Below are 229,236 nucleotides of genomic sequence, written 5' to 3'. Positions count from 1 at the left end.
TGCAGCGCGAGTGCGACAACAACGCGAGCATCTGGAACCGCGACCGCACCGTCGTGCCGAACGACTTCATCGTCGAGCTGAGCCCGCACGACCACGAGCGGCTCAGCCCCTACTCCGGGCAGCTGGGCGCCGAGCTGGCCGGCATGGTCCGCGAGTACGCGGAGGCCCAGCGGTACAGCTTCATGGGCCCGCTCCAGGTGAACCTGGAGAAGGCCGACGACCTGGACACCGGCCTGTACCGGGTGCGCAGCCGCACCCTGGCGGCCGAGGAGCCCCAGCAGTACGCCCCGCAGCAGTCCGGCTACGACCGCCAGCCGGCCGCGCCGGCCCCCGGCGCACCGTGGCAGCAGACCGGCGCCGGCCAGTACGGCGCGCCCCCGCCGCCGGCCGCGCCCCCGGCGATGCCCCCGGGCCCGCCCGCGACGTCCGGCGGCAACGTCCGCGCCTTCCCCGGCGCCGGCCACGGCGCCTCGGTCCGCCGCTGGATCGAGGTGAACGGCGCCCGCCACCAGATCACCGGCGCGGCCTGCGTGCTCGGCCGCTCGACCGAGGCGGACGTGCGGATCGACGACCCCGGGGTCTCCCGCAAGCACGCCGAGATCCGCCCCGGCACCCCTTCGATGGTTCTCGACCTGGGATCCACCAACGGCATCGTGGTGGACGGACAGCACACCCAGCGCGCTACGCTCCGCGACGGCTCCCGCATCGTCGTGGGCTCCACCACCATCGTCTACCGACAGGTCGAAGGGTAGTGTCCGAGTTGTTCGCGCGCCTCGCTCACCGACAGGCGGGCCGGCCATGTCAGAACTGACCCTCACGGTCATGCGGCTGGGCTTCCTGGCCGTGCTGTGGCTGTTCGTCATCGTCGCGATCCAGGTGATCCGCAGCGACCTGTTCGGGACCAAGGTGAACCCCCGCTCCTCCCGTCGCGGCGCCAACGCCGCTCCGGGCGGCGCCGCCGCCGCTCCGGCCGCGGGGCGCGCCGCACAGGCCCCGGCCGCCGGCCCCGCGGCGGGCCAGACCCAGGGCGGCGGACGCCGTCGCGGCGCCCCGACCCAGCTCGTGGTGGTGCAGGGCTCGCTGGCCGGCACCACCGTGGCGCTCCAGGGCCAGACCATCACCCTGGGCCGCGCGCACGACTCCACCATCGTGCTGGACGACGACTACGCGTCCTCCCGGCATGCCAGGATCTATCCGGATCAGACTGGGCAGTGGACGGTCGAGGATCTAGGCTCCACCAACGGCACCTATCTGGACCGGCAGCGCCTGACCGCGCCCACCCCGCTCCAGCCGGGCATGCCGATCCGTATCGGCAGGACCGTCATCGAACTGCGGAAGTAGTAGCGCATGAGGGACAGCATCCCGTCCATGACCCAGAGGGGGGCACAGGTCGCATGACCCTGGTGCTGCGCTTCGCCGCCGGCTCCCACAAGGGACTGATCCGGGAGGGGAACGAGGACTCCGGCTACGCCGGGCCGCGGCTGCTGGCCGTGGCCGACGGCATGGGCGGCGCCGCGGCCGGCGAGGTCGCGTCCTCCGAGGTGCTCGGCTCGATCGTCCGACTGGACGAGGACGTGCCGGGCGCCGACCTGCTGACCCTGCTGGGCGACGCCGTCCAGGGCGCCAACGACCGGCTCCGGCAGATGGTCGAGGAGGACCCGCAGCTGGAGGGCATGGGCTGCACGCTGACCGCCATGCTCTGGACCGGCCAGCGGATGGGCATGGTGCACGTCGGCGACTCCCGCGCCTACCTGCTGCGCGACGGCTCGCTGGTGCAGATCACCCAGGACCACACCTGGGTGCAGCGCCTGGTCGACGAGGGCCGGATCACGCCGGAGGAGGCCGAGACCCACCCGCAGCGCTCGCTGCTGATGCGGGCGCTCGACGGCCGCGGCCAGGTCGAGCCCGACCTGTCGATCCGCGAGGTCCGCGCCGGCGACCGCTACCTGATCTGCTCCGACGGCCTCTCCGGCCCGGTCAGCCACCAGACCCTCCAGGACACCCTCGGCAGCTACTACTCGCCCGAGCAGACCGTGCAGGAGCTGATCCAGCTCGCGCTGCGCGGCGGCGGTCCGGACAACATCACCTGCATCGTGGCGGACGTCATCGACGTCGGTGCCACGGACACCACGAGCGGCCAGTACAACGACGTGCCGGTGGTGGTCGGCGCGGTCGCCGACACCCCGCCGTCCTCGGCCGCCGCGGACCGCTCGATCGCCGACACCCCGGCCGGCCGCGCCGCCGGCCTCGGCCGCGCCCCGCAGGGCGCCTTCGGCCCGGCCGAGGGCTACGACGCCGCCCAGGGCGGCTTCGGCCCCGCCGAGGGCTACGAGGGCGAGTACGGCTACGGCTCCGGCGAGCCCTCGGTGTACGGCGCCGAGGAGTTCGACGAGGAGCCGCCCGCGAAGCGCAAGCGCAAGGGCCTCACCGTCTCGGTGGCCGTCCTGGTCACCCTCGGTCTGCTCGGTGGTGCCGGGTTCTTCGGCTACCAGTGGACCCAGGACCAGTACTACGTCGGCAAGCAGGGCGACCACGTCGCGGTCTACCAGGGCATCAACCAGAACCTGGCCGGCCTGAGCCTGTCCTCGGTGCACACCGCGTACAAGGACGTCGAGCTCAAGTACCTGCCGCAGGACCAGGCCGAGCACCTCAACAAGACCATCGCGGCCGACAGCCTGGGCGCCGCCACCGCGACCGTCCAGGAGCTCGACGGCTGGGTCAAGCTCTGCAAGAAGGTCGCCGACGCCCGGACCGCCCCGGCCACCCAGGCGGCGCAGGCCACCCACGCCGCGTTCCTGGCCGTCACGCCCACCCCGGGGGAGAAGACCCGCCCCCCGGCGGCTCCCACCTCCCCGACCCCGGCCACCCCGACCCCGACCGCCCCGAGCACGTCCGCCCCGGCGCCGAACGCCGCCGCGCCGAACACCGGCCCGTCGGGCGACCTGTCCGGGCTGACCGAGGAGGAGCGCAGCCGGGCCGACTCCTGCCCGAAGCAGTGACCTCCGTGATCCGACATAGGCCCGCCCCGAGCGGGGCAGCCGGCCGTCAGGGAGCGGTCACCACGTGAGCACCTACGACCTGAGCGACGACACCGGCCGGGCCGGCAGGCGCCGGACGGCCACCGACCGCGCCGCCACCCGGCGCCGGGCCAACACCACCATCTCCCTCCAGGGCGCGCCGAACCGGCGCAACACCGAGCTGGCCCTGCTGGCCTTCGCCGTCGTGCTGCCGATCCTCGCGTACGCCAACGTGGGGCTCGCGATGGACTCCACGCTGCCGAGCGGCATGGTCGGCTACGGACTCGGCATGGGCGCGCTGGCGCTGGTCGCGCACCTGCTGGTGCGCCGCTTCGCGCCGTACGCGGACCCGCTGATGCTGCCGATCGCCACCCTGCTGAACGGTCTCGGCGTGGTGATGATCTGGCGGCTCGACAAGGCCGGAAAGCTGCTGAGCGCCAACTTCCCGGCGGCCCGGAACCAGCTGATGTGGTCGGCCCTCGGGATCGGGCTGTTCATCGCCGTGATGGTGTTCCTGAAGGATCACCGGGTGCTCCAGCGCTACACCTACATCTCGATGGTGGCGGCGCTGGTCCTGCTCGCCGCGCCGGCCTTCTTCCCGGCCCGGGCGGAGGACTTCGGCGCCAAGATCTGGATCCGGATGGGCGGCTTCTCCATCCAGCCCGGCGAGTTCGCCAAGATCATCCTGACGGTGTTCTTCGCCGGCTACCTGATGGTCAAGCGCGACGCCCTCGCACTGGCCAGCCGCCGCTTCATGGGCCTGTACCTGCCACGCGGGCGCGACCTCGGCCCGATCATCGTGATCTGGCTGCTCAGCCTGCTGATCCTGGTCTTCGAGAACGACCTCGGCACGTCCTTCCTGTTCTTCGGCCTGTTCGTGGTGATGCTCTACGTCGCCACCGAGCGGACCAGCTGGATCCTGTTCGGCCTGCTGATGTCGATCGGCGGCGCGGTCGCGGTCGCCATGACCACCAGCCACGTCAAGGTCCGCATCGACGCCTGGCTCGACCCGATGGCCGCCTTCGGAGCACACCCGCCCAAGGGCGCCACCGAGCAGATCGGCCAGTCGCTGATGGCGCTCGGCTCCGGCGGGGTGACCGGCTCGGGCCTCGGCCAGGGCCGCTCCTGGCTGATCAACTTCGCCGCGAAGAGCGACTTCATCCTGGGCTCGTTCGGCGAGGAACTCGGGCTGACCGGCCTGATGGCGATCTTCCTGCTGTACGCCCTGCTGGTGCAGCGCGGCCTGCGCACCGCCCTCGCGGCCCGCGACCCGTTCGGCAAGCTGTTCGCCGTCGGGCTCTCGTCGGCGATGGCGCTGCAGGTCTTCGTCGTGGCCGGCGGGGTCACCGGGCTGATCCCGCTCACCGGTATGACCATGCCGTTCCTCGCCCAGGGCGGGTCGTCCGTGGTCGCCAACTGGGCGCTGGTCGCGATCCTGCTGAAGATCAGCGACAGCGCCCGCCGACCCGGGGTCGAAGCGACCCCGGCCACCGAGGGCCAGGGAGGACCCGCTCGATGAACAAGCCGATCCGCCGGGTCTCGATCTTCTGCCTCGTCCTGATCCTGGCCCTGATGGTGCGCACCAACTGGGTGCAGGGTGTCCAGGCCGATGCCTGGGCCACCAACAAGAACAACAAGCGCCAGCAGTACGACCGGTACGCGCACCCGCGCGGCAACATCATCGTCGGCGGCCAGCCGGTCACGAAGTCCGACTTCGTCAACGGCCTGCGCTACAAGTACAAGCGATCCTGGGTCGACGGCCCGATGTACGCCCCGGTCACCGGCTACTCCTCCCAGGTCTTCGGCTCCAGCCAGCTGGAGAACCTGGAGGACGGCATCCTCTCCGGCACCGACGACCGGCTGTTCTTCCGCAACACCCTGGACATGCTGACCGGCGAGCAGCAGCGCGGCGGCGACGTCGTCACCACGATCAACGCGAAGGCCCAGAAGGCCGCCTGGGACGGCCTGGGGGACAAGAAGGGCGCCGCCGTCGCGATCGACCCGAAGACCGGCGCGATCCTGGCGCTGGTCTCCACCCCGTCCTACGACCCGGGCACCATCGCCGGCAGCGAGAGCGGCGACTCCAAGGCCTGGACGGACCTCAACGCCGACCCCAACAAGCCGATGCTCAACCGGGCGCTGAAGGAGACCTATCCGCCCGGCTCCACGTTCAAGCTGGTGACCGCGACCGCCGCGTTCGAGAACGGCCTGTACCAGAACATCGACGACCAGACCGCGACGCCGGACCCGTACACCCTGCCGGGCACCCAGACGGTGCTGAACAACGAGTCGCCGCTCGAGAAGTGCGGGAACGCCACGGTCAAGTCGGGGATGGACCAGTCCTGCAACACGGTCTACGCCAAGATGGGCGCGGACCTCGGCAAGGACAAGATGCGGGCGCAGGCCGAGAAGTTCGGCTTCAACAGCACCATCGACACCCCGGTCCGTTCCGAGAAGAGCATCTTCCCGAACAGCGCGAGCCTGGATGGCACCGCGCAGGACTCGATCGGCCAGCACGACACCCGCGCCACCCCGCTGCAGATGGCCATGGTGTCCGCCGCGATCGCCAACAACGGCAGCCTGATGCAGCCGTACCTGGTCGACCAGGAGCGCTCGGCCTCGCTGACCACCATCTCCAAGCACACCGAGAAGCAGTTCTCCCAGGCGATGAGCCCGGCCACCGCGCAGAAGATGCAGGACCTGATGGTCTCGGTGGTGGAGAACGGCACCGGCAAGAACGCCAAGATCCCCGGCCTCCAGGTCGGCGGCAAGACCGGTACCGCGCAGCACGGCGAGGACAACGCCGGGCTGCCGTTCGCCTGGTTCACCTCCTGGGCCAAGACCACCGACGGCCAGTCCGTCGCGGTCGCGGTCGTGGTCGAGGACGGCTCCAACAATCGCGACGGCATCAGCGGCGGCCGGCTGGCCGCCCCGATCGCCAAGGCGGTGATGCAGGCCGTCCTCGGCAAGTGAGGAGGAGGCCCGGCCGTGAGTGGAAAGTCACGATCGACACCCCGTCCGGTATACCGGTCTGATATCGGCCGACGGCCGACTCCGGTCCGATGCGGTGCGACCGGTAGCGTATCCGCCAGCAGCGGGTGTGCCCGTTGCCGCCCGCGAGACGGCGCACGGCCCGGCCGGAGAACCGGTCGAGACCCGCTCGGCGTCACCCAGAGCGTGCGGGGACACCTACGTCACAACCTCGCCGGCAGGTGAGGGAGAGGGTCGGAACTATGGAAGAGCCTCGTCGCCTAGGCGGCAGGTACGAGCTCGGCGGCGTCCTCGGACGCGGCGGCATGGCCGAGGTGTACCTCGCCCATGACACCCGGCTCGGCCGTTCCGTCGCAGTGAAGACGCTCCGGGCCGACATGGCCCGGGATCCGTCGTTCCAGGCCCGCTTCCGCCGCGAGGCGCAGTCCGCGGCGTCCCTGAACCACCCCGCGATCGTCGCCGTGTACGACACCGGCGAGGACTACATCGACAACATCTCCATCCCGTACATCGTGATGGAGTACGTCGAGGGGTCCACCCTGCGCGAGCTGCTGCACTCCGGCCGACGGCTGCTGCCCGAGCGCGCGCTGGAGATGACCATCGGCATCCTGCAAGCGCTGGAGTACTCGCACCGCGCCGGCATCGTGCACCGCGACATCAAGCCGGCCAACGTGATGCTGACCCGGCAGGGCAACGTCAAGGTCATGGACTTCGGCATCGCCCGCGCGATGGGCGACGCCGGGATGACCATGACCCAGACCTCGGCCGTCATCGGCACCGCCCAGTACCTCTCCCCCGAGCAGGCCAAGGGCGAGCAGGTCGACGCCCGCTCCGACCTCTACTCCACCGGCTGCCTGCTCTACGAACTGCTGACCGTCCGCCCGCCGTTCGTCGGCGACTCCCCGGTCGCGGTGGCCTACCAGCACGTCCGGGAGGAGGCGCAGCCGCCGTCCGTCTTCGATCCCGAGGTCCGCCCCGAGATCGACGCGATCGTGCTGAAGGCGCTCGCCAAGGAGCGCGACTACCGCTACCAGAGCGCCGACGAGATGCGCGACGACATCGAGCGCTTCCTCGACGGCCTGCCGGTGGCCGCCGCCCAGCAGGCCGCCGCGTACGGCATGGGCGCCGGGTACGGCTACGACCAGAACGGCTACCCGCAGCAGCACGACCCGTACGGCCAGACCAACGTGCTGCCGCAGCAGCCCGGCGGCGGCCCGACCACCGTCCTGCCGCAGGCCGGCGCGCAGCCCGGCTACGGCCCGCAGGGCGGCTACCAGGACGACGGCTACGGCCAGGCCTACGCCGACGGCCCGGCGGGCGGCGGCCACGACGACGGCTACGGCCGGGACGGCGGCCGGCGCGGCGAGCAGCCGCCGAAGAAGAGCAACACCTCCTGGATCGTGCTGGCGGTCGCCGCCGTGCTGGTCCTGGTCGGCACCTTCTTCGTGGCCCAGGCCATGTTCAACGGCAACGGCGGCGGCACCACGGAGACCCCGAAGGTCGCCGTGCCGAACCTGGTCGGCAAGAGCCTGGCGGATGCCAAGACGGCCGCGGCCGCGGCCGGTCCCAAGCTCGTGGTGGCCGAGGGCGACAAGCTCGCCTGCCCGGACGCCAACATCAAGAAGGACCAGGTCTGCACCCAGAACCCGGCCGTCGGCGGCCAGGTCGCGGAGAACAGCACCATCACCGTGCAGCTCTCCTCCGGCCCGGCCAAGGCCCCCCTGCCGAACGTGGTCGGCAAGACCAAGGACCAGGCGACCAAGGCGCTCGGCGACGCCGGCTTCACCAACGTCACCACCGAGTACAAGGACGACGACACCGCTCCGCAGGAGAACGTCACCGCCCAGGACCCGGCGGCGGGCACCGCCGGCGACCCGACCGCGCCGGTCAAGCTGACCGTCTCGCAGGGCAAGTCGAAGGTGACCGTGCCGAACGTGGGCGGCGCGCAGAAGGAGGTGGCGCAGGCCCAGCTGGAGGGCCTGGGCTTCCAGGTCGACGCCTCGAAGACGGTGCAGACCACCGACCAGAGCAAGGCGAACACCGTCGCCGCGCAGTCGGTCCAGGCCAACACCAAGGTCCCGGCCAACACGAAGATCACGCTGACGATCTTCAAGATGCAGGACAAGCCCCAGGTCCCGCCGCTGCAGAACGTCAAGCTGTCGGACGCCATCTCGCAGCTGAGCAAGGTCGGGCTGCTCTACACGGTGGTGTCCGGTCCGTCGGACCCGAACGCCATCGTCGTGAGCACCAACCCGGCCGCCGGCACCCAGCTGGACCCGAACACCCAGGTGATGCTCATCACGAAGCCGGCCGATCCGCCCAAAGGGGGTGACCCCCTCTCCCCCTCACCCTCCAACACCAAAGGGGGGAACAACAACTAAGCCCTGGTTCCCCTGGATCTGAGGCTTGGTGGGAGTTGTCCGGCCGTACGCCCGAGGGCCCGTCGCAGCGGTTGCGACGGGCCCTCGGGCGTTCTCGGTGCCGGGCGTTCTCGATGCCGGGCGTTCTCGGTGCCGGGCTACCGCAACCGGACCGCGGGTTCCAGGCCGCAGCAGCCGGACCTCAGCAGCGGCCGGCGGGCTCAGGGCTGACGCAGCTCCGGCGGCGGGGTGCGCTTGGCGTCCACGTCGTCCACCCGCACCAGGCTCCCCCAGACCGCCATCCGGTAGCGCGAGGTGTACACCGGCGTGCAGGTGGTCAGCGTGATGTACCGGCCGGGGCCGGTGTAGCCGGAGCCGACCGGGACGGGCGCGACGATGCCGGTGTCGTACTTGGACGTCTCCGGCAGGGTGCTGTCGACCCGGTAGACGTACCACTTGTCCTTGGTCTCGACGACGACCGCGGCGCCCTTGTGCACCGCGTCCAGGTCGTGGAACTTGGCGCCGTGGCCGTCCCGGTGGGCGGCCAGCGCGAAGTTGCCGGCCTGGTCCCAGGGCATCGCGGCGCGGTAGGGCTGCTCGTACACCCCCGCCACGCCCTCGGCCAGGGTGTCGCTGTCGGTGCCCATCCGGATCAGCACCTGGTAGTCCCGGCCCATCGCCGGGACGTGCAGGAAGCCGACCGCGTCCCCGGCCGCGAACGGCGCGGCGGGGGCGGACGTCCCGCCGGGGGCCGCCGAGGGGGTACCGGTCGGGCTCGCGGCCCAGGTGTCGCGCAGCCGGTCGGAGGCCGCAGCCGCCGAGCGGTCGGCCTCGACGTTGGTCCACCACAGCGAGTAGGCCACGAACAGGCCGAGCACCAGTCCCAGGGTGATCAGCAGCTCGCCGAAGACGCCGAGCGCGGCCAGCGCCCGACTGCGACCGCGCCGGGCGGGCGCGGGGCCGGCCTCGGGCGGCGGGAAGGCCTCCTCCCGCGGCTCGGCCGACTGCGCGGTCTCGTCCGTCATCTCCGGTGCTCCCCCTTCGTGCCGGGTGCCCGGGCGGTCACCCGCCCGTGATCGCGGCCGGCTTGCCTTGGCTGCGCGGCCGTTCCTCGGTCATCTTGCCAAAGACGATGAGGCGGAACTTGGAGGTGAACTCCGGGGTGCAGGTGGTCAGCGTGATGTACCGGCCGGCGCCCGCGTAACCGGCGCCGTTGGGGACGGGCTTGATCACGCTCACGTTGTTGGGAGAGGTCTCCGGGATGCTGCTGGTGACCTCGTACGTGTAGTACGAGGTGGCGGTCTCCACCACGATCTTGTCGCCCTTGCCGAGCTGGTTGATGTACCGGAACGGCTCGCCGTGGGTGTTGCGGTGCGCGGCCAGCGCGAAGTTGCCCGCCTTGTCGGCCGGCATCCCGGTGCCGGTGTAGTGGCCGACCAGGCCCTTGTCGAGCACCGCCGGCTTGGAGGTGCCCTCGGCGATCGGGAACTTCAGCCCCAGCTTGGGCAGGTAGATGATGGCGAAGCCCTTGCCGGGCTCGAACGACTCCGGCTTGGCCGGGTCCGGAGCCGGCTGCCCGGGCTTCGGCGGCGCCAGGGCGGCGTCGAACTGCTGCTCCAGCCGGTTGCGGGCGCCGTCGGCGGCCGCGTCGGCCTGCACGTTGGTCCACCAGAGCTGGTACGAGACGAAGAGCAGCATCACCACGCCGAGCGTGATGCACAGCTCCCCGACGAGCCGCGCGGCCACCACGACCGCGGACTCCTTGGGCCGCGCCTTCGCCCCGGCGCCCCGGCCGCTCGCCCGGCGCCGACCGACGCCCGCGCGCACGGAGGTCCGGCCCTGGGCGGCCCTGCGGCGCTCGGCCCGGCCACCGGTGGGCGGGGCCGGTTCCACGGCCGGCCCGCCGATGTCGAGGGGCAGGCGCAGCTGGAGCGTCTGGTCGGGCAGCCACGGGTACTCGGGGCCGGACGCGGCGGGCTGCTCGGCCTGCTCGTACACGCCCCAGGCGTCCTCGGCGGCGCCCTGTCCGGGCTGCGCCGGGTACGGCTGCGGGTACGCCGCCGCGTCACCGTGGTGCTGCCCGTCGCCGTACCGGCCGTCCCCGTACGGACCGCCGCCGTACTGCGCGCCGCCGTACGGCTGTCCGTCGCCCGGGCCCGCCTCCGGCTGGTAACGCCCCTCCGGACGCAGCGCGGTCACGCCGCTCAGCCCCGGCCGATCACCGGGGCGAGCCCGGCCGACCGGTCCACGGCCTGCGGGTAGCCGCACTCCGCCAGCCAGTTGGCGAGCATCCGGTGCCCGCCCTCGGTGAGCACCGACTCGGGGTGGAACTGCACGCCCTCGACGGGCAGTTCGCGGTGCCGCAGGCCCATGATCACGCCGCTGTCGGTGCGCGCGGTGACCACCAGTTCGTCCGGCACGGTGGCCGGTTCGACCGCCAGCGAGTGGTACCGGGTGGCGGTCAGCGGCGAGGGCAGTCCCTCGAACACCCCGCCGTCCTCGTGCTCGACCGGCGAGGTCTTGCCGTGCAGCAGTTCCGGTGCCCGGTCGACCACCGCGCCGTACGCGACCGCGATCGACTGCAGGCCCAGGCAGACGCCGAACACCGGCAGCCCGATCCCCGCGCAGTGGTGCACCATCCCGATGCAGACCCCGGCCTCCTCCGGCGCCCCGGGCCCGGGGGAGAGCAGCACCCCGTCGAAACCCTGGTCGTCCTCGCCGCCGGACCGGCGGACGGCGTGCTCGACGGTCACCTCGTCGTTGCGCACCACCTCGCAGGTGGCACCGAGCTGGTACAGGTACTGGACCAGGTTGAAGACGAAGCTGTCGTAGTTGTCCACGACCAGGATGCGGGGCGCGGTCGGCTGGGTGGTCATTCTCGCGTGGTCTCCGTGGGATGCGGGGCGGGGTCGGCAGGGTGGAGGAGCAGGGCCGCCGGTTCAGCCGGCCGCGGCACCTTCGCCGCCGTCCACTGTGACGTCACCGAAGGGGAGCAACGGTTCCGCCCACGGGAAGACGTAGGTGAAGAGGAGATAGACGATCCCCACGATGAGGAGCAGCGAGATGACGGCGCGGACCAGGGTGTTTCCCGGGAGGTGACGCCAGATCCAGCCGTACATGGTGCTCCCTCGACGTAGCGGACTGGGGTCAAGAGTAGACCCGGGATCAACGACCGCGGGGCCGGTCCGCTACTGCTGCCCGCCCGCCGACCGCAGCTCGGTGGTGCCGGAGTATCCGGGGAGGTTCAGATCACCGCTCTCCTGGACCTTCCAGCCGAGTCCGTACGCCTGGACGTACTGGAGGTAGTTGCGGATCGTCGGGTCGCCGTCGACGGCGGCCTTCAGCGCATCGGTGCGGCCGACCGCCCGGACCACGTACGGCGGCGAGTAGACCCGGCCCTGGAGCAGCAGGGTGTTGCCGACGCAGCGGACGGCGCTGGTGGAGATCAGCCGCTGGTCCATCACCTGCACGCCCTCGGCGCCGCCCCGCCACAGCGCGTTGACCACGGCCTGGATGTCCTGCTGGTGGATGACCAGGTCGTTGACGCCGGGCTCGGGGACGCCCGGGATGCGGGCGGTGGCGTTCGGCGGGGCGTCGTTGAGGGTGACGGTCAGGCCGCCGCCCTGCAGCGGCTCCAGGGCCGCGCCGAGCCGCAGGCCGTCCAGCCGGGCGGCGTCGGCGGGGTTGCCGCCCTGCTGCCCGGTGAGCTCCTGCGCGCGGGCCTGGAGGTCGGCCAGCTGGGCCTGGGCCTGCTGGTTCTGCGAGCTGCGCTGGCGTATCACGTCGCCGAGGCTCAGCAGCGAGTTGTCCGTCCGCAGGTCGGTGCCGCGGGCGGTCTGCGCGCTGATGTAGAAGAGCAGTCCGGCGAGCGCGAAGACCGCACAGGTCAGGGCACGCCCGACAATTCGGGTGCCGGAGCGGCGGGTAGTGGTCGGCCGAGGGGGAATCGACAAATTAGGCACCGTACCCTTATCTCCTTAAGACCCACCGAGCCACTACGCTAACGGACGCCGGTGGCGCGTGCGGGAACGGTCCCGTGCGTTCCGCACCGCCCGTCACCGGCCGACCGACCCCCGCTGCACCTCTGCGCGGTCTCACAGCGCATCGACAGGAGAGCTCCTCGTGCCGAAGTCTCGACTCCGCAAGAAGTCCGACTACACCCCGCCGACCACGGCCGCGGTGAAGATCAGTTCGGGCCGCAGTTGGGTCGCACCGCTGATGCTGGCACTGTTCCTGATCGGCCTGGTCTGGATCGTCACCTATTACGTGACCAGCGGCAGCTACCCGGTCGAGAGCTGGCGGAACTGGAACATCCTGGTCGGTTTCGGCTTCATCGCCGCGGGGTTCGGCGTCTCCACCCAGTGGAAGTGACCTCCCGCTCCTCCTGAGGCTCCGGTCGAGCCACCTCCGCCGCTTCGGACCGCTGGTGCCGGGCGGCGGTCAGGCATGCCCGGACACGGGCGGGAAACCGGTCGGTTATCCCCATCATCAGACTGTCCTGCTTATCCACATGGTTATCCACACTGGGGAAAAGTCTCCCCAGCCTGTGGATAACTTTTCGGCCGCGGGCTTTCCACAGCTGTGCACAACTTCCCGAAAGTGGGAAAACCGCACAGCAGGACACGCGTAGAACAGCAGTCCACACCCCGGGCGGCACACAGCCTGTGCACAACCCCGCACCCGCTGTGGACAAACGCCCTCGGCGTCACGCGCCGTAGCGGGCCATCCCGATCATCAGCATCGCCGCCACCACGGCCAGCGACCCCGCCAACGCCAGCCCCTGGACCAGGCCGCGGCGCTCGCGCGGGGCGTACATCAGACCGGCCGCCGTCAGCGCGCCCACCACCAGGCCGCCGATGTGCGCCCGCCAGTCGATGTTCGTCCGCGAGAAGGTGACGACCAGGTTGAAGACCAGGAACGCCATCACCGGGCCGAGCGGGCCCCGGTTCCGCAGCTGCATCACCACCGTGGCGCCGATCAGCCCGAAGATCGCGCCCGAGGCCCCCACCGACCGCAGCGCGTTGCCGTCGATCAGGAAGGCCAGGGTGCTGCCTCCCAGGCCGGAGAGCAGGTAGAGGGCCAGGAAGCGCAGCCGGCCGAGTGCCGTCTCCAGTGCGGGACCGAGCCAGTACAGGACCACCATGTTCATCCCGATGTGCCACCACTGCAGGTGCAGGAACACCGAGGTCAGCAGCCGGTACCACTGGGAGGGCCCGGCGGCGACACCGTCCGGACCGCCCAGGATGGCCCGCCCGGCGCTGTACAGTTCCCAGACCTGGCCCAGCCGCGGCGTGAGCACGTAGGCGGCCAGCACGAAGACGACCACGTTGATGCCGATCAGCACCCTGGTGACCAGCCCGCCGTCCTGGGCGATCGCCCCGCCGAACCGGGTGGTCGCCCGCCGCGTCCCGGCATGCCCGCCGCCGACGCACTCCGGGCACTGGAAGCCCACCGAGGCGGTCACCATGCACTGCGGGCAGATCGCCCGCTCGCAGCGGGTGCAGGAGACGCCGGTGGCCGTCTGCGGATGCCGGTAGCAGCCGGTCAGCATGAGGTTCTTCCCCTCCCGTACGGGACGCCGAAATCGCCAGCCTACTGCGGCGGATCCGACATCGGGCCCGCTCCCCGGCTCCTTCCGCACCCCGCGTACGGCCCACTCCGACATGCCGGTGGACAAATCAGCATGCATGATCAGCATTCAGGTGGATATGTGCATAAAGGACGCCACCCAGGAGGAGAGACTCGTGACCTTTTCGGACTCGGCTCGTGAGACGGCCACCAAGACCCGGGACACCGCCGCGCACCTCGCGGACGGCGCCAAGCAGCGCCTCGGCCCGGCCCTGGACACCTTCGGGCCGAAAGCCGCCCAGGCCGCCCAGAGCCTCCGCGTCCAGTACGACCGGCACATCGCCCCGCAGTTCGGTCACGCCTTCGCCAGTCTGCCGCCCGAAGCCCAGCAGAACGCCCTGAAGGCCTTCCACCGCGCCCAGGAGGCCGCTCTGGCAGCCCGGCTCTCCGCCGCCCGCGCCGCCGACCAGGCCCGCTCCACGGTCGGCCCCAGGGTCGCCCAGGCCGTCGAGGAGGCCCGCGCCGCCGTCACCCCGGTCGCCCAGGAGGCCCAGACCCGGGGCGCCGCCGCGCTGACCGCGCTGCACGGCAACGTCACCTCGGCCGAGATCAGCCACCTCGCCGCCCGCAACGCCCGGAGGAAGCGGTGCAACGGCCTGGCCACCGGCCTCGCCGTGGCCGGTGCGCTGGCGATCGGCGGCGGGATCGTGGCCTGGCAGTGGTGGCGCCGGCACAGCAACCCGGAGTGGCTGGTCGAACCCCCGACCGACCGGGCCGAGCAACCCGCCGGGGCGCACGCCGCCGGCGCGACGACCCCCGGGTCGGTCGACGCGGCCGGCGCCCCGCAGAGCGCCCCGGCCGCTCCCGGCGGGCCCCGGGCCGGGGACGCGGCCACCGAGCCCGCTCCGCCGCCCGGCCGGCCCGACAACGACGGCGACGGCGACGGCGGCCACCCCAGGCCGCACGACCCGCGCGGGCCGCACTGACCCGTCGCCCGGCCCTCAGGGCGTGTCGGACACGCCCTGAGGACGCGGAAACGCCGATCGGCCGCTGACCGGGATTCAGGTCAGCGGCCGATCGGCGTCACGACTGCGATGAGCTGTGGAGCATAGGAGATTCGAACTCCTGACATCTGCCTTGCAAAGGCAGCGCTCTACCAACTGAGCTAATGCCCCTCGACGGCACCGCGGGTGCCGACGGGCACTAGCGTACCGGGTTCCGGCGCCGTTCCCGGCGCCCTCCCCCCGGGCCGACCGGACCTGCCGCCGAGGCGGCGTCCGGGCGGTGCCTGGGATCCGGCCGATCCGGTCGGGTGACCGGGCCGGCCGGCCCTGGAGGCGCGGTGAAGCGCCTCCGAAGATCGTTGATCGTCGGATCGTCCGGGCTCAGCGACCGGCCGGAACCGGGTCGGTGGCCTCGGTCCACAGGTCCTGCTCGGCGCGGTCCGCCTGGACCTGACGGTAGACAAAGAAGCCGCCGAGGGCGACCAGGGCGACCAGGAGAAGCTTCTTCACCGCGGGACCTCGTCCTTCTTGCGTTGGCGGACTCAAGAGCCGGTGCTCCGGCCGGACTGACCGGGCCGACGAGTCCAGATGTGTTTCGATCGCGAACGGGCTGCCGGGTGCCAGACTGCCCTTGCGGCCGATGATACACACCAGTGTCCCAATCGTGACCAGCCACCGCTGCGGCCAACCCGGCGGTCCGGGCCGAGGATTGACGCCGCACCTCCTGCCGTACGGCCGACCCTCCCCGGCCGGGCCCTACGGCGTGCCCGGCGGGGCGCAGGACGGGTGGTCCGACGAGCGGTCGGACGGGCGGTTCGACGGCGTCACCACCACGGCCTTCCCGCCCGCCAGGTCGACCTTCGTCCGGGGCGGCGCCCCCTCGCCCTCCTCGTCGCGCAGCATCAGGGTCGTGCCGCGTTCGTCCAGCTCGTGCTGCTTGCCGGCGGCGAACTGCGCGTGCAGCTGCTCGAAGCCGGTGGCCGAGATCTGCCCCTCCCGGCCGGTCCCCCGCCACGGCACCCAGCGTGACCGGCGCGCCCGCAGCGCGAGCTGGTCGACCACCGCGAGCACCACCAGGGCGCAGACCAGTCCGGGGATGCTCATCGCCCAGAAGACCGCCATGTCGTCACCATCCCTCCACACGTTCCCTCCCCGGAGAACAGCCCGGCGGGACGCGCGGTTCCCGCAACGGCGGGGGAAACGTCGAAGGGCCCGGAGTGAATCACTCCGGGCCCTTCGCGGTGGTGGGCCTAACAGGACTTGAACCTGTGGCCTCTTCCTTATCAGGGAAGCGCTCTAACCGTCTGAGCTATAGGCCCTTGCCGCACTGAAAGATTAGCGGACCGATGGCCGATCTCCCAAATCCGGGCCGACGGGGTTCCCGGCGGGCACCCCGCCGACCAGCGGCGGCGCTCCGGCGGCCGGGCGCAGCAGCCATTCCTCGCGGGTCGCCGGGAGGCCGGCCGAGCCCTCCTCGGTGCTGCGGACGGCGAGGATCTGGTTGATCCCGATCCGGTTCTCCTCGAAGGCGAGCGCGCTGGCGGCCATGTACAGCCGCCAGACCCGGGCCCGGCCGCGGCCGACCAGCCGGACCGCCTCGCTCCAGTGCGCCTCCAGGTTGGCCACCCATTCGCGCAGGGTCAGCCCGTAGTGCTCGCGCAGCGACTCGACGTCCCGGACCTCGAAGCCGGCCTCCTCCAGCCGGGCCACGGTGGAACCGACGGGGGAGAGCTCGCCGTCGGGGAAGACGTAGCGGTCGATGAAGGGGCTGGTGCGGTGCGGCTCACCGGGGCGGTCGGGGCGGCGGGCGATCTGGTGGTTGAGCAGCCGGCCGCCGGGCACCAGCAGCCGGTGCAGGCCCTCGGCGTAGACCCGGTACTGCTCGGAGCCGACGTGCTCGGCCATCCCGACGCTGGAGATCGCGTCGAACGGGCCGTCGACGATCTCCCGGTAGTCCTGGAGCCGGACCTCCACCCGCCCGGCCAGGCCGGCCTCCTCGACCCGCCGGCGGGCCAGCGCGACCTGCTCCCGCGAGATGGAGACACCGACCGCGGTGACGCCGTAGTGCTCGGCCGCGTGCAGCAGCAGCGAGCCCCAGCCGCAGCCGACGTCCAGCAGGCGCATCCCGGGCCGGAGGCCGAGCTTGCGGCAGATCAGGTCGAGCTTGGCCTCCTGGGCGGCCTCCAGGCTCTTGGCCTCCGGGGTCCAGTAGGCGCACGAGTAGACCATGGAGGAGCCCAGGACGAGCCCGTAGAAGTCGTTTCCGACGTCGTAGTGGTGGCTGATGGCCGCGCGGTCCCGGCTGCGGCTGTGCAGCCGCCCGCGGGCCCTGCGGACCTCCTCCTGGGGCGGCGTGGGCTCGGGGCCGAGCGCCCCGGCCCGCAGCGCGGCCGCGAGGACGCGGCGCCCGCCGGCGCCGAGCACGTCCCGCGGGCCGAGGTCGAGGCGGCGGATCTCCGGCCGCTCGACGAACCGGGCGACGGCCGAGAGCACCTCGTAGAGGTCGGTGCCGGGGGTGATCTCCAGGTCCCCCGCGACGTACGCCCGGGCCAGGCCCAGCTCGCCCGGCTGCCAGAGCAGGCGGCGCAGGGCCCGCCGGTTGCGCAGGACGACCGTGGGGGCTCCCGGCGGCCCGGCGACGCTGCCGTCCCAGGCCTGGACCCGCAGCGGTACCGGAACCCCCAACAGCCCGTCCAGGGCCTCGACCAGTTGACCTGCGAGCTTCGCCACCGCGCGCCTCCGTCCAGCCGTCCTGCGGAACGTTTCCTGACCCGGTCGGGCGGACCGGGGGCGGCCTGCGGCACTCCCAGGCGTGGACCGGGCGCCACCCAGCTAATCCCACCGCGGCCGGCCCGCTCCCGGGCGGCACGCCGCGGGCGGCCGGCTGTCACCCGAAATGCCGACGGGCCCCGCAGGCTGCAACAGCCTGCGGGGCCCGTCCATTCCGTCCGTGGACGGCGAACTGACCAGGGGTCAGGATCCGACCGGGGTCAGTCCTCCTCGGCCAGGGTCAGCTCGACGCCGCCGGTGAAGCCGGCCGCCGCGTTGTAGATGAACGCCGAGAGCGTGGACAGCGCCGTCAGCAGGACGACGTCGACCACGGCGATCAGCGAGGTGAAGGTCATCACCTTGCCGAAGCCCACGTAGTCCATCAGGTTGAGGCCGCCGGTGCTGTCCGAGCCGGTGACGTCCTTGAGGGTCTTGGTCAGCGAGTCGAAGACGCCGAGCGAGTCCAGCGTCATCCACAGCACCGCCGCGGCCACGATGATGATGATCCCGACGGCCAGCGACAGCAGGAAGCTGACCTTCATCACCGACCACGGGTCCACCTTGGTCACCCGCAGCCGGGCCTTGCGGGTCCGGCCGAGGCCGACACCGGCGGCCGCCGGTGGGGCGGCCGGGGCCGGCCGGCGCGCCGTGCCCGGGACGGGCGTGCCGCCGGGCGGGGTGTTGCCGCTGGTCCGGGTCCCCCGGGCCGGGGTCGGCTGCCCCTTGGCATAGGTGGTCGGCTGCGAGAATCCGCTCGCGCCCGGCGCCGGGGCCCCCGGCGGCGGGGGCGTCTGTCCGCCGTAGGTCGCGCCGCCCTGTCCCGCTCCGCCGACCGGTGGCATCAGCGAGGTGGACGCGGCCGAGTGCTCGGCCGGCGGCTGCGGCGCGCCGTACCCACCCCCGCCCTGCGCGCCCGGACGGCCGCCGGAGGGTCCTCCCGCAGCACCCGTGGCTCCACTCACCTGGTCCTCCCGCACTTCCCACCAGGACGGCGGCACCGCCCTGCTTCGTCACTCGTCATCCAGCGCCCGGCGGGATTGCCCGGAACTGGTGGGCGGCCGGTGCCGCCACGCCCCTCTATCAGGACGCGACGGCACCGGCCCGTGGTTCGGTTCAGACCTCGGCGTCGCCGCCGGCCGTCGTCTCCGCACCCTCAGCCGTTTCGGTGGAAGCGGTGTCCGCGACCTCGTCCTCCACCGTCTCCTCGTCCTCGGCTTCCGCGTTGCGGGCCATGCCCACGACCGCGTCGCGCTTACCGAGGTTGATCAGTTGGACGCCCATGGTGTCACGTCCGGTTTCACGAACTTCGGAAACCCTTGTGCGGATCACCCCACCCGACAGGGTGATCGCCATGATCTCGTCGGTGTCGTCGACCACGAGCGCGCCGACCAGCGAGCCCCGGCCCTCGACGATCTTCGCCGCCTTGGTGCCGTAGCCGCCACGCCCCTGGACACGGTACTCGTCCACGGCCGTGCGCTTGGCGTACCCGCCGTCGGTGGCGGTGAACACGTACGTTCCCGGGCGGACGACGTTCATCGAGAGCATTTCGTCGTCCTCGCGGAAGGCCATGCCCTTGACGCCGGAGGTCGCGCGGCCGGTGGGCCGCAGCGCGTCGTCGGTCGCGGTGAAGCGGATCGACTGGGCCTTCTTGGAGACCAGCAGCAGGTCGTCCTCGGCGGAGACCAGCTCGGCGCCGATCAGCTCGTCGTCCTGGCCCTCCTCGTCCTGGCGCAGGTTGATCGCGATCAGGCCGCCGGAGCGCGGGGAGTCGTAGTCCTTCAGCGCGGACTTCTTCACCAGGCCGGCCCGGGTGGCGAGGACCAGGTAGGGCTTGTCCTCGTAGGTGCGCACGGCCATCACCTGGGCGATGTGCTCCTCCGGCTGGAAGGCCAGCAGGTTGGCCACGTGCTGGCCGCGGGCGTCGCGCCCGGCGTCCGGGAGCTCGTAGCCCTTGGCGCGGTAGACCCGGCCCTTGTTGGTGAAGAACAGGATCCAGTTGTGCGTCGTCGTCACGAAGAAGTGGTCGACGATGTCGTCCTGCTTGAGCTGCGCTCCGCGCACGCCCTTGCCGCCGCGCTTCTGCGAGCGGTAGAGGTCGGAGCGGGTCCGCTTGACGTAGCCGCCACGGGTGATCGTGACGACGATGTCCTCCTCGGCGATGAGGTCCTCGATCGAGAGGTCGCCGTCGGACGGGATGAGGGTGGAGCGCCGCTCGTCGCCGTACTTCTCGACGATCGCGGTGAGCTCCTCGGAGATGATCTCCCGCTGGCGGGTCGGCGAGGCCAGGATCGCGTTGTACTCGTCGATCTTGCGCTGCAGCTCGTCGTGCTCGTCCATGATCCGCTGGCGCTCCAGGGCGGCCAGGCGGCGCAGCTGCATCTCCAGGATGGCGTTGGCCTGGAGCTCGTCGATGGAGAGCAGCCCCATCAGGCCGGTGCGGGCCGCGTCGGCGCTCGCCGAGGCCCGGATCAGCGCGATGACCTCGTCGATCATGTCCAGGGCGCGCAGCAGGGCGCGCAGGATGTGGGCGCGCTCCTCGGCCTTGCGCAGCCGGAAGGTGGTGCGCCGGACGATGACCTCGACCTGGTGGTTGACCCAGTGCCGGATGAAGGCGTCCAGCGACAGCGTGCGCGGCACGCCGTCGACCAGGGCCAGCATGTTGGCGCCGAAGTTGGTCTGCAGCTCGGTGTGCTTGTAGAGGTTGTTCAGCACGACCTTGGCGACGGCGTCGCGCTTGAGCACGACCACCAGGCGGGTACCGGTGCGGGACGAGGACTCGTCGCGGACGTCGGCGATGCCGGCGACCCTGCCGTCCTTGACCAGGTCGGCGATCTTCAGCGCGAGGTTGTCCGGGTTGACCTGGTACGGCAGCTCGGTGATCACCAGGCACTGGCGGCCCTGGATCTCCTCGACCTCGACCACGGCGCGCATGGTGATCGAGCCGCGGCCGGTGCGGTAGGCGTCGTCGATCCCGCGGTGGCCGACGATCAGCGCGCCGGTGGGGAAGTCGGGGCCCTTGATCCGCTCGATCAGGGCTTCGAGCAGCTCCTCGTTGGAGGCGTCCGGGTGCTCAAGCGCCCAGAGCGCGCCGGAGGCGACCTCGCGCAGGTTGTGCGGCGGGATGTTGGTGGCCATGCCGACCGCGATGCCGGTGGCACCGTTGACCAGCAGGTTGGGGATGCGCGCCGGCAGGACGGTCGGCTCCTGCGAGCGGCCGTCGTAGTTGGACGCGAAGTCGACGGTGCCCTCGTCGATGTCGCGCATCATCTCCATGGCGAGCGGCATCATCTTGCACTCGGTGTAGCGCATGGCCGCGGCCGGGTCGTTGCCCGGGGAGCCGAAGTTGCCGTTGCCGTCCACCAGCGGCATCCGCAGCGACCACGGCTGGGCCAGGCGGACGACGGTGTCGTAGATGGAGGTGTCACCGTGCGGGTGGTAGTTGCCCATGACGTCGCCGACGACGCGGGCGCACTTGTAGTAGCCCTTCTCGGGGCGATACCCGCCGTCGTACATCGCGTAGAGCACGCGCCGGTGCACCGGCTTGAGCCCGTCGCGGACCTCGGGGAGCGCCCGGCTGACGATCACGCTCATCGCGTAGTCGAGGTACGAGCGCTGCATCTCGGTCTCGAGCTCGACCGGCTCGATCCGCATGGTCACCTGGGCGGTGGCCTCGGCGGCTGTGGGGGTCTCGGGCTGTTCGCCTTCGGGACGGTTGTCGTCGACCACTGGTGGTCAGTTTCCTTTCACGCGGACTGGTACGTGCTTCGCTGCCGGTCGGGCGGCGTCACACGTCCAGGAAGCGGACGTCCTTGGCGTTGCGCTGGATGAAGGAGCGGCGTGCCTCGACGTCCTCGCCCATCAGCACGGAGAACAGCTCGTCGGCGCGGGCGGCGTCCTCCAGGGTGACCTGGAGGAGCAGCCGGTGCTCGGCGTCCATGGTGGTGACCCGGAGCTCCTCGGCGTTCATCTCGCCGAGACCCTTGAAGCGCTGGATCGCGTCGTCCTTGGGGAGCCGGCGCCCGGCCTCGACCCCGGCCGCGATCAGCGCGTCGCGCTCGCGGTCGGAGTAGGCGTACTCGAAGTCGTCCTTGCCCCACTTGATCTTGTACAGCGGCGGCATGGCGAGGTAGACGTACCCGGACTCGACCAGCGGCCGCATGAAGCGGAACAGCAGGGTGAGCAGCAGGGTGCGGATGTGCTGACCGTCGACGTCGGCGTCCGCCATCAGGACGATCTTGTGATAGCGGAGCTTGGACTCGTCGTAGTCCTCCTGGATGCCGCAGCCGAAGGCCGAGATGAGCGCCTGGACCTCGGTGTTCTGCAGCACCTTGTCGATCCGGGCCTTCTCGACGTTCAGGATCTTGCCGCGGATCGGCAGGATGGCCTGGGTGCGCGGGTCGCGGCCCTGCTTGGCCGAGCCGCCGGCGGAGTCACCCTCGACGATGAAGATCTCGCACTCGGCCGGGTCCTTGGACTGGCAGTCGGAGAGCTTGCCCGGCAGCGAGGCGGACTCCAGCAGGCCCTTGCGGCGGGTGAGGTCGCGGGCCTTGCGGGCGGCGACGCGCGCGGTGGCGGCCTGGATGGACTTGCGGATGATGTCCGAGGCCTCGTTGGGGTTGCGGTCCAACCAGTCGTTGAGGTGCTCGTGGACGACCTTCTGGACGAAGGTCTTCGCCTCGGTGTTGCCGAGCTTGTCCTTGGTCTGGCCCTCGAACTGCGGCTCGCCGAGCTTGACCGAGATGATCGCGGTCAGACCCTCGCGGATGTCCTCGCCGGAGAGGTTGTCGTCCTTCTCCCGGAGCAGCTTCTTGTCCCGCGCGTAGCGGTTGACCAGGCCGGTCAGCGCCGCGCGGAAGCCCTCCTCGTGGGTACCGCCGCCGTGCGTGTGGATGGTGTTGGCGAAGCTGTAGACCCCCTCGGTGTAGGAGGAGTTCCACTGCATCGCGATCTCCACCGAGATCGCCCTGTCCTTGTCCTCCGCCTCGAAGTCGATCACCGAGGGGTGGATCACCTCGCCCTTGCGGGAGTTGAGGTGGGCGACGAAGTCGGCGATGCCGCCGTCGTACTTGTACGTGACGGTGAGCGGCTTGCCCTCCTCGTCCACGTGCTCGGGGCGCTCGTCGGTGAGCGAGATGGAGAGGCCCTTGTTGAGGAAGGCCATCTCCTGGAAGCGCCGGGACAGCGTCTCGAAGGAGTAGACCGTGGTCTCGAAGATCTCCGGGTCGGCCCAGAAGGTGACGGTCGTGCCGGTCTGCTCGGAGCCCTCGTGCGTGGCCAGCGGAGCGGTCGGCGCACCGGCCTTGTAGTCCTGGGTGAAGCGCGAGCCGTCGCGGTGGATCTCCACCGACAGGCGGGTGGACAGCGCGTTCACGACCGAGACGCCGACACCGTGCAGACCGCCGGAGACGGCGTAGCCGCCGCCGCCGAACTTGCCGCCGGCGTGCAGGACGGTGAGCACGACCTCGACGGCCGGCTTCTCCTGGCCGGGGACGATGTCCACCGGGATGCCGCGGCCGTTGTCGACGCAGCGGATGGCGCCGTCGGCCATGATCGTGACGTCGATGGTGTCGGCGTACCCCGCCATCGCCTCGTCGACGGAGTTGTCCACCACTTCCTGCACCAGGTGGTGCAGGCCTCGCTCGCCGGTGGAGCCGATGTACATGCCGGGGCGCTTACGGACGGCGTCGAGGCCTTCCAGCACCTGGATGTTGCTACCGGTGTAGGAAGCCTGGTCGGTCTGGTCTGGGATCTGGCTGGGGTTGCCGGAATCGGCCACGAAGCGCCCTCTCTGGCACAGCACGGGCCGCATTCCCGCCCCGTGTGGGCGGGCGTGCGACCACGGCGTTTCGACTCGGTTGCCACTAGCAACAGTGTTTGGCTCTCAGTCTACCGGTACGACTGACAGAGATGGGCGTTTGGCAGCCCTTGAAGGCAGATATGCCGCCCTGAATCCCCTCTGGACATGTCCCGATACTCGCCCCGGGGGCCCAGAGCGCCTGGAAGGGCTGTCAGGGATTCCGGAAGATCGCGGTCCGCTCCGCGCCCCCGGCGACGGGCCGGCAACCCGGTCAGCCCCAGGTGTCGCCCGGCCCCTTGCTCCCCGGAGCGCGCAGCCGGCCGTAGCCGCGGGCGGGCGCCGCCGGGCCCAGCACCTTGATGGTGCGGACCGTGCCGTGGCCCAGCTCGTGGTTCAGACGGGCTACCAACTGTCTTGCCAGCCACCGCAGTTGGGTGGCCCATGCGGTGGAGTCGCACTGCACGGTGAGCACCGCGGCGGTGTCGTCGTAGGAGGAGGGGTGGCAGTGCGCGGCGATGTCCGGGCCGACGATCTGGGGCCAACGGCCCATCACCCCGCCGACCGCGGCCGAGGACTCCCAGCCCCGTTCGGTCAGCAGCCGGTTCAGCGCCGCCCCCAGCGGGACCGGGTCACGGCCGTCCGACCGGGCTCCGCTGCGCAGGCCGTGCCGCTTCGCCTCGCGCTTCTCCCGGACCTGCTCGCCGCGCTGCCGCGCCTGGGCCCGGGCCGCCCGCAGCGCGGAGCGGGCGAGGTCGGCGCCGGTCGGCGCCGGGTCGCCCGGCCGGGGGGAGTGCTCCGCCGGCTCGCTCACGGCGATCTCCTTTCCCCAGCCTGTGGACAACGGTCGCGGACGCGCGCCGGTGAGCCGTCCAGCCTACGGGAGTGCCCGGACGGCGATTGCGAAGGTGCGGGGGGAGTCAGGCGTCGATCCGGCGGACGGCGCCGTCGGCGACCGCGAACCGGGCGCCGGCCAGCGTCTTCGGCACGTCCTCGGCGACCGCCGCGGTGACCAGCACCTGCTCGCCGCCGGCCACCAGTTCGGCCAGCCGGTCCCGGCGGGCCGCGTCCAGCTCGGCGAACACGTCGTCCAGGATCAGCACCGGCTCGCCGCCGTCGGCGCGCAGCAGCTCGTACGAGGCCAGCCGCAGCGCCAGCGCGAACGACCAGGACTCGCCGTGGCTCGCGTAGCCCTTGGCGGGCAGCGGGCCGAGGCTGAGCACCAGCTCGTCGCGGTGCGGGCCGACCAGGGTGATGCCCCGGTCCACCTCCTGCTTGCGGACCGCCTGCAACGCGTTCAGCAGCTGCTCCTCGGCCTGCTCGCGGCTGGTCGGCAGCCCGCCCTCGAAGGAGCTGCGGTACTCCAGGACGGTGTCGCCACCGCCCGGGGCCAGCTGCCCGTACGCGGCCGCCACCAACGGCTGGAGGGAAGCCACCAGCTGGATCCGGAAGGCCGTCAACTCGGCTCCGGCCCTTGCCAGATGGCCGTCCCAGACCTCCAGGGTGGAGAGGTCGGCGCCCTTGCCGCCACCGGCCCGGCGGGCCATCGCGGCGGTCTTCAGCAGGGCGTTGCGCTGCTTGAGGACCCTCTCGTAGTCCTGTCGGACCCCGGCCAGCCGGGGGGCCCGGGCGGTCAGCAGCTCGTCCAGGAAACGGCGGCGCTCACCCGGGTCGCCCTTGACCAGGCTGAGGTCCTCGGGCGCGAACAGGACGGTCCGCAGCAGGCCCAGCACGTCGCGCGGGCGGACGTTGTCGGAGCGGTTGATCCGGGCCCGGTTGGCCTTGCCCGGGGTCAGCTCCAGCTCGACCAGGGTGGTGCGGCCGCGGTCCACCACCGAGGTGCGGACCACCGCCCGCTCGGCGCCCAGCCGGATCAGTGGGGCGTCGGTGGCGACCCGGTGGCTGCCCAGCGTGGCGACGTAGCCGACCGCCTCGACCAGGTTGGTCTTGCCCTGGCCGTTGGGCCCGACGAAGGCCGTCACGCCCGGGTCGAGGGGAACCTCGACCCGGGCGTACGACCGGAAGTCGGCGAGCGACAGATGCGCGACGTGCATGGCTGTGGACTGCGCTCGCCTTCTGGGGAGGTGCGGGTTACTTGGACTCGACCGCGTGGCCGCCGAACTGGTTGCGCAGCGCGGCGATCATCTTCATCTGCGGCGAGTCGTCCTGGCGGGAGGCGAAGCGGGCGAACAGCGAGGCGGTGATCGCCGGCAGCGGCACCGCGTGGTCGATCGCGGCCTCGACGGTCCAGCGGCCCTCACCGGAGTCGGCGGCCCAGCCGCGCAGCTTCGCCAGGTGCTCGTCGTCGTCCAGCGCGCGGACGGCCAGGTCCAGCAGCCAGGAGCGGATGACGGTGCCCTCCTGCCAGCTGCGGAAGACCTCGCGCACGTCGGTGACCTCGGGGGCGGCCTCCAGCAGCTCCCAGCCCTCGGCGAACGCCTGCATCATCGCGTACTCGATGCCGTTGTGGACCATCTTGGCGAAGTGGCCGGCGCCCACGGCACCCGCGTGCACCGAGCCGAAGTCGCCCTCGGGCTTGAGCGAGTCGAACACCGGCTGGACGCGGGCCACGTGCTCGGCGTCGCCGCCGTACATCAGGGCGTAGCCGTTCTCCAGGCCCCAGACGCCGCCGGAGACGCCGCAGTCGACGAAGCCGATGCCCTTGGCGGCCAGCGCCTCGGCGTGCTTGATGTCGTCGGTCCAGCGGGAGTTGCCGCCGTCGACCACCACGTCGCCGGGGGAGAGCAGCTCGGCGAGTTCGTCGACGGTCGCCTGGGTGGCGGCGCCGGCCGGGACCATCACCCAGATCACCCGCGGGCCCTGAAGCTTGGCGACGAGCTCCTGGAGGCTCTCGACGTCGGAGATGTCCGGGTTGCGGTCGTAGCCGATGACGGTGTGGCCGGCGCGGCGGATCCGCTCGCGCATGTTGCCGCCCATCTTGCCGAGACCGATGAGGCCGAGCTCCATGACCAAGTCCTTACCTGTGGTGACGTGCCTGCCGGCGGCGCCGTTGCCGCACGCCCCGAGCCTACGCGCTGCGGCGGTGGCGGCTCCCTGTGGTCGGGCCGACCGGGGGAGGACGCCCACAGGCTGTGCACAGCCGGTGTGCACAGCCTGTGGGTGACGGCCTGCGGGCAGCGGCCTCGAGGTCAGCCGGAGAGGCGGACCGGCATGATCAGGTACTGGTACGCCTTGTCCTCCTCGGCGTCCACCGAGGCCTTGCCGCTGAGCAGCGCGGGCTTGGTCGGCGTGGTGAAGCTCAGCTGGGCGTAGGCGGAGTCGATGGCCTTGAGGCCCTCCTCCAGGTAGCCCGGGTTGAAGGCGATCGAGATGTCGTCGCCCTCCAGGTCGGCGTCGATCCGCTCGGTGGCCTGGGCGTCGTCGCCCGAGCCCGCCTCCAGGGTCAGCACGCCCTGCTCGAAGCTGAGCCGGACCGGGGTGTTGCGCTCGGCGACCAGCGAGACGCGCTTGAGCGCCTCCAGGAAGGGCTGGGTCTGGATCGCGGCGACGGCGCTGAACTCCGTCGGGAACAGGCTGCGGAACTTGGGGAACTCGCCCTCCAGCAGCCGCGTGGTCGTCCGGCGGCCGGCGCCCTCGAAGCCGATCAGGCCCTCGCCCGCGCCGCCCGAGGAGAGCGCGATCGAGACGTTGTCGCCGCTGCCCAGGGACTTGGCGATGTCCTGCAGCGTCTTGGCGGGCACCAGGGCGACGGCCGAGATGTCCGACTGCTCGGGCTTCCACAGCAGGTCGCGGACCGCGAAGCGGTAGCGGTCGGTGGCGGCCAGGGTGATCCGGTCGCCCTCGATCTCGACCCGGACACCGGTGAGCACCGGGAGGGTGTCGTCGCGGCCGGCGGCCACCGCGGCCTGGCTGACCGCGGAGGCGAACACGTCGCCCGAGACGGTGCCCGTGGCGGTCGGCATCTGGGGCAGCGCCGGGTACTCGTCCACCGGGAGGGTGGGGAGGGTGAATCGGGAACTGCCGCAGACCACGCTGACCCGCTGGCCGTCGGTGGAGATCTCCACCGGCCGGTTCGGCAGGTTGCGCGAGATGTCGTTCAGCAGCCGACCGGAGACCAGGACGGTGCCGGCCTCCTCGATGTCGGCCTCCAGCTCGACCCGGGCCGAGACCTCGTAGTCGAAGCCGGACAGCGCCAGGCTGCCGTCCTGTGCCGTCAGCAGCAGGCCGGCCAGCACCGGCACCGGCGGCCGTGCCGGGAGGCTGCGGGCAGCCCAGGCCACCGCCTCCGCGAGGACGTCACGCTCCACCCGGAACTTCACCGGTAACCGCCTCCTGGATCGAGCGCTCCCGCTCGCACTCTGGTTCGTCTGATCATGATCGTCGGTCGGGCTGTCCACCGAGCTGTGCCACTCCGCTTCCAGTCGCCGAGGACAGTCTGACGTACTCCGCCGACAGACGGGGCAGACGGGCGGAAGCAAGCCGAACAGATGTCGGGGCGCGGTTGTCCACAGATTCGGGGCCCACCCACTTTCAAGCGAGTCGATGGGTCTAAATGTGTAGTGGTAGTAGTAGGGCCTGTGGAAACCGTGGATAACCCCGTTTCCCCAGGTCAGACCCACTTTTTTGTCCACAGCGGGTGTGGACGGCGGCTGTGGACGAACACGCGGTGCTGTGGACAGCGGAGCGTTACCCACAGGGCACGCTGGGTATCCACAGGTTATCCCCAGGGCTGTCCCCAGATCCGGGCCCGGTTATCCACGGGTGTCGGTCAACTTTACGTGACGCCTTTCACACCAGGGCATGAACGCCGCCCCACGCTTGTCGAACTGTGGATCATGCTGTGGACAACCTGGGGATAACCGCCCCTCCCCTGGGGACAACCGGTGGACAACCCGGATGGCCCATTGGCGACCCGTCAATTGTCCACACCCTGTGGATAACGGTTGTGCACAAGTCCACAGGCACCTGACCTGCGCGGAAGAGCGTAGCGGCGACACGCCTGTGGACGAATTCTGGATAACTTCGGACGCCCCGGCCTGTGGACTACGGGGAAGGTGCCCGCCCTGTGGACAACTGCCCTGCGCGGCCCCGGTTTTCGAATCACCGGTCAGATGTTCGGCGCGGGCTGTGGACTGGCGCAACGTCCGTCGACGGCATCTCTGCCCAGCCGGCGCCCGAAGCACACCTGCGGACATGAGAAAAGGGCGTCAGGATCGCTCCTGACGCCCTTTCCGGCCACCTCGGCGCCGGATCCGGCCCCGGCCCGCCACCGGCCCTGCGGCTAGCTCTTGATGCGGTTGGTCAGCTCGGTGACCTGGTTGTAGATCGACCGGCGCTCGGCCATCAGCGAGCGGATCTTGCGGTCCGCGTGCATCACCGTGGTGTGGTCGCGGCCGCCGAACTGCGCGCCGATCTTCGGCAGCGAGAGGTCGGTCAGCTCCCGGCAGAGGTACATGGCGATCTGACGGGCCGTCACCAGGACGCGGCTGCGCGAGGATCCGCAGAGGTCGTCCACACCCAGCCCGAAGTACGCGGCGGTCTGCTGCATGATGACCTGCGCGGTGATCTCCGGCCCGGCGTCCTCGTCCCCGCCCGGGATCAGGTCCTTGAGGACGATCCCGGCCAACTCCAGGTCCACCGGCGCCCGGTTGAGGTTGGCGAAGGCGGTGACCCGGATCAGGGCGCCCTCCAACTCCCGGATGTTGCGGGTGATCCGGGACGCGATGAACTCCAACACGTCGGCCGGGGCGTTGAGTTGCTCCTGGATCGCCTTCTTGCGCAGGATCGCGATCCGGGTCTCCAGCTCCGGCGGGGTGACGTCGGTGATCAGGCCCCACTCGAAGCGGTTGCGCAGCCGGTCCTCCAGCGTGGTCAGCAGCTTGGGCGGCCGGTCCGAGGAGAGCACGATCTGCTTGTTCGCGTTGTGCAGGGTGTTGAAGGTGTGGAAGAACTCCTCCTGCGTGGACTCCTTGCTCGCGAGGAACTGGATGTCGTCCACGAGCAGGATGTCCATGTCCCGGTAGCGCCGGCGGAAGGTGTCCGCCTTGCCGTCCCGGATCGAGTTGATGAACTCGTTGGTGAACTCCTCCGAGGACACGTAGCGCACCCGGGTGCCCGGGAAGAGGCTGCGCGAGTAGTGCCCGATGGCGTGCAGCAGGTGGGTCTTGCCCAGCCCGGACTCGCCGTAGATGAAGAGCGGGTTGTACGCCTTGGCCGGGGCCTCGGCGACCGCCACCGCCGCCGCGTGCGCGAAGCGGTTGCTGGCGCCGATGACGAAGGTGTCGAAGAGGTACTTGGGGTTCAGCCGGGCGGCCGGCTCGTCCTTGCGGGAGCCGCCGGCCGGCGGGGCGCCGGGCGGGGCGGGCACGCCGGGGACGGCCGGGCGTTCGGTGGCGCGCTCCGGCGCGTTCTTGTCCGCGGGACGGCCGCCGGCCGGGCGTGAGCCGGGGGCGCGGCGGCCGGCGCCGGCGCGGGGCTGCTCGTTCGGGCCGGGGCCGTAGGCGCCGCCGAACAGGTCGCCCTGGGTGGTCGCGGGCGGGCCGGGCATCGGGCGCGGCGCCGGCCGGGACGGCTCGTCGGCCTCGCGGTAGCCGGGGGGCTGCTCCTGGTAGCCGCCGCCCTGCTCGGGGTAGCCGCCCTGTTCCTGGTACCCGTTCTGGTCGGGGTAGCCGCCGCCCTGCTCCGGGTAGCCACCCTGCTCGGGGTAGCCGGGCCAGGCCGGGCCGGCCGCCGGGCCGCCGTACGGCGCGGGGCGCTGCTCGTAGCCGCCGGTGTCGTAGCGGGGCCGGTCGTAGTCCTGCTCGTACGGCTGCTGGTAGTCCTGGCCGCCGTAGCCGCCGGCATCCTCCCCGGTCGGGCCGGGGTACGGCTCGGCCGGGGCCTGGGCAGCGGGTGCGGGGGTGGTCGGGACGGCGTTGGCGTCGACCATCACGGCGATCCGCACCGGGCGGCTGAGTTCGCGGCTGAGGGCCTCGGTGAGCTGCGGCAGCAGCCGGCCCTCCAGCACCTGCTTGGCCCGCTCGTTGGGGGTCGCCAGCAGGGCGGTGTCGTGCATCATCCACATCGGCTGGGTGCGCTGCACCCACTGCTTGTCCATCTCCCCGACGTCCGGGTCGCTGACCAGCCGCTCGACGACTCTCGCCCAGACCGGGACGAGGTCGCTGTTGACATCAGCCACTGGTGCACGCTTTCTCGGTTCCCCGCGGCTCCAGCAGGGGGTGGTGGATCAGGAGACTGTGGATCGGCGGGTCCGTCTCCGGCGGACCGACCCCACGAGGAAGAACACGAAGAACAAACCAGACAAGTCCTGCAACGGTAGTCAGCGAACAGAGCCGGATCAAGTCGTTGTCCACAGGCTGTGGGCGAAGGGGACTCCGGGCACCCTCTGGGGGGGCCGCTCGAAAAAGCTGGTTTGACCCTCGTGCCCCGTCCCGCGTACCGTAACCAGGTCGAGTTGTCGATGGCCGCTGCCGCATGTCCGCGGGTCCACCCGCTCCATAAGGCGCGCAGCACGGGCGCCGTGGATTGCCCTGAACCCCAGCCGAACTGGGGCGATGGGTCGGATTTCCGAATCAGGGGAGATCACGCGGACGCACGGTGACGGCCAAGCGATCCCCCGTCATCCTACGATTCACCTCAGGAGCCCCCGAGTGAGCAAGCGCACCTTCCAGCCGAACAACCGTCGTCGCGCGAAGACCCACGGCTTCCGGCTGCGTATGCGTACCCGCGCCGGCCGCGCCATCCTGGCTGCCCGCCGTGGCAAGGGCCGCACCAGCCTGTCCGCCTGATCCACGACAGAGTCTGTTGTGCTGCCCTCCGAGAATCGGCTGCGGCGGCGCCAGGACTTCGCGACCGCGGTGAAACGCGGTCGCCGGGCCGGCCGGCCCCTTCTGGTCGTCCATCTCAGCAGAGAAGGCGACCCCAAGGGGCAGACCGACCGGACCAGCGACTCCCGCCCGCACGTCGCCGAGGGGACTCCTTCGGCGCGTGCGGGTTTCGTCGTGAGCAAGGCCGTCGGCCCGGCGGTCGTTCGCAACCTGGTCAAGCGCCGGTTGCGGCACCTCGTTCGTGATCGTCTGTCCAGGCTGCCCGCCGGTAGCCTGATAGTGGTGCGTGCGCTGCCCCAGGCCGCGACCGCCTCGTACCAGGACCTCGAACGTGACCTGGACGCGGCGCTGAAACGGTTGCTGAAGGTGGAGTCCGCCACGACGGCGCCGACGGGAGCAGGACGATGAAGTTCCTGCTGATGGGTCTGATCAGGGTCTACCAGTGGACCATCAGCCCACTGCTCGGTCCGGTCTGCCGCTACTACCCCTCCTGCTCGCACTACGGCTACGAGGCCGTGAAGGTGCACGGGGCGGTCAAGGGCGGCGGACTGACCGTGTGGCGCATCCTGCGCTGCAATCCGTGGACGCCCGGCGGGGTCGATCACGTTCCGCCGCGTAAGCATCCGGTGTGGCACCGGCGGCTGCGAGACTGGCTGAGCAGCCGGTCCGCCACCGGACAGCCGGTGACCACGACCCCCGCCGGTCCGGACCCCGAGGGCCCGGCGACCATTGGCCCCGAGGGGCCAATCCACATGTCCAAGGAGCCTGACCGGTGACCTTCTCCTTCCTGAATCCCCTGTACACAGCGGTGTCCTGGATCATCGTCCAGTTCCACTCGCTGTACAGCAACATCTTCGACCCGGACGGTGGCTGGGCCTGGGGTCTGGCCATCGCCTCGATGGTGGTCGTCATCCGGATCTGCCTGATCCCGCTCTTCGTGAAGCAGATCAAGGCGACCCGGGCCATGCAGGCGATCCAGCCGAAGATGAAGGCCATCCAGGAGCGCTACAAGAACGACAAGCAGCGCCAGTCCGAAGAGATGATGAAGCTGTACAAGGAGGCGGGTACCAACCCGTTCTCCAGCTGCCTTCCCATCATCGTGCAGGCGCCGTTCTTCACCGCCCTCTACGGCGTGCTCGCCAAGGTCGCCAAGAGCGAGCCGATCGGCGTCATCCACGGCGACCTGCTGCTGAGCGCCGGCAAGGCGCACATCTTCGGTGCCCCGCTCTCCGCGACCTTCGTCAGCAGCCACGAGACCAGCGTCAAGATCGTCACCGCGGTGATGATCATCATGATGTCGCTGTCGCAGTTCATCACCCAGCGCCAGCTGATGACCAAGAACGTCGACCTCACGGTCAAGACGCCGTTCATGCAGCAGCAGAAGATGCTGATGTACGTCTTCCCGGTGATGTTCGCCGTGATGGGCATCAACTTCCCCGTCGGTGTCCTGGTCTACTGGCTGACCACCAACGTCTGGTCGATGGGCCAGCAGCTGATCGTCATCCACAACAACCCGACCCCGGGCAGCAAGGCGTGGGACGAGCGGCAGGTCCGTCTGAAGAAGGCCGGCCGGCTGAACCCGGACGGTTCGGAGATCAAGGGCGCGCTCTGGGGCCTGCTGCCCCCGTCCAAGTCGACCCTCGACGCCGCCTCGGCGGCGGCCGCCGTGGTCGAGGAGTCGGCGCAGGCACGCCGCCAGCAGCCCCGCAAGCAGACCAAGGCGCAGCGCCAGCAGAGCGGTGCCGGTCAGCAGACCGCCGACCTGACCAAGGACACCGAGGCCCCGGCCGAGGAGCCCGCCGACACCGTCCCGGCCGACTCCGGTGCCAAGCCGGCGGCCGCCCAGCAGGGCCCGGCCAAGCCCGGCGCGGCCAAGCCGGGCACCGCTCGGCAGCAGCCCAAGCGTGGCGGCCAGCGGCCGAAGAAGAAGTCCTGACCGGCCCTGGACCCGTTGTGACAGTGCGCAGAGCTTCGTTCCCGGCCCACCAATCTGGGCCCATCTCCGAAGGAGTCCATCAGTGACGGAAGGCACCACCTCCGCCGTCGAGGCCGAGGCCGCCGCCAGCACCGACGAGATCGTCATCGCCCGACTGGAGCAGGAGGGCGACATCGCGGCGGACTACCTGGAGGGTCTGCTCGACATCGCCGACCTCGACGGTGACATCGACATGGACGTCGAGGGCGATCGCGCCCTGGTCTCCATCGTCGGTGAGGGCAACGACCGCGCGCTGCAGCGCCTGGTCGGCCAGGACGGCGAGGTGCTGGAGGCGCTGCAGGAGCTGACCCGGTTGGCTGTCCACCGGGAGACCGGGGAGCGCAGCCGCCTCATGCTGGACATTGCCGGCTTCCGGGCCCGCAAGCGCTCCGAGCTGGCCGCGCTCGGTGCCGAGGCCGCCGAGCAGGCGAAGAGCAGCGGCGAGCAGGTCAAGCTGCGGCCGATGACGCCCTTCGAGCGCAAGGTCGTCCACGACGCGGTCGCGGCCGCCGGTCTGCGCAGCGAGTCGGAGGGCGAGGAGCCCGAGCGGTGCGTGGTCGTGCTGCCGGTCTGAGGCCGGCGGTACGACGACCGGCCGCCGAGGCGGCCGGTGGGCTTCACCGGACGCGACCCCGTCCGCCTCGTGCGGGCGGGGTCGTCGTCCCTTCGCGGGGCGTGGGCCCGGCGCGAGATGTTTCACGTGAAACTGTGCGGAGAGCGGGTCGGTGGATCCGGGGATCGGAGAGGTCGAGATGGACACGGAGAACGCGGCCGCTGGCCGGCCGGGGGCGGACGACGTGAATCCGGCCGCTGCGGGGCCGGCCGCCGAGGCGGTCGAGGCGACCGAGGTGCCCGAGCTGGCCGAGGCCCCGGCCGTCGCCCGGGAGGTCTTCGGTGATCGTTTCGACGCCGCGGTCCGCTACACCGAGCTGCTGGCCACCGCGGGCGTGCGGCGCGGGCTGATCGGGCCGCGCGAGGTGCCCCGGCTCTGGGACCGGCACGTCCTCAACTGCGCGGTGCTCGCGGAGCTGCTGCCGGCCGGCTCCACCCTGTGCGACGTCGGCTCCGGTGCCGGCCTGCCGGGCATCCCGGTGGCGCTGGCCCGTCCGGACGTCTCGGTGACGCTGCTGGAGCCGCTGCTGCGGCGGACCACCTTCCTGGAGGAGGTCGTCCGGGAGCTGGGGCTGGAGAACGTCACGGTGCTGCGCGGCCGCGCCGAGGAGATGGTCGGCAAGCTCGCGGTGGACGTGGTGACCGCTCGGGCGGTGGCGCCGCTGGACCGGCTGGCCGGCTGGGGGATGCCGCTGCTCCGTCCGCACGGGCAGATGCTGGCGCTCAAGGGCGACAGCGCCGAGCAGGAGCTGGCCGACTCGCGGGCCGGGCTGACCAAGCTGGGTGCGGTCGAGTGGAGCGTGATCTCGGTCGGCGAGGGCACCCTGGAGACCTCGACCCGGGTGGTCCAGGTCAAGGCGGGGGAGAGCCCCGGCGGGGTGAAGGCCGCGACCCGGCGGGCGAAGGCGGCCCGGGCCGGACGGAACGCGGGCGCCCGGACCGGCGAGCGCAGCCGGGGCGGGCGGCGCCGCAGCCGCTGAGGCGGGTGACGCCGGACACGCTCGACGACGGGCGGGTGGTTCCTCCTGAGGGGGGAGCCGCCCGCCCGTCGGCGTTCCGGTGGCCGTCGGGGTGACGGCCGGTCGACGGGAGGACACCGGCGTGTCGCAACGTCAGATTTCCGACATAGCGGGCATGGTGTTTCACGTGAAACGTCGCTCCTTGCTCTCGGGAATCCTCGGCCGCAGCCGGGCGGCGACTGTTGCCGCTCCGGTTTCACGTGAAACACTGACCCTCATGCAGGACTCGGAGACCATCGACCAGATCGATGACACGCCCATCGCGAGGGCTGCCCAGGCTGCGGTTCAGGCGATCGGCCGAGCGGGTGAGGGTCTTCCCCGCCCCGGCGCCACCCGGGTGATCGTGGTCGCCAACCAGAAGGGCGGGGTCGGCAAGACCACCACCACCGTCAACCTGGCCGCCTCGCTCGCCATGCACGGACTGCGCGTCCTGGTCGTCGACCTCGACCCGCAGGGCAACGCCTCCACCGCCCTCGGCATCGACCACCATGCCGAGGTGCCCTCCGTCTACGACGTCCTGGTCGAGGGCAAGCCGCTCGCCGACGTGGTGCAGCCGGTGGTGGACGTCGAGGGGCTGTTCTGCGTCCCCGCGACCATCGACCTGGCCGGCGCCGAGATCGAGCTGGTGTCGCTGGTGGCCCGGGAGAGCCGGCTCCAGCGCGCCATCGCCGCCTACGAGCAGCCGCTGGACTACGTCCTGATCGACTGTCCGCCCTCGCTGGGCCTGCTGACGGTCAACGCCCTGGTGGCCGGGCGGGAGGTGCTGATCCCGATCCAGTGCGAGTACTACGCGCTGGAGGGCCTGGGCCAGCTGCTGCGCAACGTCGAACTGGTGCGCGCGCACCTCAACCCCGCGCTGCACGTCTCGACCATCCTGCTCACCATGTACGACGCCCGGACGAGGCTGGCCGCCCAGGTCGCCGAGGAGGTCCGGACGCACTTCCCGCAGGAGGTGCTGAGCACCGCGATCCCGCGCTCGGTGCGCATCTCGGAGGCGCCCAGCTACGGTCAGACGGTCCTCACCTACGACCCGGGCTCGACCGGGGCGCTCTCCTACCTGGAGGCCGCCCGCGAGCTCGGGCTGCGCGCGGCGGGGACGGGCGGCGGCCCGCTCCTGGGGCAGCAGCGGCACGGCAGCGGTACGGGGCACGGAGCCCCGGTGGCACAGCACGGTACGACGGAGGGTCATCGGTGAGCGGTCGCAGGGGTTTGGGACGAGGGCTGGAGGCGCTGATCCGCCCCGCCGTGCCGGTGGACGGCGGGGCCGCGCCCGCACCGGCCCCGGTGGGGGCGACCGGCGCGACGTCCCCGACCTCGGTACCGACGCTGCCGACCGGCCGCGGCACGGTGGCGGCCCGGGCGGCCGCGGAGAAGCGGGCCGAGCAGGCGCAGCCGGCGCTGGCGGCCGGTGCCTTCTTCGCGGAGCTGCCGCTGGACGCGATCACGTCCAACCCGCGTCAGCCGCGTGAGGTCTTCGACGACGACAAGCTGGCCGAGCTGGTCGTCTCGATCAAGGAGGTCGGTCTGCTCCAGCCGATCGTGGTGCGCCAGGTCGCGCCCGATCGCTTCGAGCTGATCATGGGCGAGCGCCGCTGGCGCGCCTCCAAGGAGGCCGGGCTGAAGCAGATCCCGGCGATCGTTCGCGCCACCGAGGACGACAAGCTGCTGCTGGACGCCCTGCTGGAGAACCTGCACCGGGCCGAGCTGAACCCGTTGGAGGAGGCGGCCGCCTACGACCAGTTGCTGCGGGACTTCTCCTGCACCCACGACGAGCTGGCCGACCGGATCGGCCGCTCGCGTTCGCACGTCTCCAACACGCTGCGGCTGCTGAAGCTCTCGCCCACCGTGCAGAGCCGGGTCGCCGCCGGAGTGCTGACCGCCGGCCACGCCCGGGCGCTGCTCGGGGTGCCGGACGACGAGCGGCGGGAGCTGTTGGCCAAGCGGATCGTCGCGGAGGGCCTCTCGGTGCGGACCACCGAGGAGATCGTCGCGCTGATGGCCGAGGAGGAGGACCGGAAGCCGAAGCGCCAGGCGCCGAAGGCGGGCAAGCTGATCTCCCCGGCCTTCAACGATCTGGCGAGCCGGCTGTCGGACCGCTTCGACACCCGGGTCAAGGTCGAGGTGTCGCAGCGCGGCGGCAAGCTGGGCAAGGGCAAGGTGGTGCTGGAGTTCGGTTCGGTGGAGGACCTGAACCGGATCCTGGACAGCCTGGCCCCGGGCGAGGACGGTCTGCGGCTGTCGCAGGGCTGAGCCGGGCCGGGGACGACACCCGATGGGTGCATGTTCCGCGTGAGCACTGTTTCACGTGAAACATGCACCCGTCGGCGTCTGTGGGGGCATGCTCGACCGTGAAGTGGAGGAGGAGGTGCGGGGCATGGGACGCCGGATCGCTCCGCTGACCCTGGACAACCTCGCCGATCTGCCGACGACCTGCCGCTCCTGCGTGTTCTGGGAGCTGGACCCGGTCAGCGGGAAGGCGGCGGTGGAGTCCGGGAAGCCGGAGCTGGAGAAGGAGGGGTGGATCTCCGCGGTGCTGCTGGAGTGGGGGTCCTGCGGTCGGATCGTCTACGTGGACGACCAGCCGGCCGGCTTCGTGCTGTACGCGCCGCCCGCCTACGTCCCCCGGTCGCAGTCCTTCCCGACCAGTCCGGTCTCGCCGGACGCCGTCCAGCTGATGGTCAGCCGGGTGGTTCCGGGCTACCAGCGGCAGGGGCTCGGCCGGGTGCTGGTGCAGACCGTGGCCAAGGACCTGCTCGGGCGCGGGGTGCGGGCGATCGAGGCCTTCGGCTCGGCCGGTCCCGAGCCGGTCAGCTGCGTGCTGCCGGCCGACCACCTGCTCGCGGTCGGCTTCAAGACCGTCCGCTCGCATCACCGTTACCCGCGACTGCGGCTGGAGGCGCGCACCACGCTGTCCTGGCGGGGCGATGTGGAGGTGGCGCTGGAGCGGCTGCTCGGCGGGGCGCGCAAGGAGCCGGCGCTGCGGCCGTTCTGAGGCGGGTGGAAACGACGGCGGCGGGGCTCCCCGGTGTGGGGAGCCCCGCCGCCGTCGTACGGTCGACGACCGGTCGACCTAGATGAAGCCGTCCAGCTCGCGCAGCAGCGCGGCCTTCGGACGGGCACCGGTGATGGACTTCACCGGCTCGCCGCCCTTGTAGAGGATCAGGGTCGGGATCGAGATGACGCCGTACTGGGCGGCGGTCGCCTGGTTGGCGTCCACGTCCAGCTTGGCGATGGTCAGCTTGTCGCCGTGCTCGGACGCGATCTCGTCCAGGATCGGGGCGACCTGGCGGCACGGGCCGCACCAGGTGGCCCAGAAGTCGACGAGCACGGGCTTGTCGCTGTCCAGGACGTCGGCCTTGAACGTCGCGTCGGTGACGGTGGTGGTGGCGCCGGCCACGGGAACTCCTCGGGTTCGGACGGAGGGGGCTGCTGCCAGGTGAACAACGGGCGGGCCCGTTCTGTTTCGCCCTGGCCGGGGCGGGGGTGTTTCACGTGAAACGGGTGTCACACCCCCGCGGGGGTCGGTCGGTGGCGAGGGGGTCAGACCGCCACGGCGGCGGTGGCCTTGGCCTCCAGGTCGTCCAGGGCGGCGAGGTGGCGCTCGGCGTCCAGCGCGGCGGAGCAGCCGGTGCCGGAGGCCGTGATGGCCTGGCGGTAGGTGTGGTCCACGACGTCGCCGGCGCCGAACACGCCCGGGATGTTGGTCCGGGTCGAGGGCGCCTCGACCTTGAGGTAGCCCTCCGCGTCGAGGTCCAGCTGGCCCTTGAACAGGTCGGTGCGCGGGTCGTGGCCGATCGCGATGAACAGGCCGGTGACGGCCAGCTCGCGGGTCTCGCCGGTGGTGGTGTCGCGCAGGGTGACGCCGCTCAGCTTCGGGTCGCCGTGGATGGCCTCGACCGCGCTGTCCCACTCGAAGCGGATCTTCTCGTCGGCGAAGGCGCGCTCCTGCATCGCCTTGGAGGCGCGCAGGCTGTCCCGGCGGTGGATGATCGTGACGCTCTTGGCGAAGCGGGAGAGGAAGGTCGCCTCCTCCAGGGCGGTGTCGCCGCCGCCGACCACCGCGATGTCCTGGTCGCGGAAGAAGAAGCCGTCGCAGGTGGCGCACCAGGAGACACCGCGACCGGAGAGCTTGTCCTCGTTCGGCAGGCCGAGCTTGCGGTGCTGGGAGCCGGTGGTGACGATCACGGCGCGCGCCCGGTGCACGTTGCCCTCGGAGTCGGTGACGGTCTTGATGTCACCGGTGAGGTCGACCGAGACGATGTCGTCCGGGATCAGCTCGGCGCCGAAGCGCTCGGCCTGCGCCCGCATGTTGTCCATCAGCTCGGGGCCCATGATGCCGTCCCGGAAGCCCGGGAAGTTCTCGACCTCGGTGGTGTTCATCAGGGCGCCGCCGGCGGTGACGGCCCCCTCGAAGACCAGCGGCTTGAGGGAGGCCCGCGCCGTGTAGAGCGCGGCCGTGTAGCCGGCCGGGCCGGAACCGATGATGATCACGTTACGGACGTCGCTCACTGCATCTCCTGGTTCGCATCGCGACCCGCGCTAGGTGCGGGGAGGGCGGTTCTGCTCCGCCGCCCGGGACAACGACTGACCAGTGTCTCGCATTCCCAGGCGGATCAGTACCAGGCGGCCGCACTGTGGGAGCGGCGCGGCGCCCCGCTCGTCGATCGCATGGGAACGGAGCCCCGATCCCCGGGACCTCCGATCCCCGGGACGTCAACGGGTGGGGACGGTGCGCTGCAGCACGACCGGGCCGCAGCCGGGGGAGCGCAGGTAGACGTCCGCGAACCCGGGCCGGCCGGGCGCAGGGTAGACCAGGGCCTCGACCGGGGCGCCCGCGTAGCTGCCGTGGTCGGTGGCGAGCGGCACACCCTCGGCGGGGGCCGGGCAGGACGGCGGGGATGACGGCGGGGAGGCCTGGGCGGTGAGCTCCTGGCGGCCGTCGGCGGGCATCGCGGCGGAGGGCTTGGCGGGCCCGGTCGGGCGCAGCCCGGGGGCGGTGCCCGACCGGGCCAGCAGCTGCTGGATCTGGGTGGCGAGCTGATCGTCCTGGTAGGTCGGGCCGGCTCCCGCGGCGTGGTCGGCGCGGGAGCTCTGCGCCGTGCCGGGGCTCGCGCCGGTGCCGAGGGAGGCGGAGGCGGGGGCGCCGGCGGACAGGGCCGGGTGCTGGTCGTCCTGGCCGGCCGGGTGCAGCAGCAGGGCTGCGCCGAGGGCGATCGCGGCCAGGGCGGCGGCTGCGCCGAGCAGCAGGCCGGCGCGCCGCCGGTGGGGGCGGGGGCGGGGCCGGCCCGGGCCGGTGGGCGCGGCGGGCCGGGAAGGGGGTGCGGCGGGCGCCGCGGCGGCCCGGGCGGCCGGGGCAGGGGCGGCGGCCCGGGAGGCTGCGAGGGGGGCGTTCTCGGCCTCCTCCGCCGCTGCGGAGGCGGCGGCCGAGGCGAGGGCGGCGTCCAGCCGGGCGGCGACGTCGGCGGGCATCGGCGGGGCTTCGACGGCGCCGAGCAGTGCCTGGACCTCACCGAGCGCGTCGGCGGTCTCGCGGCACTCGGCGCAGCCGTCCAGGTGCCGACGCAGCGTCCGGGCGGCGTCGGCGGACTCGACCAGCCCCTCGGCGAGGTCGGCGAGCTCGTCGACGGAGGGGTGGTCCTCGGCGGGGCCGGCGGGGCCGGGGGAGGAGAGGTGGGCCGTCATCGCGTGCTCGCGTCTCCTTCCAGAACCGTCCGACCGGTGTTCGGGCCTGTCCCTGTGACGGTGCCGGTGCCCGTCGGGTTCCCCGGCGCGTTCCGCCGAGGTGGCGGGGCCGCGCCGGGGGCGTTCGGTGTTTCACGTGAAACATCCGGCCCGCCGCCGCTCTCGCGCAGGTGGCGGACCAGCGGGAGCAGCCGGGCCCGGCCCCGGGCGCAGCGGCTCTTCACCGTGCCCACCGGGACGCCCAGCAGCTCGGCGGCCTCGGCGACGGGGTAGCCCTGCATGTCGACCAGGACCAGCGCGGCCCGCTGCTCGGCGGGCAGCTCGGCGAGCGCGGCGGCCAGCTCGCGCTGCACCTCGGCCCGGACCACCGGGGAGTCGGCCGGTTCCGCGGCGCCGACCAGGGTGTCCAGGCGCCGCGGGTCCTCGTCGAGCGGGGTGGTGCGGCGGGTGGCGCTGCGCCGGGCGCGGTCCAGACAGGCGTTGACCACGATCCGGTGCAGCCAGGTGGTGACCGCCGAGCGGCCCTGGAAGCCGGGGGCGGCGCGGAAGGCGGAGACCAGGGCGTCCTGGAGGGCGTCGGCGGCCTCCTCGCGGTCGCCCAGGGTGCGCAGGGCGACCGCCCAGAGCCGGTCGCGGTGGCGGTTCACCAGGAGGCCGAAGGCGTCCGGGTCGCCGGCGACGTGCCGGGCGAGCAGCGCCGCGTCGTCCTCCGCCACCGTCACCCCTCGCCCCCCTCGCCGTCGTTCCGCAGGCCGGACCTCCGGTCAGCCGGAGACCTTGACCTCGGCGACCTGCCCGCGGAACTTGCCATCCGTATCCTTCGGCAGGCTGGTCAGCCAGATCAAGAGGAAGCGGGTGTTCGTCGGGGCGTTGAGAGCGAAGTCGACGCTGCTGCCGCTCTTCTTCCCCACGGTCGTGAAGGAGGTCAGCGGCGCCTTCTGCGGGTTGTCCGCCGCCTGGCCGTTCGGGATCCGCAGCTCGGCCGTGGTGGTGCCGACGAACTGGACGCTCACCGAGCTGACGGCGTGCGGCGAGCCGAGGTCGATCAGCAGACCGGTGCCCTCCTTGTAGCCGCCCGGGACGAACTGGTCGTCGTAGCCGAAGGTCGGCCAGCTCGTGCTGGGGTCGCCGTCGATGGCCTTGGGGAGGGCCCAGGCGGATTCCGCCGAGTCGCCCTTCGGGTTGTACGAGAGGGCGGCCTTGGGCGCGATCGGCGTCGGATTGTGGGTGCTGGCCTGCGGGGTCGGCGCGTCGCTGGTGGCCGAGGCCCGCGGGGGGGTGCCCGGTCCGGTGTTGCGCAGGTTGTCCACGAACTGCCAGGAGGCGACGCCGATGGCGCCCAGGGCGACCGTCCAGGCCGTCGCCTTGACGACTCGGCGCAGCCGCCGCCGGGTGCGCCGGTTCGAGGTCGGCCGGGACGAGGCGGGCAGCGGGGCGACGGCCGGGTCGGCCACCCGGGTCGGGTTGGGCGCGGTCGGCAGCGCGTGGGTGTTGTGCCGGGGCGGGGCCGGGAAGGCGGGCAGCTCCGGTTCGGGCTGGCGGATCCGGGGCATCTGCGCGATCGCCCGGGTCAGCTCCTCCGGGGTGGTGATCGGCTCGGCGTGGTGCGGCGGGTGGTCGAACAGGGCCCGCGCGGCCAGCTCGGACAGGCCCTTGTGGACGCCCGCGCGGACCTGGTCCGGCGCGGCGTTCTGGAGGCCCTTGGGCAGGCCCTGGAGGTCGTAGCGGTCCTCCGGGTAGGGCCAGCGGTGGGTGAGCGCGGCGAACAGCAGGGCGCCGATCGCGCGGGTGTCGGTGCGCTCGGAGCCGTCGGTGCCGTCCTCGTCGGGCAGCCCGCGCAGGGCGGCGTCCACCGCGATGCCGTTGATCCGGTACTGGCCGCTGTCGGTGCGCAGCACGCAGCGCGGGGTGAGCCGCAGGTGGGCCTGGCCGCGCCGGTGGGCGGCGGCGACCGCGTCGGTCACCTGGCGGACCATCTGGTACGCCTCGTGCGGCTCCATCGGGCCGTCGGCGAGCAGCTTGGCGAGGTCGGAGGCGTGCGGCAGCCACTCCCGCACGACGTAGACCAGCTCGCCCTCCTGGACGGCGTCCAGGACCTGGACGAAGCGCGGGTCGCCGAGCAGGGCGGCGGACTTCGCGGCGGCGAGCACCTTGCGGGCGCGCTGGTGGCCGGAGGCCATCAGGTGGACGCCGACGGCCCGGCGCAGCTTCTCGTCGACCGCGCGCCAGCTGCTGAAGGTCTCGGTCTGGGAGATGCACTCCTCCAGCCGGTACCGGTGGCCGATCATGTCGCCGCTGTGCCGCAGCGGGGCGGGGAGGGTGCGGGGCAGGGTGGCGGTGTCGCGCGGGTCGACGGTGGGCTGCGGGTCGGTGGGGCGGCGCTTGGCGGCCGCGGGCTCCGGGGCGGCGGGCTTGCGCCGGGCGGTGCCCGCGGCCAGCTCGGCGGCGATCTCGTGGGCCGAGAGCGGAGCGGTGATCTCCGAGGTCTCCTCGCCGTGGGGGGTGTCCTGGCCGGCGTCGGAGGCGTCGGTGCCCGCGTCGGCGGCCACCGGGGTGTCCGGGGCGGCGCCCCGGTCCTCGGGCGCGTCCTCGGACGGGTCCTTGGAGGAGGTGTCGGCGGCGCCCGCCGGGGCGGCCTTCCCCGCCGTGAGCTCGTCGATCGCCGCGGCCAGTGCGGCCTCGTCCGCCGCCGCGTCAGCTGCTGACGTGTCGACGACCGCCTTGGTGCCATCAGCCACCGTGGTCCTGCCTCCCCTTGTGTCGCCCCGGCTTGAGAGAGTCGCTGGAGCCCGCGGGTTGGCGGCCACGTGCTCCAGGACAATTGTGCCCACTCTTCTCCACCGAGTACGACCGCTGAGGGGCGCGCTCGGTTGCGTGCTGGTGGAGAGATGTGGTGCAGATCCGACACCGGGCCGCCATCTCGCGGCCCGGGCGGAGCCGGGCGCGGGCGGCGGCCCGGCACCCGGCCGGACGGGCGGAGGAGCCGGTGGCTCCCGTTGACACCCGGTCAGGGCGCCCGCTCGTCCGGTCGGTCGGTGTGGTGGATCAGCGGCCCAGCCGGCCGCGCACCATGCCGAGCATGGCGTTGAGCTCCTCGATCCGCAGGCGCTTCGCGATCAGCACGAACACGGCCAGCTGGAGGCCGCCGCCCGCGACGAGGGACAGCACGCTGCCCATCCAGCCGTCGAGCACCTGCTGGACCGCCAGGCTGACGCCGAGGCCGACCAGCGCGGACGGCACGCCGGCGGTGGCCAGCCGGCTGTACGTCTTGCCGATCCGCTTGCTGTCCAGCCCGCCGATCTTCTTCTTCAGCTTCGGCAGTGCGACCGCCACCCCGACGGCGTAGGCCAGACCATAGCCGAAGGACATCCCGATCACGGCCCACTGGGCGGGCAGCGTGAACCAGCAGAGCACCGAGAACCCGGCCTGGCAGACCGCGACCCAGACGGTGTTGGAGAACGGCGTCCGGGTGTCCTCGTAGGCGTAGAAGCCGCGCAGCATCACGTACTGGGCCGAGTACGGGATCAGCCCGAGCGCGAAGGCCGACAGCATCAGGCCGACGTTGGTGGCGTTGTCCAGGGCCCGGTCACCGCCGCCGATCCCGTAGATCGAGCGGGCGATCACCGGGCCGAGCGACAGGAACAGGAAGGCGCCCGGGACGACCGCCACCGCGGTGGTGCGCAGCCCGTACGACAGGTCGTCGCGGACGGCGCCGGCGTCCTCGTCGGCCGCCGCCCGGGAGAGCCGGGGGAGCACCGCGCTCATGATCGAGACGGTGATCACGGCCTGCGGGAGCTGCCAGATCAGCAGGGCGTTGGAGAACGCCGCGAGGCCGACGCCCTCGTGGCCGCCCTTCTCGGCGGCGCTGCCGGCGGCGGTGGCCAGCTGGGTGATGACCAGGTAGCCGGCCTGGTTGGCGAGCACGAAGAAGAAGGTCCACTTGGCCAGCCGGGCGGCCTTGCCCAGGCCGTGGCCGCGCCAGTCGAAGCGCGGCCGGTAGCGGAAGCCGGCCGACCGCAGGTACGGGATCATCGCCAGCGACTGGACGACCAGGCCGAGCAGGGTGCCGAGGCCGAGCAGCCGGACGCCCTCGGGCGAGATGCCCTCGGGGGTCACCTGAGTGCCGCTGTAGCCGCCGAACACCCAGATGTAGGCGCCGAAGGTGAAGATCACCACGATGTTGTTGAGGACCGGGGTCCACATCATGGCGCCGAACCGGCCGCGGGCGTTGAGGATCTGCCCCATCACCACGTGGACGCCCATGAAGAAGATGGTCGGCAGGCAGTACCGGGCCAGCGCGACCGTGGTCTCGGCGCGGTCCGCGTTCTCCATCATCGAGTGCGAGATCAGCTGCACCAGCAGCGGTGCCCCGAGCACCGCGAGGAACACCACGCCACCGAGCCCGACCATCACCAGGGTGAGCAGCCGGCTGGCGTACGCGGTGCCGCCGTCCTCGTCGTTCTTCATGCTGCGCACCAGCTGCGGCACGAAGACGGCGTTCAGCGCGCCGCCGCCGATCAGGATGTACAGCAGGGTCGGCAGGGTGTACGCGGCGTTGTACGAGTCGCCCATGACGGCGACGCCGATGGCCGCGGTGATCACCATGGTCCGGACGAAGCCGGTGCCGCGGGAGACCAGCGTGCCCGCCGCCATGATCGCGCTGGAGTTCAGCAGGCTCGCGACCTTGCCGCCGCCGGCCGCCGGGGCGGGCTCGGCCGCGGGCGCCAGCTGTGCGGCGCGCTCCTCGGCGACGAGGTCCGCCAGCGGCTCCACCGCCGGCGGCACCGCCACGGCGGCCACCTGCATGGTGGCCTCGTCCTCGGAGAGCGGCGGGTCGAACTCGATCGGGGGGACGAAGGGGCGGTGCCCGTCCGGGCCGGCGTACTGCTGCTGCCCCTGGTAGCCGCCCATCGGAGGGTACGGCGCGGGGGCGACCGGCGGCACGGCGGCGGCGGGGGGCGGGGGCGCGACCGGCGGTGCCGTCGGGTGCGCCGGGGCGGGCGGGGGCACCGGCGGCTGGGCCGCGGCCTGCGCCTGGTGGCCGCCGAACAGCGCGTCCACCCCGACGTACTCGGTGGTCTCGCTGTCCCAGGTCGAGTGCGCCGGGCCCGGCTCCCACTGCGGCCGGGGCTGCTCAGGGCCGCCCCACTGGCCGCCGCCGGCCGGAGCCGGGGCCTCCTGCCAGGCGGCCTGCACCGGGGTGTCCCAGCCGGGCTGCACGGGCGGCACCGGGGCCGCGAACGGCGTCGGCGCCGAGTACTGCGCCGGCGGCACCGGCGTCGGGTAGCCGCCGCCCTGCGGCGGCAGCTGCGGCGGCACGTCGTACGCGGTGGCCGGCGGCTGAGGCGCCGCGGGCCGGTCGGCCCGCAGACCGTACGGGTCCTGGCCGGCCTGCGGGTTCCCGTACGCGTCGGCCGCGTACGGGTCCTGGGCGTAGGTGTCGGCCACGTACCAGTCGCCGGACGGCGACTCGGCGCCCGGCCGGTTCTCACCGCGGCCCGGCGGCCGCTCCTCGCTGCGCCCGGTCATGTCACCTCTTCGCTGTCGTGGGGGAGGCCGGCCCGGCGTTGCGGGGGGTCGGCGGTATCAAGGACCAACCTTCTCATCACTGGCGGTCCGATCCCGGCCATCCGCGTTGCTGCCGCGCGGTGTCTGCGCGGGGCCGGCCTCGGCGGATCCGCCGTCGGAGCCGTCTTCGGGGCCGTCGCCGGGGCCGTTCCCGGCGGGTTCGCCGGCACCGCCCCCGGCCTCGCCGTCGGGCTTCTCCCCGCTCGCGTCCCCGCCCGCGTCCTGCGCCCCGTCCGCCGCCGGGGCCGGTGCGCCGCCCGCCGCCGGGCCGTCGACCGGCTGGTCGCCGTCGGCGTGCGGCTGCCCGGCCCGCCGCTTGCGCTGGCGCACGAAGCGCAGCGCGGCCAGCAGCAGCAGGGCGGCGGCGGCCGCGAAGACGTACAGCACGCCGTTGGTCACCGAGGTGACCTCCACCGTGAACTGCTGCGGTTCGCCGTACTTCTGCGGGTTGGGGCCGGTGGTCCAGAGCTGGGCGGTCATGGTGACCGGGCCGTTGTTGCGCGCCTCGGCCTGGAACCGGAGGGTGGCGCTCTGGGCGGCGGGGATGACCAGTTCCTCCTCCTTGCCCACCCGCAGCCGGTTCGGCTGGGTCGAGGTGAGCACCAGCTTGAGGTTGGTGACGGTCTGGGTGAGGTCGTTGCGGACGCTGACCGGCACCAGGCCGGTGTCGCCGGCGAGGGTGACCACGTTCTTCTTCGTCACCCGGACGGCCCCGGTCAGTTCGTCCAGGTACTTGGCGACGTCCTCGCGGTAGGTGCTGCCGACCGCCGTGTTGGTGCGCCACTCGGTGGACAGCGAGCGGACCATCGCGGCGCTGAACGGGCCGCGCACCCGCTGCGGCAGGGTGAGCACCCGCATCAGCGTGTCCAGGTTCTGCTGGATCTCGTCGGTGCTGCTCAGCTCGGCCGCGGACAGCTCCGAGGCGCGGGCCTGGGCCGGGTAGTCGGCGGCTGCCGGGACGGTGGTGTTGGCCTTCGGGTCGGGCGCGGCCTGGGCCAGGGCGTCCAGCTTGACCGGGGCGAGCCACTTGTTGTCGGAGGCCGTCTGCAGGGCGTCCGCCAGCACCTTGGCGGTGCTCGCGGTCAGGTCGCGCGGCGGCATCACCAGCAGGCCGCGCTGGTTCTGCGGCTGCTCGTGGGTGATCGTGTAGGTCTCGGCGAGGAAGCGCTGGTTCGCCCTGGACTGCGCCTGCGGGGAGGCGAGGTCGGTCTGGAACAGCGAGGAGACGGTCTCGTCGGCGACCACCGCGTTCTGCCCGTTGCCGATCGGGCGCACCGCGGTCGGGGTGTAGTTCATCGCGTCCGGCTCCGGCATGCTCGCGCCGTTGACCAGGACCAGGCCGTTGCCGGCCTGCTGGGCGACGCCGGCGATCTGCTGGTCCAGGTAGCCCTGGTACGGCCAGGCCACGTCCGAGCGGGTGTCGACGGACAGCCGGCCCTCGACGGTGAGCCGGCCGGCGGTGGCCGCCTTGCCCAGGGCGGTGCCCATCCCGGTCAGGTCGGCGCCGTTGTGCGCGATCGAGGCGAGGTCCGGGTCGGCGTAGGGCAGCGACACCACCTGGCCGCCCGGCTTGGCGACGGCGGTCCGCAGCTTGTCCAGCCAGGCCGCGGCGGCGGCCTGGCCGGTGCCGGGGACGGTGTTGTCGTCCTTGGCCGGCTTGCCGACGACGTCCTGGCCCGGCTTCTGCACCCGGTACTGCTTGGTCATCGCGAACGCGGTGTCCAGCAGGTCCGGGTCGACCACCCAGGTCAGCCCGGTCATCTTGGCCCCGGTGTCCACCAGCTCGTACAGCCGGCCGCCCGGGGAGAACTCGGCGGTCAGGCTGTCGTCGCGCAGGACGGGGACGGGCTGGTCGTTGTCGGAGTAGGTCTGCGCGGCCAGCACCGGCGCGTGCACCAGCGGCCAGAGCGTGGTGACCTTGCTGGGCTGCGCCTCGGCGCCGCCCGGGTTGTACGGCAGGAAGGTCCGGGCGATGCCCAGCGGCCGGTCGCGCTGGTTGTCGGCGGTCGAGCCCCAGGCGTCCACCGCGAGCTCGTAGACGCCGCTGTCGGACAGTCCGAGGTCGCTCACCGAGACGCTCAGGGTGTAGGGCTGGTTCTGGCCCGGGCCCAGCTCCGGCAGGGCGTACTGCGGGCTGTCCAGCTCCACGCCGTCGGAGTTGCTCGGGCCGCTGCGGGTGGTCACCAGGGAGAGGTCGCTGCGCCGCTGCAGCGGTTTGCTGGACAGCGGCTTGCGGACGGCCGCGTGGGCGTTCTTGACCGCCGCCTTGCCGGTGTTGGTGACGTGCCCGGTGATCTTCACGATGCCGTTCGGGCTGGCCACCTGCGGTGCCACCGTCTCGATGGTCATCTCCACCGGGTACTCGGCCGAGACGCCGTTGTCGGCGGTCGGCCGGATGCCGCCCCCGGCGGGTAGCGCCGCGGCCGGGGCGACCGCCGAGAACAGGGCCAGGGCGGCCCCGCAGACGGCGGCGAGGCGGCGGGCCGCCCGCCCCGCGCGCCGCCCCGTACCGTGCCCTTCGACGGGGCGTTCGGTCCTTCCGGGCCGTCGGTCCGCCCCCAGGCCCGAGTGCCGTGCCGGCTCACTCACTCGTTCCGCCCTCGCCGTTCTCGATCGCTCGCTGCTGATGCTGTTCGCTTGACGTTCTTCGCTTGACGCTGTTCGCCGCGCTGGTGCCGCGGGAGCTCCGCCGTCCTCGGCGGCACGCGACACCGCATCCCCTGTCCGGTGCCCGAGACTCGTCCACCGGCATGGTAACGATGCAGCCCGTGGTGCAGTGTTGCGGGCCTTGGGGTGAGACGCCCAAAACGCGCGGGCGGTTGACCTGCCGGGCCACGTACTCTTGTGAGCCGTGTCCACTGCCAATGAGTCCACCGCGCACCTCGACCGTTCCAGCACCGCCGTCCAGGCCGTCCCAGGCCTGAGCGAGGCCCAGACCCTGGGGCTGCAAGAGCTGCTGCGGGTGTCGCCGGTGGCCGACGAGATCGCCCGTCGGTTCGAGGCGGCCGGCCACCGGCTGGCCCTGGTCGGCGGCTCGGTGCGGGACGCCCTGCTCGGCAGGCTCGGCAACGACCTGGACTTCACCACCGACGCCCGCCCGCAGCAGGTGCTCAGGCTGGTCAAGGGCTGGGCGGACGCGGTCTGGGACGTCGGCATCGCGTTCGGCACGGTCGGCGCCCGCAAGGACACCCCCGAGGGCTCTTTCCTGATCGAGATCACCACCTACCGCTCCGAGGCGTACGACCGGACCTCCCGCAAGCCCGAGGTCACCTACGGCGACACCATCGAGCAGGACCTGGTCCGCCGGGACTTCACCGTCAACGCGATGGCCGTCGACCTGCCCGGCCGCGGCTTCATCGACCCGCACCACGGCCTGGAGGACCTGGAGGCCCGGGTGCTGCGCACCCCCGCGACCCCCGAGGAGTCCTTCTCCGACGACCCGCTGCGGATGATGCGCGCCGCCCGCTTCGCCGCCCAGCTCGACTTCGAGCCGGCCCCCGAGGTCGTCGCCGCGATGACCGCGATGGCCGAGCGGATCACCATCGTGTCCGCCGAGCGCGTCCAGGCCGAGCTGAACAAGCTGCTGCTGGCCAAGCACCCGGTGAAGGGCCTGCGGCTGCTGGTCGACACCGGCCTGGCCGACCACGTGCTGCCCGAGCTGCCCGCACTGCGGCTGGAGCGGGACGAGCACCACCGGCACAAGGACGTCTACGAGCACTCGCTGACCGTCCTGGAACAGGCCGTCGACCTGGAGCAGGACGGCCCGGACCTCACCCTGCGGCTGGCCGCGCTGCTGCACGACATCGGCAAGCCGCGCACCCGCCGCTTCGAGTCGGACGGCCGGGTCTCCTTCCACCACCACGAGGTGGTCGGCGCCAAGATGACCCGCAAGCGGATGCGCGAGCTCAAGTACTCCAAGGAGCTCACCGAGGACGTCTCGCACCTGGTCGAACTGCACCTGCGCTTCCACGGCTACGGCGGCGGCGAGTGGACGGACTCCGCGGTGCGCCGCTACGTCACCGACGCCGGACCGCTGCTGGAGCGCCTGCACAAGCTCACCCGCTCCGACTGCACCACCCGCAACCGCAAGAAGGCGGCGGCGCTGTCGCGCACCTACGACGGCCTGGAGCAGCGGATCACCGAGCTGAAGGCCCAGGAGGAGCTGGACGCCGTCCGCCCGGCGCTGGACGGCAACCAGATCATGGAGCTGCTCGGGCTCAAGCCCGGCCCGCAGGTCGGCAAGGCGTACAAGCACATGCTCGAACTCCGGCTGGAGCACGGCCCGCTGGAGCACGACGAGGCGGTGGCCGCGCTGCGGGCCTGGTGGGCCGAGCAGCAGGGCTGAGCGACGCTGCGAGGGGTGGTCCCGGCGTCGGCCGGGACCACCCCTCGGGCGTGCCGGGTCAGCCGTGGAGGCTCTGCAGGCAGAGCACGTAGTTGAGGGCCGGCAGGTTGGAGTAGGTGCGGGTGTAGGTGCTGTCCGACTTCGGCTGCTTCTCGCAGACCTTCTCGTCGGACGTGGCCAGGTACTTGAAGACCACCTTGTACTGGGCGCGGGAGTCGCCGCAGGGCAGCATGGTGATCTTCGGGTTGGCGTCGTGGGTCGCGCCGGTGCCGTTCTCGTTGCGCAGGCAGTCGCCGGGGTTGGCCCGGTCGATGCTGTCGGCCGCGGTGCTGGGGGCGGTCGGCGGCGGCAGCGTGATGGTGGGCACCGGCGGCATGCTGAACGTCGGCGAGGGGAACGGCCGCGGCGCGTGGGTCGGCAGCGGTGGCGCCGAGAAGGTGGTCACCGGGGGCACCGCCACCGTCGGTACCGCGATCGGCGCGGCCGGGCCGTCGTCCTTCGGGCCGAGCACCCCGGTGGCGGCCAGGACGAGCGTGACGACCACCGAGAGCGGCAGCAGCAGCATCAGCGCGTGCGGACGCCGGCCCAGCGGGACGCCGGGGTCGAGCTGGGGGCCGTGGCTGCCCGGGACGGGCGGCGGCAGCCGCTTGACCTTGCCGTTGGCGGCGAGGTTCAGCAGCAGGGTGATCGGCGCCAGCAGCACCGACGCCGGGCTCCACCAGCCCTGGACCAGGGTGCGGGCGGACAGGTCGCGCACCGTCGCCGTTCCGCAGGTGCGGCAGAACGGGCCCGGCATCCGCAGCATCCGGTAGGCCAGGACCAGGCCCTGGTGGCCGCGGACGGTGGCGTCCACGGCCGGGAAGCCGCCGCAGAAGCGGCAGGCGGGACCGTCCTGCGGCGCCGGCGGCGGGTACCCGTACCCGTAGCCGGGCGCGGGCTGCGGGGGGTAGCCGTACGGCTGGTCGGGCGGTGGCGGGGCGGCCGGGTAGCCGTAGCCGGGCGGCGGGCCGGGCGGCGGTGGCGGGGTCGGCCGGCCGTAGGGGTTTCCGGTGGCGTAGGGGTTGCCGTCGTCGGGCGACGGGGCACCGTACGGCAGCTGGGGCGGCGGAACGGACAAGAGATCCCCCGGGGATGCGGTGGTGGTGGAGAGGTCAGACCTTCCCCGGCAGCGGGGCGCCGGCCGGGGTCATCGGGCCGAGGCAGAGCACGTACCGCTTCTTGTTCCAGCGGCGTCCGCTCTTGCCCGAGACGGCGCTGGTGGTCTGCGGTGTCTGCCGGCAGCGGTTCACGTCGGTGGTGTCGCCGAACGTCGAAAGGACCCGGTAATTCGCTTTGGTGTCAGTGCACTTGACGATCTCGACATCGCGCGTGCCGCTCACCCGGACGCAGTCGCCGGGCTTGGCGCTGCTGACGCTCGGCCCGCTGACGAAGTAGCCGACGGCCAGTGCGAGGCAGCCGCCGACCACGCCGACGATCCGCAGCTTCGCCTTGACGCCGCGCTTCGCGGCGGGCGCCGCGTCGGCCGGGGCGGGCGGCGGGTAGCCGTACGGGCCGACGGGCGGCTGCTGGCCGTACGGCGGTTGGGTGCCGTAGCCGGGCGGCTGCTGGCCGTAGGCCGGGGGCGGTCCGAAGCCGGGCGGTGCGGGCTGGGGCGGTCCGGGTTGCGGCGGTCCGAAGCCGGGCGGTGCGGGTTGGGGCTGCGACGGGATGTACGGCACCTGCCCGTACGGCGGGGCCGGCTGCGGGGGCGGCCCGTACGGCGGAGGTGGCCCGTACGGGCCGGGCGGTGTGCTCATCAGTTCGTCCCCCGAGGCCGAGTGCTGTCGCTCCGACAGGTCTGACGTACCTTAGCGACTCGGTCGGACGCCCCCGTCCCGAGGGGCCGAGGGCCTTCAGGAGGCCTGGTCGCCGGGGAGCGGCCCGTACCGCCGGGCGGAGCGCAGGTAGAGGAGCGCCGAGAGCCCGTACACCGCGGCGACCCCGACGACCACCACGACCGAGCGGCCGGAGAGCGGCAGCACCAGCGCCGTGACCAGGGCGGCGGTCACGAAGGCGACGTTGAACAGCACGTCGTAGATCGCGAAGACCCGGCCGCGGTACTCGTCCTCGACCGACTCCTGGACCACGGTGTCGGCGCAGATCTTGGTGCCCTGGGTGACCACCCCGAGCAGCAGCGCCGCGAGCAGGCAGGGCAGCAGGGTGAAGCTCAGGCCGAGCGCCGGGACGAAGAGCACCGGGGCCGCCAGGCAGACCGTCATCCAGCCGGCCAGGCCGAGCCGCCGGGTGCACCAGGGGCTGATCACCGCGGCGACGAAGAACCCGGCGGCGGACAGGCCGACCGCCTGGCCGAGCGTGACCAGTCCGGCCGCGCTGTCGGCCGGGTCGTTGAAGGTGTACCGGGCGAGCATCACCACGACCACGATCAGCACGCCGTAGCAGAACCGGGCCGCGGTGACGGCGGCCAGCGCGTGCACGGCGGGCCGGCAGTCCCGCACCAAGTGGCGTACGGCGGCGCCGAGTTCGACGGCGGCCCGGACCAGCGCCTGGCCGAGCGCCGGGCGGTCGCCGTGCTTCTCCGGGCCGAGCAGGTCGCGGTCCATCCGGCGGGCGGCCAGTGCGGCCGACAGGTAGAGCAGCGCGGCCACCGTGACCAGCGCGGCGTCGGCCTTCGGCCCGGGGGTCATCACCTGGTGCAGCAGGAAGCCGACCCCTCCGCCGGAGGCGGCGGCGACCGTGCCCAGCGTGGGGGAGAGCGCGTTGGCGGTGACCAGCTGGTCCTGCTCGACCACCCGGGGCAGCGCGGCGGACAGGCCGGCCAGGATGAACCGGTTGAGCGCGGTGACCAGCAGCGCCGAGGCGAAGAACAGCCAGGTCGGCGCCTCCGCCAGGAGCAGGGCGCCGGTGCCCAGGCCGAGCCCGAAGCGGGCCAGGTTGCCGTAGTAGAGCACCTGGCGGCGGCGCCAGCGGTCCAGCAGCACCCCGGCGAACGGGCCGATCACCGAGAACGGCAGCAGCATCACGGCGAGCACCGAGGCGATGTCGGCGGGGGAGGACTGCTTCTCCGGGGAGAACACGACGTAGGCGGCGAGCGAGACCTGGAAGACGCCGTCCGAGAGCTGGGAGAGCACCCGGGCGGTCAGCAGCCGCCGGAAGTCCCGGCCGCGGAGCAGACCGAAAAGCGTGGCACGGTGTGCGGACTGGTGGGTGCTGCCGTTCTCGGTGATCGCCACCCGCCCAGAGTGCCATGGAACCGGCCGCCGTTTCACGTGAAACATTCGCCGAGAAACGGTGAAGGGCCCACGATCCGATGATCGTGGGCCCTTCGGCGCGGCCGGCGGCGGTCACCCGCCGCCGGCTCCGGCGCTCGACCTCAGCGCTCGACCTCGCCGCGGATGAACTTCTCGACGTTCTCCTTGGCCTCGTCGTCGAAGTACTGCACCGGCGGGGACTTCATGAAGTACGAGGAGGCCGACAGGATCGGGCCGCCGATGCCGCGGTCCTTGGCGATCTTCGCGGCGCGCACGGCGTCGATGATGACACCGGCGGAGTTCGGGGAGTCCCAGACCTCGAGCTTGTACTCCAGGTTCAGCGGGACGTTGCCGAACGCGCGACCCTCCAGGCGGACGTACGCCCACTTGCGGTCGTCCAGCCAGGCCACGTAGTCCGACGGGCCGATGTGGACGTTGTTGGCGCCCAGCTCGCGGTCGCGGATCTGCGAGGTGACGGCCTGGGTCTTGGAGATCTTCTTGGACTCCAGGCGCTCGCGCTCGAGCATGTTCTTGAAGTCCATGTTGCCGCCGACGTTCAGCTGCATGGTGCGCTCGAGGATGACACCGCGGTCCTCGAACAGCTTGGCCATCACGCGGTGCGTGATGGTGGCGCCGACCTGGGACTTGATGTCGTCACCGACGATCGGCACGCCGGCCTCGGTGAACTTGTCCGCCCACTCCTTGGTGCCCGCGATGAACACCGGCAGGGCGTTCACGAAGGCGACCTTGGCGTCGATGGCGCACTGGGCGTAGAACTTGGCGGCGGCCTCGGAACCGACGGGCAGGTAGCAGACCAGGACGTCGACCTGCTGGTCCTTGAGGACCTGGACGACGTCGACCGGGGTCTCGTCGGACTCCTCGATGGTCTCCCGGTAGTACTTGCCCAGGCCGTCGAGGGTGTGGCCGCGCTGGACGGTGACGCCGGTCGGCGGCACGTCGCAGATCTTGATGGTGTTGTTCTCGCTGCTGCCGATGGCGTCGGCCAGGTCGAAGCCGACCTTCTTGGCGTCGACGTCGAACGCGGCGACGAACTCCACGTCGCGGACGTGGTACTCACCGAACTGGACGTGCATCAGCCCGGGGACCTTGCCGGCCGGGTCGGCGTCCTTGTAGTACTCGACACCCTGCACCAGCGACGCGGCGCAGTTGCCCACGCCCACGATGGCTACGCGAACCGAACCCATTCCGGTTGCTCCCTGTGATCTCATGAGGGCCGCCGGGGTCGACGGCACTCGTCCTGCTTCTTCGATGACTGCTTGTACGGGCGCGAGGCGCCCACTCCTGCCGCGCGGCACAGGGCTGACGCGGTGTCAGCGCTCCTGGGCGGAGCGCCCCGGGCGGTCGTACGGTGGCCCGGGCGGGTCCTGGGACCCTTCCTCCTGGCCACGGCCGTCCGAAGTCTTGTGGGGTACGGCGGTGGTGTTGCCGCCGGTGGCGGGCCCGGTCCGGCCGGTGCGGTTGGCCCGCTCGGTCTCGATCAGCTCGTTGAGCCACCGGACCTCGCGCTCCACCGACTCCAGTCCGTGCCGCTGCAGCTCGACGGTGTAGTCGTCGAACCGCTCGCGGGCCCGGGCCAGCGAGTTGCGCATCTTCTCCAGTCGCTCCTCCAGCCGGCTGCGGCGCCCTTCCAGGACGCGCATCCGCACGGCCCGGTCGGTCTGGCCGAAGAACGCGAAGTGGACGCCGAAGTGCTCGTCCTCCCAGGCGTCGGGCCCGGAGTCGGCGAGCAGTTCCTCGAAGCGCTGCTTGCCTTCGGGGGAGAGCCGGTAGACGGTCTTGGACCGCTTGCCGTTGAGCGCGGTGGCCGGGACGTACTCGACGTCCGGGTTGTCCTCGACCAGGAAACCCTGGGCGACCAGGCTCTTCAGGCACGGGTAGAGCGTTCCGTACGAGAACGCCCGCAACGTTCCGAGCAGGACGTTGAGCCGCTTGCGCAGCTCGTAGCCGTGCATCGGGGCGTCGTGGAGCAGACCGAGAACGGCGAACTCCAGCACTCCTGAGCGCCTGCCCATTGCCGTCGTCCTCCTTCCTCTCGGCCGTCGTCCGGCCGCTGCATCGGGCGGTATGCCGCGTCGATGTATCGGCTCGATATATCGAGAACAGTAAACCGGGCCCTCGGAACGGGCAAGGGGGGCACGCGTGAAGGTGATCACAAGCCGACGCGCAGGAGTGATTGGCAACGGGCGTGTAATGATCTGCTGCCGTTTTGCGGTCATTGGGGACTGATGCCCGATTAGTTGGGATTCCCGGCTGCGTACGCTGTCGCGTGTGCACGAGGACCACCTCCGGGGTTAGGGCGGTTGGCGGGCATCGGACGTGAACCCTGCCTTCAGGCTGGAACCGCCTGGCGAGGAGTGGCTGCAACATGAGTGAACGACGGCGAAGGACGCCCAGCCCGGGCGGTGACGGGCAGCAGCCCCCGGGTGGTGGTGGCCGTCAGGGCGGACCCGGCCGGGACGAGGTGAGCTCGGACGGCATCGGCCGCCGGCGCCCCCCGGGCGAACGGGAGACCGCTCAGCAGCCCCGGATGGGCCGCGCCGAGATGCGCAAGGCCGCCCAGAAGGGCGGCAAGGGCGGCCGGCGCGGTGCTGCCGCCGCCTCCGCGTCCGCGGCCGCCGCCGCAGGCCCCGGCAAGAAGCGGTTCATCGACTACCCGCGGTTCGGCAAGACCGGCGTCCGGCGCTGGCTGCCGTCCTGGCGGCAGTGGCTGAGCGGCTTCCTGATCTTCTTCGCCACCTGCGTGGGCGGGGTGTTCTACCTCTACCAGACCACTGAGATCCCGCAGCTCAAGGATCTGATGAAGGACCAGAACACGATCTACTACTGGGCCGACGGCTCGGAGATGACCCGCAAGGGTGAGACCAACCGTCAGATCGTCGAGCTCTCCGACATCAGCCCCAACCTGCAGAACGCCGTGATCGCGGCGGAGAACCAGACCTTCCGCGAGGACAGCGGCATCGACCCCAAGGGCATGCTCCGCGCCGTCTACAACATGGCCAAGGGCGGCGAGACCCAGGGCGCCTCGACGATCACCCAGCAGTACGTGAAGAACGCGTACCTCAGCCAGGAGCAGACCCTCAGCCGCAAGCTGAAGGAGTTCTTCATCACGCTGAAGATCAATCAGAAGATGCAGAAACCGGACATCCTCAAGGGGTACCTGAACACCAGCTGGTTCGGTCGAGGCTCGAACGGCGCCCAGGCCGCGGCGCAGGCCTACTACGGGGTCGACGCCAAGGACCTCGACCTCTGTCAGAGCGCCATGCTGGCCGGCCTGTTGAAGGGCGCGTCGTACTACGACCCCAGCAACCCGGCCAACAAGGAGCGGGCCCAGGGGCGGTGGGCCTGGATCCTCGAGAACATGGTGAAGACCAAGGCCATCACCCCGGAGGAGCGGGCGAAGTGCGCCACCTTCCCCGACCCGATCCCGCAGAAGCCCAGCTCCAACATGAACGGTGAGGTCAGCTACCTGGTCGACACCGCCAACAAGTACCTGATGGCCACCGACAAGACGATCACCCAGCAGATGATCGACAAGGGCGGTCTGAAGGTCTACACCACCTTCGAGAAGGACAAGGTCGACGCCCTGAAGAAGGCCGTCGACGACGTCAAGGGCGAGAACCTCAACGCCCAGAAGCGCCCCAACAACGACACCTTCATCCAGTTCGGCTCCGCCAGCATCCGCCCCGGCGACGGCGCGATCGTCGCCCTCTACGGCGGCGACGGCGTGGAGAACGGCCACTTCGACAACAACGCCGACGCCATCGGCGTCCAGGTCGGCTCGACCTTCAAGCCCTTCGTGCTGGCGACCGCCATGCAGATCGGCGTCCAGACGGCCACCGACGACAAGGGCAAGCCGAAGCGGATCAACGCCGACAGCCGCTACCTGTCCGACGACATGTCCGAGATCCGCAAGCCGGACGGCTCGCTGGTGATCGGCGACGACGGCAAGCCCTACCGGCAGAAGAACGAGGACTCCGGCAAGCGCGGTTACGTCTCGCTGCGGGCGGCCATGCAGAACTCGTTCAACGTGCCCTTCGTCCAGCTCAACCAGGACGTCGGCGGTCAGAACGTGGCCAACATCGCCGAGCAGATGGGCGTCAGGAAGGAGAGCTTCGCCGACCCGAAGACCCCGACCTTCGCCCTCGGCACCTCCACCATCAGCCCGATCCGGATGGCCACCGCCTACGGCACCCTGGCGGCCAGCGGCAAGGAGGCCGAGCCCTACTCGGTCACCAAGGTCGAGGTGAACGGCATCGAGCGCCCGGGCTTCGGCAAGAAGGACCCCCGGGTCGCCCTGGAGCCGGCCGTCGCGGACAACGTCACCGACGTGCTGGTGAACGTGGTGAAGAACGGTACCGGTTTCAAGGCCAAGGAGCTGGGCCGCCCGGTGGCCGGCAAGACCGGTACCACCGACCAGAACAAGTCGGCCTGGTGGGTCGGCTACACCCCGCAGCTGGTGACCAGCGTCGCGATGTGGCGCGAGGACCCGAGCAAGCACGAGCGGCTGTCGCTCAACGGCACCGGCGGCAAGGAGTCCATCCACGGTGGTGACATCCCGACCGACGTCTTCACCCGGTACATGAAGGCCGCGCTGGCCAACGAGAAGAAGATGGACTTCCCGACCCCGCAGCCGGTCGGCACCGAGGTGGACTCCTCCGGCGCCCCGGTCTCGCCGAGCATGACGCCCACGCCGACGACGAGCGACACCCCGTCGGCCCCGCCCGCGACCCAGCCGGCCAACAACCAGCCGCCGCCGACCAACAACAACCAGCCGCAGCCGCCCGTGTCCAGCCAGGGCCCGGGCTGTGTCCCGGGCGTGGACTGCCCGGGCACGCAGCCGAGCCAGACGTCGACGCACAAGACGACCAACCCCGGTCCGACGAGCAGCTGCGGCCTCCTCGGCTGCAGCACGCCCCCGCCCACGGCGCCGCCGACGGACCCCCCGCCGACGACCACCAAGCCGAGCGGCAGGCCGCCGACACCGTCCTCGACCGGTGGGGGCGGTGGACAGAACGGGCTGTTGCCCTGACCACCACCCGCTGAGCGGATGAACCGAACGGCGGTGGCGGCCCTCTCCGGAGGGCCGCCACCGCCGTTTCGTCATGATTCGCCGTGCCGCCGGGCGACGGAGGCCGGGCCCGTTGCGGGGTCCTCCTCGTCCCGGTGGGGCCGGTGCGGCAGGATGTCCGGCATGACGTCGAGCGATCGTGACGAATCCGCAGGGCCGGCCGGGCCCGGCGACGCCGCAGGACCGGTCGGGCCGGCCGTCGCCACGGCCGCGCCGCCGGTCAACACCGTGGTCGTCCCGGCCGACGAGGACCCGGTGGCGGCGGCCGGCAGCGAGGTGATCGGCGGCCCGCCCGGCCGCCGGGCGCTGCTGGGCGTCTCCTGGTGGATCCCGGCGCGCTTCCTGGCGCTGGCGGTGATCGTGGTCTCGGTGCTCGGCATGGTGCAGAAGGCGCCCTGCTACAACCAGGCCTGGTTCCAGCCGGGTTCGCCGCAGTACATCCACGCCTGCTACAGCGACATCCCGCACCTGTTCTCCGGCCGCGGCTTCTCGGCCGGGCTGCACCCGTACGTGGACCGCGTCCCGGGCACCTCGGGGGATCTGCAGTACCTCGAATACCCGGTGCTGACCGGCCTGTTCATGCAGGTCGCGGCCTGGCTGACGCCCGGCGCCGGCACCGCGCAGGACCAGGAGCGGTGGTTCTGGGCGATCAACGCGGGGCTGCTGATGGCCTGCGCGGTGGTCGCCGTGGTGGCGCTCTCGCGCACCCACCGCCGCCGCCCCTGGGACGCCCTGCTGTTCGCGCTCGCGCCCGTCCTGCTGCTGAACGGCACGGTCAACTGGGACCTCCTCGCGGTCGCGCTGGCCGCCGTGGCGATGGCCTGGTGGTCCGGCTCCCGGCCCGGCTGGGCGGGTGTCTTCATCGGCCTGGCCACCGCGGCCAAGCTCTACCCGGTGCTGCTGATCGGCCCGCTGCTGGTGCTCTGCTGGCGGGCCGGGAAGTGGCGCGAGTTCCGGGTGATGCTGGCCGGCGCGGCCGGCTCCTGGCTGCTGGTCAACCTGCCGATCATGGCGGCCAACTGGCAGGGCTGGTCGACCTTCTACGTGTTCAGCAAGCACCGCGCCGAGGACTACGGCTCGTTCTGGCTGATCCTGATGCAGAGCCGGGGCACGGGGCTGGCCGACCTCGACCTCTACATCGGTGTGCTGATGGTCCTCGGCTGCCTGGCCATAGCGTGGCTCGGCTTCTCGGCGCCCCGCCGCCCGCGCTTCGCGCAGCTGGCCTTCCTGGTGGTCGCCCTGTTCGTGCTGGTCAACAAGGTGTACTCGCCGCAGTACGCGCTCTGGCTGCTGCCGCTCGCGGTGCTGGCCCGGCCGCGCTGGCGGGACTTCCTGATCTGGCAGGCCTGCGAGGTGCTGTACACCCTGGGCATCTGGTCCCACCTGGGCTTCGTCACCGGGCCCAAGCAGCACGGGATCGGCGAGGCCTGGTACCACTTCGCGGTCGTGCTGCACCTGCTGGGCACGCTCTACCTGGTGGTCATGGTGGTCCGCGACGCCCTGCAGCCGGACCGCGACCCGGTGCGCTGGGACGGCAGCGACGACCCGTCGGGCGGGGTGCTCGACCGGGCCCCGGACGTGTTCGTGCTCGGCACCGCCCGGACGCTGCGCGAGGAGGAGAGCTACGCCGGATACGCGCCGGCCGGCTCCGAGCAGTGGCTGGACGAGCCAGGACTGCCGGAACCGGCCGAGAAGGCGTAGGCGCTCACGGGCGCTTCGGTCGCTCTAGCGGTCCACCACGCGGTCGAAGTGCGTGGTGGTGTGCCGGACCTGGAGGCCGAGCTCCTCGCCGATCGCGGGGGGCTTGGTCTCGCCGTCCAGGAACAGTAGTGAGACCTGCATGTGCGGCGGCTCGGCGAACCAGAGCTGCTTGCCGGCCCAGTGGAACGGCGACTTGGTCTTGTTGACGGTCGCCAGGCCGGCCCGGGCGATGCCCTTGGCCCGGGAGGCCATGGTCTGCACGTACTTGGGCGCCTCCAGGCCGATGCCGTGCGCGGTGCCGCCGGCCACCACCACGATGTGGCCGTCGGCCGGCGCCGGGTGCTGGCGGTAGCCGTAGCGGTCGCCCTTCTTCACCGGGGTGACGTCCAGCACCGTGGCCCGGACCTCCAGCGCGCCGTGGTCGCCCAGCCAGAGCCGGGTGCCGATCCGGGCCCGGAAGACGATGTCCGGGTAGCGCTGGGCCAGCTGCTCCATGCCGGCCGCGCCGAGGTGGCTGACGTACACGGTGTGCACCGGCACCCCGGCCGCCCGGGCGGTGTCCACCCAGTGGACGACCTCCTCGGTCGGGCTGGAGCCGTCCGGCCGGTCCATCGGCAGGTGCAGCGCCAGGCCCTCGAAGGCGACGCCGTCCAGCTCGGCGGCGACGGCCGTGAGGTCGGCGGCGCTCACCCCGTGGCGGCGCATGGAGGTCATGCACTCCACCACCACCCGGGCGCCGCGCAGCGCCCGCAGCGCGTCCAGGTTCGCCACCGTCCGGATCACCCGGGCGTGCGGCAGCGGCAGGACCTCCTCGCCGACCCGGTACGGGGTGAGCACCAGCAGCTCGCCGCCGTACCACTCGGCGGCGTCGGCCGCCTCGTACGCGGTGCCGACGGCCAGCACACCGGTGCCCAGCAGCGTCGCCTCCTCGGCCAGCCGGTGGTTGCCCAGGCCGTAGCCGTTCCCCTTGGCGACCGGCACCAGGCCGGGGAACTCGGCGAGGACGGAGCGCTGGTGGGTGCGCCAGCGTTCGGTGTCGAGGTAGAGCGACAGCGTCATCGGGTCAGCCTCCTCAGCGGCGGGACATGTAGAGGTCGAGGGCCTTGTGCAGCAGCTTGTTGAGCGGGAAGTCCCACTCGCCGAGGTACTCGGCGGCCTGGCCGCCGGTGCCGACCTTGAACTGGATCAGGCCGAACAGGTGGTCGTTCTCGTCCAGGGTGTCGCTGATGCCGCGCAGGTCGTAGACGCCGCCGCCGAGCGCGTAGGAGTCGCGCATCATCCGCCACTGGATCGCGTTGGACGGCTTGACCTCGCGCTTGTGGTTGGCCGAGGCGCCGTAGGAGTACCAGACGTGCTCGCCGACCACCAGCATCGTGGTCGCGGCCAGCGGCTCGCCGTCGTGGTAGGCGATGTAGAGCCGCATCCGGTTCTGGTCCTCGGCGGTGAGGGCCTTCCACATCCGCTGGAAGTAGGACAGCGGGCGCGGGGTGAACTTGTCGCGCTCGGCGGTCACCAGGTAGAGCTGGTGGAAGATCGGCAGCTCGTCGTAGCCGCCCTGGTACACCTCGACGCCGCTCTTCTCGGCCTTCTTGATGTTGCGGCGCCAGAGCTGGTTGAAGTTCTTGTGGATGTCGTCCAGCGAGCGGTTGGCCAGCGGCACCTGGAACACGTAGCGCGGCTGGACGTCGCCGAAGCCGGCGCCGCCGTCCTCGCCCTGCAGCCAGCCGGCCTTGCGCAGCCGGTCGGCCACCTCGAAGGCGCGCGCCTCGTACCAGTCGGCCTCGACGTCGCGCAGGCGCTTGGCCTGCTTGCCGGCGATGGCCTCCTTGATGGTGGGGGCGTTCCAGCGGCGGATGACGATCGGCGGGCCCATCTTGACCGAGAACGCGCCCTGCGACTTGAGGTGGGCGAGCATCGGGGAGAGCCAGCGGTCGAGGTCCCGGTCGAACCAGTCGATGACCGGGCCCTCGGGCAGGTAGGCGAGGTAGCGCTTGAGCTTGGGCAGCTGCCGGTAGAGCACCAGGCCGGCGCCGACGAGCTGGTTGGCCTCGTCGAACCAGCCGATCGACTCCGAGCGCCACTCGGCCTTCACGTCGCCCCACGACGGCACCTGCATGTGGCTGGCCGAGGCGCGGCTCCTGATGAAGGCGAGGTGCTCCTCGCGGGTGATCGTCCTCAGGCGCAGGCTCATTGCTCGGTGCTCCTCGTCGGTCGGGCTGCGGTGGGCCCAGGTTCTCGGGCTGACCCTATCGTCCGGGGCCCGGGCGCCCGCCGCTGCGGGCGCGACGGCGCCCCCGTCGCGTACCTGTCTCCTTGCAGATACGCCACGGGGGCGCCGAGGGTTCCGGAACGGTGCGACCGGGGCGGCTCAGCCCCAGAGGCCGCCCCGGGCGATGCCGAGGTAGAAGCCGATGGCGGAGGCGCCGAGCGTGACCATCAGCACGAAGCGCTCGGCCGTGGTGACCGAGACGAACATGCCGAGCAGCCCCGTGATGATCCCGAACAGACCGGTCCACGAGGTCAGCAGGTGCAGGTTGTGGAAGAACGAGGTGGTGAAGGCGATCACGCCCAGCACGGCGGTGAGGCCCACCAGGGCGTTCTCGCGGGGGTGCGGGTGGCCGTCGGTGTTCAGTGTGAGCGCGGGCATGCGGTGGACGGACTGGGCCATGAGTCCCACCTCCTGGCGTGGAGACGAACGGGCAGGAATCCCGTTCCGTCCAGATTGCGGCGGTTGGGCCGGTCTCACAACCCCTATGCGTTTTGTTCGGCCGTCCGGGTGCGGGTAGGCTGTGCCGTCTGCACTGGTGTAGTTGTGCCCCCTTGCGCCCTCTTCCGGGCGACCACCCCGTCGGGTGAGCGGGGCCCGATTGTCGGACCCGGCCGCTACGGTGGCCGGTGTCGTCACTGCTCCGGTGCCGACGCTGCACAACCCTCCTGCCACGGAGAGACCGTGGCCGTTGAGTCCAAAGGAGGTGGGTTACCCATGCGTCACTACGAGGTGATGGTCATCCTCGACCCCTCGGTCGAGGAGCGCGCTGTCTCCCCCCTGATCGAGAACTTCCTCACCGTCGTCCGGAACGCCGGCGGCAAGGTGGAGAAGGTCGACACCTGGGGTCGTCGCCGTCTGGCTTACGAGATCAACAAGCAGTCCGAGGGCATCTACTCGGTCATCGACCTGAAGGCCACGCCTGAGGTCGTCAAGGAGCTCGACCGCCAGATGGGCCTGAGCGAGTCGGTTCTGCGGACCAAGGTCCTGCGCCCGGACACCCACTGAGCCACCTCTGAGGCCTTCGGGTCTCGGGTAGCTCGCGTCCGCTGTTTCACGTGAAACAGCGGTGAACGGACATCTTCCCGAGAGGTCATCACCACCATGGCAGGCGAGACCGTCATCACCCTCGTCGGCAATCTCGTCGACGACCCCGAGCTGCGCTTCACCCCGTCGGGTGCGGCGGTCGCGAAGTTCCGTATCGCGTCCACCCCCCGCACCTTCGACCGTCAGACGAACGAGTGGAAGGACGGCGAGAGCCTCTTCCTCACGTGCAACGTCTGGCGGCAGCCGGCGGAGAACGTGGCCGAGTCGCTGCAGCGCGGCATGCGCGTCATCGTGCAGGGCCGACTGCGCCAGCGGTCTTACGAGACCAAGGAAGGCGAGAAGCGGACGGTCTTCGAGGTCGAGGTCGACGAGGTCGGCCCGAGCCTGCGCTCGGCGACCGCGAAGGTCACCCGGGCCAACCGGTCCGGTGGCCCCGGCGGCTCCGGTGGCGGCTTCGGCGGCCAGCAGGGCGGCGCCGGTGGCCAGCAGGGCGGCTGGGGCGGCGGTGGCGGCCAGCAGGGCGGCGGCAGCTGGGGTGGAAACTCCGGCGGCGGCGGCCAGTCCGGCCCCTCCGACGACCCGTGGGCGTCCAGCACTCCGTCCGGCGGCCAGCAGGGCGGCGGCAGCTGGGGCGCCCCGTCCGGTGGCGGCTTCTCGGAAGAGCCCCCGTTCTAAGAGCTGACAGATTTCGTGCGGCCCGGCCGCCGGCGTCCTGAGGACGCCGGCCGGGCCGTGAACCCCAAATGGAGCACACAATGGCGAAGCCGCCTGCTCGCAAGCCGAAGAAGAAGGTTTGCGTCTTCTGCAAGGACAAGGTCAACTACGTTGACTACAAGGACACGAACCTGCTGCGGAAGTTCATCTCCGACCGTGGCAAGATCCGTGCCCGCCGGGTCACCGGCAACTGCACCCAGCACCAGCGTGACGTCGCCACGGCCGTGAAGAACAGCCGTGAGATGGCGCTGCTGCCCTACACCAGCACCGCGCGCTAAGAGAGGGTGACCAAGTAATGAAGATCATCCTCACGCACGAGGTGCCGGGTCTCGGCTCCGCCGGCGAGGTCGTCGAGGTCAAGGACGGCTACGCCCGCAACTACCTGGTTCCGCGTGGCTACGCCATCCGCTGGACCAAGGGCGGCCAGAAGGACGTCGACGCGATCCGTCGCGCCCGCAAGATCCACGAGATCCAGACCCTTGAGGCCGCCAACGAGGTCAAGGGCAAGCTCGAGGGCGTCCAGGTCAAGCTGGCCGTTCGCTCGGGCGACGCCGGCCGTCTGTTCGGTTCGGTGACCCAGGCCGACGTCGTGGAGGCCATCAAGGCCGCCGGCGGCCCGGCCGTGGACAAGCGCGCCGTCGCGATCGCCTCGCCGATCAAGACCGTGGGCACCCACAAGGTCTCGGTCAAGCTGCACGCCGACGTCCAGGCCAACCTCGACGTCGCCGTCGTCGCTGCCTGAGTTCCGTAGCAGTGGCCTGAGGGCCGGACTCCTCCGGGAGTCCGGCCCTCGGTCGTGTTCCGGCGCGTTCGGTGCTGGAGCATTCGCTGCCGGCGCCCTCGGCCCCGGCGCCGTCAGCCCCGGACGGCCCCGGTGACCAGCCAGCGGCCGCCGCGCGCCCGCCCGACCAGGAAGGCCGCGCGGACCAGCATGAACAGGTTCATCGCCCACCACAGTCCGGCCAGCCCGGTGCCGGTGGCCGGCACCGCGATCGCCGCCGGGGTGAACACCGCCAGGGTCGCGATCGCCGCCCAGGCCAGGTAGGGGCCGTCCCCGGCGCCCATCAGCACCCCGTCCAGCACGAAGACCAGGCCGGCGACCGGCTGGCTGAGCGCGAGCAGCAGCAGGGCGGTGTCCAACTGCCCCTGCACCGCCGGATCGGGCGTGAACAGCGGGACGTACAGCGGGCGGGCGGCCACCACCAGCAGTCCCAGCAGCACGCCCGAGCCGATGCCCCACTCGACCATCCGGCGGGTGGCGGCCCTGGCGCCCGGGACGTCCTCGGCGCCCAGGTAGCGGCCGATGATCGCCTGGCCGGCGATCGCGATGGCGTCCAGGGCGAAGGCCAGGAAGCTGAACAGCGTCATGGTGATCTGGTGCGCGGCCACCTGGTCGTCGCCCAGCCGGGCGGCCACCGCAGTGGCGATCATCAGCACCGCGCGCAGGCTGACCGTCCGGACCAGCAGCGGACCGCCCGCCCTCGCACTGGCCCGGATGCCGGCCGCGTCCGGCCGCAGCGAGGCGTGCTCGCGCCGCGCCCCGCGCACCACCACGACCAGGTAGACGGCGGCCATCCCGGTCTGCGCGAGCACGGTGCCCCAGGCCGAGCCGGCCACCCCGAGCCCGGCGCCGTACACCAGGCCGGCGTTCAGGCCGATGTTGGCGGTGAAGCCCGCGATCGCCACCAGCAGCGGCGTGCGGGTGTCCTGGAGGCCGCGCAGCACGCCGGTGGCGGCCATCACCATGAGCATCGCGGGGATGCCCAGGGCGCTGATCCGCAGGTACGTCACGGCGTAGGGGGCGGCGGTCTCCGAGGCCCCCAGGACGTCGGCCGCCCAGGGGGCCAGCAGCACGGTGAGCAGCACCACCGGGACGGCCAGGCCGAGGGCGAGCCAGATGCCGTCGACGCCCTGCTGGACGGCGCCGCGGCGGTCCCCGGCACCGATCCGGCGGGCCACCGCCGCGGTGGTGGCGTAGGCGAGGAAGACGAACACGCCGGTCGCGGTGGACAGTGCGGCGGCGGCGACGCCGACCCCGGCCAGCTGCGGGGTGCCGAGGTGGCCGACGATCGCCGAGTCGGCCATCAGGAACAGTGGTTCGGCGACCAGCGCGCCGAAGGCCGGGACGGCCAGTGCGAGGATCTCCCGGTCGTGCCGGCGTCTGGAGGGGGTCGGGGCTGCGGGAGGGGCGGTCATGGGCTCCAGGCTACTCATCCACAGGTAATGACTGCTAGTGGCAGTTAGCCATTACTCGAATTCTTGAGCGAGGCGCTCGGCCCGCTTCGCGCCCGCGGGCGTCCGGCTGCGTGTGAAGAATTTCTCATGCACAGGCCCGGTAAGAGGTAATACCTGGTCAACAGGTTGACGGTGGACAGATGGTCTGGTTATCCACAGGGCCTTCCACAGGGGCGTCCACAGCTTTGCGGCACTTCTCCACAGCCCAGGGCCGCTCGTCCACACCCCCTGTGGATAACCGCCTTGGCTGAACGGCTCCCGGCGCCTTAGCGTGGGCCCTCCGCCCGACACTCCCGCCCGCCCCGGCGTCCGATTTGTCGGTGCCGTGGCGTACAAAGAGGAGCGGCTCCGCTCCACCCAGCCACCGGCAAGGCCCGCTCCAACTCGCACCACTCGCTGATCGGGGAACACGCGTGACCGGCCCCCAGTACGACGACCACGACGCCCCGCCGCCGGAGGAGGACTGGCAGCCCGCCGAGGACCCCTTCCCGGCCGGCGCCTTCGACGACGCGTCCTTCCCCGACGGGCCCGGCGACCGGCTCCCGGTCTCCCGCAGCCGCTCCGGCCAGGGCGGCGGCCGGGAGGGCAACCGGGACGGCGGCGGTCGCGAGGGCGGCTTCCAGAAGGGCGGCAAGGGCGGCCGGAGCGGCTCCCAGCGCGACGGTTCGCAGAGCGGTGGCGGCGGCTGGCAGCGCCGCGACGACGAGGGCCAGGGCGGCGTGGACGGCTTCGAGCGCGTTCCCCCGCAGGACCTCGCGGCCGAGCAGTCCGTCCTCGGCGGCATGCTGCTCTCCAAGGACGCCATCGCCGACGTGGTCGAGGTACTCAAGCCGGCCGACTACTACCGGCCCGCGCACGAGATGGTCCACGGTGCGATCCTCGACCTGTACGCCCGCGGCGAGCCGGCCGACCCGATCACCGTGGCCGGCGAGCTCACCAAGCGTGGCGAGCTCCAGCGCGTCGGCGGCGCCTCCTACCTGCACACCCTGGTCAACTCCGTCCCGACCGCCGCCAACGCCGAGTACTACGCCCAGATCGTCCACGAGCGCGCCGTCCTGCGCCGTCTGGTCGAGGCCGGCACCCGGATCGCCGGCATGGGCTACGCGGCCGAGGGCGACGTCGACGAGATCGTCAACGCCGCCCAGGCGGAGATCTACGCCGTCACCGAGCAGCGCACCAACGAGGACTACGCGCCGCTCGCCGACATCATGGAGGGCGCCCTCGACGAGATCGAGGCGATCGGCTCCCGCAACGGCCAGATGTCCGGCGTCCCGACCGGCTTCGCCGACTTCGACGCGCTCACCAACGGCCTCCACCCCGGCCAGATGATCGTCATCGCGGCCCGCCCCGCGATGGGCAAGTCGACCCTGGCGCTGGACTTCGCCCGCGCCTGCTCGATCCAGAACAAGCTGCCGAGCGTGATCTTCTCGCTCGAAATGGGCCGCAACGAGATCGCCATGCGCCTGCTGTCCGCCGAGGCCCGGGTCGCGCTGCACCACATGCGCTCCGGGAACATGACGGACGACGACTGGACCCGCGTCGCCCGCCGGATGCCCGACGTCAGCGAGGCACCGCTGTTCATCGACGACTCCCCGAACCTGTCGATGATGGAGATCCGGGCCAAGTGCCGCCGGCTCAAGCAGCGCAACGACATCAAGCTGGTCGTCATCGACTACCTCCAGCTGATGCAGTCCGGCGGCTCCCGCCGGGCGGAGAACCGCCAGCAGGAGGTCTCCGACATGTCGCGAAACCTGAAGCTGCTGGCCAAGGAGCTGGAAGTCCCGGTCATCGCGCTCTCCCAGCTGAACCGTGGCCCCGAGCAGCGCACCGACAAGCGGCCGATGGTCTCCGACCTGCGCGAGTCCGGCTCGATCGAGCAGGACGCCGACATGGTCATCCTGCTCCACCGTGAGGACGCCTACGAGAAGGAGTCCCCGCGCGCCGGTGAGGCCGACCTGATCGTCGCCAAGCACCGTAACGGCCCCACCGCCACCATCACGGTGGCCTTCCAGGGCCACTACTCGCGCTTCGTCGACATGACCCGGGACTAGGAGCGGCCGGGGGGCATCGGGGGGCCTCGTCCGACCGTCACCGAGGCGAACGCATCAGTGTGATGAGCTACTGTCCGTGCGGTGAAAACGATACGACAGCTGTCCGCCCGCCGGGCCGGGGGAAGCAAGCAGGCTCGGGCGGGCGGGTCGGCCAGTCGGCTGGGCTGGCTCGACGCGCTTCGCGGCGTGGCCGCCCTGGTGGTGGCGCTCCACCACTTCGACGTCCTGAAGATGCTGCCGGACGGGGTGGCGTCCTTCATCTGGTGGCACGCGGACCTGGGCCTCTACGGCGTCATGCTGTTCTTCCTGGTCAGCGGTTACATCATCCCGGCCTCGCTGGAGCGCCGCGGGGACGTGCGGGCGTTCTGGATCGGACGGATCTTCCGGCTCTGGCCGCCGGTGATCATCGGTATCACGGTGGCGCTGGCCATCATCCCGAAGGGCGACGGCTCGGTCGCGCTCTTCGCCACCGATCACGACCTGATCTACGTGGCCGCCAACTCGACCATGCTGCAGGACTTCATGGGCGTCTGGAACGGCCTGGGCGTCATGTGGACCCTCAGCTACGAGATGGTCTTCTACTACATGGTCACCGCGCTCTTCACGGTCGGCCAGCACCGCCGCAGCGGCCCGATCGCGGTCGGCTTCGCCGGCGTGGCGCTGCTCTTCGGCACCTCCATCGCCTCCCACACGCTGACCAGCGACATCACCTCGACCCGCAACCTGGTCTGGGGTTCCGTCCTGATCGTGCTGTTCGGCTTCGCCTGCGTGCTGAGCGGCCGGCCGAACCTGACCCGGGTCGGGGCGATCACGCTCGGTCTGCTGGGCTTCGTGCTGATGTACAACAACAGCCGGGCCCCGATGTTCGAGACCCTGATGATCTTCGCGACGATGTTCGCGGGCACCGCGATCTACCGGGCCGAGAACCGCCAGATCGACCGCCTCCAGGCGATCCTGTGCTGCGCCTTCGTGGTCGTCGCGGGGGTGGCCGTCGCCTGGATGTACAACCGTGACGGCATGGAGCAGAACACCTGGACGGCCGGCTGGATGGCCTGGGCCGGCTCCTACCTCGGGGCCTGGATCACGTTCGGCATCGGCATGGCGCTGCGCAAGCGCCGCTTCCCGAAGCCGCTCACCTGGCTCGGCGGGATCAGCTTCTCGCTCTACCTGCTGCACGTCCCGCTGGTGCACACCATCCAGCCGCTGCTGCACGTGCCCAAGGTGCCGCCGACGACCGGCGGCAAGCTGATCTGGACGGCCGAGTACCTCGTCGTGATCATGCTGGCGAGCTGGGTGATGTACCGGCTGGTGGAGCTGCCCGTGCAGAAGCTGGGCCGCAAGGTGGCCAAGGCGGTCGAGCGCCGCTGGCCGGGCGGTGCCCCGCAGCCGGCGGTCGCCGCGTCGATCGGGGTGCCCGCGACCGGCGAGGCCGCCGGGGCTGTTCCGGCTCAGTCCGGGGAGAAGGGCCAGGGCGGGGGCCAGGATCAGGAACAGGTGCCGGTCGAGGTCGGAGCCGGCGGCCCGGGGCAACGGGTCGGCTGACCGCCGCACGGACACACCGAGGGCTCGCCTCCCACTGGGGAGGCGAGCCCTCGGCGCGTGGCCCCCGGGCGCCGTCAGACGGTGACGGTGGCGCGGAAGAGGGTCGTGGCGGTGCCGGACAGCCGGGTGGGGGTGCCGGTGGCGGGGAGGAAGGCCGACCGGCCGCGGGCGAGGTCCAGGGTGCTGCCGTCGGCGGCGGTGAGCCGGGCGGTGCCCTCGGTGCAGAGCAGGATCTGCGGGGCGCGGCCGTCGATCTCGCGGTCCCGGCCGTCCAGGACGAAGCGGGAGAGCCGGAACTCGTCGATCGGGACGGGGTAGAGCTCCTCGCCGGCGGTGCCGTCGACCGGGCGGGGGTGCAGCAGCTCGGGGGCGCCGGCCTCGAAGACCAGGACCTTCAGCAGCTCGGGCAGGTCGATGTGCTTGGGGGTGAGGCCGGCCCGCAGCACGTTGTCGGAGTTGGCCTGGAGTTCGACGCAGGCACCCGCCAGGTAGGCGTGCGGCACGCCGGCGTCCAGGTAGAGCGCCTCGCCGGCCCGGAGCCGGAAGTGGTTGAGCAGCAGGGCGGCGATCAGGCCGCGGTCCTCCGGGAAGTCCTCGGCGATCCGGGCGTACGGCCCGTAGTCGCCGGCCGGGTCGGTGCGGGCCAGGGCCTCGGCCGTCTCCCGGACGGTCTCCTCGGCGGCCTTCCCGTCCATGGTGAGGATGGCGGCCAGCGTGCCGCGCAGCGCCTCGGCCTCGTCCTCGACGGCCAGCAGGTCGATCAGCGGGCCGAGCCCGGGCACCGCGAGCCCGGCCATCAGCCCGGCCGCCTCGGCGGGCCGCCGGAAGCCGCAGAGCCCCTCGAAGGCGCCCAGCGCGCAGACCATCTCGGGCTTGTGGTTGGCGTCGCGGTAGCTCCGCTCGGGGGCGTCCAGCGGGACGCCGAGGGCGTTCTCGGCGGCGAACCCGGCGCGGGCCTGCGCGATCGTGGGGTGGGCCTGGATGGACAGCGGGATGCCCGCGGTCAGGATCTTGAACAGGAACGGCAGGGTCGGACCGAACCTGGCGACGGTCGCGGCGCCGAGCTCGCCCTCGGGGTCGGCCGCGATCAGCTCGTCCAGCCGGCGGGGCCCCTCGCCCCGGTCGGCCCGGGACGGGTCGCCGGGGTGGGCGCCCATCCACAGCTCGGCCTGCGGTTCGCCGGTCGGCTCCTGCCCGAGCAGTTCGGGCAGGGCGGTCAGCGACCCCCAGGCGTACGGGCGGACGGTGTTGATGAGCCTGTCCATGCGCGCGGTCCTACTCCTTCGCTGGGTGGCGGGTGTGCCGGATCGTCGGGGCAACGGGCCCGGCGGTGCGGGGGGCCGGGCACGGGCAAGGTCATCGACCCTAGCCGACCGGTGTCGCCCGCGAGGAAACGACGGGTACCGGAGGGGAGTGCCCTGGCCGGACCGGTGGTTCCCGGGCGCGGTAGTAGGATGCCAGGACGCAGTAGTCTCCGCCCTGCACAGCAGTTTCCACCGTGGTCACCCCGTCGGCGGGCTGCCGGCGGAGCCGCGTTCCAGAGTGCGGGCGATGGTGTTCTGACACTCCCCGCCATCGGCCGAGAGGTTTGTACGTGACCGTGAACCAGCAGAGTTTTGCTGATCTCGGCAGGGTCCTGGTGATCATTCCGACCTACAACGAGGCGGAGAACGTCGAGCGGATCGTCGGCCGGGTGCGGGCGGCGGTCCCCGAGGCCCACGTGCTGGTCGCCGACGACAACAGCCCCGACGGCACCGGCGAACTGGCCGACAAGCTGTCCGCCGAGGACCCGAACGTGCACGTCATGCACCGCAAGGGCAAGGAGGGCCTGGGCGCCGCCTACCTCGCGGGCTTCCGTTGGGGCATCGACCACGGCTACGACGTCCTGGTCGAGATGGACGCGGACGGCTCGCACCAGCCCGAGGAGCTGGACCGACTGCTGGGCGCGCTGCGCGGCGCCGACCTGGTGCTGGGCTCGCGCTGGGTGCCGGGCGGCCGGGTGGTGAACTGGCCGAAGTCGCGCCTGCTGCTCTCCCGCGGTGGCTCGACCTACTCGCGGCTGGCGCTGGGCGTGCCGATCCGGGACGTCACCGGCGGCTACCGGGCGTTCCGCAAGGAGACCCTGCTGGGCCTGGGCATGGACGAGGTGGCCTCGGCCGGGTACTGCTTCCAGGTCGACCTGGCCTGGCGCACGGTGAAGGCCGGGTTCAAGGTGGCCGAGGTGCCGATCACCTTCGTCGAGCGCGAGCTGGGCGCGTCCAAGATGAGCCGCAACATCGTGGTCGAGGCGCTGTGGCGGGTGACCGCCTGGGGCGTCTCCGACCGGCTGGCCCGCCTGCGCGGCGCGGTCAAGCGCTGACCTCCACGACGTAACCGCCCGGGGCCCGTCCGTCGTCACGACGGACGGGCCCCGGGCGGTTACGTGCCCTGGGGCAGGCCGCCCACAACGCCGAGGCGCCGGCCGTTTGAACCGCGGTGTGACCTGAGCCGGAAGGCGCGCCCCGCCGGGCGCGCCTTCCGCGCAATCCGACACCGGTACTCCCATGCTGTAGGGCGCAGGAAGTCCGACCGCCGACCAGAGGGAGCAGCCAGTGACGTCGTCCCCGCCCGAGGAGGGCGCCGGCGCGGAGCGCACGGCCGCCGAGGCCGCCGCCCCGGACCCCGAGCGGCCCGCCCGCCCGCTGGAGATCGCCGTCTTCACCGGCCCCGAATCGGCCTTCTTCGCCACCTCCACCCTGATCCTCGGCGAGCGGACCGCGATCCTGGTCGACGCCCAGCTCACCCGCAGCGCCGGCCGCGAACTCGCCGAATGGGTCGCCGGCAAGGGCCGCCGACTGCTCGCCATCGTCGTCACCCACCACCACCCCGACCACTACTTCGGCGCCGAGGAGGTGCTGAGGCTCTTCCCCGACGCCCGGCTGCTGGCCGCGCCCGCCGTGGTCGACGGCATCCGGCGCACCGCCGCCGCCAAGGTCGCCCAGTGGAAGCCGGTCTACGGCGACGACATCCCGGACCACCCGCTGATCCCCGCCCCGCTGCTGCCGCAGCCGCTCATGCTCGACCGCCAGGTCATCCCCGTGCTGCTGCTCGGCCAGGCCGACTGCGGCGACTCGACGGTCGTCCACGTGCCGAGCATCCGGACGGTGATCGCCGGGGACTTCGCCTACAACGGCACCCACGTCTGGACCGCCGACACCACCCCGGCCCAGCGCACCACCTGGGGCCACAACCTCGGCCGGATCGCCGACCTCGGCGTGGACCGGGTCATCGCCGGCCACCGCGCCCCCGACCAGGGCGACGACGCCGCCCGGGTGCTCGCCTTCACCGGCGAGTACCTCCAGGACTTCGACCGGCTGCTGGCCGAGCACCCGCACGACCCGGAGGCACTGGTCACCGCGATGAACGAGCGGTACGGGGAGCTGACGCTGCCGGCCATCCTGGAACTGGGTGCCGCCGCCAACACCGCCCGGGCGGCGCGAGGGGGCGAGATCGTCGAGGCGGAGATCGTCGAGGACGACATCATCGAGGCGGAGATCGTCGAGGACGAGCTCGTCGAGGAGCCCGAGGAGTCCACGGAGCCCGAGGGGCCCGGGAAGTCCCCGGAGCGCGGGACGGGCGGAGCCGAGTAGGGCGGATACTGGCCGCATGACGCCCTACGACGTGATCGTCCCGGCCGGCGGGGGCGCCCGTCGCCTCGGCGGGGCCGACAAACCCGGGCTGACCGTGGGCGAGACCACCCTGCTCGACCGGGTGCTCGCGGCCTGCGCGGGCGCCCGCACCACCGTCGTGGTCGGCCCCGGCCGGCCGACCGCGCGCACCGGCGTCCGCTGGACCAGGGAGCAGCCGCCGGGCGGTGGGCCGGTCGCCGCCGTCGCCGCCGGACTCGACCTGGTCACCGCGCCGACCGTGCTGCTGCTCGCCGCCGACCTGCCGTTCCTGGACCGGCGGACCGTCGACCGGCTGGTCACCGCCCTCGCCGAGGCAGGCCCGGCCGTCGACGCCGCCGTCCTGGTCGACGCCGGCGGGCGCGACCAGCCGCTCGCCGCCGCCTACCGCACCGCCCCGCTGCGCACCGCGCTGGCCGCCCTCGGCGATCCGGCCGGTCTCCCGCTGCGCCGCCTCACCGGCGGTCTCGCCCGGCAGTTGGTGGCCGACACCGACAACGTCGCCTACGACTGCGACACCTGGGAGGACCTCGAACAGGCCCGGGAGCGCGACCGGTCGTAGGGGCGCCCTCCGGGTCCGTGTTCACGGCCCGCGCGGGTGTCCGTGCGGGAAACGACGCGCGCCGCACACGGGGCGAACACTCCGGGGAAACCGCCGATCAGGCAGCATGGGCGCATGGAGCGCACGCTGGAGGACTGGATCGCCGAGGTCAGGGCCGACCTGGGCATCGACCTGGACGTCGACGTCCGGGGACTGCTCGACCTCGCCCGGGTGGTCGCGCACGGGGTGGCCCGCCCGGCCGCGCCGCTGACCGCCTTTCTGATCGGCTACGCGGCCGCCCAGCAGGGCGGCGGGCCGGAGGCCGTGGCCGAGGCCGCCCGGCGGACCGCCGCGCTCGCCGAGCGCTGGAGCGCCGCCGCCGGGCCGGGCGAGCCGTGAGCGCCGTCGGCCAGACCACCGTGGCCGCCCCGTCGACCGGTCCCGGCGTGCTGAGCTGGGCGCAGGCCCGCGAGGCCGCCCGCCGGGCCGGGCTGCGTCCGCTGCCGGCGGTCGGGCTGCCGCTCGCCGAGGCGCTCGGCCGCACCCTCGCCGAGCCGCTCACCGCGCTGACCGACCTGCCCGCCTTCGACACCTCCGCGATGGACGGCTGGGCGGTCGCCGGGCCGGGCCCCTGGCGGGTCGCCGGGCGGGTGCTGGCCGGCCGGGCCGCGTCCGCGCCGCTGGCCGACGGCGCCGCCGTCGAGATCGCCACCGGCGCCCAACTGCCGCCCGGCGCCACCGCCGTCCTGCGCCGTGAGCACGGCCGCGCGGACGGCACGCTGCTGTACGACTGCGGCCACCAATCGCTGACCACCGGTCAGGACGTCCGTCCGCGCGGCCAGGAGTGCCGCCGCGGCGAGGCGTTGCTGCCCGGTGGCGCCCTGGTCGGCCCGGCCGTGCTCGGCCTGGCCGCCGCCTGCGGTCACGACCGGCTCGCCGTGCGCCGTCGCCCGGTGGTCGAACTGCTCGTCCTCGGCGATGAGTTGCTCGCCTCGGGCGTCCCCGGTCCGGGCCTGGTCCGGGACGCGCTCGGGCCGCTGCTGCCGCCCTGGCTGCGGGCGGCCGGTGCCGAGGTGGCCGAAGTGCGGTCCGTCCGGGACGACTTCGGGCTGCTCCGGGACGCGCTGCGGCACTCCACCGCCGACATCGTGGTCACCACCGGCGGAACGGCGGCCGGCCCGGTCGACTTCCTGCACCGGGCCCTCGCCGAGGCCGGGGCCCGGCTGCTGGTGGACGGCGTGGCCGTCCGCCCCGGACACCCGATGCTGCTGGCCGAACTCCCGTCGGCCGCATGCCCGTCAGCCGGCCCCGCCCGGAGCGGGCTTCCGGGCGGGGACCCAGCCGGGCTTCCGGGTGGGCTTCCGGGTGGGCTTCCGGGCGGGCGGCACCTGGTGGGCCTGCCCGGCAACCCGCTGGCCGCCGTCGCCGGGACGGTCACCCTCGCCCTGCCGCTGCTGCACGCCCGCAGCGGGCGGTCCGCCGTCACCCCGGCCCTCGCACCCACCGCCGTCGGCCTGCCCGGGCACCCGGTGGACACCCGGCTGCTGCCCGTCCGGCACACCGCCGACGGCGTCGTCCCGCTCGCCTTCGACGGGCCCGCGATGCTGCGCGGCCTCGCCCGGGCCGAGGCGCTGGCCGTGGTCCCGCCCGGCGGCGCGGCGGCCGGCGAACCCGTCGAACTGCTGGAGGCGCCGTGAACGGGCCCACCGGGGCGTGCGCGCCCCACGACAGCGGGGAGGTGGCCGCATGAGCAGGCTGCGGGGTGCGCCCGCCCCGGGGACCGAGCCGTGGTCGGACGCCGGGATCGTGCTGCCCGCCCGGCGGAGCGCGCCGGCCCTCCGGCAGGTCGGCTCCCGGCTGCTGCTGGCGCTCGCCGTCCTGGTCGCCACGACGCTGATCGTCTACGTCGACCGGGACGGTTACAACGACAACGCGGGCGACGGGGTCAGCTTCCTGGACGCGGCGTACTACGCCACCGTGACGCTGTCCACCACCGGGTACGGCGACATCACCCCGTACAGCGACGGCGCCCGGCTCACCAACATCTTCGTGATCACCCCGCTGCGCGTGGTGTTCCTGATCATCCTGGTCGGGACCACGCTGGAGGTGCTCACCGAACGAACCCGCCAGCAGTGGCGGTTGAACCGCTGGAGGTCCACCGTGCGCGAGCACACCGTCGTCATCGGGTACGGCACCAAGGGCCGCAGCGCCGTCGACACCCTGCTCGGGCAGGGCGTGAAGAAGGACGAGATCGTCGTCGTCGACCCGCAGCGCAAGGTGATCGACCAGGCCGCCCGGCACGGGCTGGTCGGCGTGGTCGGCGACGCCACCCGCACCGACACGCTGCTGCGGGCCGAGGTGCCCACCGCCGCCCGGGTCGTGGTCGCGCCGGAACGGGACGACACCGCCGTCCTGGTCACGCTGACGGCGCGCCAGCTGAACAAGGGCGCCACCGTGGTCGCGGCCGTCCGGGAGGACGAGAACGCCCCGCTGCTGCGGCAGAGCGGCGCCGACGTCGTCGTCACCAGCTCCAGTTCGGCCGGGCGGCTGCTCGGCCTGTCGATGCTCAGCCCGCACGCCGGCGCGGTGATGGAGGACCTGCTCACCTACGGCAACGGCCTGGACGTGGTCGAGCGCCCCGTCACCCGGGCCGAGGCCGGGCACAGCCCGCGCGCGTGCGAGGACCTGGTGGTCGCGGTGGTCCGCGGCCGGCGGGTGCTCAACTACACCGAGCCCGAGGCCGCCGTGCTCCAGCTCACCGACCGGGTGATCGTGATCAAGTCGACCGGCTGACGCGGGCCTTGCCCGCTCCTCGCCATGACGCGCAGTAGGTTCGGGGCATGCATGCGATGACGATTCCCGTACCCGGTGGTCCCGAGGCACTCGTGTGGGCGGAGGTGCCCGACCCGGTGCCCGGCGAGGGCGAGGTCCTGGTCGAGGTGGCGGCCACCGCCGTCAACCGCGCCGACCTGCTCCAGCGGCAGGGCAACTACAACCCGCCGCCCGGCGCCTCGCCCTACCCCGGGCTGGAGTGCGCCGGGCGGATCGTCGCCCTCGGCCCGGGCGTGTCCGGCTGGGCGGTCGGCGACGAGGTGTGCGCGCTGCTGTCCGGCGGCGGGTACGCGCAGCTCGTCGCGGTGCCGACCGGGCAGCTGCTGCCGCTGCCCAAGGGCCTGGGCTTCGAGGAGGCCGCCGCGCTGCCCGAGGTCGCCTGCACGGTGTGGTCCAACGTGTTCCTCACCGCCCACCTGCGGCCCGGCGAGACGGTGCTGCTGCACGGCGGCGCGAGCGGCATCGGGACCATGGCGATCCAGCTGGCCAAGGCGGTGGGCGCGCGGGTCGCGGTGACCGCGGGCAGCGCCGGGAAGCTGGCCCGGTGCGTCGAACTCGGTGCCGACATCGCGATCGACTACCGCGAGCAGGACTTCGTCGAGGTGCTCAAGGAGGCCACCGGCGGGGCCGGGGTGGACGTGATCCTGGACATCATGGGCGCCAAGTACCTGCAGCGGAACGTGGACGCGCTGGCCGTCAACGGGCGGCTGGTGATCATCGGGCTGCAGGGCGGCGTGAAGGGCGAGCTCGACCTCAACGCGCTGCTGCGCAAGCGCGCCGCGGTGATCGCCACCAATCTGCGCGGGCGCCCGTTGGCGGAGAAGGCGGCGATCGTGGCGGCGGTGCGCGAGCACGTGTGGCCGCTGGTGGAGTCCGGGGTGGTGAAGCCGGTGATCGACCGGGTGCTGCCGCTGACCGACGCCGGCGACGGGCACCGGGTGCTGGAGGCGGGGGAGCAGGTCGGCAAGGTCGTGCTGCGGGCCTGATCCTGGTCCGAGGGCCTGCGGCCCGAGGCGGGACGTCCGAAATGCCCTGATCGTCGGATTGTGTGAGGCTGGTTCGGAGCTGTCCCGCCGCCGACCCCGCCGCGCGCGGTCGGCCGTCGGAAGGACCTCCGACCGTGGCCGCACCAACGCACCTCCTCGGGCCGCTGCCCGCCGCGCCGCACCACCGTCGTACCCGCCGTACCGGCCCGGGCCGGGCCCAGCGACTGATCGCGGCGGCCGTGCTCGGGCTAACGCTCCCGCTGGCCGCCGCTTCGGCGGCCGCCGCCGTCGGGCCGGCGGCGGCGTCGCCGTCCCCGTTCACCGCTGAGCCCGCCGCCGTGGGCAGGCCGGAGCCAGCGGCCGTTCCGGCGGTCGGGCCGCCGCGGCACCCGCGCCCCGGCCGGGGCGACGCCCGGGTCTACCGGCGCTGGGCGGTGTGGGCGCCCGAGCGCGCCGACAGCGCCCCGGAGCGGGCGCCGGAGCGGGCTCCCGAGCAGAACCCCGAGCAGAACCCTGCGCAGGTTCCCGAGCAGAACCCCGACCAGGTTCCTGACCGGAGCACCGGGCAGGCCGGTGCGGGGGACCAGCCCGAGGCCGACCAGGGCACCCCGGACGCGGCGGCTCCCGGCGCCGACGCCGCACCGGACGCCGCCACCGCGGCCGCCCAAGCCGTCGCCGCCGCCGTCCCCGCCGTCCTGCCCGCCCGCTGGCGGGACGCCTCGACCGTCCAGTTCCCGCTGGGCGCGGGGCTGGGGTTGATCGGCTGCGGCCTGGGGTTGATCGGGTTGCGGCTGCGCCGGGGGTGAGTCGCGGGGTGGGGGCGGCGGCGGGGTAGGTTCCGTGAGGGGTGTGTGCACGCCCCAGGGGGGCCGGGGCGGGCCGGGAGCTGAGTATCCGTACGGATTCCGGGGCGGCGCCCGGGGGCGTACCGTCGTCAGCGGTGGCTCAGGACGGCGGTTGTACGGGGGCTTCCGCCCGACCAACCCCAGTGAGAGAGAATGTTGTTCATGACGAATCCGATGAACGAGCGCTCGTTTCAGCAGCCATTCCAGGCCGCGGGCGGGCAGTCGCAGGACGGCCAGAAGGTGCTGATCGTCGGACCGGACGGGCTGCCCGTGGGCCAGGGGTTCGCCGGCTCGGCGGGGGACGAGGACGAGGGCGACCTGCCGCGGGAGCTCCCGGTGACCGAGATGGTCGAGCAGCCCGCGAAGGTCATGCGCATCGGCAGCATGATCAAGCAGCTGCTGGAGGAGGTCCGGGCGGCGCCCCTCGACGAGGCCAGCCGGGCCCGGCTGAAGGACATCCACGCCAGCTCGATCAAGGAGCTGGAGCTCGGTCTGGCCCCCGAGCTGGTCGCCGAGCTGGAACGGCTGTCGCTGCCCTTCACCGAGGACAGCATTCCGACCGAGGCGGAGCTGCGGATCGCCCAGGCCCAGCTGGTCGGCTGGCTGGAGGGCCTGTTCCACGGGATCCAGACCGCGCTGTTCGCCCAGCAGATGGCGGCGCGGGCCCAGCTGGAGCAGATGCGGCGGGCGCTGCCGCCCGGTCTGCACGGCGGCGAGCCGGACGAGGACGAGCCGGGCCAGGGCCGCGGCATCCGCTCCGGCCCGTACCTGTAACGGGCCGCCGACACCGGACGTACCACGACGGTCCGCCCCGGGCCGGGGCGCCGCCGGAGGGCGCCCCGGCGGTCCGGGGGCAGGACCGGCCCTGGACCGATCACCGTCGGCGTCAGCCGGTACCCTGACCCCTGTCGCAGGCCGGTCGCACCGCCGCGGCAGGGGTCCGCCAGGCCCGCGGGCCCGGCCCACCACGCACGGACGAGACCGAACGTCACGGTCGCGGCGCCACGGCCGCGCCGAGGGGGAGCAGAGGACCATGAGCGAGCACGGCAACGCGGCGGTCGGGGGCTCCTCCCTGGGCAACGGCCGCTATGTGCTGCAGCGGCTGCTGGGCGAGGGCGGCATGGCCTCGGTGCACCTCGCGTACGACAGCGTGCTGGACCGGCAGGTCGCGCTGAAGAGCATGCACAACGAGCTGGGCCGGGACGCCTCGTTCAAGGAGCGGTTCCGCCGCGAGGCGCAGGCGGTGGCCCGGCTGGAGCACCCGAACATCGTCACGGTGTACGACAGCGGCGAGGACGTCGCGCCGGACGGCTCCAGCACCCCGTACATCGTCATGCAGCTGGTCGACGGCAAGGGCCTGCGCGAGGCGATCAACGAGGCGGTCGCCCAGTACGGCGCGATGCCGACCGAGGAGGCCCTGCGGGTCGTCGTCGGCGTGCTGAACGCGCTGGAGGCCTCGCACGACATGTCCCTGGTGCACCGCGACATCAAGCCCGGCAACGTCATGTTCGATCGCAAGGGCAACGTCAAGGTCATGGACTTCGGCATCGCCCGGGCGCTGGAACCGGGCGCCACGTCGATGACGCAGACCGGCATGGTGGTCGGCACCCCGCAGTACCTGTCGCCCGAGCAGGCGCTCGGCAAGCCGGTGGACGCCCGCTCCGACCTCTACTCGGTCGGCGTGATGCTCTTCGAGATGCTCACCGGGCAGCTGGTCTTCGACGGCGACTCGGCGTTCTCGATCGCCTACAAGCACGTCCAGGAGGAGCCGCCGGCGCCGTCCACCCTCAACCGGTCGGTCACCCCGGCGGTGGACGCCTTCGTCGCCCAGGCGCTGCGCAAGGACCCGGCGCACCGGTTCCAGAGCGCGGCGGCGATGCGGGACGAGGCGGAGCGGCTGATCGCGGCCGCGAAGGGCGGCGGCAGCGGGCACCCGTTGCAGGCCAGTACGCCGCTGGTGATCAACGAGGGCCCGCGCTCGGTGCACGCGGCGCCGCAGACCCCGCAGACCCCGCAGACCCCGCACCCCCAGTACCTCCAGCAGTCTCCGCAGCAGCCTCCGCCGCCGCAGCAGCCGCAGTACCGGACCCCGCCGCCGGCCTTCCAGCCACCGCGTCCACAGGGGCCGCAGACCCCGCACCCCCAGTACCTCCAGCAGCCTCCGCCGCCGCAGCAGCCGCAGTACCGGACCCCGCCGCCGGCCTTCCAGCCGCCGCGTCCACAAGGGCCGCACACGCCGCACCCCCAGTACCTCCAGCAGGCCCCGCCGCAGCGGGCGCACACCCCGCCGCCGCAGCCGATGCCGCCGTACCAGCAGCCGAAGGCGCCCAGCGGCGGCGGCTGCTCGACGGCCGCGGTCGTCATCGTGATCATCGTCGGCGTGCTCGTGCTGGCCGGCATCATCATCGCGATCGTGGTCAACAAGGCGCAGGACAACAAGTCGAAGACCAAGACCGGGCACACCACCGGTGAGCGGCCCGCAGTGGTGCTGGTGGTTGACCTTCCGGTCGACCGGAATGGCCTGCTCTGACGCTTTCCGGCCGGTTCGGGCGTGCCACGGGCCCGCGCCGGAGGCGGTAGCGTTCGGGGATACGAAGCGACAGGGCACCGCGATCCGAGCGAACGCCCGGGGCGAGGAGCGATGGCACAGACGCAGCAGCCGGATGACGGAACGGGTGCCGGAGCTGACGGCCGGACCGGCGGGACGCCGAGGATGCCCGGACCCGGCAGCGACGCCGCGACCAGCGCGTTTCCCCCGGTCGGGCCCGGCGGCCCGCAGACCCCCGGCCGCGGTACGGCCGCGCCGCTGGGCACGGTCGGCGACGGCCGCTACCGGCTGACCTACCGGCTCGGCCGCGGCGGCATGGCCGAGGTGTTCGCGGCCGAGGACGTACGGCTGGGACGGACGGTCGCGGTCAAGCTGCTCCGCGGCGAGCTGGCCCAGGACGACATCGCCCGGCTGCGGTTCACCCGCGAGGCACACGCCGTCGCGGGGCTCAACCACCACTCGATCGTCGCGGTCTACGACACCGGCGAGGAGTACGCCGGGGACGAGTCCACGCCGTACATCGTGATGGAGCTGGTCGAGGGCCGGACCGTCCGCGAGCTGCTGGTGGACGAGGACGCGCCGCCGGTCGACCAGGCGCTGATCATCATCGCCGGGGTGCTGGAGGCGCTGGCGTACAGCCACCGCAACGGCATCGTCCACCGGGACATCAAGCCCGCCAACGTGATCATCACGACCGCGGGCGCCGTCAAGGTGATGGACTTCGGTATCGCCCGGGCGCTGACCGGCACGGCCAGCACCATGACCCAGACCGGCATGGTCATGGGCACCCCGCAGTACCTCTCGCCCGAGCAGGCCCTCGGCAAGCCCGTCGACCACCGCTCCGACCTGTACGCGGCCGGCTGCATGCTGTACGAACTTCTGGCGCTGCGCCCGCCGTTCACCGGCGACACCCCGCTCTCGGTGGTCTACCAGCACGTCCAGGACATGCCGGTGCCGCCCTCGCAGGCCAACGGCCGGGTGCCGGTCGGGCTGGACCAGCTGGTGCTGCGCTCGCTGGCCAAGAACCCGGACGACCGCTTCCAGGACGCCGACGAGTTCCGCGCGCACGTCCAGCACGCGCTGCGCGAGATGCACGGCGCGGGCGGCGCGGGCTGGGCCGGCACCACGGCCGGGCTGGCCGCCGCGGGGCAGGGGAACACCGACGCCACCCAGGTAATCCGGCCCGACCAGACCGCGGCCACCGCGGCCTTCGGCGCGATCGGCCCCGGCGACCAGACCTCGGTGCTGCCCTACCAGGGGATGGGGGGCCCGGGCGGCCCGCACACCCCGTCGACGCCCTACCCGGGGGCCGGCGGCCCCTACGGCGGCGGTGGCGGCGACGACGACGGCGGCTCCGGCCGCCGGCGCAGGCCGTGGGCCTGGGTGGCCGGCGCCGCGGCCGTGCTGCTCGCGGCCGGGGTCGGCATGGCGTTCGCGTTCAGCGGCAACGAACCCGGGAACTCGCACACCGTGCCGCCGACGCCGCTCCCGGCGGTCAGCACGACCGAGCCCAGCACGCCGCCCCAGAGCGGCTCGCAGAGCCCGCCCGCGTCCAACACCGGCAGCCGGCGCCCGACGCAGCCGACCGAGAACGGCAGCAACGGCGGCGGCTACAACAACGGCGGCAGCGGCGGCAACAACAACGGCAACAACAACGGCAACAACAACATGTCGCCGTCGCCGGGTTCGGGCAAGCACTCGACGCCCGCGTCGCCCAGCCAGACCCCCAGCCACACGCAGCCGCCCACCACGGCGCCCGGCACGTCCAGCACGGCGCCGACCACCCCGAGCACGGGAAGCGGCGGCAGCACGGGGGCGGCCACGCAGCCGCCGGCGACCAAGTCGAACCCGCCGGCGACCCAGCCGCCCGCGACCCAGCCGCCGGCGACGCCCTGATCGGGCCGCGCTGACACCGGTCAGTTGGCGAAGGCGTCCAGGACCTGTTCGTACTCCTGGCACCACCACGTCAACTGGCCGGCCGAGGCGGGGTAGAGCGGGTCGGCCCGGTGGTCGGCCCGCTGGTAGCGCCACTGGAGCATCCAGAAGTCGTTCAGCCGCTCCCACCAGACCCGGTGGACGGCGGCGGCCAGGTGTTCGGCGGTGGCGGCTCCGGTGGCCCGGTAGGACTGCGAGTAGTGGCGGACCCGCACCAGGTCGAGGGTGCCGGACGCCCGGTCGTTGAAGAGCAACGTGGCGGCGCGGACGGCCTCCTCGGCGCGCGGCTGTGGGCCGAGCTTGTCCCAGTCCAGGACGGCCGCGACCGGGCCGCCGTCGGGGCCGTCGCCGTACAGCAGGTTGAGTCCGTGGAAGTCGCCGTGGGTCCAGCCGGTGGGCGGGGCGGTCTGCGGGGCGGGGCGGCGGTGGGCGTGTTCGGCGAGCAGTTCCAGCCTTTCGGTGAGCCTCCGTTCGACCAGCGCGTCCAGGTCGCCGTACGGGCGGTGGGCGCGGGCGTGGCGCCGCAGGTCGCGGGCGAGGTCGGCGCTGTCGAGGGGGTCGGCGGTGCGGTAGCCGGGGGGCTGTTCGAAGGGGGCGCACACGTCGTCGAGCGCGCCGTGCAGTCGGCCGAGCAGCGCGCCGAGCGCGTCGCACTGCGGCGGGGAGAGGTCGGTACCGTGCCGGTGTCGGCCATCCACCCAGGGGAACAGCGCGAACAGCCGGCCGCCGTAGCCGGCCACCGTGCCGGCTCGTTCGGCGCAGGTCAGCGGGGGTGCGACGGGCAGTCCGAGGGCCTGGAGCCCGGCCATCGCCCGGTGGTGGGCGACGATCTTCGGGCGGCTGGCGGTGGCGGCGTCGACGTAGCACTTCAGGAAGTACGCGCCGGTCTCGGTGGTGACCCGGTACCCGCGGTTCAGCAGGCCTTCGGCGACCGGTTCGGCGGTCAGCAGTCCCCCCACCCGATAGCGGCCCAGGACCTCGGCGAGTGCGGCGCGCGGGACGGGCGGACTGAGGGTCCCTATCGGCGGCGCGGAGAGGTCGGGGCGGGCCGGGGAACAGGAGAGGGTCTGGCTGAAAGTCACAGCCAGAGGTTAGGGCCCCCGTGCGGGGGCCCTTGACAAGTCGTCAGTTCTGTGATTGCTGTTCTGATCAGTGCTGCTGGTCCGCCTGGTGCCGCGCCACGAAGGCCGCCGCCTGGGTGCGTCGCTCCATTCCCATCTTGGCGAGCAGACTGGAGACGTAGTTCTTCACCGTCTTCTCGGCCAGGTGCAACTCGTTGCCGATCTGACGGTTGGTCATCCCCTCGCCGATCAGATCGAGGATCCGGCGCTCCTGCTTGGTGAGTTGCGCCAGCCGCTCGTCCTCCTTCTCGCCGCCGTCGCGCAGCCGGGCCAGCACCCGGCTGGTGGCGACCTGGTCGAGCAGCGACTTGCCGGCCGCGACGTCCCGGACGGCGGTGATCAGGTCGGTGCCGCGGATCGCCTTCAGGACGTAGCCGGACGCGCCCGCCATGATCGAGTCGAACAGCGCCTCGTCGTCCGAGAACGAGGTCAGCATCAGGCACTTGATCTCCGGCAGCCGGGACCGGATCTCCCGGCAGACCTCGACCCCGTTGCCGTCCGGCAGCCGGACGTCGAGCACCGCGACGTCGGGGTGGACCGCCGGGATCCGGGTGAGCGCCTCGGCGGCGGTGCCGGCCTCGCCGACCACCTCGATGTCGTCCTCGACCGAGAGCAGGTCGTGCACGCCCCGCCGGACAACCTCGTGATCGTCGAGCAGGAAAACCCTGATTTGTCCGTTATCAGTCACGTCCAAAGCCTCCCATATCACCGTACGGAAGACCTATCGTCCCTGGTGCCGCAGTCAGGCGGTCCGGCCGGGGCGGTCCGAAACCGATACCGAGAACCCCCTTACGTACGGGCTCGCGCCCGGATAACGTGCGCTGGTGTCCTGAAGGCGCCCGAATTGAGAGCTGCGTCACGCGGTCCGTCACCCCCACCCTTCCGACGGCGCGCTGCCCGCGGCACCCTCGGGGTTGTAAGCCCTGAACAAGTAGGACGTCCTAGCGCAAGCGCGCCAAGGGCGGACGCTGGGTAACGTTCTCGTGAGGGACGCCGTCGGAACAGGATCACCACCTGCCCCGCAGTAGGAGCGCACACCCACGCGCGCCCCGCGAGGCGGTGACCGGACCGGTCACCGGCGACCCCGGGCGGCCGGACAGACCGAGGAGTGAACGTGACCGTCAAAAGCACGGCGAGGGCCCGCAAGAAGGCGGCCCCCGGCGTCCCTGACACCCTCCGCGCCACGGGGAAGGACACCCAGCCGGAGCTCGTACAGCTGCTCACCCCGGAAGGCGAACGGGTCGAGCACCCGGACTACCCGCTCACCACCACCCCGGAGGAGCTGCGCGCCCTCTACCGCGACCTGGTGCTGGTCCGCCGGTTCGACGGCGAGGCCACCGCACTCCAGCGCCAGGGCGAGCTGGGCCTGTGGGCCTCGCTGCTCGGCCAGGAGGCCGCCCAGGTCGGCTCCGGCCGTGCCATGCGCACCGGCGACTACGCCTTCCCCACCTACCGCGAGCACGGTGTCGCCTGGTGCCGCGACGTCGACCCGCTCAACCTGCTCGGCATGTTCCGGGGCGTGAACCACGGCGGCTGGGACCCGAACGAGAAGAACTTCCACCTGTACACCATCGTGATCGGCGCGCAGGCCCTGCACGCCACCGGCTACGCGATGGGCATCAGCAAGGACGGCACCGACGACGCGGTCATCGCCTACTTCGGCGACGGCGCCTCCAGCCAGGGCGACGTCAACGAGGCCTTCACCTTCGCCTCGGTCTACAACGCGCCCGTGGTGTTCTTCTGCCAGAACAACCAGTGGGCGATCTCCGAGCCCACCACCACCCAGACCAAGATCCCGCTGTACCGCCGCGCCTCCGGCTTCGGCTTCCCCGGCGTCCGGGTCGACGGCAACGACGTGCTGGCCTGCCTGGCCGTCACCCGCTGGGCGCTCGACCACGCCCGCAGCGGCAACGGCCCGGTGCTGATCGAGGCGTTCACCTACCGGATGGGCGCGCACACCACCTCCGACGACCCCACCCGCTACCGGCCCACCGAGGAGACCGAGGCCTGGAAGGCCAAGGACCCGATCGCCCGGCTCCGCGCCCTCCTGGAGAAGGAGGGCCTGGCCGACGAGGAGTTCTTCACCGCGATCGACGCCGAGAGCGAGCGGCTGGGGCTGCGGGTGCGCGAGGGCGTGCGCGGCATGCCCGACCCGGACCCGACCCTGATCTTCGACCACGTGTACAGCGAGCCGCACGCGCTGGTCGATGAGGAACGGGCCGAGTACGTCCAGTACGCGGCCTCCTTCGAGGCGGGGGAGAACCTCTGATGGCCGGTCAGCTCAGCATTGCCAAGGCGCTCAACGGCGCGCTGCGCAAGTCGCTGGAGAGCGACCCGAAGACCGTCCTGATGGGCGAGGACATCGGCAAGCTCGGCGGCGTCTTCCGGATCACCGACGGCCTGCAGAAGGACTTCGGCGAGGGACGGGTGATCGACACCCCGCTCGCCGAGTCCGGCATCGTCGGCACCGCGATCGGCCTGGCGCTGCGCGGCTACCGCCCGGTGGTGGAGATCCAGTTCGACGGCTTCGTCTACCCGGCCTTCGACCAGATCGTCTCCCAGCTGGCCAAGATGCACGCCCGCGCGCTCGGGAACATCAAGCTCCCGGTCACCATCCGCATCCCCTTCGCGGGCGGCATCGGCGCGGTCGAGCACCACAGCGAGTCGCACGAGGCGTACTTCGCGCACACCGCGGGCCTGCGCGTGGTCAGCCCGTCCAACGCGCACGACGCGCACTGGATGCTGCGGCAGGCCATCGCCTCGGACGACCCGGTGGTCTTCCTGGAGCCCAAGCGCCGGTACTGGGACAAGGGCGAGGTCGGCGACGCCGCCGACCTCGGACTGCACGACGCCCGGATCGTGCGCTCCGGCACCGATGCCACGCTGCTCGCCTACGGCCCGATGGTCAAGGTCTGCCTGGAGGCCGCCGCGGCCGCCGAGGAGGACGGCCGCCGACTGGAGGTCGTCGACCTGCGCTCGCTCTCCCCGGTGGACTTCACCACCCTGGAGGAGTCGGTCAAGCGCACCGGGCGGGCCGTCGTGGTGCACGAGGCGCCGGTCTTCCTGGGCATGGGTGCCGAACTGGCCGCCCGGCTCACCGAACGGTGCTTCTACCACCTGGAGGCGCCCGTCCTGCGGGTCGGCGGCTACCACGCGCCGTATCCGCCGTCCCGCGTCGAGGAGGCCTTCCTCCCCGACCTGGACCGCGTGCTCGACGCCGTCGACCGCGCACTCGCGTACTGATCCGGGGGAGCGAAGATGACCACCGAAGTTCGCTCGCTCCGCGAGTTCAAGATGCCCGATGTGGGCGAGGGCCTGACCGAGGCCGAAATCCTCAGCTGGTACGTCAAGCCGGGTGACACCGTCACCGACGGGCAGGTCGTGTGCGAGGTGGAGACCGCCAAGGCGGCGGTGGAGCTGCCGATCCCGTTCAACGGGGTCGTCGATCAGCTCTTCTTCCCCGCGGGCGCGACGGTCGACGTCGGCACCGTGATCATCTCGGTCGCGGTCGCCGGGGAGGCCGGGGCCGCGGCTCCTGCCGCCGCTGCTGCTGTTGCACCCGTCGCCGCCGCCGCGCCGGCCGAACCGGCCGAGCCCGAGCGGCGCGAGGTGCTGGTCGGCTACGGCCCGCGCACCGGCACCGCCCAGCGCCGGGCCCGGCGCACGACCACGAAGACCGTCACCGCGACGCCGGCTCCGGCCGCGCCCGTCGTGCCGGCCGCTCCGGTCGTGTCGGCCGCGCCCGCCTCGTCCGTCCTGGCCGAACAGCCCGCCGGGGAGCGGCCGTTGGCCAAGCCGCCGGTGCGCAAACTGGCCAAGGACCTCGGCATCGACCTGCGCGCGGTCGTCCCGACCGGCCGGGACGGCGTGATCACCCGCGAGGACGTGCACGCCCACGCGTCCGCCCTGGCCACCGCGCAGGCCGCCCCGGCGGCGCCGGTCGAGGCCGGGCCGGTCGCGGCGGCGGTGCCGGCGCCGGTCACCGTGGCGGGCGACGTCCGGGTGCCGATCAAGGGCGTCCGCAAGGCGACCGCGCAGGCGATGGTGGCCTCGGCCTTCACCGCCCCGCACGTCACCGAGTTCGTCCAGGTCGACGTGACCCGCACGATGAAGTTCGTCCGCCGGCTCAAGGAGAGCGGCGAATTGGGCCGGGACGTCCGGATCAGCCCGCTGCTGCTGGTCGCCAAGGCGCTGCTCACCGCGGTCAAGCGGCACCCCGAGATCAACGCGCAGTGGGACGAGGCGGCCCAGGAGATCGTCATCAAGGGCCAGGTGAACCTCGGCATCGCCGCGGCCACCCCGCGCGGCCTGATCGTCCCCAACATCAAGGACGCCGGCGGCAAGACCCTCACGGGCCTCGCCGTCTCGCTGGGCGAGCTGATCGACACCGCCCGCCAGGGCAAGACCTCGCCGGGCGACATGCAGGGCGGGACCATCACCATCACCAACGTCGGCGTCTTCGGCGTCGACACCGGCACCCCGATCCTCAACCCCGGCGAGGCCGCGATCCTCGCCGTCGGCGCGATCCGGGACATGCCGTGGGTGCACAAGGGCAAGGTCGTCCCGCGTCAGGTGACCACGCTGGCGCTCTCCTTCGACCACCGCCTGGTGGACGGGGAGTTGGGCTCCAAGGTGCTGGCCGACGTGGCCGCGCTGCTGGAGCGCCCGAAGCGCCTGATCACCTGGGGCTGACGGCCCGGGACGTCACGAACGGGAAGCCACGGAGGGGCCTTCCCCCACACCGCCGTGTGGGGGAAGGCCCCTCCGCTTCTGCCCGCCCGTCGGCCGTCGCTGGGGGCGAGGCCGGCGGGCGGCGATCAGGACCAGCCGATGACGGACGCGCGCATGACGTGACTCCCCGGGGTCATGGGTCTGACGGCGTGGCTGGGCGAGGACGACGGGCCCGCTCCGGGTGGGGCGGAAGCGCCCCGGCCCCGCCGGTCGCGCCCCCCCGTGCCTTCATCCGTACAGACGTGCATCCTCGCCGGGGGTTGCAGGTGGTTTCAAAGACTTTTCCGTGAGCCCCCGGCGCGGCGTTCGGGATACTTCCGGAATGACTGAAGAGCTGACGGTCCGACCGGAGACGGTGCCGGGCGGGGGCGGGGAGCGCCGGTCGCTGCGGCGGGACGTGTCGGGGCCGGCGCTGCTGGCGGGGTTGGTCTGCATCGCGGTGTCGTTCTCGGGTCCGCTGGTGGTGGTGCTCGCGGCGGCGGCCGCCGGGCGGCTGGACGCGGCGCACACGGCGTCCTGGATCTGGGCGGTGGCCATCGGCAGCGGGCTGAGCGGCTTCGCGCTGAGCTGGTGGACCAGGACCCCGGTGATCACCGCCTGGTCCACCCCGGGCGCCGCGCTGCTGGTGACCAGCCTGGGCGCGTACCCGTACCGGGAGGCGGTGGGGGCGTTCCTGGTGAGCGCGGTGGTGGTGACGCTCTTCGGGGTCACCGGCTGGTTCGGCCGGCTGATCGCGGCGGTGCCGACCGGGATCGTCAACGCGATGCTGGCGGGCATCCTGTTCTCCTTCGGCGCCGGGATCTTCGGCGCCGTGCACGGCGCGCCGGTGCTGGTGGTGGGCAGCCTCGCGGCCTTCCTGCTGGCCAAGCGGCTGGCCCCGCGGTACGCCGTCCCGGTGGCGCTGCTGGTGGGCGGGGTGCTGGCGGCGCTGACCGTCGGACTCCCGCTGCACCTGGGCTCGGGCGGGCCGACCCGGCCGGTGTTCACCGTGCCGGCGTTCTCCTGGGCGGCCACGGTGGGGCTGGCGCTGCCGCTCACGATCGTGGTGCTGGCCTCGCAGAACGCACCGGGCCTCGGGGTGATGCGAGCCTTCGGCTACCGGGCGGACGACCGGCTGCTGATCGGGTCGACCGGTGTGGTGTCGCTGCTGCTGGCGCCGTTCGGCTCGCCGGGGGTGAACCTGGCGGCGATCACGGCGGCGATCTGCTCCGGCCCGGAGAGCCACCCCGACCCGCGCCGCCGCTACGTCGCGGGGATGTCCTCGGGCGTGCTGTACGTGCTGGTGGGCAGCTTCGGCGGGGTGCTGGTGAGCCTGTTCACCGGCCTGCCGAAGGAACTGATCGCGGTGATCGCCGGGGTCGCCCTGCTGGCCTCGCTGCAGGGCAGCCTGGCGGCGGCGGTGGCGGACGAGCGGGGGCGGGACGCGGCGGTGGTGACCTTCCTGGCCAGCGCCTCGGAGATGAGCCTGTTCGGGATCGGCTCGGCCTTCTGGGGCCTGCTGTTCGGCCTCGGCACCCACCTGGTGCTGAACCTCCGCAGGCGCTGACGAGGGGCCTGTCATCGGCCAGATTCCAGTCATTGGGATGACTGGTGTGGTGAGGGTCATTCGGCCAGGTCGGTGACTTTTTCGGCGCGCGGTAGGGGTGACACACCCGTCCGGGTACGTCTTCGCTCCACCACCCGGGCTACGCCGGGTGACCGGAACCCCGAGGACGCACCCGCATGCCACCTGGCAACCCTGGCCGTCTCGTTCGGAGTCTGGCCGCGCTCGTGCTGGTGTCCACCGCCGTACTCCCCGCCGCCCTGGAGCTGGTCGGCCCCTCGCCGTTCGGCGTGATCGGGCCGGGCGCCCCCGCCGACCGGGCGGTCCCGCCGCACAGCGCACAGCGCGCCGACCGCCGGCCCGTCACGGCCGCGCCCACCGTCGACATACGCCGCACCGGGGACCCGGCCAACCGGATCACCCTGGTCCTGCTCGGCGACGGCTACACGGCCGCCGAACAGGACCTGTTCCGACAGCAGGTCGACCGGGCCTGGCACGCGCTGATGGCCATCGAGCCGTTCCGCACCTACCAGGGGTTCTTCAACATACGGCGGGTCGAAGTGGTCTCCCCGGTCTCCGGGATAGCCGAGACCGAGAGCCGCGGCCGCAACCCCGCCACCCCGCTCGGCATGCACTTCTGGTGCGAGGGCACCGCCCGGCTGCTCTGCGCCGACGAGGCCGCCACCGCCCGGTACGCGGGCGACAGCTCCGGGCCGCAGTACCTGATAGCCCTGGCCAACTCCACCGAGTACGGCGGCGCCGGTGGTACCGGGGTGACCACCCTGGCCGGCGGCAGCCCGGACGCCGGGCGGATCATCCAGCACGAGATCGGCCACACCGTGGGGGACCTCGGCGACGAGTACGACAGCGCCCCGGACGACGCCGAGTACCCGAACCTCGCCACCCTCGACGCCGACGACATGCGCAAGAAGCAGACCAAGTGGTGGCGCTGGCTGGGCGCGGAGTCCCCGGACGGCGCCGGGACGGTCGGCGCCTACCGCAGCGCCAACGGCCTCTACCGGCCCACCCCCGACTCGGTGATGCGCACCCTGGGCAGCGCCTACAACCTGCCGTCGCGCGAGGCGATCATGGAGGAGCTGTACCGCAGGATCCGGCCCACCGACACCCCGTCGCCGCCGCCCGGCGAGGTGAGCGGGCGGCCCCGGCTGAACGTCCGGCCGGTGCCGCTGACCGGCCCGCGACAGCTGAAGGTCGAGTGGAAGGTGGACGGCGTCGCGGTGACGCCGCAGGCCGCCGACGGCTCCTGGCTGGACACCGACCAGCTGAACCTGGCCCCGGGCCGGACGGCCACCGTCACGGCGACCGTCCGGGACACCACCGACTGGGTGCGGGACGAGGCCTTCCGGGACCGCTACATGACCCGGTCGGTGTCCTGGACGGTGACCGGCTGACGCCCGGTCCGCGGAATCCGTGGAGTCCGCGCCCCGTGGAATCCGTGGTCCGTGGAGTCCGTGGTCCGTGGACGATCGACCGCACCCCGCACTGGGCGTCCCATCATGGGATGACTAGTCTGGTCGCACTATGACCGTGGAGCCCGCCCGCTCAGCCGCACCCCTGTCCGTCCCCGCTCCCCGAACCGCCGACCCGACGCCGCCGGTCGCCCCGACGCCGTCCGCCGCCCCCGCACCGTCCCCGCCCGGCGGGCGCGCGGCCTGGCTGGCCTGGTCCATCGGCGTCAGCGTCTACATCCTCGCGGTGATCCACCGCACCAGCCTCGGCGTGGCCGGACTGGACGCCGCCGACCGCTTCGGCATCGGCGCCTCCGCGCTCTCCACCTTCTCGATCCTCCAGGTGCTGGTCTACGCGGCCATGCAGATACCGGTCGGCCTGCTCGTCGACCGGATCGGGCCGCGCCGGGTGCTGCTGCTCGGCGTCGTCCTGCTGAGCTTCGGCCAACTGGCCTTCGCGTTCAGCTCCTCCTTCGCCCCGGCGCTGGCCTCCCGGGCGGTGCTCGGCTGCGGCGACGCGATGACCTTCATCAGCGTGCTGCGGCTCGCCGCCCGGTGGTTCCCCGCCGCCCGGAACCCGTTCGTGGCCCAGCTGACCGGCCTCGCCGGAATGGGCGGCAACCTGATCACCACCGTGGTGCTCGCACAGGCCCTGCACCGCGAGGGCTGGACGCCCACCTTCACCGCGATCGCCCTGCTCGGCGTCGCGGTCTTCGCGCTGGTCGCGCTCTTCCTCAAGGAGGCGCCGGCGGCGGCCGTACGGCCGGTCGAACACCCGCCCGCGCCGCGGCCGAACGTCGGCCGGCAGGTCCGCGCGTGCTGGCGCGAACCGGGCACCCGGCTCGGGCTCTGGGTGCACTTCACCACCCAGTTCCCCGGCAACGCCTTCGGCCTGCTCTGGGGCCTGCCCTACCTGGTGGAGGCGCAGGGCCTCTCCCGGGCCGCGGCCGGCGGACTGCTGACCCTGCTGGTGCTCAGCAACATGGCCTTCGGCTTCCTGTTCGGCCGGGTGCTCTCCGTCTCGGCGCGGGCCCGGATGCCGATCGTCCTCACCGTCATCACGGCCACCGCCCTCGGCTGGGCGCTGGTCCTGGCCTGGCCCGGCGGACACCCGCCGATCTGGCTGCTGTCCGCCATCATCGTGGTGATGGGCAGCAACGGCCCGGCCTCACTGGTCGGCCTCGACTACGCCCGCGCCAGCAACCCGGTGGAGCGCCTCGGCACCGCCTCCGGGATCGTCAACATGGGCGGCTTCATCGGCACGATGATCACCCTCTTCGGCATCGGCGTCCTCCTGGACGGCCTCTCCCCGGCCGGCACCGACTCCTACTCGGCCGACGCCTTCCGCTGGGCGTTCTGCTGGCAGTACGTCCCGCTGGCGGTCGGCACCGTGATGATCCTGCGCCTGCGCCGCAAGGTCGCGGCGGAGGAGAAGGGGCTCTGACCTGCGAAGGGCGTCGAAACTATTGCTTTGGGTGATGGTTTCCCGCCGCTACAGCCCGATGCCCCGGAGCACCTCGGTGATCTCTGGCGGCCGTCCGTAGAGCTGGACCCGGTCGATCACACAGAGCACCGTGCCCTCCGGCGGCATCATCGGTGTGCGAGCCGGATGCGCCCCCGGTCGGGTCGGCTGCTCGGCGGCTTCGCGCCGCATGCGGATCAGGTCCAGCAGCTTCAGTTTTGGGCAGCCGGGGACGATTCGGCTGGCCCGGATTCCGACTCGTTCTTCGCCCGGGCAGGCGAAGTAGGCGCCGAACGGTGGTCCGCTGTCCTCTTCGCGGTTCGGTAGGTGGAGGACCATCTCGCCGTGCTGGCAGTGGACCGTTCCGTCCGAGTGGACGGTCAGGCCGGGCCAGTCCTCGTGGTCGATCTCGGCGACGATCCGTACCTGTTGTCCGATCGCCTCTGCCAGGGTCTCCGCCATCCGCCGTTGCTGGGCGGGGATGTCGGTGTCCCCGCGACGGACGGAGGGGATCAGCTCGTCGGTAACCCATTCTCGGAACGGTCTGGCCGTGTCCTTGTCCGACCGCATGAGGAGGCCGTACAGACCTGCCTCGCTCACCACGCCGAGTAGTGGATTCCCTCGACGATAGGCTTTCTGACCTGTAGGAATCCGGTAACCCTTGTTCCGAACAAGGGTTACCGACCGTAGGTCGACGACACGGTGCTGATGGTGTTCCAGCACCTTGACGGTATCTGTCGGGTTTCCTCGACCCAGGACTCGGCACACGTCCGCCGTGACGAACCACGGTTGTCCGTCGATCATCACGACTCTGATCGGTTGCCCCGTGACCGGGAAGCTCGACCGGACCAGGACCATCTGTTGCTGTTCGCCGTCCATGGGGACGCCCCTCCTTCTTCCGGGTGGTGGCGGGAGCGCCCGGAACAACGAGGTCGAACGGGTGAGGTGCTGGTGCTGGATTGACGGATGGATGCACGAGTGGTGCCGACCCGGCGCGCACTCGTGCGTGTACGCCGGGTGGCGTGCGCTGTGGGGTGGCTGGGGTCAGATGGTGACCGCGAAGGCGGACAGGACGCGTTCGGCGAGTTCCTGGACCTGTGCCGGAAGGTTGAGGCGGCGGGGGCGTAGGGTTTCTGACCTGCTGAAACGTCGTAACCATCGCTTTTGGCGATGGTTACCGACCACAGGTCGACGGTGCGGTGCTGGTGGGTCTCCAACCTCTTGACGGCGTCGGGCGGATTACGCCGGCCCATGACTCGGCACCCGGCGCGCACTCGTGCGTGTACGCCGGGTGGCGTGCGCTGTGGGGTGGCTGGGGTCAGATGGTGACCGCGAAGGCGGACAGGACGCGGTCGGCGAGTTCCTTGTCGCCGTCGATGGTGACCGGGCCGGGGCGGCCGCGGCCGCAGGCGAGCCGGAGGTAGGTCTCCCAGTCCATGGTGAGCTGGACGTCGGGGGCCAGGCTGATCGACTCGTCGACGGTGCCGCGGCCGGTCGAGTCGACCCGGACGGTGCGCAGGAACTCCACGCGGCCGGTGACGTCCAGAACCATGGCCGTTCCGGCCGGGGCGCCGGCCCGGTGGGCGACGGCCTTGGGCAGCAGCCCGAGCAGGACGTCCCGGGCGATCAGGGCGGCCGGGGAGTCGAGGTTGCCGGGGGTGTCCAGGGCCCGGCGCAGGTCCTGCTCGTGCACCCAGACGTCGAAGGCCCGCAGGCGCAGCAGCTCGTGGTACGGCACGTCGCGGCTGTTCGGGCCGGCCGGCCAGCGCACCGGCTCCAGGGGTGTCTGCTTGGCGTTCCGCAGTGCCCGGGAGCGGCGGATGATCGTGTACTCCAGCTCGCTGGTCATCTCCAGAGCGGTGTGGCAGCGGCGCTTGTCGACCGGCAGTTCGATGTAGCGGGCGAAGTCGGTGGTGACGTGGCGAAGGTCACGCGGCAGGGAGTGGATCGGGCGGGGGTCGCCGAGGAGTTCGGACTCGACCGCGATGATGTGCGAGACGACGTCCCGGACCGACCAGCCGGGGCATTCGGTGGCCCGGTTCCAGGAGCCCTCGGGGAGGGGGGCGACCAGCTCCGATATGGACTCGATGCTCTGGGCCCACGCCTCCGTGTAAGCCTGCACGGTCTGGTTGTCCGTCACGGGAATCTCCGGCCCTCCGTCAGCTTCCTTGCCCTCTGCGCCCGGCCTCCCCGGTCGGCCGGGATGGTCCGGCTTCCAGGCGCACACGCTAACCGCACGTTACGCTGCCGGGAGACAGCTGGGCAGCGCTTTCGGGTGACGATCGTAGGTCTCTTGCCGTGGACGGTGGTACTGTGCGCGCTTCATTGATCCAACTCGGGGTCTCCGACGCCGAGCCGCCCGCCGAACGGCGGGCCCGGGCCGCCGCGCTGGTCCGGGCGCAGCAGGGCGCGGACCTGGTGGTCCTGCCGGAGCTGTGGCCGCTCGGCGGCTTCGCCTACGACCTGTGGTCGGACGGCGCCGAGACGCTGGACGGTCCCACTTCGGACGCGATGGCGGCGGCCGCGCGGGCGGCCGGGGTCTGGCTGCACGCCGGTTCGATCGTCGAGCGCGACCCGGACGGGCCGATCTACAACACCTCGCTGCTGTTCGCCCCGGACGGCGAGCTGGTGCACACCTACCGCAAGATCCACCGCTTCGGTTTCGACAGCGGCGAGGCGGTGGTGATGGGCGCCGGGCAGGAGATCGTCACCGCGGCCACCGACTTCGCCACCCTGGGCCTGGCCACCTGCTACGACCTGCGCTTCCCGGAGCTGTTCCGGGCGCTGCTGGACGCCGGCGCGCAGCTGCTGGTGGTTCCGGCGGCCTGGCCGGCCCGGCGGCGCGAGCACTGGACGCTGCTGGCGCGGGCGCGCGCGGTGGAGGAGCAGGCGTTCGTGCTGGCCTGCAACACGGCCGGGACGCACGCCGGGGTCGAGCAGGCCGGGCACAGCATCGTGGTGGACCCGTGGGGCCGGGTGCTGGCCGAGGCCGGCACGGAGGAGCAGGTGCTGACCGTCGAGTTCGATCCGGCCGAGGTGGGCAAGGCCCGCGAGGAGTTCCCGGTGCTGCGGGACCGCCTGCTGGGGATCCCCGCGCCGGTCCAGCGCTGATCCTGGCCCGCCCCGGCCCGGTCCGGGCGGGGGAGTCCGGGGGCGCCGGGGCCTCCGGGGGGTTGGTTTGTACCTTCTCGGGGCGGGTTTGAGAAGATGAGCACTCGTCGTGTTCCCCGCCGCTCGTTGGCCGGTCCGCCGAGGGGCGGCCTGATCGGCCCGCCCCAGGAGGTTGCGCGCATGCCCGGCAACGGCGCAGGCGACACCCGTCCCGTCATCCAGCGCAACAGCCTGCGCGAGCAGATCGCCGGTGCGCTGCGCGAGGAGATGATGGCCGGCCGGTTGGCGGCCGGCCGCAACTTCACCGTCAAGGAGATCGCCGAGCTGTACGGCGTCTCGGCGACCCCGGCCCGCGAGGCGCTGGTCGACCTCGGTGCGCAGGGGCTGTTGCGGGCCGAGCACCACCGCGGGTTCACCGTGCCCGAGCTGGGCTGGGACGACTTCCTGGAGATCTTCGAGTCCCGGGTGCTGGTCACCGACAGCTACTACCGTCAGTTCTCCGCACGCAGGGCGCTGCCGGACCTTGCCAGGCTGCCCTCGCTGCGCCGCCGGGCCGACGCGGCGGTCCGGGCCGCCCGGGCCGGGAACCTGGACGTGATGGTGGGCTGCGACCGCCGGTTCTGGCAGGAGGTCGCCGCGCTGATCGGCAACCGCCGGATCGGCGACTACCTGGACTGGCTGCGGGTGCAGTCGTGGATGTTCGCCGCGCCCTACCTGCGGGAGCTGCCCGTTCTGGCCGAGGTCTGCTGGGACCGCCACCTCGACCTGGTCGACGCCATCGGCGCGCGGGACCTGGTCGGCGCGCACCGGATCATCTGCGAGTACAACCTGTACACCGCCCGGCTGCTGGCCGGGCTGGCCGGGCGGCCGCTGGAGTCGGTGACGGTGCTGGGGCTGCTCACCGAACCCCTGGACGGCGATCCTCTGAATAGCGAACCCCTGAATAGCGAACCCCTGGACGGCGAGCCCGGTGGCGGCGGACCCGGTGGCGGCGGGCTCCTGGACGGCGGGCCCGTGCCGCCGGCCCCGTCCGCCGAAGCCCCGCCGGTGGCGGCCGAACTGGCCCCCGGCCAGGCGTTCGACCAGGTCGGGAGGGGCCGGCGCTGGCCGGGCGAGGAGGTCGGCCGGGAGCTCGGCCGCGAACTCGGGCTGGGCCTCGGCCTGGTGCCGCAGCCGCGCTCGGTGCCGTACGGCCGGTTCGGCCGGCGGCTGCCCGAACCGCCCCCGGACGCACCGCAGGGACGGCCCGACCCGCGCCCGGCCCCGGGCCGGTAGGGTGGGCGGTCGTCGAACCGGGCGTCCCGCACAACGGCCGTCCGGGTACCGACCCCGCCCCCGTCGTCGTCCCGCCCTGCGGGCGACCCCGTCGCCCGGAGAGGAACTGCCGGCCATGGCCTGCGACCTCTGGCTCGTCCCGCTCGTGGACGTGCTGAGCCACAGCCCCGACAATCCCTTCAGGGACGATCTCGCCCTCTACAACGCGGTGTTGGCCTCCCGCGGGCTGCCAGAGGTGCCGGTCTACCAGTACGTCCCGGGGCTGAGCGGGGCGGTCGAGCCGATAGCCGCCTTCGACTACGACTCGCTGCACTTCCTGCGCCGTGCCTACCTGCTGGGCCTCACCGGGCTGGACATCACGCCGGTGGACTCGCTCGGCGGCGACTACGAGCAGCTGCTGGAGATGTTCGAGAGCAGTGCCGAACAGTCGCACCTGGTCTGGCACTTCGACCACGCGGGCGCCTACGTGCCGATAGAGTTCCCGGCGCCGCTGGTGGACGACGCGCTGCTCGCCTCCGGCGGTCCGCTCGGCTCCAGCCACGGGCTGCTGCGCGAACTGCAGGCCGTCGCCCCGGCGCTGGGCCTCGACCCGCTCAACCCGCCGGACCCGACCCGGCCGCTCGGCCCGACCGGCCTGGAGCAGCCGTTCGGGCCGCCGCTGGACGACCTGCACCCCTTCGCCCGCGAGCGGCACGCCTGGGCGGGCCTGTACGCGGCGGCGACCCGCAGCCTCGCCCAGGGCTCGATGGTGGTCTTCGCCTGAGGCGTCCGGCAGCCTTTTGCCCGAGGCGTCGCCCGCCGCATCCGCCCGGGCGCCGCGTCTGCCCGGGCGCCGTACCCTCCCGCCGCGTCCGCCCGGGCGCCGCACCCTCCCGCCGCACCGGCCCGCCCGCCACGGCAGGCGGCCCGCCTTCCCGCCCGCTACCGCAGCGGCCCCTCCGGCGGCCGCTGGCGCGGCATGGTGGGCCGGGTGCCCGGCGGCGGCAGCACCCGCACCTGGGCGCCCACCCCGCTCTCGCTGCGCCCGCCCCAGGTGCCCGGGGCCTGGGTGGGCAGCTGGGTCATGGACGCGCGGAACTCCAGCATCCACTCCGAGGTCTCGGTGCGGACCATGTCCGAGACGTCCTCGCAGAACCGGCGCAGCACGCCGAGGCAGCGCTCGGCGGCTTCGCCCGCGGTGCCCTCGGTCGGGCCGAGCACCTCGCGCACGCACTCCGACGCCCAGTCGAACTGGAAGGCCTCCAGCCGGCGTTGCAGCGCCTGCGCGGTGCTGACGTCACGCATCCAGCCGGAGGTGAGGCCGAACACCCGGTCGGTGCCGTGGCAGGCGGCGGCGAGCGCCAGGCCGACGTAGCCCCAGCTGGTGCCGTGTGAGACCGCGCCGGTCAGGTCGACCAGCGGCGCGGTCACCCCGCCCACCGCGAAGCCGGCCGTGCCGAACCGCAGCAGGCGCGCCCAGCGGCGCTTCCAGATCCGGTCCTTGCGGTACCACTCGATCGCCTCGACCGCCCGCTCCTCGGACCAGCGGTACAGCTCCTCCAGGCGCTCGGCCGGCTCGCCCCAGTCCCCGAGCGGGAACTGTCGAGTGCTCAGATCGGTCCGTCGGCGGGTGGACGCCTGGCGGGCGATGGTCGCGGCGGGCGGGTCCTCCTCGCCGATCTCCTTGCCCCAGGCACTCTCCTCGGGCTGCATTTCCGGCTGGCTCACCTGTGGGGCTCCCTGTGGCGGGCGGACTGCTGGGTCTGGCGGTCCATCGGCTGACGCGACGTCTGCCGTTGGTTGTCCAACAGCACTTCTTACCGCCAAATGGCTGACCATGGGGTCGCTTCCCCGGTGATCGTTACCGGATTCGGCCACCGGAACCCGGGGTGGAAGGGATGCGGGGGTCGGCGAGATTTCACCCGTCCGAGGGAGGGGCCGGTGACCCGCCGTCCTGACTCGGGCACCCGGTGCGCACCGAGCCGGTCCGAGTTGGAGGTTTCTCCGACATCCTCGGCGTACGGACCGCCCCGACTGGAGGATCGGACGGGACCGGAGAGCGGCCGGAACTGGCCACCGACTACCCTTGCCAAGCGTGAAGGTCCTCGTCATCGGCGGCGGCGCCCGCGAACACGCCCTGTGCCGCTCTCTGTCCCAAGATCCCGCCGTCTCCGAGCTGCACTGTGCCCCGGGCAACGCCGGGATCGCACAGGTGGCGACGGTCCACCCGGTCGACCAGCTGAACGGCGCGCAGGTCGCCGACCTGGCCGTGCGGCTCGGCGCCGCCCTGGTCATCGTCGGCCCGGAGGCCCCGCTGGTCGCGGGCGTCTCCGACGCCGTGCGCGCGGCCGGCATCCCGGTGTTCGGCCCGTCCGCCGAAGCCGCCCGACTGGAAGGCTCCAAGGCCTTCGCCAAGGACGTGATGGCCGGGGCCGGCGTGCCCACCGCCCGCTCCTACGTCTGCACCACCCCGGCCGAGGCCGCCGAGGCGCTGGACGCCTTCGGCGCGCCGTACGTGGTCAAGGACGACGGCCTGGCCGCCGGCAAGGGTGTGGTGGTCACCTCCGACCGCGCGGCCGCGCTGGCGCACGCCGCCTCCTGCGAGCGCGTGGTCATCGAGGAGTACCTGGACGGCCCCGAGGTGTCGCTGTTCGCGATCACCGACGGCACCACCGTCGTCCCGCTCCAGCCCGCGCAGGACTTCAAGCGCGCGCTGGACGGCGACGAGGGCCCCAACACCGGTGGCATGGGTGCCTACTCGCCGCTGCCGTGGGCGCCCGCCGGGCTGGTCGAGGAGGTCCAGCGGAGCGTCCTGCAGCCGACCGTCGACGAGTTGCGCCGCCGGGGCACCGAGTTCTCCGGCCTGCTCTACGCGGGCCTCGCGCTCACCTCGCGCGGTACCCGGGTGATCGAGTTCAACGCCCGCTTCGGCGACCCGGAGACCCAGGTCGTGCTGGCCCGGCTGCGCACCCCGCTGGCCGCCGTCCTGCTGGCCGCCGCCACCGGCACCCTGGACCAGCTGGAGCCGCTGCGCTGGGACGAGGGCGCGGCCGTCACCGTGGTCGTCGCCTCCGAGGGCTACCCGGCCGCGCCGCGCACCGGTGACCCGATCGAGGGCCTGGCCGAGGCCGAGACCGACGGCACCGCGTTCGTCCTGCACGCCGGTACCAGGGCCGACGAGGACGGCCGGGTGCTGAGCGCCGGCGGCCGCGTCCTGTCGGTCACCGCGACCGGCGCCGACCTGGTGGAGGCGCGCGACCGCGCGTACGCCGCCGTGGACCGGATCGCCCTCAAGGGCGGCCAGCACCGCACCGACATCGCCCTGAAGGCAGCCACCGAGTAGGGCCTGCCCCGCCTCCGCCCGCAGGGCGCCGCGCACCGTGGGATTTCCCCCCATGGACGCAGCGCCCTGCGGCGTTTCCGGGGCGGGAGTGACTCCGGGGGCCGGCGCACCGTTCGGCGGCCGGATTCCAGCCCATCGGGTGACAGCACCCGCATCCGGCTGACGTAGCCGGGCGCCCGGCCTTATGGTGCGCTGGATCGCAGTGCGACGTGGCCGTGCGCCGGGGTCGCCGCCGGGTAGCGGTGTTCCCACGGGGGGATGCTGGACGGCGTCCGGCCGGGCGGGTGCCCGGGTGCTTCGCACCGGACCGGTCGTGACCGTCCGGAATCCGGGCGGTGTCACCGGGACGAGTGGAAACCGGGGCGATCCGGAACACCCACTCGGGCCGGTGCGTCGAACATGGCAGAAGCGCCACACAGCATGCACTACCGGGGATCGGACGCCTCCGCTTCCCGGTCGGAACTGATCGTTTCGAGTCGGCTCAGGGCCCGTCGCCGGGCGCCCGAGGGCTCCGAAGGGGGTGCCGCACCGTATGGCCGCAGTCGACACCGCGCGCGCTCACGCCCAGGCGGTCCTGCGGGTCCGTGGTCTCGCCCTGGCCGCCGCCGCCATGCCCGCCGCCGTCGCGGTGGTCCTGCTCGCGGGCCGGTTCACCGGGCGGATCGGCGCACCCGGCTCCTCCGACGCCGCCGGGTGGGACGCCGCCCGCTGGGTGGTCTGCGCGGTGGCCGCGCTGACGCTCCTGGTGGCCGGGCTGACCGCCCGCGCCTACCACCGGGCCGTCCCGCCCCGGACCCCGGCCGTTCCGCTGAAACGCGCCGAGGCACCCGAGCTGTACCGGCTGATCGACGAACTCGCCGACCGGCTGGACGTGCCCGCGCCCTCCACCGTGGCCCTCACCCCGGACTGCGACAGCTGGCTGGAGGACGTGCCCCCGGTGCGGCGGGCCCGCCCGTTCCGGGCGCACCCCGAGCCGCCGGGCCCGGTCCTGGTGATCGGCTCGCCGTTCCTGTGGTGGATGCGGGCCGGCGAACTGCGCGCCCTGCTCGCCCCCGTGGTGGCCGGCACCGCCGCCTCCGCCGACCCGGAGATCGCCGCCGCCCGCCGCTTCCTGCGCAGCCTGGACGCCAGCCTGGACTCCGGCGAGGGTGCCGCCCCCGGCCTCGGCGGCGGCACCCTGGCGGGCCCGCCCCGGCCGCCCCGCCGCGGTCCGGCCGCGCTCGCCGAGCGGATCACCCGCGGGATCACCCGCCGGCTGCTCGGCGCCTGCCGAGGCCACGCCGCCGAGTTGGAGCGCTCCGTGGCGAGCTGGGCCTCCGAGCAGGCCAGGACGGTCGACTACGGCCTGCGGATCGCCGCCCAGGAGCAGGTCGGCCTGGCCTACGCGGGCTGGGACCGGCTGCTCACCCGGGTCGCGCTGCCCGCCTGGCGGCTCGGCCGCCACCCCGCCCACCTCAACGCCGGTGTCGTCTCCGCCCTCACCGAGCTGTCCCGGCGCGACCGCCTGGCCGACGGCTACGGCACCCGGCTCGGCGACCGTCCCGCCTGCGACCTGCTGGAGGAGCCCGGCACCGTCGACCGGGCGGTCTCCCGGCTCGCCGCCGAGCTGTTCTTCGGCAGCCCGGCCGCCGGAGGCTGGCACGAGCTGGAGTGGACCGACTACCCGGCCGACGTGGTGGACGCCGGCTGGCGGGCCCGCGCCGCCGCCCTCCAGACCGCCCTGGACCGGCTCGCCCCCCAGGCCCGCCCCGGCTCCCCGACGCTCACCCGGCTGCTGGTCCGGCTCGCCGAGGGCGAGGGGGAGCAGCTGGCCGCCGCGCTGGCCGCCCAGCTGGCCCGCACCACCGCCCCGGCCCCGCTGCTCGAAACCGCCCGCAGCGGCCGTGACCTGCTGGTCGACCACGTCACCGCGATGGTCTGCTGCGCCGCCGTCGACACCGCGGGCGGCGCGCCCGGCCTGGACTGGCTGGACGGTCCGGTGCTGCTGCTGGGCGGGATCCGCCGCACCGACCTGGCCGGGCCGGTCGCCCAGGCCGTCGAACAGGGCCAGGACGGCCCGCTGCGGGCCTGGCTGGACGCCGCCGACGTCCGTCTGGAGAAACCCGTCCGGTTGTGAGCCGGACAGGCGGCGCTCGGCGCTCCGGCGCGCGCCCCCAAACCGACCGGCGGGCGGCCGTCTCCGCAGGCCGGAGGCCCGGCCGGGGGAGGGCGTGAGATTCCCGGCACCAATTGCGACCGCAGGGTGACGGAGCGCCAGCACTCTGTGGTGTATTAGACCGCACGCACATCCGGGGGGCACGTGCCAACCGGGCGGAAGTGCACCTGGGAGGGGCGCGTGGGCACGGAACTCAACCGCCGCTGGGAGTCCGGAACGCACGCTTACAGCGTCTCCGACCCCTTCGGCCAGGGCCCACTGCCCTGGCTGCGCAGCCCGGACCAGTACCTGGCCGGCGCCGAGGGCGCTGTCCCCTGGTACGTCTCGGTGGACGCGCCCGGCCAGCGGCCGCTGGCGGCCGGCGCCCGGCCCAAGCCGCCGGTCGGTACCCCGCAGAGCGCCAACGACGTGGACCAGCAGATCAAGGGCTTCGCCTCGGCCGGGGTGATCCGCCCCGGCGGTTCGGTGGACTTCCGGGTCACCGTCAACCCGCCCCGCGAGTTCACCGTGGACGTCTGGCGGATCGGCCACTACGGCGGCGACGGCGCCCGCCACATGACGTCCAGCCCGCTGATCGCCGGGCTGGCCCAGCCCGCCCCGCTGGTGGTCGAGCGGACGGTCTCCTGCCACCACTGGTGGCACTCCTGGCGGTTGCAGATCCCGGTGCACTGGAAGCCCGGCGCGTACGTCGCCGTGCTGACCACCGCGGACATGCTGCACCGCAGCCACATCCCGTTCACCGTCCGGGACTTCGAGGACCGGGAGCACGCCGCCGAACTGCTCCTGGTGGTCCCGGACGTGACCTGGCAGGCCTACAACCTGTTCCCCGAGGACGGCCGCAGCGGCGCCAGCCTCTACCACGCCTGGGACGGCCGGGGCGGCCTGGTCGGCGAGCCGGAGGCGGCCGTCACGGTCTCCTTCGACCGCCCGCACGCCACCGCCGGGCTGCCGCTGCACGTCGGCCACGCGTACGACTTCATCCGCTGGGCCGAGCGCTACGGCTACGACCTCTCCTACGCCACCGCCACCGACCTGCACGCGGGCCTGGTCGACCCGGGGCGGCACCGGGCGCTGATCTTCCCGGGCCACGACGAGTACTGGTCCGAGCCGATGCGCCGGGCCGTCGAGCAGGCCAGGGACGACGGCACCTCGCTGGTGTTCCTGTCCGCCAACACCATGTACTGGCGGGTCGAGCTGACCGCCGCCGCCTCCGGCGAACCCAACCGGCTGCTCAACTGCCGGAAGCGGCAGAAGGTCCAGCCGGGCAGCCCGGCCGCCGGGGCGCCCGGTTCGGCCAGCGCGCTGTGGCGGGACGCCGGCGAGCCCGAGCAGCAGGTGCTCGGCCTGCAGTACTCGGGCCGGGTCGCCGCGCCCGTCCCGCTGATCGCCCGGCACACCGCGCACTGGCTCTGGGACGGCACCGGCCTGCAGGAGGGCGACGAACTGCCCGGCCTGGTCGCCGGCGAAGCCGACCGCTACTACCCCAAGGTGGCGCTGCCCGAGCACACCGAGCGGGTGCTGCTCGCACACTCGCCGTACCAGGACCTCGCCGGCCGCACCCGCTACCAGGAGACCTCGCTGTACCGGGCGCCCAGCGGCGCGTACGTGTTCGCGGCCGGCACCTTCGCCTGGTCGCCCGCACTGGGCCGCCCCGGCCTCACCGACGAGCGGATCCAGCGGGCCACCGCCAACCTGCTCGACCGCCTCGGCAAGAACGAGGCCTCCTTCGGCCGGGCCTCCCTCACCCGGAACGGGGCCGCCCTCGGCCAGAAACGGGGCCTCGGGGGTTCGTGAAAGACTGCGGGGGCAGTGACCTCCCCTTTCGCGCGCCCCACGCCCGCGAACGACCCCTGAGGACTGAGACACCTTGAGCGGATTTGTCACCAAGCCCGAGCCGGTCCAGGTGCCCGGCCTGGTCCACCTGCACACCGGCAAGGTGCGCGACCTCTACCGGACCGAGTCGGGCGAGCTGGTCATGGTCGCCAGCGACCGGATGTCCGCCCACGACTGGGTGCTGCCGAACGAGATCCCCGACAAGGGTCGCGTCCTCACCCAGCTGTCCCTGTGGTGGTTCGAGCGGATCGCCGACATCGTCCCCAACCACGTGATCTCCACCGAGGTCCCGTCCGGCGCCCCCGCCGACTGGAAGGGCCGCACGCTGATCTGCCGCAGCCTGGACATGGTCCCGGTCGAGGCGGTCGCCCGCGGCTACCTGGCCGGCTCCGGCCTGGCCGAGTACCAGGAGAACCGCACGGTCTGCGGCATCGCCCTGCCGGAGGGCCTGGAGAACAGCTCCGAGCTGCCCGCCCCGATCTACACCCCGGCGCTCAAGGCCGAGGTCGGCGAGCACGACGAGAACGTCTCCTACGAGGAGACCGCCCGCCGGATCGGCGCCGACCTGGCCGCCCAGCTGCGCCGCACCACCCTGGACGTCTACGGCCGGGCCCGGGACATCGCCCGCGACCGCGGCATCATCCTGGCCGACACCAAGTTCGAGTTCGGCCTGCTGGACGGCGAGCTGCTGATCGGCGACGAGGTGCTCACCCCGGACTCCTCCCGGTACTGGCCGGCCGACGAATGGCGGCCCGGCCGCTCGCAGCCGTCCTTCGACAAGCAGCTGATCCGCGACTGGCTGGTCTCCCCGGCCTCCGGCTGGGACCGCTACAGCGAGCAGCCGCCGCCGGAGCTGCCGGCCGAGGTGGTCGAGCAGACCCGCGCCAAGTACATCGAGGTGTACGAGCGGCTGACCGGCACCGCCTGGGCCTGACGCCCGGCCGCCCGCGAGCCGTGCCTGTGTTCGGACCTAGATCCAGCCGTGCTCGCGGGCGATCCGCACCGCCGCGTGCCGGTTCTCGGCGCCCAGCTTCCCGGCCGCCGAGGACAGGTAGTTGCGGACGGTGCCGGGGGACAGCGCCGCCCGTTCGGCGATCTCGGTGATCGAGGTGCCGTCGGCGGCCAGCTCCAGGACGTCCGTCTCGCGCGGGGTGAGCGGGGTCTCGCCCGCGCTGATCGCGTCCGCGGCCAGCTCCGGGTCCACGTACCGGCCGCCGGCCCGGACGGTCCGGATGATGCCGGCCAGGTCGGCCGCCGAGACGGTCTTCGGCAGGAAGCCGCGCACCCCGACCTCCAGCGCCCGCTTGAGGTAGCCGGGGCGGCCGTGGCCGGTGACGATCATGCAGCGGCAGTCCGGCAGCAGCCGGCGCAGTTCGGTGGCCACCTCGATGCCGTCCTTGCCGGGCATCTGGAGGTCCAGCACCGCGACGTCCGGGCGGTGGGCCTGTGCCATCGCCAGCGCCTCCGGGCCGGAGCTGGCCTCGGCGACCACGGTGATGTCCTCCTCCAGGGAGAGCAGCGCGGCCAGCGCGCCCCGGATCAGGTGCTCGTCGTCGGCGAGCAGGACGCGCACGGGTGCGGGGTCGGTCATCGGGCGGTCCTCCGTCGGTGGGTGCGGGTCAGAGCGGGACGGCGGCGAGCATCCGGAAGGTGCCCTGGGCGGCCTCGGGGATGGTGAGCTCGCCGTCGTGGGCGGCCAGCCGTTCGCGCAGGCCGCGCAGTCCGGTGCCGCCGCCCAGCGAGGGGAGCGGGACGGCGGGCACCCCGTCATTCTCCAGCTCCAGGACGGCGCGGCCGTCCTGGAGGTTCAGCCGGATCAGGCAGTGGGCGGCCTCGCTGTGCCGCAGCACGTTGGTGGTGGCCTCGCGGATCACCCAGCCGAGCACCGACTGGATCGGCGGCGGCAGTTGGTCGGCGTTCTCGCCGAGGTCGATCTCGCAGGCGACGTCGGCGCTGCGCAGCACCGCGCGGGCGCCGATCGCCTCGGCGTGCAGGTCGGCGGTGCGGTAGCCGCGGATGACGTCCCGGACCTCGCGTTGCGACTCCTGGGCGATCCGCTGCACCTCGGCCATCTGGTCGGCGGCCTCCGGGCGCCCGCGGCGGGCGAACTGGACGGCGAGTTCGCTCTTGAGCGCGATGGTGGTGAGGTTGCGGCCCATCACGTCGTGCAGGTCGCGGGAGAACCGCAGCCGCTCCTCGGCGACGGCCAGCCGGGACTGGGCCTCGCGGGCGGTCTCCAGCTCCCAGATGATCGCGGTCACCCAGGCGAAGCTGCGGCAGGTGCCGACGAGGAAGGTCAGGCTGATCGCCGCCCCGACCGCCAGTCCGGCCGTGGTGGCGGGGCTCATCCCGGCCAGCAGCATCGCCGGGGCGATCAGCAGGATCAGGCCGAGTCCGGCGGCGAAGACCTGGCGCAGGGGCAGGCCCACGCTGATCGGGCCGATGGCGGCGCACAGCATGGCGATGGCGATCGCCGCGGTGAACGGCGTCCCTCCGGGCTGCCCGGGTTCGGCGGAGGACGGGCCCAGCAGCAGGACGGCCCAGGAACCGGCGACCGAGAGTGCGCTGTTGACGATCAGCCAGCGCAGGTGCTCGGTGGGGCGGTGCAGGTAGTGGTCGAGCGAGGTGCGGAACGCCCGGAGGCAGAGCAGGGTGGAGGCGAGCGAGACGACCACGGTGACCCGGACGGCGTCGACCGACCGGTCGATGTTCGTGACGGAGGAGGCGCTGAGCACCAGGTTCACCGGAACGATGCACCAGGCCACCATGTAGAGCGACCAGCGGAAGTACAGCTCGGCGCGTTGGGGCTTGCCGAAGCCCTTCCATCTGCGGACCGGCCCCTGGACGGCCATCGAATCGCTCCCCGTTTCGATCAAGATCGTGTCGCTACCTTCATATCAGAGGCGGAACGGGGGTCTGACCTTCGCACTTCCGGAGAGGGTGCCCGCCGGGGGCGTCAGCGGCGCGACTCCCAGCGGAAGTAGCGCACCGCGCCCCAGACCGCCAGGCCGAGCCAGACGGCGCCGGTCACCAGGTGCGGGGCGGCGGTGGACCAGGTGCCGGCGAAGCCGGTGGCGGCGGCCGAGCCGTCGCTGCCGGTCCAGCCGATCCGGATCAGCTGGAAGGCCGGGGTGGTGGGCAGCAGGCGGCAGAAGTCGGCCAGCCCGGGGGGCATGATCTCCAGCGGGATGAGCAGGCCGGAGCCGAACTGGGAGACCAGCAGCACCGGGAGGGTGGTGATGCCGGCGGTCTCGACGGTCTTGGTGAAGGCGCTGGAGACGGCGGCCAGTGCGATGAAGACGGCGATGCTCAGGACCAGCCCGACGGCCAGCAGCAGCGGGTTCACCGGCGTGCTGAGCTTGAGAAGGGCGGCGGCGCCGACGCCGACCACGGCGCACATCATCAGGGCGACGCTCACCGAGGGCACCGCCGTGCCGGCCAGGATCTCGATGTCCCGGGCCTCGCCGGTGCGCAGCCGCTTGAGCACCAGCTCGTTGCGGCGGGCGACGTACGCGGCGGTCAGGTTGTAGTAGACGACGAAGGCGAGGACGCCGCCGATGGTGCCGGTGATCAGCAGCGTGTCGACGTCCAGTCCGGGGTGGGACTCGGCCTGCTGCTTGAGCATGTTGTGCCGGCCGGCGATCAGCAGCAGCGGTAGCAGCAGCGCGGTGAACAGGGCGGCCCGGTTGCGCAGCAGCAGGGTGGCCTCGGCGCGGCCGAGGGAGAGCAGCCGGCGGGCGGTGGTGCTCTGCGGGCCGGCGGCGGTCTTGGCGGCGGTGGCGGTGGTCATCGGGCGGATCCGATCAGGCGGCGGCGGGCGGTGCGGGCGGTGGGGGCGGCGGGCGACTGGGGCGGGGCCTGGTGGGCGGCCTCGGAGGCGATGGCGAGGAAGGCCTCCTCCAGTGAGGCGCTGCGGGCGTCCAGGGAGCCGAGCGCGATCCCGTGCTGCTGGGCCCAGCCGAGCAGTTCGAAGAGGGTGCGCTGGAGGCCGCCGGTCTGCACGGTGACCTTGCGGCCGTCGACGGTGATCTCGGCCCCGGTGAGGACCGGCAGCGCCGTCCCGGTGAACTCGGGGAGTTCGAAGCTGATCCGGGAGGGCCGGCCGGCGATCACCTCGGCGACGGTTCCGGTGGTGACGACCCGGCCGCCGTGCATGATGGCCAGCCGGTCGGCGAGCTCCTCGGCCTCCTCCAGGTAGTGCGTGGTGAGCAGCACGGTGGTGCCCTGGGCGCGCAGTTCGCGGACCAGCCGCCAGACGGCGGCGCGCGCCTCGGGGTCGAGGCCGGTGCTGGGCTCGTCCAGGAAGAGCACCTCGGGGCGGCCGAGCAGGGCCATCGCGAGGTCGAGCCGGCGCCGCTCGCCGCCGGACAGCTGCTTGACCCGGACGTCGCGGCGGTGGCCGAGGCCGACCAGCTCCAGGGCCTCGTCGACCGGGCGGGCGCCGCTGGTCATGCCGGCCCAGCTGCGGCCGGTCTCGGCGATGGTGAGGTCGCCGGGGAAGCCGCCCTCCTGGAGCATGATGCCGATCCGCGGGCGGACGGCGGCGCGCTCCCGGTGGGGGTCGTGGCCGAGCACCCGGACGGTGCCGCCGGTGGGGGCGGCCAGGCCCTCGATGAGCTCCATGGCGGAGGTCTTGCCCGCCCCGTTGGTGCCGAGCAGGGCGAACAGCTCACCGCGGCCGACGGTCAGGTCGACGCCGCGGACGGCGTGGTAGCCGGTGGTGCCGGTGCCGTAGTGGCGGTGCAGGTCGGTGACCTCGATCACGCTGTCGCCGGGGCGGAGGGGCTGGCTCGTTTCCATGGCTCAAGCCTTCCGCCTCCCCGGCCGGGCGGGCAGTGCGCGCCGTCATGAGCCGGCGGTGGAGATCCACGGGTCGGCGATGACAAATGTCATGGGCCGGGATCGGCGTGGAACGGGAATGCCGAAAGGCCCCCTCGATCGAGGGAGCCTTTCGTTCTGGAGCGGACGACGAGATTCGAACTCGCGACCCTCACCTTGGCAAGGTGATGCTCTACCAACTGAGCCACGTCCGCAGGTCTTACTATGGAGTTGTGCTGTGCTCGCGCACTGCGAGCGGACGACGAGATTCGAACTCGCGACCCTCACCTTGGCAAGGTGATGCTCTACCAACTGAGCCACGTCCGCACGGTGCCTGGTGGGGCACCCGCCGCCTCTCCGGATCTCTCCGTTGCGGCGACGAGGATTACTCTACAGCATCGTTCGGGGTGGTCGCCCCACCCTTTCGGTCCAGGCGGGCGGGGCGACCGGGGTGCCCGGGGCGGTCAGTTCGCCTCGGCGAACTGCTCGTACACGTGCTTGGGGATGCGTCCGCGGGCCGGCAGCTCCATGCCGCGCGACAGGGCCCAGGCGCGCACCGCGGCCGGGTCCGGGGTGAGCGCGGTGCGGCGGAAGGACTTTCCGGTGCGGCTCTGGCGGCGGCCGGCCGCGACGAACGGAGCGAGGGCCTCCCGCAGCTTTTCCGCGTTGTCCACGGACAGGTCGATCTCGTACGACTTCCCGTCGACGCCGAAGTGGACGGTTTCCGCCGCGGCGCCGCCGTCCAGGTCGTCGGAGAGCGTGACAACTACACGCTGAGCCATGGGTGTCAATCCTCTCGGGCAATTCGGCCGCCGGTCCGCGGGGTGCGTCCGGGGGCCTGATGTGCACCCACTCGCGCAAGCGCATACGGGCAGGCCTGGTGGCCCGCCGGATACGCAGCACTTGCCGCGACAGGTGGCCCTATTCTGCACCCGAAGGGGGTCGAAATCGAAGAGTCCGGCATTCTTTTCCGGATATTCACGTGTCTTCGCCGGAGTGCCGGATACCGGAGTGCGGGACGGGTCGATCTGTCCCGGAGTGCCGTATTCGGGTGTTCTTCGGGTGTTCTCGTTCCGGGGGTCGAATCCGTGGAAACCGCGCGGCCCCGCCGGGGGTTCACGGGCTTGGATCCCTTGCCGCGTAAGGGTCTCGAGTCTACGCGCGTCGCCTGCCCCGGCCAGCAATCCCGCCCGAAACCCCCGGTAGTCTGGAGTTCCCCCGCCTCACCGAAGACACCACCGGGAGTGCCAGTGGCACGCGTCGTAGTCGACGTCATGCTCAAGCCGGAGATCCTCGACCCCCAGGGCCAGGCGGTGCAGCGTGCACTGCCCCGTCTCGGATTCACCGGGATCGCCGACGTCCGCCAGGGCAAGCGTTTCGAGCTGGAAGTGGAGGGCCCGGTCGACGACGCCGCGCTCGCCCGTATCCGCGAAGCCGCCGAGACCTTTCTCGCCAACACCGTGATCGAGGACTTCACCGTCCGCGTCGAGGAGGCGGCGAAGTGACCACCCGCGTCGGCGTCGTCACTTTCCCCGGCTCCCTCGACGACCGTGACGCCCAGCGCGCGGTCCGCCTGGCCGGCGCCGAGCCGGTCGCGCTCTGGCACCGTGACAAGGATCTCCACCAGGTCGACGCCGTCGTCCTGCCGGGCGGATTCAGTTACGGCGACTATCTGCGCTGCGGCGCGATCTCCCGCTTCTCGCCCGTGATGGACGCCGTCATCGAGCAGGCGAAGCTGGGAATGCCGGTCCTCGGTATCTGCAACGGCTTCCAGGTGCTCTGCGAATCGCACCTGCTGCCCGGCGCGCTCACCCGCAACGACTCGCTGCACTTCGTCTGCCGCGACCAGAAGCTGCGCATCGAGAACACCGGTACCGCCTGGACCCGGGATTACTCGGCGGGCCAGGAAATCGTCGTTCCGCTGAAGAACGGCGAGGGCCGGTTCGTCGCCGAGGAGCGCGTCCTGGACCAACTGGAGGCGGAGGGCCGGGTGGTGGCCCGTTACGTGGCCCGCGGCGATGCCGCTGACGGATGCGGTAACCCGAACGGTTCGTACCGCGACATCGCCGGCATCACCAACGCCGCCGGCAATGTCGTCGGCCTGATGCCGCACCCGGAGCACGCCGTGGAGCCGCTCACCGGTCCGACCGTCGAGGGCCTGGGCTTCTTCACTTCCGTCCTGAAGCAGCTGGTGAACGCCTGATGAGCCTCGACACCGTCAAGAACGCCGAGCAGACCCCGGACGTCGCCCAGCCCTGGGCCGAACTCGGGCTCAAGGAGGACGAGTACGCGCGCATCCGCGAGATTCTCGGCCGCCGCCCGACCGGCGCCGAACTCGCGATGTACTCGGTCATGTGGTCGGAGCACTGTTCGTACAAGAGCAGCAAGGTCCACCTGAAGCAGTTCGGCGACAAGAAGCCCGACTCGGACGCGATGCTCGTCGGCATCGGCGAGAACGCCGGTGTGGTCGACGTCGGCCAGGGCTACGCCGTGACCTTCAAGGTCGAGTCGCACAACCACCCGTCGTACATCGAGCCCTACCAGGGCGCGGCCACCGGCATCGGCGGCATCGTGCGCGACATCCTGGCGATGGGCGCCCGCCCGGTCGCCGTGATGGACCCGCTGCGGTTCGGCGCGGCCGACCACCCGGACACCCGGCGCGTGCTGCCCGGGATCGTCGCGGGCATCGGCGGCTACGGCAACTGCCTGGGCCTGCCGAACATCGGCGGCGAGGTCGTCTTCGACTCCTGCTACCAGGGCAACCCGCTGGTCAACGCGCTGTGCGTGGGCGTCATGAAGCACGAGGACATCCACCTCGCGCAGGCCTCCGGCGCCGGCAACAAGGTCATCCTGTACGGAGCCCGCACCGGCGGCGACGGCATCGGCGGCGTCTCCGTGCTCGCCTCCGAGACCTTCGACGACACCAAGCCGACCAAGCGTCCGGCCGTCCAGGTCGGCGACCCGTTCCAGGAGAAGCTCCTGATCGAGTGCACCCTGGAGATCTTCCGGGAGAAGCTCGTCAAGGGCATCCAGGACCTGGGCGGCGCGGGCCTGTCCTGCGCGACCTCGGAGCTGGCGAGCGCCGGCTCCGGCGGCATGCGGGTCGAGCTGGACACCGTGCCGCTGCGCGACAACACGCTCTCGCCCGAGGAGATCCTCATGAGCGAGTCGCAGGAGCGCATGTGCGCCATCGTCGAGCCCGGCAAGGTCGACCGCTTCCTGGAGATCTGCGAGAAGTGGGACGTCATCGCCACCGTCATCGGTGAGGTGACCGACGGCGAGCGCCTGGAGATCTTCTGGCACGGCGAACTCGTCGTCGACGTGCCGCCGCGCACCGTCGCCCACGAGGGCCCGACCTACCAGCGCCCGTACGCCCGCCCGAGCTGGCAGGACGCGCTGCAGGCCGACGCCCCCACCGGCGAGCGGCTGGCCCGCCCGACCACCGGCGAGGGCCTCAAGGCCGACCTGCTGAAGGTCGCCGGCTCCCCGAACCAGGCCTCCAAGTCCTGGATCACCGACCAGTACGACCGCTACGTGCTCGGCAACACCGTGCTCTCGGTCGGCGAGGACTCGGGCATGATCCGGATCGACGAGGAGACCAACCTCGGCGTCTCGGTCGCCACCGACGGCAACGGCCGCTACACCAAGCTGGACCCGTACACCGGCGCCCAGCTGGCCCTCGCCGAGGCCTACCGCAACGTCGCGGCCGGCGGCGCCAAGCCGCTCGCGATCTCCGACTGCCTCAACTTCGGCTCCCCCGAGGACCCGGACGTGATGTGGCAGTTCGCCGAGGCCACCCGCGGCCTGGCCGACGCCTGCCTGGTGCTCGGCACCCCGGTCACCGGCGGCAACGTCTCGCTGTACAACCAGACCGGCGAGGTCGCCATCCACCCGACCCCGGTGGTCGCGGTGCTCGGCGTCATCGACGACGTCACCCGGCGCACCCCGGTCGCCTTCGCCGAGGAGGGGCAGCTGCTCTACCTGCTCGGCGACACCGCGGACGAGCTCGGCGGCTCGGCCTGGTCGCAGGTGGTCCACGACCACCTCGGCGGTCTGCCGCCCAAGGTCGACCTGGAGCGCGAGCGGCTGCTCGGCGACATCCTGATCGCCGCCTCGCGCGACGGCATGATCGACGCCGCGCACGACCTCTCCGACGGCGGCCTCGGCCAGGCGCTCGTGGAGAGCTGCCTCAAGGGCGGCCACGGCGCGCGGATCATCGTGCCCGAGGGCGCGGACCCGTTCGTGTTCCTGTTCTCCGAGTCGGCCGGCCGCGCTGTCGTGGCGGTGCCGCGCAGCGAGGAGCTCCGGTTCAACGACATGTGCACCGCGCGCGGCCTGCCGGCCACCCGCATCGGTGTCGTGGACGGCGAATCCCTGGACGTCCAGGGCCAGTTCACCGTCTCGCTGGCCGAGCTGAAGGACGCCCACACCGGCGTCATCGAGGCTCTGCTCGCCTGACCCGCGCGGTTCGAGGGGCGGACGGTCCGACGGGGCCGTCCGCCCCTCGGCGTGTGCGGGGCTGTCCGCCCCTCGGCGTATGTTGGGGGCCATGCCCCCCAAGCCCCGTACCTACCAGCCGCAGAAGGTGCGCACCGCGCTCGCGGCGCAGACCGGCGCGCTGCGCGACGCCGTCCGGCAGCTGTGTGAACGCCCGGACGCCGAGCAGTGGTTGGCCCGGCCGACCAGGCTGGGGGAGTGGACGGTCCGCGAGCTGATCGCGCACCTCGCCGTCCAGCTCGACTTCGTCCCCGAGCACCTCGACGATCCGCTGGAGGGGCGGGCACCGTTGGACCTGTCGGGGTGGGTGGCCGCGGTCGGCACGGTCGCGCCGCTGCTCGACGAGCAGGCCCGGGCGAGGGCCGCGGGTGACTTCGGCGGGGACGCGGCCTTGGTGGCGCAGGCCTTCAGCCGGGCGGCGGACGCGCTGACCGGTCTGCTGGACCGGCCCGAAGCCGCCGACCCGGTACGGCGGTTCGAGATCCGGCTGGGCTCGATGACACTCGCCGACATGCTGGTGACCAGGCTGGTGGAGACCGTCGTGCACGCCGACGACCTGGCCGCCGCGCTCGGCCTCGACGGCTTCCCGCACGACCGCCAGGCCGTCGCCGCCGTCACCCGGCTGCTGGCCGACGCCTTCGCCGACCGCGCGCCGGGCGGCGCGGTCGAGCTGCGGATCCCGCCGTACGCCGTCGTGCAGGCCGTCGAGGGCCCCCGGCACACCCGGGGCACCCCGCCGAACGTGGTCGAGACCGACCCGCTGACCTGGATCCGGCTGGCCACCGGCCGGGCCGACTGGGCCGCCGCGGTGGACGCGGCGGCGGTCTCCGCCTCCGGCGAGCGCAGCGACCTGCGGGAGTACCTGCCGGTGCTCGGGTAGCCGCGCTTCGGGGGGCGTCCTACGGCACCGACGGCCCGCTGAGGTAGGTGCCGTTCTCCGAGTACGGCCAGGCGTTGGGCTCGCAGCCCTTGAGTCCGTAGATCTGCTGCATCATCGCGGGCGCCGGCTTGCCCGGGCCGGGGCAGGTCTCGTGCCCGTGGCCTATCCGGTGGCCGACCTCGTGGTTGATGATCAGCGCCCGGTACTCGTCGAGCGGGCCGCTGAACTGCGGTGAACCGGTGTTCCAGCGCTTGGAGTTGACGAGCACCTGGTTGCCGACGTTGCAGTTCACCTCGCCGTGGGTGTCCAGGCCGGAGGCGCCGCAGATCCGGTCCACGGTGGCCGGCGAGGCGATCTTCACGGTGAAGTCGTACCCGCCGCCGGCGACCAGCTGGAAGCCGTTCTTGCGGTCGTTGGTCCAGCCGCGCCTGTCGCCGAGGAAGCCGTGGATCTGGGCGGCGGCGCCGCCGGCGTCGATGCCTATGCCGTCCTCGACCTCCACCCGGTAGCGGCGCACGGTGCCGCGTCCGACCGGCTGGGCGGTGGCGGCGGCGATGCTGAAGGTGCCCGCGCCCTTGGCCGGGCCGGGGTCGGGCGTGGTGGGCGTGGTGGGGGTGGGTGTCGAGGACGGGGCGGGGGGCTCGCTCGGGGTGTCGGTCGGCGTCGGGGTCGGCGTCGGGCCGGCGGGCGAGGGAGCCTGATCGGTCGGCGGGGCGATCCGCGCCTGGGCGGTCGGCCCGCCGTCGGGCGCGTCGGAGGAGCGGGTCAGCACGACCGCCGTACCGCCCAGCACCGCCACCGCCGTGACCAGCGCCGCGAGCATGCCGGGCCCGAGCCGGCGCGGCGGCCGTCGGCGTCGGCGGCCGCGGGCACTGCCGCTCCTGGCGGCGGATCTGGCTGCGGGCATGATCGACACCCTGACATGGCGAACGGGTGAATGTCCACATACCGGGTATGCAGGCGCCCGGCGGCCGCCGCCGATCCCGGGACGGCGGTTGACCCTGGCGTCCCGGATGGCAGACTGCCTGCATGGCGATTCACCGGAATCTTCTCGACGGCCCCGATCCGACCCTTCTCCCGGAGGACGAGCAGCCCTACCGCATGCTGGCGGAGGAATCGGCCTCACCCACCCAGGTGGCCGCCGACTTCCCGACCTTCTGCCTCGCCTGGGCGATGCTCGCCGACGACGCCTACGCGGCCGGCCGCTACGTCGAGTCCTACGCCTACGCCCGCACCGGCTACCACCGCGGCCTGGACGCGCTGCGCCGCAACGGCTGGAAGGGCCACGGCCCCGTGCCGTGGGAGCACCGCGGCAACCGCGGCTTCCTGCGCTGCCTGGCCGGGCTCGCACGGGCGGCCGGCGCGATCAAGGAGACCGAGGAGGAGGCCCGCTGCTGGCAGTTCCTGAAGGACAGCAGCGCGGAGGCGTACGCGGAGCTGAAGCAGTAGACCCGCACGGCTGCTGAGGCAGCAGACCCACACACGGGTGCGCCCCCCGGTGAAGTCCACCGGGGGGCGCACCCGCGTTCACGCCGTGGCCGGGCTCAGCCCGGCCGCCGGGCTCACTTCAGACGGTTGCCGGCCGAGCGCAGCTGCTGGGCGGCCTCCAGCACACGGGCGGCCATGCCCGCCTCGGCGAGCTTGCCCCAGGTGCGCGGGTCGTAGGTGTTCTTCTTGCCGACCTCGCCGTCGACCTTCAGCACACCGTCGTAGTTGCGGAACATGTGGTCCACGACCGGGCGGGTGAAGGCGTACTGGGTGTCGGTGTCCAGGTTCATCTTCACGACGCCGTTCTCCAGCGCGGTGGCGATCTCCGCCGCGGTCGAGCCGGAACCGCCGTGGAAGACGAAGTCGAACGGGTCGGTCTTGCCGTACTGCTTGCCGATCGCGTCCTGCAGCTCGCGCAGCAGCTCCGGCTTCAGCACGACGTTGCCCGGCTTGTAGACGCCGTGCACGTTGCCGAACGAGGCGGCCAGCAGGTAGCGGCCCTTCTCGCCCAGGCCCAGCGCCTCGGCGGTGCGCACGGCGTCGTTGACAGTGGTGTACAGCTCGTCGTTGATCTCGTGGGTGACGCCGTCCTCCTCGCCGCCGGTCGGGGTGATCTCGACCTCAAGGATGATCTTGGCGGCGGCGGCCTGGGCCAGCAGCTCCTGGGCGATCGCCAGGTTGTCGGCGAGGGTCTCGGCCGAGCCGTCCCACATGTGCGACTGGAACAGCGGGTTCTGGCCCTTGGCCACGCGCTCGGCGGAGACCGCCAGCAGCGGGCGGACGTAGCCGTCCAGCTTGTCCTTCGGGCAGTGGTCGGTGTGCAGTGCGACGGTGATGTCGTACTTGGCGGCGACGATGTGCGCGAACTCGGCCAGCGCCACGGCGCCGGTCACCATGTCCTTGTTGTGCTGGCCGCCCAGGAACTCCGCGCCACCGGTCGAGATCTGGATGATGCCGTCGCTCTCGGCCTCGGCGAAACCACGCAGTGCGGCGTGCAGGGTCTGCGACGAGGTGACGTTGATGGCCGGGTAGGCGAACTTGCCCGCCTTGGCCCGGTCCAGCATCTCGTTGTAGACCTCGGGAGTTGCGATGGGCATGCGATCCGCTCCTGTCGGGTTGCGGCGTACGGACGGTGCTGTCCGACGCTGTGTACGCCTTCGGTACGACTCCGTGCCGGCCGCCGACGCGCGGCGCTGCGGTGTGGCTCTCCGGCACCAAGGTTCGAGCGACCTCCGCGGTACGGCAATGAGGGTGGTGTGCCGCTGCGGACCGGACGCCCGTGCCATCCTCCCAGACTCGTGCCCGCAGGTCAGCAGGAGCCCGCCAGTCGGACCGTCGCCGCCGCCGACGCGGACGGCCCGCTCCTGCGACGTTCGGCGGACACCGGATACACCTGCCGGGCGAAGCCTCCGTACAGGACGGCCCGCTATCCTGCGGCCGTGGACTACAACCAGCTGGCCGTCAACCTGCTCGACGCCAAATCACTGATCTCGTCCCTCGGCGCCATCGGGCTGATCGCGATCATCTTCGCGGAGACCGGCCTGCTGGTCGGCTTCTTCTTCCCGGGTGACTCACTGCTGATCATCGCCGGCGTCGCGGCGTCGAACGCCGCCTCGTCGGTGCTCGGCGACGGCGCCAAGCTGCCGATCGCCGTCCTGCTCGTCGGTGCCCCGGTGGCCGCGGTCGCGGGGGCCCAGCTCGGGCACCTGATCGGGGTCAAGGTCGGGCCGAAGATGTTCGACAAGCCCGAGTCGAAGATCTTCCGCCGCGAGTACGTGATGAAGGCGGAGGAGTACTTCAACAAGTTCGGGCCCGGCAAGGCCGTGGTGCTGGCCCGCTTCATGCCGATCGTCCGGACCTTCCTCAACCCGGTCGCGGGCACCCTGGAGATGCCCGCCCGGACGTTCTTCCTGTGGAACGTCATCGGCGGCGTGCTCTGGACCGAGTCCATGCTGCTGATCGGCTACTTCTTCGGCGACGCGCTCGCCCCGGTGATCGACAAGTACCTGATCCCGGCGGTGCTGCTGATCGTCCTGCTCTCGATCTCGCCGATCCTGATCGAGGTCCTGCGCGAGCGCAAGAAGCGGAAGGCCGGCGGCGCCGTGGAGAGCGCCGAGGCCGACGCCGTGCAGAGCGGCGGCCGCCACCGGCGCGGCTGAGCACCGGGGCTTCGCGCACGACACGCGAAGGGGCCGGGTCCCGTCTCACGTTTCACGTGAAACAGGACCCGGCCCCTCGTGCTGTCAGGTCCGGCCGGGCTCAGAGGCCCAGGTCGTCCAGGGTGTAGGCGGTCACGTACGGCAGGCCCTGCGCCTCGACCGCGGCCGCGCCGCCGCGCTCCACGATCACCGCGACGCCGACCACCTCGGCACCCGCCTCGCGCAGCGCCTCGACGGCGGTCAGCACCGAGCCACCGGTGGTGGAGGTGTCCTCGACCGCCAGCACCCGGCGGCCCTTGACCTCCGGGCCCTCGATCCGGCGCTGGAGGCCGTGCGCCTTGCCCGCCTTGCGGACCACGAAGGCGTCCAGCTCACGCCCGCGCGCGGCGGCGGCGTGCAGCATCGCGGCGGCCACCGGGTCGGCGCCCAGGGTCAGACCGCCGACGGCGTCGTACTCCAGGTGCGAGGTCGCGTCCAGCATCACCCGGCCGACCAGCGGGGCGGCCTGGCCGTCCAGCGTGATCCGGCGCAGGTCGACGTAGTAGTCGGCCTCCTTGCCGGAGGAAAGGGTGACCTTGCCGTGTACGACGGCCTTGTCCTTGATCTGTGCCAGCAGGGCGTCGCGGTCGTTGCTCATGAGCGTCCAGTCTAGGCCCTCTCCCGCCGGTCAGCGCCGACGCAAGGCCCTGACCAGCACCACGGCGCCACCCAGCAGCGCGACCCCGCCGCCGATCACCCACGGCACCGCGCTGCGGCCGCCCGAACCCGGCACCACGATCCCGCCGGCCTCGCCGCCCCAGCGGGACGCCGCCCGGGCCCGGGCACTACGGGCCGGCAGCGCCGGGGCGTACCGCCCGCGCGGCGGCGCGTGGTCCACCTCCTCGGCCGACCGGCCGACGATGCTGCGGCGCACCGGGCCGCCGCCCGCCGGCCCCTCCTCGTACTCGAAGAGCGGCTCGGCGGGGAGCTCCTCGGCGACGCCCTCCTCGGGCCCGTCCCCGTCGCCGCCGCCGGTGGGCAGGCCGAAGCGCTCGGCGTCGGCGTCGGAGAAGGCGATCAGGTCGGACAGGTCGTCGTCGAGGTCGTCGCCGGGCTGGTCCTGGTGCTCCTCGATGAACACCACGCCGGCGTCGGTCTCGGTCCCGCCCTCGGCCCCGGCCTCGCCACCGGTCTCCGTGTCGCTCTCGCCGTCGCCGTCGCCGTCGCTCTCGCTCTCCGGCTCGGCGTCCGGGGAGGCGAGCGCGGTGGCGAACCGGTCCAGCAGACGGCGGCCGGCGGCGTCGAGGGTCTCCTCGTCGAACTCGGTGAGCCGGCCAGTGGCGCTCAGGTCGCCGGTGAAGCGGACCACCGCGGTACCGTCCTCGGCGCCGTCCGCGACGCTGACCCGGACGGTGGCGGTCGCCTCGCCGCTGCCACGGGCCTCCTGGCCCTCGGCGAACACGGTCAGCACGCCCTCGCGCCCCTCGATCAGGGACAGCACGCCCCTGTACGTGATGGTGGAGCCGCCGATCCGCAGCTTCAGCCGGCCGCCGATCTCCTCCGCCGGCCCACCGCCGACCGCGGCCGGCTCGGTGCTCAGCCCCGGCACGCTACGGGCCAGCAGAGCCGGATCCTGCAAGGCCTGCCGCACCAACTCGGCGGGCATCGGGACGACAACCTCATGCTCCATGTCAGGGAGCCTACCGACCCAACCCCGCCCGGTCCCCACCCACCGCCACCCGACTTCCCCGGACCACCGGTGTCCAGCCCCGCGCCCCCGGCTCAGCGGGGGCCGAGCAGGGTGAGGGCGGCCGGGGGGTGGGCGGGGCGGAGGGCGGCGAGGCGGGTGGCGGAGCCGCGGAGGCCGTCGGGGGTGAGGGCGCGGGGCGGTGGGGCGTCGGGGGCGAGGGTGAGCGGGGGCCGGGCGGCGGCCGCGAGGAGGAAGGTCTGGGCGGCGCCCGGCGGGTCGGGGCGGCAGCTCGCGGTGGCGCTGCCCTGGACGGAGTACGGGACGGTCTGCAGTCCCGCCGTCCGCAGGCCGGACTCGATCGGCCAGAGGCCGTCCGGGTCGCCGCCGGCCCGGACGGCGACGCGGCCGCCGGGGGAGAGCAGCCGGGTGGCGAGGCCGTAGAACTCCTGGGAGTGGAAGGTGACCGGTCCGCCGTCGGCGGGCGCGGGCAGGTCGGCGAGCACCACGTCGTACGGTCCGTCGGTCGTGGCGGCGCCGCGCAGCCAGGCCATCGGGTCGGCGGCGGTGGCGTGGACGCGGGGGTCGTCGAGGGAGTGGTCGGTGAGGGCGGCGAGCCCGGGGTCGGTGCGGGCGAGCCGGGGGAGCGCGGGGTCGGCGTCGACGAGCCGGACGGAGCGGACGCCGCGGTGCCGGAGCACCTCGCGCAGGGCGAGGCCGTCGCCGCCGCCGAGGAGCAGGACGCGGGCGTCCGGGCCGGCGGCCATCGCCGGGTGGACCAGGGCCTCGTTGCCGCGGTACTCGTCCGGTCCGCAGACGGTGAGGCGGCCGTTCAGGTAGAGCCGGAGCGGGCCTTCGGTGGGGCCGGTGAGCACGATCTCCTGGGAGCGGCTGCGGGCGGCGAAGCGGACCTGCGCACCGTAGAGGGCGTGCCGGGCGGCGCGTTCGATGGCACCGGAGCCGGCGGCGGCCGCGGCGAGCAGGGCGAGGACGAGCGCGCAGCCGCCCCAGAGCAGGAGCCGTATCCGGGGGGCGGGTTCCTCGCGGAAGAGCCAGAGCACGACGGCGGCTCCGGCGACGGCGTTGACGGCGCCGGTGACGAGGGCGCCGTCGCCGGGCCCGAGGCCGGGGAGGATGAGGAAGGGGAAGGCGAGGCCGCCGATCAGCGCGCCCACGTAGTCGGCGGCGAAGAGGTCGGCGGCGGCGCGGCCGGCGTCCTCGCGCCGGATCCGCTGGATGAGGGTCATCAGGAGCGGGATCTCGGCGCCGATGAGGATGCCGATGAGGCAGGTGAGGCCGACCATGGCGGCCTGGTAGCGGCCGATCCAGGCCCAGCAGGAGTAGAGCGCGAGGACGGAGAGGCCGCCGGTGAGCGCGAGGGCGCATTCGACCAGGGCGAAGGCGGTGGCGGGCTGCCGGGTGAGGCGTTTGGCGAGGAGCGAGCCGAGGCCCATCGCGAACACCATGACGGAGAGCACGACGGAGGTTTGGGTGACCGAGTCCCCGAGCAGGTAGTCGCCGAGCGCCACGAGTTCGAGTTCGTAGACGAGTCCGCAGGCCGCGCAGACGAACGCGGCCAGCAGGACGGTGAGGCGGGCCAGCCGGGGGTGGGAGCGCAGCCGGGACCGACGGCGGGCGGGCAGGGGGGCGAGGCTCCGCCCGGGCCGAGGTGGGGCGCCGTCGTCGAGGTCCACTCGCGAGCGGGCGGGTGGACCGGCCGGATGGTTGATCACGAACAAACGCTAGGGGACGTTCGGGACGGATAGCTGCGCCCATTCGACGGACAGTGTGGGACGCCGGATTGACGAATCGTTCCTGCGTACGATTCATAGGCCATGGCGGGATCGGCGACCCTGCTCGGACGGCTGGCGGTCATGCCCCGGACACCACCAGCGAGGAGCGGGTGCAGACCAGCCGGCCCTCCTGCGGGTAGGCGTGCCAGGTCCGCCAGAGCAGCCGGTCGGCGCCGCCCTGGGTGACCAGCGCGGTGAAGGCGCTCGGGTCGCCCGGGAACACCCCGGCCAGGCCGCGCGGGTGGCCCTCGACCAGGGCCAGCAGTTCCTGCGCGCGGGCCGCGAAGTCGTGCGGGGGCAGCGCCTCGATCCGGGCCGCGAACTCGTACTCCCAGCCGCCGACCTGCTTGGCCACCCGGGCCGGCAGCGGGGTGCGGCGGCCGGGCAGGCAGGCGACGGTCTCCAGGCACTCGCCGGGGCCGGCGGCGATCACCACCTGGTGCGAAGCGCCGAGCAGTCGCAGCTGGAGGGTGCCGGACGCGGTGGGGTGGCCGCCTCCGTCGAGTCTCAGGTCGCGGACCGCGAGAGCGGGCAGCGGGTCGCCGCCCAGGCACCAGGCCAGGTCACCGGCGCGGGTGTCCGTGTAGGAGGTCTGCAGTGTGGTGAGCATGCTCGGCTCCGCGTTTCAGCTCCGTGCGCGCCCGCCGAGCAGCACCGAGTAGGCCTAGGCGATGGCGAGGCTGTTCGTGGCTGTGCGGCCCTGGGCGCGGCCGACCGTGGAAGGAGGGATTCCGGCTGGAGATTCAGCAGCAGAGAAGCATGAATACGCCGGGTCCGCCGGTGATTTACCCAACTTTGTCAAGCATTCACCGTTTCGAGCACACCTGCTTCCCGGCTCTGATCGACCCGGTGTGCGACTCTGCACAGCGCGCGCCCCTACGACCGGGTCGTGCGCCGTGCACGCTGGTAGTGCGCCGGGTGCACGCCTTGTGCGCCGCCGCCCTGCACGCACCGGGCGGGCAGGGCGGTCGGAGCGTTCCGTCGAGGCCGATGGAATTGCCTCACAGACATCATTCAATCGTCAACCAGACGTCAACCAACCATGACTGTCAGGCGAGTTGAGAAGAACTGGGCCCACTCGCCGGGCCATCATTGCTCCCCTCACGGCCGGGGGTCGATCGGCGCGAGCACCCCGAGCCGGTCCTCGACCGCCTGGGCCGCCTCCAGGCAGAGGTCCTCCCGGAACGCCCGCCCCACGAGCTGCACCCCGGTCGGCAGCCCGTCGGCCAGGCCGGTGGGCACCGCCACCGCGGGCAGCCCCGCGAAGCTGGTCACCTTGCACAGCCGCATCGCCGTGCGGACCAGCTCCCACCCGGCCGCGTCCCGGGACTCGATGCCCGGTTCGACCGGCGGTTCGGTGAACACCGGTCCGAGCAGCAGCGGGTACTCGTCCAGGAATTCGGCCCAGGAGCGGCGGATGCCCAGCCAGCTCCCCATCAGCTCCATGAGCTCGGCGGCGGTCGCGGGCGGGGTCCGGGCCATCGTCAGCTCGATGTAGCGGTCGCCGCCCGGGCCGAGCAGGGGGCGTACGGCGGGCCACTTGGGTGCGAACTCGGTCATGGTGATCCGGTCGCACACCTCCAGGGCCTCGTCGAGCCGCGGGACGTCCGCCACCTCGCGCACGTCGTACCCGGCGTCCCGCAGCGCCGCCGCCGCGCGTTCGACCGCGGCCCGGACCGTCGGGTGGACGCCGTGGCCGCCCGGATCGGCCACCACCGCGACCTTCACCGGCCCGGGCAGCGGCTCGCCGTAGCGCGGCACGGGCAGGGCGCGCGGGTCGCGCGGATCGGGGCCGGCCAGCACCTCGTAGGCCAGCCGGAGGTCGGCGACGCTCCGGGCGAGCGGGCCGTCGGCGACCAGCCACTGGGAGGCCGGCCCCGGGTCCTGCGGCCCGAACGCGCGGTGGTCGGCGGGGAACCGGCCGTTGGACGGGTTCAGCCCGGCGACCCCGCAGAACGCGGCCGGGACGCGGACGGACGCGCCGGAGTCGTTGCCGAGCCCGAGCGCGGCCAGGCCGGTCGCGACGGCCGCGCCGTCGCCGCCGCTGCTCCCGCCCGGGGTGCGGCTGCGGTCCCACGGGTTGGCGGTGTCGCCGTAGAGCTCGCTGCGGGTGTGCATCCCGGCCAGGATCATGGTGGGCATGTTGCTGTGCCCGATCGGCACGGCCCCGGCCGCGCGCAGCCGGGCGACCGGGGGAGCGTCGGCCCGCGCCACCAGGTCGCGGAAGCGCGGCACCCCGAAGGTGGTGGCCACGCCCTCGATGGCGGTGGTCTCCTTCACGGTGAACGGCACGCCCGCCAGCGGGCCGGGGTCCTCGCCCGCGGCCAGGCGCCGGTCGAGTTCCCGGGCCTGCATCCGGGCGCGCTCCGCCAGGACCTGGGTGACGGCGTTCACCTGCGGGTTCACCGCGCTGATCCGCTCCAGGTGGCTGTCGAGCAGTTCGACGGCCGAGACCTCTTTGCCGCGTACCGCCGCCGCCTGCGCGGTGGCCGTCAGTCGCCACAGGGCGTCCTGCATGACGTACTCCCCTCCTCGTTCCGATGCGCTCGTATCGGTACCGTAGCCTGGGAACCGATACGAGTGCATCGAATAAACCGGAGGGGGAGCCCGTGCCCAGACAGGTGGACCACGACGGCCGGCGTCGGCGGATCGCCGAGGCCGTCTGCCGGCTCGCCGACGAACGAGGCCTGGAAGGGGTGACCCTGCGCGACGTGGCCGACCGCGCGCAGGTGTCGACCGGCGCCGTCCAGCGCTGCTTCCGCACCAAGGACGAGATGCTCCGCTTCGCCCTCGGCTACGTCGGTGAGCGGATCACCGCCCGGGTCCGGGCGTACCCCGCCGACGACCCGGCGCCCTCGCCCGCCGCCCTCCTGGCACACGCGGCCGCCGAGGCGGCGCTGCTCGGCGACGGACAGCGCTCCCAGGCGCGGGTCTGGCTGGCCTTCGTCGCGCAGGCCGCCGTCGACGAGCGGCTGGCGGGCCCGCTGAACGCCGACTACGCGGCCCTGGAGGGCCTGTTCGCCCGGCTGATCGCCGAGGCGTCGCCGGCGGCCGGGCCGGACGCCGCCCGGGAGGCGAAGACGCTGCTGGCCCTTGCCGACGGGCTCACCACGCACGTCCTCGTCGGCCGCCTCACCGCACCCGAGGCCCGGGCGATCCTGAACGCCCACCTGTCCGGCCTCGGGCGGCGGCCGGGCGACGGCTCAGAGGCGCTGGAGCCGTGACACCGCTTCCTCCAGCACGGAGTCCTGCTTGCAGAAGGTGAAGCGGACCAGGCTGCGGCCGGCCTCGGTGTTGTCGTAGAAGACGGCGTTCGGGATGGCGACGACGCCGCAGCGCTCCGGCAGGGCGCGGCAGAACTCGATGCCGTCCTTCTCGCCGAGCGGGGTGATGTCGGTGGTGATGAAGTACGTGCCCTCGGGGGTGAACACCCGGAAGCCGGCCGCGGTGAGCCCGTCGACCAGCAGGTCGCGCTTGCGGAGCAGGTCGGCGCGGAAGCCGTCGAAGTAGCTGTCGGGCAGCCGCAGCGCCTCGGCGACGGCGTACTGGAAGGGGCCGGCGCTGACGTAGGTGAGGTACTGCTTGGCCGTGCGGACGGCCGTGACCAGGGCCGGGTTCGCGGTGACCCAGCCGACCTTCCAGCCGGTGAAGGAGAAGGTCTTGCCGGCGGAGGAGATGGAGACGGTGCGCTCGCGCATGCCGGGCAGGGCGGCGATCGGGTGGTGGGTGGCGCCGAAGACGAGGTGCTCGTAGACCTCGTCGGTGACGACCAGCAGGTCGTGCTCGACGGCGAGGGCGGCGATGGCGGCCAGCTCGTCGGCGGTGAGCACGGTGCCGGTCGGGTTGTGCGGGGTGTTGATCAGCAGCAGGCGGGTGCGCGGGGTGATCAGGGTGCGCAGTTCGTCCAGGTCGGGGCGGAAGTCCGGGGCGCGCAGGGTGAGCGGGCGGCGGGTGGCGCCGGCCATCGCGATGCAGGCGGCGTAGGAGTCGTAGAAGGGTTCGAGGGCGATCACCTCGTCACCCGGCTCCAGCAGGGCGAGCAGGGTGGCGGCGATGGCCTCGGTGGCGCCGGCGGTGACCAGCACCTCGGTGTCCGGGTCGTAGCCGAGTCCGTGGAAGCGCTGCTGGTGCTCGGCGATGGCCTGCCGCAGCTCGGGGATGCCGGGGCCGGGCGGGTACTGGTTGCCGCGCCCGTTCAGCACGGCGTCGGCAGCGGCCCGGGCCACCGAGGCCGGGCCGTCGGTGTCGGGGAAGCCCTGGCCGAGGTTGATCGATCCGGTGGCCGTGGCCAGGGCGGACATCTCGGCGAAGATGGTCGTCCCCATGCCGGCCAGTCGGCGGTTCAGCAGCGGCCTGTTGCCCATCGGTGGCTCCTCACGCGTCGTCGTCGGCCCCATCCTGGGTCAGCCGGGGGCCGGGGACAAGGACGGCCCGACCACCTGGGGCCAAGTGGTCGGGCCGTGCGCTCGCGGGGCGGGCAGGGTCACGCCTCGTTGGTGCCCTCGGGGGTCTCGCCGTCCTCGCCCTCGATCTCGTTCTGCAGGCCGAGGCGCTCGACGATCCACTGCTCGAAGCCGACGGCGGCCTGGGTCCAGTTGGCGGTGGTGGTGACGAAGTAGTCCAGGTTGACCCCGGTGCCGACGATCATCTGGGCCTCGCCGATCAGGCGGACCACGCCGTCCTCGTGGGTGTGGGTGTAGACCTTGGGCCAGAGGGTCTCGCGGTTCCACTCGTCGATGAGGTCGAGGATCTCGCCCTTCTTCTCCAGCGGGTACGCGCGGTCGTAGAAGGCGCGCACCGCGAAGAGCTCCTTCTGCTCACCGCGGAACATGTAGTAGACGCGGAAGCCCTCCCAGGGAGCGGTGAGGTCGCCCTCCTCGTCCACGACGTGCTTGAGCTGCATCTGGTCCAGCAGCTGGGCCACCAGGCCCTGGTCCGGGACGATGATCGGCGGCGGGCCGGCCGGCCGCCCCTGGTCGCCGGGCTGGCCGCCGCCCTGGGGTGCGCCGAACGACGGGATGGACGACGGGTCGATGCTCATGGGGTCCTCTTCCTCAGTGCACGTGGTGGCCGGCAATGAGAGGCCGCCCTTTCCACTTCCCATCCTGCCTCATCCGGGGCCTGCCTCACAGGGGCACCCGGCCACGCGTCGATCTTCGTCCGGGGCGCTCCGACGCCCGCCGCGAGCGGTGATGGTGACGGAGCGTGTCCGGTTGGAGGGCCGTCGCTGCCGGGGCTCCGGCGGGGTGCGGCGGGGTGCGGCCGTAGTCGAGTGGGCCGTCAACTGTGCTGTGCGGCAATGGTGTTGCCCGAGCCGTCCGCGCTGTCGTGCGGGCGGCCCGGGCTGGTGGTGCTACTTCTCCAGCGGTCCGCGGCTGCGGACGGTGAGGCGGTCGCCCTCCTCGTCCCGCTCGACCAGGACGGTGTCCCCGTCGTGCACCTGGCCGGACAGGATGGCCCGGGCCAACTGGTCGCCGATCGCGGACTGGACCAGCCGGCGCAGCGGGCGGGCGCCGTACGCCGGGTCGTAGCCGGTGAGGGCCAGCCAGTCGCGGGCGGCCTCGGAGACGTCCAGGGTGAGCCGCCGCTCGCGCAGCCGGTCGCCGAGGCGGGCCACCTGGAGGTCGACGATCCGGCTCAGCTCGGCGGTGCCCAGCGGGTCGAAGACCACGATGTCGTCCAGCCGGTTGAGGAACTCGGGCTTGAACGCGGCCCGGACGGAGTCCAGCACCAGGGCCTTCTTCCGGTCCTCCGGGGTGGCCGGGTCGACCAGGAACTGGGAGCCCAGGTTGGAGGTGAGGATCAGGATCGCGTTGCGGAAGTCCACCGTGCGGCCCTGGCCGTCGGTGAGCCGGCCGTCGTCCAGCACCTGGAGCAGGACGTCGAAGACCTCCGGGTGGGCCTTCTCCACCTCGTCCAGCAGCACCACGCTGTACGGGCGGCGGCGGACCGCCTCGGTGAGCTGGCCGCCCTCCTCGTAGCCGATGTACCCGGGCGGGGCGCCGACCAGGCGGGAGACGGAGTGCTTCTCGCCGTACTCGCTCATGTCGATCCGGACCATGGCCCGCTCGTCGTCGAAGAGGAAGTCGGCCAGGGCCTTGGCGAGTTCGGTCTTGCCGACGCCGGTCGGGCCGAGGAAGAGGAACGAGCCGGTCGGGCGGTCCGGGTCGGCGATGCCGGAACGGGTGCGGCGCACCGCGTCCGAGACCGCCCGCACGGCCTCCGCCTGGCCGATCAGGCGCTGGCCCAACTCCTCCTCCATGCGCAGGAGTTTGGCGCTCTCGCCCTCCAGCAGGCGGCCGGCCGGGATGCCCGTCCAGGAGGCGACCACGTCGGCCACGTCGTCCGGGCCGACCTCCTCCTTCACCATCGAGGCGGAGGCGTCCTGGTCGGCCGCCCGCTCCTGGGCTTCGGTGAGCTCCGTCTCGGCGGCCGGGATCTCCGCGTACATCAGCTTCGACGCCCGCTCGAAGTCCCCGTCACGCTGGGCCCGTTCGAGCGCGCCGTGCAGGTCGTCCAGCCGCTCCTTGAGCTCGCCGACCCGGTTGAGGCTCTTCTTCTCCTGCTCCCAGCGCGCGGTCAGGGCGCTCAACTGCTCGTTCTTGTCGGCGAGATCGCGCCGCAGCCGGGCCAGCCGGTCGATCGAGGCGGCGTCCGACTCCTTCTCCAGGGCCAGCTCCTCCATCCTCAACCGGTCGACGGAGCGCTGGAGTTCGTCGATCTCGACCGGTGATGAGTCGATCTCCATCCGCAGCCGGGAGGCCGCCTCGTCGACCAGGTCGATCGCCTTGTCGGGCAGGAAGCGGGAGGTGATGTAGCGGTTGGACAGGGTGGCCGCGGCGACCAGCGCGGCGTCCGCGATCTGCACCTTGTGGTGCGCCTCGTAGCGGCCCTTGAGGCCGCGCAGGATGGCGATCGAGTCCTCCACGCTGGGCTCGCCGACCAGCACCTGCTGGAAGCGGCGCTCCAGGGCCGGGTCCTTCTCGATCCGCTCGCGGTACTCGTCCAGCGTGGTGGCGCCGACCATCCGCAGCTCGCCGCGGGCCAGCATCGGCTTGAGCATGTTGCCGGCGTCCATCGCGGAGTCGCCGCCGGCGCCCGCGCCGACCATGGTGTGCAGCTCGTCGATGAAGGTGACGACCTGGCCGTTGCTCTGCTTGATGTCGTTCAGGACGGCCTTCAGCCGCTCCTCGAACTCGCCGCGGTACTTGGCGCCCGCGACCATCGCGCTGAGGTCCAGCGCGACCAGCCGCTTGCCGCGCAGCGACTCCGGCACGTCGCCGGCGACGATGCGCTGGGCCAGGCCCTCGACCACCGCGGTCTTGCCGACGCCCGGCTCGCCGATCAGCACCGGGTTGTTCTTGGTCCGGCGGGAGAGTACCTGGACGACCCGGCGGATCTCCTGGTCCCGGCCGATCACCGGGTCGAGCTTGCCGTCCCGGGCGGCCTGGGTCAGGTCGGTGCCGTACTTCTCCAGCGCCTTGTAGGTGCCCTCCGGATCCGGAGAGGTCACCCGGCCGCTGCCGCGCACGTCCTTGAACGCGGCGAGCAGGTCCTTCGCCGTCGCGCCCTGCCGCGCCAGCAGTTCGGCGACCGGCCCGCCCTCGGCGGCCAGGCCGACCATCAGGTGCTCGGTGGAGACGTACTGGTCGTCCAGGTCGTCGGCGCGCTTGCCGGCCTCGGTGAGCACCGCGAGGGTGTCCCGGGAGAGCTGCGGCGCGGCGACCGTCGAGCCCATCGCGCTGGGCAGGGCGGCCAGCTGGCGGCGGGCCTCGGCGTCGATCCGGGTGACGTCCGCCCCGACCGCCTCCAGCAGCGGCCGGGCGATGCCCTCGGGCTGCTCCAGCAGGGCGATCAGGATGTGCACCGGCTTGACGTCCGGGTTCCCGGCCGCGCCCGCCTGCCGGATCGCGGCGGACAGGGCGTCCTGCGTCTTGGTGGTGAACTTGCTGGCGTCCACTGCTGGGGGGTCCTCCCTCGTCGTCCTTCAACGCTGCTACGTACAGCATGCACTAAGTTGAGTCTATTCCGCTCAAGTTCTTACGCCCGTTCCGCGCGTTCCACCCGTTCCACCCGTTCCACCCGTTCCACCCGTTCCGCCCGGGGCGGCCGCTGCGCGCGGGGCGTCCGGCGGGTCAGCCCCAGCAGTTCCCGGGCCGGCCCGCTCGGCCGCTGCCCGGCCGGCCACACCGCGCGCAGCGGCCGTCGCAGGTCCAGCCCCTCGGCCAGCGGCACGGCCACCAGCCGCCGGACGGCCAACTCCTCCATCACCGCTAGCTCGCTCAGGCAGACCGGCCCGGCCCCGGTCATCGCCGCCGCCTTCAGCGCGGTGGACGAGGCCAGCTCCAGCCGGGGCCGCACCGTGCCCCCGTACGGCGCCAGCGCCATCTCCAGCACCTCCCGGGTGCCCGAGCCCGACTCGCGCAGCACCAGCGGGGTGGCGGCCAGCTCCGGCCCGGTCAGCGGCGCCCGGCGGCGCGCCCACGGGTGGCCGGGCGCCACCACGACCACCAGCCGGTCCGCCGCCACCACCGCGCCGGCCAGCCCGGGCGGGGTGGACGGGCCCTCGACGAAGCCGAGGTCGGCGTCCCCGGCCAGCACGTGCCCGGCGACCTCCGCCGAGTTCGCCGTCCGCAGCGTCACCGCCGTGCCCGGACTGGCCTCGGCCAGGGCCAGCAGCCAGCCCGGCATCAGGTACTCGGCGACGGTCAGGCTGGCCACCACCCGCAGCTTGGCGTCCCGCCGCTCGCGCAGCGCGTCGATCCCGGCGTCCAGCGCCTGCGCCGCCTCCACCACGTGCCCGGCCCACTCGACCACCAGCCGACCCGCCTCGGTCGGCCGGCTGCCCCGGGGCGAGCGCTCCAGCAGCGGGACGCCGATCTGCCGCTCCATGCCCTTGATCCGCGCGCTGGCGGTCGGCTGGCTCACGCCCAGTTCGGCCGCGGCCCGCCCGACGCTGCCCAGCCGGGCCACCGCGAGCAGCAGTTCCAGGGCGCCGAGCTCGGGGACGCGGGGGGAGAGGGCCATAGGTCCAGGCTATGTCCTCATAGAACCCGGGGCGCTACCGGAGCCCGGCGCGGGGCGGCACGGTGGAACCATGTCCACCCTGGCCGATGCCCGCCCGCTCACCCGCCCCTCCCGTTCCTCCCGCCCCTCCCGTTCCTCGCTGGGTACCCGCCTCGACCTCGCCCAGCTCGGCCCCAACTGGTACGCCGCCGTCATGGGCACCGCGATCCTGGGCAACGGCGCGGCCGTCCTGCCGCTCCGGCTGCCCGGGCTGATCGGCTTCGGCGAGGTGATGTGGGCGCTCGGACTCGCGGCCCTGCTGGTGCTGGGCGCGGCCCGGCTGGTCCACCTCACCCGGCACCGCGAGGCCGCCCGCACCCAGCTGCTGGACAACCCGGCCACCGCCGTCTTCTACGGCTGCCCGCCGATGGCCCTGCTCTCGGTCGGCCTCGGCACCCTGCTGCTCGGCTCCCGGGTGATCGGCACCGGCCCCGCGGTCGCCGTCGACGCCGTGCTGTGGGGCGTCGGCACCCTGTACGCGCTGGCCGTCGCCGGCGGCATCCCGTACCTGATGATCACCCGGCACCCGGTTTCCGCCCTGGAAGCCAACCCGACCTGGCTGCTGCCGGTGGTCGCCCCGCTGGTCGCCTCCGCCACCGGCCCGGCCCTCGTCCCGCACCTGCCGGCCGGGCTGCCGCAGCAGGCCATGCTGTACGCCTGCTGGGCCCTCTTCGGGATCGGCCTGCTGGCCACCCTGGTGCTGCTGCCGGTGGTCTTCACCGGGCTGTTCCACAGCAAGCTGCCCACCCTGGTGCTCACCCCCTCGCTGTTCCTGGTGCTCGGCCCGCTCGGCCAGTCCGTCACCGCCGTCCACCAACTCGCCGACGCCGCCCGCCCGGTGCTGCCCGCGCTGGCCCCCGCCATGCTCCCCTTCGCGGAGCTGTACGGCGTCGCGGTGCTCGGCGTCGCGATGCTCTGGCTGGCCGTCGCGCTCACCGCCAACCTGCGCGCCCGCCGGGCCGGCATGCCGTTCGCGATGACCTGGTGGGCGTACACCTTCCCGATCGGCACCTGCGTCACCGGCGCCTCCGCGCTCGCCCGGCACACCGGGTTCGGCGGCTTCACCGCGATCGCCGCCGGGCTCTACCTGCTGCTGGCCACCGCCTGGGTGCTCGCCGCCGGCGGGACCGCCGCCGGGCTCGCCCGGGGACGCCTGCTGGGGCGTGCCTGACTCCTCCCGCGGCACGCCGCCGTTGCAGGAACCCGCACCCGCGGCCCGACCGCGCACGGCCGACCGACCGTACGGGCGGTGACCACCCGGGCACCGCGCTGGCCTCGGCCTTTACCGGAACCCGGCCCGCCGCTCGACCCCTCCCGCCGTACCCGTCGTGCAGATAGCTGCAATTGCGCGAACCTGCACTCGGGCGACACTTGTTCACCGGCCGTCACGCTGTGAGGGTGGAGTCACGCCAGGCCGTCCGGGCACCGCAGCCCGATGGTGGCGACTTGCTCTTCGGAACTGACCACGGGTGCAACGTCCCGCACGCGTGAAACGGGGGGGAAGAGCGCCGGCCGGGGCGCCATGTGTGGTGATGGCCCCCGGAACCGGAGCCGTCGAGGCGTTGCTGCTCCGCCTCGACGGAAGCGCCTGGGCACGGGCGTGGCGACGTCGGCCCCCAGGACACCCCGGAGTGCGACGGCACCCGGGCCCCGGGGGCCGACGTCGAGCCCGGTACCGTGACCGCCGAGCCCCGCGCCCGACGGCGCGGGCGCGGCGACGAGGGAGAAGCATCCGGCAGGGAGTGTGCGACGTGACGGCGGAACCGGCGGTCGCGCCGCAGCACGGGCAGCCACCGGGCGAGGAACCCGACGAGGCCGCCCGGCAGCTGTACCTGGCGATCCTCGCCCGGGGCGGCCGCATCCCGTTCACCGACACCCAGGACACCGGCCAGGCCGCGCTCCAGCAGCTCGTCGACCTCGGCCTGCTCATCGCCAACCCGATGGACCACTGCTACACCGCCGTCAGCCCGCGCTCCGTCACCGACCGCCTGGGCGCCGAACTCCGCAGCGAGGCGACCAGGCTGCTGGTCCGCGCGGAGAACCTCCCGGGCGCCCTCGACGGCCTCACCCGCGCCTACGACGCGATGCCCCGGCCCTCCGGCCGGGCCGGCGGCGCCGTCCACGTCGAGGGCCACGTCCACATCCGCCAGCGGATCTCCCAGCTCGCCTCCGACTGCCGCTCCGAAGTCCTCGCCGCCCAACCCGGCCACCGCCCCGCTGGCACCCTGCAAGTCGCCCTCCTCCAGGACCTCCACCTGCTCCAGCGCGGCTGCTCCCTGCGCACCATCTACCAGCCCGTCGCCCTCGCCGACCCGCCCGCCCTCGCCTACGTCGAAGAGGTCACCCAGCACGGCTCCCTCATCCGTGTCCTCGACGAGCCGTTCCAGCGGCTGCTCGTCTTCGACCGCACCGTCGCCGTGATCTCCGCCAACGACGACAACAGCACCGCCGCCTTCATCACCGACCCGGCCGCCATCACCTTCCTGGTCGGCGCCTTCGAACGCGACTGGGCCCGCGCCGAAACCGCCGAAACCTCCGCCGCCCTCGGCCCCACCCGCACCATCCCCGACCGGGTCGGCCGGCTCCTCGCCCGAGGCCTCACCCAGCGCGCCGTCGCCACCCGCCTCGGCCTCAGCGAACGCACCGTCGCGGCCCACATCTCCCGCCTCCGCGACCGCCACGGCGCCCAGACCCTCTTCCAACTCGGCTGGCTGATGAGAGGCGCCCGCGATGACCGATGAACCCGGCCCCGCCGAGCGGGCCCCAGCCGACCGGCCCGCCCCGCGCCCGCACCCTCTTCCCCCTCGGCGGGCGGCTCCGGGGGGATCCCCATGACCGACCCGTCGACCTCCCCCCTGCCCGACGACGCCGCCCGGGCGCTGTACCTCGCCGTCGTCGGCAACGGCGGCATCCTCCGGGCGGCCGACCTGACTCCGGGTGACGAACCGGTCCTGGGGCGGTTGCTCGACCTCGGACTGGTCGTCCCGAGGGTCGAGGACGCGGCCTACGCCGCGGTGAACCCGCGTGTCGTCATCGGCCGGATCGGGTCCGAACTGCGTTCCGTGGGTGGCGAACTGCTGGCCAGGGCGGACGAAGCGCCCGAGCGGTTCGCCGAGTTGGCGCAGGCCTTCGACGTCACGCCGCGCCACCCCGAGTGCTCCGTCGATGTCACGTACGTGCACGGCTTCGAACAGATCCGCCTGCGCCTGGCCCAACTCGACGCCGAGTGCTCGCAGGAGATGCTGTCCGCCCAGCCCGGCGGTGCCCGGCCCGTCGAGGGGCTCCCGGACGCCCTCGACCGGATGCGGCGGCTCGCCGAGCGCGGCGGCACCGTCCGGGGCATCTACGAGCCGGCGGCGGCCGCAGACCCGGCGACCGCCGCCTTCGCCGCCGCGTCCGCCGAGATCGGCTGCCGGTACCGGGTGCTGGGCGAGCCGTTCCGGCGGGTCCTGATCTACGACCGGAAGGTGGCCGTCATCCCCGCCGCGTCCGACAACAGCCGCGCGGCCTTCGTCGAGGACCCGGTGGTGGTCGACTTCATGGCCGACGCCTTCGAACGCGACTGGCAGCGCGCCGCCCGGGTCCGCTGGTCCCGTGGCCCGGAAGCCACCGAACCAGCCGATTCCCTGCCCGACCAGGTCGGCCGTTTCCTCGCCCAGGGCCTCACCCAGCGCGCCATCGCCACCCGCCTCGGCCTGAGCGAACGCACGGTGGCCGGCCACATCGCCCGGCTGCGCGAACTGTACGACGCCGAGACGCTCTTCCAACTCGGCTGGCAGCTCCGGTCGGCGGCCGACGCCGCCCGTCGGCGGGTGCCGTGATGCACAGGCGCGGCGCCGAGCGGCCCGACCAGGCCGCACACGACCTGTACCTGCGCATCCTCCGGCGCGGCGGCTGGATCGACCGGGCCGAGGTGGCCGACGCCGACCGACCGGCCCTGGAACACCTGCTCGCGCTCGGGCTGCTGCTCGCCCGGCCCGAATCCGACGTCTGCACCGCCGTCAACCCGCGGACGGTCGGCGACCGGATCAGTGCCGAGCTCCGGGCCGAAGGCACCCGGCTGCTCGTCCAGGCCGCCCAACTCCCGCAGGCCCTCGACGACCTGACCAAGGCCTACGACACGGCCCCGCGCCCGACCGACCGCGCCGGTACGGTGCATCACGTCCAGGGCCTCGGCGCGGTCATCCGGCGGTTCACCGAGGTGGAGGCGGCCTGTCGCCAGGAGATCCTCGTCGCCCAGCCCGGCCGGCCCCGCCACGCCCACCAGTTGGAGGAGGCCCTGGAACGGATCGGCCGGTTCTGCGGCCGGGGCGGCCGGATCCGGGTGATCTACGCACCCGGCGCCGTCCGGGACCAGGCGACCGCCGACCACACCGCCCGCGGCACCGAACTGGGCGCCCGCTTCCGGGTCCTGGCCGAGCCGTTCCGCCACCTGCACATCTTCGACCGCCGGATCGCCGTGCTCCAGTCCGCCGACGACCTCCGGAGCGCGACCTTCATCGAGGATCCGGCGACCGTCGACCATTTCCTGGCCGTGTTCGAACGGGACTGGGCCCGCTCGGGCCGCCTCCTCTGGAGCGCCGACCAGGCGTCCGCTCCCGAGTCGACGGCCCACGAGCAGGTCGGCCGGCTCCTCGCCCAGGGCCTCACCCAGCGCGCCATCGCCGGCCGCCTCGGCCTCAGCGAGCGGACGGTGGCCGGCCACATCGCCCGGCTGCGCGAACTGCACGACGCGGAGACGCTGTTCCAGCTGGGCTGGCAGCTGCGGGGCGCCCGGACGGGGGAGCCCGATGGGTGAGCGCTGTTCAGCCGGTGGCGGCGCTGGTCGGCCAGTAGCCGGCCCGGCCGACGACGGGGGGCTGCTGCCGGGGGACGTTGAACTGCTCACCGGGGGCGGTCCAGAAGCCCTCGCGCAGGGACAGCGCCATGCCGGCCCAGTCGAGCGCGGTCTCCACGGTGTGGTTGAGGGCCTCCTGCGACCAGGTGTCGTCGAAGACCAGCGGCAGGACGGGGGCGACCTGCTCGATGGTGGCGATCAGCGGGTTGTGCGTGATGGCCTCGTCGACGAGGAGGACGATCGGCTTCCGCAGCGCCGACGCCCACCCCAGCTCCAGGCTCACCCCGGCCGACAGCGGCGCCCCGACGTAGGCGAACACGAGGTCCGCGGACTGCAGGGCCCGGAAGTCGGACGGCACCCGGGGCTCCGGCGCCTGCCCGGCGACGGTCCAGGCATCACTGTGGTGCGCGCTGTACACGGCGGCACCGCTGCGGAGCAGGGTGGTACGGAGCGTCGTCAGCCGCGTCCGGCTGGCGAGCGTCACCACACTGTCCGCGGGCCCGGTCAGCCGCATCAGCGGCGCGGCCAGGAACACACGCGCACGCCGGCCCTCGGGGGTCTGTCCGGCGTGCTCTCGCAGGTAGGGCTCACTCATTGTCGACTCCGGGGATAGGTGCCAACCAGGCCGATCGCCCCGTTGGGTGGTGACTATCGGAATGCTGCTGTGCATTCGTTGTGGTCGAAACGAACTAGTCATGGACATGTTGTTTGTGGTGTCCCCGTCTTCCCCCTCCCGCGAGAGGGGTTGGGGAGTGCACTGATCGTCTCTGTCGACCGTCGCCACCGTCCACAGAGCCGTGGTGTCATCTCGATGCCTGGCAGAGAGATGACGCACTGGGGTAGCAGGCCCCCTGGCTTCCGGCATGGGCTTGCGGCATTATGTGGCAGGTTGTTCGAAACAATGGCTGGGTACCCGCGTCAAGTCTTAAACAAAGAGAGGGGGCACCATGTCTCGGATACGCCGGGTGGTGCGGTTTGTCCTGGTTCCAGTCGTTGTGGGTCTGGCGCTTTTCATCAGCAGCGGTTCGAGTCCGGCCGACGACACGATCTGGAACATCGGGGTTTCCCACGATGCGGCAGCGCCGAAGACCATGGCGCTGGCCAATGACACGATCTGGAACTGAGACCGCCGCGACGCTTGGTCAGTGATAGCTGTCGGAGTCGGTCGGAACGCTGTTCCTGGCCAATGCGTACCCGAGTTGGAAGAGCGACTCGACATTGTGCTCGTCGCGCATCTCGGCCAGGTGCCGCGCGAGCGTCCTTTCACTGATGCCGAGTCTGCGGGCGATCACCCGGTGGTTCACGCCTTCGAGCATGAGGTCGATGATCGTCTGCCGCATCCCGGAGACCACCTGCTGCGGAACGGCGCGCGCGCCGTCGAAGTCCAGCGCCCGGCTCCAGTTCCGCTCGAAGATCTCGCTGATCAGGTAGCTGATGACGGCCCGATCGTGCACGAAGGCAGCCAGATTGAGGTCCTCGGCGATGGGGATGACCGCGATTCGGCGATCGATGACGATCAATCGCGTGTAGGGCTCCTCCAGCGTCCGGAACCGCCCGCCGGCCTTGGTTATCGTGGCCACGTATTCCCTGGTGGGAGCGTGGTACCGGGTGCTCGGGTGGTAGATCGTCCTGAGCGTGATGCCCAGGCGGAGGGCTTCGAGGTCGCGGGTGAGGATGCCGGTGAGCGCCTCCGACGGGCGCGGCCCGCCGGGTTGGGCGGCGAGGATCTCCTCCGAGGCGCTGGCGACGATCTGCTGCACCCGCTGGTTGATCAGCACCTTCCCCCGCACGTACTCGATCGCGCCGCCGGCCTGCTCCGGTGAGTGGTAGGCGGCCGTCAGGTCGTGGAGATCGGTGGCGAGGGCCGACGCGCGGGTGAGCAGGTCGAGCGCCTGGCGCTGCCAGGTCACGGAGAGGCTCTCGGACAGCTGCTGGGGGTCGACCGCGACGAGGACACCGGGCTCGTCGGTGTCGGCGACCAGAAGGCCTATGGCCACCAACTCCTCCTGGGCCCCGCCCGCCCTGGCGAGGTCGGAGTCCTTCGGAAGCCGTCCGTTCTCGCGGATGACCGCCAGATACAACTCCCGCGCTTCTTTCGAGAGGACGGAGGGCCCAATCGCGGCGGTACTGGGCTGTTCTCGTCCACTCATCTGCGGGCTCCTTGCCGTGGCCGTGTCTGCACTACCTGCCGGGCACCAATACCGGAATCGCAGTGCAGCATGCCAGATCGGGTGGCATCGGTGAGGGCGGCCAGATTTGTTCGACAGCACTCTCTCACCACGATCAAGCCGCCGGCACCCCCCGGGTGGAGGGGAGCCGGCGGCCGGAGGTGTTCAGCCAAGTCTCAGCGTTTGGGGCGCCAGACGACCAGGGCGCTGGACTGGGTGGGGGGCTGGTAGGGGACGAGGTCGCGGCGGTAGGAGGCGTGGACGGCGGCCTCGCGCTGCTGGAGGGCGCTGGTGGCGCCTTCGAGGGAGTCGACCAGTTCGCCGATGCGGGACTGGAGCGCGGTGACCTGGTTCTCCAGCTCGATGATCCGCTTGATGCCGGCCAGGTTGATGCCCTCGTCCTGGGAGAGCCGCTGGACCTCGCGCAGCTGCTGGATGTCGCGCGCGGAGTAGCGGCGGCCCCGGCCGGCGGTGCGGTCGGGGCTGACCAGACCGAGGCGGTCGTACTGGCGGAGGGTCTGCGGGTGCAGGCCGGAGAGCTCGGCGGCGACGGAGATGACGTACACCGGGGTGTCCTCGGTGAGGACGTACTGCGGCGGGGCGGTGGGCCGCCGGGTGCGGCGGCCGTCGCCGGGCAGGCCGGAGCCGATGCCGGGCAGGCCTTCACCGATGCCGGGGCCGATGGGGCTGTCGGGGATCATCTGGTCGTCACGCTCCCTTCGCCGCCCGGAACAGGGCGGCTCGTGGGTCGTCGGAGGCGGTGGCCTCGCGGTACTGCTCCAGGGCGTTCAGCGCGTCCCCGGTGACGTGCCGCGGCACCACGACCTCGACGGTGACGAGGAGGTCGCCGCGGGTGCCGTCCTTGCGGGTGGCACCCTTGCCGCGGGCGCGCATGGTGAGGCCGTTGGCGCTGCCGGGGGGCAGCTTCAGCTTCACGGCCGGCCCGTTCAGCGTGGGCACCTCGATGGTGGCGCCGAGGGTGGCCTCGGGGAAGGTGACGGGGACGGTGACGGTGAGGTTGTCCCCCTTGCGCCCGAAGACGGGGTGCGGGCCGACGTGCACGGTGACGTAGAGGTCGCCGGGCTGTCCGCCGCGTTCGCCCTGGGCGCCCTTGCCCTTGAGCCGGATGCGCTGGGCGTCCTGGACGCCGGCCGGGATGCGGACCTGCATGGTGTGGGCGGAGCTGGCCCGGCCGCTGCCGTGGCAGTCGACGCACGGGTCGTCGACGATCATGCCGCGCCCGCGGCAGTCCTTGCACGGCTCGGAGAGCGCGAACGCGCCCTGGCCGCGGCTGACGGTGCCGGCGCCGACGCAGGTCGGGCAGACCCGCGGGGTGGTGCCGGACTTGGCGCCGGTGCCGTTGCAGCTGCGGCAGGGGGCCTGGCTGGTCATCCGCAGCGGGACGGTCGCACCGTCGACGGCCTCGTCGAAGGCGAGGGTCACCTCGGTCTCGACGTCGGCGCCGCGCCGGGGCTGGGCCTGCCGGCCGCCGCCGCGGTTGAAGAGCCCGCCGAAGACGTCGCCGAGCCCGCCGCTGCCGGTGTTCTGGCTGCCGCTGAAGAGGTCGCCGAAGTCGAAGTTGTAGCTGCCGTTGCCCTGGCCGGGTCCGCCGGCCCGGAAGCCGCCGTTGGCGAAGAGGCTGCGGGCCTCGTCGTACTCCTTGCGGCGCTTCTCGTCGGACAGGACGTCGTAGGCCTCGGAGATGTCCTTGAAGCGTTCCTCGGCCTTGACGTCACCCTTGTTGGCGTCCGGGTGGAACTCGCGCGCGAGCTTGCGGTAGGTCTTCTTGATCTCGGCGGCGGTGGCGTCCTTGGGCACGCCGAGGACCTTGTAGTAGTCCTTCTCCACGTAGTCCTTGCCACTCATGCGTCCACCTCGCTCCGCTCGGCAGCCGCTCCGCGCAACACGCGCCTTTCAACGATTCGTTTTTCAACGATTCGCTCGCTGCGCTTGCTCATAGCTGCCGCCACCTCCCGATGTCCATCGTCGCTGCGCTGTCAACAGCCGCTTCACCGGGCGCTGTTGACAGCGCGCTGCGGAGCCGGCCGCCGTACTGGCCGGCGTACGACTCCGCAGCGCACTGGTTGTCAGCTGTCACAGGTTGTCAGCTGTCCGAACCACCGTCGGACTTGTCCGCGTCCCCGGACTTCGCCTCGCCGTCGGGCGCGGCCGTGGTCTGGGTGCCCGGCTGGGGCTCCGCGACGGCGACCATGGCGGGGCGGATGATCCGCTCGCCGATGCGGTAGCCGGGCTGGAGGATCTGCACGCAGGTGTCCTCGGTGACGTCCGAGGAGTAGCTGTGCATCAGCGCCTCGTGCATGGTCGGGTCGAAGGGCTCGCCCTCCTTGCCGAACTGCTGGAGGCCCAGCTTGGCGACGACCGTCTCCAGGGACTCGGCGACGGACTTGAAGCCGCCGGTGACCTCGCCGTGCTCGCGGGCGCGGCCGATGTCGTCGAGCACCGGGATCAGGGACTCCAGGATGTTGGAGACCGCGATCTCGCGGACCGTCAGCCGGTCGCGCTCGACCCGCTTGCGGTAGTTCTGGTACTCGGCCTGCAGGCGCTGCAGGTCGGCGGTGCGCTCGGCCGACTCCCGCTTGGCAGTGGCGAGTTCGTCGGAGCCCGCACCGGAGCCGGAGTCGGCGGCGCCGGCTGCGGCGGCCTCCTCGGCGGCCTTGATCACAGCCTCGTCGGCGGCGGAGTCGTCGCCGGGCTTGCCGCCCTGCGGCTTGTCCGTCATGCCGCACCGCCCTTGGGCTTCTCGTCGTCCACGATCTCGGCGTCGACGACGTCGTCGTCCTTGGCCTGGGTGGACTCGCCGGCCGGGGCGGCGGCGTCGGCGTTGGCGTACAGCGCCTGGCCGAGCTTCTGCGCGGTGGTGGAGACCTTCTCCGAGGCTTCGCGGATCTTCGCGATGTCCTCGCCCTTCAGGGCCTCCTTGAGCTCGCCGATGGCGGTCTCGACCTCGGCCTTGACGTCGGCGGGGAGCTTGTCGGTGTTGTCGGCGATGAACTTCTCGGTCGAGTAGACGAGCTGCTCGGCGGAGTTGCGGGTCTCGACGGACTCGCGGCGCTTGTGGTCCTCCTCCGCGTACTGCTCGGCCTCGCGCATCATGCGCTCGATGTCGTCCTTCGGCAGCGCGGAGCCGCCGGTGACGGTCATCTTCTGCTCCTTGCCGGTGCCGAGGTCCTTCGCGCCGACGTGCATGATGCCGTTGGCATCGATGTCGAAGGTGACCTCGATCTGCGGCAGGCCGCGCGGCGCCGGCGGCAGGCCGGTCAGCTCGAACATGCCCAGCTTCTTGTTGTACGCCGCGATCTCGCGCTCGCCCTGGTAGACCTGGATCTGCACGGACGGCTGGTTGTCCTCGGCCGTGGTGAAGATCTCGGAGCGCTTGGTCGGGATCGTGGTGTTGCGCTCGATCAGCTTGGTCATGATGCCGCCCTTGGTCTCGATGCCGAGGGACAGCGGGGTGACGTCGAGCAGCAGGACGTCCTTGACCTCGCCCTTGAGGACACCGGCCTGGAGCGCGGCGCCGATGGCGACGACCTCGTCCGGGTTGACGCCCTTGTTGGCGTCCTTGCCGCCGGTCAGCTCGCGGACGAGCTCGGCGACGGCGGGCATGCGGGTCGAGCCGCCGACCAGGACGACGTGGTCGATCTCGGAGAGCGAGATGCCGGCGTCCTTGATCACGTTGTGGAACGGGACCTTGCAGCGCTCCAGCAGGTCGGAGGTGAGCTGCTGGAACTGGGCGCGGGTGAGCTTCTCGTCCAGGTGCAGCGGGCCCTCGGCGGAGGCCGTGATGTAGGGCAGGTTGATCGAGGTCTCGGAGGACGAGGACAGCTCGATCTTGGCCTTCTCGGCGGCCTCGCGCAGACGCTGCAGGGCCATCTTGTCCTTGGACAGGTCGACGCCGTGGCCGGCCTGGAAGACCTTGACCAGGTGGTCGACGACCTTCTGGTCCCAGTCGTCACCACCGAGGTGGTTGTCACCGTTGGTGGCCTTCACCTCGACGACCCCGTCGCCGATCTCCAGCAGGGAGACGTCGAAGGTGCCGCCGCCGAGGTCGAAGACCAGGATGGTCTGGTCGTCCTTGTCGAGGCCGTAGGCCAGGGCGGCCGCGGTCGGCTCGTTGACGATGCGCAGGACGTTGAGGCCCGCGATCTCACCGGCCTCCTTGGTGGCCTGGCGCTCGGAGTCGGAGAAGTACGCCGGAACGGTGATGACGGCGTCGGTGACGGTCTCACCCAGGTAGGCCTCGGCGTCCCGCTTCAGCTTCTGCAGCACGAAGGCGCTGATCTGCTGCGGGTTGAAGTCCTTGCCGTCCAGGTTGATCTTCCACCCGGTGCCCATGTGGCGCTTGACCGAGCGAATGGTGCGATCGACGTTGGTGACCGCCTGACGCTTGGCCACCTCGCCGACCAGGACCTCGCCGTTCTTCGCGAAAGCGACGACGGACGGCGTGGTCCGCGCGCCCTCGGCGTTCGTGATGACGGTGGGCTCGCCACCCTCCAGAACGCTGACGACCGAGTTCGTCGTACCGAGGTCGATGCCGACCGCGCGTGCCATCGTAAATACCTCCACGGAAGAGTTGAGCTTTACAGGCTCAAGGATGCATGACCGGATGGGTGTCGTCAACAGGGATGAGTCGCTGCCGCTCAACTTTGCTGAGCGGTCTCCTTCCCGCGGCCGCAGCGACTTCCCGTGGCCTTGGTCGTGGCCGTGGTCGCCGGCCGCGGCGCGTGTGGCGCCACGTGACTGCCGCCATAGCTTGGGAACCTTCTGGAGGACTGGTGGTGGGCGGTAATGTCCGGGCCGTCGGCCCGGAAAGTTACCGGCGAGTACAATCCCTTCCACGCAAGACCGTTCAAAGACCGCTCAACAGCAAGCCGCAGGAGACGGAGAGCCGATGCAGCTAGCAGCGATCGTCATCTCGCTGGTCACGTTCGTGATCGGCACCGCGCTCGCCGCCCGTGCGGCGCTGTACATCTACAAAGTGGTACGGACCGGCCAGCCGGACCCCACCCGCTTCGGTCAGCCCGCCCAGCGGGTGAAGACCGTCGCGGTCGAGTTCGTCGGACACACCCGGATGAACCGCTGGGGGATCGTGGGCATCGCCCACTGGTTCGTCGCGGTCGGCTTCTTCAGCCTGGTGCTGACCATCGTCAACGCCTTCGGCCAGCTCTTCGACGCCGAGTTCGCGCTGCCGATCATCGGCCACTGGATGCTCTGGCAGCTCTTCGTCGAGCTCGTCGGCACCCTCACCACGCTGGGCATCGCGACGCTGATCGTGATCCGGCTGCTCAGCCTGCCGTCCCGGTCCGGCCGCAAGTCCCGCTTCGCCGGCTCGATCGCCTGGCAGGCCTTCTACGTCGAGTACACGATCCTCGGCATCGGCCTCTGCATCCTGATGCTGCGCGCCCTTGAGGGCGCCCTCAACGGCGTCGACTCGTACGGGCCCGAGCACCTGGTCTCGTACCCGCTGGTCTCCGCCTTCAGCGGCCTGTCGCACGGCACGCTGGAGAACCTGATCTACCTCTTCGCGATGCTGAAGATCTGCATCTCGTTCGCGTGGGCGACCACCATCGGCATCAACCCCTCGATGGGCGTGGCCTGGCACCGCTTCCTCGGCTTCTTCAACATCTACTTCAAGCGCGAGGAGGACGGCGGCACCGCGCTCGGCGCCCTGCGTCCGATGACCAGCGGCGGTCAGCCGATCGACTTCGAGGACCCGGCCGACGACGCCGTGTTCGGCGTCTCCCAGGTCGAGCACTTCTCCTGGAAGGGCATCCTCGACTTCTCCACCTGCACCGAGTGCGGCCGCTGCCAGTCGCAGTGCCCCGCCTGGAACACCGGCAAGCCGCTCTCGCCGAAGCTGCTGATCATGGGCCTGCGCGAGCACGCCTTCGGCAAGGCGCCCTACCTGCTGGCCGGTGGCGGCAAGGACATGGAGAGCGAGGAGAAGGCCACCGCCGAGCAGCTCAAGGACGTCCCGGCGGCCGCCCTGGCCGAGGCCGAGCGCCCGCTGATCGGCACCGCCGAGGAGAACGGCGTCATCGACCCGGACGTCCTGTGGTCCTGCACCACCTGCGGCGCCTGCGTCGAGCAGTGCCCGGTGGACATCGAGCACATCGACCACATCGTCGACATGCGCCGCTACCAGGTGATGATCGAGTCCTCGTTCCCGACCGAGGCCGGGACGATGCTCAAGAACCTGGAGAACAAGGGCAACCCGTGGGGCATGGCCACCAAGGCCCGCCTGGACTGGGTCAAGGAGCTCAAGAAGGAGACCGGCATCGAGGTGCCGGTGATCGGCGAGGACATCGACCCCGCCGAGGTCGAGTACCTCTACTGGGTCGGCTGCGCCGGCGCCCTGGAGGACCGCGCCAAGAAGACCACCAAGGCCTTCGCCGAGCTGCTGCACACCGCGGGCGTGAAGTTCGCCATCCTCGGCAAGGAGGAGTCCTGCACCGGTGACTCCGCCCGCCGGCTGGGCAACGAGTTCCTCTTCCAGATGCTCGGCGCGCAGAACGTCGAGACGCTGAACGCGGCCCTGGAGGACGCGCCGGTCAAGCGGATCGTCGCCACCTGCCCGCACTGCTTCAACACCATCGCCAACGAGTACCCGCAGCTGGGCGGCCACTTCGAGGTCATCCACCACACCCAGCTGCTGCAGCACCTGATCGACGAGGGCAAGCTCGTCCCGGTCAACCCGGTCGAGGGCCTGATCACCTACCACGACCCCTGCTACCTGGGCCGCCACAACAAGGTCTACAGCCCGCCGCGCGAGATCATGGACAAGGTCCCCGGTCTGCGTCAGCAGGAGATGCACCGGCACAAGGAGCGCGGCTTCTGCTGCGGCGCCGGCGGTGCCCGGATGTGGATGGAGGAGCGCATCGGCAAGCGGATCAACACCGAGCGCGTGGACGAGGCGCTGTCCCTCAACCCGGACATCGTCTCCACCGCCTGCCCGTTCTGCCTGGTGATGCTCTCCGACTCGGTCAACGGCAAGAAGAACGAGGGCGCCGCCAAGGAGCACCTGAAGGTGGTCGACGTCGCCCAGCTGCTGCTCGACTCGGTGAAGGCGACCCCGCCGGCCGCCGCCGAGGAGCCTGCGACGGTGGACGCGTAGCGTCCTCTGTTCGACAGTTCTGCTACAACTGCCCGGCCCGGTGGTCGCCGCGAGAGCGCCCGCCGGGCCTGGCTTTTGGGGGGCCGGGACGGGCCGGACCGGGGGCGGATCCGGGGCGGGACCCGTAGGGGAGTGGTGCCAATCGCACGGCCGCCTGAGTGTCCGCCCGTTGGGAGGAAATACAGTAGGCGGCAGACCGGCCTCGCGCCGGTCGACCCGTTCCGGACGGCCGGACGGGTCCTGACCACCGACGGAGGTATCGGCCCGCCGGGCCGGGCCGCAGAGCACAAGGGGAACAGCGCAGACCATGACCGAGGCGATCATGCTGGTCGGTGGTAAGGGCACGCGACTGCGTCCGCTGACCACCCACACCCCCAAGCCCATGCTGCCGGTGGCGGGCGTCCCCTTCATCGCACACCAGCTGGCCCGCGCGGCCGCCGCCGGTGTCACCCGCGTCGTGCTGGCCACCTCCTACCTGGCCGAGGTCTTCGAGGACCACTTCCAGGACGGCACCCCGTACGGCATCGAGCTGGTCTACCTGACCGAACGCGAGCCGCTGGGCACCGGCGGCGCGATCCGCAACGCGGCGACCGGGCTGACCTGCGGCCCCGACGAGCCCGTGCTGGTCTTCAACGGCGACATCCTCTCCGGCGTCGACATCGCCGCCCTGCGCGACGGCCACGTGGCCGCCGGGGCCGACGTCACCCTGCACCTCACCCGGGTCGAGGACCCGCGCGCCTTCGGCCTCGTCCCGACCGACGCGAACGGGCGGGTGCTGGAGTTCCTGGAGAAGCCGGAGACGCCCGAGCAGATCGTCACCGACCAGATCAACGCCGGCTGCTACGTCTTCACCCGGTCCGTCATCGACCGCATCCCGGCCGGCCGCGAGGTGTCCGTCGAACGCGAGACCTTCCCCGAGCTGCTGGCCACCGGCGCGCTGCTGCGCGGCGTCGTCGACACCTCGTACTGGCTCGACCTCGGCACCCCGGCCGCGTTCGTCCGCGGCTCGGCCGACCTGGTGCTCGGCAAGGTCGACTCCCCGGCCGTCCCCGGCCCGACCGGCGACGCCCTGCTGCTGCCCGGCGCCACCGTCCACCCCGGCGCGGTGCTCAGCGGCGGCACCGTGGTCTCCGCGAACGCGGTGGTCGAGGCCGGCGCGATCGTCGAGGGCAGCGTGATCCTGCCGGGCGCGGTGGTCGGCCCGGAGACCCTGGTCAAGGACTCCATCGTGGGCGCCTTCGCCACCGTCGGCGCCCGCTCGGCGCTGGACGGCGCGGTGATCGGCGACGGCGCGATCGTCGAGTCCGACAACGAGCTGCCGAACGGCATCCGGATCGCCTGCGGCACCCTGCTGCCGGTCGGCGCGGTCCGTACCTCGGCCGGCCCGGGCGGCTGCCCGGCCGGCACCGCCGCGGCCGCCGCGGTGCACGGGCCCTCGGTCAGCGCGCAGCGGTAGCAGGACGCCGGGCCGGGCCGCTGTCGCCGGGCCGGGCCGCAGTCGCCGGGTCGGCGGTGGCGCCGTCGGCGGCGGGATTTCGGCCGCGTTCGTCTCAGGCTCGCTGCAAACCGGCCCCGGCTCCGTCCAGGCCCCACGCGGATTGGGCCGGACGGGTACCGTCAGAGCGTGGCTGGTAATCGATACGACAGCGGGCAGGGCGCCGACCCCCACGGCGGGTGGGCGCCCCCTCCGCCGCCGGCGGGGCCCGGGGGGCACGGGCAGACGGACGGGCCGGAGTACTTCACGACCTCGCACCGGGGCGTGACCGACGGCCCCGACGGCAGGCCCGGAGGCCCCGGCGCCCCGGGCCCGCAGGGCGGCTACGACCCGTACGCCGCCGACCGGCCCGGCGGCACCCGGGCCTTCCCGACCGGCGACCCGTACGCGCAGGAGCCGCCCCACCAGGGGTACTACGACCAGGGCCAGTACCCCGGGCACCCCGGCTACCCCGGGTACCCACAGGAGGGGTACGGCGCCGAGGGCTACGACCAGGGCTACGACCAGGGCGGACACCCGCAGGGCGACGGCTACGGCCAGGACGGCTACGGGCCGCAGCAGCAGCCGCCGTACGGCCAGGACAACGTCACCGTCTACCGGGCCGGCGGCCAGTCCGCCCCGCACGTCGCCGGGCCCCGCCCGCACTGGCGCGAACTGCTCATCGGCATCTTCCGCGCCCCCACCGCGACCTTCGACCGCGCCCGCGACCACCAGGTCTGGCTGCCCGCCCTCACCGTCTCGATGCTGTACGGCGCGCTCGCGGTGCTCGGCATCGGCCTGACCCACGACGACATCGTCGACTCGACCTTCACCGTCGCGCTGACCGGCATCGCCGCCGCCGCGATCGGCTTCGCCGTGGCCGGAGCGGTCTTCGGCGGCGTCACCTACGCGCTGGCCCGCCAGCTCGGCGGGGACGGCCCGTGGAAGTCGACGGTCGGCCTGGCCGCGCTGATCGGCTGGCTGACGGACGCGCCCCGGCTGCTGCTCGACCTGGTGCTGCCCTCGGGCAGCGCGGTCGTCCAGGTCGCCGGATGGGCCACCTGGGCGTTCTGCGCGTACCTGCTGACCAGCATGGTCCGGCGGGTGCACGACCTGCCCTGGGGCAAGGCGGCCGCCGCCTCGGCGGTGCAACTGCTCGCGCTGCTGGTGCTGATCAAGCTGCCGACCCTGGGCTGACGGCCGGAGGGCACAATGGTGGACGGATCCCGGTCAGGCCGGGCCCGTCCACCCTCTTCACCCCCTCAGCCTTCACCCCCCACCCCCTCACGCCTTCACCCCCCACCCCCTCACGCCTCCACTCCCTCACTCCCTCACCCGTTCCACGTCACCGGAGCCAGGAATGACCCTCCCCACCACGCACGTCAGCTTCCCGGCCGGGGCGGTGACCGGCGAGTCGACGGTGATCGAGGTGCACCCGCTGGGGGACGGCCGGCACGCCGTCGTGACCGGGGCCACCCCGTTCCACCCGCTCGACCACACCTGGCCCGACCAGCCCGCGGACCTCGGCACCCTCACCGTCGACGGCACCGAGCTGGCCGTCGTCGACTGCCTCACCGGCGCCGTCGGCCCGGACGGCGGAACGCCGCTGGCCGGGGCCGACATCCCGGTCCGGCGCGGCGACGAGGAGTGGTCCTGGCTGGTCCTGCACGTCGTCGACACCGACCCCGGCGACCTCGTCGGGCGCACCGCCGTCCTCGCCGTCGACGCCGACCGCCGGGCCGCCCTCAGCGCCTCGCACAGTGGCTGCCACCTGCTCGCCCTCGCCCTCAACGAGGCCCTCGCGCCGCGCTGGCGCAAGGACCCGGGCCGCTCCGACGCCCTCGGCCACCCCGACTTCGACAGCCTCGCGATGGCCACCTCGGTGATGGACACCGAGGCCAGCACCGACACCTACCGGCTCGGCAAGTCGCTGAAGAAGAAGGGCTTCACGGCGGACGCCACCGACGAGCTCCCCGCCCTCGCCGACGCCCTGCCCGCCCTCACCGAGGCCGTCAACGCCCGGCTCGCCGCCTGGGTCGCCGCCGACGCCCCGGTCCGCATCGAGGTCCCCGGCCCCGAGCTCACCGCCCGCCGCCAGTGGCACTGCGAGCTGCCCGAGGGCGGCGCGCAGATCTTCTGCGGCGGCACCCACCTGCACCACCTCGGCGAACTCGCCGAACTCCGCACCGAACTGCGGCTCTCCGAGGACGGCACCGAACTGGTCGCCGTCACCCGCCCCAAGCGGGCCTGAGCACCCGGGAAACGCGACGGGCGGCCGCCCCTCGTCCGTCATCGGCGAGGGTCGGCCGCCCGTACTGCGTGCGCTCCGCCCGGATCAGACGTCGGTGCGGTGGAAGTTCAGGAACGAACGGGACGGCGTCGGGCCGCGCTGGCCCTGGTAGCGCGAGCCGTACCGCTCCGAGCCGTACGGGTGCTCCGACGGCGAGGAGAGCCGGAACAGACAGAGCTGCCCGATCTTCATCCCCGGGTACAGCTTGATCGGCAGCGTCGCGACGTTCGACAGCTCCAGCGTCACGTGACCGTTGAAACCGGGGTCGATGAAGCCGGCCGTCGAGTGCGTCAGCAGGCCCAGCCGGCCCAGACTCGACTTGCCCTCCAGCCGGGACGCCACGTCGTCGGGCAGCGAGATGACCTCGTACGTCGAGGCCAGCACGAACTCGCCCGGGTGCAGGATGAACGCGTCGTCGCCCTCGGGCTCCACCAGCCGGGTCAGGTCCGGCTGCTCCTCGGAGGGGTCGATGTGCGGGTAGCGGTGGTTCTCGAACACGCGGAAGAAGCGGTCGAGGCGCACGTCGATGCTCGACGGCTGGATCATCGCCGGGTCGAACGGGTCGACGACGACCCGACCCAGGTCGATTTCGGTCCGGATGTCCTTGTCAGAGAGCAGCACGCTTCGAGGTTACGTGCACGACAGGGCCCCGGACGAATCCGCCCGGGGCCCGTTCCGTCCTCGCGTCGACCGTCAGGCCAGGAACTCCGCGGCCTCCAGCCGCAGCGCCCGGTCCAGCTGCGGCGCCGACAGCTCCCGCACGTCGGCCAGCACCGAACTCCTCAGCCGCCCGCACTGCGGACAGCGGATCAGCCGCCCGGGCCCGAGCCGGCCCGGACCGAGGTTCTGCATCGGGAACGTGGTGGTGCTGAACAGGTGCCCCTCGGCACAACGAACGACGGCGCGCTGCTCCATCGATCCCCTTCCCATCCCTAACCCAGTACTCACCCGTACTCATCGCGCCCCGCGGGACCTCGCCCCGGGACAGCGTCACATTAGGGGATGCTCCGGACATTCCACACCGTGGCTCGCCGCCCCGAACCCACCCGCCGGAGGACTCGTACGCGGCCCACACAGTACGCCCCCCTCCACCCCCGCCCGCCCCGCCACTCCCCGGGCGGGCCGTGCAACCACAGTCGCGAATGGGGTACAGTGACACTGGATTGAGCGGTCTCTGACGGCTCATCAGGCGGGCGTAGTTTAATGGTAGAACATGAGCTTCCCAAGCTTAGAGCGCGAGTTCGATTCTCGTCGCCCGCTCCAGCAGTAAAGGCCCAGGTCACATGACCTGGGCCTTTCGCGTTGTCTAGGCCAATTGGGGCCTGCCGTGCCGGATCCGTGCCAGAACGCAGCCGCCCCCAGGCGAGGTGTGCTCGATGGGGGCGCCAGGAGCCGTCCTCAGCCGGCGGTGCCGAGGGCTTCGGCGAGGCGTGCGTCCTGGTCGGGGGAGAGGCCGAAGCGGACGCCGCGGGGGCTGTAGGAGCCGCCGCAGAGCAGCACGCGGCTGAGGTGGGTGGCGGTGCTGGCGCCGCTGAGAGGAGAGCTCCCTTCGAAGAACCACGTCTCGCCGCCCCAGAAGGGGTGGCCGAGCAGGGCGTCGGCGAGAGTGGCCGCGGCCTCGGGCGGAGTGCCGATGGTGGCAAGGGCGCGGGCGACGGTCGCGGTGGCGTCGGCCGACAGGTCAACGTCGCCGAGGATGGGCAGCAGGAGGAGTAGGCGGGCGTCCGGGTCGGTGATCCCCGGCCCGTCACCGGGGCGCCGGGCGACGTGGACCAGCTTGCACCAGGCGAGCCCGGGGCCGCTCAAGTGGCCCTCGATGCTGGCCAGCGAGCGCGGCCGGTCCCAGTCGGGGTGGGCCACGTAGTAATCGATCCCTTCGCCCTCGGCGAAGTTGCGGTGGACGATCAGGATGCTGTGGCCGTGTTGCATGGGCAGCCGGATGACGGGCCAGGCGGTCGGGTCGGAGAGCTGCTCGTAGACGGCGTCCGCGTCCGCGCCGTCTGCGCCGAACAGTGCGGGTACGGGATCCAGATCCTCCCCCTCAGCGAGCCAAAGCAGATAGGCGGCCCAGAAGCCCGGCAGGGGGACCAGTTTCTCGCCGATGGCAAGAGGCTCGTTCTCGTATCCAGGGATCAGCACACGCGCATGCTGCCACCCAGTCCCGACATCGTGCGGTGCGGGTCGGCATCTTCGGGAGAATCCGTACGGAACTGCAAGAACAGTCGAGATCTTCGCAGGTGGGAGGCCCTGTGTGGCGCCACGTTTTTGCAGTATGGGTATACGTAACTCGCTGCAAGAACTGCCCAATGAGCTCGCGTTGTAGGTCCACGCCGCTGCATGCTGCACGCACAGCAGCGGTGTCGCGACTGCGACTTGATACCTGCTGCCAGAGTCGAGGAGGGACTTGTGGTTACTGTGGCTGATGGTTGGCCCGGGCGGTGGGGGTGCGTAGCTGGTGGTCGCGTCGGGCGTGGTCGACTTGTATCGGACCTGGTGTTGGTGGTGATCGTGGTCCTTGTCCTGCGTGGCACGCCTGCGAGAGACATCGAGTCGCTCCTGGCGGTGGTGAGCCTTGTGGCTACACGGACCGGTTCTGCCTGGCCCCGTCGCACTGAGTCGAGGTAAGTCGAAAATGGCCCGTCCCGAGAAGCCGTTGCCGGCTGGTTCTGATCCGGAGCTTGATGCTGCTCGGTGGATGCGTGGACTTCGGGACCGAGCTGGATTGACGAACCGTGAGATAGCTGAGTTCCTCCGCATGTCAGAGTCGACCGTGTCGAGGGCCATGTCAGGCAAGGGTTCGCGGCGCCTGCACAATCTCCTGTTCGCGATGGTCTTCATGGGCGACGGGAGCGCCGAGGAAGCATCGGACCTTATGGGGCGTCTGGGGCGTCGCCGACGTGCACACCTGAGGCAACCCAATGAGGGGATCCTCGGCTGTGACCCGGACCTGGTCTCGACGCCTGCTGAACTGGTTCGGGGGATGCGGGTTCTTCGAATCCAGGCTGGCCAGCCATCCCTCGCTGAGCTGAAGCGCAGGTCGCCGGGCCGGGCGCTGGCTCCGACAACGATCAATGAGGTCTTGTTGGGGCAACGTTTCCCTTCGGCGCTGGTACTTGCCAGATTCGTGGCGGCGTGCGGAGTTGTTCCGCCTGAATCTGATCGCTGGGCGAAAGCCTGGCAGCGAGTCATGCTTCAGGAACAACAGAGTGGCTGGAAATCCAAGGCGCCGTTCTCCCGCATGGTGCGCTTTCGGCTGGTGGAGATGGAGTCTGAGGCCGGAGCAACGTTCGTTGAGCCATTCCGGGCGGCGCATGAGGCTGTCAATGGCCATCTCGCCGGTGATTCCGAAGGTTGACCGGCCCCCTGTCACTCTTGCGGCAGGCCGCGGGCACGATGAGAGGCATGGCCATCACGGACGATCGGCATGCTGCGCGACGACGAGGTGGAGGAGCCGGGCGGGAGGGAGGAAGATCAGCAGGAAGTCGGTGACGCTGACCTGCTGCCCGACGAGCAGGTTCGTGCGGCGGTCTCCACGCTCTTCCGGGCGATCCGCCCCGAACCGCGCCTGCGCCTTGGTGAGGCCGAGGCCCGGAAGCTCGCCCCGCTGGTCGCCCAGTGGCTGGAGCGCGGCGCGACCGACGCTGACCTCGCCCAGGCTCTGCTGCCCGGCCTTCCCGTCCCGCTTCACTCGGCAGCAGCGGTGGTCCGCTACCGCCTGGAGCACAAGATGCCGCCTGTTCCGGTCCCTGCCCGCCCCGCAGCGGCGCGGTACGCCGAGTGCACCGAGTGCACCGAGTGCCACGACCCCATACCGCAGCCGGGTATCTGCCGCCCCTGTGCGGGCCTCGGCGGGCGCACGCTCGCCGTCGGGGGAGACGAAGCGGTCGCTCGCGGCGGAGCGGCCCGCGTCCGGGCAGCTCTGCGTACTGCGCGACCGACCGGGCTGGGCATCGGAACCCTGGTCCCGGTCGGCTGACTGGCGCGTCCGTCCGGCGGCCGGCGCTACCGGGGGATCAGCGACCAGCGCGAACGGCGGTGCCGCCCCGGGCGCCCTGCGGCTGCCCGGGGTTCTTGGCCCTGCGGGGTGGGCTGGGCCGAGCATGACGGCTCGTCGTTCAGCAGGATCGAGCGCCAGACCCGTTCCTGGAGTTCGCGGATGCAGGGCCCGCAGGCATACATGGGCGCCTGGGCGCCGGCGACGTGAGCAGGGCCGATCCACAAGACACGGGTCCACTGCTGGCCGCAGTACAGCCAGCAGAAGCCGTCGAACCAGGTGTTGCCGTCATCGGTCGCGGGCGGGTCGGGCACGTAGCCGCGGGCGAACCCCGCGATGCCAGGGATCACGATGTGCGGCTCGGGCAGCATGGGATCACCTGCCCGGGCTGTGTCCGCCGTCGGATTCGGCAGCTTCGTCGGTCCCCAACCCGGCGATCGGTGACCACTCGTGTTTCAGGATCGAGTAGGTGATCGAGTCGCGCCAGGCGCCATGGACGAAGACGTGGTCGCGGATGCGGCCGTCCTCGGTCATGCCGGCGCGCAGGAGGGTGCGTGCGGAGGCTTCGTTGAGCGGTGAGCGGGCAGCCCAGATGCGGTGTAGGCGGAGGACGTTGAAGCCGAGCGCGCACAGCAGGTGGACGGTCTCGGTGCCGTGGCCCTTGCCCCATGCAGCCTGGTGGAGGGCGAAGCCGATGGTGGCGGCCTGCTGCGGCTCGGTGGCCAGGCGTGCGTAGCCGATCAGTCGGTGTTCGTCGAAGAGGGTGACGGCGAGGCAGTACTCGTCGCGCGGGGAGGCGTGCGCGGAGGCGATGGAGCGGTCCGTGATCGCCTGGACCTGCTCGCGGGTGCGGGGTTCGAAGCTGAGGTGGCGGGTGGCCTCGGGGTCGCCGTAGATGGCCAGGAGGTCGTCGGTGTCCTCGGGTTCGACCTCGCGCAGTGCCAGGTTGGGGCCGGTCAGGTGAACTGGGGTCATGGCTGCGGAGCCTATCCGCGGGGTCATCGGACGAGGACCGAGGTCGGGGTGGCGGTGAAGGCCTCGATCTCCTCGCGCAGTCCGGCCGCCGCGCTGCCGCTGCGGCGGCCGTCGCCGTGCAGGGCGGCGTGGACGCGTTGGGCGCTGCTCACGATGCCGAAGTTCCGCTGCTCGACGGGGAGGTCGAGAACGGGGCGGACGGCCTCGGCGGCGCCTTCGATCTCGCCGCGGGCGATGCGGGCGAGGGCGAGGTCGGTCTGGGCGCCGGCCTGGTCGCCGAAGGCCCACTCGTCCTCGGAGGCACTGCGGTAGGCGGCGACGGCCGCTTCGGACTGGTTCTCGCCGAGCGCGGCGTCCTGGCCGAGCTGCACGGTGGCCTCGGCGACGTAGTACAGCTGGCGGGGCACCGGGAAGGTCATGATGCCGCCGAAGGCGTCGAGGTCGTCGGGCTCGACGGCCTCGCGGGCGTCCTCAGCCCGCTGGATGGCCGCACGGGTGGCCTCACCGTCGCCGAGGAGGGAGTGGGCGCGGGCGGAGAGGCAGGCCAGCCAGACGCCGGTGGTGCCGCGGACGTCGCCGGCCACGCTCTGCCCGAGAGCCGCGTACTCGGCGGCCTCGCCGGGGCGGCCGGCCCAGTAGGAGATGAGCGACTGGAGCGAGCGCACCCAGGCGCGCATGGCGTGGTGGTCTGCGTTGTCGGCGCAGACGAAGGCAGTGCGGGCCTGCATCATCGCGGCGCTCGGGTTGCCGAGGTCGTGGCTGGCCTTGGCGAGCATGCCGGAGGTGATCCCGGCGAGCAGGTACAGCTCCCGGGCCTGCAACGGCTTGACCCGTCCGTGCTCCAGCAGTCGGAAGGTGAGGTCCTGGACCTCGACTAGGTCGCCGAGCAGGGTCGGCAGTGCCAGCTTCGGGTAGGCGGCGGTCAACCGCCGTACCTCGTCGTGGATCTGGCTCAGGGTCTCCGAGCCGATACTGCTGCCCTCCGCCATCGCGGTGAACCGAAGTGCGCGACGAGCCGCCATCATGACCTGCCTTTCCAATTCCGTGGTGCCCGCGTCGAAGCGGGGTTCGCTGCTGGACGGGCCACCGACAGGCGGTGCCGCTGCTTGCTCGGGTGGGAGGAGGACAGGGGCCGGCCGTGGTGGCGGGACGACGAACGAGGCGGTGGTGGCGTGCACGGGGCCGGCCGGTGCGGGCGCGAGGAGTTGGTCGACGCCGACGCCGAACATGGCCTCCAGCACCCGGCACTGGTCCGGGTAGGGGCGGGTCTTTACCGCTCCGCCGTACCAGCGCTCGAACTGCCGCTTGGAGACCGACAGGCCCCGGAGTCGGGGGTCGCGCTCCTGCTCGGCGAGCGAGTTCGCCGTCGCCTCGAACCGGAGGCGGAAGGTCTCGTAGACCTGCCAATGCCGCTGAAGCGTCAAAACCCTTAGGAGTGTGGGAGTTTCAGCCATCGCGGATCATCTCCGTCCCCGTTCGTCTGCTCTGACGATAGCCATCGGCACTCGACAGGAAACCCGTTCGAGGCCGTACCGGACCAGATGGCGGTGGCCATGACGGCAGTCATGACGCACACCGCCATGGCGCCGGCCTCGCCGCCCTCAGGGTGACGGGATGGCGACGGCAGCCGCGTCGTATCGGTGCCGCACCGGGCGCCGCCATCCTGAACGCCGCTTCACTGTCCGTGCATCGATGGCAGCGAAGCGTGAGATCAAGGGCGCTGGGACCGGCGCCCGATCAACCCCATCCAGCACCACGTGCATTCCGGCTCGCCATGCCGTGAGCCGGCCCGGGAGGGAACCGATGGACAGTACCCTGACCGCTCTGGCCGGGCAGATCGCCCAGCTGGACGCCGTGGACTCCGCCCATCTGGAGCGGATGCGCCACGAGGCCTTGACCGCCCAGGCGCCGTGGAAGGCAGAGTACGGCGCCTACCAGTCCGGCGGCTGGTGGACCACCTCGCTGATGAACGCCTCCGGCGACGCCGCCGACGTGACGATCGGCGACTGCGCCGCCCGTCCGACCGACCTGCTGGGGCGGATGCCGGCCACCGCCGCGTTCCTGGCCGACCTCGGCCTGAACTTCATGTGGGTGCGGCTGGCCCGCCTGGAGGGCAACGCCTTCCTCTGGGAGCACCGCGACTACGACGAGCTCCACCAGGTCGAGCGGCACCGGCTGCACGTCCCGCTGCACACCAACACCTCGGCGTTCCTGGTCACCGGTGGCACCAAGGTGCACATGGCCGGCGGGCGGATCTGGCGGCTCACCCCGACCTACGCCCACGGGGTGTGCAACCTGCTCGGCCCGGACCGGATCCACCTGATCGCCGACGTGTACGCCGACGACGCCTACCAGCGCCTGGCCCGCCGCCCCATGCTGAGCCCGACCGTCGCGGAGCCGTTGCCCGTCGCCGACCAGACGGTCCTCGCGGAGCGGCTGGAGGCCGCTCGCAACATGGCCGCCCTCGGCTACACGGAGGCGGCCGAGCGGATGCTGCTGCGGCTCTTCTACACCTACGCCCTGCCGGAGGGCACGGCGTACGACCTGATCGCCGAACTGCACACCTTCCTCGGCGACATGGAGGCCGCGACGCGCTGGGAGACCGCCAAGCGCCGCCTGCTCGCCCTCCCCGCCTGATCCCAGCCCGCGCCTACGCCCGGAAGGAAGAAGCGCATGCCCACCCTGCAACTGGCGGCGATCACCCAGGCCAACCGGCCCGCACAGCTGCCGCTGCTGTCGAAGCTCGCCGACATCCTGGCCACCTCCCTGTCGGTGACTCACCTGATGGTCCGCGGGTCGTTGGCCCACGGCACCGCCGACCGCCTGTCCGACGTCGACTTCGTCGTCGGCGTCCACGACGTCCAACTCCCGGCCTTCGTCGAGGCGCTGGACACCCTGATGCCCGTCGAGGCCGGCGCTCTGCTGCCCGGCTGGCGCGACACGATCGTCGCCGACCTCGGTGGCGTCGGGATGGTCTTCCTCGTCCCGGACGAGGGGAAGCTTCACCAGATCGACCTCTACGTCGCACCGGCCTCCCGGATCCCGCGGCTGCAGGCGATGGTCAGCACCGCAGTCCTCCTCGACCGCCGGCCCGGACCGGTCGACGTGGCGGACATCGCGGCGGCCGAGAGCTTCGTCGCCGCCTTCGCCGCCCGGCCGCGCTCCTGCACCGAGCTGCTGATCGAGCACCTGGTGCTGGCCGTGCTCCTGCACAAGCGGATCCGGCGCGGCCAGCGGTTCGTGGCGTACTCCGAGTGGTACCGGCTGCACACCGCGACGAAGGACCTGATCAAGACCGCCCTGGCCCCCGCCTCGCGGTACTGGGGCTGGTACCAGCTGCGCGAGGAGATCGCCGTCACCCCGATCGGCCGGGCCTGCCTGGGTGACCTGGATGCGGCGATCAGCGGTCCGGCGATCCCGGAGGCGGCCGATGTCACCGAGGCGATCGAGCGGGTGCTCGCCTTGACGGAGCGGGCCTGCCCGCAGGCGCTCGACGGCCTGCACGACGCTGTCGCCGCCTACCGCACCTACCAGGAGCTGGTGTGAACGCACTCCACCTCGCGGGCCCGGCCGCCAGCCGGGCCCGCGAGGGCCTGACCGCCGTCTTCTTCGGCGGTGTCGTCCCCGCCTCGGCCGAGGAGGAGGCACTGGCCGAGGAGATCGGCCGGAGCTTGGCCCAGGCCGGGTACCAGCTCCTGCACGGCGGCTACAACGGCCTGATGGAGGCCGCCGCCCGCGGAGCCGGAGGCCAGGGAGCCACGGTCACCGCCGTCACGCTGATCGGCAAGCATGGCGAGTGGGGCGGGTTCAACCCGCACACCACCTTGTCCGTTCACCTGCCCGACCCTGGCGCACGACTCAACCACTACCTGGAGCACGCCGACCTGATCGTCGCCATGGGCGGCGGTGTCGGCACCCTCCACGAGCTGACCGCCGCCCTCTACTACGCGACCGTCATCCGGTCCGTCCCGGTCTGTGTCGCCGGACCGGCAGCCCTTCGTCTGCTCGCCTTCCTGCGCGAGGAGCGGTGGCTGTACGAGACCCCGACCCGGCCGCTCGGCTTCCTCGCCACCGCGGAGTCCGCGGACGCCTTCCGCGCCCACCTCGCCACGCTCGACACCGCCCCGATCGGAGAAGCATGACCACCCGCACCCCGCCGGCCGGCCTCGCCGCCCGGCTCGCCGAAACCGCCTGCGTCGACGCCCCGTTCACGCTCGCCAACGGCACCCAGCTCGATGCCTACTTCGACGAGTACAGGATGGCCTCCGACCCCGCGCTCCTGCGCGACACCGCCACTGCCTTGGCCGACCTCGTCCCCGACGACGCCCAGGTACTCGCCGGCATCGAACTCGGGGGCGTCCCCCTCGTCGTGGCGCTGTCCGCCGCCACTGGCCTGCCCGCCGTCTTCGTACGCCGCAAGCCCAAGAGCTACGGCTCGTGCCACCAGGTCGAGGGCCTCGCCATCGACGGCCGCCGCACCGTGCTCGTCGACGACGTGGTCCGCTCCGGCGGCCAACTGCTCCACATGGCACGCATCCTGCGGATGGTGGGCGGACCGGTCACCCACGCCCTGTGCGTCCTGGAACGCCCACTCGGCGGCCGGGCTCTGCTGGCCGACCACCGCGTCACCCTGCACTCCCTGCTCACCGAGGCCGACCTGCCGGCGCCCCGGACGGGTGGTGCCGCGTGAAGCGGGCCGTGCTCTTCGACCTCGACGGCGTCCTCGTCGACAGCCGGGCCGCCCAACTCGCCACGCTGGCGGGCTACGCGACCTCCGCTCTCGGTAGGCGCGTCACCGTCGCGGACCTCCCACCCGCCGCCGCGACCACCCCTCGCGAGTACGTCCTCTCCGAACTCGGGCTGGACGGGCCGATCAACGAGGACAGCTGGGCGGCGGCGAGCGCCACCGCCACCCTCACCGCCGAGGTGTTCCCGTACGTCGCCGAGACCCTCGCCGCGCTCCGCGAGGCCGGAGTCGGCACCGGGGTCGTCACCCTGCGAAGCCGCGAACGGGTCAACTGGCTTCTGCCACAGGACATCCTCGACCAGCTGGACACGGTCGTCTGCTACGAGGACGCCCAGCCCAAGCCCGCCCCCGACGGCGTACTGCTCGCCCTCGACCGGCTCGACGTCACCCCGAGAGCGGGCATCTTCGTCGGCGACACCGAGACCGACATCCACGCTGCCCACGCCGCGGGCGTCACCGCCGTCGGCGCCGGCTGGGGTTTCGCCGGCCCCGAAGCGCTCACCCGGGCCGGAGCCCACCTCGTGATGCCCCGAGCCGACCACGCCGCCTTCGTCCTGCCCCTCCTGGTCGGCATCGGCCGACAGGAGGACAACTCCAAGCGATCTTGACCCCGGACCCGCTACTGTTGGTGGCGCAGTCGCAGCGGACCGTTGCGTCCCGTATCGGCTGCGCCACCTCAGAGCGACGGATACCGGAGTCATGGTCTACACCGTGGGGGCGCGAGCTATCTGCGCCGAGCTGGAGAACTGAGAACCACTCAGTCCTCGTTCTCGGCCCGGCTCGGCGTGTGATCACCCCACCTCTCTCCGCGACTCTTCCGTGAGGGCCATACCGCCATGCGCTCGACGCAGATCCGTTCCACCTTCCTGGACTTCTTCACCTCGCGCGGCCACCGCCACGTCCCGTCCAGCCCGCTCATCCCCTCCGACCCGACCCTGCTGCTGGCCAACGCCGGCATGAACCAGTTCAAGCCCTACTTCCTGGGCGAGGTCACCCCGGACTACCCGCGCGCCACCACTATCCAGAAGTGCGCCCGCACCTCCGACATCGACAACGTCGGCCGCACCAACCGGCACGCCACGTTCTTCGAGATGATGGGCAACTTCTCCTTCGGCGACTACTTCAAGGCCGACGCCATCGCCTACGCCTGGGAACTCCTCACCCAGGGCTACAACTTGGAGAAGGACCGTCTCTGGATCACCGTCCACCAGGACGACGACGAGGCCGAACAGCTCTGGCGCAGGATCGGTGTCCCCGCCGAGCGCATCCAGCGCCTCGGCACGGACAACTTCTGGGACATGGGCGTCCCCGGCCCGTGCGGCCCCTCTTCCGAGCTCAACTACGACCGGGGTCCGGCCTTCGGCCGCGAAGGCGGACCGGCCGTCGACGGCGAGCGGTACGTCGAGATCTGGAACCTCGTCTTCATGCAGTCCCTGCGCGGCGAGGACGACGACAACGGCACCTTCCCGATCCTGGGCGACCTCGCCCGGCAGAGCATCGACACCGGCCTCGGCCTCGACCGCCTCGCCGCGATCCTCCAGGACGTCGAGAACGTCTGCGGCACCGACCTGCTCCTGCCCACCCTCACCACCGTCCAGGAACTTGCCGGCCGCGACTACCCCGGCAACGGCCCCGGCGGCGAGGAGAAGGTCTCCTTCCAGGTCGTCACCGAGCACGCCCGCTCCATCGCCTACCTCATCGCCGACGGTGTCCTGCCCGCCAAGGACGGCCGCGGCTACGTCCTGCGCCGCCTGATGCGCCGCGCGATCCGCCACGCCCGGCTGCTCGGCATCGACCAGCCCGTCCTGGCCCCGGCCACCGCCAGCGTCATCGCCAACCTCGGCGACGTCTGGCCCGAACTGGTGGGCCAGGCCTCCCTCATCGAGCAGGTCGTCACCGCCGAGGAGGAGTCCTTCACCCGCACCCTCACCCAGGGCACCCGGCTGCTCAACGCCGCCATCACCCGCAGCCGCGAGGGCCGCTCCACCACCCTCACCGGCGACACCGCCTTCGAACTGCACGACACCTACGGCTTCCCCGTCGAGCTGACCATCGAGGCCGCCCGCGACGCCGGGTTGAGCGTCGACGAGGACCGCTTCACCGCCCTGCTCGCCGAGCAGCAGAAGCGCGCCAAGGCCGGGGGCAAGGCCAAGACCGCCGAGGCCCTGCGCCGCCAGGACGCCTACCGCGAGCTGTCCTCCCGCCACGGCCGTACCGACTTCGTCGGCTACGACCGCCTCGACACCGAGGTCACCGTCCTCGGCCTCATCTCCGACGGCGCCGTCGTGCCCGGCGCCGACCAGGGCAGCACGCTCGAACTCGTCCTGGACCGCAGCCCGTTCTACGCCGAATCCGGCGGCCAGGTCGGCGACACCGGCACCATCCGCACGTCCTCCGGCGCGCTCCTGGAAGTCCTGGACACCAAGCTCGGCCTGGAAGGCTTCCACGTCCACACTGTCCGCGTCCGCGAAGGCGAGATCCGCACCGGCGAACAGGCCGAAGCCCTCGTCGACGGCCCGCGCCGGGACGCCGTCGCCCGTTCCCACTCCGCCACCCACGTCCTGCACGCCATGCTCCGCCGCACCCTCGGCGACCACGCCCGCCAGCACGGCTCCCTCGTCGACGCCGGCCGCCTGCGCTTCGACTTCGCCCACTTCTCCGCCGTCGACCGCACCCAGCTCGCCGCCATCGAGGCCCTCGTCAACGACCACCTCCTCGACGATCCCGAAGTCCGCATCTGGCATGCCACCCGCTCCGAAGCCGAGGCCGCCGGAGCAACCGCCCTGTTCGGCGAGAAGTACGGCGACCACGTCCGCATCGTCGACATCGGCGACTTCTCCCGCGAACTCTGCGGCGGCACCCACGTCCCCCACGGCGCGGGTGCCGGCCCCGTCCGCATTCTCGGCGAAGCCTCCGTCGGCTCCAACCTCCGCCGCATCGAAGCCCTCACCGGCCGCGATGCCCTCACCTACCACGACACCGAACGCCGCCTCCTCGAAGAACTCTCCAGCCTCCTCGGCACCCGCCCCCAGGACGCCCCCGACGCCCTCCGCAAGCGCCTCGACGCCCTCACCACCGCCCAACAAGAACTCGCCCGCATCCGCGACTCCGAGCTCCGCACCCGCGCCCAGCAGCTCGCTGCCTCCGCCCACACCATCCCCGGCGGCCGGATCGTCACCAAGAACGTCACCGGCCTCAGCCCCGACGAACTCCGCACCCTGGCCACCAACACCGCCGACCTCCTGGGCGACAACCACGCTGCGGTCATCCTCGGCGCCAAACATGACGGCAAGGCCCTCCTCGCCGCCGCCATCACCCGCAGCCTCCACACCACCGACATCCAGGCCAGCCAGCTCCTCACCGCCGCCGCCCTTGCAGTCGGCGGCGGAGCCGGCGGCAAGGGCCCCATCGCCAGCGCCGGCGGACGCCGCCCCGAGGCCCTCGACGAGGCCCTCACCATCGCCGCCCAGGACGCCGCCCGAGCCCTCGGCCAGTAGCGCCAGCCGCCAGCGCGCGGTCGGTGCCTCCGAGCTGGGGAGGTGCCGACCGCTCGTTCTCACCGTTCTCGGCCGGCTGCCGCAAGGTCCTTCAGCAGGACCACGCTCTCGTAGTTGGTCACATCCCACCGCCACGTCCCAACGGGGACGTACCCCCGCCGGCGGTACCAAGCGACCAGCTCGATGGCCTCGGCCGATGTATCGATGACCGCCTCGATGGACCCGAGCGCAACGATCCGCTCCTCCGCCAAGGTCAACAGCCGTTTCCCGAGGCCAATCCCCTGATACGTGGGATCTACCGCGAGCTGCCAGAACGAGCCCGCTCCTGTCGGGGCCGGATACCCCTCGGGCGTTTCGTACGGCGCCGCCACGGTGACCGAGCCGACCAGCTCCGTACCCAGGGTGGCGAACCAGCACTCCCCCTTTGCCACTCGGCCAGCTGTGTCCTGTACGGACTGGTACGACGCGAAGAAGACCCGGCCGCCCTTTGCATGTTCGGCGTAAGCACGATGAAGTAGACGGGTTAGATCAGCCACCGAATCTCCAGTCGTGAAACGACGCAACACAACACCCGCGTGCTGGTCCCGCAGTTCGGGCGTACCGGTTGATCGCGGTGTCACATTACAAGTGTCGACCGGGTGCCAGCGTCCGACATGTCGTGGTGCCCGGTTGGGTGATCACTCGACGTGCAGGGACTGATCTCCGCCCCAAGTCGCTCCTGGTCGATGATCTTGTTCAAGGGAGCGACTACGAGTGTCCGACTGGCCTGTCATGCTTCCAGAATGGCCAGCAAGAGCAAAAGGCAACAAGGGCGAAGCCGCCCCACCACGGCCACGCAGCAGATCGAACCAAACAGCGGAAGCGTCGAGGCCCTGTGGGCGACGACGCGCTCGGGCGCGCGTGCTGGCCGTGGTTTCCACTACCAGGATGCCGTTGGAGCGTGGCTGTGCGGCCGAATTCTGTCCGGGGCCCTCGACGCTGATCGCATCGTTCCGGAAGGGTTGGAAGACCTTTCATGTGATGGCCCGACGCCTTGGCATGTCCAAGTTAAGTCCCGGCAGGAGCGGATCGGTGATTTCACCGTTCCTGAGGTGGCTGAGCACCTCGTCGTCATGGCCAAGGCGCACGCAAAGCGTGACCACGCAGGGATGTCTGGCCGGGCACTCCTTGTGCTCGAACGGCCGGTGGAAGGCGAGTCGTTCACCCACTGGGGCCAGCCTTTGAGTGAACTCTCACAAGATCACCGGTTGCTGAGGGCGCTCAGAACGAAGGCGACGAAGGCAGGTCTGAACAGCGGGGAGCTCGAAACGTGGTGCGAGGCTGTCAGCCTCTATGTTTTGCCGTGGGGCCTCGCTGCAGAGGACACTCGCAGCGCCGTGGTGCAGCGGCTCGGTTTGCTGCCTGTAGCAGCAGAGGCTGCCGTGCTGGCCCTACGCAGCGCCGTGGCGGGCCGTGCCGACGCTAACGCTGAGGCAAGCCTTTCGGGTGCAGTCGGGCTGAGTCGAACGGGCATTGATCGGATCGTGACCGAGGTTGCCGCGACCATTGACCATGCTTCGCTAGAAGAGGCACTGGCCGCAGGCATCTGTGAACCGGTGGACTTCGATCGACCGCTTCACGCGGCCGGTTTCTACGAAGGCATCGACGTCCAGCCCGGCCACATCGCAGCCGGGCTGCCAGCTCCAAGGCCGGTGTTGGCTGGGCAGATCGTGGATGCGATCAGTCGCAGTCAGAGCGTTCTCGTTACCGGCCCCTCCGGCGTCGGTAAGTCCACCGTGATGTGGACGGCCGCCTATGCGGCGAGGCATGTGCTCTGGTATCGGATTCGACGGCTCCGAGCCGAGGACATCGCACCGTTGGTACGACTGGCCGGGGCGCTAAAGCCCTCGCCCCGGTCTCCGGTCGGCTTCGTGGTGGACGGCATCGGGATCGGTGCGGCCGACGCCTGGGATGCACTCCACCGTGAGCTCGCGCCGATCCCCGGCACCATGTTGTTGGGCTCCGTCCGGAGTGAGGACCTCCTGCCCCTCCGCAGCCAGGCAGACTGCGTCCAGATCACGGTGTCGCTTGACGAAGAGGTCGCGGAGCAGATCCACGCAGGGCTGTCGGCGTCCGGTGCCACGACGGCTCCGCACTGGCGTGAAGCGTACGAAGCAGCGGACGGGCTGACCCTGGAGTTCACTCACCTCCTCACGCGTGGGCGGCGGCTCTCCGATGTCCTGTCGGAACAGGTCGAACGAAGGGTGGTCGAGGGACGACAAGCAGAGATCGAGATCCTGGCCAGAACCTCGATCGCTCACCGGTGGGGCGTCGATCTGCCTCTTCGGGCTCTTCAACAGCAAATTGGCCTCGGGGACTCGGACCTTCGCATCGCGTTGTCCCGTCTAGCGGACGAACATCTCATCCACGAACGGCTGGGTCGGCTGTCAGGGCTGCACCAGCTACGCTCGTCCCGTCTGGCCGACGCCGTACATGCGTTCCCGCCGCCGATTCTGGACGAGACCGTGATCGCGGTGATGCAGCTACTGACGGATGCGCAGCTTCAGCCCTTTGTCGTCGGCGTTCTCTCCGACCGTCCTGACCTGGATTCCGTCGTGCTGGACCAGATCACAGTCGAACTCTCACGCAGGTCCGGTATTGAGGCCACTATTGGTGTTCTGCAGGCACTTCGCCTGGTCGACGTCACCCGTTGTGCCACCGACTGGGCGCAAATCCTCGACCGACACCGAGTCTCGCCTGCCTTGCGCCCCACGACCTTGCAGTTCGCGCTGATGGGCGGGGACCTGCTCACGAACCTAAAAGACGAAGTCGAAGCCGCCATCCCCGAGATCCGTGCGACCAGTTCATCTGGTTCGCCCCTGCGCAACGCGTTGACGGACCTACTCGGGACGACCACCATTGGTCTTCTCCTGGCTAAGTGCGACAACCCTGCCGAAGCCCAGCGGTTGCTGGCCGTACTCGCCGGAGCAGAACTAGACATCACGGGTTGGTCGTTGGTGCTCTCGGAGTCGTCTTTCGGTCGAGTGCTTGCCGCCGCACCCGTCGAGTCACTGGGAGACATCTTCACTGCAGCCCGTGCTGTGTCGGTGGGCCTGGCTGGAGAGTTGTTGCGACTCGTGGGCGGCGAGGAATACGTCCTGAGTGCTCTGAAGGCCCATTCGCCATGGGGTACTGAGGCATCTGTTGTTGAGAGGGATGGCAGTCGAGTGGCGTACGCCCGTCTGCTGCACGTCTCCGATCAGGCCCAGCCGGACTCGGAACGGGCACTCCGAGAGTTCGGGCAGACCCTCCTGCGGTGTCTCCCGGAATGCGACAGTGTGGACGTCCAGAATCTGCTACCCGGCGGCTTTCCCCTGGCCATCGGTGACTTCACCAGCGGAGTCAGTCACCTGAAGCGCCGGTATGACAGCCCGCCGGCCCAGGTGGCGTGGATTCGGACCCGCTCGCTGATCGGCGCGATGGCGGCCAATGCCGCAGACTGGACTGCACGAACTGCCACTGCCTATGCCGAGCTCCCCACACTGCACCGCTACCTGACGGAGCTGACACGGATCTGGTGCACCGGTCGCCGCCCCAAGGACCCCAACGATCTACGCGCGATGCAGACGACGTTGCAGGAGTGGGCCCACTCACTGGTACGCCCTGTGGACACCTCCTTTCTGTCCACGCTGCCGGTCGGTGAAGTCGTTCCAGGTGGTGGTGCGGACCACCTGCAAATGCTTGTGAACGGGATCGCCGAGAACCTCACACGAAGGATCGTCGACCCTCAGCAGTATGCGGCGCTAGCCGGTTATGTCGGCGAAAACCTCAAGGGCCTCGCGTTGCGTGTACGGGAAGAGGAGCGCTGGCACCTCATCGGCCAAGCGCCGCCGGATGTTCTCGACCAACTTGCGACGACTCTCACCGACCTGCACGCCGTTCTGGCGGAACTAGCCTGGGGAGCCCTCGGACCGAAGCCGCTTACAGCTGAGGCCCGATCCGGACCTTCCGCACAAGCGCTCGCCCGGGCGGCGAACCTTGCCCGCCGGGTCGCCAACGCACGGGCAGATGCTGCCCCGTTGAAGCTTCAGGCCGACGCTGTGGCCGCAGGGCTCTGCATTGACGTCTACACCAGACCAGTCTCCGAACCCGGCCCCACGGAGTGGCCTGCCACGGAACTGGCCGTGGGCGTGGAGCTCAGTGAACTCACTGAGTGGCAGACAGCGCTGGAACAGTTGAGCGCCCTGCTCAAGCATGATCCCGGATCCCAAGGAACCCGTAGGGCAGTCCTGCTTGTACCTCAGATCGCTGGCAGGCCGGTCAGAGTCATGGCACAGCAGCTCCAGACGACGCTGTGGCCTGGGATCGGACTCTTCGAAACCTGGAAAACAGCACTGCCTGAGGCACACCCGACCCCACTCACCGATGCCTGCGTCGATGCTCACCAGGCCCTTCAGTGCCTCTCCGGATTGGCTTACCTTGCGAGCCTTCGGGAGATCGACTCTCGGCATCAGGAAGTTGCAGAGCAAGCAGTGGCGCGGTTCCGCCAGGCGTGCCGCGCCATCGCGGAACTCCGCCTGGGGGAACCGGTCACCGAGACGGTTGTCGGCTTCCTCGATGGCTTGGCTCTCCGGGTGGAAGGCGAAGTCACCGAGGCCGAAGCCCTCCGAAACTCGGGCGTGCCAACCCTTGCCGCCGCCATCGCCCATGGCGCAACCGGCCACCCAAACGACGACTATCGCCATCTGGATGGCCTGATAACGATCGCCCTTCAGTGGGATCTCGACCCCGAGCGGGCAGAGCGCCTTCTTGCTGGAGTCGATGGCTGAAGCACAAAGACCGAGGCGTTTCGGAGAGCTGCCACTGGTCCGATTCAGGCTCGAATCCAGCGTTCTCTGCCCCCGCCCACCGGGGCAAACGGGGGCCCCGACTGCTTCCGCGGCCGGGGCCTTCGCTGTCTGACCTGGAGCTTTTCGCCCGGAAAGGTGCTCCCGCGGCCGGTTCTGCACGGTGTCACGGCGTAGCCGCGAACGCCTCCTGCACGTCCTCGCGCCGCTCGGTCCACCAGGCCAGGAAGCGTTCGGCGGGCAGGAACAGGTGGTCGCAGGAGTGGTCGTCGCGGTCGTAGTGGAAGACCAGCTGCCAGTAGTCCGACATTCGCTTCCACCACAGCCGCTCCACCGCGTCCGCCAGGGCCGGCACCGGGAGCTGCACCACCGACCGGTAGCCGGCCACGAACGCGGAGGTCCGCTCCAGGTCGAGGAAGCCGTCCTCACCGCCGAACTGCACCGTGGCGGTGCGGGCGACCTCCTCGCCGAACGGCCGGACCCGGATCCGGTCCCAGTCGATCACTCCAGCGATCTTGCCGTGCCGCCACAGCACGTTCCGGTGCTGGACGTCACCGTGCGTCCACCCCACCGGGCCGACCGCTACCTCGCTGGCCGGGCGCTCGTTCCCGTACTTCTCCAGCAGCACCTTGCGCTCAGCCAACGCCGAGGCTGCCTCGGTGTCGGACGTCGTCCGGCTCTCCAAGCCTGCGATCAACGCGAGGAAGCGATCCGCCTCCTCGCGGGCCGCAGCCGGCGTGGTGACCCGGGCGGTTACCTGCTCCGGTCCGGGCGGCAGTAGACCGACCATCCGCTCACCGTTCAAGCTCTGGTGGATCCGACCAAGCAGAACGCCGAGATCAGCGGCCTGTTCGATCGAGAGAGCCGTACCTGGCAGATGGCTACCCTCCATCCACGGGATCAGGCAGTACCCGCGGTCGGCGGCCTCGACCACCGCGCTCCCGGCTGCGGAGAGCCGTGCCCTGCCCACCGGCCGACCGTCGTTGGCCAGCTCCGCCAGCACAGCCAGGTTCCGGCGAGCCAGTGACAGCGGCGCATCCATGATCCGCTTCAACGCGAACGAGCCCTCGGCCGTATCCAGCCGCCAGTTCCCGTTCATCAACCCGTCCGACAGGAAGCGGCACTCCCGAACCTCGCCCAGCCCGAAGGCCTCGCCGAGAACCGCCAGATCCTCTGCGATCTTGCTGTACCGAGCGCCACTTGGGTCGTCGAAAGTCGTGCCCGTCACCCCAAGCAGGCTAGCGGAGCAGGGGCGCCGATGCGGTCGGTTCGAGAGGTATCCCAGCCGACCTCGGGCGGTCAGGGCGGAGAGGATCGTGAACCGGTGCTGAGTGGTGCCGGTGGTCTTCGCGAGGTAGCCCGGCCGCGACCAGGCCCGTGCCACCGATTCTGCCGACACGGGCGATCTGCATGGCTACGCTACGAAGTCGCGATGAGTGGCTGGTCCGTTACGGGGAGGCGCCGTGGATACACGTGTGCGGGTGCAGAGCTACTACCGAGAGGGCCCGCGACGGTCGAATACATCGGCGTGGCCTCTCGTAGTCGTCGCTGCGGTAGCACTGTTGTCCCTTGGCGCTGGCAGCACCAAGGGAGGACCGTCCGAGGCCGGCGCGTGGAAGCCGCCGCTGTGGCTATGGATCGTCATCGGCACCGCGTTCACTTTGGTGGCGGGTGCCCTGTGCGCCTACCTGTGGACGCGTGTTCGTAGGGAGAGGGCCCAGCTCCTAGCAGCGGAGGAAGCCAGGGCTGCTGAGCGTGTACTCGCTGAACAACAGCTTGCCGACCTCAAGCAAGTCACACCTCTAGCGACCCTATTGGAGCTTAATCGGGAGCAGATCGATCAGTATCACCGAATCGCTACTGATCAGGCTGACATGTCCTTCCGATCGTCTCAGCGGGCGATGTGGTTGGGGCTGCTTGTGGTGGCTGGCTGCGTGGCAGGCGGCGTGTATCTCAAGGGTGGCGACGTGAAGATCTTCATGAGTGCAATTGCCCTGGTAGGAGCATCACTGGCGGCTTTCCTCAACCGCACGTACCTCCGCATGTACGGACAGACTCTCAGCCAGCTCAACAGGTACTTCGAGCAGCCAGTTTTGACTGGCTACTACCTGACTGCGGAGCGCCTCGCAGAGGATTTGGAGCCCGAAGCAAAGGGCGAAGTTCGGCGACAGATAATCACTCAGGTGCTCAGCGCCAGCAACAAGCTCGCCAAGGGCGAACCAGGTGCAAGAGGTAGGCGTTATCGGCCTGGGCATCCCCGCAACGATACTGTCGTGGAGCCAGGAAAGCTCGGTCCAGCTCAGGAGTGAAGATCTATCGCGTGAGGCAGGCAGAAGATGCTTTGGGCTGGCAGCCGCACGGGCATCAAGATATGGGCATTCTGGGGCGACGGGCCGACCGGGGAGGCACTGGCGGATGCTGAGGTGGACTAGGTATCTCGATGCACGTAAATTGCCGCGAGCAATCGACGCTAGCGTCCGTAGGAAGACAACACTTGAGACGCGGCAGGAAGTATCGAAGGTCGTCGTCGACCTTGTCGAGGCGGTCGAGCGGTCTGGAATAAATAGTCGCATTTCCCGAAGCGTGCGCTATGCGCTATGGAGGCAATACTATGCCGTCAACTATGCGGGGGCTTATAGTAGCCTGCTAATGCTGCCCGGCATTTTCTTTGTGATCGCCCCAATGCCTTTTCTTGTCATTGTCGCAATGGTCTTTCAGAGGTTCCATCCGGCTCCTCTGAGCGCCGAGGCTAGGGGCCTCGTCGATACGCTAGGGGTCGCATGGGGCTGGCTGTTTTTGGTCTCCAGCGTTGCGGGACCTGTGCACGCATTAGCGAGCTACCGATTCGGGACGCGAACGACGAGATTCAGTCGCCGGTATTATCTGCCTCGGATGATCGCCCAGGCGATCGTCAAGGCTGAACGGGCATCGACGCAGCTGGATCCAGCTGACAGCATCCGTGAGCTCTCGAAGCTACTCCGAGAATGTGAGAAGGCGATTCTAAGTGGTCATCGAACACGCGGAACCATCGGCTTTTACTCGCATCGGCGCGCAGAGCTCAAGCGGCATGCCCGGCTCGTCGTTGCGCGGCTCAGAAAGGCCGAGGCCCGGCTCGACAGTGACACCTATGAGGCATCGAGGGAGGTCATGGGGCTCCTGGCTGAGATTGCCGAAAATTACGTCGCTGGCAGACTCGGCAAGCTCCTGCCTCAGCGAAAACTCAACGGTCTTGACCCTGTACGCGACCGTAGCGAGCTGAAGGCCGCTCTACGGTATGCAGTAGGAATTGCTGTCTTTGCTGGTGCCGCCTGGGGGGCTGGATGGCTTGGAGTTCCAACGCCGTACAACTTCGCCTTAGCCGCGGTTCCGGCTGCCCTCGTAGTTCCTGCGGTAGGGAAGCCGCTCTTCGAGACCGTGACAGCGAGGATTGGCAGCTCGTAAGTCGAGCCCCATCAGCGACGCCGACTGGCGCCTCGCACGCAGAGTCTCACCGAAGGGCATCTGGGTCAGCTGAGGCGCTCCGGTGCGTGCCAGATGCGTGCCAGAACCGGTGGTAAACGGCGGTCGGCAGGGGTCTGCGCCGGGCGTCTGAAGGGTTGAGTGCGTGAGCATCAGTGCAGGTCAGGGGCAGCTTTTGGGTCGAAGGCCCAAAGATTCCCAAGCTTAGAGCGCGAGTTCGATTCTCGTCGCCCGCTCCATACCGAGAGCCGCAGGTCATCTGACCTGCGGCTCTTCTGTTGTCCGGACCACTTCGGGTCCGCCGTGCCGGATCCGTGTTCGCGGAGGGGTGGCCGTAGTTCGATCGGGTTCGCACTGTTGTTTCCGTCGCTCGCGGTAACGCATGGTGGATCAATCGGATACGGGCTGCCCGCAGCCCTGTTGTCTCATGGAGCCGCGCGGGCGGCGGTTGCCTGCCAGGGGAGGACGCAGATGATCAGGGTTCTGTTAGCCGAGGACATGACCATGGTGCGCAGCGCGCTGATGGCACTCCTCGCGTACGAGGACGATCTGGAGGTCGTCGCGGACGTCGAACGCGGTGACCTGGTGGTGCCGACGGCGCTGCGGGTCCGGCCGGACGTGGCGGTGCTCGACATCGACATGCCCGGTCTGGACGGGCTCCGGGCCGCGGCCGAGTTGCACGACAAGCTCCCGACGTGCGGGACGCTCATCCTGACCGGGCTGGCGAGACCCGCGCATCTGCGCAGTGCGATGTCCGTTCACGTGCTCGGGTTCCTCGGCAAGGACGCCCCGGCCCAGGAACTGGCCGCGGCGATCAGGAAGGTGGCCGCCGGCGAGCGCGCCATCGACCCGGAGCTGGCCCTCGCCGCTCTGGGGGCGCGCGAGAACCCGCTGACGCCCAGGGAGTTGGACACCCTGCGCCTGGCTGCGGAAGGTGCCTCCGTGACGGAGATCGCCGCCCGACTGTTCATTTCGGCGGGAACCGCCCGCAACCACCTGGCCGCCGCGGTGACCAAGGCCGGGGGACGCAGCCGGGTGGACGCCATTCGGATCGCCGAGGAGATGGGCTGGCTCTCCGCCGGCCCTCGCCCCTCATAGGGCCCCGGCCCCGGCGGGTCGCTGCCAGTGGCCGGCGAGGTCGCGGTAGAGCCCCGAGCGCGCCAGCAGTTCCTCGTGGTTTCCCACGGTGGCGTCCGTCCCGTCCATCACGAGGACTCGACGGGCCCGCAGGGCCGAGCTCATCCGGTGAGCGATGATCACCAGGGTCCCCGGACGCCGGATGAACGCCTCCTCTGCCCGAGCCTCCGAGACCGGGTCGAGATGGCACGTCGCCTCGTCCAGGATGACGAGTTCGGCAGGCGACAGGTAGGCGCGGGCCAGGGCGATCTGCTGGCGCTCGCCGGCCGAGAGCGCATCCGCCGGGACGGTGGCCCGATAGCCGCCGAGCCGCTCGACCAGCCGTTCCAGACCGATGGCGGCTACGGCCACCTCCCACTCGTCCGAGCTCGCGGCGGGGTTGAGGTAGGTCAGGTTCTCGGCCAAGGTACCGGAGAAGACGTAGGCCTCCTGCGGGATCAGGACGCGGCGGTGGACCAGCGCGGCTGCGAGGTCGGGCAGCGGGCGGCCGTCGAATCGCACCTCGCCGCTCGTGGGCCGGAGGAGTCCGGCGATCAGGCCGGCGAAGGTCGACTTCCCGATCCCGCTGGGGCCGACCACGACCAGGTGGTCCCCGGCTTCGATGACGAGGTCGAGGTCGCGCACCACCGGTTCGGCACCGGGGCCGTAGGCGAAGGTGACCTGGTTCAGCTCCACGCCGCGCCCGAGGCCGGTCCCGCCGCGCGGGCCTGCCGGCTGGTGGGGGCCTTCCACGGCCCCGGCCGCAGGGGCCTGCACGGCCGGAGTGGATTCCAGGATGCGGCGCAGGGTGACGGCCAGTCGGACACCGCTCCCGCCCAGGCCCTGGACGAGGGTCTGCAGCGCGGGTTGGAGTCCCTGCATGATGTAGGTGACCGAGCCGAGGAGGGCCCCGGCCGTCACCCCTTGCCCGGTCAGCCAGGACGCGCTGGACAGCAGAAGGACCAGCGGTAGCCAGCCGCCGACGGCCAGCACCATGGTCCGGTTCGCCGTCAGCCGGGCGATCCGCTGCGCTGCGTCGGCCTGCCGCCGGACGGCCGCCTCCAGCCGGTCGCCCGTCCACCGCTCGGCGCCGGCGGCGGTCACGTCGCGCAGTCCGGCGATGACGGTGCCGGCCATCGCGGCGAGGTGTTCGTCCGCGAGGAGCAGTTCGCGCTGGCCGTCGGTCGTCCGGCGCAGCATCAGCGCCAGCAGTCCTGCTGCGGCGACCAGCGGCGGTAGGACCACGGCCAGGACCACGGGCTCCAGGAAGCACATGCCCAGCAGTGCGCCGCCCACCGTGAAGACGAACCTGCGGACGACCATGGTGATCCCGGCGTACGCCTCGCGGACGATCTCCACCTGGTGCGTCAGCCGGGCAACTCCCGATGTGTCGGGACGCCCCGGAAGTGCTTCGACCGTGTGCAGCCCGCCGGTCACCACCCGCCGCACCAGCTCGTCCCGGAGGGGTTCCACCAGGGCCGCCAATCGCGGGTACACCTGGCGGGTCGCCCATGCGCCGAGGAAGACCGCGGCCCCGAGCAGCGCCAGGTAGGCCATCCCGGCCATCGGCCGGCCGGCGCCGAAGCCGGAGTCGACCGAGGCCGCCACCAGCCGGCCGGCGGCGAACCCGGGCACTGCCTCCACCATCGACCACAGCGCTAGTTGCCCGACCACGCGGGGCTGACGGCGAAGCGGGGCGATCAGCTCGGTCCGTAGCGGGACGGGCCGGTCGGCCGGCGATCCGCTCACGCTGCTCATGCGGTCACCTCGGCCTGTCGGGGACGCGCTGCGGTGTGCTCCGCGCCGCCCCTGCCGGGCGACGGCTCGGGTTGGAACACGGCCCGGTACTCGGGCAGGCCCCAGAGCTCGCTGTGCGGGCCGACCTGCCGGATGCCGCCGTCGTCCAGCCACGCCACCAGATCGCACCGGGCGGCGGTGGAGGCCCGGTGGGCCACGACCAGGCGCGTACGGCTGCCAGACCCGGTGGTGAGAGCAGCACTGATCCGGAACTCGGTGACGGTGTCGAGGCTGGAGGTCGCGTCGTCGAGGATCAGGACCTTGCCCAGGTGTGCGAACGCCCGGGCCAGGCCGATGCGTTGGATCTCGCCCCCGGACATCGGCACCTTCCGGACGTCGGTGCGGTAGCCCTCCGGCAGCCGCTGGACGAACGCGTCGATGCAAGCGGCCGCAGCGGCCCGGGCGATTCGCGGCCGGTCCGCCTCCGCCGCATCGCCGAGCGCGATGGCCTCCCCGACGGTCCCGCCCAACAAGGCCGGGCGCTCGAAGGCGTACGCGATCGCGCCGCGGAGCCCGTCGTGCGACAGATCCGGCAACGGCACCCCGTCCAGCAGCACCGTGCCGTCCTGTGGGTCCGTCAATCGTCCGGCAACGGAGGCGAGAACGGACTTGCCCGCGCCGGAGCGGCCCACAAGGGCGAGTGAAGTCCCGCCGGGCACCGTCAGGTTGACGCTTTCGAACAGCGTCTCCCGCGCGACCCGCACGGTGACGTCGCGGAGTTCCAGACGCCCGGTGCCGGCCGGCAGCTCCCTGGTCCCGTACGCCATGGCGGGCTCCGCCATGACCTCCTCGATCCGTCCGGCAGCGGCCCTGGAGCGGGCGATCCTGCCGAGGAGCATCGCGGTCATGCCGACTCCCGCGCCCAGGGCGGCGTAGCGGGCGGCGGCCAGCATCTCACCGGGCGTGACGCGGCCCGCCGCCAGGCCGAACCCGGCGACCGAGAGCACAGCGACCTCCAACAGCGGCACCAGGAGAGCGCTTTGCGCCGCCACCTTGGTCTGTGCCCGCCAGAACCCGTGTCCGACGCTGCTCAGTTCGGGGAGCGGACGCAGGACCCGTTCCGCCTCCTGGTCCGCGGTCCCCGCCGCGGCGATGGTCCGCATTCCGCCCAAGGCCTCGACGAAGCCCGCGGCGATGGCCCCTTGGACCCGCTGGTAGCGGGCGATCAGGGCCGACATGTCCTGCGCGTACGACCGCAGGAAGAGGAACAGTGCGGGCATGCCGACGAGGAAGGTCGCAGCCAGCCGCGGGTCGATCAGCCAGAGCGCGACGACGCTGGTGAGCGTCGGGATGGCGGACAGCGCCGCCCACACGGCGGCCTCCCCCACGGCACCCGCGTCCGCAGCGCCGCCGATCAGTCGGGTGGTGAGGTCGCCGGGGCTGAAACGGGCGGTGGCCCGCCCGCCCAGGGTCAGCAGGTGGGCGAGTTGGGCGCGGCGCAGCCAGGCCGTGGCAGTGGCGGAGCTCCGGCCCGCCGCGAGGTCGGCCAGCACCTCGCAGACGATGAACAGGGCGATCGCGAAGGAACAGGTGGTGATCCGCCCGTCCGCGGTGCGGCCGGCCATCGCGCTGTCCACCGCGGCACCGACCAGGGCGGGGAGGAGCACCTGGGCCACCACGCTCCCGAGCGCCGAGAGCACCAGGAGGACGGCCCAGCCGCCGGCTTGCCGAACCGTGCGCAGCAGCAGCCGGTCAGCGGCACGGCTGAATCGGGGGCCGGCACGGTCGCCCGTTTCCAGGGGGTCGGTCATCGCTCTGCCCGTCCAGGTCGTCGCGGTGGACTGCTGAATCTTCGGCCGTGCGTCGACCGTGCGGAGGACGCAAGGCGCAGGCCACCCGGCCCCGGGCAGGTGCCCGCCCAGGACGGGGTGGCCTCACCGACTAGCGGGTCGGCTGGCGTCAGTTACAGAACAGCCAGCTGGAGTTCGAGCAGTCGGAGCTCTGACCGCTGCCCATCGGGGTCATCTCCTCCGCCTCGGTGGGGAGTTCCATCGTCTGCAGGTCGAGCAGTGCCATGGTCGTTCCTTTCGGGTTGTCGTGCGGGTGGTCAGTGCTGTGCCGGGTGCTGCGACGGAACCGAACCGGTCGGCGTCAGTTGCAGAACAGCCAGCTGGAGTTCGAGCAGTCGGTGCTCTGACCGCTGCCCATCGGGGTCATCTCCTCCGCCTCGGTGGGGAGTTCCATCGTCTGCAGGTCGAGCAGTGCCATGGTCGTTCCTTTCAGGTGGATGCGGTCTCGCCCTTGTGGGCACCCTTCCGGGGTCGGAAGGGAAGTTTGTGGGGTGGCGCGGTCACGAGGCCCGGTGGAGGGCGTCGCCCGGCCGGGAGGGCCGCTGCGGCCGGCGGTCCGTGCCGGTTCAGGCGGAGCCGGTGCGGCCGAGGAACGGCAGGTGGACCGGGCTTTCGCCCAGGGCCGAGCCGAGGGCGAGCAGCACCCCCGCGGAGCCGGTGGCGAGGTCCATCGACAGTCGGAGCAGCTGCTCGCCGGGGTAGGCGAGGTGGCCCTGGTAGGAGAGAGCGTGCCAGGAGAGGGCCCTGATCTGCACAGCCACGTCGGGGTCGTCCGCCGGCCGTGGGTGCCGTGACGTCGAAGCGAGGTGCTGCAGGATGCCGGCCCTGCCGTTGAAGAGGCCGGACAGGACGTAGTGCTCGGACTGCGAGGAGATCCGCACACCGGCGGTGGCGGTGCGGAACTGCTCGTCCTCGCGGTGCGCCAGGTAGAGCTCCAGAACCATCGCGAGACCCGCGCTGCCGGTCGCGAGGTAGGGCATCGAGCGCCATCCCTCGTTGACGTGCAGGGCGCCGTCCGCGCGGACCAGGCAGCGGCGCAGGTCCTGCCTCAGTGCGGTGGCGGCCAGATCCAGGAAGGTCTCGTCGCGGGTCTGTTCGTACAGCCGGACGAACATCAGGGCGGGTCCGGCGGAGCCGCGCATCAGCCCCGCATACGGATGGCATCCGCCGCTGGTCACGGGCACGTCGTCCGCTCCGCCGAGCTGCCCCGACACCAGGTCGGCGGCCCGGAAGGCGGCGTCGCGCAGCGAGGATTCCCCGGTGACGTCGGCGAGGTGCACGAAGTTGAGCGCGAGACCGGAGAGACCGCTCAGGAGGTCGGTCCCCAGGCCTTCCCAGGCCTCGGCGAGGCAGAGCTCGATCACCTTCAATGCCTCGCTCCGGTGGCCGAGACGATCGAGGACGTGGGCCACGCCGTGCAGGCCGTCGTAGAAACCCAACCGGGCGCGCTGGTCCCTGCGCAGGGCGCGGTCCAGCAACCACTGCTCGTGTTCCGGGAAACGGCCGGCTCCGGTCACGTCCAGCGCGTACAGCACTCCGGCGGCGCCGTGGGCGAGGTTGAGTCCGCCCGTCTTGAACTGCTCGATGTCGCCGGGGAAGAGCCGGTCGTCACGGTCCGGGGTGGCGCTGGCCAGGATGGCGCCCGCCAGCGAGTCGCGGGTGCTTGCCCAGCCGTCCTGACGTGGCGTCGGCAAAGGCGCCGTGGCCAGTCCGGAGCCGGAGCCAGCGCCGGAGCCGGTGGCGTCGGTACGGGTCGGGCCGAGGATGTCCCGCACCGCGGCGTCGAGGAAGTCCTGTGGCACCGGGAACCGGGCGGCGATCTCCTCCGCCAGGTGCCTGGCCTTGCCGATGTCCTGGCGGAGCAGGGCGGTCAGGGGCAGGAACATCGCGAGCCGGATGCAGCCCAAGGCGTACCGGTCGATGTCGAACCCGGTCCGGTCGCGCGGTGCCGCGTAGGCGGGGTTGCCGAGCGCCGGTTTGGTCTCGGCCTCCACCCCGGCCGCGACCTCGTAGTCGATCAGCGCGACGCGGCCATCGGGCCGGACCATGACGTTGAACGGATGCAGGTCGCCGAAGACCACTCCGCGCCCGTGCAGCGCGTCGACCGCCTCCTCGATGGCGCGACAGATCCCGAGGGCCCAGTCCGTGTACTCGGCGATTTCCGCCTTGTCCGGCCTGGACTTGTTGTATGGGTAGCGCTGGCCGAAGAACTTGTTGAGCGGCTGACCGTCCAGGAATTCCTCGACCAGGAAATGGTGGTCGCCGACCACGAAGTAGTCGATGGCCTTGGGCACTACGCTCAGTCCGGCGAGCCGTTCGAGAACGTCCCGCTCGCGTTGGAGCCGGGCGACCGCGTCCGCCCCGTCGCTGGTCAGACCGGCGTGGGCCCGGGCCTCCTTGAGCACGATCTGCTGCCCGGTCCGTTCGTCCTCGCCGACGTAGAGGCCGCCGCCGTTCGAGAAGTGCAGCACCTTCTGGATCCGGTAGGGCAGGCCCTCGACCGACTCCTGCTGCCGGGCCCTCAGTTGGGGAGCCAGGAAGTCCGGAAGCGTCACCCACGGCGGAACGTGGAAGGCCGGATCGCGCCGGTCGGGCACCAGCGTTCCGTCGGGCGCCTCGATGGCCTGGATGAGCAGGCCCTGCTCGGAGACCATGTGCCGCTCGGCGAAGCCGCCGTAGCGCACGTACAGTGGGCCGGCGTTCCACCGCAGGTCACTCAGGATGTAGGGCCCGGTCTCGCCCCCGATGCGGAGGTCGAGCGCCTCCAGCACGGCCTTCAGTTGGGCCTCGTCCCGAGGGTAGATGGTGACGAGCTTGCCGCTGGAGCCTCGGTGCGCGTACTTCATGTTCCGGGTGTGCAGGATGTGGCGGCCGGACAGGTGCTTGAACGCGATGCGCTCGCTCATGCAGTGGTCCCAGACCTCGTCGAGAATCCTGTCGGCGTTCTCCGCTCGGCCGGACGTGTGGATCTTCCAGCCCTGCCGGGGCAGCGGCCTGCCGCCCTCGGGGCGGTATATCACCCAGTCACCGTTCCGGATCCGGCTCCAGCCCTCGGGCACCGCCCGGTCGGACAAGGCGAAATCCAGGCCCTCCTCCTTCAACTCGGTGGGCGAGTCGAAGAATGTCGGATCAGCCATACAGTACACATCGTAATGCTGGGACATCACTACCCCCGTGACTTCTCCGAAGTGCTCCAAAGCAATGACTGGCCGAATCGTCGGAAGTCCGGAAAACCGGACAGAAGCTATCTTTGCCGAATTCCGGAGGTTCGCGTTTGATTATTTCGAACAAGTACGATCCTGGCATCCGGGCGGCCTTTTGGCTACGAGGTACTCCATGAAATGCCCCATGCGATTCGCATGGATGTGTCCATGGATTGTCCACTTCCGGACCCTCCCGGACGGGCCGCCAGAAGGCCTGGTGGCCGTTTGACCTGGGAAGGAGCATTCGGGGGTGCCGCCCGACCGCTGTCCGGAAGCTGTCGGAGGTCCAGGCGGGCGGTGTGGATTTGGCTAAGCTTGCGGTAAATGAGGGCAGGGCGCCACATCGAGGAGGGGATTCCCGTTTTCTCTCGGACTGCGGATTCCAGCGATCCGGAACAGGCCCATTCCGCTTCGGAGCCGGACCTGGCGGTGCGGCTCGACGGGGTGAGCAAGGTGTACGGGCGCGGGGCGGGGGCCGTGCACGCCCTGCGCGAGGTGTCGATGGAGTTCCGGCGGGGCGGGTTCACCGCGGTGATGGGGCCCTCGGGGTCCGGGAAGAGCACGTTCCTGCACTGCGCCGCCGGGCTCGACCGTCCGACCTCCGGTCAGGTCCGGCTGGCCGGCGTGGAGCTGGGGGCGCTCGGCGACACCGAGCTGACCGTCCTGCGCCGGCAGCGGATCGGCTTCGTCTTCCAGTCCTTCAACCTCCTGCCCTCCCTGACGGTCGAGCAGAACGTCACGCTGCCGCTGCGACTGGCCCGGCGCCGGGCGGACCGGGCCTGGCTGGGGGAGATCCTCGACCGGACCGGCCTCGCCGACCGGGTGCGGCACCTGCCCACCCAGCTGTCGGGCGGTCAGCAGCAGCGGGTGGCGATCGCCCGGGCCCTGGTGACGCGACCCGAGGTCGTCTTCGCGGACGAGCCCACGGGCGCCCTGGACAGCACCACCGGTACGGAGGTCCTGCGGCTGCTGCGGCACGTCGTCGACGGACTGGGGCAGACCGTGATCATGGTGACGCACGACCCGGTCGCCGCCTCCCACGCGGACCAGGTGTTCTTCCTGGCGGACGGCTCCTTCGTCGAGGCACTCGCCAGCCCCTCGCCCGAGCAGGTCGCGGACCGGATGACCCACCTGGGAAGGCGCTGAACGGCATGCTCCTACTGGCCTGGCAGACGGTGCGCGCCCGCAAGGCGGGCTTCGCCGGTGCTTTCACCGCACTGTCGTTCGCCCTCGTCCTGACCGCCGCGTGCGGTGTCCTGCTGGAGTCCGCCCTGCGTGCGGGCACCCCCACCGAACGCTACGCGGCGGCCCCGGTCGTGATCAGCGGCTCGACCCGGATGGCCGACGTCGACCCGCTGATCGGAAAGCTGGCCGCACTGCCCGGCGCCGGGACCGTCGCCCCGGAGGTCTCCTTCCCCGCCGCCGTGATCACCGGATCGGGGCAGGTCCTCTCCGGCCCGCAGGGCGGCGAGTCCCTCGGGCACTCCTGGACCAGCGCCGTCCTCGCCCCCTTCCACCTGGCCTCCGGCCACCCGCCGACCGGCCCCGACGAGGTGGTCCTCGACGAGGCGACGGCCGCACGCGGCGGGCTCCGGCCCGGCGACACCGTGCGGCTGGCCACCACCACCGCCCCCCGTGCCTACACGGTGTCCGGACTGGCCGCATCCCCACGGGAGTTGGCCCGCCAGGCCGCCCTCTTCTTCAGCCCCGACCAGGCGGCCCGGCTCGCGGGCACCACCAAGGGCGCGGACGCGATCGGCATCACGGCACGGGACGGAGCCGATCCGCAGGCGCTGGCCGCGCAGGTCGAACAGGTCCTCGCCACGGCCTTCCCGGCCACCGGGACGGAGCTCTGGTCCGGGCCCGAGGTGAGCACCGGCGACCAGCGGGGCGAGCGGGAGTTCTCGGGCACACCCGGGCCCGGGGACGGCCTGGCCTCGCTCGCCGGGACCGTCGGCGTCCTGTCCCTGTTCATCTCGGTGTTCGTGGTGGCGGGAGCGCTCGCGCTCACCGTCCAGCAACGCCTGCGGGAGATGGCCCTGCTGCGGGCGGTGGGCGCCACGTCGGGACAGGTGCGGCGGATGATCGCGATGGAGACGCTGGTCCTGACCCTCGGCGCCGCGCTGGTCGGATGCCCGGTCGGGGTCGGCGTCGCGTCGCTGCTCCGCGGCGTACTCGTCGACCGCGGTGTGGTCCGCTCCGACGTCCCGCTCCACGTCGGGCCCACCGCACTGCTGACCGTCGTCGGCGGGGTCGTCGTCACCGCGCAACTCGCCGTGTGGGCATCGGCGCGCCGGGCGTCCCGGGTCGAACCGACCCAGGCCCTGCGCGAGTCCGCCGCGCCCGCGCCGCGGATCGGCTGGGTGCGGGCGGTGCTCGGGGCCGGGACGCTCGTCGTGTGCGCCGTGGTGCTGGCGTCCTCCACGGGTAGCCGGAGCGGGGCGGGCACGGCCGAGAGCATGGTCCTGCTGCTCCTCCTGGGGGTGGCGCTGTTCGGACCGGTGATCGGGCGGGTCGCCAGTGTGGTGATCGGTGGACCAGTGGGCAGGCTCTTCCCCGTGGCGGGGTTCCTCGCGTCCGCGGCCCTGCGCGCCCAGCCCCGCCGCTTCGCCGCCGCCGTCACCCCGCTGGTGCTGGCGGTGGCCTTCACCAGCACGGTGCTGTTCGTCCCCGGTGTCAAGGCCCAGGCCGCCGGGGTCGAGGACGGTCGAAGGCTGCGGGCCGACCACGTGGTCCAGGCCGACGGTGTCGGGCTCCCGCCGGACTTCGTCGCCGCGGCCCGCCGACTGCCCGGCGTCAAAGCGGTCAGCGGGGTCGTGCCCGCCATGACCATGGTGTCCAACGCATCGCCCGGCACCGCCGGCTCGCGGGGCGTCAGCGCCCGGGTGGTCGATTCCACGGAGCTGTCCGAGCTGCTCGATCCCGGGGTCACCGTGGGCTCGCTGGACCAACTGCGCGGGGACGGCGTCGCGCTGGGGCAGCGCTCCGCCTCCGGACTCGGCGCGGGCGTCGGCGCCAAGCTCCGGATCGGCTGGACGGACGGCAGCGAGAGCACCGCCACGGTGGTCGCCGTCTACGACCGCGACCTGGGGTTCGCCGACGCCCTCATGCCCACCGAGTTCGCCGCCGCGCACACGCCGGACCCCCTCGCGCCGACGGTCCTGGTCCGCTCCGCCCCCGACGCCGACCCCCAGCAGGTCGGCCGGGAGCTCCAAAGCCTCACCGCCGCCTACCCCATGGCCCGTACGAGCGACCGGGCCGCGTACGACGACGCCCGCAGGCACCGGCAGGAGTCGGCCACGGCCGTCGGCCGGCTGCTCCTCGGCATGATCAGCCTCTTCACGGCCATCGCCGTCGTCAACACCCTGATGATGGCCACGACCGAGCGGTTGCGCGAGTTCGCCCTGCTGCGTCTGGTGGGTACCACCCGCCGTCAGATCCTGCGCATGATGGCCTGGGAGGGGGGCATCACGGTCGGCGTGGCCCTCGCCCTCGGCGCCGCGGTCACCGCCGCCGTCCTGGTGCCCGTCAGTCTCGCGCTCACCGGCTCGGCCTGGCCGTCCGTATCCGCGGCCTGGGCGGCCGCGGTGCTGGGCGGGGCGGCTCTGTTGGGTCTGGGCACCGTACTGCTGACCACCCGGCTGGCGCTGCGCAGGGAGCCGGTCGAGGCCATGGGACTCCGGGAGTAGCGGGCGCCGTGCGGTCGTGGCCGTCGCCGCCGGGCGCCGCGCGGCCACGACCGCACGGTCAGCCGGCCCTGGACGTCGTCCTGGTCTGCGGGGCCGCGATGACCGCCGAGAGGTGGAACCAGCCGGTCTCGCCCTCCTCCGCGGTCAGCCGCCCCCCGACGGCGAGCAACCGCTCCGTGAGGTTGTCGATGCCCTGGCCGCCGCCCGGATCCACCGAGACGCCCTCCGCCAGGACGCCGTCGTTGGACACCACCAGGCTCACATCGCCGAGTTCGCCCCTGACGGCCCGGATCTCGCAGCGCCGCGCCACGCTGTGCCGCAGCATGTTGGTGACGGCCTCCCGCGCCACCGTCGCCAGTACGGCGTCGTGCTCGGGCGGCAGGGCGCCGTAGGCCAGGTCGACCTCCACGCTGATGCCGGCCGCCCGCAACGCCGAGGCGGCGAAGCGGGTTTCCCGCGCCAATGACATCTGGAGATCGCCACTGGAGATCCAACGGGTGTCGGACATCGCCTGCCTCACCATCGCCAGCACCTCGGAGATCTCCGCCCGGGCGCGCCGCGGGTCCTCCAGTACGGTCCGCTCGGCGATCTGGCACTTCAGCGCTGCTACGGAGAGGCTGTAGCCGAGCAGGTCGTGCAGGTCCCGCGAGAAGCGCAGCCTCTCCTGGTCCACGGCGCGCTCCGCCAGCTCGGTGCGGGCCGCCCGCAACTCCGCGGTCATGTCGGCCAGTCGGGCCACGCCGTAGACGACGATTCCGCCCGCTGCCGTGGAGACGCTCGCGTTGAGGCACTGCCCGGCGTTGTCGCCCAGCGCCGCGTAGATCGGGTACTGGCCCGCCACCAGCAGGGTGAAGAGGATCCAGGACCTGGGTGCGGCGACGGTCAGCAGCATCGATCCGGCGAACGACCCGGGGATGCCGACCCACGCTCCGTCGAAGACCAGGAACGGCAGGTAGGTGATCACTCCGTGAGCGAGCAGGCTCCACGGCCACCACGGCCGCCTGTGGCGCCATGGGCCGGCGTGCAGGATCTGGAAGCCGAGCAGAATCAAGAGGACCATGACGGCGGCCAGTTGGTACGAGAGGCCGTCGCGGTTGCGGATGGTGGCCACGACCGAGGCGGTGAAGAACCCGAGGGTCACCATGATCACGATGGCCTTGGTGAGGCGGGACAGGGGATCCCTCGGGGTGAGCCGTTCGCCCGACGACTCCGAGTAGCGATCGCCGCCCCGTCGGTACGCACCGTGACCCAATGAGAGCTCCCGAAAAGCGACTTGACCCGCCATGGGCGCACGGGAGGCCCGTCGTTTACCTCAAGGCCCCCCGTACTTCCGACCGTGAGCATAGTTCCCGTCGGAAACCCGCCGTTAACATCCGTCCCCGGACTCCGAATCCGAGGTCCATCGCCAGTTGCTCCTGCCAACTCGCCCTGGGCTTCGCGATGATCGGCTCTCGACGGACCGGACGGCGGCTCGTACAGGTGGTGCGGCGGTCGAATGCGGGTCCGGGCGGGGGCTTCACTCGATGGGGGGAAGCGTGGCGGCGGGGTCCCCTATGTCCCGATTGTCGGACGTGGGCGGGCGGGGCGCTCGGGTGGGATGGGCGTCCCGATCGACTGGAGCCGCTGAGCATGGGTCTGTTCCGACGCTCCGGGAAGGCGGCTCGGACCGCCCCGGATCGCACCGAGACCGCTGACACCGCCGCGGTCGCCCCGGCCGGGGCGGTCAACGGCCATCAGGTACTGGAGACGGTCGTCGCCCTGCCCATCAGCACCTGGCGCTACCTGTGGGAGCCCGAGCAGGTGCGGCACATCGGACCGATGGCCCAGGACTGGCACGCCTCCTTCGACTTCCACCATGAGAACACCCGCGTGATCCCCGTCGTCGACGCCAACGGCATCGCCCTGGTCTGCATCCAGGCCCTGAACCGGCGCATCGACGAACTCACCACCGAGGTCCGGCGCCTGAGCGAACTGCGGGATGCGGGGGAGGCGGGGGATGCGGGGGCTCGGGAGGGGTGTGCGAAAGGGGCGTGCGAGAGGGGTGCGGAAGAGGGTGTGGGAACGGTAAGAGGCGGAACTGTCCGTCCACGTCCACCGTCCAAGCAGTGACGGAATCCCGGCCCGGTCTGAACGCCGGGAGGAGCGTGGAGGGGACCAGTGCAGCCAGGTGGTGCCGAACTGAATGTCGGATTCCCGAGTGGAAGCCGAGGCGGTGTGCCGGTCGTGCCGCCCGCCCGGTGGCTCGGCCCGACGCCGGCGGTCGATCAGCTCGAAGCGGCCGAGCGCTGCGAGACACTGCTGCAGGACACCCTGGACGCTGTCCGGCCGGCGCCGGTCTGGCAGGGGGCGGCACCCAGAGCGGGCGCGCGGCTGCCGTTGCCGGGGCGGGACCCGGACCTGCGCTGGTACGTCACCCGGGGGCGGGACATCCTCACCATCGTCTCGGCGGTCCGGCGGGCGGCACTGGTGGACGCGGTCGAGCGGCACTGGCGGCGGCGAGGCTGGACGATCACTTCGCTGAACGCCGGCCGGAGCCGCCCCGGAGTCGCCGCCGCCACTCTGGACGGTTATCGACTGGCTCTGACATTCGGTGAGTTGGGCGAGGCTGGACTGACCGCGAGCTCGCCCGGCGTGGCCCGCTCGGAGCGGCTGCCGTCACTGCAGGGCGCCGGCGGTCGCGGCCCGGCACCGCTGCCGAACGTGTGCTGCCCGTACTGGAGCGCGATGGGCTAGCCAGGCTCTGTCCGGCTGCGGAAGAACCAGGGAGCCGGAAGAACCGGGGAGCCGGAAGAACCGGAAGGCGCTGGGGGCGGCGGAGGTTCGTGGACGCAGGGGAGGCGCGGAGCGAGTCCCCCCGGACTCGCTCCGCACCGCCTCGTCGCGCGGCTTCGCGCTGCCGCTCCCCCCGACTCCCCGGCAGCCCCGCCGTTCCCCCCTGGCAGCACCCTCCGGCGAGAGCGGTCCGCACAGGCCCCGGCGAGCCCCCACCCCCGGGGACGTCGTTGGTATCACGGTAACAAACCGCGTGGTTGGTTTGTCAATAGTGGGATCCACGAAAAATCCACAAACGTGACGGTCGGTCCGTAAGGTCCCGCCAGGCGCTGGACCAGCGGGTTGAGGCCCGGCAGGACGCCCGGCGACCCTTCGACGGGCGCGCGACGGGCTCCGGTACGGGCGGCAGGCCGTACGGCGGGCCGCGCTGGAATCCGACATTCCGAGCATCATGGCAGCACGCAGTGACACCGCGCGAGCGCTGAGCGCAGCGGATGCGTCCGGTGATGCTATGGCAGGCTGATGCGGAGTGAGTTCACCGGCGGGACGGCCCGGCCGTACGTGAGGGCCCGTCAGCGCAGCAGTCGGCGCTCCTTGGCCACGGCCACCGCGCCGGACCGGGTGTCCACCCCCAACTTGTCGTAGATCCGGCCGAGATGGGTCTTCACGGTGGCCTCGCTGATGAACAGTGCCCGGGCGATCTCCCGGTTGCCCAGCCCCTGCCCCAGCTGCGCGAGGATGTCCTGCTCGCGCTCGGTGAGCTGCGGTGCGGGCGCCCGCATCTGCGCCATCACCCGGGAGGCGACCGGCGGCGAGAGCACCGTACGGCCCCGGGCGGCGGCGTGCACAGCGGCGAACAACTCCTCCGGCCGCTCGGCCTTCAGCAGGTAGCCGGTGGCGCCCGCGGCGATCGCCCGGGTGATGTCGGCGTCGGTGTCGTAGGTGGTGAGCACGAGCACGTGCGGGCCGTCCGGCGCGGCGGTGATCCGCCGGGTGGCCTCCACCCCGTCGATGCCGTCGCCGAGTTGGAGGTCCATCAGCACCACCTGCGGCGCCAGCCCGGCGGCCAGCGCGACCGCCTCCTCCCCGGTGCTCGCCTCGCCGACCACCTCGATGTCGCCCGCGCTGGCGAGCAGCGCCAGCAGGCCGGCCCGGACCACCGCGTGGTCGTCGCAGACCAGCAGCCGGACGGGGGCGGGTCCGGTTCGTTCGCTCATCGGTGCTCCAGGGGGATCGCGGCGGAGACGACGGTGCCCTCGCCGGGGGTGCTCTCCACGGTCAGCGTGCCACCGAACTGCCGCAGCCGGGCGCGCATCGCGGGCAGCCCGTACCCGCGGCCGCCGGCCGACCCGACCGCGCCCGGGTCGAAGCCCCGCCCGTCGTCGGCGACGTCCAGGACGGCCTGGTCGCCGAGGTAGGACAGGGTGATCGCCGCGGCCGAAGCACCGGCGTGCTCCCGGACGTTGGCCAGCGCGCCTTGGGCGATCCGCAGCAGCGCGGACTGCGCGGCGGCGGGCAGCGGGACGGGCGTGCCGTCCAGGTGGAAGCGGACCGGCAGACCGCTCTCGGCGGCCTCCCGTCCGGCGAGCGCGCGCAGCGCCTGGTCGAGCGGACGGCCGTCGGCGAGTTCGGCCGGTGCGAGGTCGTGGACGAAGCGGCGGGCCTCGGCCAGGTTGCGGGCCGCCACCTCGGCGGCGGTCCGGACGTGGGTGCGGGCGGTCGTCGGCTCGGTGTCCCAGGTGCGCTCGGCGGCCTGCAACAGCATCTGCTGGCTGGACAGCCCCTGGGCCAGGGTGTCGTGGATCTCCATGGCGAGCCGCTCGCGCTCCGCGTGGGTGCCCTCCCGCCGTTCGGTGGCGGCGAGTTCGCGCCGGGTGCGGACCAGGTCGGTGATCAGGGCGCGCTGCCGGGCGTCCTGCCGGTCCATGAAGAGGAACACGCCGGTGGCGAGCGCGGCCACCGCGAACGGCAGCAGGACGAGAGTGGCGTCCGCCCCGCCGGCCAGTCGGAGCTCGGCGATCACCACCAGCAGCGTCAGGGCCGCCACGAGCGGGATCGCCGCCCGCGCGGGGAGCGTGCGCAGCGCGGTGTAGACCAGCGGGACGGCGCACCAGGCGAAGCTCGGCGCGAGCAGCACCAGCACCACCCAGAGCGCGACCACCAGGGCCAGCGGCCACCGGCGCCGACGCGGAACCCGGTCGCCGGGCGCAGCTTCAGCCCCGGGCGTGGGCGCGGGCGCGGGCGCTGGTGGCGGTGGCGGGTGGCAGTGCGCGAGCCAGGAGCCGGCCGGCTGGGCGAGGGCGAGGGCGATGCTGAGCCCGATCACCCAGGGGATCCGGGGGTTGCCGGGATGGTGGGTGAGGTAGCGGCTGAGCGAGGCGGCGAGCAGCAGCAGGAAGGCGGAGTCGAGCAGCACCGCCAGGCGGCCCGCGTCCGGGTCGCCGGCGTCGTGACCGGCGGCGGGGCGGGGCTGCTGCACGGGTGGCTCCTGGCTGGACGGGCGATCGGCACCTGGGCGCCTCGGTGGGCGGTCGGCATCCGGACGGGCACCGGCCGCCTCGACCGCGTGCCCGGTGCGCCCGGCGCACCGACCTGCACCGATCCCTCGATGGTGGCCCGGTCGGCCCGGTCCCGCATCAGCCGATCGGTTGACGGGGCTGTCCTCCATCATGCCCGCGCGGTCGCGCCGGAGCGTCGATGTGGCGAGCCTCGCCCCGGCCGGAGGATCGGGGTGGAGCCGGGCGGACCCCCTGCCGCCCGGCGGCCCCGATCCCGTTCGCCGATCCGCTGAGGAGCTGGACCATGAAGAAGATCTCCGTGCGCACCCGGGTGCTGACCGGCACTCTCGCCGCCGCCGCGCTCGCCGCCACCGTGGGCGCCGTCTCGGCCAGCGCCGAGACCTCAGGGACCCCGGCCGCGCCGGCCGCGGTGAAGGTCGACACCCAGAACAAGAACCTCGCCCAGAGCACCGGCCTGACCATCGACGCCGCGACCCGCGCCGCCCAGGCCACCCTGGACGCGGCGGCCAAGGCCGGCCAGCACGTCTCGGTCGCGGTCGTCGACCGGGACGGTGTCACCCGGGTGCTGCTCAAGGGCGACGGTGCCGGCCCGCAGTCTCCGGAGTCGGCGCAGCGCAAGGCGTTCACGGCGGTCTCCTGGAACGCGCCGACCTCGGAGCTGACCAAGCGACTGGCCCAGGCCCCGACCCTCAAGGACATCCCGGGCACGCTGTTCCTGGCCGGCGGCGCCCCGGTGCAGTCCAAGGGCGCCCCGGTCGCGGCGATCGGTGTCGCGGGCGCGCCGAGCGGCGACCTGGACGAGCAGTTCGCGCAGGCGGGTGTCGCCGCACTGGCGAAGTGATCCCCTGGCCGGTTGCCCGTCCCCTGATGCGCGGGGCGGGCCGACCGGCCAGGATGGGCGGTATGCCGACGATGACCGATGACCAGTGGCGGGCGTTCCTCTCCGAGGGCACCCGCACCGCCAAGCTCGCCACCACCCGGGCCGACGGCCGTCCGCACGTCGCGCCGGTCTGGTTCCTGCTGGACGGCGACGAGCTCGTCTTCAACACCGGTGCGGGCACCGTCAAGGGCCGCACCCTGGCCCGCGACGGCCGGGTGATGATCTGCGTGGACGACGACCGGCCGCCCTTCGCGTACGTTCTCGTGCAGGGCACCGCCCGGCTGAGCGAGGACCTGGCCGAGGTGCGCGCCTGGGCCACCCGGATCGCCGCCCGGTACATGGGGGAGGACGTCGCGGAGCAGTACGGGGCCCGGAACGGCGTGCCGGGGGAACTGCTCGTTCGGGTGAAGATCGAGAAGGTCTCCGCAGAACACGGGGTGGCCCTCTGAAAAGCCGGTGCCGCTGTCAGTGGTGCATGGCAGGCTTCCCGGTATGACGGCGTGGACCCTCAACGACATCGAACGTGCGATCCGCTCCTCCTGGGGTGTCGACACCTGTGCGCCCGAGGATCTGGCCCACTGGCGTCCCGACAATCCCGCCCGCGGCCAGTGCGGGGTGACGGCGATGGTGGTGCACGACCTGCTCGGCGGCGAGCTGATGATGGGCGAGGTGCACGTCGGCGGGGTCCGGACGGATCTGCACTGGTGGAACCGCTTCGCCACCGGCATCGAGATCGACCTCACCCGCGAGCAGTTCGGGCCGGACGAACTGGTCGGCCCCGGCCGTCCGGTCGCCCGCCCGGCCCGCCCCGGCCGGCTCCAGGCCCAGTACGAGCTGCTGAGCCGCCGGGTGGTCACCGAGCTGGAGCGCGGCCGCGTCCGGCTACCGGAGCGCGCCTGTGCGTGAGTCCGTCCAGTACGCAGGAGGCCACCGTCTCCTGACGTACAGTCATCCGCAGATGCGGTGACAGTGACGGTGACGGCGACGGGAGTGCGGGATGACCGGGGCGACGATCGGCTTCGTGGGGCTGGGTGCGATGGGGCGGGGCATGGCCGGCAGCCTGTTGCGGGCCGGCCACACCGTCCGGGTCTGGAACCGCTCGCCCGAGCCGGTGGCCGCCCTGGTGGCCGAGGGCGCCGAGGCGGCGGGCACACTCGCCGAGGTGTACGCCGCCGACACCGTGGTCTCCATGCTCGCCAACGACGAGGCGGTCGAACGGCTGCTGCTCGACCCCGCCCTGCTCGCGGGCGCCGCGACGACCCTGCACGTCAACATGGCCAGCATCTCCGTCGGACTCGCCGAGCGCGCCGAGGCACTGCACGCCGAGCACGGCATCGGCTACCTGGCCGCCCCGGTCCTCGGCCGTCCGCCGGTCGCGGCGGCCGGCCGGTTGAACATCCTGACCGCCGGCGCGCCGGAGCTGCTGGCCCGCGCGGAGCCGCTGTTCGCCGCGATGGGGGAGCGCACCTGGCACTTCGGTGCGAGCCCGCGACAGGCCAACACCGCCAAGATCAGCACCAACTTCCTGCTGGCCTGCGCGATCGAGTCGATGGCCGAGGCGTGCAGCCTGGCTGAGGCCCACGGCGTCCGGCCGACCGACCTGGTCGAGATGTTCACCGGCACGCTGTTCCCGGGGCCGGTCTACTCCGGCTACGGCGCGATGGTGGCCGAACGCCGCTACGAGCCGGCCGGGTTCAGGCTGCCGCTGGGCCTCAAGGACGTCGGCCTGGCCCTGGAGGCCGGGGCCGCGCGGAACGTCCCGCTCCCGTTCGGCGGCATCCTGCGGGACGCCTTCCTGGACGCGCTGGCCCACGGTGACGCGGACAAGGACTGGGCGGCGGTCGCGGCCGTCGCCCGGCGCCGGGCCGGCCTGCCCGCCTGAGCGAACTCCCGGGCGAACTCCCGGGCGCCGGACGTGGAACAACCGGGGGGCGGGGGGTGCTCGCACCTTCATCCGCACCACCGACCGGGGGAGTCCCGATGGCCGACCAGCCGACGGGCGCCGAGGCGCCGCGCACCTTTCTGTTCCTCAACGCCAGTGCGCGGGCCGGCGGCAACTCCGAGCAACTCGCCCGGCTGGCCGCCGAGGCGAGCCTGCCGGCCGGGTCGGAGCAGCGCTGGCTGCGGCTGAGCGAGCACCCGCTGCCGCCCTTCGAGGACCTGCGGCACGTCGAGGGAGGCCGCCACCCCGAGCCGGTCGGCCACGAACGGACCTTGCTGGACGCCACGTTGGCGGCCACCGACCTGGTCTTCGTCGCACCGCTGTACTGGTACTCGCTGCCGACCAGCGCGAAGCTCTACCTCGACCACTGGTCGTCCTGGCTCCGGCAGCCAGGGGCTGACTTCCGTGCCCGGATGCGCGGCGGCACCATCTGGGGCGTCACCGCCCTCGCCACCGAGGACGACAAGGCCGAACCGCTGATCGGCACGCTCCGGCTGACGGCCGAGTACATGGGGATGCGCTGGGGCGGCGCGCTGCTCGGCAACGGCACCCGCCCCGGGGACGTGCTGCGCGACGAGCGGGCGCTGATCGCGGCCAAGTCCTTCTTCGCGGGCTGAGCCCGCGCACCCGTTCCGGCGGGCGCTCACGCGGACGTTGACGCGGGCGCTCGCGTGGACGTCCGTAGGGCGTTCGCACCGGCGCGCGCAAGGCGTTCGCACCGACCCTCACAGGACATTCACCCGGGCATTCGCCGGACGTTCACACGACCGATCGCTTCACGCCACGCGAGGTGGTGCGATACGGCCCCCCGGGCGTGTACCCGTCACTCTCCGGTCATCTTTCTGCAAAGCGCAAAAGCCTTACCGCAGGACGGAATTGGGCGATTCGGGCACTCCCGTCCCGTGAGCGGTCCCCAGCGTGACACCCGCCTTCCGGAGTGGCCGGATCCTTCGGTAATCTCCGTCGGACTTTCAAGCTTCGCGAGGGGTCAGAGGCGTCCACGGCCGCCCGCCCCGCCGCGCCCCGGGCCTCGCCCGGACTCTTCCGTGAGGTCTCCCTTGCCCATACGTCGCAGTCTTGCCCTTGCCGGCGTCGCCGCGCTCGCGTCCTCGCTCGTGCTGTCCGGCGCCCAGGGCGCCATGGCCGTCGGCACCACCGGTTCCCCGTCCGCCGCCGCCCAGGCGGCCGGCAAGGCCTCCCACCAGAGCCTCGACCTCTCGGTGAACGGCGTGCCCGGCACCTTCATCGCCGGCGGCGACGCCCGCGACTTCACCTTCAAGATCGACAACTCGACGAAGCACGACTTCCTCTTCCTCCCGCTGCTCAAGTTCAAGAACAAGGCGGGCTCGCTCAAGGCGAAGGACCTCAAGGTCCAGTACCAGCTGCCCGGCGGCCAGTGGCAGACCGGTTCGGTCGCCGCCGACGGCGGCGAGGACAAGGACAAGTCCGTCCTCACCCTGCTCGGTGGCCTCGGCCAGGACGGCAACCCCACCGACGACGACCTGCTCGTCGTGAACCGCGGCAAGAGCTTCTCGATCAAGGTCCGGGTCTCCTTCACCTCGGAGGCGCCGCTCGGCCGGGCCGGCGTCGTCCCGGTGGTGTTCTCCGCCGAGCTCGACGACGAGACCCACGCGCCGGTCGACGGGGGCCACCTCAGCTGCGACGGCGTCCGCGGCGCGGGCTTCGTGATCAAGGCGGGCGGCGGCGGCAAGCCGAGCCCGACCATCAGCCCGAGCCACACCGGCAAGCCCAGCCCGACCGCGAGTACCTCGCCGACGGCCTCCCACTCGGCGACCGCCTCCACCTCGCCGACGGCCTCCCACTCGGCGACCGCGAGCACGTCGCCGACCGCCTCCACCTCCGCCACGGCCACCCCCTCCACCTCGGCCACCCCGAGCGCCGAGCCGACCACGCCGTCGCCGTCGGTCCCGCCGACCACCCCGACCACGGGCGAGCCGTCCGGCTCCGCCTCCGCGTCGACCTCCGCCCCGGCCCCGGTCGACGGCAACGGCGACACCGCCGGCCCGATCGACTTCCCGGTGGCCGTCCCGACCCTCACCCCGCCGCCGCTCACCCCGGCCGCCGTCACCAAGGCCAAGGCCGCCGCCGACAACGGGGACAAGGCCCTGGCCCAGACCGGTGGCGGTGACGACACCACCGCCATCGCCGTGGCCGGCGGCGCCGTGCTGCTCGCCGGTGTCGGCACCCTCGTGGTGCTGCGCCGCCGCAAGTCGGCCCAGCAGGGCTGACCGCGGCCGCAAGGCACGCTCCAGCCGTTACACCGAGGCGGTACCCGCCTGACAACCGCCCGCGCCGCCCGGCCGTCCGTTCGACGGACCTCCGGGCGGCGCGGGCGGGACACCTCCGTCACATAGGATGTCCGGCCGGAGGGGGGCGGAACCGGCGGGGAGAGGGACAGGTGCGGGGATCACGCACGGCACGGACGGCCACCGACTACGAGTCGGCGACCGGGCGGATCGCGGGGCTGCCGCTGCGCAGACACCACGTTCTGCTGGTGGCCTGGACGGTGCTCTGGTTCTTCCTGGTCGAGCCCAGCGGCGGCTTCTCCTGGCACTACCTGCGCCAGGGTGAGCAGCTGCTCTTCAGCGACCACCCGGACGGCGGGCTGGCGCTCTACGCCCACCACCCGGAGCTGCAGATCGGCCCGGTCAGCCTGGCCGTGGCCCGGCTCACGGCCCCGTTCTCGGCCCACACCGGCCAGCTGATCGCCGAGGCGGCGATGTCCGGGCTCGGCCTGGTGATGCTGGTCCTGATCGGTCGCACCGCCGCCCTGTACTACCTGGGCACCGGCACCAACCACCGCCGGCTCCAGCAGCGCCTGCTGATCGCCGGACTGGCGTTCATCCCGATGTGGGTCGAGGTCTCGGTCCGATTCGCGCACCTGGACGACGTCCTGGCGCTGTTCTTCACCACCCTCGCCGCGCACGCCCTGGCCCGCGGCAAGCCCACCATGGTCGGTGTCTACCTGGCGCTGGGGGTGGACTCCAAGCCCTGGGCGATCGCCTTCGCCCCGCTGATCCTGGCGCTGCCCAGGCCCGCCTGGCTGCGCAGCGCGATCTGGTTCGTCGGACTGGTGGCGATCGCCTGGCTGCCGTTCTACCTGGGCAATCTGGACACCCTGGCCGCCGCCAAGTTCACCATCCCCAACCAGCCGGCCTCCGCACTGCGCTGGTTCGGGGTGACCGACCCGGCCACCCCCTGGTGGGACCGTCCGACCCAGTTCGCCCTCGGCCTCGGCCTCGGCACCATCGCGGTCTGGCGCGGCCGCTGGCCGGCCGTGGTGCTGCTCGGCGCGGACGCCCGGATCCTGCTCGATCCGAGCGTCTACACCTACTACACGGCCTCGATCCTGCTCGGCACCCTGCTCTGGGACGCGGTCGGGCAGAAGCGGCTCGTCCCGTGGTGGAGTTGGATAGCGCTGGCCGCGCTGTATGGCGGGACGCTGTTCATCCCGTCCGACGCGGGCCGCGGCTTCGTCCGGCTGGCCTTCGTGGTGGTCTCCGCCGCGTACGTGCTGTTCTGGCCCACCCAGCAGACGCGCCGCCCGCGGTCCCCGGCGGACGGCGAGGGGCGGCGCCGTTCCTCCCGGCGGCGCGAGCGCGTGCTGACCGGCACCGGAGCCTGACCGGCACCGGAGCCTGACCGGCCCCGGCCCCGGCCCCGGCCCCGGAGCCCGAGCCTGACCGGGGCCCTCCCTCCCGAGGACGGCTTGACCCTCACGCGGCGTGAGAGCGGAGGCTGGTGGTCAGCACGAAGGGAGGACCCGGATGAGCAGCGAGGGCTACTCGGTCGGAGCCGTGGCCAAGATCGCCAAGGTGACCGTCCGCACCCTGCACCACTACGACGAGATCGGCCTGTTGTCCCCTGCGGGCCGCACCCGGACCGGCTACCGCCGCTACCAGGACGCCGACCTCGACCGGTTGCAGCAGATCCTCTTCTACCGCGAACTCGGGTTCCCCCTGGAAGAGATCGCGGCGATCCTGGACGACGACTCGGTCAGTCCGAGCGAGCACCTCCGTCGGCAGCACCAACTGCTGACCGACCGGATCAGGCACCTCCAGGACCTCGCCACAGCCGTCGAACACGCCATGGAGGCACGAAGAATGGGCATTCAGCTGAGCCCGGAGGAGAAGTTCGAGATCTTCGGCGAGGGCTACCAGGAGGAGTGGGAGCAGGAGGCCGAACAGCGCTGGGGCGACACCGCGGCCTGGGCCGAGTCGCAGCGCCGCACCGGCGGCTACGACAAGGCCGACTGGCAGCGGATCCAGGCGGAGATGGCCGACCTCAACACCCGCCTGGTCGAGGCGCTCACCGCCGGCGAACCCGCCGACGGCGCCGCCGCCACGGACCTCGCCGAGGCGCACCGGCAGCACATCTGCCAGAACTTCTACGACTGCACGTTCACCATCCACCGCGGCCTGGCCGGGCTGTACGTCTCGGACCCGAGGTGGACCACCACCTACGAGAACCTCGCCCCGGGCCTGGCGCAGTGGCTGCACGACGCCATCCTCGCCAACGCGGACCGGCACGAGAAGGCATAGTCGCCGCCGGATGCCGGATGCCGGATGCCGGATGCCGGATGCCGGATGCCGGATGCCGGATGCCGGGCCACGTGGCCGGGGGGCTACGCGACCCCGCGCCCGAAGGAGCGCCGGTAGGCGGTCGGGGAGGTGCGCATCACCCGGCCGAAGTGGTGGCGGAAGGTCGCGGCGCTCTCGAAGCCGACCGCCGCCGCGATCTCCTCCACCGTCCCCTCCGGTGACTCCAGCAACGGCAGGCTGGCCGCGATGCGCTGGGTGACGACCCAGCGCATCGGGCTGGTGCCGTTGCGGGCGGTGAAGTGCCGCAGGTACGAGCGGTCCGACATCCGGGCGGCGCGGGCCAGCAGCGAGATGGTCAGCGGGGACGCCAGGTGGCCCATCGCCCACTGCATGCTGCGGGCGACCCCGTCGTCCTCCTCCTCGACCGGGCGGACGGCGGCCTCGATGAACTGGGCCTGCCCGCCGTCCCGGTGCGGCGCCACCACGAAGCGGCGGGCCACGCTGTTGGCCACCTTGGCGCCGTGGTCGCGGCGGACCAGGTGCAGGCAGAGGTCGATCCCGGCGGCACTGCCCGCGCTGGTGAGCACGTTCCCGTTGTCGACGTACAGCACGTCCGGGTTGACCCGCACGTCCGGGTGGCGCTGCTGGAGCAGGTCGGCGTACCGCCAGTGGGTGGTTGCCTCCCGCCCGTCGAGCAGTCCGGCGGCGGCCAGCGCGAAGGCGCCCGAGCAGATCGAGACGATCCGGGCGCCGCGCTCGTGCGCCGTCCGCAGCGCGGCGACCAGCCCGGGGGAGACCGCGCCGCTGAACGCGTTCGGCACCCCGGGGACCACCACCGTGTCGGCCGAGGCCAGTTCGTCCAGCCCGTGCCGGGCGGTCAGCGCGAACCCGCCCACCGCGTCCAGCGCCGTCCCGGGCCGGTCGGCGCACACCTTCAGCCCGTACCAGGGCGCTGCCAGCAGGCCGCCCAGTTCGGGCCGGGCCAGTCCGAACACCTCCACCACCACGCCGAGTTCGAACGGCGCCATGCCCGCGAAGGCGTACACCGCGACGTGGTGCACCGGTTCCGGGCGGGGGCCGATGACGACGGGCACCGGGCCCGACCCGGTGCCGACCGGGCCCTCGACGTGCTGCTCGGTCATGCGGACCCCCTGCTGACGGGTGGCGGGATGGCGGTGAGTGTAGCCGTTCCGGCCGGCCGGGAATCTTCCTCGGATCCACCTGCAACCTCCACCCCGGCCACACGTCCATTGGTACGGGGGCGGAGAGAGGCGGGCCGAGGGCGGCTGTCAGGATCTCCCCGGTCACGATCTTGATCAGGAGTCCTGACGGTCCGGCGAGAGCCGCCACCGTCCCGGGGGAAAGCGGAAACGCGCATGTCCATGGCCATCGGGCCGATCGCCGGGCCGACGAGGGGGCGCGGTTTCTCCGTTCGCGGAGTGGTCGCCGTGCTGTTCGGCGCGCAGGAGGCCGGCGAGGTGCCCGCCGGCCCGGGCGACGAGCAGGCGGCGCAGCGCCGCTCCGGCTTCCGGCTGCTGCGCGGCGGGCGCAAGCCCACGGAGGACCGGCCCACCCTGACCGACCTGTACCACGTCCACCGGCTGGGCCTGGTGCGGATGGCCGTCCTCCTGGTCGACCACCAGGACCTGGCCGAGGACGTCGTCCAGGAGGCCTTCACCCAGCTCTACCAGCGGTACGGCGAGCACCTGGACGACCTCGACAACGCGCTCGGCTACCTGCGCACCGCGGTGGTCAACGGCGCCCGGTCGATGCTGCGCCGCCGGAAGACCGCCCGCGAGTACGTCCCGCCGCACGAGCCCGACGCCGCCTCCGCGGAGGACCACGCGGTGCTCAACGACGAGCACCGGCGGGTGCTCGCGGCCATGCAGGAGCTGACCTCCCGCCAGCGCGAGGTGCTGGTGCTGCGCTACTGGTCCGACCTGTCGGAGGCGCGGATCGCCGAGACCCTGGGGCTGTCCCGGGGCGCCGTGAAGTCCACCGCCAGCCGGGCCCTGGACGCCTTGGAAAAGCATCTGGAGAAGGTTCGATGACCGACAAGCTCCCCGGCCGCGAGAGCGGAGGCCGAGACGGTGACGGGCCGGCCGAGACGGCGACCGAACGGCTGCTACGCGAGGCGATGAACGCCCGCGCCTCGCTGATCACCGCGCACGACCTGCGCCCGGCGCAACCGCCGCGCGGCCGGGTGTGGCGATTGCGCCCGGTCTACCTGACCGCCGTGCCGGTCTTCGCGCTGGCCGCCTCCCTGGCGATCGGCCTGCTCACCTTCCACGGCGACCCGCTGGCCAGGAAGGACGTCCCCCCACCGGCCGCCACCATGACGACCTCGCCGAGCCCGACCCCCGAGCCGACCGCCGCCCCGACCCCCACGGCCACCTCGCCGGACACCGGCAGCCCCGCCGCCGACCCGGAGACCGGGGCCCCCCTCTCCGACCCGACGTCGGCCGGCACCCGGACGACGGCGCCGCCCACCACCCCCGCCACCACCCCGGCCACCACCGCGCCGGCCGGGACGACCTACCCCTTCCGGGGCATCAAGTTCAAGATCCCGCCAGGTTGGCGGGCCGTCAATCCGGATCCTTCCGCCAACACCCTCTGCATCCTGAGCCCGAGCGCTCCGCAGGACGCGACGGCCGGGGACTGCCTGCCGCACGGCGTGCTTCTGACGGTCACGGACCAGGAGTCGCAGCTCTGGCCGAGGCTGCCCGACCTGGATTCCGAGAGCGGCTGGTCCACGCAGCCCTGGTGCCCGGCGTGGTCCTATTTCCCCACGCTCACCAGGAACGGACAGATCGACAGTGTCGGCCCGACCAGGAGCACACCCACCGTGGCAGGCCGTGCCGCACGCAAGTCGCAGTGGCAGATCAACTGCGGCGGCGACGCCTTCACGGCCCAGATGTGGGCCCTGCCGAAGGACTTCGTGTCCGTCTCGGCGATCGGCCTCAAGGCCGACTACCAGCCCGGACTGATGACGATCGTCAACACCCTCGACCTGAGCGGCCGCCAGGCGCCACCGGTGAAGTACCACGAGAACGACATCGATATCACCGTGGGCGGCTTCACGGGCGTTCAGGAGCTGAAGGCGGGAAGTCCGGCCGTCACCTTCTCGGTGACCTACAAGAACAACAGTCCGACGAATTTCGCCCAGGTGGAGCCCTTGGTCTACACCGAGTGGCCCATGGACACGCCGGTGGATGTGGTGTCGCTGAACGCGGGCAAGCTCGAGCGTCTCGACGGTGCCACCTGGAAGGAAAAGCCGCTCACGCGAGGAAGCGCGATGGACTACGCGATGGCGGATCCCGAGTCGCTCTTCCCCCTGGCTCCAGGGCAGAGCCGAACGGTCAAGTACCGGATGACGATCGATGCCGGACACGGCCTCGGGCCACTGTGGGTGATGACGCGGGCCGTCCTTCCCTACACGGGAGGAACCCTCACGGGTCTCGGCAACGAGGTTGTCTCGCTCAAGATCACCAAGTGACACGGGGGCCCGGCCTCCCCGCCACGGGGAGGCCGGGCCCCCGGAGGGTGGCTCAGGCCAGCGAGGCCATCCAGGCCTCGACCTCGTCGGCGCGGCGCGGCAGGCCGGCCGAGAGGTTCTCGTTGCCGTCGGCGGTGACCAGGATGTCGTCCTCGATCCGGACGCCGATGCCGCGGTACTCCTGCGGCACGGTCAGGTCGTCCTGCTGGAAGTACAGGCCGGGCTCGACGGTGAGGACCATGCCGGGCACCAGCAGCGCGTCGGCGTGCTCCTCGCGGCGCGAGTGGGCGCAGTCGTGGACGTCGAGGCCGAGCATGTGGCCGGTGCCGTGCAGGGTCCAGCGGCGCTGGAGGCCCAGCTCCAGGACCTTCTCGACGTCGTAGGCCGAGGCGTCCAGCAGGCCCCAGGCGAGCAGGCGCTCGGCGAGCACGCGCTGCGAGGCGTCGTGGAAGTCGCGGAAGCGGGCGCCGGGCTTCACCGCGGCGATGCCGGCCTCCTGGGCGTCGTACACGGCGTCGTAGATCTTGCGCTGGAGGTCGTTGAAGCGGCCGTCGATCGGCAGGGTGCGGGTGACGTCGGCGGTGTAGAGGGTGTGGGTCTCGACGCCGGCGTCCAGCAGCAGCAGCTCGCCGGGGCGGACGTCGCCGTCGTTGCGGACCCAGTGCAGCGTGGTGGCGTGCGGGCCGGCGGCGGCGATGGTGCCGTAGCCGACGTCGTTGCCCTCGACCCGGGCGCGGCGCCAGAAGGTGCCCTCGATCCAGCGCTCGGAGGTGGCGACGGCCTGGCCGAGCTCGCGGACCACGTCGGTGAAGCCGTTGACGGTGGCGTCGCAGGCGGCGCGCAGCTCGCCGACCTCCCACTCGTCCTTGACCAGCCGCAGGCCGCTCAGGAACTCCTTGAACTCGGCGTCCCGGTCGGCGTCCAGCACGTCGGCCAGGGTGTCCTCCAGGCCGGCGTCGTAGCCGCGGACGATCCGGGTGGGCACCGCGGAGTCCTTGGTGCGCCCGGCCAGTTCCTCGGCGGCCTTGCGCACGTCGCGCGCCGGCAGGCCGAGCAGCTGCTCCTGCTCGCCCAGGCTGTTCCGGCGGCCGACCCACAGCTCGCCGTAGCCGTCCAGCCAGAACTCGCCGTTCTCGCGGTCGGAGCGGGGCAGCAGGTAGAGGGCGAACTCGTGGCCGGCGTCGCCGGTGGGCTCGGCGACGAGCACGGCGTCCTCGGTCTGGTCGCCGGTGAGGTGCACGTACTCGCTGGCGGCGCGGAAGCTGTAGTCGGTGTCGTTGGAGCGCACCCGCAGGTTGCCGGCCGGGACGACCAGCCGCTCGCCGGGGTAGGCGGCGGAGAGCCGGGCGCGGCGCTCGGCCGCGTACGGGGCCTGGGCGACCGGGACGAGGCCGTGCAGCTCGGTGTCGGCCCAGCCGGTCTTCATCGAGGCGGCCAGCTCGTCGGAGACCTCGCCGTACAGGCCGTTCTTGCGGCCCTTGAACTGCTGCGGCTCGTCGCCGCCGTCGGCTTCGGGGTTCTCGGCCACTGCGGGCGTGCGGTCCTCGGTCACGTGTAACGCCTCCTTGGGGTGGTACCGCCGCCCCTCGGGGGAGTGTCGGATCGCGACACGCGCGGGCGGCCGTGCGTCCATGGTACGGACGCCCGGCCGCTCGCCCGTTCGGGGTCGGGGCGACTGTTCGGGGCGGCTATTCGAAGCGGGCCGCGAGCAGCAGCAGGTCGTCGGTGGCCGGTCCGGGCCCGGGGTCGGGGCAGACGGCCAGCAGGTGGGCGCAGAGCCGGTCCGGGTCGATCCGCACGTCGCGCGGGGCGTCGGCGGCGGCCCGGCGCAGGTTGGCCTGGCCGGCGTGCAGGGTCGGGCCGCAGCGGCGGGCCAGCCCCTCGGTGTAGAGCAGCAGGGTGTCGCCGCGGTCGGCGGTGAGCTCGACGCCGGGGGCCTCCCAGCAGGCCAGCATGCCGAGCGGGGCGGAGAGCGAGGTCTCCACGAACTCGGCGCCGTGCCGGCCGACCAGGACGGGCGGGCAGTGGCCGGCGCCGGCCAGGGTGATCCGGCGCTCCTCGGGTTCCACCCAGGCGTAGACGGCGGTGGCGGTGCGGGCCGGCTCGGTGGTCTTGAGTAGCAGTTCCAGGTCGCCGAGGACGGACACCGGGTCCTCGCCCTCCAGGACGGCGTAGGCGCGCAGCGCGGCCCGGATCCTGCCCATTGCGGCGGCCGCGCCGGGGGCGGAGCCGGGGCCCGCGCCGGGGCCGTCGCCGGAGACGGAGCCGACGGTGAGGCCGACGGTGCCGTCCGGCAGCGGGATGGCGTCGTACCAGTCGCTGCCGCAGGAGCGGTCCAGGCCGGCCGGGAGGATCCGGGCGGCCAGCCGCAGGCCGACGGGCTGGGGGAGCCGGTCGGGCAGCAGGCCGCGGCGCAGCGCCTCGGTGGTGCGCCGGACCTTGTCCGCCTCCAGCTGTTTGGCGAGCAGCGGGGCGGCGATCGCGGCGTAGCGGTGGGCGAGCTCGCGCTGGCGCTCGGTGGGTTCGGCGGGCTCGTCGTAGAACCAGAGGGCGGCGGCGAGCGGGCCGTCCTCCTCGGTGGCGAGCGGCAGGCCGTAGCAGCCGCCGAGGCCGAGCTGGGTGGCGAGTTCGCGCAGCCGGGCGCCGGTGGCCGGGTCCTCGGCGAGGTCGGGGGAGTGCAGCCGTTCGGGCCGGTCCTGTTCGCGCAGCAGCCTGGCGAGCAGGCTCTGCTCGGGCGGGACGGTCTCCAGCGCGCCGAGGCTGGCGCGGTCGAGGCCGAGGCCGACGGGCTGGCCGGGCCTGCCGCCGGGCATCCGGGTGACCAGGACGCCGCGTCGGGCGCCGAGCAGGGCGGCGCCGGAGGCGAGGACGGTGTCCAGGGTGGCGGCGAGGCCGCGGGCGCGGGCGAGCTGTTCGGTGTGCCGGTGCAGGCTGGCGAAATCGGACAGTCGTCCGGCCAAACGGTCCTGCACTCCGGCGGCCGGTGCCGTGCGGACGTCCGCCGCGCCGTCCTGCGCGTCGGCGGGGCCGGGGAAGCCCGGTGGGTCGAGGACGGTCAGCCCGCCGGCGCTGCCGGGCTCGCCCGGCTCGGAGGGTGTCGATGACGACGGGTGGGACTCGGTCATGCCGCCACTCCTGACGTGCTACGTGCCATGCGGAACCCCCAGGTACGGCCGGTGTGGAGCGATGACGGCCAAAGGGCGCGTTTCGCCTCGATTCGCTACTACTCGTCATTGATCGACAGCAATGCCACCACTTCTACACAGGCCATTTGGGGCATGTCCAGATCCAGGACGACGCGGTGGCCTGTTCCACATCCGCGAGACCCGGTCGGGGGGCGCATACGGCCTGGGCGCGCGCCGGTCCGGTCGGGAGGCATGGAGGGGACCGGGAGCGGGCAGAACGGAGGGGACGGACCCGGCGGCCGTCCGGATCGTATGCCCGCGCCGCCCGGGACCCGGGCTGGCCGGAAGTCTCTCACTCGTACGGTGGAACCAAGCGCGCCCGGGCGGCGTCCATCCGGTCGCATACGGGATTCTCGTTCCAGGGGCTGTTTCAGTGCGCGGCCCTTCTCATGTCGTGCTCCACACCGTGATCCACGTCGTCGCCGCGCCGCCCGCCATGCCGCCCGCCCCCCTTCGCGCCGCCGGGGCCGTGCCACCGCGGGTCCGCGTGACGAGTCCCGGCGGTGCCGACGGGCCGGAGCGAACCGAGCGGTCAGGGAAAGGAACGAGCGCCATGCGTGAGAACCCGAAAGATCCGTGTCCGCCCGCCACTCCCCACCACCCCGTCCAGGACGACGTCGCACGTCAGCGCCCTGCCCGGCTCGCCGCGGCCCTGACGGCCGCCGTCGACCACCGCTGGCCCGTGGTGCCCGGGGCCGTCCTGCGCGGCGGTCAGTGCTCCTGCGGCGACCAGGACTGCGTCGTGCCGGGCGCGCACCCGCACGACCCGTCGCTGCTGGCCGCCACCACGGACGCCCGGATGGTGCGCTGGTGGTGGGAGCGGCAGAGCCCGGACGCTCCGGTGCTGGCCGCCACCGGTTCGGTGGTCTCGGCGGTCAGCCTGCCGGCGGCGGCCGGGGCCCGGGCGCTGGTCTACCTGGGCGCGCTGCGGCTGCCGCTCGGTCCGGTGCTGGCGATGCCGGGCCGGTACGCGCTGCTGGTGGCCCCGTACTCGCTGGACGCGCTCGGCGAGATGCTCTCTCAACTCCCTTGGGTGCCAGGCTCGTTGCGCTATCACGGGGTGGACGGCTTCCTGCCGCTGCCGCCCGGTGGAGCGGCTGGCCGGGTGCGTTGGGTGCTGGCCCCGCGCGCGGACGCCGACGGCGGGGTGTGGCTGCCGCAGGTCGGGCCGCTGCTGGGCGAGTTGGTGGAGGCGACGGTCCGGCTGGACAGCGGTCGCTCGGCGTACTGATCCGCCGGTCCGTTCCCGGGCCGCTCGTCGGGGCCCCGCGGAAAACAAAAGATCCGGCCGCTGGCGACGGGGGATGCACCAGCGGCCGGACTCTTTAGACAGTAACAAGGATCCGCGCCCGCGCCAATTTCCAAGACGCCCTGCCAGCCCGGAAATTGCGGCTTCATGGCGACAATGTGACGCGTATCACCCGGATCCCGGGCGCTTTAGTTCAAGGTGACCTGACGGTTCACCAGGTTCGCGCGGGCGCGCCGCTCCTCGGCGGTCAACGGGGTCTCGTCGGCGAGCACCGAGGCCAGCCGCTCGGCGAACTCGGCGGCCGGCTTCTCGCAGTCGGCGGCGGTCATGGCGAGCGGGAGGTCCCAGACCGGGACGGTCAGGCCGTGCGCGCGGAACGAGCCGACCAGGCGGGTGTCCGGGCCGAGCGAGGACTGGTCGGCGGCGCTGAGCCGGGCCAGCGCGTCCAGCAGCCGCTCCTCGGGCACGGTCATCACCCAGCGCAGGTGGTTCTTGTCGGGGGTGCCGCACCAGTAGGCGGCGTCGGCGCTCGCCAGCTTCTCGGTCGGGATGGCCGAGGCGTTGGCGCGCTCCAGGGAGGCGGCGACCTCGCCGGTCGCGGTCTCGGCGTCCTCCAGCCAGAACTCGAAGCCGGTGTGCACGGCGGGCGTGAACGCGGCGGTGACGTCCAGCAGGTCCTGGAGCCGGCGTCCGCCCGCCTCGGTCCGGCGGGACGGCACCGGGTTGCCCGGCTCGGTGGCCAGCGCCAGCTCCAGGGCGTCCGCGAGGTCGCGGCTGAGGTCGCCGGAGGAGGACTGGGTCTGCAGGCCGAGCAGGATGGAGCCGTCCTGGCGGCGCAGGGCCGGCCAGGCCAGCGGCAGCACGGTGGCCAGGGTCACCGACGGGACCTCGCCGGTGGCGCCCTCGGCCACCCCGGCGGCCAGCGTCAGCGGCACCGTGGCGGCGGGCACCAGCTCGCGCAGCGCGACCCAGTCGGCCTCGCCCGACAGGCCCTCGAACGGGCGGTGCACCAGCTCCTGCACCGCGTGCGAGGCCTCCCGGCCGTGACAGGCCTTGTACCGGCGGCCCGAACCGCAGGGGCAGTTCTCGCGGGCCCCCACCACGGGGACCTCGCCCGCGACGGCGGTGGTGGACTGACGCTGCGGCGCCTTCTTGGCGGCCTTCTTGCCCATGGTGCGGCTCTCCCGGGAACGGTGGTCCTTTGCTCCGGGCAGCCTACTGACGTTCCCCCGGCGCGCGGGCACACGCCGGGCGGACGGGTGGGGAGCGCGCGTCGGTTCAGGCGCTGCGGGCGTCACCACCGGTGCGCCGGGCGTGCCGGGCCCGGGCGGGCAGCGCCGCCCAGACCGTCACCTCGCCGGGCGCGTCGCGCACGCCCCAGTCGCTGGCCAGCTGGTCGACGATGTTCAGGCCGCGACCGCCGCGCGAGGTCAGCGAGGGGCCGGCGGGCAGCGGCCGGGTGGTCGCGCCGCCGTCGGTGACCTCCAGGGTGAGCACGCCGTCGGCGTGCAGCTGCCAGCGGACCAGCACGCCGCCGTCCGTTCCGCTCCCGTGCTCCTCGCGCTCCCGGCCGCCCGTGGCGGAATGCGCCCCGGAGGGGACGCCGACCAGCAGTTGGTCCACCACCTCGGCCCGGGCGCCGCGCCCCAGGGCCCGCAGCGGGCCGAGCGGACGGGCGTACCGACAGGCGTTGCTCAGCAGTTCGGAAAGGATCAGTACGGCATCATCAACGACCGGCTCCGGTATCTCCCGGTCGCCGAGATCTCGACGCAGTCGGCGCCGTGCGACCCCGACACTCGCCGGGCCGTGCGGCACTGCCATGGTCGATGAAGCCGGCACTTCACGCGCCACCATCAACGCCACCCCCGGACCTCCTTCAGCGTATGCCGAGGGAGAGATGCCCCTTGGTAATGCGTCGGAAACGACCGCCGGACGATCCCGCGAGGACATTTCAAGCGATTGCGACCGAGGGTGGACCTGAGGTCATTCCGTGCTCACCGTGCGTCGCCCCGGCGCATGAATTCCGGCAATAACGGGCCCGGAAGGTTTGACTGCCGACCAGAACGATCAGGTTGTGTCCGGGCTTTGCGGGTGGATTTGCGGGCGGCCCGCCGTCCGACGCCGGATCACCGGCCGAGCTGCGCCAGGACCTCGGCGGGCCGGTTGGTGATGATCGCGGACACCCCGAGCTCCAGGCACAGTTCCACGTCGGCCGGTTCGTCCACGGTCCACACGTGCACCTCGTGCCCCAGCTCGCGCAGCCGCGTCACCAGCTGCGGGCGGGCCCGCACCAGGTCGATGCCCGGTCCGGCGATCCGAGCCCCGCCCGGCAGCGGGGAGCCCGGGCGCAGCCGGCCGAGCAGCGGCAGGGTCCGTTCGAACAGGAACACCCGCCGGTACTCCGGCGCCGAGGCCGCCACCCGGTTCAGCCCCACCGAGGAGAAGCTCATGATCCGGGCCGAAGGGCGCTCGCCCTCCCGGCTCGCGCCGATCTTGAAGCGTTCGAGCGTCCGCAGCAGTTCGGCCTCCACCCGGCCGCGGTAGCGCACCGGGTGCTTGGTCTCGATCGCCAGGTCCACCGGGCGGCCGCAGTCCACCACCAGCTCCAGCAGCCGCTCCAGCCGCAGCACGCCGCGCAGCTCGGGGTCGGTGCTGGGGCGGCCGGTCTTCCAGGCGCCGAAGTCGTACGCCTCCAGCTCGGCCAGCGTCATCGCCGAGACGGTGCCCTGGCCGTTGGAGACCCGGCCGATCCGGCGGTCGTGCACGCAGACCAGCTCGCCGTCGGCGGTCAGCCGGACGTCGCACTCGACCGCGTCCGCGCCCTCGTCGAGCGCGCGCCGGTACGCCGCCAGGGTGTGCTCGGGCAGGGCGTGCGAGGAACCGCGGTGGGCGATCACCTGGACGGGCGGCGTGGTGCGCGCCGCCGTCGAGGACGGGTCTGTGCTGGTCACGGGCCCCACGATAGGCGGCGGAAGTGACGCGCAGGCGAAGACGGCCCCAATCTGCGGGGCCGTCTTCGGTGTCGGTCGGTCAGCTCGGCGCCGTCCTGCGGGTCAGCGGGGTGAGCGCCCAGGTGACCAGCGCGGGCACCAGGAAGGCGAACAGCGAGGCGGACGTCCACTCCTGCGGGGTGAAGTGCAGGGCGTCCTGGGCGGAGGTCCAGAAGTCCGTCCACCAGCCGGCCACCGCGGTCGGCGCGATGAACTGGTAGACCGCGAAGCCCAGCACCCAGGGCAGCAGCATCAGGCGGCGCGAGGGCGCGTCGGCGGAGAGGTTCCAGCCGTACCGGCCGGCGCCGAAGAAGTAGTCCACCGCCAGCACCGCCAGCAGCGGCACGAAGACCGAGCCGATCAGACCGAGGAAGTTGGTGTAGGTGTCGGTGAACTTGTCGATCTGCAGTGCCAGCACGGTGATCAGCAGGCCGATCCCGCCGGTCAGCACCCGGCGGTCCACCTTCGGCAGCAGGTTCTGCACCGACATCGCGGTCGAGTACACGTTGGCGAAGGACTGGTCCGTCTCGCGCAGCACCAGCACCAGCAGGAACAGCCAGCCGGCCCAGACGCCGAGGAAGGAGTCGAAGATCCTGTTCGGGTCGCCGTCGGACTGCAGCAGGGCCATCAGGCCGAGCACGTAGCACCAGACCTGGGCGATCGTGTAGCCGGAGAAGCTGCCCCAGAACGCCGAGCGTGCGGTGCGCGAGTGCCGGGTGTAGTCGGCGGCCAGCGGGACGAAGGAGATCGACACCGCGATCATCGCGTCGGTGGCGCCCAGGAAGCCGTGCCAGTTGCCGGCGCCCGGGTCGGGCACCCCCTGGCGGCCCAGCTGGACGGTGAAGTACACCATCGCGACGGCGACCGCACCGGCCACGAAGCGGCGCAGCACCGCGATCGAGCCCAGCGGCCAGATGGTCAGCGCGGTGGTCAGCGCGCCCGCCAGGAGCACGAACAGCCAGCGGTAGCCGTCGGTGTGGGCGACGGTCTGCGCGCCCGCCGCGATCGTCAGCAGCTCGAACACGCCCCAGCCGACGCACTGGACGATGTTCAGCACCGTCGGGACATACGACAGCCGGGTGCCGAACAGCCCGCGCAGGTTCGCCATCGCGGGCGCGCCGGTACGGGCTCCGATCAGCGCGGCCACGCCGAGCATCGCGGTGCCGACCACGGTGCCGGCCACGATCGCGGTCACCGCGGCGGCCAGCGACAGCTCGCTGCCCTTGGCGCCGAGCACGGTCGCGGCGGTGGAGAAGCCGATCAGGCTGACGCCCAGGTTCATCCAGAGCGCGAAGTGGTCCCGGAAGCGCAGCGTGCGCGGCGGCTCGGTGTCCAGCACGAGCGGCGCCTCGGCACGCTCCGGGCGCTCCAGGACGGCGGTCGCCGTGCCGGTGGGGCCCGCGTGACCGCTGTCACCGCCGTGAGCGGTCGGGGACGGTTCGGGGAAACCCTTGGACGCGGGCGCGTCCGAAGAAGAGGATGGCGAAGCAGGCGACATGGCCGATACTCCCTACGCCGGCATTACCCGGACAGGTTCCGGCGGTCTGCGCCCCCTCGACGGTCCGCCCACGATCCCGTGGCGTACGGTCGACCAGCGCACTCTCAGCCTGGATGGTCCAAGCTCCCGCGTGTCAGTTGTGAGCGACAGGCTAACCGGCCCGGGGGTGAACGCCAAGGCCACGGGGTGTGCGGCCCGCATCGCGGGACGCCCGGCGGAGGTGGGGGAGCCTCCGGTCGTCGGCCTGGTCTTCGGTTCGGCCGTCGACTTGCTCGTCGGCTCGGTCATCGCTCGGTCGTCGCTCGGTCGTCGGCGTAGGACAGCCTGGTCGGCGGCCCGGCTGTCGGCTGCGGCTAAGGATTCTTATGAGTTATTCAGAGGGGTCCTTACGGCAAACGAATCGGCAGTACGAAAAACTATGGTCCTTGGTTCTGTCAGCTATGGAGGTCGTTCGTGAGCACCGAGCGCGAGGTTGGGCCCACCGGGCCGCAGGGGGAGCAGCCCTCGGGCGGCCAGGCGGCGGCTGTTCCCGCTTCCGACGGCCACGCCTCGGGCGGGCACCAGCCGACACTGGCCTTCGGCCGGGTCCCCGAGCCCGGGGCCGCTCCGGCCGCCGAGGCCGCACCGGCTGAGGCCGCGCCGACGGAGGGCGTTGCGGCCGATGGTGTTCCGGCCGAGGGCGGGTACCAGCCCACCGTGGCCTTCACCAAGGTCCCCGCGCCGGAGGCGCCCCCGCAGACCCCGGCCGCGCCGGTCGTCGACGCACCGGCCGCCCCGGTCGACGCCGCCACCGGCTACATCGACGCGCCGCCGCCGGTCCTGCCGCCCGCCCCGCCGGTCCCGGCCGCGCCGGCGGCACCCGCCGCACCCGTCGCCGAGAGCCCGGCCCTGCCGCCGGGTGCCAACCCGTACGCCACCCCGGCCCACGGCGTCCCCGCCGCCGGCCCGCACGACCCGTACGGCACCCCGGCCGCCCCCGGCGCGCCCGCCGCGCACCCCGCGCCCGGCCACCACCCGTTCGGCGCCGGCCAGCCGCTCGGCGGCTGGGGTGCCTCCCACGACGCCGGCGGCGGCGCGGGCTACCCGGGTGGCCCGGCCGGACCGCTCGGCTACCCGGCCGACTACCCCGGCGGCCCCGGCGGCCCGCGCAAGAAGCGCGGCGGCCTGGTCGCCCTGATCGCCGCCGTCGCGCTGGTCGCCGGCGTGGCCGGCGGTGCGCTCGGCGTGACCGTCGCGGACCGCAACGACAGCACCAGCAGCGCCGACGACCACCGCAGCACCACCGTCCAGGCCAGCAACACCCAGAAGAACGAGCCCGCTCCCGGCTCGATCGCCGGCATCGCGCAGAAGGCGCTGCCCAGCGTCGTCACCATCAAGGCGCAGGGCAACGGCGAGTCCGGCACCGGCACCGGCTTCGTCTTCGACACCGAGGGCCACATCCTCACCAACAACCACGTGGTCGCGCCGACCCTCAACGGCGGCAAACTGACCGTCAAGTTCGCCGACGGCACGTCCTACAACGCGTCCGTGCTGGGCCACGCCGAGGGCTACGACGTCGCCGTGGTCAAGATCGAAAACCCGCCGAAGAGCAAGCTGGCCCCGCTTCCGCTGGCCGACTCCGACAAGGTCAACGTCGGTGACGCCACCGTCGCGATCGGTGCGCCGTACGGCCTGGAGTCCACCGTCACCAGCGGCATCGTCAGCGCCAAGGACCGCCCGGTCGCCTCCGGCGACGAGACCGGCGGCCAGTCCTCCTACATGAACGCCCTGCAGACCGACGCCTCGATCAACCCCGGCAACTCCGGCGGCCCGCTGCTCGACTCCAGCGGCTCGGTGATCGGCATCAACTCGGCGATCCAGTCCAACGCCTCCGCCAACGGCCGGGCCGGCAGCATCGGCCTCGGCTTCGCCATCCCGATCAACCAGGCCAAGTGGGTCGCCGACACCCTGATCAAGACCGGCAAGCCGGTCTACGCCAAGCTCGACGTGCTGCGCAACGACGACTACAAGGGCGACGGCGCGCAGATCCAGACCCGCGACATCCAGGGCCAGCCGGCCGTCACCCCCGGCGGCGCCGCCGACAAGGCCGGTCTCAAGCCGGGCGACGTCATCACCAAGCTCGGCGGAGTGCCGATCGACAACGGCCCCGCCCTGGTCAGCCGGATCTGGACGCACAAGCCCGGCGAGACCGTCGACGTCGAGTACACCCGCAACGGCCAGCAGTTCAACACCAAGGTCACCCTCGGCCAGCGGGACGGCGACAGCTGACCCCCACCCGCACGAAACGGTGTGCACCGAACCCCGCCGGACCCGTTAGGCTGACCTCCGCCTGGAGAGCTGCCCGAGCGGCCTAAGGGAACAGTCTTGAAAACTGTCGTGCGGTGACCCCGTACCGTGGGTTCGAATCCCACGCTCTCCGCTGGTGGGGAAAGACCTGATCAGAGCGGGTATCGGCTACATGCCGATACCCGCTCTTTTCGATTCCGTCCTGGGCTGTCCCACCCGTGTGCCGTGCCTGGTCAGTGTGCGTGGGCCAGTTGTGGGCCAAGTTCGGGCCTGCGTGGCACGGCCGTGGAACGTGATCTCCGGGACTACTCGAACGGTTCCTCGCCGTCGAGGAACCGTTCGATCTTGCTGTTCGCCTGCTCCTGACGACCGTTGATGATCTTCGCGTAGAACTTGAGCAGGACGGCTACGCTGTGCCCGGCTCGCCGGGCCACCTCGGTCTGGTCGACGCCGGCCGCCAGCCAGCCGGACACGGCGGTGTGTCGCGCCGAGTACGGCACGTTCGCGAGCGGCGTCTTCACCTCTTCGGGTGTCAGAGCGCCCTCACGAGCCTGCTTCCACACAGCGGCAGTCTCCTTGGTCAGCAGCCGTCCGCCCTCGGCCGCCCGGAAGACCCGACCGTCGGGCGCCACCCCGAACTCGGCGACGTGCTCCCGCAGCAGCTGGACCAGGACCGGCGGGATCGGTACCGGCCGGGTGGTCTTCCGGGCCCGCCGCTTCAGCCCCCGTTCCTCGTGCGACTGTCCGTCGTCGGTCCACCGTGAGCCGACCCGGGGCGAGCTGCCGCCGAGCAGTAGTTCGCCCCATCCGGTCTCCGGCAGGGTGCAGTCGGCGAGGCGCAGGTTCGTCGCCTCGGCCGGCCGAGTGGCGGCGTACAGGATGCACCCGTAGAACGCCTTCAGGTGGCGACCGCGCGCCGAAACCTGCCCGGCTGCGTCGAGCAGCGCCCGCCCCTGCTGCGGGCTGGGAACCCACCGAAAGTCGACTTCGTCGTCCGTCGTCGGCGGCGCCCAGTCGACGAACTGGAGGGGGTTGCTGGGGAGCCTGCGCCGCTCGACCGCGTACCGGAGGGCGTTGTTGAGTACCATCCGCTTGCGGGCGATGGTGTTGTCCGCCGCGCGCTTCCCGTCCAGACGCCGGGCGATGGCCTCCAGGGCGAGACGGACGGTCTCCGAGTCGTCCAGCGTCCCGAGGCCGACCGACTTGCTGGTCATCCAGGCCAGCGCGGCCGTGATCTCCTCCGGCGGCTCCGGCTGCTGCTCGGAGAAGTTGAACGCCCAGCAGGACAGCGCGCGTCGCAGCGTGCGCCGGTCCGGACGGCCGCGCCGGTCCGTCACCAGGGCCTCGGTGATGGTCGCGAGCGCATCGGCGCGGGTGGCCCGGCTCTTCGCCGAAGAGTGCTCCCACTTCGCCTTGGCGTACTCCTTGGCGTGGGCGAACCAGGTCACCTGGTTGAGCTTTCGCAGTTCGGACACCGGTAGACCGGTTTCCTGGTCGAACTCCTCGCCCTTCTTCATCGCCGTCTTGAGTTCGGCGAGTCGGCCGGTGGCGAGCGTCATGGTGGCGTAGCTCTTCGAGTGCGGCTTCACCCCGACCTTCCACCGAAGCTCGAACGGACGGCGGCGGCCGGGCCGCTGGCGGATCTTGTACAGCGTCACGTCATAGGTCAACAAGGGCACTCCAAAGGGAAGGGGCCCCGGCCGCGGCCGGGGCCCCTCGGGGGGTGGTGGGTGTCAGGCGGCGCTGCTCTGCTCCAGCGCGGCCCACCAGGCGTCGAGGTCGGTTCGGCGGACGCGGATCTGGCCGTTGGGGAGCTTCAGGAGCTTCGGGCCGTGGCCGCGCGCGACCATGCGGTAGAACGCACTGCGGGACATGTCGATCTCGGCGAGGACGGCGGGGAGCTTCAGGTGTTCCTGCTTGGGCACGGACGGCTCCGAATGGTCGGGTTGGGCGGGCTTCCGCCCCTCCTTCTCTGGGATCCGCTACTGCCGCTACTGCCGCTACCTCCCTGGTCAGGGGCATGTTTTTGGTAGCGGATTTGGTAGCGGTAGCGGATTGGTGCCGCCCCCGCCGGTGCTGACGGGAGCGGCGGTCGGCCTACGGCGCGGCGGCGGCCGGGGTGGCGGGTAGCGGATCGGTATTCGCTACCTCGGGCCTATCCGCTACCGGAAACAGGGCCCTGACCTGCGCGGTAGCGGCAGTAGCGGCAGTAGCGGATCCCTGGGGGGAGAGGGGACGGCAGTACCGCAGCCACGCGTCGGCGAGGTCCGAGGCGTAGTAGCCCTTCGCCGAACTCTTCGAGCCGGTCTTGATGTTGCGGGGCTTGATGGGGTCGTTGTCGGCGGTGACGTAGTCGCCGAGCATGCGGGCGAGGGCGCGGGCGGTGATGGGCTTGCCGTCCAGGTCGGCCCACGGGGCGTCGTCCAGCTCGGCGAGCCTGCCCAGCAGTTCGGCGCTGAGCATACGTTCGGCGCCGTCGAAGATCTCCCGCAGGTCCGACAGAAGACGGATGCCGACGGAGCCCTTGTCGTTGGCCTTGGCGGCGGTGACGAGCTGGACGCAGGCGGCGCGGGCGCGCTCGGGCCAGTGGCCGCCGGCCGCGTCGGCGACGGCGAGCAGGGGTTCCCACACGTCGGCGGGCCGGTCGGTGACGCCGTCGGGCATCTCGGGGAGGCTGTCCTGAAGGGTGCCTCGGACGGAGTCGGCCCAGGTGGCGAGCCGTTTGCGCAGGGCGTGCCCCTCGGGGGCGGTGGTCCGCTCGCGGAACGGCTCCACCTTCTCGTTGGGGGCCCGGCGGCGCATCCGGATGATGATCGAGCGGCTCATGATGGTGTCGGGCAGGTCCCCGAGGCCGCCCATGGCGAGGGCGGCGTAGACGGGGAACGCCTGGACCGTCTGGGTGCTGCCGTCGCCGACGCACCGGTGGACGACGCCGGAGCGGCGGTGGCCGGAGTTGATGAGGCCGCGCAGGTCCTCGTTGCCGCCGGCCTTCGGCCCGAAGGTGGCGTCCACCTCGTCGAACAACACGGTGGGCCGGGCGTCGGGGTCGGAGACGGAGCGGAACAGGGCGGCCGGGGAGACGTCGGTGGTGAACATCGACCGGGGGGTGAGGGTGTCGATGATCTCCAGCGCGCGGGTCTTGCCGGAGCCGGGCTCCGGGGAGAGGAAGGCGATGCGCGGGGTCGACTCGAAGGTGTCGAGCAGGTGGGTATGGGCGTCCCACAGGACCACGGCGGTGTAGGCGGCCTCGCTGGGGAAGACGTTGAAGCGCCGGTGGAACTTCTCGACGTCGTCGAGCACGGCGGCGCCGTCCTCGGTGGTGACGGGCGGGGTGGGATCGGTCATGCTGGCCTCTCCGGTTCGGTTGGGCTGGATGGGAGCGGGCCGCCGGTCTTTGGACGGATGCGGCGGCCCGCTTCGAGCAGGTCAGGCAGCGTGGGCACCGGCGGCGGCGAAGCCCCGGTCGACCGCGCGGGTCGCGTAGTCGTGCGGGACACCGACGCCGACGGCCGCGCCGATGATGTGCTGGGCGATGGTGTCGAGGCCGCAGGGGCCGGGGCACCGGGTGTGCTGGGCGGCGAGGAAGCGGGCGACGCCGAACGCCTGCGAGCCGGCGCCGCTTTCCGGGCAGTCCGCGATCTTGGCGAGGCCGCGTTGCAGGCCGGTGTGGATGTAGCGCTCGGTGTGGCGGCACCCGGCGGCCACGGTGCGGCTCCAGGGTGGCGTGGGTGAAGAGGCCAACCGCCCCCCGTTCGGCGCCGGGTTGGCCTCTTCCTTGTCGACCAGGGCGCGGACGGTGTCGGACAGCGGCGCCATGGTGCCGGTGCCGTAGCCGAGCCAACGGGCGTACTGCATGAGCGACTTGACGTCGACACCGAGGCGGACGGCGTTGGCCGAGGGCATGGCGCCCCGGTAGATCCAGTGCTCGCCTCGGGTGGTGGTCACGGTGAGCGTCGGGGGCAGGGTGGTGCGGGCCCAGGTGACGGCGGCGGCGCTGTCGAGGTCGACTACAGTCAGCCCGGCGCCGCCCGGGTGGTAGGCCGCGGCTTCGGCCTCCCGCCACGCCCGCTGCCACGGCGGACTGGTCAGGATGCCCGGATCGGTGGTGGCAGCAGCCCATGCGTGGCAGGGCGCCGGGCAGATGCACGGGCCCGGGTCCAGCATGTTCGGCCGGCCGCCGCAGGCGCCGTCCTTACAGGCCGGGCAGTTCCCAACTGGGCGTTTTCCGGCCCGCAGGGGCAGTGCCGGAAGGTCGAGCCGGGCCAGTTCCAGAGCGAGGCGAAGGATGGGGGTCACGCCGGTCTCCAGACGTCGGCGGTGGCTGCTGTGCGGCGTGCTGCTCGGCGCAAACCTTGTGAGCGGGCTTGCCCTGCCCGTCGCGCAGCGGGGTGGGACGACCGCACCAACGGCACGGGAGCGCGCGGGTGCGGTCGTAGTGGGAGGCGTCACGCCAGTCCAGGACGGTCGCCACGACGGTGGTCCTACGCGGCCCGCGAGGCGGGCGCGCCACCGAGTTGGGCGGCGGCCTGTCGGCCGATCAGCTCGGCGTAGGCCGGGGGGATGGCCTCGGCGATCTCGCGGCGGACGTCGGTCCAGTGGATGCCCATGGCCTGCTGCCACTCGGGCACGCTGCCCTTGCCGCCGCCGCTGCCGTAGACCTGGAAGTAGTGCCCGTCGTAGCGCTGGCCGTGGCGGTACCCGGCGACCCGGCCCCGGTGCGGGACGTGCGGCGGCTGGTCGAGCAGCAGCCCGCCGCCGGCCTCGAAGTTGCGGTGCCTGATCACCCGCAGGCCGAACATCTCCCCACACAGCGTGAGGTCGACCCGCATGCGGCGCGAGGCCCGGCCGGGGGGCTGCTCGATGATGTACGGGCGGCTGGTGGACTCCAGGGCCTCGCGGGTGGGTTCCAGCAGGTCCGCGTACCGGTCACGGCGGGCGGAGTTGGTGCCTGCGGTGAGCGTGCAGTCGAACTGACAGGGTGGCCCGGCGGAGATCAGGTCGAACCGCCGGCCGTGGGCCGCGATGGCCCCGACCGCGTCCCCTTGCAGGAACGGGAACGGGTAGCGGGGCTGGTCGAGGATGTCGACGCCGACGACGCCGAACCCGGCCAGCCAGAACCCCATGCCGGCGCCGCCGATGTTGCAGTAGGCGTCCAACACGGTCATGCCGTTCCACGGCCGCGCGGGCAGCCACTCGGCCGCCGGGCGAAGAGCGAGGGACAGTTCCGGGGCGTTCACCGGGCACCGCCGAGCAGGTCGGCGACCAGCGGGGACAGATGGGCGTTGGCGTACTCGGCGAGGGCGAGGACGACCGTCTTCGCTTCGTCGGTGAGCACGCGACCGGGCCAGGCGGTGGTGGGGGTGATGAGGATGCCGTCCGGGATCGGGAGGAGCACGGTGGCGGTGACCAGGACGGCGGGGCGGTCGGTGCGCTCCGGGGCGACCAGCACGGGCCACGGCTCGTTCGTCCGGGACCACGGGGCGCGCTCCCAGGCCAACGAGCGGCCGGTGGGACGGTTGGCGAGCGCGGAGTGCCGCAGGCCGACCTTCGCGCAGAACTGCGCGCCGCCGTCGTGGTCGACGTACACCTCGACCCGGTCGAGGTCGGGTCGGACGGCCACGTAGCCCGGGGCCATGACCGGGCTGGTGGCGGTGCGCCACGCGGCGGCGGCGAACTCGATCGGGCGGAGCGGCTGGTGGTCCTCGTGGAAGTGGCCGGCGTGGTGGGCGATGTAGGCGCCGTAGCGGGAGTGGCCGTCGCTGGCGCCCTCCCGGTCGGCGGTGTTGTCCACGATCGCGAGCGTGAAACGGTCGAACTCGGGCATGCTGATCCCATCTCTGTTAAGGGGATGCACGGCCCCGCACCAGCCGCCTGTCTTGGCGGATTGCCGGTTGGTGTGGGGCTTCGTGCTGTGTGGCAGCGGGTCTGCCGGTCCCCCGCACCGTCCGGGCCCGCCGCTGGCTGCGGCCGTGGTCCGGACGGCACGGCCGGTCGGGCACGGTACTGCGGGACCCGGGGGCTGCTAGCGCCGTCGGCTTGCCCTGCGGGCTGAGGCAGAGGTGTTCCTGCGGTCGGCGATCATGGCTCGGCTGGCGTTGCGGCGGGCCTCGTCGGGCAGCCGCTTGACGTCGTCCAGGGCCGTTCGGATCGGGTCGGCCTGGTCGGCGGGCAGCTCGGCGAGCACCGGTTCCAGCAGGTGCGCGAGGCGGGTGATGCGCGGGTCCCGCAGGGGTTCGGGCGGGATCGGGGTGCCGGTGGTCAGCAGCGTGGCCCAGTCGATGTGGGTGACAGGCAGGGGACAGGTGCGGTGCCATTCACCGGTGTCGGTGTCGTACTTGGCCGGCGTCAGTCCAACGGAGGGCGAGCCGGGGTAGGCGTTGGTGGGGAGGTAGTGGACGCCGTCGGGCATCAGCCAGACGGTTCCCGGCTTGATGGGGTTGGCCATGTGTTCCTCCGGGGTCAGCGGTTGCGGTTGGTGACGTTGACGTGCACGTTCACGGCGCCCTGTCCGCCTCGGCCCCCGGTGCCTCCGCTGTTCTTGAGGAGGTAGAGCACGCCGAGCGCGGCGACGAGCAGGCCCAGGCCGGTGGTGGCAGCGGCGAGGGTCTGGAGCAGGAAGCCGACGCCGAGGCCTGCGCCGCCGATGCCGATGCCGCCGGCGAGCAGGCGGGCGGGCCACGGGTCGCGCATCGGGGCGGGGGCGTGTTGGGCGGGCAGGTAGGCGAAGTTGGGGCCCGGGTGGTGGATCGGGGCTGGGAGCGGGGCGGTCGGGTGGTAGATGGCGAGCGGGGCGGGGGCGGGGTGGGTGGCGTAGTAGGGGGTGCCGTCCGGGGTGTAGAGCACCGGGGCGGCGTACGGCTGCGGGGTGGTGTGGTCCACGGTGCTTTCTCCTGTCGGCGGGCTGGCGTTGGGTCAGTGGATGGTGGAGACGTAGTGCGCGAGGGCGCCGAGGGCGTTGTTGACGGGGTCGGCGAGGCCGGTGCCAGCGACGGTGAAGCCGGACAGCCACACGAGGGCGGCGCTTCCGGCGCTGACGCGCTGGGAGCGGACGAGGACGACGGTGATGATCGCGAACAGCAGGGCGGAGGAGATGGAGACGACCATGGCGGGTCCTTCCGGGCGCCCCGGGAGCGGTTCCGGGGCGTGGTCGAGCGGTGAGGGAGGGGGTGTCAGGGGTGTGCGGGGCGGGGGTGTCAGAAGCGTCAGGAGTGGGTGTCTGACGCGTCAGACACCCCTCGCGCGCCCGCGTTACCTGGGGGAATCGGCCCGTTCGACGTCAGGGCCGTCTGACGCGTCTGACGCGTCAGGACCGTCACGGGCGGGTCAGGCGGCGGCCGGGTGGAGCGGGATGATCTCGTAGCGGCCGACCTCATCGGTCTCGCGCAGGCGGCCGGCTTCAACCATCTCGGAAACCTGTCCGGACACCCAACTGCGGCCACGGTGGAAGCGGTCGCAGTACTCCATGAAGTCGGCCGGGCCGACCACGCGACGGTTCTCGGTCTCGAACTCGGACAGCAGCTCGGCCATGATCTTCTTGGCCTCGGACTTGCCGACCTTGGTGCGCGGCGGGATCTCGGGCGGGGCGATCTCCACGACCCGCTCGACGGGCGGGAGTTCGGCGTCCGGGTCGATCCACCCGTCCTCGTCCTCGCTGTCGTCGTCGGTGGGGTCGAGGTCGTAGTCGTAGTCCACCGGGGCGTTCTCCTGGTCGTAGACCCCGTCCTCGTCGCCGTCGTCGGCGAGGGTGGGGAGGGGGTAGCGGGTGCGCTGGGTGAAGGCGGGGCCGACCGCGTTCGCGGCGGCCTTGCCGGTGACCGGGTCGCAGACGGACCGGATGCCGGCGAACTCGACGACGGCCCAGGTCATGGCGTCCACCGGGGTGAGGTAGGCGCGGCCGGGGGTGGCCCAGAAGGTCTCGGGGATGCCGTTGGCGACCAGGTAGCAGTAGCCGGGCTTCTTGTCCTTCCATGTCTGCGGCGCGGCGCCGGCGTCCACGGCCTCATCCGGGAGCGCGAACTGCGCGTCGCGCTCGTCGCGCAGGCCGAACACCCAGGACGAGCCGAGGGATGCACGGGTGTCGGTGCTCATCTGGGTGTGGGAGGCGCGCTGGAGCGAGACGACCAGGGAGACTCCTGCCGAGCGTGCTTCCTGGGCGACGCCGGTGAAGACGTCGTCGTCGGTCTCGCGGATGGTCTTGGCTGCCTCTTCGAACCAGGCGAGCAGGTAGGGCATACCCGGGGAGCCGTCGGCCTGCGTCTCGGCGCAGCGCGCTTCCCACTGCTTGTAGCCGTACTTGGCCAGCCAGGACGTGCGGGCCGGGATGACCGCCCTCAGGGCCGTGATCATGGCTTTGGTGGAGTCCATGTCGAGCGCGGCCCAGTCGATCGCGGGCAGCAGCGGGCCGAGGGTCTGTTCGGCTTTGGCCGGGTCGGACGCCCAGACGATGACGTCGCGGCGGGTGATGACCTCGGTCAGCGCGGTCAGGCCGCCCTCGGACTTGCCGGAGCCGGTCATTCCCATGATCAGCTTGTGCATCGCGTTGCGGTGGGCGGCTGCATCGCCGGGGAAGAAGGCCGCCATGTCGGCGCCGTCCTCGTAGATGCCCAGGTGGACCGGGTCGGCGATCGAGCCGCCCGGGTGGGAGGGGCCCGGGTAGGGGGCACCGGCCTTGAGGAGGTCATGGGGCACGACGGTGAGCGTCGTGCGGGACGCGTCGTCGGGGTCGGGGGTCGTGCGCAGGGCGTTCTTGGCGACGCGCAGCGCGCCAGCGAGCTTGGGCAGCGCCTTGGACACGTCCTCGGGGGTCAACTCCCCGCCGGGAAGCTGGAGTTCGAACTCCGCCTTGTTCGGCTGGACCTTCGCGCCGGTGACCATGGTCTTGGCGAGCCCGACCTTCTCCAGCAGCCCCTTGTCCGCGCTCGCACCGGCGCCGTCGGGGTTGACCCGCAGGAGCTGGCGGATGCTCCACGTCGCGGCGAGGGCGGGTGCCCCTATCAGGTAGAGGCCGGGCAGCGGGCCCGCGGCCGGTCCGGCGAGCGCGGCGGCGGTGAACCACGACGTCCCGGCCGCAACTGTGATGGCGGAGTGGAGGCGGCGCTGCTGGCTGGTGGGCCCGCCCGCCCACCAGGTGGCGGCGGTCAGGCCGAGCGAGGCGAGGGTGAGCCCCACCGCAGCGGCGGCGGACTCGCCCCACATGGCGTTGGCGGGCAGGGACAGGATGCCGGTGCCCGCGGCGACGATCCACGGCGGCAGGTAGGGCTTCACGCGGTGGAGCAGGTACTCGCCGACGCCGCCGGCGTGCTGGTTGGGGTCGAAGTGCAGGTAGCCGGTCTGGCCGGTGTCGAGCTGGACCTGAGGAGAGTGGTGCCGGGCCACGGGCGGCCTCCCTGGGCTGCATGGGGCGTGGGGTGGGGAGGGGCCCGGCCGGGGGCGCACGCGCGGCACAGCTCACCCGACCGGGCGGGGCGGGGGCTGTGCGCGCCCTGCCCCCGGCCGGGAGGAAGGGCGGTTAGCCGCCGAAGTCGAAGCGGCGGCGGGGCTGGCGCGGGCGGGCGACGCGGGAGATCTCGGGGTCGTACTCGCGCTGGAACGCGGCGTAGGTGCGGGCGACCTCGGCGGCGACCGACTTGGCGTCCTCGGCGGCCTTCTTCAGGTGCTTGGCCACGCGGCGGGCGCGGGTCTGGGAGCCGAACACCCGGCCGTCGGGGTCCGGGACCTCCTTGAGCACGGCCTGGAGGATCTCGTGGGCCATGGCGAGGTCGAACGAGAGCTGGGCGAACGTGGCACGGCCTCGCTCGCAGAACTCGCGCACGTCGGCGTTGGTGAAGAACTCCGGGTCGCCCAGCGGCGAGTACCCGCGCCCGCCGCCGCTGTGGCCGCTGCTGGACGGGGTGCCGATCCTGTCCTCGGCCGGGCCGGGACCGCCGGGACCCCGGCTGTCGGTGTTGCGGTTGTAGGAGAAGTGGTAGCTGGGGCCGCTGCGGGAGGTGCTGCCACGCGGGGGCGGGGGCGGGGTCTTTCCGCCTCCACCGGCGCTGCCGGAGCGGCGCGGGGGCGGGAACGGGCTGCTGAAGGGCGTGGAGTTCATCTGTGATACCTCCTAAGGAAGGTCGGTCGGGGCGGTGAGCGGGGTGGTGGCGAGCGTGCGGCGGTGGCGCCACCAGAGCGTCTGCGCGGTGGCGGTGCCGGCCAGCCACGCGGCGGCGAGCAGGCCGCCGGTGGGGCCGAACCAGACGGCAGCCGCCGACCAGGCGAGGCCGGCCGACCAGGCGGCGACGGCGCGGGTGTGGGCGCGGGCCTTGCGGCGCACGGCCGATCGCGGGTGGCGGCGCACGATCAGCGTCCACCCGGCGGGCAGCAGCACCGCCGGGACGGCGAGGGCGAGCGCGGCGGCCGGGGCGGCGGACAGCACACCGGCCGTACCGAAGATGCCGATCCCGACCCAGACGGGCGCCCAGGCGACGCGCCGGCGCCACAGCGCACGGCCGGTCGCGAGCGCCAACCGGCCAGCGAGGGAGGGCTGTTGGGGGACGACGACCACGACCGGGGCGGTGCCCCGGCCGAGGTCGAGCACGTGCGCGGCGGGCGCCCTGCGCCGGCCGAGCTGGCGCTGTGCGGGTATCTGGACCTTCGTGGTGCGGATACGGGCCACGGCGGGGCCTCCGACCCTCAGCCTCGGGCCGGGGCGACAGCTTCGCCCTCGGCGGTGCGGTCGACCACGGGCTTGCCCAGGTCGCGGTGCTCCAGGACGACGCGGGTGCCGGTCTTGCCCAAGCGATCGGCCAGCACGCTCGCGACGGTGGCGGCGCGGTGACGGCCGCCCGCGCAGCCGACCGCGATCGTCAGCGGCGCCTCGGACGGCCCGGTGTCGAACGAGTCGGCCACCAGCGCGGCGCTGGCGATCAGCTCCCGGATGCCCGGGGTGGCGAGCACCGCCCGGCGCACCGGCAGGTCGTGCGCGGTCTGGTGGCGCAAGGCGGGGTCGACGTGCGGGTCACGGAAGTGGCGGCGCAGATCGAGGGTCAGGTGCGCCTCGGGCGGGGCGCCGTGCAGGTAGCCGAAGCTGACCACCTGGATTTCGGTCACGGACATGACAGGGGTCTCCTTGCTGAGGATCAGCGGAGCGGGTCAGGGATGAGTTCAGGCCGCGATGGTGGTGCTGTCGGCGCAGGTCAGGCAGGTGCCGAGGTGGGCGGGGAGGACGTATCCGGCGTCCCGCTCGCAGATGGGGCAGGTGCGGCGGGCCCGGTTGGCCTTGGCGAGAGCGGCGGCCTTCGCCGGGGTCATCGGGCGGACCGGTTTGGCGAGCGCGAGCCGGTAGAGGTGGGCGGGGCGGGTGCCGCCGTAGCGGGAGCGCCACATGATCTGGGCGGCGACGTCCTGTCCGCCGGGGCGCAGGCCCTTGGCGCGGAGCTGGCGGCGGGTGAAGTAGCCGGCCGGGGCCATGCGCCAGGGGTAGGTGGGGGTGCCGCCGTGACGGGTGCCGTCGGGGTCCCAGTGACGGGGACGACTCATGCAGCCACCGCCTCGGCGCCGCCGTCCTGCTCGCTGAGCCGCTTGTAGACGGCGCTGACGTAGGCCGGGGAGCGGGTGGAGCGTCGGGCGGCCTCGCGCTGCGAGACCCGGTCGCGCCAGCACTGCTCGATCACGCGGGCGGCCTCGGCGCCATCCAGACGGTCAGGCTCCTGCGTGGCGGTGTTCACCGCGTCGGCGTCGGTGTTCACCTCGTGCTCGGCAGTGAACGGCTCGGGCTCCGGGGTGTTCACCGGGTCCGGGCCGGCCGGGTACACCGGGCCGTCGACCACATCGTCGGCCGGGTCGGCGAGGGGTTCGGCAGTGTCGGCCGGGGCGGGGTGAACGGGGGTGAGCGCCGGGTGAACGGGCTCGGTGTTCACCGGCGCCGCCTCCCCCGACGGAAGGGCCCCCCGCGTCTCCGATCCGGACCCGGGCGGCAGGGGTACGGCCGACAGCGGGGCAGGGGTGAACGGTGTCGTCGGGATGGTGAACATCGGGGTGTTCACCACCTGCCGGGCGGCCTGCGGGATCGTCGCCGGCCGGGTGCGGAGGGGCGGTTGGGGTTGCTGCGCGAGGCGGGCCAGGGCCCGGCGGTAGGCGGGTCCGGCCTCGGCGACGAGCAGCAGCAGAAGCGGCGGGATCAGGTGGATCACCACGCCGACCAGGTCACCTTTCAAGGCGGCGGCCCCGATGTTGAGCCAGACCGTGGCCAGCCCGGTGACCCACCGGAAGAGGGCCGGCCAGCGTCCGGGCTTCACGCCGAAGCGGGACAGGGTGCTGTCCGCCTGGAGGCTCAGGATGAAGCACCCGTCGCCGGCGACCGCCATCACGGGGCCGGTGCCGTAGCCGGGTGAATGGGCGTCGATGAACGGGGCGGCGGTGGACATGCTCACCGCGACCACCGCCCCGGTCAGCACCCATGTGCCGGTGCTGATCACGAGCGACGTGCGGCGGATCTGGGCCGGGGTGGGCACCTCGGTGAGCACCGGGTGAACACCCCCGGCGGAGCGGTGAACGCTCACGCGGCACCCCCGGCGTTCACCCCGGCCCGGGAACGGGCCGCCCGCCGGAGCAGGGTGTTGCGCTCTCGCTCGTTCAGGCCGCCGAAGATGCCGAACGGCTCCTTACGCTCCAGCGCGTCGCTGAGGCACATCAACCTCACCGGGCACCCGGCGCAGATCATCTTGGCGCGGCGCTCGGCCCACTCGGCCGTCTCGGGCCCCATCTCCTCGGGGTCCGGGTAGAACAGGTTCGTGTCGCTGTCGGCGCAGGCGGCGCCGCGCAGGTCGCTCTCGGGGTTCGGGCGGTACTCGGCGAGCACGGTCGGCACCGGGCGGGCGGTCAGGTGCGGGGTGCGGGTCGCGCCGCTGATGATCGTGCGGAGCTGGGCCATCACGCCGCCGCCTTCCAGGTCAGCACCCGGCGGCGCTCGGCGGTGCGCATCAGTGCGGACGCGAACCGGGCGGCCGGCCCGTCCAGGTCCTTCAGGACGGCCCGGGCGACGTCGAGCCGGACGACTCGGTCCTCGTCGGTCGCGTCGGTGCTGCCGTCGAACAGCTCGGTGTCGACGCCGAAGCCGAAGTCGGCGCCGGTGCCGAACGCGAGTTCCGCGAACTCTTCGGGGGTCGCGGCCTCCTGGCCTGCAACAATCAGTTTCATGGGTACCTCGTCCAATCGGGGGGTGAGCCCGCAGGGCCGCCGCGCACCCGGCCAAGGACAGCGCGGCGGCCCGACTCATGCGGGCCCAGCAACTCGTCACATCACGAGCAGCCATGACCCCCGACCCGACCGGCGAGCGGGCGGATCGGGGACCAAAGACACTCGGAACGTTGGGGCTTCACCGGACCGTCGTTGCCACGCCGGCCGGTCCCGAGCCCGTAATCGGGCGCGCCATGGTCACTGCTCTGGCGCCAGCAGGGCGACGCGCACCAGGTGGCACCCCGCGAACGAGGTGTTTTCCAGAGCTGGCGCGACAGGAAGTGGTCGCCGAGGGGCGGACATCTCCCGGTCCGCAGCGGGGACAAGGGAAGACCCTTGTTGCGATAGTCACTCTGTGGAGTTTTTAAGGACCAAGCGCTGCCTTCGGGGGGCTGTCACCCCGCCCCTCCGGGCGCGTTCCGTGCAGGTCAGAGCAGCCCAAAGAAGGGCCCCTCTGTCATCATCCGGATTGTCCGGACAATGCTGCTGGTGAAGAGATTGGCACGCTCCGCTACCTGCGGTCAAGCACATCGTCCGCATTGACTGGACAATGCGCCTTGAGCTGGGGTTTCATGGTTCGCATGTCAGCGATGCGATCTGGGCGAGCGCCCATGTACGAGCAGATCCGCGATGCGCTGAGGCAGCGGATCGCGGATGGAACGCTTCCGGCCGGAGCGCAGCTGCCGACCGAAGCTGACCTCATGGCCGAGTACGGCGTAGGCCGAGGCACTGTGCGGGAGGCGCTCGGCAAGTTGGTCAACGAAGGCTTGGTGGTGCCGATGCGCCCCCGGGGCTACTTCGTAAAGGAGCGCAAGCCCATGGTCTTTCGACCGCAGGCCGAGTTCCGCAAGCGCCCGTACTCGGCGGAGATGGACGCCTTCGTCACGGAGCACTCGGCGGACGGGCGGAAGCCGCGCCAGCTCATCGAGGTGGCCATCGTTGAACCGGCGCCGGACATCGCGAAGCGCCTGGGTCTGGGAGCTGGAGAGCTTGCTGCGGTGCGGCGGCGCATCCGCTGGCTCGACGGTGAACCGTTCAACGTGAACGACAGTTACTTTCCGTACAACATCGTCCGGGACTCCGAGATCATGAGGCCCGAGGACATCACTCGCGGCGCCAACGAAGTGCTGGCTGAGCTGGGCTATCGGCAGGTCCGGGCGCTCGATGAGCTGTACGTGCGGATGCCGACCCCCGATGAGGCGAAGCGCCTTGAGCTGGGCCCGGGGAATCCCGTCGCCTACCACGTCTGCACCGGGTACACGGCCGAAAGCCGGCCGGTGCGTGTCGCGGTGAGCGTACTGCCGGGGGACAGGCACGTCATCTCGTACGAGCGCCAGTGGGAGCAGCCGCAGGACGGCGCCGAATGACCCTGCTGGAGATGCGCGCGGCGACGCCGGACGAACTTCCCCTGGTCGAAGACCTGTTGATCGGCGCGGGGGAGTGGCTCGCGTCGCTCGGAAGTGACCAATGGCAGTTCCCGCCGCGCCGGGCCCGGCTGCTCGAATCGATGGAGCGCGGGGAGTGCTTCCTCGCCTGCCAGGACGGCCAGCCAGTTGGCACACTGACCGTGGACGAGCAGGCCGACCCGGAGTTCTGGCGCGCCGACGACGACCCGGCGGCGGCGCTGTACGTCCACAGGATGGCCATCGACCGGGGGGTCGCTGGCCAGGCTATCGGCTCCCGGATGCTGGACTGGGCCGCCGCTCGGGCCGCGGCTGCGGGGAAGTCCAGGCTCAGGCTTGATGCGTGGAAAACCAATCCGGGGCTCCACCGGTACTACCTAGGCCAGGGCTTCACTTTGGTGCGGACCGTGGACCTGCCTCACAGGCAGTCAGGAGCCCTCTTCGAGCGAGAGGTCAGTTCGGCGGCCTGTGGGCCAGCCGTGGGCCAGGAGTGCTGAACGGCCCCGGGAGATAGGGTTGCGTTCCTGGCCAGGGATGGTGCGGGCGGTGCGACGAGGTTGTTCTTGAAAACTGTCGTGCGGTGACCCCGTACCGTGGGTTCGAATCCCACGCTCTCCGCTGGTTGGAGAACCACCTGCTCAGGGCGGGTGCCGAGATCACTCGGCACCCGCCTTCCGCGTTTTCGGCGGGCGGGGGTTGACCCTGACACGGTGGCAGGGGGTGGAGTGGGGGCACCATGTTGAACATCGGAGACTTCGCCAGCCACGGCCGGGTGTCGGTGCGGATGCTGCGCCACTACGACGCGATCGGGCTGCTGCGGCCCGCCAGGGTGGACCCGGTCAGCGGGTACCGGTCCTACGAGGCGTCCCAACTCGCCCGGCTCAACCGGGTGATCGCGCTCAAGGAGCTCGGCTTCACGCTGCAGCAGGTGCGGGCCGTCCTGGACGAGCAGGTGGACGCGGCCGAACTGCGCGGGATGCTGCGGCTGCGCCGGGCCCAACTCGCCGAGGCGATCGCCGCGGACGAGCAGCGGCTGACCCGGGTGGAGGCGAGGCTCCGGACGATCGAGAGCGAGGGGACCATGTCCGCACACGACGTCGTACTGAAGCGGGTGCCGTCCGTCCGGGTGGCCGAACTGACCGCGGTGGCCGCGAGTTACCAGCCGGAGGACATCGGGCCGGTGATCGGCCCGCTGTTCGCGGAGCTGTGCCGGCGGCTGGCCGAGGCCGGGATTGCCGAGGCGGGCCCGTCCGTCGCCCGGTACGAGGACGTGCCGGAGGGCGAGGGCACGGTGCTGATCCGGGTGGCCGTCCCGGTCGGGCCGGCGGTGGAGCCGGGCCGGTACGGCTTCGCGGTGCTCGACCTGCCGCCGATCGAGGAGGCGGCGACGGTCGTGCACCGCGGCTCGATGGACGAGGCGATGGGGAGCTTCCAGGAGCTGGCCCGCTTCATCGACGCGAACGGCTACCGCTCGGCCGGCTACGCCCGGGAGCTCTACCTGGAGTGCCCGGACGACCCGGCGCGGTGGGTCACGGAGTTCCAGGAGCCGGTGGTCCGCCGGTAGGCCCGGTCCGGCCGGGGCCCACGCCCGCAGATCCGCCGGGGGCCCACTTGCCCGGCCTCCGGCGGGCGGGCAGAGTGCGGTGGAGGCGGCTGGCGGCGAGTGGAGGCGGCGATGGGTGACCTGACGGACCGACTGGCGCAGGGCCTTCCGGCCGGGGCGGTGGTGGTGGATCCGGACGTGACCGCCGCCTACCGCCACGACATGGCCGGCTTCTGCGCCGCCGGTGCGCCCGCCGTGGTGGTGTTCCCGGAGACGGTCGAGCAGGTGCAGCACGTGCTGCGCATCGCCACCGCGCTGCGGGTGCCGGTGGTGCCGCAGGGGGCGCGGACCGGGCTGTCGGGTGCGGCGAACGCCGTGGACGGCTGCATCGTGCTGTCGATGGTGAAGTTGAACCGGATCCTGGAGCTCGACCCGGTGAACCGGATCGCGGTGGTCGAGCCCGGCGTGGTGAACGCCGAACTTTCGCGAGCAGCCGGTGAGTTGGGCCTTTCGTACCCGCCGGACCCGTCCAGCTGGGAGTCCTGCACGATCGGCGGCAACATCGGCACCGGCGCGGGCGGGCTCTGCTGCGTGAAGTACGGCGTCACCAGCGAGTACGTGCTCGGCCTGGACGTGGTGCTGGCGGACGGGCGGCTGCTGTCCACCGGGCGTCGGACGGCCAAGGGCGTGGCCGGGTACGACCTGACCCGGCTGCTGGTCGGCTCGGAGGGCACGCTGGGCGTGGTGGTCCGGGCGGTGCTCGCGCTGCGGCCCGCGCCGGCGCCGCAGCTGGCGCTGGCGGCGGAGTTCCCGAGCGCGGACGCGGCGGGCGCGGCCGTCTGCGAGGTGATGGCGTGCGGCCTGACCCCGTCGCTGATGGAGCTGATGGACGCGGTCAGCGTGCGGGCGGTCAACGACCTGGGGCGGATGGGGCTGCCGGAGACGACCCGGGCGCTGCTGCTGGTGGCCTTCGACGGGCCGGACCGGGAGGCCGGGCTGGCGCGGGTGGCGGAGCTCTGCCGGGCGGCCGGGGCGACCGAGGTGGTGCCGGCCGAGGACGAGGCGGAGTCGCAGCTGCTGCTGGAGGCCCGGCGACTGGCACTGCCCGCGCTGGACCGGTTGGGCACCACGATGATCGACGACGTGGCGGTGCCGCGCTCCCGGCTGGCCGAGATGCTGAACGGCGTGGCGCTGATCGCCGAGCGGCACGCGCTGACCATCGGGGTGGTCAGCCACGCCGGGGACGGCAACACCCACCCGATCGTGATCTTCGACGGCTCGGACGAGGAGCAGGCGGCGCGGGCGCAGCGCTCCTTCGACGAGATCATGGCGCTGGGGCTGGAGCTGGGCGGCACGATCACCGGGGAGCACGGGGTGGGGCTGCTCAAGCGGGACTGGCTGGCGCGCGAGCTGGGGCCGGTCGCGCTGGACCTCCAGCGACAGCTGAAGGCGGTCTTCGATCCGCTGGGAATCATGAACCCGGGCAAGATGGTGTGATGTTATTTCTCCCATATTCCAGTATGACTTTCCGATGGTCTGGGAATGGCTGGGAAAGTCGACATGGGAGGGTGGTCGAACTTTTCGGGGGCGCGTTTCCTGATTTCCCTGCGCCGGGGTGGTGCGCCTGGTGGTTCGTTTGACGGCGGAGCGCCCTGCCTGAAGGGCCTTCCAGGAGGCCATCGCCCGGGCAAAGTGCCAGCTCAGTAGGGGCGTGTCGGCGCACTGTCCGATTTTCGGTCCGTTATGCGCAGCCCGGGTGGATATCACGCTAACGGGCGAAAACTGCTTCGCCGACTAGTGCTTTGTCGATTTGTTGCGGAAGTCTGTCTCTCGGCGTCGCAGCCCGCAGGTGTTCGTCTGGCCGGCGAACTCCCGCACCCCCTGCTCGACAATTGCACGATTTACAGCTTCTTGGAGGCTCTCATGGCTCGCATCCACACCCGCCGGGTGGCCGGACTCCTGCTCGCCGCCCCGCTCGCGGCCGGCCTGCTGCTGGCCGGTGCCGGTGCTGCGGCCGCCGACAACGGTGCGGGCGCCGGTGCCGGCTCCAACGCCGGCGTGGTGTCCAACGTCGGCACGGGCAACGTGTTCGGCGGGGTCGACGGCAACTACATCTCCACCCAGCAGACCGCCACCGGGACGGGCGCCTCGAACCAGAACAACACCCTCGCGGTGAAGGACAACGCGGGCACCATCCTGGCCGGGCAGTCCAACAAGAACATCAACGTCGTGTTCGCCCCGATCTTCCACTGATCCGATCGGGCACCACCGACGGCGGGGGCGCCGGAGGTGGGCGGCCGCGGGTGAGCTGAGCACTCGCGGAGGGGCTCGAACCAGTCTCCGGGCGGAATTCCCGCCCGGGCGCGGATCAGAACAGCGCATGACCGGCCAGCGGAAAGGGTCACCGTGAAGCCGGCCTCGTGGGCGGTGCCGCCATCGGCACCGCCCACGAGTGCGTCCGGAGCCGGGAGCGAACCGCCCGGGCCCGCTCGTCGCCGGCTGCCCGTCGCCGCCGACACCGCCCGGGACCGCCCGTCGAGGCCGGCCCGGACGGCCCGGACGCGTCCAGCGAGGGCCCGC

Annotated in this window: 197 protein-coding genes, 6 tRNA genes, 3 pseudogenes and 1 riboswitch (1 of these 207 cut by a window edge); of the genes and pseudogenes, 101 read left to right on the top strand and 105 right to left on the bottom strand. The window is 72.1% G+C overall.

The features are described from left to right. The 6 genes from ACIP37_RS02830 to pknB all read left to right on the top strand — a co-directional run. On the top strand, positions 1 to 752 hold the 3' portion of the coding sequence (locus ACIP37_RS02830) for a DUF3662 and FHA domain-containing protein (RefSeq protein WP_363587988.1). 106 nt of this gene lie to the left of the window's left edge; only the last 752 of its 858 coding nucleotides appear in the window; its start codon lies off the left edge, out of view; it ends in the stop codon at positions 750 to 752. Between the two features lie 46 nt (positions 753 to 798). Beyond that, a complete protein-coding gene (locus ACIP37_RS02825) occupies positions 799 to 1,341 on the top strand; it encodes an FHA domain-containing protein (protein WP_363619389.1) in 543 nt (180 codons plus the stop codon). A gap of 53 nt (positions 1,342 to 1,394) precedes the next feature. Continuing rightward, the gene (locus ACIP37_RS02820; RefSeq protein WP_400804320.1) at positions 1,395 to 2,999 is read left to right on the top strand and encodes a PP2C family protein-serine/threonine phosphatase; all 1,605 of its coding nucleotides are present in this window, start codon (positions 1,395 to 1,397) and stop codon (positions 2,997 to 2,999) included. Between the two features lie 160 nt (positions 3,000 to 3,159). Further along, entirely contained in the window at positions 3,160 to 4,536 is a 1,377-nt protein-coding gene (locus ACIP37_RS02815) for an FtsW/RodA/SpoVE family cell cycle protein (RefSeq protein WP_363588014.1), read from the top strand. After that, the gene (locus ACIP37_RS02810) at positions 4,533 to 5,990 is read left to right on the top strand and encodes a penicillin-binding transpeptidase domain-containing protein (protein ID WP_363587982.1); all 1,458 of its coding nucleotides are present in this window, start codon (positions 4,533 to 4,535) and stop codon (positions 5,988 to 5,990) included. Before ACIP37_RS02815 ends, ACIP37_RS02810 begins: the two co-directional genes overlap by 4 nt. A 260-nt stretch (positions 5,991 to 6,250) precedes the next feature. After that, the gene (pknB, locus tag ACIP37_RS02805; protein WP_363587980.1) at positions 6,251 to 8,389 is read left to right on the top strand and encodes a Stk1 family PASTA domain-containing Ser/Thr kinase; all 2,139 of its coding nucleotides are present in this window, start codon (positions 6,251 to 6,253) and stop codon (positions 8,387 to 8,389) included. Positions 8,390 to 8,589: 200 nt separating this feature from the next. Here the strand turns inward: pknB and ACIP37_RS02800 are convergent, their stop codons facing one another. From ACIP37_RS02800 to ACIP37_RS02780, 5 genes are all read right to left on the bottom strand, one after another. Then, positions 8,590 to 9,393, bottom strand: coding sequence for a class E sortase (locus ACIP37_RS02800; RefSeq protein WP_363587978.1), 804 nt, complete (start codon positions 9,391 to 9,393; stop codon positions 8,590 to 8,592). A gap of 37 nt (positions 9,394 to 9,430) precedes the next feature. After that, positions 9,431 to 10,567, bottom strand: coding sequence for a class E sortase (locus ACIP37_RS02795; protein ID WP_400804316.1), 1,137 nt, complete (start codon positions 10,565 to 10,567; stop codon positions 9,431 to 9,433). A 5-nt stretch (positions 10,568 to 10,572) separates the two neighbouring features. Next, positions 10,573 to 11,244 carry an aminodeoxychorismate/anthranilate synthase component II gene (locus ACIP37_RS02790; RefSeq protein ID WP_063348449.1) on the bottom strand — a complete coding sequence of 224 codons (672 nt, stop codon included), beginning with the start codon at positions 11,242 to 11,244 and terminating at the stop codon, positions 10,573 to 10,575. Between the two features lie 63 nt (positions 11,245 to 11,307). After that, positions 11,308 to 11,487: a hypothetical protein gene (locus tag ACIP37_RS02785; RefSeq protein WP_363587974.1), complete on the bottom strand. Its 180-nt coding sequence runs from the start codon at positions 11,485 to 11,487 to the stop codon at positions 11,308 to 11,310. A 69-nt stretch (positions 11,488 to 11,556) separates the two neighbouring features. Then, positions 11,557 to 12,315: a DUF881 domain-containing protein gene (locus ACIP37_RS02780; RefSeq protein WP_363588012.1), complete on the bottom strand. Its 759-nt coding sequence runs from the start codon at positions 12,313 to 12,315 to the stop codon at positions 11,557 to 11,559. Positions 12,316 to 12,490: 175 nt separating this feature from the next. On the opposite strand from ACIP37_RS02780, the gene crgA reads away from it, so the two are divergent. Beyond that, entirely contained in the window at positions 12,491 to 12,739 is a 249-nt protein-coding gene (crgA, locus tag ACIP37_RS02775) for a cell division protein CrgA (protein ID WP_350876761.1), read from the top strand. A 334-nt stretch (positions 12,740 to 13,073) separates the two neighbouring features. On the opposite strand, the gene ACIP37_RS02770 is transcribed toward crgA, so the two are convergent. Then, positions 13,074 to 13,919, bottom strand: a complete 846-nt coding sequence (locus ACIP37_RS02770; RefSeq protein WP_363587972.1) for a rhomboid family intramembrane serine protease — start codon at positions 13,917 to 13,919, stop codon at positions 13,074 to 13,076. A gap of 193 nt (positions 13,920 to 14,112) precedes the next feature. Between ACIP37_RS02770 and ACIP37_RS02765 the strand changes: the two genes are divergently transcribed. Then, the gene (locus ACIP37_RS02765) at positions 14,113 to 14,922 is read left to right on the top strand and encodes a DUF5324 family protein (RefSeq protein ID WP_363628008.1); all 810 of its coding nucleotides are present in this window, start codon (positions 14,113 to 14,115) and stop codon (positions 14,920 to 14,922) included. Between the two features lie 116 nt (positions 14,923 to 15,038). On the opposite strand, the gene ACIP37_RS02760 is transcribed toward ACIP37_RS02765, so the two are convergent. The 13 genes from ACIP37_RS02760 to dnaA all read right to left on the bottom strand — a co-directional run bounded on the left by ACIP37_RS02760 (position 15,039) and on the right by dnaA (position 30,641). Further along, positions 15,039 to 15,111 (bottom strand) — tRNA-Ala (locus ACIP37_RS02760). 210 nt (positions 15,112 to 15,321) lie between these two features. After that, complete coding sequence (locus ACIP37_RS02755) at positions 15,322 to 15,450, bottom strand: DLW-39 family protein (RefSeq protein WP_014137031.1); 129 nt, start codon at positions 15,448 to 15,450, stop codon at positions 15,322 to 15,324. A gap of 246 nt (positions 15,451 to 15,696) precedes the next feature. Further along, positions 15,697 to 16,062, bottom strand: a complete 366-nt coding sequence (locus tag ACIP37_RS02750) for a DUF6191 domain-containing protein (protein ID WP_363579885.1) — start codon at positions 16,060 to 16,062, stop codon at positions 15,697 to 15,699. Positions 16,063 to 16,182: 120 nt separating this feature from the next. Further along, positions 16,183 to 16,259: transfer RNA gene (locus ACIP37_RS02745), tRNA-Ile, on the bottom strand. A 16-nt stretch (positions 16,260 to 16,275) separates the two neighbouring features. Then, positions 16,276 to 17,670: a class I SAM-dependent methyltransferase gene (locus ACIP37_RS02740; protein ID WP_400804310.1), complete on the bottom strand. Its 1,395-nt coding sequence runs from the start codon at positions 17,668 to 17,670 to the stop codon at positions 16,276 to 16,278. 260 nt (positions 17,671 to 17,930) lie between these two features. Then, positions 17,931 to 18,671: a DUF3566 domain-containing protein gene (locus ACIP37_RS02735; RefSeq protein WP_363579883.1), complete on the bottom strand. Its 741-nt coding sequence runs from the start codon at positions 18,669 to 18,671 to the stop codon at positions 17,931 to 17,933. Positions 18,672 to 18,822: 151 nt separating this feature from the next. Then, positions 18,823 to 21,435, bottom strand: a complete 2,613-nt coding sequence (gene gyrA / locus ACIP37_RS02730; protein WP_363579882.1) for a DNA gyrase subunit A — start codon at positions 21,433 to 21,435, stop codon at positions 18,823 to 18,825. Positions 21,436 to 21,493: 58 nt separating this feature from the next. Then, complete coding sequence (gyrB, locus tag ACIP37_RS02725) at positions 21,494 to 23,509, bottom strand: DNA topoisomerase (ATP-hydrolyzing) subunit B (RefSeq protein ID WP_363579881.1); 2,016 nt, start codon at positions 23,507 to 23,509, stop codon at positions 21,494 to 21,496. A gap of 268 nt (positions 23,510 to 23,777) precedes the next feature. Beyond that, entirely contained in the window at positions 23,778 to 24,317 is a 540-nt protein-coding gene (locus ACIP37_RS02720; protein ID WP_363579880.1) for a DciA family protein, read from the bottom strand. Positions 24,318 to 24,423: 106 nt separating this feature from the next. Then, complete coding sequence (recF, locus tag ACIP37_RS02715) at positions 24,424 to 25,557, bottom strand: DNA replication/repair protein RecF (RefSeq protein WP_363579879.1); 1,134 nt, start codon at positions 25,555 to 25,557, stop codon at positions 24,424 to 24,426. A 37-nt stretch (positions 25,558 to 25,594) separates the two neighbouring features. Next, entirely contained in the window at positions 25,595 to 26,470 is an 876-nt protein-coding gene (gnd, locus tag ACIP37_RS02710; RefSeq protein ID WP_363579878.1) for a phosphogluconate dehydrogenase (NAD(+)-dependent, decarboxylating), read from the bottom strand. Positions 26,471 to 26,652: 182 nt separating this feature from the next. Next, positions 26,653 to 27,783: a DNA polymerase III subunit beta gene (dnaN, locus tag ACIP37_RS02705; RefSeq protein ID WP_363579877.1), complete on the bottom strand. Its 1,131-nt coding sequence runs from the start codon at positions 27,781 to 27,783 to the stop codon at positions 26,653 to 26,655. A 962-nt stretch (positions 27,784 to 28,745) separates the two neighbouring features. After that, complete coding sequence (gene dnaA / locus ACIP37_RS02700; RefSeq protein ID WP_400804303.1) at positions 28,746 to 30,641, bottom strand: chromosomal replication initiator protein DnaA; 1,896 nt, start codon at positions 30,639 to 30,641, stop codon at positions 28,746 to 28,748. A 472-nt stretch (positions 30,642 to 31,113) separates the two neighbouring features. On the opposite strand from dnaA, the gene rpmH reads away from it, so the two are divergent. The 9 genes from rpmH to ACIP37_RS02655 all read left to right on the top strand — a co-directional run bounded on the left by rpmH (position 31,114) and on the right by ACIP37_RS02655 (position 37,888). Further along, the gene (rpmH, locus tag ACIP37_RS02695) at positions 31,114 to 31,251 is read left to right on the top strand and encodes a 50S ribosomal protein L34 (protein ID WP_030392420.1); all 138 of its coding nucleotides are present in this window, start codon (positions 31,114 to 31,116) and stop codon (positions 31,249 to 31,251) included. A gap of 18 nt (positions 31,252 to 31,269) precedes the next feature. Further along, complete coding sequence (gene rnpA, locus ACIP37_RS02690) at positions 31,270 to 31,698, top strand: ribonuclease P protein component (protein WP_350876735.1); 429 nt, start codon at positions 31,270 to 31,272, stop codon at positions 31,696 to 31,698. Then, a complete protein-coding gene (yidD, locus tag ACIP37_RS02685; RefSeq protein WP_063348465.1) occupies positions 31,695 to 32,066 on the top strand; it encodes a membrane protein insertion efficiency factor YidD in 372 nt (123 codons plus the stop codon). Before rnpA ends, yidD begins: the two co-directional genes overlap by 4 nt. Then, the gene (yidC, locus tag ACIP37_RS02680) at positions 32,063 to 33,226 is read left to right on the top strand and encodes a membrane protein insertase YidC (protein ID WP_363579875.1); all 1,164 of its coding nucleotides are present in this window, start codon (positions 32,063 to 32,065) and stop codon (positions 33,224 to 33,226) included. Before yidD ends, yidC begins: the two co-directional genes overlap by 4 nt. An 82-nt stretch (positions 33,227 to 33,308) precedes the next feature. Beyond that, the gene (locus ACIP37_RS02675; protein WP_363579874.1) at positions 33,309 to 33,839 is read left to right on the top strand and encodes a R3H domain-containing nucleic acid-binding protein; all 531 of its coding nucleotides are present in this window, start codon (positions 33,309 to 33,311) and stop codon (positions 33,837 to 33,839) included. Between the two features lie 178 nt (positions 33,840 to 34,017). Further along, a complete protein-coding gene (rsmG, locus tag ACIP37_RS02670) occupies positions 34,018 to 34,857 on the top strand; it encodes a 16S rRNA (guanine(527)-N(7))-methyltransferase RsmG (protein ID WP_363579873.1) in 840 nt (279 codons plus the stop codon). 283 nt (positions 34,858 to 35,140) lie between these two features. Further along, positions 35,141 to 36,091, top strand: a complete 951-nt coding sequence (locus ACIP37_RS02665; protein ID WP_350876943.1) for a ParA family protein — start codon at positions 35,141 to 35,143, stop codon at positions 36,089 to 36,091. Then, complete coding sequence (locus ACIP37_RS02660; protein ID WP_400804299.1) at positions 36,088 to 37,146, top strand: ParB/RepB/Spo0J family partition protein; 1,059 nt, start codon at positions 36,088 to 36,090, stop codon at positions 37,144 to 37,146. Before ACIP37_RS02665 ends, ACIP37_RS02660 begins: the two co-directional genes overlap by 4 nt. A 124-nt stretch (positions 37,147 to 37,270) precedes the next feature. Continuing rightward, a complete protein-coding gene (locus ACIP37_RS02655; RefSeq protein WP_350876727.1) occupies positions 37,271 to 37,888 on the top strand; it encodes a GNAT family N-acetyltransferase in 618 nt (205 codons plus the stop codon). A 78-nt stretch (positions 37,889 to 37,966) separates the two neighbouring features. Here ACIP37_RS02655 and trxA read toward each other — a convergent pair whose 3' ends face one another. The 7 genes from trxA to ACIP37_RS02620 all read right to left on the bottom strand — a co-directional run bounded on the left by trxA (position 37,967) and on the right by ACIP37_RS02620 (position 48,735). After that, positions 37,967 to 38,293, bottom strand: a complete 327-nt coding sequence (gene trxA / locus ACIP37_RS02650; RefSeq protein ID WP_363579871.1) for a thioredoxin — start codon at positions 38,291 to 38,293, stop codon at positions 37,967 to 37,969. A gap of 143 nt (positions 38,294 to 38,436) precedes the next feature. Continuing rightward, positions 38,437 to 39,405, bottom strand: a complete 969-nt coding sequence (trxB, locus tag ACIP37_RS02645) for a thioredoxin-disulfide reductase (protein ID WP_363579870.1) — start codon at positions 39,403 to 39,405, stop codon at positions 38,437 to 38,439. Positions 39,406 to 39,609: 204 nt separating this feature from the next. Next, a complete protein-coding gene (locus ACIP37_RS02640) occupies positions 39,610 to 40,578 on the bottom strand; it encodes a hypothetical protein (RefSeq protein WP_400804295.1) in 969 nt (322 codons plus the stop codon). Continuing rightward, positions 40,575 to 41,294 carry an RNA polymerase sigma factor SigM gene (gene sigM / locus ACIP37_RS02635; RefSeq protein WP_400804292.1) on the bottom strand — a complete coding sequence of 240 codons (720 nt, stop codon included), beginning with the start codon at positions 41,292 to 41,294 and terminating at the stop codon, positions 40,575 to 40,577. The genes ACIP37_RS02640 and sigM overlap by 4 nt, the downstream gene beginning before the upstream one ends. Before the next feature lie 48 nt (positions 41,295 to 41,342). Further along, positions 41,343 to 43,316 carry a serine/threonine protein kinase gene (locus ACIP37_RS02630; protein WP_363579867.1) on the bottom strand — a complete coding sequence of 658 codons (1,974 nt, stop codon included), beginning with the start codon at positions 43,314 to 43,316 and terminating at the stop codon, positions 41,343 to 41,345. A 307-nt stretch (positions 43,317 to 43,623) separates the two neighbouring features. Then, entirely contained in the window at positions 43,624 to 46,107 is a 2,484-nt protein-coding gene (gene murJ, locus ACIP37_RS02625) for a murein biosynthesis integral membrane protein MurJ (RefSeq protein ID WP_400804288.1), read from the bottom strand. 57 nt (positions 46,108 to 46,164) lie between these two features. Then, positions 46,165 to 48,735: a DUF6049 family protein gene (locus ACIP37_RS02620; protein WP_400804286.1), complete on the bottom strand. Its 2,571-nt coding sequence runs from the start codon at positions 48,733 to 48,735 to the stop codon at positions 46,165 to 46,167. Positions 48,736 to 49,090: 355 nt separating this feature from the next. Between ACIP37_RS02620 and ACIP37_RS02615 the strand changes: the two genes are divergently transcribed. Continuing rightward, entirely contained in the window at positions 49,091 to 50,491 is a 1,401-nt protein-coding gene (locus ACIP37_RS02615) for a CCA tRNA nucleotidyltransferase (RefSeq protein WP_400327508.1), read from the top strand. Positions 50,492 to 50,549: 58 nt separating this feature from the next. On the opposite strand, the gene ACIP37_RS02610 is transcribed toward ACIP37_RS02615, so the two are convergent. The 5 genes from ACIP37_RS02610 to ACIP37_RS02590 all read right to left on the bottom strand — a co-directional run bounded on the left by ACIP37_RS02610 (position 50,550) and on the right by ACIP37_RS02590 (position 55,772). Then, positions 50,550 to 51,608, bottom strand: a complete 1,059-nt coding sequence (locus tag ACIP37_RS02610; RefSeq protein WP_363579864.1) for a hypothetical protein — start codon at positions 51,606 to 51,608, stop codon at positions 50,550 to 50,552. A gap of 34 nt (positions 51,609 to 51,642) precedes the next feature. Beyond that, a complete protein-coding gene (locus ACIP37_RS02605; RefSeq protein WP_363579863.1) occupies positions 51,643 to 52,287 on the bottom strand; it encodes a hypothetical protein in 645 nt (214 codons plus the stop codon). 96 nt (positions 52,288 to 52,383) lie between these two features. Further along, positions 52,384 to 53,721: an MFS transporter gene (locus ACIP37_RS02600; protein ID WP_363579862.1), complete on the bottom strand. Its 1,338-nt coding sequence runs from the start codon at positions 53,719 to 53,721 to the stop codon at positions 52,384 to 52,386. Positions 53,722 to 53,861: 140 nt separating this feature from the next. Then, positions 53,862 to 54,944: an inositol-3-phosphate synthase gene (locus ACIP37_RS02595; protein ID WP_363579861.1), complete on the bottom strand. Its 1,083-nt coding sequence runs from the start codon at positions 54,942 to 54,944 to the stop codon at positions 53,862 to 53,864. Positions 54,945 to 55,070: 126 nt separating this feature from the next. Further along, positions 55,071 to 55,772: a PadR family transcriptional regulator gene (locus tag ACIP37_RS02590; RefSeq protein WP_063348480.1), complete on the bottom strand. Its 702-nt coding sequence runs from the start codon at positions 55,770 to 55,772 to the stop codon at positions 55,071 to 55,073. A 353-nt stretch (positions 55,773 to 56,125) separates the two neighbouring features. Between ACIP37_RS02590 and ACIP37_RS02585 the strand changes: the two genes are divergently transcribed. Next, complete coding sequence (locus ACIP37_RS02585; protein WP_400843166.1) at positions 56,126 to 58,789, top strand: transglycosylase domain-containing protein; 2,664 nt, start codon at positions 56,126 to 56,128, stop codon at positions 58,787 to 58,789. 162 nt (positions 58,790 to 58,951) lie between these two features. Then, entirely contained in the window at positions 58,952 to 60,529 is a 1,578-nt protein-coding gene (locus ACIP37_RS02580) for a glycosyltransferase family 87 protein (RefSeq protein WP_400843163.1), read from the top strand. A 24-nt stretch (positions 60,530 to 60,553) separates the two neighbouring features. Here ACIP37_RS02580 and ACIP37_RS02575 read toward each other — a convergent pair whose 3' ends face one another. The 3 genes from ACIP37_RS02575 to ACIP37_RS02565 form a co-directional block, all read right to left on the bottom strand. Next, positions 60,554 to 61,588, bottom strand: coding sequence for an alanine racemase (locus ACIP37_RS02575; RefSeq protein WP_363579858.1), 1,035 nt, complete (start codon positions 61,586 to 61,588; stop codon positions 60,554 to 60,556). Positions 61,589 to 61,601: 13 nt separating this feature from the next. After that, on the bottom strand, positions 61,602 to 62,720 hold the full coding sequence (locus ACIP37_RS02570) for a peptidoglycan bridge formation glycyltransferase FemA/FemB family protein (protein ID WP_063348484.1): 1,119 nt from the start codon (positions 62,718 to 62,720) through the stop codon (positions 61,602 to 61,604). A 177-nt stretch (positions 62,721 to 62,897) separates the two neighbouring features. Then, the gene (locus ACIP37_RS02565; protein WP_400804277.1) at positions 62,898 to 63,197 is read right to left on the bottom strand and encodes a hypothetical protein; all 300 of its coding nucleotides are present in this window, start codon (positions 63,195 to 63,197) and stop codon (positions 62,898 to 62,900) included. A 315-nt stretch (positions 63,198 to 63,512) separates the two neighbouring features. Here ACIP37_RS02565 and rpsF point away from each other — a divergent pair, with 315 nt between their 5' ends. The 4 genes from rpsF (at position 63,513) to rplI (ending at position 65,298) form a co-directional block, all read left to right on the top strand. Beyond that, positions 63,513 to 63,803 carry a 30S ribosomal protein S6 gene (gene rpsF / locus ACIP37_RS02560; protein WP_063348486.1) on the top strand — a complete coding sequence of 97 codons (291 nt, stop codon included), beginning with the start codon at positions 63,513 to 63,515 and terminating at the stop codon, positions 63,801 to 63,803. Between the two features lie 96 nt (positions 63,804 to 63,899). Beyond that, positions 63,900 to 64,517, top strand: a complete 618-nt coding sequence (locus tag ACIP37_RS02555; RefSeq protein ID WP_363579857.1) for a single-stranded DNA-binding protein — start codon at positions 63,900 to 63,902, stop codon at positions 64,515 to 64,517. Positions 64,518 to 64,597: 80 nt separating this feature from the next. Then, the gene (gene rpsR, locus ACIP37_RS02550) at positions 64,598 to 64,834 is read left to right on the top strand and encodes a 30S ribosomal protein S18 (RefSeq protein WP_030304537.1); all 237 of its coding nucleotides are present in this window, start codon (positions 64,598 to 64,600) and stop codon (positions 64,832 to 64,834) included. Between the two features lie 17 nt (positions 64,835 to 64,851). Continuing rightward, positions 64,852 to 65,298, top strand: coding sequence for a 50S ribosomal protein L9 (rplI, locus tag ACIP37_RS02545; protein WP_063348488.1), 447 nt, complete (start codon positions 64,852 to 64,854; stop codon positions 65,296 to 65,298). Positions 65,299 to 65,411: 113 nt separating this feature from the next. Here the strand turns inward: rplI and ACIP37_RS02540 are convergent, their stop codons facing one another. Then, positions 65,412 to 66,752, bottom strand: coding sequence for an MATE family efflux transporter (locus ACIP37_RS02540; RefSeq protein WP_363579856.1), 1,341 nt, complete (start codon positions 66,750 to 66,752; stop codon positions 65,412 to 65,414). A 452-nt stretch (positions 66,753 to 67,204) separates the two neighbouring features. On the opposite strand from ACIP37_RS02540, the gene dnaB reads away from it, so the two are divergent. Then, positions 67,205 to 68,842 (top strand): replicative DNA helicase, encoded by a 1,638-nt coding sequence (gene dnaB, locus ACIP37_RS02535; RefSeq protein ID WP_363579855.1) that lies wholly within the window; start codon positions 67,205 to 67,207, stop codon positions 68,840 to 68,842. 81 nt (positions 68,843 to 68,923) lie between these two features. Next, a complete protein-coding gene (locus tag ACIP37_RS02530) occupies positions 68,924 to 70,384 on the top strand; it encodes an acyltransferase family protein (protein WP_400804272.1) in 1,461 nt (486 codons plus the stop codon). A gap of 74 nt (positions 70,385 to 70,458) precedes the next feature. Here the strand turns inward: ACIP37_RS02530 and manA are convergent, their stop codons facing one another. Then, positions 70,459 to 71,649 carry a mannose-6-phosphate isomerase, class I gene (gene manA, locus ACIP37_RS02525; protein ID WP_363579853.1) on the bottom strand — a complete coding sequence of 397 codons (1,191 nt, stop codon included), beginning with the start codon at positions 71,647 to 71,649 and terminating at the stop codon, positions 70,459 to 70,461. A gap of 329 nt (positions 71,650 to 71,978) precedes the next feature. Between manA and ACIP37_RS02520 the strand changes: the two genes are divergently transcribed. The 11 genes and pseudogenes from ACIP37_RS02520 to ACIP37_RS02470 all read left to right on the top strand — a co-directional run bounded on the left by ACIP37_RS02520 (position 71,979) and on the right by ACIP37_RS02470 (position 83,697). Next, positions 71,979 to 72,743: a polyprenol monophosphomannose synthase gene (locus ACIP37_RS02520; RefSeq protein ID WP_363579852.1), complete on the top strand. Its 765-nt coding sequence runs from the start codon at positions 71,979 to 71,981 to the stop codon at positions 72,741 to 72,743. Positions 72,744 to 72,975: 232 nt separating this feature from the next. Then, a complete protein-coding gene (locus ACIP37_RS02515; RefSeq protein ID WP_363579851.1) occupies positions 72,976 to 74,013 on the top strand; it encodes an MBL fold metallo-hydrolase in 1,038 nt (345 codons plus the stop codon). A gap of 16 nt (positions 74,014 to 74,029) precedes the next feature. Further along, positions 74,030 to 74,599, top strand: a pseudogene (locus ACIP37_RS02510) (molybdenum cofactor guanylyltransferase); the annotation flags it as partial. 108 nt (positions 74,600 to 74,707) lie between these two features. After that, positions 74,708 to 74,989 (top strand): annotated as a pseudogene (locus tag ACIP37_RS02505) (DUF6457 domain-containing protein); the annotation flags it as partial. Then, entirely contained in the window at positions 74,986 to 76,287 is a 1,302-nt protein-coding gene (locus tag ACIP37_RS02500; protein ID WP_400804268.1) for a molybdopterin molybdotransferase MoeA, read from the top strand. The pseudogene ACIP37_RS02505 and the gene ACIP37_RS02500, both read left to right, overlap by 4 nt. A gap of 49 nt (positions 76,288 to 76,336) precedes the next feature. Beyond that, on the top strand, positions 76,337 to 77,383 hold the full coding sequence (locus ACIP37_RS02495) for a potassium channel family protein (protein WP_363619419.1): 1,047 nt from the start codon (positions 76,337 to 76,339) through the stop codon (positions 77,381 to 77,383). 47 nt (positions 77,384 to 77,430) lie between these two features. Next, complete coding sequence (locus ACIP37_RS02490; RefSeq protein WP_363579848.1) at positions 77,431 to 78,408, top strand: NAD(P)H-quinone oxidoreductase; 978 nt, start codon at positions 77,431 to 77,433, stop codon at positions 78,406 to 78,408. Between the two features lie 134 nt (positions 78,409 to 78,542). Then, entirely contained in the window at positions 78,543 to 79,214 is a 672-nt protein-coding gene (locus ACIP37_RS02485) for a hypothetical protein (RefSeq protein ID WP_400804264.1), read from the top strand. 201 nt (positions 79,215 to 79,415) lie between these two features. Continuing rightward, complete coding sequence (locus ACIP37_RS02480; protein ID WP_350876669.1) at positions 79,416 to 80,027, top strand: bacterial proteasome activator family protein; 612 nt, start codon at positions 79,416 to 79,418, stop codon at positions 80,025 to 80,027. A 259-nt stretch (positions 80,028 to 80,286) separates the two neighbouring features. After that, the gene (locus ACIP37_RS02475) at positions 80,287 to 81,783 is read left to right on the top strand and encodes a protein kinase (protein WP_400804261.1); all 1,497 of its coding nucleotides are present in this window, start codon (positions 80,287 to 80,289) and stop codon (positions 81,781 to 81,783) included. 183 nt (positions 81,784 to 81,966) lie between these two features. Next, the gene (locus ACIP37_RS02470) at positions 81,967 to 83,697 is read left to right on the top strand and encodes a protein kinase (RefSeq protein ID WP_400804577.1); all 1,731 of its coding nucleotides are present in this window, start codon (positions 81,967 to 81,969) and stop codon (positions 83,695 to 83,697) included. Between the two features lie 20 nt (positions 83,698 to 83,717). Here the strand turns inward: ACIP37_RS02470 and ACIP37_RS02465 are convergent, their stop codons facing one another. Continuing rightward, positions 83,718 to 84,818, bottom strand: coding sequence for a phosphotransferase (locus ACIP37_RS02465; protein WP_363579844.1), 1,101 nt, complete (start codon positions 84,816 to 84,818; stop codon positions 83,718 to 83,720). Between the two features lie 67 nt (positions 84,819 to 84,885). Further along, complete coding sequence (locus ACIP37_RS02460) at positions 84,886 to 85,545, bottom strand: response regulator transcription factor (protein ID WP_350876661.1); 660 nt, start codon at positions 85,543 to 85,545, stop codon at positions 84,886 to 84,888. Positions 85,546 to 85,971: 426 nt separating this feature from the next. Here ACIP37_RS02460 and pdhA point away from each other — a divergent pair, with 426 nt between their 5' ends. The 6 genes from pdhA (at position 85,972) to ACIP37_RS02430 (ending at position 94,044) form a co-directional block, all read left to right on the top strand. Further along, positions 85,972 to 87,126: a pyruvate dehydrogenase (acetyl-transferring) E1 component subunit alpha gene (pdhA, locus tag ACIP37_RS02455; RefSeq protein WP_400804257.1), complete on the top strand. Its 1,155-nt coding sequence runs from the start codon at positions 85,972 to 85,974 to the stop codon at positions 87,124 to 87,126. Beyond that, positions 87,126 to 88,100: an alpha-ketoacid dehydrogenase subunit beta gene (locus tag ACIP37_RS02450; protein WP_063348502.1), complete on the top strand. Its 975-nt coding sequence runs from the start codon at positions 87,126 to 87,128 to the stop codon at positions 88,098 to 88,100. The genes pdhA and ACIP37_RS02450 overlap by 1 nt, the downstream gene beginning before the upstream one ends. 15 nt (positions 88,101 to 88,115) lie before the next feature. After that, positions 88,116 to 89,549 (top strand): dihydrolipoamide acetyltransferase family protein, encoded by a 1,434-nt coding sequence (locus ACIP37_RS02445; protein ID WP_400804253.1) that lies wholly within the window; start codon positions 88,116 to 88,118, stop codon positions 89,547 to 89,549. 361 nt (positions 89,550 to 89,910) lie between these two features. After that, entirely contained in the window at positions 89,911 to 91,134 is a 1,224-nt protein-coding gene (locus ACIP37_RS02440) for a benzoate/H(+) symporter BenE family transporter (RefSeq protein WP_400804250.1), read from the top strand. Between the two features lie 176 nt (positions 91,135 to 91,310). Further along, positions 91,311 to 92,543, top strand: a complete 1,233-nt coding sequence (locus tag ACIP37_RS02435) for a M64 family metallopeptidase (protein WP_363579840.1) — start codon at positions 91,311 to 91,313, stop codon at positions 92,541 to 92,543. Positions 92,544 to 92,673: 130 nt separating this feature from the next. Next, positions 92,674 to 94,044 (top strand): MFS transporter, encoded by a 1,371-nt coding sequence (locus ACIP37_RS02430; RefSeq protein ID WP_363579839.1) that lies wholly within the window; start codon positions 92,674 to 92,676, stop codon positions 94,042 to 94,044. A gap of 48 nt (positions 94,045 to 94,092) precedes the next feature. Here the strand turns inward: ACIP37_RS02430 and ACIP37_RS02425 are convergent, their stop codons facing one another. Beyond that, positions 94,093 to 94,941, bottom strand: coding sequence for a Bro-N domain-containing protein (locus ACIP37_RS02425; RefSeq protein ID WP_400804245.1), 849 nt, complete (start codon positions 94,939 to 94,941; stop codon positions 94,093 to 94,095). A gap of 439 nt (positions 94,942 to 95,380) precedes the next feature. Further along, positions 95,381 to 96,202, bottom strand: coding sequence for a maleylpyruvate isomerase family mycothiol-dependent enzyme (locus tag ACIP37_RS02420; protein ID WP_363579837.1), 822 nt, complete (start codon positions 96,200 to 96,202; stop codon positions 95,381 to 95,383). Positions 96,203 to 96,375: 173 nt separating this feature from the next. Between ACIP37_RS02420 and ACIP37_RS02415 the strand changes: the two genes are divergently transcribed. The 3 genes from ACIP37_RS02415 (at position 96,376) to ACIP37_RS02405 (ending at position 99,211) form a co-directional block, all read left to right on the top strand. Next, positions 96,376 to 97,173 (top strand): carbon-nitrogen family hydrolase, encoded by a 798-nt coding sequence (locus ACIP37_RS02415; RefSeq protein WP_063348508.1) that lies wholly within the window; start codon positions 96,376 to 96,378, stop codon positions 97,171 to 97,173. Positions 97,174 to 97,353: 180 nt separating this feature from the next. Beyond that, on the top strand, positions 97,354 to 98,448 hold the full coding sequence (locus ACIP37_RS02410) for a GntR family transcriptional regulator (protein ID WP_400804241.1): 1,095 nt from the start codon (positions 97,354 to 97,356) through the stop codon (positions 98,446 to 98,448). A gap of 115 nt (positions 98,449 to 98,563) precedes the next feature. Then, positions 98,564 to 99,211 carry a hypothetical protein gene (locus ACIP37_RS02405; protein ID WP_350876643.1) on the top strand — a complete coding sequence of 216 codons (648 nt, stop codon included), beginning with the start codon at positions 98,564 to 98,566 and terminating at the stop codon, positions 99,209 to 99,211. Between the two features lie 158 nt (positions 99,212 to 99,369). On the opposite strand, the gene ACIP37_RS02400 is transcribed toward ACIP37_RS02405, so the two are convergent. Beyond that, positions 99,370 to 100,155: an SLATT domain-containing protein gene (locus ACIP37_RS02400; protein ID WP_363579835.1), complete on the bottom strand. Its 786-nt coding sequence runs from the start codon at positions 100,153 to 100,155 to the stop codon at positions 99,370 to 99,372. A gap of 367 nt (positions 100,156 to 100,522) precedes the next feature. On the opposite strand from ACIP37_RS02400, the gene purD reads away from it, so the two are divergent. The 4 genes from purD (at position 100,523) to ACIP37_RS02380 (ending at position 106,692) form a co-directional block, all read left to right on the top strand. Beyond that, complete coding sequence (purD, locus tag ACIP37_RS02395) at positions 100,523 to 101,770, top strand: phosphoribosylamine--glycine ligase (RefSeq protein WP_400804237.1); 1,248 nt, start codon at positions 100,523 to 100,525, stop codon at positions 101,768 to 101,770. Between the two features lie 532 nt (positions 101,771 to 102,302). Beyond that, on the top strand, positions 102,303 to 103,886 hold the full coding sequence (locus ACIP37_RS02390; RefSeq protein WP_400804234.1) for a hypothetical protein: 1,584 nt from the start codon (positions 102,303 to 102,305) through the stop codon (positions 103,884 to 103,886). Between the two features lie 219 nt (positions 103,887 to 104,105). Further along, positions 104,106 to 105,719: a N,N-dimethylformamidase beta subunit family domain-containing protein gene (locus ACIP37_RS02385; RefSeq protein ID WP_400327217.1), complete on the top strand. Its 1,614-nt coding sequence runs from the start codon at positions 104,106 to 104,108 to the stop codon at positions 105,717 to 105,719. A gap of 73 nt (positions 105,720 to 105,792) precedes the next feature. Next, entirely contained in the window at positions 105,793 to 106,692 is a 900-nt protein-coding gene (locus ACIP37_RS02380; protein ID WP_400804231.1) for a phosphoribosylaminoimidazolesuccinocarboxamide synthase, read from the top strand. 36 nt (positions 106,693 to 106,728) lie between these two features. Here the strand turns inward: ACIP37_RS02380 and ACIP37_RS02375 are convergent, their stop codons facing one another. From ACIP37_RS02375 to ACIP37_RS02345, 7 genes are all read right to left on the bottom strand, one after another. Beyond that, positions 106,729 to 107,349 (bottom strand): response regulator, encoded by a 621-nt coding sequence (locus tag ACIP37_RS02375; protein WP_400804229.1) that lies wholly within the window; start codon positions 107,347 to 107,349, stop codon positions 106,729 to 106,731. 28 nt (positions 107,350 to 107,377) lie between these two features. Beyond that, positions 107,378 to 108,610, bottom strand: coding sequence for a histidine kinase (locus ACIP37_RS02370; RefSeq protein WP_363579830.1), 1,233 nt, complete (start codon positions 108,608 to 108,610; stop codon positions 107,378 to 107,380). 104 nt (positions 108,611 to 108,714) lie between these two features. Further along, positions 108,715 to 109,548, bottom strand: a complete 834-nt coding sequence (locus tag ACIP37_RS02365; protein ID WP_400804226.1) for an ABC transporter permease — start codon at positions 109,546 to 109,548, stop codon at positions 108,715 to 108,717. Beyond that, on the bottom strand, positions 109,545 to 110,558 hold the full coding sequence (locus tag ACIP37_RS02360) for an ABC transporter ATP-binding protein (protein WP_400804223.1): 1,014 nt from the start codon (positions 110,556 to 110,558) through the stop codon (positions 109,545 to 109,547). The genes ACIP37_RS02365 and ACIP37_RS02360 overlap by 4 nt, the downstream gene beginning before the upstream one ends. 157 nt (positions 110,559 to 110,715) lie before the next feature. Continuing rightward, positions 110,716 to 110,791: transfer RNA gene (locus ACIP37_RS02355), tRNA-Gly, on the bottom strand. Between the two features lie 39 nt (positions 110,792 to 110,830). Continuing rightward, positions 110,831 to 110,903: transfer RNA gene (locus tag ACIP37_RS02350), tRNA-Gly, on the bottom strand. Positions 110,904 to 111,040: 137 nt separating this feature from the next. After that, entirely contained in the window at positions 111,041 to 111,358 is a 318-nt protein-coding gene (locus ACIP37_RS02345; protein ID WP_063348519.1) for an Lsr2 family protein, read from the bottom strand. Between the two features lie 468 nt (positions 111,359 to 111,826). Between ACIP37_RS02345 and purS the strand changes: the two genes are divergently transcribed. The 4 genes from purS to ACIP37_RS02325 all read left to right on the top strand — a co-directional run bounded on the left by purS (position 111,827) and on the right by ACIP37_RS02325 (position 115,953). Next, on the top strand, positions 111,827 to 112,081 hold the full coding sequence (gene purS / locus ACIP37_RS02340) for a phosphoribosylformylglycinamidine synthase subunit PurS (RefSeq protein WP_045692676.1): 255 nt from the start codon (positions 111,827 to 111,829) through the stop codon (positions 112,079 to 112,081). Next, positions 112,078 to 112,779 (top strand): phosphoribosylformylglycinamidine synthase subunit PurQ, encoded by a 702-nt coding sequence (gene purQ / locus ACIP37_RS02335; protein ID WP_400804220.1) that lies wholly within the window; start codon positions 112,078 to 112,080, stop codon positions 112,777 to 112,779. The genes purS and purQ overlap by 4 nt, the downstream gene beginning before the upstream one ends. Further along, positions 112,779 to 115,034, top strand: coding sequence for a phosphoribosylformylglycinamidine synthase subunit PurL (purL, locus tag ACIP37_RS02330; RefSeq protein ID WP_363579826.1), 2,256 nt, complete (start codon positions 112,779 to 112,781; stop codon positions 115,032 to 115,034). Before purQ ends, purL begins: the two co-directional genes overlap by 1 nt. A gap of 91 nt (positions 115,035 to 115,125) precedes the next feature. After that, a complete protein-coding gene (locus ACIP37_RS02325; protein ID WP_400804217.1) occupies positions 115,126 to 115,953 on the top strand; it encodes a sterol carrier family protein in 828 nt (275 codons plus the stop codon). Between the two features lie 19 nt (positions 115,954 to 115,972). On the opposite strand, the gene ACIP37_RS02320 is transcribed toward ACIP37_RS02325, so the two are convergent. After that, a complete protein-coding gene (locus ACIP37_RS02320; RefSeq protein ID WP_400804215.1) occupies positions 115,973 to 116,860 on the bottom strand; it encodes a DUF3152 domain-containing protein in 888 nt (295 codons plus the stop codon). Positions 116,861 to 116,982: 122 nt separating this feature from the next. Here ACIP37_RS02320 and ACIP37_RS02315 point away from each other — a divergent pair, with 122 nt between their 5' ends. Further along, positions 116,983 to 117,402, top strand: a complete 420-nt coding sequence (locus ACIP37_RS02315) for a DUF3151 domain-containing protein (RefSeq protein ID WP_350876615.1) — start codon at positions 116,983 to 116,985, stop codon at positions 117,400 to 117,402. Positions 117,403 to 117,515: 113 nt separating this feature from the next. On the opposite strand, the gene fbaA is transcribed toward ACIP37_RS02315, so the two are convergent. Further along, positions 117,516 to 118,538: a class II fructose-bisphosphate aldolase gene (gene fbaA / locus ACIP37_RS02310; RefSeq protein ID WP_063348525.1), complete on the bottom strand. Its 1,023-nt coding sequence runs from the start codon at positions 118,536 to 118,538 to the stop codon at positions 117,516 to 117,518. A gap of 342 nt (positions 118,539 to 118,880) precedes the next feature. On the opposite strand from fbaA, the gene ACIP37_RS02305 reads away from it, so the two are divergent. Next, positions 118,881 to 119,600 (top strand): VTT domain-containing protein, encoded by a 720-nt coding sequence (locus ACIP37_RS02305; RefSeq protein WP_363619441.1) that lies wholly within the window; start codon positions 118,881 to 118,883, stop codon positions 119,598 to 119,600. A gap of 100 nt (positions 119,601 to 119,700) precedes the next feature. On the opposite strand, the gene pyrE is transcribed toward ACIP37_RS02305, so the two are convergent. The 5 genes from pyrE to ACIP37_RS02280 form a co-directional block, all read right to left on the bottom strand. Then, positions 119,701 to 120,237, bottom strand: coding sequence for an orotate phosphoribosyltransferase (gene pyrE / locus ACIP37_RS02300; protein WP_280673778.1), 537 nt, complete (start codon positions 120,235 to 120,237; stop codon positions 119,701 to 119,703). Between the two features lie 30 nt (positions 120,238 to 120,267). Beyond that, positions 120,268 to 121,269: an SRPBCC family protein gene (locus ACIP37_RS02295; protein ID WP_400804211.1), complete on the bottom strand. Its 1,002-nt coding sequence runs from the start codon at positions 121,267 to 121,269 to the stop codon at positions 120,268 to 120,270. 92 nt (positions 121,270 to 121,361) lie between these two features. Beyond that, a complete protein-coding gene (locus tag ACIP37_RS02290; protein WP_400804208.1) occupies positions 121,362 to 122,999 on the bottom strand; it encodes a polyamine aminopropyltransferase in 1,638 nt (545 codons plus the stop codon). A gap of 139 nt (positions 123,000 to 123,138) precedes the next feature. Then, positions 123,139 to 123,669 carry a DUF2617 family protein gene (locus tag ACIP37_RS02285; RefSeq protein WP_363579821.1) on the bottom strand — a complete coding sequence of 177 codons (531 nt, stop codon included), beginning with the start codon at positions 123,667 to 123,669 and terminating at the stop codon, positions 123,139 to 123,141. Between the two features lie 491 nt (positions 123,670 to 124,160). Beyond that, entirely contained in the window at positions 124,161 to 125,576 is a 1,416-nt protein-coding gene (locus tag ACIP37_RS02280) for an amidase (protein ID WP_363627878.1), read from the bottom strand. 92 nt (positions 125,577 to 125,668) lie between these two features. Between ACIP37_RS02280 and ACIP37_RS02275 the strand changes: the two genes are divergently transcribed. Continuing rightward, positions 125,669 to 126,283, top strand: coding sequence for a TetR family transcriptional regulator C-terminal domain-containing protein (locus tag ACIP37_RS02275; RefSeq protein WP_363579819.1), 615 nt, complete (start codon positions 125,669 to 125,671; stop codon positions 126,281 to 126,283). On the opposite strand, the gene ACIP37_RS02270 is transcribed toward ACIP37_RS02275, so the two are convergent. The 4 genes from ACIP37_RS02270 to ACIP37_RS02255 all read right to left on the bottom strand — a co-directional run bounded on the left by ACIP37_RS02270 (position 126,263) and on the right by ACIP37_RS02255 (position 132,086). After that, entirely contained in the window at positions 126,263 to 127,423 is a 1,161-nt protein-coding gene (locus ACIP37_RS02270; protein ID WP_400804203.1) for a pyridoxal phosphate-dependent aminotransferase, read from the bottom strand. The two genes, ACIP37_RS02275 and ACIP37_RS02270, sit on opposite strands and share 21 nt — an antisense overlap. Positions 127,424 to 127,542: 119 nt before the next feature. After that, positions 127,543 to 128,100 (bottom strand): YbjN domain-containing protein, encoded by a 558-nt coding sequence (locus ACIP37_RS02265; RefSeq protein ID WP_363627875.1) that lies wholly within the window; start codon positions 128,098 to 128,100, stop codon positions 127,543 to 127,545. 312 nt (positions 128,101 to 128,412) lie between these two features. Further along, entirely contained in the window at positions 128,413 to 131,019 is a 2,607-nt protein-coding gene (clpB, locus tag ACIP37_RS02260) for an ATP-dependent chaperone ClpB (RefSeq protein WP_363627874.1), read from the bottom strand. Positions 131,020 to 131,099: 80 nt separating this feature from the next. Further along, positions 131,100 to 132,086 (bottom strand): LysR family transcriptional regulator, encoded by a 987-nt coding sequence (locus tag ACIP37_RS02255; protein WP_400843158.1) that lies wholly within the window; start codon positions 132,084 to 132,086, stop codon positions 131,100 to 131,102. Positions 132,087 to 132,156: 70 nt separating this feature from the next. Here ACIP37_RS02255 and ACIP37_RS02250 point away from each other — a divergent pair, with 70 nt between their 5' ends. The 4 genes from ACIP37_RS02250 (at position 132,157) to ACIP37_RS02235 (ending at position 136,923) form a co-directional block, all read left to right on the top strand. Then, positions 132,157 to 133,296 (top strand): TDT family transporter, encoded by a 1,140-nt coding sequence (locus ACIP37_RS02250; RefSeq protein ID WP_400804196.1) that lies wholly within the window; start codon positions 132,157 to 132,159, stop codon positions 133,294 to 133,296. A 580-nt stretch (positions 133,297 to 133,876) separates the two neighbouring features. Further along, positions 133,877 to 134,866 (top strand): LuxR C-terminal-related transcriptional regulator, encoded by a 990-nt coding sequence (locus ACIP37_RS02245; protein ID WP_363579813.1) that lies wholly within the window; start codon positions 133,877 to 133,879, stop codon positions 134,864 to 134,866. A 90-nt stretch (positions 134,867 to 134,956) separates the two neighbouring features. Next, positions 134,957 to 135,946, top strand: coding sequence for a LuxR C-terminal-related transcriptional regulator (locus tag ACIP37_RS02240; RefSeq protein WP_400804193.1), 990 nt, complete (start codon positions 134,957 to 134,959; stop codon positions 135,944 to 135,946). Beyond that, on the top strand, positions 135,946 to 136,923 hold the full coding sequence (locus ACIP37_RS02235) for a LuxR C-terminal-related transcriptional regulator (RefSeq protein WP_400804190.1): 978 nt from the start codon (positions 135,946 to 135,948) through the stop codon (positions 136,921 to 136,923). The genes ACIP37_RS02240 and ACIP37_RS02235 overlap by 1 nt, the downstream gene beginning before the upstream one ends. A 7-nt stretch (positions 136,924 to 136,930) precedes the next feature. On the opposite strand, the gene ACIP37_RS02230 is transcribed toward ACIP37_RS02235, so the two are convergent. Then, a complete protein-coding gene (locus ACIP37_RS02230) occupies positions 136,931 to 137,557 on the bottom strand; it encodes a hypothetical protein (protein WP_063348539.1) in 627 nt (208 codons plus the stop codon). Between the two features lie 352 nt (positions 137,558 to 137,909). On the opposite strand from ACIP37_RS02230, the gene ACIP37_RS02225 reads away from it, so the two are divergent. Continuing rightward, complete coding sequence (locus tag ACIP37_RS02225) at positions 137,910 to 138,086, top strand: hypothetical protein (protein ID WP_363579810.1); 177 nt, start codon at positions 137,910 to 137,912, stop codon at positions 138,084 to 138,086. Positions 138,087 to 138,104: 18 nt separating this feature from the next. Here the strand turns inward: ACIP37_RS02225 and ACIP37_RS02220 are convergent, their stop codons facing one another. The 5 genes from ACIP37_RS02220 to dnaK form a co-directional block, all read right to left on the bottom strand. Further along, positions 138,105 to 139,043: a hypothetical protein gene (locus tag ACIP37_RS02220; RefSeq protein ID WP_400843155.1), complete on the bottom strand. Its 939-nt coding sequence runs from the start codon at positions 139,041 to 139,043 to the stop codon at positions 138,105 to 138,107. 263 nt (positions 139,044 to 139,306) lie between these two features. Further along, positions 139,307 to 139,831 carry a heat shock protein transcriptional repressor HspR gene (locus ACIP37_RS02215; RefSeq protein WP_363579808.1) on the bottom strand — a complete coding sequence of 175 codons (525 nt, stop codon included), beginning with the start codon at positions 139,829 to 139,831 and terminating at the stop codon, positions 139,307 to 139,309. Between the two features lie 7 nt (positions 139,832 to 139,838). After that, on the bottom strand, positions 139,839 to 140,996 hold the full coding sequence (gene dnaJ, locus ACIP37_RS02210; RefSeq protein WP_363579807.1) for a molecular chaperone DnaJ: 1,158 nt from the start codon (positions 140,994 to 140,996) through the stop codon (positions 139,839 to 139,841). Between the two features lie 238 nt (positions 140,997 to 141,234). Beyond that, a complete protein-coding gene (gene grpE / locus ACIP37_RS02205) occupies positions 141,235 to 141,870 on the bottom strand; it encodes a nucleotide exchange factor GrpE (RefSeq protein ID WP_063348542.1) in 636 nt (211 codons plus the stop codon). Further along, positions 141,867 to 143,699 carry a molecular chaperone DnaK gene (gene dnaK / locus ACIP37_RS02200; protein WP_350876573.1) on the bottom strand — a complete coding sequence of 611 codons (1,833 nt, stop codon included), beginning with the start codon at positions 143,697 to 143,699 and terminating at the stop codon, positions 141,867 to 141,869. The genes grpE and dnaK overlap by 4 nt, the downstream gene beginning before the upstream one ends. 340 nt (positions 143,700 to 144,039) lie before the next feature. On the opposite strand from dnaK, the gene ACIP37_RS02195 reads away from it, so the two are divergent. From ACIP37_RS02195 to ACIP37_RS02180, 4 genes and pseudogenes are all read left to right on the top strand, one after another. Beyond that, positions 144,040 to 146,262, top strand: a complete 2,223-nt coding sequence (locus ACIP37_RS02195) for a (Fe-S)-binding protein (protein WP_400804183.1) — start codon at positions 144,040 to 144,042, stop codon at positions 146,260 to 146,262. 307 nt (positions 146,263 to 146,569) lie between these two features. Beyond that, a pseudogene (locus tag ACIP37_RS02190) lies at positions 146,570 to 147,643 on the top strand (sugar phosphate nucleotidyltransferase); the annotation flags it as partial. 243 nt (positions 147,644 to 147,886) lie between these two features. Then, a complete protein-coding gene (locus ACIP37_RS02185) occupies positions 147,887 to 148,933 on the top strand; it encodes a Yip1 family protein (protein WP_363627868.1) in 1,047 nt (348 codons plus the stop codon). Positions 148,934 to 149,096: 163 nt separating this feature from the next. Then, positions 149,097 to 149,987: a metal-dependent hydrolase gene (locus ACIP37_RS02180; protein WP_400804180.1), complete on the top strand. Its 891-nt coding sequence runs from the start codon at positions 149,097 to 149,099 to the stop codon at positions 149,985 to 149,987. Positions 149,988 to 150,071: 84 nt separating this feature from the next. On the opposite strand, the gene dcd is transcribed toward ACIP37_RS02180, so the two are convergent. Beyond that, a complete protein-coding gene (gene dcd, locus ACIP37_RS02175) occupies positions 150,072 to 150,647 on the bottom strand; it encodes a dCTP deaminase (RefSeq protein ID WP_363579803.1) in 576 nt (191 codons plus the stop codon). A 72-nt stretch (positions 150,648 to 150,719) separates the two neighbouring features. Continuing rightward, the gene (locus ACIP37_RS02170; RefSeq protein WP_079135746.1) at positions 150,720 to 150,941 is read right to left on the bottom strand and encodes a hypothetical protein; all 222 of its coding nucleotides are present in this window, start codon (positions 150,939 to 150,941) and stop codon (positions 150,720 to 150,722) included. Between the two features lie 274 nt (positions 150,942 to 151,215). Here ACIP37_RS02170 and ACIP37_RS02165 point away from each other — a divergent pair. After that, positions 151,216 to 151,289, top strand: a tRNA-Gly gene (locus ACIP37_RS02165). A 135-nt stretch (positions 151,290 to 151,424) separates the two neighbouring features. Here the strand turns inward: ACIP37_RS02165 and ACIP37_RS02160 are convergent. Further along, positions 151,425 to 152,165, bottom strand: a complete 741-nt coding sequence (locus tag ACIP37_RS02160) for a hypothetical protein (RefSeq protein WP_400804176.1) — start codon at positions 152,163 to 152,165, stop codon at positions 151,425 to 151,427. 643 nt (positions 152,166 to 152,808) lie between these two features. Between ACIP37_RS02160 and ACIP37_RS02155 the strand changes: the two genes are divergently transcribed. Together ACIP37_RS02155 and ACIP37_RS02150 are read left to right on the top strand one after the other, a co-directional pair. Continuing rightward, positions 152,809 to 153,381 (top strand): hypothetical protein, encoded by a 573-nt coding sequence (locus ACIP37_RS02155; RefSeq protein ID WP_400804173.1) that lies wholly within the window; start codon positions 152,809 to 152,811, stop codon positions 153,379 to 153,381. 69 nt (positions 153,382 to 153,450) lie between these two features. Beyond that, positions 153,451 to 154,002: a hypothetical protein gene (locus ACIP37_RS02150; RefSeq protein WP_400804171.1), complete on the top strand. Its 552-nt coding sequence runs from the start codon at positions 153,451 to 153,453 to the stop codon at positions 154,000 to 154,002. A 26-nt stretch (positions 154,003 to 154,028) separates the two neighbouring features. Here the strand turns inward: ACIP37_RS02150 and ACIP37_RS02145 are convergent, their stop codons facing one another. The 3 genes from ACIP37_RS02145 to ACIP37_RS02135 are packed head-to-tail and all read right to left on the bottom strand — an operon-like array spanning position 154,029 to position 156,419. Then, complete coding sequence (locus ACIP37_RS02145) at positions 154,029 to 154,391, bottom strand: hypothetical protein (protein ID WP_400804168.1); 363 nt, start codon at positions 154,389 to 154,391, stop codon at positions 154,029 to 154,031. Between the two features lie 4 nt (positions 154,392 to 154,395). Further along, positions 154,396 to 154,995 carry a GNAT family N-acetyltransferase gene (locus ACIP37_RS02140; RefSeq protein WP_400804165.1) on the bottom strand — a complete coding sequence of 200 codons (600 nt, stop codon included), beginning with the start codon at positions 154,993 to 154,995 and terminating at the stop codon, positions 154,396 to 154,398. Positions 154,996 to 155,018: 23 nt separating this feature from the next. Beyond that, complete coding sequence (locus ACIP37_RS02135) at positions 155,019 to 156,419, bottom strand: hypothetical protein (RefSeq protein WP_400804162.1); 1,401 nt, start codon at positions 156,417 to 156,419, stop codon at positions 155,019 to 155,021. Between the two features lie 379 nt (positions 156,420 to 156,798). Between ACIP37_RS02135 and ACIP37_RS02130 the strand changes: the two genes are divergently transcribed. The 6 genes from ACIP37_RS02130 (at position 156,799) to alaS (ending at position 163,239) form a co-directional block, all read left to right on the top strand. After that, a complete protein-coding gene (locus ACIP37_RS02130) occupies positions 156,799 to 157,632 on the top strand; it encodes an aspartyl/asparaginyl beta-hydroxylase domain-containing protein (protein ID WP_400804159.1) in 834 nt (277 codons plus the stop codon). Positions 157,633 to 157,668: 36 nt separating this feature from the next. Then, entirely contained in the window at positions 157,669 to 158,541 is an 873-nt protein-coding gene (locus tag ACIP37_RS02125; RefSeq protein ID WP_400804156.1) for a hypothetical protein, read from the top strand. Continuing rightward, positions 158,538 to 159,137, top strand: coding sequence for an LOG family protein (locus ACIP37_RS02120; RefSeq protein ID WP_400804153.1), 600 nt, complete (start codon positions 158,538 to 158,540; stop codon positions 159,135 to 159,137). The genes ACIP37_RS02125 and ACIP37_RS02120 overlap by 4 nt, the downstream gene beginning before the upstream one ends. Then, positions 159,134 to 159,685: an orotate phosphoribosyltransferase gene (locus ACIP37_RS02115; RefSeq protein ID WP_400804150.1), complete on the top strand. Its 552-nt coding sequence runs from the start codon at positions 159,134 to 159,136 to the stop codon at positions 159,683 to 159,685. Before ACIP37_RS02120 ends, ACIP37_RS02115 begins: the two co-directional genes overlap by 4 nt. Continuing rightward, positions 159,682 to 160,350, top strand: a complete 669-nt coding sequence (locus tag ACIP37_RS02110; protein WP_400804147.1) for an HAD family hydrolase — start codon at positions 159,682 to 159,684, stop codon at positions 160,348 to 160,350. Before ACIP37_RS02115 ends, ACIP37_RS02110 begins: the two co-directional genes overlap by 4 nt. Before the next feature lie 228 nt (positions 160,351 to 160,578). Beyond that, entirely contained in the window at positions 160,579 to 163,239 is a 2,661-nt protein-coding gene (alaS, locus tag ACIP37_RS02105; protein ID WP_400804144.1) for an alanine--tRNA ligase, read from the top strand. Positions 163,240 to 163,298: 59 nt separating this feature from the next. On the opposite strand, the gene ACIP37_RS02100 is transcribed toward alaS, so the two are convergent. Beyond that, positions 163,299 to 163,775, bottom strand: coding sequence for a GNAT family N-acetyltransferase (locus tag ACIP37_RS02100; RefSeq protein WP_400804141.1), 477 nt, complete (start codon positions 163,773 to 163,775; stop codon positions 163,299 to 163,301). A gap of 246 nt (positions 163,776 to 164,021) precedes the next feature. Between ACIP37_RS02100 and ACIP37_RS02095 the strand changes: the two genes are divergently transcribed. Beyond that, positions 164,022 to 168,047 (top strand): hypothetical protein, encoded by a 4,026-nt coding sequence (locus ACIP37_RS02095; protein ID WP_400804138.1) that lies wholly within the window; start codon positions 164,022 to 164,024, stop codon positions 168,045 to 168,047. Between the two features lie 184 nt (positions 168,048 to 168,231). On the opposite strand, the gene ACIP37_RS02090 is transcribed toward ACIP37_RS02095, so the two are convergent. Further along, a complete protein-coding gene (locus tag ACIP37_RS02090) occupies positions 168,232 to 169,293 on the bottom strand; it encodes a phosphotransferase (protein WP_400843151.1) in 1,062 nt (353 codons plus the stop codon). Positions 169,294 to 169,546: 253 nt separating this feature from the next. Between ACIP37_RS02090 and ACIP37_RS02085 the strand changes: the two genes are divergently transcribed. The 3 genes from ACIP37_RS02085 (at position 169,547) to ACIP37_RS02075 (ending at position 172,622) form a co-directional block, all read left to right on the top strand. Beyond that, complete coding sequence (locus tag ACIP37_RS02085) at positions 169,547 to 170,374, top strand: hypothetical protein (RefSeq protein ID WP_400804132.1); 828 nt, start codon at positions 169,547 to 169,549, stop codon at positions 170,372 to 170,374. 106 nt (positions 170,375 to 170,480) lie between these two features. After that, complete coding sequence (locus tag ACIP37_RS02080) at positions 170,481 to 171,506, top strand: hypothetical protein (RefSeq protein ID WP_400804130.1); 1,026 nt, start codon at positions 170,481 to 170,483, stop codon at positions 171,504 to 171,506. A 489-nt stretch (positions 171,507 to 171,995) separates the two neighbouring features. Beyond that, the gene (locus ACIP37_RS02075) at positions 171,996 to 172,622 is read left to right on the top strand and encodes a response regulator (RefSeq protein WP_400804128.1); all 627 of its coding nucleotides are present in this window, start codon (positions 171,996 to 171,998) and stop codon (positions 172,620 to 172,622) included. Here ACIP37_RS02075 and ACIP37_RS02070 read toward each other — a convergent pair. The 5 genes from ACIP37_RS02070 to lanKC form a co-directional block, all read right to left on the bottom strand. Beyond that, complete coding sequence (locus tag ACIP37_RS02070) at positions 172,617 to 174,398, bottom strand: ABC transporter ATP-binding protein (protein ID WP_400327181.1); 1,782 nt, start codon at positions 174,396 to 174,398, stop codon at positions 172,617 to 172,619. The genes ACIP37_RS02075 and ACIP37_RS02070 overlap by 6 nt on opposite strands. Then, positions 174,395 to 176,188 carry an ABC transporter ATP-binding protein gene (locus ACIP37_RS02065; protein ID WP_400804124.1) on the bottom strand — a complete coding sequence of 598 codons (1,794 nt, stop codon included), beginning with the start codon at positions 176,186 to 176,188 and terminating at the stop codon, positions 174,395 to 174,397. The genes ACIP37_RS02070 and ACIP37_RS02065 overlap by 4 nt, the downstream gene beginning before the upstream one ends. Positions 176,189 to 176,336: 148 nt before the next feature. After that, positions 176,337 to 176,453 carry a SapB/AmfS family lanthipeptide gene (locus ACIP37_RS02060; RefSeq protein ID WP_363619461.1) on the bottom strand — a complete coding sequence of 39 codons (117 nt, stop codon included), beginning with the start codon at positions 176,451 to 176,453 and terminating at the stop codon, positions 176,337 to 176,339. Positions 176,454 to 176,528: 75 nt separating this feature from the next. After that, on the bottom strand, positions 176,529 to 176,645 hold the full coding sequence (locus tag ACIP37_RS02055; RefSeq protein WP_363619462.1) for a SapB/AmfS family lanthipeptide: 117 nt from the start codon (positions 176,643 to 176,645) through the stop codon (positions 176,529 to 176,531). A gap of 148 nt (positions 176,646 to 176,793) precedes the next feature. Next, positions 176,794 to 179,364, bottom strand: coding sequence for a class III lanthionine synthetase LanKC (gene lanKC, locus ACIP37_RS02050; RefSeq protein WP_400804119.1), 2,571 nt, complete (start codon positions 179,362 to 179,364; stop codon positions 176,794 to 176,796). Positions 179,365 to 179,874: 510 nt separating this feature from the next. On the opposite strand from lanKC, the gene ACIP37_RS02045 reads away from it, so the two are divergent. Together ACIP37_RS02045 and ACIP37_RS02040 are read left to right on the top strand one after the other, a co-directional pair. Beyond that, positions 179,875 to 180,576 carry an ABC transporter ATP-binding protein gene (locus tag ACIP37_RS02045; RefSeq protein ID WP_400327174.1) on the top strand — a complete coding sequence of 234 codons (702 nt, stop codon included), beginning with the start codon at positions 179,875 to 179,877 and terminating at the stop codon, positions 180,574 to 180,576. 5 nt (positions 180,577 to 180,581) lie between these two features. Further along, positions 180,582 to 183,119 carry an ABC transporter permease gene (locus ACIP37_RS02040; protein WP_400804116.1) on the top strand — a complete coding sequence of 846 codons (2,538 nt, stop codon included), beginning with the start codon at positions 180,582 to 180,584 and terminating at the stop codon, positions 183,117 to 183,119. A 58-nt stretch (positions 183,120 to 183,177) separates the two neighbouring features. Here the strand turns inward: ACIP37_RS02040 and ACIP37_RS02035 are convergent, their stop codons facing one another. Beyond that, a complete protein-coding gene (locus ACIP37_RS02035; protein WP_400804574.1) occupies positions 183,178 to 184,263 on the bottom strand; it encodes a sensor histidine kinase in 1,086 nt (361 codons plus the stop codon). Positions 184,264 to 184,748: 485 nt separating this feature from the next. Here ACIP37_RS02035 and ACIP37_RS02030 point away from each other — a divergent pair, with 485 nt between their 5' ends. Next, positions 184,749 to 185,228, top strand: a complete 480-nt coding sequence (locus ACIP37_RS02030) for a tail fiber domain-containing protein (RefSeq protein ID WP_400804113.1) — start codon at positions 184,749 to 184,751, stop codon at positions 185,226 to 185,228. Positions 185,229 to 185,333: 105 nt separating this feature from the next. After that, positions 185,334 to 185,852: a hypothetical protein gene (locus ACIP37_RS02025; RefSeq protein WP_363579799.1), complete on the top strand. Its 519-nt coding sequence runs from the start codon at positions 185,334 to 185,336 to the stop codon at positions 185,850 to 185,852. Positions 185,853 to 186,463: 611 nt separating this feature from the next. On the opposite strand, the gene ACIP37_RS02020 is transcribed toward ACIP37_RS02025, so the two are convergent. Together ACIP37_RS02020 and ACIP37_RS02015 are read right to left on the bottom strand one after the other, a co-directional pair. Further along, entirely contained in the window at positions 186,464 to 187,108 is a 645-nt protein-coding gene (locus ACIP37_RS02020) for a response regulator (RefSeq protein ID WP_400804111.1), read from the bottom strand. Next, positions 187,105 to 188,559: a sensor histidine kinase gene (locus tag ACIP37_RS02015; protein ID WP_400804571.1), complete on the bottom strand. Its 1,455-nt coding sequence runs from the start codon at positions 188,557 to 188,559 to the stop codon at positions 187,105 to 187,107. The genes ACIP37_RS02020 and ACIP37_RS02015 overlap by 4 nt, the downstream gene beginning before the upstream one ends. Positions 188,560 to 188,693: 134 nt before the next feature. Here ACIP37_RS02015 and ACIP37_RS02010 point away from each other — a divergent pair, with 134 nt between their 5' ends. From ACIP37_RS02010 to ACIP37_RS01975, 8 genes are all read left to right on the top strand, one after another. Then, the gene (locus ACIP37_RS02010; protein WP_363579796.1) at positions 188,694 to 189,251 is read left to right on the top strand and encodes a heme-binding protein; all 558 of its coding nucleotides are present in this window, start codon (positions 188,694 to 188,696) and stop codon (positions 189,249 to 189,251) included. Positions 189,252 to 189,322: 71 nt separating this feature from the next. Beyond that, positions 189,323 to 189,739 carry a PPOX class F420-dependent oxidoreductase gene (locus tag ACIP37_RS02005; RefSeq protein ID WP_107453052.1) on the top strand — a complete coding sequence of 139 codons (417 nt, stop codon included), beginning with the start codon at positions 189,323 to 189,325 and terminating at the stop codon, positions 189,737 to 189,739. A 43-nt stretch (positions 189,740 to 189,782) separates the two neighbouring features. Further along, the gene (locus ACIP37_RS02000) at positions 189,783 to 190,196 is read left to right on the top strand and encodes a hypothetical protein (RefSeq protein ID WP_363579795.1); all 414 of its coding nucleotides are present in this window, start codon (positions 189,783 to 189,785) and stop codon (positions 190,194 to 190,196) included. 91 nt (positions 190,197 to 190,287) lie between these two features. Next, the gene (locus ACIP37_RS01995; RefSeq protein WP_400804107.1) at positions 190,288 to 191,172 is read left to right on the top strand and encodes an NAD(P)-dependent oxidoreductase; all 885 of its coding nucleotides are present in this window, start codon (positions 190,288 to 190,290) and stop codon (positions 191,170 to 191,172) included. A 98-nt stretch (positions 191,173 to 191,270) separates the two neighbouring features. Next, positions 191,271 to 191,849 carry an NAD(P)H-dependent oxidoreductase gene (locus ACIP37_RS01990; RefSeq protein WP_363579793.1) on the top strand — a complete coding sequence of 193 codons (579 nt, stop codon included), beginning with the start codon at positions 191,271 to 191,273 and terminating at the stop codon, positions 191,847 to 191,849. Between the two features lie 441 nt (positions 191,850 to 192,290). Further along, complete coding sequence (locus ACIP37_RS01985; protein WP_400804104.1) at positions 192,291 to 193,481, top strand: LPXTG cell wall anchor domain-containing protein; 1,191 nt, start codon at positions 192,291 to 192,293, stop codon at positions 193,479 to 193,481. 170 nt (positions 193,482 to 193,651) lie between these two features. Then, positions 193,652 to 194,878 carry a hypothetical protein gene (locus ACIP37_RS01980; protein ID WP_400804101.1) on the top strand — a complete coding sequence of 409 codons (1,227 nt, stop codon included), beginning with the start codon at positions 193,652 to 193,654 and terminating at the stop codon, positions 194,876 to 194,878. A 142-nt stretch (positions 194,879 to 195,020) separates the two neighbouring features. Beyond that, the gene (locus ACIP37_RS01975; protein ID WP_363579791.1) at positions 195,021 to 195,794 is read left to right on the top strand and encodes a MerR family transcriptional regulator; all 774 of its coding nucleotides are present in this window, start codon (positions 195,021 to 195,023) and stop codon (positions 195,792 to 195,794) included. Positions 195,795 to 195,877: 83 nt separating this feature from the next. Here the strand turns inward: ACIP37_RS01975 and ACIP37_RS01970 are convergent, their stop codons facing one another. Next, positions 195,878 to 196,936 (bottom strand): helix-turn-helix domain-containing protein, encoded by a 1,059-nt coding sequence (locus ACIP37_RS01970; protein WP_400804097.1) that lies wholly within the window; start codon positions 196,934 to 196,936, stop codon positions 195,878 to 195,880. 234 nt (positions 196,937 to 197,170) lie between these two features. Between ACIP37_RS01970 and ACIP37_RS01965 the strand changes: the two genes are divergently transcribed. Both ACIP37_RS01965 and ACIP37_RS01960 read left to right on the top strand, forming a co-directional pair. Then, positions 197,171 to 197,845, top strand: a complete 675-nt coding sequence (locus ACIP37_RS01965; RefSeq protein ID WP_400804094.1) for an RNA polymerase sigma factor — start codon at positions 197,171 to 197,173, stop codon at positions 197,843 to 197,845. Beyond that, positions 197,842 to 199,290, top strand: a complete 1,449-nt coding sequence (locus tag ACIP37_RS01960) for a hypothetical protein (RefSeq protein ID WP_400804091.1) — start codon at positions 197,842 to 197,844, stop codon at positions 199,288 to 199,290. Before ACIP37_RS01965 ends, ACIP37_RS01960 begins: the two co-directional genes overlap by 4 nt. A 52-nt stretch (positions 199,291 to 199,342) precedes the next feature. Here ACIP37_RS01960 and ACIP37_RS01955 read toward each other — a convergent pair whose 3' ends face one another. Then, positions 199,343 to 200,842, bottom strand: coding sequence for an aminopeptidase P family protein (locus tag ACIP37_RS01955; protein WP_363579787.1), 1,500 nt, complete (start codon positions 200,840 to 200,842; stop codon positions 199,343 to 199,345). A gap of 136 nt (positions 200,843 to 200,978) precedes the next feature. After that, the gene (locus ACIP37_RS01950; protein ID WP_400804088.1) at positions 200,979 to 202,415 is read right to left on the bottom strand and encodes a PP2C family protein-serine/threonine phosphatase; all 1,437 of its coding nucleotides are present in this window, start codon (positions 202,413 to 202,415) and stop codon (positions 200,979 to 200,981) included. A gap of 613 nt (positions 202,416 to 203,028) precedes the next feature. Here ACIP37_RS01950 and ACIP37_RS01945 point away from each other — a divergent pair. After that, positions 203,029 to 203,706, top strand: coding sequence for a bifunctional DNA primase/polymerase (locus tag ACIP37_RS01945; protein WP_363579785.1), 678 nt, complete (start codon positions 203,029 to 203,031; stop codon positions 203,704 to 203,706). 206 nt (positions 203,707 to 203,912) lie between these two features. Here the strand turns inward: ACIP37_RS01945 and ACIP37_RS01940 are convergent, their stop codons facing one another. The 4 genes from ACIP37_RS01940 to ACIP37_RS01925 form a co-directional block, all read right to left on the bottom strand. Beyond that, positions 203,913 to 204,896, bottom strand: coding sequence for a DUF5926 family protein (locus ACIP37_RS01940; protein WP_363579784.1), 984 nt, complete (start codon positions 204,894 to 204,896; stop codon positions 203,913 to 203,915). A gap of 106 nt (positions 204,897 to 205,002) precedes the next feature. Continuing rightward, positions 205,003 to 205,545, bottom strand: coding sequence for an ATP-binding protein (locus ACIP37_RS01935; RefSeq protein WP_363579783.1), 543 nt, complete (start codon positions 205,543 to 205,545; stop codon positions 205,003 to 205,005). A 305-nt stretch (positions 205,546 to 205,850) separates the two neighbouring features. Next, positions 205,851 to 206,675: a glycerophosphodiester phosphodiesterase family protein gene (locus tag ACIP37_RS01930; protein WP_363627855.1), complete on the bottom strand. Its 825-nt coding sequence runs from the start codon at positions 206,673 to 206,675 to the stop codon at positions 205,851 to 205,853. 79 nt (positions 206,676 to 206,754) lie between these two features. Next, positions 206,755 to 208,212, bottom strand: a complete 1,458-nt coding sequence (locus ACIP37_RS01925; RefSeq protein WP_363579781.1) for a cytosine permease — start codon at positions 208,210 to 208,212, stop codon at positions 206,755 to 206,757. Beyond that, positions 208,205 to 208,352: riboswitch (TPP riboswitch) on the bottom strand. (Overlaps the previous gene by 8 nt.) Positions 208,353 to 208,665: 313 nt before the next feature. Between ACIP37_RS01925 and ACIP37_RS01920 the strand changes: the two genes are divergently transcribed. Both ACIP37_RS01920 and ACIP37_RS01915 read left to right on the top strand, forming a co-directional pair. Then, a complete protein-coding gene (locus tag ACIP37_RS01920; protein WP_400804082.1) occupies positions 208,666 to 210,480 on the top strand; it encodes a S1C family serine protease in 1,815 nt (604 codons plus the stop codon). 63 nt (positions 210,481 to 210,543) lie between these two features. Beyond that, a tRNA-Ser gene (locus tag ACIP37_RS01915) sits at positions 210,544 to 210,631 on the top strand. A 172-nt stretch (positions 210,632 to 210,803) separates the two neighbouring features. Here the strand turns inward: ACIP37_RS01915 and ACIP37_RS01910 are convergent. The 17 genes from ACIP37_RS01910 to ACIP37_RS01830 form a co-directional block, all read right to left on the bottom strand. After that, positions 210,804 to 212,177: a tyrosine-type recombinase/integrase gene (locus ACIP37_RS01910; RefSeq protein ID WP_400843147.1), complete on the bottom strand. Its 1,374-nt coding sequence runs from the start codon at positions 212,175 to 212,177 to the stop codon at positions 210,804 to 210,806. A 54-nt stretch (positions 212,178 to 212,231) separates the two neighbouring features. Next, the gene (locus tag ACIP37_RS01905; RefSeq protein ID WP_400843144.1) at positions 212,232 to 212,423 is read right to left on the bottom strand and encodes a helix-turn-helix transcriptional regulator; all 192 of its coding nucleotides are present in this window, start codon (positions 212,421 to 212,423) and stop codon (positions 212,232 to 212,234) included. Between the two features lie 172 nt (positions 212,424 to 212,595). Beyond that, positions 212,596 to 213,843: a DUF3631 domain-containing protein gene (locus ACIP37_RS01900; RefSeq protein WP_400843142.1), complete on the bottom strand. Its 1,248-nt coding sequence runs from the start codon at positions 213,841 to 213,843 to the stop codon at positions 212,596 to 212,598. An 81-nt stretch (positions 213,844 to 213,924) separates the two neighbouring features. Then, positions 213,925 to 214,794, bottom strand: coding sequence for a DNA primase (locus ACIP37_RS01895; RefSeq protein WP_400843139.1), 870 nt, complete (start codon positions 214,792 to 214,794; stop codon positions 213,925 to 213,927). A gap of 185 nt (positions 214,795 to 214,979) precedes the next feature. Next, complete coding sequence (locus ACIP37_RS01890) at positions 214,980 to 215,663, bottom strand: DNA methylase (protein WP_400843136.1); 684 nt, start codon at positions 215,661 to 215,663, stop codon at positions 214,980 to 214,982. Positions 215,664 to 215,731: 68 nt separating this feature from the next. Further along, entirely contained in the window at positions 215,732 to 216,322 is a 591-nt protein-coding gene (locus ACIP37_RS01885) for a hypothetical protein (RefSeq protein ID WP_400843133.1), read from the bottom strand. 198 nt (positions 216,323 to 216,520) lie between these two features. Continuing rightward, positions 216,521 to 216,943, bottom strand: coding sequence for a hypothetical protein (locus tag ACIP37_RS01880; protein ID WP_363579702.1), 423 nt, complete (start codon positions 216,941 to 216,943; stop codon positions 216,521 to 216,523). A gap of 14 nt (positions 216,944 to 216,957) precedes the next feature. Then, a complete protein-coding gene (locus ACIP37_RS01875) occupies positions 216,958 to 217,377 on the bottom strand; it encodes a hypothetical protein (RefSeq protein WP_400843130.1) in 420 nt (139 codons plus the stop codon). A 33-nt stretch (positions 217,378 to 217,410) separates the two neighbouring features. Beyond that, complete coding sequence (locus tag ACIP37_RS01870; RefSeq protein WP_400805472.1) at positions 217,411 to 217,602, bottom strand: hypothetical protein; 192 nt, start codon at positions 217,600 to 217,602, stop codon at positions 217,411 to 217,413. A 219-nt stretch (positions 217,603 to 217,821) separates the two neighbouring features. Further along, entirely contained in the window at positions 217,822 to 219,873 is a 2,052-nt protein-coding gene (gene traB / locus ACIP37_RS01865) for a plasmid transfer protein TraB (RefSeq protein WP_400843127.1), read from the bottom strand. Positions 219,874 to 220,006: 133 nt separating this feature from the next. Continuing rightward, the gene (gene traA, locus ACIP37_RS01860) at positions 220,007 to 220,585 is read right to left on the bottom strand and encodes a plasmid transfer protein TraA (RefSeq protein WP_400843124.1); all 579 of its coding nucleotides are present in this window, start codon (positions 220,583 to 220,585) and stop codon (positions 220,007 to 220,009) included. 12 nt (positions 220,586 to 220,597) lie between these two features. Further along, the gene (locus ACIP37_RS01855) at positions 220,598 to 221,149 is read right to left on the bottom strand and encodes a hypothetical protein (RefSeq protein ID WP_400843121.1); all 552 of its coding nucleotides are present in this window, start codon (positions 221,147 to 221,149) and stop codon (positions 220,598 to 220,600) included. Between the two features lie 17 nt (positions 221,150 to 221,166). After that, complete coding sequence (locus ACIP37_RS01850) at positions 221,167 to 221,589, bottom strand: ATPase (RefSeq protein WP_400843118.1); 423 nt, start codon at positions 221,587 to 221,589, stop codon at positions 221,167 to 221,169. Positions 221,590 to 221,637: 48 nt separating this feature from the next. Then, positions 221,638 to 222,012, bottom strand: coding sequence for an RRQRL motif-containing zinc-binding protein (locus ACIP37_RS01845; RefSeq protein WP_400843115.1), 375 nt, complete (start codon positions 222,010 to 222,012; stop codon positions 221,638 to 221,640). Continuing rightward, positions 222,009 to 223,034, bottom strand: coding sequence for a hypothetical protein (locus tag ACIP37_RS01840; protein ID WP_400843112.1), 1,026 nt, complete (start codon positions 223,032 to 223,034; stop codon positions 222,009 to 222,011). Before ACIP37_RS01840 ends, ACIP37_RS01845 begins: the two co-directional genes overlap by 4 nt. After that, complete coding sequence (locus ACIP37_RS01835; protein ID WP_400843109.1) at positions 223,031 to 223,405, bottom strand: WhiB family transcriptional regulator; 375 nt, start codon at positions 223,403 to 223,405, stop codon at positions 223,031 to 223,033. Before ACIP37_RS01835 ends, ACIP37_RS01840 begins: the two co-directional genes overlap by 4 nt. Beyond that, positions 223,405 to 223,671: a hypothetical protein gene (locus tag ACIP37_RS01830; protein WP_400843106.1), complete on the bottom strand. Its 267-nt coding sequence runs from the start codon at positions 223,669 to 223,671 to the stop codon at positions 223,405 to 223,407. The genes ACIP37_RS01835 and ACIP37_RS01830 overlap by 1 nt, the downstream gene beginning before the upstream one ends. 650 nt (positions 223,672 to 224,321) lie before the next feature. On the opposite strand from ACIP37_RS01830, the gene ACIP37_RS01825 reads away from it, so the two are divergent. From ACIP37_RS01825 to ACIP37_RS01805, 5 genes are all read left to right on the top strand, one after another. Continuing rightward, positions 224,322 to 225,077 (top strand): GntR family transcriptional regulator, encoded by a 756-nt coding sequence (locus ACIP37_RS01825; RefSeq protein ID WP_400843103.1) that lies wholly within the window; start codon positions 224,322 to 224,324, stop codon positions 225,075 to 225,077. Next, positions 225,074 to 225,610 (top strand): GNAT family N-acetyltransferase, encoded by a 537-nt coding sequence (locus tag ACIP37_RS01820; RefSeq protein ID WP_400843100.1) that lies wholly within the window; start codon positions 225,074 to 225,076, stop codon positions 225,608 to 225,610. Before ACIP37_RS01825 ends, ACIP37_RS01820 begins: the two co-directional genes overlap by 4 nt. 239 nt (positions 225,611 to 225,849) lie before the next feature. Beyond that, complete coding sequence (locus ACIP37_RS01815; RefSeq protein WP_363627853.1) at positions 225,850 to 226,677, top strand: MerR family transcriptional regulator; 828 nt, start codon at positions 225,850 to 225,852, stop codon at positions 226,675 to 226,677. Positions 226,678 to 226,788: 111 nt separating this feature from the next. Continuing rightward, positions 226,789 to 228,153, top strand: coding sequence for an FAD-linked oxidase C-terminal domain-containing protein (locus ACIP37_RS01810; protein WP_363579778.1), 1,365 nt, complete (start codon positions 226,789 to 226,791; stop codon positions 228,151 to 228,153). 426 nt (positions 228,154 to 228,579) lie between these two features. Continuing rightward, entirely contained in the window at positions 228,580 to 228,909 is a 330-nt protein-coding gene (locus tag ACIP37_RS01805; protein ID WP_363579777.1) for a hypothetical protein, read from the top strand. The last annotated feature ends 327 nt before the right edge of the window (positions 228,910 to 229,236 follow it).

It is taken from the genome of Kitasatospora sp. NPDC088861 (genome assembly GCF_044750105.1).
Classification (GTDB): domain Bacteria; phylum Actinomycetota; class Actinomycetes; order Streptomycetales; family Streptomycetaceae; genus Kitasatospora.
Note: the sequence above shows the minus strand (reverse complement) of the source record. Positions and strands in the feature narration are given on the sequence as shown.

Bases quoted from the DNA above. Each gene is read 5' to 3' on its own strand.
- ACIP37_RS02410 (WP_400804241.1), top strand. From the start codon at position 97,354: ATGCCCGGCAACGGCGCAGGCGACACCCGTCCCGTCATCCAGCGCAAC.
- ACIP37_RS02565 (WP_400804277.1), bottom strand. From the start codon at position 63,197: ATGGCCCAGTCCGTCCACCGCATGCCCGCGCTCACACTGAACACCGAC.
- ACIP37_RS02540 (WP_363579856.1), bottom strand. From the start codon at position 66,752: ATGACCGCCCCTCCCGCAGCCCCGACCCCCTCCAGACGCCGGCACGAC.
- ACIP37_RS02575 (WP_363579858.1), bottom strand. From the start codon at position 61,588: ATGACGCTGTCGCTCTACCTCGACACCGAACGCTGGCGCACCCACCAG.
- ACIP37_RS01935 (WP_363579783.1), bottom strand. From the start codon at position 205,545: ATGGCAGTGCCGCACGGCCCGGCGAGTGTCGGGGTCGCACGGCGCCGA.
- ACIP37_RS01810 (WP_363579778.1), top strand. From the start codon at position 226,789: ATGGGTGACCTGACGGACCGACTGGCGCAGGGCCTTCCGGCCGGGGCG.
- ACIP37_RS02325 (WP_400804217.1), top strand. From the start codon at position 115,126: ATGCCCCCCAAGCCCCGTACCTACCAGCCGCAGAAGGTGCGCACCGCG.
- ACIP37_RS02010 (WP_363579796.1), top strand. From the start codon at position 188,694: ATGAAGAAGATCTCCGTGCGCACCCGGGTGCTGACCGGCACTCTCGCC.
- ACIP37_RS02040 (WP_400804116.1), top strand. From the start codon at position 180,582: ATGCTCCTACTGGCCTGGCAGACGGTGCGCGCCCGCAAGGCGGGCTTC.
- ACIP37_RS02230 (WP_063348539.1), bottom strand. From the start codon at position 137,557: ATGAGTGAGCCCTACCTGCGAGAGCACGCCGGACAGACCCCCGAGGGC.
- ACIP37_RS02495 (WP_363619419.1), top strand. From the start codon at position 76,337: ATGAGCAGGCTGCGGGGTGCGCCCGCCCCGGGGACCGAGCCGTGGTCG.
- alaS (WP_400804144.1), top strand. From the start codon at position 160,579: ATGCGCTCGACGCAGATCCGTTCCACCTTCCTGGACTTCTTCACCTCG.
- ACIP37_RS02155 (WP_400804173.1), top strand. From the start codon at position 152,809: ATGTCAGGCAAGGGTTCGCGGCGCCTGCACAATCTCCTGTTCGCGATG.
- ACIP37_RS01945 (WP_363579785.1), top strand. From the start codon at position 203,029: ATGCGTGAGAACCCGAAAGATCCGTGTCCGCCCGCCACTCCCCACCAC.
- ACIP37_RS02000 (WP_363579795.1), top strand. From the start codon at position 189,783: ATGACGGCGTGGACCCTCAACGACATCGAACGTGCGATCCGCTCCTCC.
- ACIP37_RS02170 (WP_079135746.1), bottom strand. From the start codon at position 150,941: ATGGAGCAGCGCGCCGTCGTTCGTTGTGCCGAGGGGCACCTGTTCAGC.
- ACIP37_RS02480 (WP_350876669.1), top strand. From the start codon at position 79,416: ATGACGAATCCGATGAACGAGCGCTCGTTTCAGCAGCCATTCCAGGCC.
- ACIP37_RS02020 (WP_400804111.1), bottom strand. From the start codon at position 187,108: ATGAGCGAACGAACCGGACCCGCCCCCGTCCGGCTGCTGGTCTGCGAC.
- ACIP37_RS02140 (WP_400804165.1), bottom strand. From the start codon at position 154,995: ATGACCCCAGTTCACCTGACCGGCCCCAACCTGGCACTGCGCGAGGTC.
- ACIP37_RS01885 (WP_400843133.1), bottom strand. From the start codon at position 216,322: ATGCCCGAGTTCGACCGTTTCACGCTCGCGATCGTGGACAACACCGCC.
- ACIP37_RS01820 (WP_400843100.1), top strand. From the start codon at position 225,074: ATGACCCTGCTGGAGATGCGCGCGGCGACGCCGGACGAACTTCCCCTG.
- ACIP37_RS02265 (WP_363627875.1), bottom strand. From the start codon at position 128,100: ATGAGCATCGACCCGTCGTCCATCCCGTCGTTCGGCGCACCCCAGGGC.
- ACIP37_RS02150 (WP_400804171.1), top strand. From the start codon at position 153,451: ATGCTGCGCGACGACGAGGTGGAGGAGCCGGGCGGGAGGGAGGAAGAT.
- ACIP37_RS02655 (WP_350876727.1), top strand. From the start codon at position 37,271: ATGGGACGCCGGATCGCTCCGCTGACCCTGGACAACCTCGCCGATCTG.
- ACIP37_RS02255 (WP_400843158.1), bottom strand. From the start codon at position 132,086: ATGGCCCTCTCCCCCCGCGTCCCCGAGCTCGGCGCCCTGGAACTGCTG.
- recF (WP_363579879.1), bottom strand. From the start codon at position 25,557: ATGCACGTCGCGCATCTGTCGCTCGCCGACTTCCGGTCGTACGCCCGG.
- ACIP37_RS02065 (WP_400804124.1), bottom strand. From the start codon at position 176,188: ATGACCGACCCCCTGGAAACGGGCGACCGTGCCGGCCCCCGATTCAGC.
- ACIP37_RS02580 (WP_400843163.1), top strand. From the start codon at position 58,952: ATGACGTCGAGCGATCGTGACGAATCCGCAGGGCCGGCCGGGCCCGGC.
- ACIP37_RS02250 (WP_400804196.1), top strand. From the start codon at position 132,157: ATGTCCACCCTGGCCGATGCCCGCCCGCTCACCCGCCCCTCCCGTTCC.
- traA (WP_400843124.1), bottom strand. From the start codon at position 220,585: ATGAACTCCACGCCCTTCAGCAGCCCGTTCCCGCCCCCGCGCCGCTCC.
- ACIP37_RS01835 (WP_400843109.1), bottom strand. From the start codon at position 223,405: ATGGCCCAGCTCCGCACGATCATCAGCGGCGCGACCCGCACCCCGCAC.
- ACIP37_RS02345 (WP_063348519.1), bottom strand. From the start codon at position 111,358: ATGGCTCAGCGTGTAGTTGTCACGCTCTCCGACGACCTGGACGGCGGC.
- ACIP37_RS02820 (WP_400804320.1), top strand. From the start codon at position 1,395: ATGACCCTGGTGCTGCGCTTCGCCGCCGGCTCCCACAAGGGACTGATC.
- ACIP37_RS02060 (WP_363619461.1), bottom strand. From the start codon at position 176,453: ATGGCACTGCTCGACCTGCAGACGATGGAACTCCCCACCGAGGCGGAG.
- ACIP37_RS02450 (WP_063348502.1), top strand. From the start codon at position 87,126: ATGGCCGGTCAGCTCAGCATTGCCAAGGCGCTCAACGGCGCGCTGCGC.
- ACIP37_RS01925 (WP_363579781.1), bottom strand. From the start codon at position 208,212: ATGTCGCCTGCTTCGCCATCCTCTTCTTCGGACGCGCCCGCGTCCAAG.
- ACIP37_RS02475 (WP_400804261.1), top strand. From the start codon at position 80,287: ATGAGCGAGCACGGCAACGCGGCGGTCGGGGGCTCCTCCCTGGGCAAC.
- ACIP37_RS01940 (WP_363579784.1), bottom strand. From the start codon at position 204,896: ATGGGCAAGAAGGCCGCCAAGAAGGCGCCGCAGCGTCAGTCCACCACC.
- ACIP37_RS01965 (WP_400804094.1), top strand. From the start codon at position 197,171: ATGTCCATGGCCATCGGGCCGATCGCCGGGCCGACGAGGGGGCGCGGT.
- dnaJ (WP_363579807.1), bottom strand. From the start codon at position 140,996: ATGAGTGGCAAGGACTACGTGGAGAAGGACTACTACAAGGTCCTCGGC.
- ACIP37_RS02130 (WP_400804159.1), top strand. From the start codon at position 156,799: ATGGACAGTACCCTGACCGCTCTGGCCGGGCAGATCGCCCAGCTGGAC.
- ACIP37_RS02430 (WP_363579839.1), top strand. From the start codon at position 92,674: ATGACCGTGGAGCCCGCCCGCTCAGCCGCACCCCTGTCCGTCCCCGCT.
- rpsR (WP_030304537.1), top strand. From the start codon at position 64,598: ATGGCGAAGCCGCCTGCTCGCAAGCCGAAGAAGAAGGTTTGCGTCTTC.
- ACIP37_RS02595 (WP_363579861.1), bottom strand. From the start codon at position 54,944: ATGGGTTCGGTTCGCGTAGCCATCGTGGGCGTGGGCAACTGCGCCGCG.
- ACIP37_RS02055 (WP_363619462.1), bottom strand. From the start codon at position 176,645: ATGGCACTGCTCGACCTGCAGACGATGGAACTCCCCACCGAGGCGGAG.
- ACIP37_RS02285 (WP_363579821.1), bottom strand. From the start codon at position 123,669: ATGCTCACCACACTGCAGACCTCCTACACGGACACCCGCGCCGGTGAC.
- ACIP37_RS02405 (WP_350876643.1), top strand. From the start codon at position 98,564: ATGGCCTGCGACCTCTGGCTCGTCCCGCTCGTGGACGTGCTGAGCCAC.
- ACIP37_RS02240 (WP_400804193.1), top strand. From the start codon at position 134,957: ATGACCGACCCGTCGACCTCCCCCCTGCCCGACGACGCCGCCCGGGCG.
- ACIP37_RS01960 (WP_400804091.1), top strand. From the start codon at position 197,842: ATGACCGACAAGCTCCCCGGCCGCGAGAGCGGAGGCCGAGACGGTGAC.
- ACIP37_RS02365 (WP_400804226.1), bottom strand. From the start codon at position 109,548: ATGACCACCGCCACCGCCGCCAAGACCGCCGCCGGCCCGCAGAGCACC.
- ACIP37_RS02125 (WP_400804156.1), top strand. From the start codon at position 157,669: ATGCCCACCCTGCAACTGGCGGCGATCACCCAGGCCAACCGGCCCGCA.
- yidD (WP_063348465.1), top strand. From the start codon at position 31,695: ATGAAGTTCCTGCTGATGGGTCTGATCAGGGTCTACCAGTGGACCATC.
- ACIP37_RS01900 (WP_400843142.1), bottom strand. From the start codon at position 213,843: ATGACCGATCCCACCCCGCCCGTCACCACCGAGGACGGCGCCGCCGTG.
- ACIP37_RS01805 (WP_363579777.1), top strand. From the start codon at position 228,580: ATGGCTCGCATCCACACCCGCCGGGTGGCCGGACTCCTGCTCGCCGCC.
- ACIP37_RS02280 (WP_363627878.1), bottom strand. From the start codon at position 125,576: ATGCAGGACGCCCTGTGGCGACTGACGGCCACCGCGCAGGCGGCGGCG.
- ACIP37_RS01830 (WP_400843106.1), bottom strand. From the start codon at position 223,671: ATGAAACTGATTGTTGCAGGCCAGGAGGCCGCGACCCCCGAAGAGTTC.
- ACIP37_RS01995 (WP_400804107.1), top strand. From the start codon at position 190,288: ATGACCGGGGCGACGATCGGCTTCGTGGGGCTGGGTGCGATGGGGCGG.
- ACIP37_RS02315 (WP_350876615.1), top strand. From the start codon at position 116,983: ATGGCGATTCACCGGAATCTTCTCGACGGCCCCGATCCGACCCTTCTC.
- ACIP37_RS02375 (WP_400804229.1), bottom strand. From the start codon at position 107,349: ATGACCGACCCCGCACCCGTGCGCGTCCTGCTCGCCGACGACGAGCAC.
- ACIP37_RS01825 (WP_400843103.1), top strand. From the start codon at position 224,322: ATGTACGAGCAGATCCGCGATGCGCTGAGGCAGCGGATCGCGGATGGA.
- ACIP37_RS02785 (WP_363587974.1), bottom strand. From the start codon at position 11,487: ATGTACGGCTGGATCTGGCGTCACCTCCCGGGAAACACCCTGGTCCGC.
- ACIP37_RS01870 (WP_400805472.1), bottom strand. From the start codon at position 217,602: ATGGTCGTCTCCATCTCCTCCGCCCTGCTGTTCGCGATCATCACCGTC.
- rplI (WP_063348488.1), top strand. From the start codon at position 64,852: ATGAAGATCATCCTCACGCACGAGGTGCCGGGTCTCGGCTCCGCCGGC.
- ACIP37_RS02570 (WP_063348484.1), bottom strand. From the start codon at position 62,720: ATGAGCCTGCGCCTGAGGACGATCACCCGCGAGGAGCACCTCGCCTTC.
- ACIP37_RS02005 (WP_107453052.1), top strand. From the start codon at position 189,323: ATGACCGATGACCAGTGGCGGGCGTTCCTCTCCGAGGGCACCCGCACC.
- ACIP37_RS02390 (WP_400804234.1), top strand. From the start codon at position 102,303: ATGGCCGCAGTCGACACCGCGCGCGCTCACGCCCAGGCGGTCCTGCGG.
- ACIP37_RS02490 (WP_363579848.1), top strand. From the start codon at position 77,431: ATGCATGCGATGACGATTCCCGTACCCGGTGGTCCCGAGGCACTCGTG.
- ACIP37_RS02035 (WP_400804574.1), bottom strand. From the start codon at position 184,263: ATGGTGACCCTCGGGTTCTTCACCGCCTCGGTCGTGGCCACCATCCGC.
- ACIP37_RS02180 (WP_400804180.1), top strand. From the start codon at position 149,097: ATGACCCTCCCCACCACGCACGTCAGCTTCCCGGCCGGGGCGGTGACC.
- pknB (WP_363587980.1), top strand. From the start codon at position 6,251: ATGGAAGAGCCTCGTCGCCTAGGCGGCAGGTACGAGCTCGGCGGCGTC.
- ACIP37_RS02030 (WP_400804113.1), top strand. From the start codon at position 184,749: ATGGGTCTGTTCCGACGCTCCGGGAAGGCGGCTCGGACCGCCCCGGAT.
- rsmG (WP_363579873.1), top strand. From the start codon at position 34,018: ATGGACACGGAGAACGCGGCCGCTGGCCGGCCGGGGGCGGACGACGTG.
- ACIP37_RS02470 (WP_400804577.1), top strand. From the start codon at position 81,967: ATGCCCGGACCCGGCAGCGACGCCGCGACCAGCGCGTTTCCCCCGGTC.
- ACIP37_RS01880 (WP_363579702.1), bottom strand. From the start codon at position 216,943: ATGGCCAACCCCATCAAGCCGGGAACCGTCTGGCTGATGCCCGACGGC.
- ACIP37_RS02770 (WP_363587972.1), bottom strand. From the start codon at position 13,919: ATGCTGACCGGCTGCTACCGGCATCCGCAGACGGCCACCGGCGTCTCC.
- ACIP37_RS02825 (WP_363619389.1), top strand. From the start codon at position 799: ATGTCAGAACTGACCCTCACGGTCATGCGGCTGGGCTTCCTGGCCGTG.
- ACIP37_RS02080 (WP_400804130.1), top strand. From the start codon at position 170,481: ATGCTGAGGTGGACTAGGTATCTCGATGCACGTAAATTGCCGCGAGCA.
- ACIP37_RS02790 (WP_063348449.1), bottom strand. From the start codon at position 11,244: ATGACCACCCAGCCGACCGCGCCCCGCATCCTGGTCGTGGACAACTAC.
- ACIP37_RS01850 (WP_400843118.1), bottom strand. From the start codon at position 221,589: ATGTCCGTGACCGAAATCCAGGTGGTCAGCTTCGGCTACCTGCACGGC.
- ACIP37_RS01950 (WP_400804088.1), bottom strand. From the start codon at position 202,415: ATGACCGAGTCCCACCCGTCGTCATCGACACCCTCCGAGCCGGGCGAG.
- ACIP37_RS02810 (WP_363587982.1), top strand. From the start codon at position 4,533: ATGAACAAGCCGATCCGCCGGGTCTCGATCTTCTGCCTCGTCCTGATC.
- ACIP37_RS02145 (WP_400804168.1), bottom strand. From the start codon at position 154,391: ATGCTGCCCGAGCCGCACATCGTGATCCCTGGCATCGCGGGGTTCGCC.
- ACIP37_RS02370 (WP_363579830.1), bottom strand. From the start codon at position 108,610: ATGGCCGTCCAGGGGCCGGTCCGCAGATGGAAGGGCTTCGGCAAGCCC.
- ACIP37_RS02115 (WP_400804150.1), top strand. From the start codon at position 159,134: ATGACCACCCGCACCCCGCCGGCCGGCCTCGCCGCCCGGCTCGCCGAA.
- ACIP37_RS02015 (WP_400804571.1), bottom strand. From the start codon at position 188,559: ATGGAGGACAGCCCCGTCAACCGATCGGCTGATGCGGGACCGGGCCGA.
- ACIP37_RS01845 (WP_400843115.1), bottom strand. From the start codon at position 222,012: ATGAGTCGTCCCCGTCACTGGGACCCCGACGGCACCCGTCACGGCGGC.
- gnd (WP_363579878.1), bottom strand. From the start codon at position 26,470: ATGGAGCTCGGCCTCATCGGTCTCGGCAAGATGGGCGGCAACATGCGC.
- ACIP37_RS02555 (WP_363579857.1), top strand. From the start codon at position 63,900: ATGGCAGGCGAGACCGTCATCACCCTCGTCGGCAATCTCGTCGACGAC.
- ACIP37_RS02750 (WP_363579885.1), bottom strand. From the start codon at position 16,062: ATGGCGGTCTTCTGGGCGATGAGCATCCCCGGACTGGTCTGCGCCCTG.
- ACIP37_RS02235 (WP_400804190.1), top strand. From the start codon at position 135,946: ATGCACAGGCGCGGCGCCGAGCGGCCCGACCAGGCCGCACACGACCTG.
- manA (WP_363579853.1), bottom strand. From the start codon at position 71,649: ATGGACAGGCTCATCAACACCGTCCGCCCGTACGCCTGGGGGTCGCTG.
- ACIP37_RS02590 (WP_063348480.1), bottom strand. From the start codon at position 55,772: ATGGGCAGGCGCTCAGGAGTGCTGGAGTTCGCCGTTCTCGGTCTGCTC.
- ACIP37_RS02360 (WP_400804223.1), bottom strand. From the start codon at position 110,558: ATGGAAACGAGCCAGCCCCTCCGCCCCGGCGACAGCGTGATCGAGGTC.
- ACIP37_RS02215 (WP_363579808.1), bottom strand. From the start codon at position 139,831: ATGATCCCCGACAGCCCCATCGGCCCCGGCATCGGTGAAGGCCTGCCC.
- ACIP37_RS02605 (WP_363579863.1), bottom strand. From the start codon at position 52,287: ATGAGCACACCGCCCGGCCCGTACGGGCCACCTCCGCCGTACGGGCCG.
- ACIP37_RS02435 (WP_363579840.1), top strand. From the start codon at position 91,311: ATGCCACCTGGCAACCCTGGCCGTCTCGTTCGGAGTCTGGCCGCGCTC.
- lanKC (WP_400804119.1), bottom strand. From the start codon at position 179,364: ATGGCTGATCCGACATTCTTCGACTCGCCCACCGAGTTGAAGGAGGAG.
- ACIP37_RS02800 (WP_363587978.1), bottom strand. From the start codon at position 9,393: ATGACGGACGAGACCGCGCAGTCGGCCGAGCCGCGGGAGGAGGCCTTC.
- rpsF (WP_063348486.1), top strand. From the start codon at position 63,513: ATGCGTCACTACGAGGTGATGGTCATCCTCGACCCCTCGGTCGAGGAG.
- ACIP37_RS02425 (WP_400804245.1), bottom strand. From the start codon at position 94,941: ATGGACGGCGAACAGCAACAGATGGTCCTGGTCCGGTCGAGCTTCCCG.
- dnaK (WP_350876573.1), bottom strand. From the start codon at position 143,699: ATGGCACGCGCGGTCGGCATCGACCTCGGTACGACGAACTCGGTCGTC.
- ACIP37_RS02195 (WP_400804183.1), top strand. From the start codon at position 144,040: ATGCAGCTAGCAGCGATCGTCATCTCGCTGGTCACGTTCGTGATCGGC.
- grpE (WP_063348542.1), bottom strand. From the start codon at position 141,870: ATGACGGACAAGCCGCAGGGCGGCAAGCCCGGCGACGACTCCGCCGCC.
- ACIP37_RS02225 (WP_363579810.1), top strand. From the start codon at position 137,910: ATGTCTCGGATACGCCGGGTGGTGCGGTTTGTCCTGGTTCCAGTCGTT.
- ACIP37_RS02075 (WP_400804128.1), top strand. From the start codon at position 171,996: ATGATCAGGGTTCTGTTAGCCGAGGACATGACCATGGTGCGCAGCGCG.
- ACIP37_RS02095 (WP_400804138.1), top strand. From the start codon at position 164,022: ATGGCCAGCAAGAGCAAAAGGCAACAAGGGCGAAGCCGCCCCACCACG.
- ACIP37_RS02320 (WP_400804215.1), bottom strand. From the start codon at position 116,860: ATGCCCGCAGCCAGATCCGCCGCCAGGAGCGGCAGTGCCCGCGGCCGC.
- ACIP37_RS01815 (WP_363627853.1), top strand. From the start codon at position 225,850: ATGTTGAACATCGGAGACTTCGCCAGCCACGGCCGGGTGTCGGTGCGG.
- purL (WP_363579826.1), top strand. From the start codon at position 112,779: ATGAGCCTCGACACCGTCAAGAACGCCGAGCAGACCCCGGACGTCGCC.
- ACIP37_RS02270 (WP_400804203.1), bottom strand. From the start codon at position 127,423: ATGGGCAACAGGCCGCTGCTGAACCGCCGACTGGCCGGCATGGGGACG.
- ACIP37_RS01970 (WP_400804097.1), bottom strand. From the start codon at position 196,936: ATGACCGAGCAGCACGTCGAGGGCCCGGTCGGCACCGGGTCGGGCCCG.
- pyrE (WP_280673778.1), bottom strand. From the start codon at position 120,237: ATGAGCAACGACCGCGACGCCCTGCTGGCACAGATCAAGGACAAGGCC.
- ACIP37_RS01975 (WP_363579791.1), top strand. From the start codon at position 195,021: ATGAGCAGCGAGGGCTACTCGGTCGGAGCCGTGGCCAAGATCGCCAAG.
- ACIP37_RS01990 (WP_363579793.1), top strand. From the start codon at position 191,271: ATGGCCGACCAGCCGACGGGCGCCGAGGCGCCGCGCACCTTTCTGTTC.
- murJ (WP_400804288.1), bottom strand. From the start codon at position 46,107: ATGACCGGGCGCAGCGAGGAGCGGCCGCCGGGCCGCGGTGAGAACCGG.
- ACIP37_RS01890 (WP_400843136.1), bottom strand. From the start codon at position 215,663: ATGACCGTGTTGGACGCCTACTGCAACATCGGCGGCGCCGGCATGGGG.
- ACIP37_RS02585 (WP_400843166.1), top strand. From the start codon at position 56,126: ATGAGTGAACGACGGCGAAGGACGCCCAGCCCGGGCGGTGACGGGCAG.
- ACIP37_RS02295 (WP_400804211.1), bottom strand. From the start codon at position 121,269: ATGGAGCATGAGGTTGTCGTCCCGATGCCCGCCGAGTTGGTGCGGCAG.
- ACIP37_RS02440 (WP_400804250.1), top strand. From the start codon at position 89,911: ATGACTGAAGAGCTGACGGTCCGACCGGAGACGGTGCCGGGCGGGGGC.
- ACIP37_RS02070 (WP_400327181.1), bottom strand. From the start codon at position 174,398: ATGAGCAGCGTGAGCGGATCGCCGGCCGACCGGCCCGTCCCGCTACGG.
- ACIP37_RS02640 (WP_400804295.1), bottom strand. From the start codon at position 40,578: ATGACGGCCCACCTCTCCTCCCCCGGCCCCGCCGGCCCCGCCGAGGAC.
- ACIP37_RS02445 (WP_400804253.1), top strand. From the start codon at position 88,116: ATGACCACCGAAGTTCGCTCGCTCCGCGAGTTCAAGATGCCCGATGTG.
- fbaA (WP_063348525.1), bottom strand. From the start codon at position 118,538: ATGCCCATCGCAACTCCCGAGGTCTACAACGAGATGCTGGACCGGGCC.